Source organism: Chitinophaga sedimenti (assembly GCF_023156195.1).
In the GTDB taxonomy this organism is placed as follows: domain Bacteria; phylum Bacteroidota; class Bacteroidia; order Chitinophagales; family Chitinophagaceae; genus Chitinophaga; species Chitinophaga sedimenti.
Map to the genome: position 1 here is coordinate 1 of NZ_JAKUKA010000001.1, position 228299 is coordinate 228299.

Genomic DNA, 228299 nt, shown 5'->3' on the forward strand with positions numbered 1-228299 from the left:
CATCCCTCGTTTTGAAGGTGATGGCTGGCGACACCGTATCGCTTGGCGCCCGTGCGTTCTACAAATCGATTGGTAATAAACAGCCGAAAACGCAAACACCTGCGGCCGATATGGCAGTTGCGCTGGTACAGGCATTTGGCGGTACAGCGACAACGGATGCGCATGCGAGTGCAGGACAGTCAGGAATAACACACCTTTTAATGACAATTTTAATAGTAATCAGTATCAGCGTCTTAAAGAAAAGGATGCGGGGAATCAGCCCTCGTTGAACAGGCCGAAAGCGTACTTAAATTTTGCATTGTTCAACGATCAGTTTAAATTAGTAGAAGACAATAGTGGAGTAAGGCAGGTGCAGGAGTCGCCGGATCAGTTGCAGACGCTGGCGGCGGATAAGATGGTGGTGAAGGAGAGTGGTTTCCTGTATGTGTATACGAGCAATGAGACGGCGCAGGATGTGTTCTTTGATAATGTGGCGGTGGTACTGGAGCCTGGGGCTGTGTTGGAGGAGACGCATTATTATCCGTTTGGGTTGACGATGGCGGGGATATCGACAAAGACTATTGGAGTTAAGGAAAATAGTTATAAATTCAATGACGCCTCAGAGTTGGCTGATAATGAATTTGGCGACGGATTCGGAATGTCACTTTATGAAACTACGTTTAGAAGATTTGATCCACAAATAGGACGATTTCATCAGGTTGATCAATGGGCTAACTTTACCATGTCAGTGTCGCCATACGCTTATGTAAGTAACAATCCTCTAATTATGAATGATCCAACTGGACTTCTGGCGGATACTCTTTTGTTGCCAATTAATTTGCCAGAGGTTGTTGTTACTGGAAGTCGAACAAAGCTGGACGGCGGCGAGTTTAATGGTCTTTATTATTCTGAAATTTCTACATGGTATAGGCATGGTTTAGGCACTTTCAGTAATAGAAACAAAAGCATGTTAACCGTAGAGCAGAGCTTAGAGAATATGAAAGCTTGGATAAAATCCAATGAAAATTACGGAAAGTATCTAAAATGGGCAGGAACGCTTGCTGGAGGAACTTCCGTAAAAGAATTGAAATCTATTAAAGATTATAAAGATATTCTTAAAGCTCTTAGAGAGAAGAAGGTTGATCCTAGTACTCTTTTGTTAATTACAGCTGCAAGTTGCTTTGTGATAAAGGCGGAGCAGGCCGAGGGGCAAACCGAAAAATTGAAAGAAATATTGAATAATTATATTTCATTGCATAGTTCTGCCAATATGAAAGATCCATCGGAAGCGAGAGGTATCTATATTATTTCAACGGACTCTGGAAGTGGTGGCACTGGAGGGTTTGGATATACATTTAACACTTCATATTATGATATTGCAACAAAAAGTTTTTAGGAGAAATACATGGAACAAACTAAGATGAGAATTTTAAGAATTATACATGCCCTATTATGGGTAATATGGGCGCTTCTAGTTTTTACTTACAGTCCGTCTAAGACTAAAACTACATATGACAGGATTTTGGAGATTACGTCACTTATAAAATATTTTACTGGTTTCAAATAGCATTTATGTTTGGGGCAGGAATATTGCTGTTGATGTTGTTGATAAAAATACTACCGGAAAGATTTGCTTTTGTTGCATATCTTCTTTTTGAATTAATTTTTTTAACAATTATTATTATACAAGTAGTGGTTTTGCAAATCAATAATGGATTTTGTTCTGATATTCTCTCCTTTTGGCGACCTTTCAATCTTCCTGTTTTTTCTTGATAATTACCTTGAAGGGGTCACGAGTGTTATGAAAAGAGGGAAATAAATAAAAGGCCGCCTGTCCACAGGCGGCCTTCCTTTATAAAGCGCTATAAGTTATGCCTCCGCATAAGCACTCACCGGCTCACACGTACAAATCAAATTCCTATCCCCATGCGTGTTATTCACACGACTCACCGAAGGCCAGAATTTATTGATCTTCACATACTCCAACGGATAAGCCGCCTGCTGACGACCATAAGGCCTATCCCACTCATCCGCCGTAATCACAGCCTGCGTATGCGGCGCGTTCTTCAACACGTTATTTGCCTTATCTGCACGACCTTCTTCAATCGCACGAATCTCTTCACGGATCGATAATAAAGCATCACAGAAACGGTCTAATTCATCTTTATCTTCAGACTCAGTCGGCTCGATCATGATCGTGCCCGCAACCGGGAAGCTCATCGTCGGTGCGTGGAAACCATAGTCCATCAGGCGTTTTGCTACGTCTTCCGCTTCAATGCCCGCAGTGGCCTTAAACGGACGCAGGTCCACGATGAACTCGTGTGCGCAGGTGCCGTTAATGCCGGTGTACAGGATATCGAAATCGTTCTGCAAACGCGCCTTCATGTAGTTGGCGTTCAGGATCGCAAACTCAGTGGCTTTACGCACACCGGTGCTGCCCAGCATACGGATGTATGCATAAGAGATCAGCAGGATGCTCGCACTGCCAAACGGAGCGGCAGATACCGCGTTGCCGGCTTTACCGTCCTGCAAATGCACGTGCGAAGGCAGGAATGGCGCGGTGTTTACCTACGCAGATGGGGCCCATACCGGGACCGCCACCACCATGCGGGATCGCGAAGGTTTTGTGGAGGTTGAGGTGACAAACATCCGCACCGATCAGGCCGGGAGCCGTTAAGCCTACTTGGGCGGAAGTGGTCATAGCCGATAACGAATATGACGCGTTGGGTCAGCTGAAGACTAAATCCTTCCACCGCCAAAACACTTCTGTGCTGGAAGCGTTGAACTACGAGTATAATATCCGGGGCTGGTTAAAAGGCATCAACAAGGAATATGTAGATGACAATGGTTCCGGCCATTACTTTGGCCAGGTGTTGAATTACGATTTTGGTTTCCAGAATAACCAGCTGAACGGCAATATTGCCGGCATAAAATGGAAGGGAGCGAACCATGTGGCAAGGTCTTACGGTTTCCGTTATGATGCATCCTAATCGTTTGATGGATGCCGATTTTAGGATAAGTCTTCCGGCAACTGGGCCGATAATCCCTTGGTGAACTTCGATGCCAAAATGGGAGACGGCATCAACCATACTTCTGCCTATGATGCCAATGGCAACATACTCCGCATGCAACAATGGGGCATCATACCCGGCAGTGGTAGTGGTCAGATTGATGGTCTGCGATACAATTATGGTAATAATGGTAATAAACTCCTTGGTGTAACGGATCTTTATAACAATCCAGGTACAACACTGGGCGACTTTAAGGAATTGGTGGCGAACAGCCAGAACGATTATGCTTATGATAGTTCCGGCAATATGATTGCTGACGGTAACAAAGGAATCAGCCAAATACTGTATAACTACCTGAATCTTCCGGACCAGATCACCATTACAGATAAAGGCGCCATCAATTATGTATACGATGCTGCGGGTGTCAAACACCGCAAGATTGTAAACGACCAGACCGTGACGCCGGCGAAGATCACTACCACAGATTATATTGCTGGTATGATCTACGAGGATGATGTGCTGAAACTGGTGAACCATGAAGAAGGCCGCATCCGTATGGACTATGCTGGCGGTACGCCAACGCAGACGTACGACTATTTTGTAAAAGATCACCTGGGCAACGTCCGGATGGTATTGACAGAGCATAGTAATCAGTCAACCTACCTGGCTACGATGGAAACCCAACAGGCTGCTAAAGAAAGCGCGTTGTTTTCCAATATTGAAGCTACCCGTACGGCTAAGCCCGTGGGTTATCCACAGGATCAGACAGCAGGGGCCAACAGTTATGTAGCGAAATTGAACGGTAGCAGCAAGGACAGGCGTATTGGCCCATCCCTAGTATTGAAAGTGATGGCTGGAGATACCGTATCCCTTGGAGCACGTGCGTTTTATAAATCAATCGGCAATAAGCAGCCAAAGACGCAAACACCTGCAGCCGATATGGCTGTGGCGTTGGTGCAGGCATTTGGCGGTACTGCGGCAACGGATGCGCATGCGAGTGCAGGGCAGTCGGGGAATAACACACCTTTTAATGACAATTTTAATAGTAATCAATATCAGCGTCTTAAAGAAAAGGATGCAGGTAACCAGCCGTCGTTGAACAGGCCGAAAGCGTACTTAAATTTTGCATTGTTCAATGATCAGTTTAAATTAGTAGAAGACAATAGTGGTGTAAGGCAGGTACAGGAGTCGCCGGATCAGCTGCAGACGCTGGCGGCGGATAAGATGGTGGTGAAGGAGAGTGGTTTCCTGTATGTTTATACAAGTAACGAAACGGCGCAGGATGTGTTCTTTGATAATGTGGCGGTGGTACTGGAGCCTGGGGCTGTGTTGGAGGAGACGCATTATTATCCGTTTGGGTTGACGATGGCGGGGATAAGTACTAAAGCGCTTGGGTCTTTGGGGAATAGGTATTTGTACAATGGAAAGGAGTTGCAGGCGAAGGAATTCTCGACTGGTGGACTGGAGTGGTATGATTATGGGGCGAGGTTCTATGATGCTCAGATCGGAAGATGGCAAACGCATGATCCGAAGTTACAGTATCATTCACCTTATCTTGCAATGGGTAATAATCCTTTTAATGGCGTGGATAAGGACGGTAAATGGTTTTTGGAAAAAAAAGCATATTAGGCAGGCCCGAGCATACGCGAAAGAAACAGGAGGGGAGTTCCATAAGTTTAAAGGTAAAGATGGCAAAAACTGGGCTTCTGTTTCCGGTGGAGAGCATCAGCCAGTGATACGTTACACAGATGTGGATGGGAATGTTTCACATAATGTTTCAGCAACAATTTTCAAGCCGGGCTCTGATCACGCAGATCTTTTAAACGGACTTGGGAAAAATTCATCCGCTATAGACCTTGCAAATTCATCCGGTCTTGACTATTTAAAAGTATTAGCTACGAGGGCTGACGCCGCTGCTCGTGGCGAAAATGGGCAGCCTCCGGCTTTAGTGAAGGGAGCTGTTGGTTTAAATCCTTTATTTAGTGTCCCCAACAGCTTAAATGTCTTGATAAAGAAAAAGGATTTTTATGGTGTTGATGCGTCAGGCAAAGGTGATCAAAGGCTGGCAGTACTCAATATAGTTGCGAGCACTGTCGGATTTGCAAAAATTTTTGGAAGTTTGGCTAAAGGAATGGGTTCTACAGCTAGTACTGCTGCTGGTAATGTTGGTGCTGCTGTTGATGAGTTTAACACTGTTGTACAGCTTGCAAGTGATACTGGTGTATTGGAGGACATGAATGCGAAGTAAATTATGAAAAATATACAAACTGAACATGAATGATTTTAAGGTAGTTATGCCTTTGGTGAAAAGAAAGAAGTCCATACTTCATAAGGCGTTTGCCTGGGTGGGGGTAATTTTATTGATTACGTCCTTCGTTAAGTTGTCTACCGAAGGATCTTATATCTATATAGTTTTTCTTTTTGTTGGTATTTTATTGTTGAATCTAGACTACCTCATTAAAGATTATAACATAGTAGGTAGTATTAGTTTGTTTTCGGATAGAATATCTATCGAGGAAAATAGTCTGATTCAAGAGTATCTGATTATTGATATTCGACAATTGGAGGTTTTTCTTCTAGGTGTCAAAGGCGAATTTTATAGAGGAAAGGCAATTACAACGAAATTAGGGGTTAGTAATATTGTTAAATTTAAGCACAATGAAGTGGTTGAGGAGATTGTTTTTTTATTGGAGCAGCATAAAGTGGAGCAATTATCTCAGATTATTAACTCTGGAAAGCGAACGGTATTGCCTTCACATTACACAATCAAACCAGGGAGTTATTCTAGGTTAAGTACTTCCGAATCATCAATAAGTGATAGAAGTTAAGAAACTTTTTACACAACAATAAGAAGGCTGCCGTACCGGTAGCCTTCTTATTATACTTACTTATCTACAGCCTGTAACCCTTTAAAATGAATTTATGGACATATACGACGCGCTTTTTTAAATAAAAAAGGGCAGCCTGTAAGACTGCCCTTTTTCGTAGTATTAATATCTCATCTATGCCTCCGCATAAGCACTCACCGGCTCACACGTACAAATCAAATTCCTATCCCCATGCGTGTTATTCACCCTACTCACCGAAGGCCAGAATTTATTGATCTTCACATACTCCAACGGATACGCCGCCTGCTGACGACCATAAGGCCTATCCCACTCATCGGCAGTAATCACAGCCTGCGTATGCGGCGCGTTCTTCAACACGTTATTCACCTTATCTGCACGGCCCTCTTCAATCGCACGAATCTCTTCACGGATCGATAATAAAGCATCACAGAAACGATCTAATTCATCTTTATCCTCAGACTCAGTCGGCTCGATCATGATCGTGCCCGCTACCGGGAAACTCATCGTAGGAGCATGGAAACCATAATCCATCAGGCGTTTTGCTACGTCTTCCGCCTCAATGCCCGCAGTGGCTTTAAACGGACGCAGGTCCACGATGAACTCGTGTGCGCAGGTGCCGTTAATGCCGGTGTACAGGATATCGAAATCGTTCTGCAAACGCGCCTTCATATAGTTAGCGTTCAGGATTGCAAACTCAGTGGCTTTACGCACACCGGTGCTGCCCAGCATACGGATGTATGCGTAAGAGATCAGCAGGATGCTCGCACTGCCAAACGGAGCGGCAGATACCGCGTTGCCGGCTTTACCGTCCTGCAAATGCACGTGCGAAGGCAGGAACGGCGCCGGTGTTTACCTACGCAGATGGGGCCCATACCGGGACCGCCACCACCATGCGGGATCGCGAAGGTTTTGTGGAGGTTGAGGTGACAAACGTCTGCGCCGATCAGGCCGGGAGCCGTTAAGCCTACCTGGGCGTTCATGTTCGCGCCGTCCATGTATACCTGTCCACCGTGTTGGTGAATGATGTTGCAGATCTCTTTCACGCTTTCTTCATACACACCGTAGGTAGAAGGGTAGGTGATCATGATACCTGCGAGGTTAGCGGAGTGTTGTTCTGCTTTCGCTTTCAGGTCGGCCACGTCGATGTAACCATTGTCGTGCGCTTTACGATCACTACTTTAAAACCGGCCATCACTGCGCTCGCAGGGTTGGTGCCGTGTGCGGAGATCGGGATCAGCATCACGTTGCGGTGACCTTCGCCACGGCTTTCATGATATTGTTTGATCACGAGCAAACCAGCGTATTCGCCTTGTGCGCCACTGTTCGGCTGCAGGCTGCAGGCGTCGAAACCGGTGATCACAGAAAGGTATTTGCTCAGTTCTTCCACGATCTGCATGTATCCGCCCGCCTGTGCGATGGGCACAAAGGGGTGAATTTTGCTCCAGTGCGCCCAGCTTAACGGGATCATTTCAGACGCCGCGTTCAGCTTCATGGTGCAGGAGCCCAGGGAGATCATCGAAGTATTGAGAGAAAGGTCTTTGTTCTCGAGGTATTTGATGTAACGCATCATCTGCGACTCGCTGTGGTGCGTGTTAAACACGGGGTGCAGCAGGTAAGCGGAAGTACGTTTCAGGTCCGCCGGAACAACGGCTTCGTTTTTGGTTCCGAAACACCTACATGGCCGGCGTTAAATACCGCCAGTACATTGTTCAGGTCTTTCAGGCTGGTGGTTTCGTCGAGCGAAATACCTACAATGCCATTGGCATAACGGAAGTTGATGCCAGCTGCTTCTGCTTTTGCACGCAGCGCGGCAACATCGGCCACTTCAATGCTGATGGTATCGAAGAAAGAATCGTTCAGCACTTTTACACCGGCGGCTTTCAGCTTGGTAGCCAGGGCAGCGGTGAGCAGGTTTACGCGGGTAGCGATGTGGGCCAGCCCTTTAGGACCGTGGTACACGGCGTACATAGCGGCCATGTTAGCCAGCAGCGCCTGTGCGGTACAGATGTTGGAAGTCGCTTTCTCCCGTTTGATGTGCTGCTCGCGGGTTTGCAGCGCCATGCGGAGTGCGCGGCCGCCGGTAGCATCGATGCTCACACCAATGATACGGCCGGGGATGGCGCGTTTAAATTCGTCTTTCGTGGCAAAGAACGCAGCGTGCGGACCACCGAAGCCCAAAGGAACACCAAAGCGCTGGGCAGAGCCGATAGCGGCATCCGCACCCAGTTCGCCGGGAGGCGTCAGGAGTGTGAGGGCCAGCAGGTCGGTGCTCATGGCTACATAAGCGCCGGCAGCGTGTACCGCGTCAATGAAGGAGCGGTAGTCGTGCACGTTACCCTTCGTGTCCGGGTATTGCAGCAACGCACCAAAATATGTTTCGTCTACAGATGCAGTTTTGAAATCGCCCACGATTACCTCGATGTGCAGGGGAGTAGCACGGGTAATCACTACGTCGATCGTTTGTGGCAGTACGTTTTCGTCCACGAAGAACTTCGGACGTACCAGGTTGTCATGGTCGCGGTTCAGTGCACTGAAGAACATCGCCATGGCTTCCGCAGCGGCAGTGGCTTCGTCCAGCAGGGAAGCGTTGGTGATCGGCAGGGCCGTCAGGTCGCTCACCATGGTCTGGTAGTTCAGCAGGCTTTCGAGGCGGCCCTGGGAAATCTCCGCCTGGTAAGGCGTGTACTGGGTGTACCATCCCGGGTTCTCGAAAATATTACGCAGGATTACGCTGGGCGTAATCGTGTCGAAATAACCCTGACCAATATAGTTTTTAAATACCTTGTTTTTCAGCGATACCTCTTTCAGATGGCTGAGGTAATCGTGCTCGCTCATCGCGTGGGGAATATCCAGTGCAGTACCCATACGGATCGATGCCGGTACGGTTTTGCTCACCAGGTCCTCAATTCCCGCTTCGCCGATCGTTGCCAGCATTTTACGGGTTTCTGCTTCGTTCGGTCCGATATGACGGTGAACAAACTCATTTTGTTGAATATCCAATAAATTCATTATACAAGCAGGTATTATTAGAAAAGAATGCGCAAAGCTATGACGATTTTCCCCAATAGCCAAAAGCGCCACCGCCATGTGGAAACAGTGGTGATAAACCTCCTTTTACAATGCCTTCAATTGTCATAGAAGTGTATTTGGTCCTCAACATGACAACTTTTCTCAGCCGCCGTTGCGTCGCACACCTCCACCGCATTACAGGCCCAGGCAAAGGGCAGGCAAAGGGCAGTTAAAGGGCAGGCAAAGGGCCAGGGTGGCTCCAGCCTTGCTTCTTCCTTATACCATCTCTCGAAGATGCCTGGTTTTACTATGGTTTCGGGGAGGTGCATTTTTACCAAAGTACCCCCGTTTTAGTAAGGATGGTATAAGGATCGTCGAAGGATGGTCGAAGGGTGTAAATTGATTAGCAAAAATGTCCCATAAACACTTGTTAATGAACAAGATGTCATTGCTAAAAAGGCATAATTTTTGCATGCTAATCAGCTCATCAAATCCAGTTAATTTGAAACAAAAATACTTCAATGCACTCACCCACGGCGCCTCCGGTAAGTTCGGCGACATCTGCGTTTTTAATCAACGCAACGGAAGCACCTGCATCAGCAAAATACCCGCTAGGCGTCCAGGCCGCGGTACCCAAAATCAGCAACGCGCCCGCGGCGACTTCGGCGATGCCAATGCATACGCCATGGAGGTACTCAAGGACGATTACCGGAAAGGCATTTACCAGCAGGTAAAACTCCCCGGCTGCAACGTTCAGAACATGGCCGTGAAGGACTTCTTCCGCGCGCCGGAGATTATGGACGTAAGAACAGGTGAGTATACCGGTGTAAAAGGCAGCCCGATAAAGATCTGGGCAAAGGACAATGTACGCGTGGAGACGGTGACGGTCGCCATTTACGATGCGTATGATAACCTCCTCGAAACCGGTGCAGCAACCGTGCTGGACAGGGGCAAAACGAAGAAGTGCAAATCATCCCTCTGGGAATATACAGCTGCCGCTACAGGCAATGCGCAGCGGGTTGTTGTAACAGCGCTGGACATGCCGGGGAACGCTGCCGTGGCAGAATTTCAACTGGAACAACGCATGCCACAGCTGAACAGCACTGCGGCGTCGGAGTTCCAACCGGAACTACACCTGCCACAGCCGAACAGTACAGTGGCAGCATTCCAACCGGAACAAGGGCTCCTCATCACAACAACTGCTGTAAAGGCGCCCAAAGCGCGCACTGCCGCTGAAGTGAGTGACCTTTAGGTTTGTGAAAAGAAACAAAAGAGAAGATATTATTACTATTACTACTATAACTTTTTCTTTTTTGGTTCTTTTTTTTTTTTGTGAATTAACACGCAGATTGTGGATAACTGTAAGGTCAACCGGACTACGGCAGGCACTTTTAGAGTGACAAGGGTAAAACCCAGGTTGTGTTTTAATCCTGCCGTAGCCTGGTTTGAACAAAACCCAAATAGAAAATAAACGTAGAGCTTATTAAAGGTCTAGGGAAAGTTCAAACTGGTTGATCTCACTGGCTTTATTCATGGATCTTCGCGGGTCCCCAAAAGAAACAAAACCAATGAGTGTAAAATTCGTTCATTTTGCCGGAATAGATGTATCCAAGAGCAAAATAGATATCTGTGTGCTGCTGTCAGGTGATGTAAGTACCCCTACAGCAACTGCTTTGAACAAAGCAATAAAGGATTTGCTGACATGAAAAAGTGGCTTCGCAGTCTGATGGGCAACGCTATCAAAAAGTTATTGATCTGTATTGAGAATACAGGGCATTATAATGAGGCCGTTGTTCATTACCGGACAGCCAGCAAATAGCCGTGAGTCTGGAAAATGCCGCTAATATCAAAAGGAGCATCCGCGATATCCGTAAGAAAAGCGATCCCAAAGATGCATTAGACATCGCTCGTTATGCTAAGCATCATAGTGATGAGTTGCAGCTATGGAAAAAACCCATATCAGTAATCACCACACTTAAGCAACTACTGGCACAGCGTCGGAGATTACTGAGTGTATTAAAGGCCCTCAAACAGCCATTGGAAGAGAAAGCCTTCTATGACTGGAGTGGCGTTCCTAAAACCACAGCATACACAGCGGGCATACAGGGCCTTGAACTCGATCTTAAACGAATCAATGAGGACATCGCCCAACTGGTTAAGGAGGACGCCCAAATGCGCCGTCAGGTCAGCTTGATCACCAGCGTTCCTTCTGTAGGGCCTATCACCGCTTATCACCTCATCTGCTACACCGATGGATTTAAGCAAGTGAAATCGGGCAAACAGCTAGGTAGTTATTGTGGCGTTGTTCCATTTGAACGACGAAGCGGCAGCAGCGTGCGAAAGCCTGCCAGGGTCAGTCATTTAGCTAATAGAGTGCTTAAAAGCCTCCTGCACATGTGTGCCCTGACAGCCACCAAAATGAAAAACAGCTTTGGGGATTATTTTCGGAGAAAAATAGCCGAAGGAAAACACAAGATGCTTGTTATAAACGCTTTAAGAAACAAAATCGTCCTAACTATAACAGCCGTTGTACAAAAACAGACGAGGTTCGATAAAAATTATATCTACCAAAATTTGCAAAAACCATAGAAAACACAACGGCGGCTGACGAGAGCGCAGAAAGCACGTCCCATAATTTTGCTACTTTTGCGGAAAATCTGATTCATGCCGGGGATATTGGACAAGTGGGAGCTGCGGGCAAAGGAACAACTGAAGCCCAACAAACAGTTTCTGCAGAAAATGCAGTTGAAGAAGGGGAAGGGGGCGGAGCGCCTGCTGCCGGCCCTGCACGAGGAAGCGTTCGAAAAAATCGACTGTCTTCAGTGCGCCGGTTGCTGCAAATCGATCAGTCCGCGGTTCAAAACGCCCGACATCAAAAGGATTGCGAAATACCGGGGCTGAAGGAATCGGTATTCATCGAAACGTACCTGCGTCTCGACTCCGACGGGGACTATGTCGTGAAAAGCAGTCCCTGCCCGTTTTTAGCCGCCGACAATACCTGCGATATCTACGATATGCGTCCCGGCGACTGCCGCAACTACCCGTACACCGACAGTGACGAGTTCTTCAAACGGCCGAATACCACCTATCTTAACAGTACGATATGCCCGGCCGTATTTTATGTACTGGAGCGTCTCCGCGCCAAATTGTCCTAGTCCTTTTTATCGGGATGTAAGTCCAGGTTCCGCATCGCGGGCGATATCACGTAAGTAGTGAGCACTACCCCCAGCGTTACGCAGCCGCCGAACACTACCGACCTCACCGTGCCGAGCAGCTTCGCGGCCAGGCCGCTTTCGAATGCGCCCAATTCATTGCTGGAACCAATAAACATCGAGCTTACAGAAGCCACGCGGCCGCGCATGTCGTCCGGGGTTTTCATCTGTAAGATAGTCTGGCGGATATTCACGCTGATGCCGTCGAGCATGCCACTCATAAACAGCGCCAGCAGCGATAAGGGGAAGTAGGTGGAAATGCCGAATACGATCATCGCAATGCCAAATCCAAACACCGCCGCCAGCAATTTAATGCCTGGTTTGTGCACCAGTGGCCTGTAAGCAAGAATAATCATGGTCAAACACGCGCCAATAGCAGGGGCAGCACGCATCAGTCCGTAGCCTTCCGGTCCCACGTGCAGTATATCTTTAGCGTAAATGGCCAGGATGGCCACGGAGCCGCCGAACAGTACCGCGAACATATCGAGCGCCATGGCGTTTAACACTACTTTCGTTTTCCATACAAAACGTAAACCCTCTGTGAGCCGGTGTGCCACGGATTCGCCCACCTCTTTATAGTATATTGGCTTGGGTGCGATTTTTAAAAGCGAATATAACGGCGCCAGCATAACACCCACCACGAGCAGCATTGTCCAGTGCACGCCGATCCAGGCGATGAGCAGTCCGCCCAATGCGGGGCCGATGATACCGCCGATCTGCCAGGCCGAAGTGCTCCAGGTAATGCCATTGGTCAGGTGCTCGCGCGGTACCACCAACGATAGCATGGTAAAAGTGGCCGGCGCCACAAATGCGCGTACAATACCCCCGCTAAATACCATGAGGTACATCAGCATGATCACCTGCTGTTTGGCCATGCCCGCCACGGCCCGGTCCCAGGTAAGCAGGAACAACGCAGTGCCGATAAACAGGTAGGCCACCACACACTTCAGCAGGATGCCGCGCTTCTCCCGTTTATCTACGATATTGCCGGCAAACAGCGCCAGGGAAAAGGAAGGAATGATTTCCGCGAGACCAATAAGGCCGAGCGACAAAGGATCGCTGGTGAGTTCATACACCTTCCACTCGATCACGGCGAACTGCATGGATAAGGCGAAGATCACCGCAAAGCGGACAACGAGGAAGAATTTGAATTCGGGGATTCTGAGTGATGCGTACGGATCTGGTTTCATTGGGTGCAAAGATACTCCATGGTGCGCTAAAGGCATGCCAGCCGGTGTGGGATTAATTAAATTTTAAGGGAGATGTTTTGCCGGTTGTCAACTTTTTCGGCGCTGTAATACGGCAATCTTTATTTTTATGACGCGTTCGTCCTCCCCATAAAACAGGCAGTGTTTTTGCACTATTTCGTTAAATTGTTGTAGATAGCGCGTAATATTTTGTTAAAACGCCATACGAGCCGCCGCGGGCGATACGAATTGGCCTATATTTGAGAACGTTCAATCTGGATGATATGAGAATGAAAATGAAAGTGATCATACCGGTGTTGCTGATCACAGTATCCGCCACCGTATTTGCCTTTGCAAGGTATGGAACCCCAGGTGATCCTCCCGGTCGCTACGAAGCCGTCATGGCACTCGTTGGCAACATCCTGAAGGAAGGCCACTACCAGCCCAAAGAAATTAACGACGCCTTTTCCAAAGAAGTGTTTGATAAATATCTCAAAAGCACGGACTCTGAAAAGAAATTCCTGTTGCAGAGCGATGTGGCCAAACTGAGAGCATTGGAAAATCATGTGGACGACGAACTGCTGCGCGAAGCGCCGCTCGATCTGTTCAGAAGCACCACGGAGATTATCAAGAAAAGGGTAGCAGAAGCGGCCGCCATCTACCCCGAAATCCTCGACCAGCCTTTCGATTTCGGTAAAAACGAAAAGGTAGTGCTCGACCCGGAAGCGCTGGACTTCCCGAAAGACGAAGCCGCGTAAGGAAGCATGGCGCAAAGTGCTGAAATACCGTACACTCGAAAAGTTGGTAGACATCCGGGAGCTGCAGGAAAAAGAGAAGGGTAAGCCCGACTTTAAGCCTAAAACAGAAGCAGCCATGGAACTGGAAGCCCGCGGTAAAGTAAAGAAACTGTACGACCGCTACTTCGAGCGCCTGCAAAGTAAAAAAGACAACGACGACGACCGCTTCGCCATGTACGTGAACGCTATTACCACGACCATGGATCCGCATACCGACTACATGCCCCCGGCAGATAAAAGGTATTTCCAGGAAATGATGGCCGGTAAGTTCTATGGCATCGGCGCCCAGCTTTTAGAAGAAGATGGCCGCATCAAAATCACCAGCATCGTTACCGGTAGCCCAAGCTGGAAACAGGGACAACTGAAAGCCGGTGATGTGATCACGAAAGTAGGTCAGGGCGATAAAGAGCCGGTGGATATTACCGGTTACGCCGTGGAAGACGCGGTGAAATTGATCCGTGGCGGACAGGGCACCGAAGTGAAACTGACCGTGAAAAGCACCGACGGTACCATTAAACAGGTGTCTATCATCCGCGACGAGATCATCCTTGACGAAACATTTGCCAAATCGGCCATTATCAATGGTGAACATAAAATTGGTTACATCTACCTGCCCGACTTCTACGCAGACTTCAATGACCGCGACGGCGCTTCCTGCGCTAAAGATGTGGCCAAAGAAATCAAGAAGCTGAAGGCAGAAGGCGTGGAAGGGATTATCCTTGATCTGCGCTTTAACCCCGGTGGCTCACTGCCGGACGTAGTGGAAATGGCCGGCCTGTTCGTACCCGATGGCCCGATGGTTCAGGTGCGCTCCCGCGGTAACCGCGTGCAGGTGCAGAGCGACCGCGATAAGAGCGTACAGTATGAAGGTCCCCTGGCCATCATGGTGAACGAGTACAGCGCGTCTGCCTCCGAAATCATGGCAGCCGCTATGCAGGATTACAAACGTGCGGTGATCATCGGCAGCAATACCTTTGGTAAAGGTACCGTACAGCGCCTGCTGGAACTGGACGGCTTTATGAAAAGCGACGCCCTGGGCAGCCTGGGTGGTTTGAAACTGACCGTACAGAAGTTCTACCGCATCAACGGCGGTTCTACCCAGCTGAAAGGCGTGGAAGCGGATATCCAGCTGCCCGATCCTTACTATGAAGTTGGCGAACGTAAAGATAAAGACGCCCTGAAATGGGATGAGGTGGAGAAAGCTAAATACAACACCGGAGCGACCCGGTAGATGTACAGGCTTTGAAAAAGAAAAGTGAAGCACGCGTAGCAGGGAACGAAGCGTTTAAAATGATCAAAGAGAACGTGTCTACCCTGAAGAAACTGGACCAGCAGAAAGATTACTCGCTGAACCTGCAAACCTACAAAGCAGAACAGAAAGCGAATGCCGCTGCCCTTAAAAAATACGATTCGGCGAACGATAAGGTAAAAGACCTGAACATCACCAGCCTGAAAACAGACCTGGACCGCCTGGCCGGCGACTCTGCCAAACTGGCCCGTAACAAGGACTGGTTGAAGATCCGCACCAAAGATGTGTACCTGGACGAAGCAGTGAATGTAATGAACGACCTGATCGGCATTTCATTCCCCAAACTGAAACCAGCTACATCGGCTGCTAACTAAGATTTTTTAGGTTTAGATAAAACACGGAGGGCTGACTTGTTAAGGTCAGCCCTTCGTTATTTCCCGATAATAATATCCACTACCTTCTTCGCCTTCTTTACCTTCATTTTCTCCGGCACACTCTCCAGTATTTCCTTCTTAAAGGCCTCAATTACCGCCTGTTTTACAAAATACCGGTGAGTGACCAAACTGATCTCCCGTACGGGCTCGGGCGCCTTAAAAAAGCGCACCATGTTCATTTGCCTTGCGTTCAGTTCCTGTAGCGACAGTTCGGGCAAAATGGTGTAACCTTCGTTCAGTTCCACCATCTTCTTCAGCGTTTCCACGCTGCCGGTGTTATACTCCAGGTTACGGAATTCACCCATGGTGAACTTGTCGCGGCAGATGTTGAGTACCTGGTTGCGCATGCAATGTCCTTCGTTCAGCAGCCATACTTCTTTAATGTCCAGTTCCTCGGCATTCACCACCTTCTTTTCGGACAGCTTGTTGTTTTTGGCGGTAAACACCACGAAGTTTTCATAAAACAGCGGGTGTTCCTCCAGGTGCGGGTTATGCAGCGGTGTGGCGAGCAGGCCGCAGTCCAGCTGCTCCTGCTTCAGCAGTTGCATAATTTGTTCGGTGGGGTACTCCCATATTTCCAGCTTTACTTTCGGGTACTTTTTCATAAAGGCGGTAAGTACTCTGGGCAGCAGGTACGGCGCGAGGGTGGGTATGATGCCCACCTTTAAAATACCCTGTATCTCCTTTTTCTGGTCTGATATGATTTCCCGGATGCGGGCGTTTTCCTTGATAATGGTACGTGCCTGGTGGATAACGGCCGTGCCTATTTCCGTAGGGACTACCGGCAGTTTGCTGCGGTCGAACAGCTTTACGCCCAGTTCATCTTCCAGCTTCTGGATCTGCATGCTCAGGGTGGGCTGTGTCACGAAGCACTTCTCCGCGGCGGTCACGAAGCTGCGGTAGGTATCTACGGCAACGATGTATTCTAATTGTACGGTTGTCATGGCCTTACAAAGATATTGATGAAATCTATCACTACCTTGAATAGTATTAAAAAAGCCTGCCGGATGACCGGCAGGCTTTACGAAATGCTTTATTGCTACTACAACACTCTGTAGCGGTATTTGATTTTTTCAACATTGGTATACAGTTCCCGGATGTTGATGGAAGCCTGTATCTCGTTCACCGCCTCGTTTTTCAGACCACGGAACTCGTTCTGTTTGGCCTCGATAATGCTTTTATCGGCCAGGCCGTTGTCCTGCGCCAGTTTCAGCGAGTTATTAACCTTGGTGTGGTAGCTGTCCAGCAGCGTAAAGTACTCGTTGTACAGGTTTTCGAAACGTTTAGACTGCAGTACCAGGTCTTCCAGCTGGTTATTGGCTTCTTTCAGGCTGGCATTTTCCTGGAGCAGTTTTTCGTAGTTGAGTTTACCCCTCACTGTGTATTTTTCTTCCAGTTTGGAGAAATAGTCCACTACCTTCTCCTTTTTAAAGTCGAAGAAGAACTCATTCAGCGTTTCGGCGATGGTTTTGTTGCCGCGGTTAGGCGGTGTCATTTTCAGGGCCGTTACGGTGAACAACAGGTGGTCATACATATTGTCCTGCAACAGGTTCAGTTGGTCCTTGTTAAAGTTGAGGCCGAACTCGAACTTCTGGTTGGCATCGTTAAGCGCCGTGTAATAGATTACATATTTATTCAATTCTTTTTCAAACGCCTGCAGGTTCTTTTTGTTGATAGCCTTGTTGTTTTGGGCTACACTATGCAAAAAGGTCATCACCGAATTGGCGATGGCCAGGGGGGCGTTAACGACGTAAAACTTTTAAAGATCGGGCGTTGATAATGGATTTGGTAGACTCGATGATCCCGCCGTTACGGTCATTTTTGTCGGCCTTGCCCTGCAGTACGATCTTTTCTACCAGGTCTACGATGCGGTCGCTCAGCGAAAAGCCGAGTTCCTTGCTCTCCGGGTTGTTGAGCGAGGTAATGAACACGTCGAGGTTATTGGTAGTAGTACGTGATTTTAAGTCGATGATCTTTTTATTAAGAAGATAGTACGTTTCGGAAGCGTTGGTGAGATTGTCCTTGATCAGCTGATATTTCGTCTGGTTGTCAATCTCACGGCTCTGCATCAGTACCGGATGGTGTTGGAGTTTTGCTTGTCGCTGTCCGCCACCTTTTGCAACTCTTCCAGGATTTTCTTGATCGTTGTGTCCACGGGACTTCATCACCCCTGGTCGCATGTCGTTGGGTAGCCGTGTAGTATCCTGGGCCACTGCGGACATGGAGAAGGAGATCATCAATACCGGAAATACGAATCGGATAAATTTCATGTGTTTCTTTTTGTTCAGACTTGGTTTTTCGGGCGGTCTCGATGTAGGTAAAGCATTCAACATCAATGGTTCCGCTGGTTTAAGATAAAGCATGAATCCAGGCCTTAATTTAAGTTTCAGAAATTAAGAAAATATAATGCCAAAAACTTCAAGTCACAAAGATAAGGATTATTCTTACTGCATAAGCGTTTCGCGTCAAATCAATAGTGTGACAGGCGGCGAACGCGGCTGATAACCGGGGCGCAGTGCGTAAAGCGCCTGCTTATCAACCTAAAAGAAGCCGGCGGTGTTATATATAAGATTTTGAGCCTTAGCAGAATTATTTCCTCCTTTGAACCCTTTTCTTATTTTTGTTGCCAAAATGAAAAATCCTGCATGCTAAACAACAAAAAGGTAGTCGTAGTATTACCTGCCTACAACGCAGCCCTTACCCTTGAGAAAACCTGGCGCGAAATCCCTTTTGAGATCGTAGACGAGGTAGTACTGGTGGATGACGCCAGTAAAGACAATACCGTGGAAGTGGGCCGTCAGCTCGGCATCAAACACATCATCCGCCATGATAAAAATAAGGGCTACGGCGGCAACCAGAAATCCTGCTACAACAAAGCACTGGAACTGGGCGCCGATATTGTGATCATGTTGCATCCGGATTACCAGTATACACCCAAACTGCTCCCCGGCAATGACCAGCATCATTGCCAACGACCTGTACCCGGCCGTTTTTGGTTCCCGCATCCTTGGCAAAGGCGCCCTTAAAGGTGGCATGCCGATGTATAAATATATCTTTAACCGCTTCCTGACCCTCACCCAAAACGTGCTGATCGGCCAGAAGCTGAGTGAATATCATACAGGTTACCGCGCATTTTCCGCAGAGGTGCTGCGCAGCATCGATTACATGGCGAACAGCGACGATTTCGTGTTCGACAATGAAATGATCTCACAGATTTTCATGAAAGGCTTTGAAATCGGGGAAGTTACCTGCCCGACCAAATACTTTGATGAGGCATCGAGCATCAACTTTAAGCGCAGCGCCATTTATGGCCTGGGCGTACTGCGTGTATCGCTGCAGCACAGGTTGCACATGTGGGGTTTGGTGAAGAATAAGATTTACAAGTAAAATAGCATAGTGAGTATACAGCACCAGATAGAACTTGCGAAGAAATACCTGCGTTACTACTTTTCTGCCGGCAACCGGCACGATGTGCATTCTCCGTTCGTATTTACGCTGATAGAGGAGGTACTGAGTAAAAAGGCCGCACGTGCTGCCTATGACCCGATAGAGGCATTGCGGACGAAGCTGTTGCAGAGCCGCGACATCGTGAATGTGACCGACCTCGGGGCCGGCTCCCTCACCGGCGCCGGTACGGAACGTAAGGTGAGCGATATTGCCCGTCATGCCGCCAAGCCGCCAAAGTTCGGGCAATTGTTCTACCGCATGGTGCAGCATTTTGCACCGGCCAATATCCCGGAACTGGGTACCTCGCTGGGCATGAGCACTGCCTACATGGCCAGCGCCCGCCCGAACAGTACCGTGTATACGATAGAAGGCTGTCCCAATATTACCGCGCAGGCCAAAGCCAACTTCGCGGAACTGGGGTTGCAGAACATACGCCAGTTCACCGGTAATTTCGACGATGTACTGCCCAAAGTACTACAGGAGGTAACACCGGACTTTGTGTACATCGACGGTAATCACCGCAAGGAGCCTACGCTCGATTACTTCCGCCAGTGTGCAGATAAGGCCTCGGAAAACGCGGTGTTTATCTTCGATGATATCCACTGGACAAACGGGATGGAAGAAGCCTGGAAAACGATCCAGGACGATGAGCGGGTAACGCTGACGGTCGACCTGTTCTTTATCGGGCTGGTCTTTTTCCGAAAGGATTTTAAAGTAAAACAACACTTTACGATCAAGTTTTAATAAATGCCGGTCAGTCAACATGACCGGCATTCTTTTTTGTTACATTTGAGTGGCCCCGCCGCCAAAGGCGATTTGCGCAGGATTCCGGCCTGTATATTGTAACTGGTTGCCAAATAATAGATCATGATTAAACGCCTTTCTGTATGGTGCGCCTTCGGTTTGCTGGTGGCGTGTAATAACAACCCGACGCGCGAGCCGCAGGCCGATTCCGCGGAAGTGATCACAGACAACACCGATGCTAACCTCCAGCTGCCCGACCAGCAGGATTCCGTGCTGTTCAATAAGTTGGTGGTGACCGGCACGTTTCGCCAGTTCCAGGTGAGTGAGGCAGTGGGGGAGATGGGCTGGACAGGCATCTTCCGGAACGATACCGGTTATTATGCCGTGCCCACGCAACTGTTTGCCACCCGTGTACCGGGAGCCGGCGGCGATACCATTGATATGGAAATTGCCGCCGATAACCGGGATTCATTGCTGGTGGCTGTAAGCAGCAAACTGGGATTGCCATCGGGATATATCAAAACGGCTTCCCTGCCGGAAGATCCCTGCATTACCGCGGGAAAGCGGTTCAGGCTTAAGTTCGAAGACCAGCTCTATGAGCTCTTCGCTACCGGCGATACCACCCGCCCCAACGCGGTATCGCGTTATCGGCTGTATATCTCAACGGAAAGAAACGGGGAAAAGAGGACCCAGCTGATTGGTGCGGTGCCGCAGTTCCGGTGGTAGATGGTATGTGTTTGCTTTTTGCCGGCGATATGGATGGCGATGGTTTCTGGATCTTTTGATCGATACGTCGGCCGATGAACGCTTTGTATCACCTACGCTGTACTTGTCGCGGTTTGCCGAAACCCCCGACGTGTTAAAGGTGGTGGGCTACTTCAATCTGGCGGGGTTATAACATAAAAAAGGGGCTGCTTCCTCAAAAGCAACCCCTTTGCTGTTTCTTTTCTCATTCACATAACCATCCTGTCTTAAAGAAACAGTTAAACTGCAGGTACTCTGCTACCAGCGTTGATTAATTATTTCTTCGCGTCCAGTTTCTCTTTCAGCGTTTTAGCATGTTCCAGGTGCGCGCGCAGTTCTGGCAGCGCATCGGTGAACGCTTTTTCACGTCCGGGTCGTTTGACTTATCTGCCGATTTCTCAAACATATCGATCGCTTTCTCGTGTTTATCTACCAGGTCGTCTACATATGCTTTATCAAAATCAAGTCCTGTCTTTTCGCCTGTTTTGTTAATGTCGTCCAGTTGTCCCTGTTCAATAGTTTCAGGCAGTGTAAATGATTTTTTCTTTGCGAGGTCAACAAGCTGTTTGTTCAGTTTGTTGTGCGCCGTTACCATCATGGCAGCGATCTTTTTCACGTCCGCATCGGTGGCTTTGGTTTTAGCTGCTTCGGAAGCTTTTACTTCGTACAGTCCGTCCGAATAAGCGCGTACCACACGTTTGGAATCATCTTCCAGCGAATCGGTCGCAAATTTGTCTTTGTTCATGTCGATTGCATCGCCCTTGTCCACGAGCGAATCGGAGATTTCCGTGTTAGCGGTGTCCGAATTGTTTGTCTGGGTGCCGGAGTTACAAGCATTCAACATCACAAAAGATCCACAGATCAGTGCCGTTCCGGTGAGGGTCTTCAAATTCAGCTTTTTCATGGTTTTCCATTTTTTATTGCTGATAGGGTTGAAAAGATTGTGCCAATGGTATAAGCCCCTCATAATCTGTTGTTTACTGCCCAAAATTGTGGACTCCAATCCCCGTAACGGTTCTTCCTGTGCATAAAAAGTAGGGGAATGCACGGTTAGATTACAAATTATCTATATATTTATAGCCGTTTAAAAAATACGGCCCTATACACCTATGAGAACCGCATTCACCATCGCCGCATTGCTGGTCGTGCAGCTGTTGCATGCCCAGGGGCCGCACGTTAAGGCTGCACAGCCGCTCCCTTTCGAGGAAAAAATGAACGTTGTAGCGTGGCTTTGCAGCTACGACAGCGTAGCCACCTTTATTTCCGATATTGCGATGACCATGCCGTATGAGCAGCGCCTCCGCATCGGGCGTCACTGGTTTTGTCTGCAAGGGCCGGACGGGGTATGGCAGGCGGTGTTCGGCCGTTTCGCCAACGGGCGGTACGACCTGGTGAGCCATTACCGCATGGTCGATTCGTTTAATATAGACCAGGTATGCGATGCGGATACGGCCATGCTAAACAGCCACTCCCGGGCCATCGACAATGCCTATGCCGAAGCGTCGAAGATAATAGGGCCCTCCCAGGTGCGTTTTAATAAATTCCTGAAAGATAACCCTGACGGTACCCTCAGCATCTGGATGATGCCCTCGGTACAGTCGGCCGACATCGCGATGTATGGTGGGGAGTTTTATTATAAATTTGATAAAACGGGTACAGCGGTGCTGGACCGGAACGAATACTACACCGGAAGGTTCCGCGGTTTTAAAACGGGCAGCCCCCGCGAAATTCACCTGGACTACCTGCAAGACGATACACCCACCTTAGGGGCCATGTATTTTGCCTGGCGTAACCGTAAAGTTTTCGGCGATATCTATATCGAAAACAAAGTAAACAGGATGGTACTATCCTATAATGAGGATAAAGGGTATCATTGGGTTACGACCGGCAGGAAGAAATAGCAGAAACTTATATTCGTTCAACCATTTACGTTATTGGGGAAAGACCGGTATCTTGTCCGCCGGATAACAGCGTGATTATTAATATGCAGTACCGCGCTGTACCTGGGTATAGATCAAATGTATCTTTCATTGGTATTATGCCATTTATAAAACGGGTTTTTAAATGTTACACTGGATTAAAAGCATACTTGGCGCCGATCCCAGCCCCCAATACTCCTGGGTTACGGCCAAATCACTTTTCCAGTTTGTTAGTGAGCACATCGATCTCTCCGGTAAGTTGGATGAGAAAGCCCTCGTGTTGCCCGACGAGGAGCCACTACCACCCGGCGCCGATTTACGGTATGCGGCAGGGCTAAAAGATGCGCTGGCAGCCATTTCGGAACAGGGGGAAGAGGAGGTAACGCAAATGGCCGAACAGGTAGTACAGTTGCTGCAAAAGGTAGCCACCCGCGGAGATATTACCGCAGGCAACCAGTTGTTCAATTTCCTGGTCAATAACGGTGACCTGATGGCATACATCGATCCGGTGCTGGAACGTGTTGTGCAGCTTAATCTTGAAATAGAACCACATTTATACCTGTTCGCTAAGTTACTCACTTTTGAATGCGCCCACCGCAACGGGGTGAAGTTCGGTATGGCCTTGCTGGGCCTGTGCCGCCGCGATGAAGTGCTGCCCATGTTGCGTATGTTAGGACTGCATGATGAATTCACGATTTACAGCACCATCGCCATTATTTATCTTTCTCCCGATCCGGAAACGGACCTCTGGAACCTGGCGCGCCAGGTCGACGGCTGGGGGCGGGTACAGGTGGTCGACCGGCTTGCGTTGCTGGCGGAGGATGAAGCGGTAAAGGACTGGCTGGTACGCGAAGGGTACAGGAACAGCATCATGTACGAGTACCTCGCATACACCTGCGCCCTGCACGGGGAGCTGCATGAAAAGTTAGATGTTCCCGCCATCGATAAACAGTTGTTTGCCGCGGCGGGCGACCTGCTCGAAGCCATGATCATGGGCGGACCGGCAGAAGATATTAATGAGTATGAATTTGCCGCGCCGGCCATTGAAAACTACGTGCGCCATGCCCGGACGCTGGCCGATAATGTACACGATTTTTACATCCTCCACGAAATAGGCAACTATATTGCGCTGGAAACGCGCGACTGGAAAGTACTTCGCAATAACGGCTGGACGCAGGACCTGCGCTCCAACGTGTTAATCGATATCATGGGTATTATCCAGCAACCGGGCTGGCATAAGCGGGTGATGGCAGGGTTGCAGAGCGAAGAAAGTGTCGAGTATTACCAGGCAAAGGAGGCCGCCAAAATTCTGCGCATTAATACGGAAGACATTTTCTGGCACCGCCTGCGCATGGAGCCCACTAATAGTAATTCCTGGTACGATGTACTCGATCATGGCAACGGCGTGCACATTGACGATGCGGTACGTTACGCTATGGAAACATTATTACAGCAAAACGTCGATAATGAAGGTGCAGCAATACAGGCAGGTTTGTCGCTCGATTTTTTAGTGAACGCACTGGCCAAACATCCCGGTAAGGGAGAAACGTTATTGCTGGCGGCGTTGCAAAGTACGCAGCTGCGCAGCCGGAGTATGGCCGTACGTACATTAAGTGTATGGGAACAGGACGACTGGACGCCCGCTCTTCGTGATGCCCTGCTGCGGCTGGGCGCCACAGAGCCGCATGAAAGTTTGCGCCACGACATCCGTAAGGTGTTAAGCGGGGAGATTTTAGATGATGAAGAAAGTGATGAAAGTTGAAGTGTGCGACGCAACGGCAGTTGAAGAATGTACTTAAGATGACCCCAAAGGAATAGTAAAAGTAAACACAGACCCTTTCCCCAATTCACTCTCTACCTCCAGCAGGCCTCCATGGCGCTGCACGATCTGCGAGGAAATATATAAACCCAGTCCCATTCCCGGAAATGTATGCATGTTATTGGTGGTAACACGGTAGAAGCGGTCAAATATTTTAGGTAGATCTGCTGCCGGTATACCGTATCCCTCATCACGCACGCGTATCTGCACGCCGTCTCCGGTGTTCGCGGGTGCAATGAAGGCACTACTATTATGCCATAAAAAAAGCCGCCCCGGAAACGGGGCAGCTCAGGATTGGAACCTCTTGTTCCGCTCGTTAACTATTTAATCGCCTGCATGGCCGATTTGGCGGCGTTTACAGTGAATTCGATGTCTTCGTTAGTGATCGCATGGCTCACAAACCAGGTTTCGAATGCAGAAGGTGGTAAATACACACCGCGCTCCAGCATGGCATGGAAGAACCGGCGGAATAGTTCATTGTTTGCACCAGATGCTGAGTTGAAGTCCACGATCGGGTACTCTGCAAAGTGTACGCTGATCATGGAACCGATCTGGTTGATCTGGTATACCACACCCGCAGCGCCAAATGCTTCGCGCAGTCCGGCCGCCAGCAGGTTGGTTTTTCTTCCAGCTGGGTATAGATCTGTGGATTTTCGTTCAGCGTGTTCAGCAAGGTATAACCTGCGATCATCGCAATGGGATTGCCGCTCAATGTACCAGCCTGGTATACTTTGCCGGCTGGAGCAATGTGTTCCATCAGCTCCCTGCGACCGGCGAACGCGCCTACAGGCATGCCGCCGCCAATGATTTTACCGAAGGTTACCAGGTCTGCTTTGATGTTCAGCAGTTCCTGTGCGCCACCGCGGGCAAGGCGGAAGCCGGTCATCACTTCGTCGAGGATCAGCAGGATGCCATGCTCGTCGCACAGGTTGCGCAAACCTTCCAGGAAGCCCGGTTGTGGCAGGATGCAGCCCATGTTGCCCGCCACGGGTTCAATGATGATGGCGGCAATCTCGTCCGGGTTTTCCGCGATCAGCTGCTGTACCGCAGGCAGGTTATTGTAGGGGGCAGTCAGTGTATCTGCTGCCACAGTAGCCGTTACACCGGGCACCGATTGAATACCCAGCGTGGCAACACCGCTCCCGGCGCTTACAAGGAACGAGTCGGCATGACCGTGATAGTTGCCTTCGAATTTGATGAATTTATTCCTGCCGGTATACCCGCGGGCCAGGCGGATGGCGGTCATACAGGCTTCTGTGCCGGAGTTGACCATGCGCACCATATCTACGTTGGGCACCATGCTGACAAGCAGCTCCGCCACTTGAATTTCCAGCTCGGTGGGCGCACCAAAGGAAGTAGAGTAGGTCGCGTATTCCTGGATGGCATTCACTACCGGCTGGTATGCGTGCCCCATGATCATCGGGCCCCCAGGAGTTGATATAATCGATATAACGGTTGCCGTCTACATCATACATGTAGGCGCCTTTGGCCGATTTCATGAACACAGGCGTGCCGCCTACGCTCCTGAACGCACGTACGGGCGAGTTTACCCCGCCGGGCATCAGCGTTTGCGCTTTTTCAAATAAGGATTTGCTCTGGTCAAACATGTCAGGCGTTATTTTTCATGGAATAATTAACCGATAATCAGTTTGGCGGCGTCTTTCGCAAAGTAGGTCGCGATCAGATCGGCGCCGGCGCGACGGATGCTGGTCAGGCTTTCCAGCACGGCTTTTTCTTCATTCAGCCAGCCCATTTTAGCGGCGGCTTTAATCATGGCGTATTCACCGCTCACATGGTAAGCGCTTACCGGAACGGTCACGCTGTCCTTAATCAACCGCATAATATCAAGGTAGGCCATCGCCGGTTTTACCATCACGATGTCTGCTCCCTCATCTACGTCCATCAACGTTTCCTTCAGGGCTTCGCGCGCATTGGCGTAGTCCATCTGGTACGTTTTTTTGTCACCGAAACCGGGCGCGGAATCCAGCGCATCGCGGAAGGGACCATAGAAGCAGGATGCATATTTGGCACTGTATGCCATGATTCCCGTCTTTGTAAAGTTGTTCTCTTCCAGTATTTCACGGATGGCTAAAATGCGGCCGTCCATCATGTCACTAGGCGCCACAATATCTGCGCCAGCCTGTGCATGGCTGAGGCTCATTTCGGCTAACACGTTTACGGTCGCGTCGTTCACGATCTCTTCACCTTCCACGATGCCATCATGGCCGTAAATGGAGAAGGGATCGAGTGCTACGTCGGTCATCACCACCATGGCAGGTTCGGCTTCCTTCACCGTTTTGATGGCGCGTTGCATAAGACCGTTGGGATTCAGCGCTTCCGTTCCCTTGTTATCTTTCAGGTTGTCTTCACACTTAATGAATAATAATACGCTCTTAATCCCGAGGCTCCACAATTCCTTTACTTCCGCTTTCAGCAGATCGAGTGTAAACCGGTAGTAGCCTGGCATGGAAGATATTTCCTCCTTTTTATTGCTGCCTTCGATCACGAACAGCGGTGCAATAAAATGCTCGGGCCTTAAAATCGTTTCCGCCACCATTGCCCGGATAGCGGGAGATTGTCTGAGTATCCTGTTTCTTCTGATCATCATGCGCTCCTTATTTTAAGATGGTAAATATTATTGTATGTTGATCCAGTCCTGCGGCTTCAGGTGCTCCACGAGTTCCGCTTCCGGACTTCCCGGTGCGGGATGGTAGTCATATTCCCAGCGTGCGCGCGGCGGAAGGCTCATCAGGATGGACTCGATACGACCATTGGTTTTTAAGCCGAACAAGGTACCGCGGTCGTGAATAAGATTGAACTCTACATAACGTCCCCGGCGGTATTCCTGCCAGTCGATGTGTTCCTGCGTGTAAGGCAGGTCTTTTCTTTTCTCCACTATAGGAAGATAGGCTTGCAGGAAGGCATTGCCGTTCGCCATCGAAAAAGCGAGGATGTCTTCCGCTTTCTGCGTATCGTTGGGACGAAGATAGTCGTAAAATATACCACCAATGCCACGGGCTTCGTCGCCACGATGTTTATTGGTGAAATACTCGTCGCACACTTTTTTATATTTCGGATACAGGTCTGCTCCAAAAGGATCACAGGCATTTTTAAAGGTCGTATGGAAGTGTTTTCCATCTTCTTTAAAAAGATAGTACGGGGTTAAGTCCGCACCGCCGCCAAACCAGCTGTCGATGAACCTGCCGCTTTGATCATATAGCTCGAAGTAGCGCCAGTTTGCATGCACCGTAGGTACAAAAGGGTTCAGCGGGTGAATCACCAGCGAAATACCAGCTGCGAGGAAGTTACAATCTTCCGCCACACCAAAGTGTTTGATCATGGCGGGCGCAAGTTTTCCGTATACCACGGAGGTATTTACGCCACCCTTTTCAAACACATTGCCGCCGCTGATCACACGCGTTTTACCGCCACCGCCTTCGGCGCGTTCCCACTTGTCTTCGCGGAATTTCGCTTTACCGTCGAGCTGTTCCAGGCCGGCGCAGATCTCGTCCTGCAGGCGGTGAATAAAAGTTATGAACTGGTCTTTTATTTCCATGCTTTAAATGCTGTATGCTTTAACGGCGTCTACAAATGCGCGGGCATGATCTACCGGAACGTGCGGCAGGATGCCGTGGCCGAGGTTGGCAATGTAACGCTGGGTGCCAAAGCCGTCGATCATCGTCTTTACAGATTGCTGAATTTCAGGAATAGGCGCCAGCAATTTAGCCGGGTCAAAGTTGCCCTGCAAAGTAACATTGTTACCCGCAAACTGGCGGGCGAGCCGGGGTTTAATGGCCCAGTCCACCCCCAGGCCAGCTGCGCCGGTGGCAGCCATTTCCTCCAGTGCAAACCAGGCGCCTTTGGCAAATACGATCACGGGACAAACATCTTTTAATGCAGCCACGATCTGGCGGATATATTTTAATGAGAAGTTCTCAAAATCTTCCGGACTTAACAAACCGCCCCAGCTATCGAACACCTGTACGGTGTCGGCGCCTGCTTTTACCTGCTCTTTCAGGTAAGCGATCGTCGTGTCGGTCACCATCTGCAGCACCTGGTGGGCAGCGTCCGGTTGTTTGTAACAGAATTCTTTAGCGGCATCGAAGGTTTTAGAACCTTTACCCTGTACCATGTAGCAGAGCAATGTCCATGGTGCGCCTGCGAAACCGATGAGGGGAACGCGGCCCGCCAGTGTTTTTTTGGTGAGCGCCAGTGCTTCGAATACGTAGCCCAGTGTTTCATTCACATTAGGTACGTGGATGCGTTTAATATCATCTACCGTTTTGATGGGATCGGGGAGGAGCGGGCCAAGTTTTTCCACCAGCTGTACTTCCATACCCATGGCCTGCGGCACCACCAGAATGTCGGAGAAGATAATCGCTGCGTCTACACCAACCTGGTCTACCGGCATAACGGTAATTTCGGTGGCCAGGGCAGGGTTCTGGCAGCGCTCGAAGAAGGAATATTTTTCGCGCAGTTTGATGTAGTCGGGAAGGTAGCGGCCTGCCTGGCGCATCATCCATACCGGTACACGTTCTGTTTTTTCACCCTTCAGGGCCCTCAGCATAAGATCGTTCTGTAATCCGCTCATTCTTTACGATTGATTGTTAAAATAATGTATGGCTGTGTGGACGAGCGACTCCGCCGTTGCGGCTTCGCTGACCACGATGGTGTTTTGTGTGAATTCGCGCAGCACGCCGGCCGTGGTTTGCCCGATGGCGAAACAGATGGTTTCCGGGGCAGGCGTGTTGTTGGCGAAGTAACTGCGGATGCCGCTGGGGCTGTAAAACAGGATCCCGTCGTATTGTCCGGCGAGGGTATTTTGCAGTTCCGTGGTTTCGTACACGGTAATCTCCTCCAGCGGAACATTTTGTTGCGCCAGGGCTACCGGCAGTTCGTCGCGGCGGATATTTCCGCAGAAAAACACGATGTTTTTCGCCTGCTGGTGGAGCAGGATAACGGCGAGGACCGCGCTGCTCACGGCATTGGCTACGACCGTGCTGTTGGGAAAATATTCCTGCACCGCTTCGATGGTCGCGCCGGGGAGGCAGTACAGTTCCCATTTGGCCAGCGTGGTATCGCCCAATGCCGCCACTGCCTTTACTGCATTGGCACTGGTGAATACAGCGCTCACGCGGCTTTGCAGCAGTTCCTGCAAACGTGCTCTTAAAGCAGGCGTATCTGCATAACTAATACTGATAAACGCACGGGGAATGATTTGCACGCCACTATCGGCGGCTGATTGTATCAGCGCGACATCAATCCTTTTGGTGCTGAGTATGCGATGTTTATACGCCGGCATTCCTGATTTGTGCAACGATATGCGATCCGCCCTGGTCCAGGATTTCCTGTGCGGCCTGCTGGCCCAGTGTGGTGGTTTTTTCAAGCGGGAGTGTTCTTTCCACGGTGTAGGACACGGTACCATCGAGGCTGCAAAGGCTGCCTTCGAACCACAGGGTACCGTCCTCTATCCGGGCATATGCGCTGATCGGGGTGGTACATCCGCCCATTAAAGTACGGAGGAAGTCGCGTTCGATCTTCGTACATACCGAGGTGGCTTCGTGGTTGATGGGTGTAATGGCCTCGCGGCAGAAGTCGTCGTTGTCGCGGCATACCACTACTACGGCGCCTTGTGCCGGTGCCGGCAGCATCCAGTCCAGTTCTACGGACTCCGGAGGTCGTACCCCGATCCTTTCCAGTCCGGCTGCCGCGAAGATGGCGCCATTCCAGTTTTCGGACGCGAGTTTCTGCAAACGGGTGTTTACGTTTCCACGCAGGTTATGCAGCTGGTGCTGCGGAAAACGGCGCAGCCACTGCGCCTTGCGGCGAATGCTGCTTGTAGCAATATGTGCAACGCCCTCCGGGTTATCCGGGAAGGACAGGTCGTTTTTATATACCAGCAAATCCTTTACGGGGCCGCGTGCTAATACTGCCGCCTGCATGATGCCTTTAGGCAATTGGGTAGGAACGTCTTTGAGGGAATGTACCGCGATATCTATCTTCCCGCCCAGTAACGCAATGTCCAGGCTTTTGGTGAAGATGCCCTGTACACCGATTTCGTACAACGGGGTCACGAGGTCGATGTCGCCATCGCTTTTGATGGGTACGAGTTCAGTACTGTACCCTTGTTTCTCCAACAGGTCTTTTACCTGGTAAGCCTGCCATAATGCGAGCTGGCTTTCCCGGGTGCCTATCTTAATCGTTTTTTGCATGAGCTTATTAATCCTGATTAACGCCAGTCTCGAAAATATCGTTGATCATGGCGATGTACTGGTCGCTCTTATCCGTTTCCTTCCGCACTTTGCCCGCCATGAGGTTGATCATTTTCTGGATAATGCGGGAAGATACTTCTTCCACATCTTCCAGTTTATACGCACTGCCGTTCTTTTGCTGCTGTATCTCGCGTGTATGTATCTCCTGCAGCTTATCTTTCACCGCTTTTAACACTACGGCGTGTTTCCGCATTTTATGCCAGTACAGGAATTCCTGCATGTGTTCGTCAATAATCGACTGCGCTTTCGGTACCTCGCTCAGCCTGTTCTGCAGGGTTTCGTCCTGCACTTTGGAAAGCTCGTCTACATTCACCACTTCCACGTGCGAAAGTTCATTCACTTCCGGCGCCACATTAAACGGAATCGACAGGTCGATCACCAGTTTGGGAGAGGTGTTTTCCAGCTGCGCTTTTACGATGGTAGGCTGTGTGGCATTGGTGGCCACCAGGATTACGTCCGCATCTTTTAATGCGCCGCCCAGTCCATCGAAAGGAACATATTTTAAGCCATGTGCCGTGGCGAATTCTTCCGCCGCAGCAATGGTACGGTTTACCAGCAGAATGTTTTTGGTACCCAGGTAATCCATCATGTTTTTAGCGGTGTTACGGCCAATTTTGCCCACACCCAGCAACACGATTTTTTTATCCCTGATATCGGTGATCTTGCGTTCGAGCAACCTTACCGCGGCAAAGGCCACAGATACGGTACCGGAGCTAAGGCGGGTTTCATTTTTGATTAATTTGGATACCTGTAATACGCTGTTCACAAGTCTTTCCAGGAAAGTTCCAATACAGCCGTTCGCCTTTGCGAATTTGGCAGCAGTCCTTATCTGGCCCACTACTTCATAATCGCCCAGGATCTGCGAATCCAACCCGGTACCCACCTGGTACAGGTGGCGGATGGCCGCTTCGCCCGATTTAACGTACGCTACTTCTTTAAAGGAATCGAGGCTGCCCGCGGTTTGCGTACAAAGCAGTGCCATTAACTGCTCCGGCGCTTCCGCGAATCCGTAAACCTCCGTCCTGTTACAGGTAGAGAGGATGAACAGATCATTCAACCGCGTATTTTTCGCCTCCACCAGCACCTGTTGATATTGCTCCTGGTTAACGGCGAATAATCCTCTGATGGCAGCGTCTGTTTTCTTATAGTTGAGTCCAACGATATGAAAATGTGATATGTCTCTAGGGTAATTGACCTGCATTTTATTTTTCTCTAAGCTTCCGGGTGCAAATTTACTGGCCTGGGTTTCAAAAGCTGGCATGTCGACGTCATTAGTGTGTCATTTCTCCAATGGTGGCGGATCTTACGAAAAAATGACTTTCATCATTTTTGACCGAAGATTAGAACATCTTAATGTGTTTGGCTTTTATTCAACAATTATATGACATATCTTGAGGGACGGTGCGACTAAATGAGATAGTTTTGCATTTCTAAATCTAAAAGGTCAGTATTAAGGTCATGAGCTCAACATCTGAAACAGGGATTGTATTAATGAACCTGGGGTCTCCCGATTCTACGAACGTCCCTGACGTAAAACGCTATTTATCCGAATTTTTGATGGACAAACGGGTGATCGACTACCCCTGGCTGATACGCAAGATCGTAGTCGATGGTATTATTGTACCCCGCCGTTCGCCAAAATCTGCCGAGGCGTATAAGTCTATCTGGTGGAAAGAGGGCTCCCCGCTGATCGTGCTCACCAAACAACTGCAGGCAGCCGTTAAGGAAGAACTGAGCGATGTGCCGGTGGAAATTGCCATGCGGTACGGACATCCTTCCCCGCAATATGCTTTCGGTAAACTCATGAAAGAAAATCCGCAACTGAAAGAAGTGGTGCTGGTGCCTTTATACCCGCACTATGCCATGTCCAGTTACGAAACGGCGGTAGAATACGCCAAAGAGATTTACCATAAAAAGCAATACCCTTTCAAATTAACCATCATCAAACCTTATTTTGATGATGAGGCTTACATAGATGCGCTGGCCGACAGCATGCGTCCGTACGTGGAGCAGGATTATGACCACCTGCTATTTAGCTACCACGGCGTTCCGGTGCGGCACATTCGAAAGGGCGACATTACCGGGCAGCATTGCCTGAAGGTGAATGATTGCTGTAACGTGGCCAGCGAGGCGCATAAGCAGTGTTACCGCCACCAGGTGATCTTTACGTCGATGCTCGTGGCACAAAAGCTCGGCATTCCTAAAGAAAAATGGAGCGTATCGTTCCAGAGCCGCCTGGGTCGTGAAGAATGGATTCAACCTTATACCGCCAGTGAGTTCGAAGAACTGCCGAAGCGGGGTAAGAAGAAATTACTGGTGGCTTGTCCCGCTTTCGTGAGCGATTGTCTCGAAACCCTCGAAGAAATCGGGGTAGAAGGTAAACACTCCTTCCTCGAAGCCGGCGGCGAGAGCTTCACCATGATCCCCTGCCTGAACACTAACCCGAGCTGGGTAAAAGCCGTGTCGAAATGGTGCACGGAGATTAAAGAAGGGCAGCGCGAAATGGCGGTGTAAACTTAAAGAGATAAGGAAAAGGCCGGCTACACGCCGGCCTTTTTGTTGTAATAGGATATTCCCCTTCTTCTCCACCTCTTCACCATGCTTTCACCATGTCTTCACCATGTCTTGAGGATGCTTTGAAGCATTTTGGTAAAATGCTATCACCCTGTTTAATTTTCTCTATCCTGGACAATTTTTCCTCCATCTGGACAATTTTTCGCCTGATCGCTAACGTATATTTGATGATATAAAGCGGAAAAATAATAGGGGTATCGGCCGCTTTGTATCACTTTTTCAGTTAAATTCACATTATAAATCTCCATAAGATGATTTTGGGTGTTTTAAAGGAATTACCAGGCGAAAACAGGGTGTCACTCGTACCGGAAGTAATCAAACAATTGTTGCCATTCAAGGTAAGGGTGTTGGTAGAGCCGGAAGCCGGACTATCCGCCTTTTTCAGCGACGACGCTTACCGCGATGCGGGAGCGGAGATCACGGAACGCAGCGCTTTGCTGCAGCAGGCCGACCTGCTGTTGAGCATTCACCCGCCGGCGCCGGAGGTTTGGTCGCAGGCCCGCGCCAATGCTGTGTGGGCCGGTGTTTTTCAGCCGCTGTTTAATCTTTCGTTGATGCAGGACTTGGCCACCAAAGGTTTTACGGTGTTCAGCCCGGATAATATTCCCCGCACCACGCGCGCCCAGAGCATGGACGTGCTCAGTTCACAGGCCAATATAGCCGGTTATAAGGCAGTGCTGCTCGCAGCGTATAGTTATTCCCGTTACTTCCCGATGTTTACCACCGCCGCAGGCAGTATTCCGCCGGCGAAGGTGCTTATTCTCGGTGCGGGGGTAGCAGGCTTGCAGGCCATCGCGACCGCACGCCGTTTAGGCGCCGTGGTAGAGGTGTTTGATACGCGTCCTGCCGTAAAGGAGGAGGTGATGAGTCTCGGCGCCAAGTTCGTGGAGGTGGAAGGCGCCGCGGATGCTTCCAAAGCAGGCGGTTACGCGGTAGAGCAATCAGACGCTTACAAACAGCAACAGGCGCAAAAGATCGCAGACAGTGCGGCGAAAGCAGATATCGTGATCACCACCGCGCAGATTCCCGGTAAACAGGCGCCGGTGTTATTGCCCATCGCTGCATTGGAAAAAATGCGGCATGGCTCTGTGATCGTGGATCTGGCAGCGTCCACAGGGGGAATACAGCGGTGACAAAGAACGATGAAACCGTGTATTATAACGGCGTTACCGTGATCGGTAATTCTGCCCTGCCTTCGCAGATGCCCGCCGATGCAAGTAAGCTGTACGCGAAAAATGTATTCAACTTCCTGAAACTGATCATCGATAAAGAAGGCAACCTGCATCTCAATTTCGAGGACGATATCGTAAAAGGCGCCTGCATTACCCACGGCGGCGTTATTGTGAACGAACGTGTAAAACCACAATAAGTTTATGGATACGATTTTATATTTCTTCACCCAACATATTCAGCTCATTTACATTGTAATCCTATCGGTGTTCCCTGGGCATAGAAGTGATCGGCCGCGTACCATCGGTATTGCATACACCGCTCATGAGCGGCGCCAACGCCATTCACGGCGTGGTGATCATCGGCGCTATCATCGTGATGGGCAAAGCAGAAAGCGATAATTACGTCGCGCTGATCTTAGGGTTCCTCGCCGTGATACTGGGTACGCTGAACGTGGTCGGCGGGTTTGTGGTCACGGACCGCATGCTCGAAATGTTTAAAGGAAAAAAGACAGGAAATAGGTTTTATTCAATCTTGTTCGTATGGCTATCAGTCTCCTGAACCTTGCTTATTTAATTGGCTCCATTACTTTCATTATCGGTCTGAAAATGCTCAGCCATCCGGCGTCTGCGCGCAAAGGCAACCTCATTGCCGCCGGCGGTATGGCGATCGCCATATTCGGCACTATCTTTTTATATGAAGATGCGGGCGGCGGTTTGCATAACTACGCGTGGATCTTCGCCGGACTCGGTGTGGGCGGTATCATAGGCGTATTGTCCGCGAAGAAAGTGAAGATGACGGCCATGCCTGAAATGGTGAGCCTCTTTAACGGCATGGGCGGCGCTTGTGCCATGTTGATCTCCATCGTGGAGTTTAATCACCTGCTGCACCAGGCACAGGCTTTTACGCATTTAGACGGCAGTTTGGGTACGCTGGATGTAAACGCCCTGATCGCCGACGGTTTGCGCGCTATACTGGACCAGGCAAACCTCGCGGGCAATAGTGCCGGCAAGCTCCTGATCATCATGTTAGGCATGCTGATCGGAACGGTGTCTTTCATGGGCAGTATCGTTGCCTGGGGTAAACTGAATGGCCGCATTAAAGACAGGTCGTTCAGGGGACAACACATCATGAATATTGCATTGCTGCTATTACTGGTCGTGTTCGTGGTATATGCCGTTGTGCGGTACCACCAGGCAATGGATCATCTTCCAATTGTATCGGCCGAAGCACTGCGCACGATTTCGATCGTATTTTATGTGGTATTGGGATTGTCCGCCCTTTACGGCGTACTGTTCGTAATGCCCATTGGTGGTGCGGATATGCCGGTGGTGATTTCTTTATTGAACTCGTTTACTGGTGTGGCCGCGGCTTTTGGCGGCTTCCTGTACGATAATCCGGTAATGCTCACCGGCGGTATTCTCGTAGGTTCTGCCGGCACCATCCTGACGATCCTGATGTGTAAAGCCATGAACCGGTCTTTAAAGAATGTACTGATAGGCTCCTTCGGCGGCGGCGCGGCGGCTGCCGGCGGTGAAGCCAAAGAACAGGGGCACTATAAGGAAATTACGTTACCGGATGCCGCGGTGGTGCTCTCGTACGCCAACCGGGTGATCATCGTGCCGGGATACGGCCTCGCTGTAGCCCAGGCCCAGCACGCTTGTCACGAGCTGGAAAAGCTGCTCGAAGATAAAGGTGTGGAGGTGAAATACGCGATCCATCCAGTGGCCGGCCGTATGCCGGGACATATGAACGTACTTTTGGCAGAAGCGGACGTGCCGTACGATAAGCTGGAAGAAATGGAGCAGGCCAACGACCAGTTTGCGACCACCGATGCGGTGCTGATCCTGGGGGCGAACGATGTGGTCAACCCCGCCGCCAAAAGTGATCCTGCGAGCCCGATATACGGAATGCCCATCCTCGAAGTGGAACTCGCCAAAACCGTGATTGTAAATAAGCGCAGTATGAAACCGGGGTACGCAGGCATTGAGAACGAACTGTTCTTCCAGCCCAAAACCTCGATGTTGTTCGGCGACGCTAAAAAGGTGCTGCAACAGCTGGTAGACGAAATCAAGCAGATCTGATTATTTTTGCCGGAAAAACGAACTTGCCGGATTTACTCAATATATTAATCGATTCGCTGCAACATGCGCCGGGCTTTCAGCGCGATGCGTTTGCAGCGGTACATGCCGAGGCGAAGCAGCTCACCTCCGTACGCCTCAATCCTGCGCGGTTGTCGACGGAGCAGCAACAGGAACTACTGGCTGGTTTTGCGCCCATCACCACCGAAAAAGTACCCTGGAGTAATACAGGGTATTATTTGTCTTCCCGTCCCTCTTTTACGTTCGATCCGCTGTTTCATGCCGGCGCGTACTACGTGCAGGAAGCATCTTCCATGTTCTGGAGCATGCGGTGAGATCGGTATGTAATTTGCAACAACCGCTGAAAGCGCTGGACCTGTGTGCCGCGCCGGGTGGTAAAACGACTTTGCTGCAATCGCTGTTGTCCAACGAAAGTATACTGGTCGCCAACGAAACGATTCGTGCAAGAGCCGCGCTGCTGGCTGATAATATCACAAAGTGGGGCGCCGTAAATGTAGTCGTGTCCAACAACGATCCGCGCGACTTCGCCCGCCTCGAAGGGTATTTCGACCTGATGGTGGTAGATGCGCCCTGCTCCGGCTCCGGCCTCTTTCGCCGTGATCCGGAATTGATAGTGGAGTGGTCGCCGGAGAACGTAGCGCTTTGCTGCCAGCGCCAACAGCGTATCCTGGCCGAAGCCATGCCGGCCTTAAAGCCCGGAGGTGTGCTCATTTATTCCACCTGCTCGTACTCGCAGCAGGAAGATGAAGAAATTATGCAATGGCTGCTGGATAATTTCGGGGTAGAGAACCTGCCGCTGCCTATTGATCCGGCCTGGGGCATCGTCACAACGAAAACAGGCGAAGCGGAAGGTTATCGCTTTTACCCGGACCAATTAAAGGGAGAGGGCTTCTTTATTACTTGTTTCAGAAAAAGGACGGCAACGAGTTTTATCGCAAACAAAAAGAAGCGCCGGCCCGCCTGGCGAAGAAAGATACAGAACGCCTGTCTGCATGGGTGGCCAACGTAGATCAATATGTATACACCGACCACCAGGGCACCGTTTTACAGCTCACACCTACTTTGGGAAATGAGCTGCCCGTGCTCCAAAAGTCGCTCTACATCCGCAAAGCCGGCGTAGCACTGGGGCAACTTACTGCCAAAGAACTGATCCCCGATCACGAGCTGGCGATGAGTATAACGGTGAATAAAGAGATACAGGCCGTGGAGCTGGACCGGGAACAGGCGATCAAATATTTGAGGAAAGAAGACGTTTCACTGGAGGGATCATACAAAGGTTGGGCATTGATGCGTTTTAAAGGTATGAACCTGGGTTGGGCAAAAATATTGCCGAACCGCATCAATAATTATTACCCGAAAGAATTGCGGATATTGAAGGCCACAGACAGCCAGGCAAAGAAGACCAACGAAGAGGAGTAAGGAAAAAATCATTTATAACATTTATATTCGTCCCTTAAAGTATTAGAGATTATGTTAAAGTCAGTTTTGGTGCTGTTTTGTTAACCTGTACGCTGCAATTGTCCGCCCAGGACACGCTGGTAGTACAGGGGAGTGCGCCTGATCTCCATTTAGTGCATGTGGTTAAGAAGGGAGAAAACTTTTACAGCCTGTCAAGGGCATATGGCCTGCCCCCAAGGAAATAGCCGCTAAAAACAATATTTCTATGGAACAGGGACTGCAACTGGGACAGCGGGTAAACATCCCCCTGACCAAAGCCAACTTTGCACAAGCCAAAGGTGTACCGGCAACCGGTGTACGTCCGGTGTATCATGTGGTGACTGAAAAAGAAACATTATACCGCATCAGTACAAACTATAACAAAGTAGCGATTGATAACATCCGTGAGTGGAACGGTTTTTCCGGCGATGGTGTGAAGAAGGATGCTTACCTGGTGGTAGGTTGGGTAAAAGGCAACGGTACCGCGCCTGTAATGGCGAAAGCACAACCGGCAGCGCCCGTGACGCCGCCTCCGGCACCGGTTGAAACACCTGCTCCTGCCACGCCGCCACCGTCAACGCCGCCTGTAGCCGAAGGTTTGCCGCCAGTGCCCATCGTAGGTGATGCACCACCGGCCGCTGCGCCTAAAACAGAAACAGCTGCCCCCGCACCTGCACCGGTAAAACCAGCAGTAGAGAGCTTCCCCGCTACCACCGGCGCTGTAATGCCCTCACCGCCCGATGAATCATTCGAGCGCATGTTCGATCAGCAGACCGATGGCGGAAGAGATATTACGAGCGAAAAAGGCCCTGGCTCCTGGTTCCGCGCAAACGCACAAAGCAAATATTACGCCCTGCATAAAACAGCGCCCCGTGGCACGATCGTGAAAGTTACCAACCCGCTGAACGGCAAATCCGTGTATGCAAAGGTACTGGATGCTATTCCACAGTCGAAAGCGAATGCCGGCCTGATCATCAAGTTGAGCAACAGTGCGCAGGAAGCGCTGGGAACAACGGAAGCGAGGTTCTTCTGTGAATTAAAATATGAAGAGCAATAGCAATAAAAAGGCGCACCGTCCAGTGCGCCTTTTCTTTATGATAGTCTAAACCCTCGTAAAAACTCCTGTACCCCCATCCGTTTCTTACCTTCCAGCTGAATTTCTTCCACCGCCACGTACCCCCGTCAGCAGCGAACTTCAGGTAGGTTTTATGATCGGTAACCACTTCGCCCGGCGCCATATTATGTGCGGCGATTTCTTTAGTGGCTTTGAAGATCTTCAACGTTTTGCCCTGTAATACCGTCCAGGCGGTAGGATAGGGGCTGAGGCCGCGGATCAGGTTGTAGGCCTGTGCTACGGGTTTATTCCAATCTATTTTACAATCTTCTTTAAAGATTTTCGGTGCATGTTTGAGCGTGCTCTCGTCGAGGTGCGCCTGTGGCGTGCCTTCGGGATTACCGGTAGCGATAGCGGCTACGGTTTTGATGAGCAGCGAGGCGCCTGTTTGCATCAATACATCGTGCAGTTCGCCGGCAGTTTCATCTTCGCGAATGGGCACGGTGGCCGAAAACAGGATGTTGCCCGTATCGATCGCATGCTGCAGTTTGAACGTGCTCACGCCCGACTCTTTTTCGCCATTGATGATGGCCCAGTTGATGGGCGCGGCACCGCGGTAGTTGGGTAGCAGCGAAGCGTGCACGTTAATGGTACCCAGCGGGGGCATACTCCATACAGCTTCCGGCAGCATGCGGAATGCTACCACCACTTGCAGATCGGCTTTCAGGGAAGATAACTCGGCAAGGAACTCCGGGTTACGCAGCTTTTCAGGCTGCAACAGGCGCAGTCCTTTTGATACCGCGTATTGTTTCACCGCGCTTTGGTTCAGTTGCAAGCCACGGCCAGCGGGCTTGTCCGGCGCAGTGATCACGCCAACGATATCATATCCCGCCTGCACCAGTGCATCCAGCGATGCAACGGCAAAATCAGGCGTGCCCATAAAAACGATCTTCAGATTCATCTGTCAAAATTACTCAAAATCCGTGTACAGCAGGTAGCGCTTGCGGACAGCTTTGAATTTAGCGAGCCCCGGCGCCCAGCTGGCGCGGATCTCCGTTTCGCTTTTGCCTGCTTTTATTTGTTCCTGCAGTGTACTGTTGCCGGCCAGTTTGTTGAAGAAGCTGTTAAAGAACTTCGCTTTGTCCGGGAACAGGCTGTAGGCTTTCAATATCCAGCTTAGCTCCACTTTGTCTGCCGGTTTATCTTTCGATAAATCGTAGCCGTAACATACTTTATCCAGTAAGGGCGGGTTCTTGGCGCCGGCTACGCTGCGGGGCGTAAACTGGTAAAGGTTTTTAGGCAGATCGGGATGCCCGAATACCTGGAAAGGCTTGTCTGTACCGCGTCCCAGGCTTAACTGCGTTCCTTCGAACAGGCAGGTGCCGGGGTATAAGTAGATCGACTGCATATTGGGCAGGTTGGGCGATGGTTTCACCGGCAGCGCGTACCTCGTTTTATGTGTGTAACCTTTGCAGGTGATCACTTTCAGATTACAGTGCTGTTTTTATCAAGCCACTTTTCGCCGTTCAGCATTTGCGCATATTCGCCCACCGTCATGCCATGCACAATGGGAATCGGCTGCATGCCTACAAACGAACGGAATTCGGTGTCGAGCACGGGACCGTCTACATAATGCCCGTTGGGATTGGGGCGGTCCAGTACGATGAGCAGCTTTTTATTATCTGCGGCCGATTCCATCAACTCCTGTAAAGAAGAAATGTAGGTGTAGAACCGCGCTCCTACATCCTGTATATCAAACACGAGCACGTCCACCTCTTTTAAATCCGCTGCATCCGCTTTGCGATGTTTGCCGTAAAGCGATACGATAGGGAGGCCGGTGGCTTCGTCGCGGCTGTTGCCCACCTTTTCGCCGGCGTCTGCATTACCGCGGAAACCGTGCTCCGGACTAAAAATCTTTGTGATGTTTACTTTAAGTTTCAACAGCGAATCTACCAGGTGCGTATTGCCAATGGTAGCGGTTTGATTCACGAGCAGGGCTACGCGCTTGCCCTTTAATAGCGGCAGGTATTCCGTGGTCCTGGCCGCTCCGGTGATAATAGACGTGGTTTGGGCCTGTGTGCCTAAGCTGAGCAGCAACAATGCCAAAGCGATGGTTTTCTTCATGTCTTAAAAATGAGAAATATCCCGAATAATCCCAAATCGGCCGCGAATCCTAACTTTTACTTACCTTAGCACGTATTAATTAACTTTTTTAAACAGATTTTATGCAAGCAGTTCAAAACGGGGATACCGTAAGGGTTCATTATCATGGCAAGCTGACAAACGGTACCACGTTTGATTCGTCTGAAGGTCGTGACCCTCTGCAATTTAAGGTAGGTGCTGGAATGGTGATTAAAGGTTTCGACAATGGCGTGCTGGAAATGAAAGTGGGCGATAAAAGAACCGTGAATATCCCGGTAAACGATGCATACGGTCCTAAAAACCCGGAAATGATGATGGAATTCCCCCTTTCCAACATTCCCGCGGACCTGAAGCCTGAAATCGGCATGGAGCTGCAGATGAGCAATCCGCAGGGCCAGGTATTCCCGGTGAAAGTAGCTGCTGTAGGTACTGAGTTCATTACCCCGGACGCTAACCACCCGCTGGCTGGCGAAGACCGGTGTTCGACATCGAACTGGTAGAAATTCTGCCTGGTGAGTCTAAAATCATCACCAATTTCTAATTCGCATTTATTTCATTTCGTATAAAGAAAAGATCAGGCCCGTTAGCAGCCCTGGTCTTTTTTAATTAAGCAAGATATGTTCTCTGGATACGCTTTTACCGCTGCTACCCGCTTTATGGAATATGTTCAGGTAGATACTGAATCCGACCCGTTAAGCAACTCGTTCCCCTCCACGGAAAAACAAAAGAACCTGGCCGGCATACTGGTGGCCGAATTGCAGGAAATGGGCATTACCGAGGCGCACATGGACCAATACGGTTATGTTTACGCAACAGTGCCTTCCAACGTACCGCATGATGTTCCGGTAATCTGCTTCTGCTCACACATGGATACCTCCAGCGATTGCAGCGGCCATGGAGTTAAACCCATCGTACACAAAAACTACGACGGTAGCGATATTGTGCTGCCGGACGACCATACCCAGGTATTACGCGCGGCCGATCATCCTTATTTAAAGGAAAAGATCGGAAACGATATTATCACCGCCAGCGGCACTACTTTGCTGGGCGCGGACGATAAGGCCGGCGTAGCCGAAATCATGGATGCCGTGCATTACCTCACCACGCATCCCGAAGTAAAACACGGCGCTATCCGCATCCTGTTCACCCCCGATGAGGAAATTGGCAGGGTGTTAAGCATGTGGATATGAAAAAACTGGGCGCCGCATTTGGCTATACACTGGATGGCGGCGAACTGGGGTCACTGGAAGATGAGACATTTTCTGCCGATGCTGCTAAGATGATTATCGAAGGCGTAAGCACCCACCCGGGTATGGCGAAAGGTAAACTGGTAAGCGCGATCAAGATCGCTTCCGAAATCGTGGCCAGTCTGCCTAAAGATACCCTCAGCCCCGAAACGACCGAAGACCGCGAAGGCTTCGTGCATCCCGTGCGCATGCAGGGCGTGGTAGAGAAAGCGGAAATCGACTTTATCGTACGCGACTTCACCACCGAAAAACTGCAGCAGCACGAAGCGTTCCTGCAAACGACGATGGACAAACTGCTGCAGCATTATCCCGCCGCCAAAGGCACTTTGCAGATTACGGAGCAATACCGCAACATGAAGGAAGTACTGGACAACTACCCGCAGGTGAGCAATTACGCGGAGGAAGCGATCCGCCGCGCCGGTGTAGTACCGCTGAAAATGAGCATTCGCGGTGGTACCGACGGTTCCCGCCTGTCCTTTATGGGATTGCCCTGCCCCAATATTTTTACCGGTGAAATGGCATTCCACAGCAAGCTGGAATACGTAAGTATACAGGATATGCAAAAGGCCGTGGAAACGATCGTACACCTGGTGATGATCTGGGAAGAAAAGAGCCGCTCATAATATTTTGAGGGCCGCGCCGTTTTTAGTTTAGCAATTTATCCTTACTTTAATCCCTTACATTTGCAAGGTTTAAAAATTTATACATGTTATTAGGACTTGTTACGTTCATACAGGATTCATTACTCAGTCCACGACCAGATACGGTATCGGCCGGCGCCGCGGCCGGTGTACCGCCGCCCGATCAGCAGATCCATCTGCTGGATATGCTCATGAAGGGCGGGGTGCTCATGATCCCGTTAGGCATTCTTTCGCTGATCGCCGTGTATTTCTTTGTAGAGCGTTATATCACCATTTCCAAAGCCGGCAAAATTGAAGACAACTTTATGCCGATGGTGCGCGACCACATTACGTCCGGTAACCTGGTAGCTGCGCGTTCCCTTTCCAAAAACACCAACAATCCTATTGCCCGCGTAATCGATAAAGGCATTCAAAGGATCGGCAAACCGATGGAGATCATTGAAAAATCCATGGACAATGTGACCAATCTCGAAGTATATAAACTGGAAAAGAACACGGTGGTCCTGTCGATCATCGCCGGTATTGCACCGATGTTCGGGTTTCTCGGCACCATTGCCGGTATGATCCAGACGTTCTTCAACATCTCCATCACGTCGGACATTACGCTGAGCGCCATTGCCAGCGGTATCTATGTAAAAATGGTGACTTCCGCTACCGGTTTGATCATTGGTCTGATTGCCTTCATTGGTTACAGCTACCTGAACGCGCAGATCGACAAAGTGGTAAACAAAATGGAAGGCGCATCCGCGGAGTTCGTAGACATCTTGCAGGAGCCTACCCGCTAATTTTTACATCTGTAATTCTACTATTGCATGAAATCAAGGAGGCGAAATAAAAGACATGTGGAGATGCACAACTCAGCGTTGAACGATATCCTGTTCATCCTGCTGTTGTTCTTCCTCATCGTGTCTACACTGGCCAACCCGAACGTGATCAAACTCACGCTGCCCAAAGCGACCAGCAATACCAAAGCCACGCAAACCGTGGTGGTGAGTATTGACCAGTCGCGCCAGTTTTTTGTAGGCACGGGCCGGGTAGATTTTGCCCAGCTGCGCGAAGCACTTATTCCCAAACTGCATAACGCCGACGTGAACAACACGATCGTGATCAATGCGGAAAAAAGCGTGCCCATCGAAGATATTGTATCGGTGATGGAAATCGCACGCGAGCTCAACGCCAAGGTGGTATTGGGTACCGCCAAACCAGGCGCGGGTAAATAGCTCAATCTTTTATATGAATAAAAAGGCCGGACTGTAAAAGCCCGGCCTTTTCTTTATTTAACATTCCGAATAATCCGCGGAGAATGTACCGTTCAGGGCGTACAGCTTATCGATGGGTACTTCCGTTCCATCCTGCAGCCGCATAAATTGCCGGCCTTCCTTTTCAAACAGGTCCGTAATAAGGCCATTGGCGCGGGTTACACCATTGTCGTCGTACAACACCGAAGCAATTTTCTTTTGCTGATATACTTCCTGTACCAAAGGGTAGAAGCTGCCGCCGGTGGGAATGGTTTCTCTTGTGTCCATATTGATGGTATTTGTAATAAAGGTATGCAATATTGAGGCAGCCGGACGGGAAGCCATGAAATGGGCAATTGTTGCCGCCATATCATAAAAAAGCTGCCCGGTTACAGGCAGCTTTTCTTTTATCATGTTGATGAATGGACTAGAGTACTTCACCCAGTTTTTTCGCCAGGTCTTCACCACGGAGGTTCTTCGCGATGATTTTACCCTGCGGGTCAATCAGCAGGTTAGAAGGAACAGACTGGATACCGTATTGTACGGCTACCGCGTTGCTCCAGAACTGCAGGTCGGAAACGTGGTTCCAGGCCAGCTGGTCGTCAGCGATCGCCTTGATCCATTTGTCTTTTTCACGGTCGAGGGAAACACCGAGGATCGTAAAACCTTTGTCTTTGTATGCGTTATACGCTTTTACCACGTTCGGGTTTTCTGCGCGGCAGGGACCACACCAGCTTGCCCAGAAGTCGATCAGCACATATTTACCGCGGAAAGAAGCCAGGGTAACGTCTTTATCGTTCTGGTCCTTCTGAGTAAAGTCCATCGCCTGTTTGCCGATAGAAGTTTTCTCAGCGGTTTCCAGGGATTTAGCGAGGCGTTTACCGGTAGCGGTATTCCTTACCCTTTCGCTCAGTGCAGTGAAAGCAGGGTTTACTTTATCATAATCCACTGCGCCGCCAATCTGCTGTGACAGGTAGTACAGGGAAACATATGCGTTCGGATTAGCTTTCATGGCGGCAGTCTGTTTTTCCTGCACTTTCTCGTAAATAGCCATGTATTTGCCTCTCAGTGCTTCCATTTGCTCAGGCGTAGCGGCATCGCCGAGTTTCATGGCTTCGCCACGGATAGCGTCCATTTCTTTCATCTGCTCCTTGCTGGCGGCTTCTGTTGCAGCGTAAATAGCGTGCGATTCGCTGCCTTTCACAGTGGCGTTGGAAACAGAGTCCTTAACAGTCAGGGTGATGGTGCTGGTTCTACGAACAGGTTCAGGCTGTTTTTGGTGCGACCGCCCGGCGTTTGGATATAAACAGTTACCAGCTTAGGTTCTGCCACTTTAAAAGGAGCGGTAAAGGCGCCTTTTTTATCGATAAGGGCGGAGTCGAGTGTTACTTTGCCTCTTGCTGGTTGTGCTACATAAATGTAAGAGCCGGCTGCTGCGCCTTTTACGGTGCCTTTAAGGGTTACGCTCGCGCTATCCTGTGCCATGGCACATAAAGGAAGCAACGCGATGCTGCTGAAGATTAGTTTTTTCACGTGTTGTTTTTTAAAGATTGGTGATTTTGACAGATTGTAAAAATACGGAATGCAGGGAACTTCATCGCTACCGCTTATCCTTTGGTAGCGCTCACCATACGGTCTTTCCCGAACAGGTCGGCGCGGAGGATCACATTTATGAAACCCTGGGCATGCAGCAGTGCTACTACTTCTTTTCCCAATGCCTCGTTGATCTCGAAGTATAATTTACCCTGCGGCGCGAGTTTCTGCTGGGCGAGCAGGCCGATGGCGCGGTAGAACAGGAGCGGGTCGAGGTCGGGTACAAACAACGCGAGCGATGGCTCAAAATCCACCACCGGTGTTGCATGTCCGCTTTTTCGCGCTGGCGGATGTAGGGTGGGTTGCTGACGATGATGTCGAATTCCGGTAAAGTGGCGGTGGCGGCGGTGTCCAACGCATCCATGACGGCAAAGTGTACCGGCGCGTGTAATCGCGTGGCGTTACCCTGCGCGGTGGCCAGTGCGTCTTCGCTCACATCTATCGCCCATACCGTGGCCCCGGGTAAATTCTTTTGCAGGGAGATGGGTATGCAACCACTGCCCGTGCCGATGTCCAGCAGTCGTATTGGCCCGCCGGGCTGCTCCGTTAATATCCATTCCACCAGTTCCTCGGTTTCGGGGCGGGGAATGAGCACACTTTCATTTACACGGAACTCCATCCCGTAAAACCAGCTTATACCAATGATGTACTGGATGGGCCGGTTGCGTTGCAGATCGGTTATGGCCGACTGCAAAGTCTGTAGCTGTTCGGGTTCCAGGGCTTTGTCCTTGTGCACGATCCGGTCCATTTTACCCATACCGGTAACGTGTTCCATCAACATATGTGCAATGTTGGCAGCTTCACGGGCTTCGTATAAAGGGAGTATCGTGTTGGTAATATGTGCAAATGCTGCCTGTATGGTCATGGTTATATGGAGTAGGAAAGATATTTTTGCAAACATATCATTTTCAAACGCTTTATGGACGGCACTCACGAATTATTTATGCAACGCTGTATACAGCTGGCGCAGCTTGGCGCTGGTCTTACGGCTCCAAATCCAATGGTGGGCGCTGTCCTGGTACATAATGGCCGTATCATCGGAGAAGGATATCATCAAATATATGGTCAGGCGCATGCCGAAGTTAACTGCCTGGCCAGCGTGGCGGAGGCCGACCGGCCCCTCATCCCGCAATCTACGATCTACGTAAGCCTGGAGCCCTGTGCACACCATGGCAAAACCCCGCCCTGCGCGGATCTTATCATCCGCGAACAAATCCCGCAGGTGGTGATCGGATGTGTAGATTCGTTTTCAGAAGTATCCGGTAAAGGCATTGCCAAACTGGAAGCCGCGGGTATCACAGTGGTCACCGGCGTGCTGGAGCAGGCATGCCGTACGCTGAACAAACGTTTTTTCACGTTTCATGAACGGAAACGTCCTTATATCGTATTGAAGTGGGCACAGACGCAAGGCGGCTTTATCGCTTCCGAAACCGGCCCGGTAAAGATTTCCACCGGTATTACCGATCGGCTGGTGCACCGCTGGCGCAGCGAGGAAATGGCCATCATGGTGGGTACACGTACCGCCATCCTGGATAATCCGCAACTGAACAACCGCCACTGGCATGGTCTCGCACCCATCCGCCTTGTGCTCGATCCGCAATTGAAGGTACCGCGCGATCATTATGTATATGATCACAACGCTTTGTCTTTCTTTATTATTGATAAAAATATAGAAGCGCCTAAAGGTGTTACCGGCATTCTGCTCGACTTTTCCCTTCCACTTCTGCCGCAATTGCTCGAAGTGCTGCACCAGCGGCAGATCCAGAGCGTACTGGTAGAAGGTGGGGCCAACCTGCTGCAACAGTTTCTCGATACCGGTTACTGGGACGAGATCCGCGTAATTACCGGGCAGCAAACAGAACTGCTCAACGGCCTGCGCGCACCCGAGCCACACAACCATGTGCATGGTAGTACCGAAATGCTCGACGGCGACACGATCACTACTTATTATAAACAGGGAAATAACTAATGGAGGTTTATTACACGATTGAAAAGCCCGCCACCGCGGAGTTTAAAGACAAAGGCAGCAAATTTCTCGCCTATGCCTACCCGGTAAAGTCGGCAGAGGAAGTGAAGGAATGCCTCGCAGAAGTAAAAAGGAACATCCCAAGGCCACGCATCATTGCTACGCCTACCGTCTTGGTACGGATGGCACGGCCTTCCGCGCTGTAGATGATGGCGAACCCGCCGGTTCTGCCGGCAAACCCATTCTCGGGCAAATTGACAGCAAACAGTTAACCGATACTGCCGTGATCGTGGTACGTTATTTTGGCGGTACGCTGCTAGGCGTGCCTGGACTGATCAACGCGTATAAAATGTCGGCGGCTATCGTGTTGCAGCTGATCCCGGCGATACAAAAGAATGTGGAATCGCACTACGATCTCACGTTCGACTACACCATCCTCAACGATGTGATGACGATCGTGAAACAGCAGAACTGCACGGTGTATTCGCAGGAATTGCAGTTGTTCTGCACCATGCGCGTCGGTATTCCCCGTACCAACGAAGATTTGTGCCTGTTAAGGCTGAAAGATATTTACGGACTGGAAATCGCGAAGGTTAAAAAGTAGCCCCGAGTTGCTTCAGGCTGATGCCGAATAACTTCTTTAACACCGTTTGCCGGAACAGGCAGTCAATATCAGTAAACAGGCAGCAGTTGCTTTATCGTATAAAAAACGGCCTCACGTAAGGGAGGCCGTTCGTCATTTATGCATTAAACCTTGGGCTGACCACCAGGTCTTTACTGCCCGCGGTATATTGATAAAATCCTTCCCCGCTTTTCACGCCGAGGAAACCGGCGTTCACCATGTTTACCAGCAGGGGACAAGGTGCGTACTTCGGGTTGCCGAGTCCTTCGTGCAGTACACGCATGATGTACAGGCATACATCGAGGCCAATGAAATCGGCCAGTTGTAAAGGTCCCATCGGATGGGCCATGCCCAGTTTCATCACGGTATCAATTTCCGCTACACCCGATACGCCCTCGTGGAGGCTGATAATTGCCTCGTTGATCATCGGCATAAGAATGCGGTTGGCTACAAAGCCCGGATAATCATTTACCACGCAGGGTACTTTACCCAGCTGCCGCGATAAAGCGGTAATTTTTTCGGTAACGGCCTTGTCGGTCGCATAGCCATTAATGATTTCCACCAGTTTCATAACGGGCACCGGGTTCATGAAGTGCATGCCAATTACCTGCGCCGGCCTTTTGGTGGCCGCAGCAATCTGGGTGATGGAAATAGAGGAGGTATTAGTAGCCAGGATGGCGTCTGCAGGGGCATGCGTATCGATATCGGCGAAGATTTTCAGTTTGAGGGCCACGTTTTCGGTGGCGGCTTCCACGACCAGCGAGGTGTTTTTCACTCCTTCGGCCAGGTCGGTAAACGTAGTGAGATTGGCCAGTGTTTGTGCTTTGGTAGCTTCGGTAATGGTTTCTTTGGCCACCTGGCGGTCCAGGTTTTTGGTGATGGTACCCAGCGCTTTCTCGAGTGCGGGGGCGGAAACGTCGATCAGGTTTACTTTAAAGCCGTTTTGCGCAAATACGTGCGCAATGCCGTTACCCATGGTGCCGGCGCCAATGATGGCTACTTGTTGCATAATACGTGGTTGTTTTTGGTGAACCGCTTCCATACAGGCGGATCAGGCAATTTAAAGATTTATATGCAACGGGCCCTAATCTTTATTCTTGAAGTCGCCCCGCTTCCAGGACTGTATAAACTGTGCCCAGGCCAGCGGATTAAAGATATTCTGCGGCGGCACCTGGCCGGCGTAGTACAGCGATTGCTGTTGTTTTTTCATGTAGTTGTTATAGGCTTCGCCACCGTCAACTGTGAGTGTGCGCTGGAGGGCGCGCAGTTTGGTAGCCTCCGTATTCTTACGGGCAATTTCATACTGGTCGTTCGGAATATCCATGCTGATGAACATTTTCTCAAACTCTTCCCGGGTAGGATAGGGTTTGATGATGGTCACCGGCAGGTACATGGTATCTTCTACGAGCAGCTGGATCATGGAAAAGTTATTACCCTTCAGCTCCGGTGGAATGCGGTATTCCTTCTTGCGGAAACCTACTGCGCTGAATGTTAGCGAGTCACCTTTAAACACGACGATAGAGAAAATACCCTGCGAGTTGGAAATAGTACCCCGGTTCTGGCCATGCACGATAATACTCACCGCCGGAATAGCCCGGAGGCTGTCGGCTGTCATAGTAACTCCCGAAATCTGTATCACGCTGTCTTTGAACGCAGTGAGCTGAGCTTTGAGAAAAAACGGCAGGCATAGCAGAATAACAAGTATGTAGATTTTTTTGATCATGCGTTCGACGAAGATAAACAGAATCAAATTAAACATCAATTAGGTTAACTTTGCAGGACGGAACTCATTTTTAACAACAATTTATGATGACGAAAGAGCAGATAATTCACGCCCTGAGCCATGTTGAGGAGCCTGATCTGGGGAAAGACCTCGTGACGCTTAACATGGTGAAGGACATAGCAATAGATGGCGAAAAAGTAAGTTTCACGGTGGTGCTCACAACGCCCGCCTGCCCGTTAAAGGACCTGATCCGTAACGCCTGTATCAATGCGGTAAAACACTTTGTAAATAAGGAAGCGATCGTAACCGTAAATATGACCGCGAACGTTAATTCTACCCGTAAAGACGCCAGAACGGTACTGCCCGGAGTGAAAAACGTGATCATGGTAGCCTCCGGTAAAGGCGGCGTAGGTAAATCTACGGTAGCGGCCAACCTGGCCATCGCACTTGGCGAAGGTGGCGCAGCCGTGGGACTGATGGACGCCGACATTTATGGCCCCTCCGTTCCCATCATGTTCGGCGCCCGCGGTGAACGCCCGATGATGGTGTCTGTGGATGGCGTAGGTAAAATCGCCCCCATGGAGAAGTTTGGTATCAAGTTTATGTCTATCGGCCTGCTGGTGGACGAAAAGCAAGCCATCGTATGGCGCGGCCCCATGCTGAGCAGCGCGTTACGCCAGTTCGTGACCGACGTACACTGGGGCGAGCTGGATTACCTGATCATCGATATGCCTCCCGGTACCGGCGACGTGCAGCTGACGCTGGTACAGACCGTTCCCGTAACCGGCGCGGTGATCGTGACCACTCCGCAGGAAGTAGCCCTGGCAGATGCTAAAAAAGGTATCGCGATGTTCGCAAGTTCGGCCATTAACGTACCGGTGATCGGTTTGGTCGAGAACATGGCCTACTTCACGCCAAAAGAATTACCAGAGAACAAATATTACATTTTCGGTAAAGAAGGCGGTAAACGCCTGGCCAGTGAGCTGGATATCCCTTTCCTGGGACAAATTCCCCTGGTGCAGGGCATCCGCGAAGGCGGCGATTATGGTCAGCCCGCGATTATCGGCGACGATGAGGCTACCAAAAAGGCGTTCATCGACTTTGCCGGCGCTACTGCGCGCGGTATCGCGATGAGGAACGCCAACCTGGCGCCGACGAAGATCGTAGAAGTAATGGTGTAGCAGCAAAAGGTTGTTCCCCGGCTGAAGTGTGCGACGCAACGGCGGCTGAGGAAGGAAAAACAGCCGGGCTCATAATATTCACAATTGGGAGAGGTGTATATACCGTTCATTCATTTGATGCGGTGTATACACCTTTTTCTATAGACATTTGTACCATGCACACACCCAAAAGATACCAGGAAACTGATTGGAACCTGATCGCCGGTTTTGTCAGGGAAAACAGCTTTGGCCTGCTCATCAGCACGCTGGACGGCCGGCCGGTAGGCACACACCTGCCCCTGGAACTGCGCGAAAAAGAGCCGGGGAAATGGGTGCTTGAAGGTCACGTTTCCGCGGCCAACCCGCAAAAGCATACGTTTGCCAGCGGACAACCTTTCCTGGCGGTGTTCACCGCCGCTCATAGCTATATTTCCTCGTCCTGGTACGCGGAAGAGAAGATACCTACCTGGAATTACATAGCTGTGCACATTTATGGATCGCTTCATATCCAAAGTGAAGACCAGATGCGTCATTCGCTCGAACGCCTGATGGATACCCACGAGGCTGCCTCCCGATGTCCAGTGCATATAAACGATATTACCCCGAAGAACTTCGCAAAAACATGAAAGGCATTGTGGGCTTTGAACTGAGCGTAGACGGGTGCAAAGCACCTTTAAACTGAGTCAGAACCGCCACGATGACGACTATTTCTCCGTCATCACCCACCTGAAGGCCAGGGGCGATGAGGATTCGCGCCGTATTGCAGAAGAGATGGAGAAGCGCAGGCCGCATTCCTAAAAGATAATTAAGCCAGCATTGGGCCTTTACCCGGCCGCCGTCGCGTCGCACACTTCGGCGGCAGCAACCTTGCTGTGCCCATTATGCAACCTTGCTCCCTCCTTCGTTAATCCTTCGTTGATCCTACGTTGATATTTCGTTCAACTTAGGTTCACGAACCTTGGTTGAACCTAGGATGAACCTAGGATGAACGAAGAATGCTTATTGGATGCAGCCATAAAACAAACAGGCCGGCACAAATGGCCGGCCTGCGTTCAGTCTTCAAGGACGTGGCTTTTACAGGGTAAAGGCTTTTCCGCCCACCATCACTTCCTGTTTCGCTTCGTCAAAAGTGGCCTTCATACCGGTACGGTAAGCGGCGTTGCCCATGATGAGCGCGATGGAGTGGGAGTATGCCGCTTCAATCGGCGCATTGGTTTCTTTGCGGTCGCGTACCGACTGCATCCAGTTGCGCATGTGGGCGTAGGTGGTAGGATCGCCGCCGGTATTGGCAGAGGTGGCAACGCCCCCTGCCGCTTCGGAGAGCGTAAGGTTAGGCAGCAGGTTTGCATGCATGCCCATGGCCTTCGCTTCGCTTTCGGTCATACCGCCGGTGGAAGATATCTTGTTGGTGCTCATGTCGATCATGCCACCATTAGAATAGTACAGTTCTTTGGTACCGCCTGCCGAGTTGTGGAAACGGGAGCTGTAAGCCACCTGGAAACCGGTTCCGGGGTCGTTTGCCGGACCATAGTCAAACACCGCGGTGAGCGTATCCGGGTTGGTACGGCCGTCTTTCCACTGGTAAATACCGCCATTGGCTACCGCGCTGCGCGGATGTTTGAGACCGGAGAACCAATGTACGGTATCGATCTGGTGGGTCATCCACTGGCCGAAGATGCCGGAGGAATAAGGCCAGAACAGGCGGTACTCCGGTATTTGCGCGGGTCCCATTTGTCTTTCGGACGACCAGCCAGGAAGCGGTTCCAGTCCACATCCGATTCGCGGATGTCTTTAACGAGGCCGGGACGGCGCCAGCGGCCGGGCTGGTTTACGTTCCAGGTCATTTCCACCATGGTGATATTACCGAATTTGCCTTCTTTGATAAAGTTGGCGGCGGCATGGTAGCTGGCGCCACTACGGCGCTGCGTACCTACCTGGAAAATCTTTTTTGAATCTTTTACCGCCTTCAGGGCCGAGCGTGCGTCAGACATGGTTTCGGCAAAAGGCTTCTCGCAATACACATCGCAATTGGCTTTAACGGCCTCGATGGTGTGGTACGCGTGCTGGAAGTCGGCCGTAGCGATGATTACCGCGTCGATGTCCTTGTTACGGTACAACTCATCATTATTCATATAGGCAGCCACATCGTGGCCCAGCTTGCCAGACAGCATCCGTTTGCCATCCTCGCGGCGGCGGTTCCAGATGTCGGACAGGGCAATAATATCGAAGTTCAGTTTCGGCGGTTGGCGAGGAAAGTAGGCATCAGTGCTTCGCGGAATCGGTCGGAATAGCCGACAACGCCCACGTTTACACGATCGTTGGCGCCCATGATGCGGGCGTAGCTGCTGGCGGGAAGGCCCATGGCGCTGATAGCGACTCCCGCGCCGCCCATAACCGACTGTTTCAGAAAAGCACGGCGGGATTTAGAAGATTGCGTCATACGTTCTAAGGTTTTATTTGATAAGCTTGATTTAACTGATTAACGAGATACTGGCGGGCAGCTAAAGCCTGCGCCGGCATGTCTTTCCACCGGCATTCGAGGCTGATACCCCCTTTATATTTGATTTGTTTTAAGGCTTTAAAGTAGGGGAGGAAGTCCTCGTTATGTGTGCCCGGTACGGCACGGCCCTCGCGTTCGGCAATATGACAGTGTACACGTTTTTGCCTGCCTCGATCAACACCGAGGCCGGTTCATGTTCCATCAGCATGTGGTACATGTCGGCAGTCAGCTTAAAGTTCGGGTGATTGATGCGGTTGGTCAGTTCGTTGGCAAAAGAAAGCGTGGTAATAAAATTATCCTCGGTTTGATTTAAACTTTCCATGGCAATGGTAATCTTGTACTTTTTCGCCACCTCCGCCATCTTGCGGCCAATGTATACAAACTCCTCGATCGCCTTGTCGCGGCTATAGCCGTCCGGCAGCCTGCGGGAACCGGAACTGCCCAGCACAATGATGTTCAGTCCCGCTTTTTGGGCCCGGCTGAAAACGGTATCCACATAACCCACTACCCAGGCCTCGTTTACGTGGGGGCCTATCAACATAATAGAAGGAGGAAGAAAAGAATTAGCCACGAATACCGGGCGCTTCGTCTTCTTCAGCTTCTTCAGGTTTTGTTGAAAAATATCCTCCGACACATGGAACATCTTCCGGGTATTTTCTTCAATATAGTCGTAACCGGTAGCGGTCAGGAGACTGTCGGCATCAATCGAAGTGTTAATGCCGATACGTACGGGCAACTTTTGTGCATTCGATTGCACAGCGGCGCCTAAAATCAGGACAAAGAGTAGACAGAGTCGTTTTTTCATGAACGGGAATTAGTTTTTACCGGGGGAAAGGGAAAAATTAAGAACTAAAATCGGAAAATCAAAATTCCGGGTTTGGAAAAAATGCCGGAACTTTAAGTAGAGAGTTTTATCAACCGAATTTACCGTCAACTATTTCACTAACTTTGCGCCCCTAATATCAATAATTATGAACAGACAGGAACTGGTGAACTTAATCCGGGAACGGAAATCGTATTTGTGTGTAGGTCTTGATACCGATATCCACAAAATCCCCAAGCATTTGCTCTCCCACCCGGACCCGATCTTCGCCTTTAACAAAGCGATTATCGACGCCACAAAGGACCTGTGTGTGTCTTACAAGATAAATACCGCCTTTTATGAGTGCCGGGGAATCCGCGGCTGGGAAAGCCTCCAACGGACGGTAGAATACATTCCTAAAGGGATCTTCACCATTGCGGATGCAAAACGGGGCGACATCGGCAACACTTCCAGCTATTACGCGAAAACTTTCTTTGATACTTACCAGTTTGATTCTGTGACGGTTGCGCCTTATATGGGCCGCGACAGTGTAACCCCGTTCCTCGGTTTTTCCGAAAAATGGGCGATCGTGCTGGGACTTACTTCCAACGAAGGCAGCGGGACTTTCAGCAGCTGAAGCTGGAAGACGGCAGCTCCCTGTACGAGCAGGTAATGAGAACAACGGCCAGCTGGGGTTCACCGGACAATATGATGTTCGTGGTAGGCGCCACACAGGCTGATTCCATCGCGGCGATCCGCCAGATGTTGCCCGACCACTTTTTCCTGGTACCGGTGTAGGCGCCCAGGGTGGCAGTTTAAAAGAGATTTCTGAGAAAGGACTGAATAAAGACGTAGGTTTACTGGTAAATGCCAGCCGTGCGGTTATTTATGCCGGTAATGACGAGCGTTTCGCAGAAGATGCCCGTGATGCTGCAAAATTACTGCAGGCCGAAATGGCAGAATATCTGTCAGCCGTTCCAGCCTGATAACTTATAATGTTTGATGAAGGCGCGCTTCCGAAAGGGGCGCGTTTTTATTTGAACTCGCCCTCTTTGAGCGTGTACCAGCGTTTCAGCTCGTACTCATAAACACCGGAAAGAATGGCGCTGTCGGTTCGCAGGAGCTGTACAGCCTGCAGGCTATCCCGGCAGTCGAGTACGAACGCGCCTTTGCCGGCAACCGGTCCGGCCGCGAGCATGGAGCCGTTGGCCGACAGTTTTTGCATGCATTGCAGGTGCGCCTGTTGAATGCGATCATTTTGCTCCCGTGATAAAGGCTGACGGGCGCCCGGTTTCAATAACACCAACCAACATTGCTTGTATTCCTTTTGTTCAGATGGAGACATTGTAAGGGAATGGCTGTCGGGATGAAGGGCTACCGAGGTGTGTGGGGGTATAATCGCCATGATCAGTACCATAAATAAAAATAAAACAAAAGCGGGTAGCAGTTTTACCATTAGATTGACTTTTGGTTCCGTGGGACGAAGTTAGTCAAGTTCTCCATATTTGAGCGGCTTTGCGGCATAATTTAGTATATTGCTGATGGAGTGCCTGCGCTGAAATTACTTACAGTAAAGGCTTTTAGCCCGAATATATATTTAAACCAAATGTATGCGTCAAGACCTGTTCCAATCGCCCGATTACTACCTGCTCGATGATTTACTGACCGAAGAACATAAAATGGTGCGCGATGCAGTGCGGCAATGGGTAAAACAGGAGGTAAGCCCGGTAATAGAGGATTATTGCCAGCGTGCGGAGTTTCCGAAGCACCTGTTGCCCGGACTGGCCGCTGTTGGTTGCTTTGGCCCCACCATTCCTGCGGAATATGGCGGTGGCGGACTGGACCAGATAGCTTATGGACTGATGATGCAGGAGTTGGAGCGCGGCGACAGCGGTATCCGTTCAACCGCGTCCGTTCAGGGTTCGCTGGTGATGTATCCTATTTATACGTATGGCAGCGAGGAACAGAAGCGCAGGTTCCTTCCTAAATTAGCTTCAGGGGAGATGATGGGCTGTTTCGGCCTCACAGAACCCGATTTCGGTTCTAATCCCGCCGGCCTCTTAACCTACTTTGACGAAGACGGAGATGATATTATACTGAATGGCGCCAAAATGTGGATATCTAACGCGCCGTTCGCCGATATCGCGATCGTGTGGGCGAAAGACCCGGAGCGTAAAATCCGCGGCGTAATCGTGGAGCGCGGTATGGAAGGCTTTTCTACCCCCGAAACAAAAGGCAAGTGGAGTTTACGCGGCAGCGCCACCGGCGAGCTCGTACTGGACAACGTACGTATCCCCAAAAGCAATATCCTTCCCGGCGCACGCGGTTTAAAGGCGCCATTGTCGTGCCTGGATGCGGCGCGTTACGGTATTGCCTGGGGCGCTATTGGTGCGGCCATGGACTGTTACGATACCGCACTGCGTTATTCCCAGGAGCGCGTACAGTTCAATAAACCGATCGGGGGTTTTCAGCTCGTGCAGAAGAAACTGGCCGAGATGATTACCGAAATCACGAAGGCGCAACTGATGAACTGGCGCCTGGCCGTATTAAAGAATGAAAACCGCGCTACGGCGGAACAAATATCCATGGCTAAACGCAATGCCTGCGACACCGCGCTGAAGGTAGCACACGATGCCCGGCAGATATTAGGCGCCATGGGCATTACCGGCGAGTACCCGGTGATGCGCCACATGATGAACCTCGAGAGTGTTGTTACCTACGAGGGTACCCACGAAATTCATTTACTCATTACCGGTATGGACATTACCGGGCAGAATGCTTTCAAGTAAACCAATGCACCGCTTTAGTTTTTTCTTTTTCTTTTCCATGTTGATGATGAATGCCACCCATAGCCAACGCCTCGTTGCTTTCGAAGGGCAGGCGCAGGGAACGTATTACATCGTAAAATACCTGTCGGACGATACTGCCACGCTGCAACCCGCCGTGGAACAGTTGTTCACGGACATCGATCATTCGCTCTCACTCTGGGATCCTCATTCGTTGATCAACCAGTTTAATAACAACGACCGCGGCGTACCGATGGACGCGCACATGCGTTACGTACTGGAAAAGTCGCTGGCCGTAAGCGCGCAAACAAATGGCGCGTTCGATATCACGGTGAAACCATTGGTCGATTTGTGGGGCTTCGGCGTCGTGCGTCACCAGCGTAAACCCACGACGGACAGTATCCGCAAAGCCCTGCGGGTAACCGGTTACAAACTGCTGCAATTAAAAGGCGACTCCCTGCTAAAGCGGAAGCCTGGCGTGCAGATCGACTGCAACGGCGTAGCACAGGGGTATACCACAGATTGTGTGGCCCGGCTGCTGGAGCAGCGCGGCATTCAACATTACCTGGTAGACGTGGGCGGTGAGCTGCGCGCTAAAGGTGTAAACGCCAAAGGAAAGCCGTGGAGCGTAGGCGTGGAGCGCCCCTCCGGTAATACTTCATTACCCGCACAATCGCTGGTATACCTGAAAAATAATGCGGTAGCAACGAGCGGCAACTACCGCCGCTTTTTCGATGAAGGCAAAACGCGTTATGCACATACAATCAATCCGCAAACAGGTATTGCGCTGCATAGTAACGTGATCAGCGTTACAGTTGTGGCGGATGACTGCATTACCGCAGACGCCTTTGATAACGCGCTTATCTTATGGGGCCCGGTGAAAGGGCTGCAGTTCATCAGGCAGCACCCTGGGTTGCACCTGGCGGCTTGCTATATCTTTACGGATAAGGCAGGGAAAACGCAGGAGGTATTTACGGAGGGTTTTTTTGATAAATAATGTGTCACACGTTTGCATACGCAGTACTCAAAAAATGAGGCCGCCCCTTTGCAGGAGCGGCCTTCCGCCATTCTCACACTTTCACTATGGACATAATGTTTGTGTTCCCTATTCTCTTTAGTGCAGATGCACTTTAATACCAATGTTTCCCTGCAGCGTATTAAAGCTGCTGATCTCGTTCATGTTATACGGTGCGTAGTTGTACTGCACACTCGCATTAAACATCACCGGAGAGTATTTGCCGAAAGGCACGTTGATACCCAGTTCCGGGCTTACGAGAAACGACCATTTGTTCTCTTTTTCAACGAATTCGCCCCAGTATTTTTCGTAGTTCATATTGGCGGTACCGATACCCAGGCTACCATAAGGAATTACCCTGGCACTGGCTTTCGCGAAATTGTATTGTGCTACGGCCTGTATCGGCAACACTTGTAAAGTGCGTTGCTGCACGGCCGAAATGTCTGAACCTTTGTCGTCATACACCATGCGTTCCGACTTTTCGTAGAAGTCGTTGAATCCAAATCCAAGGCTCAGGCTGAACTGATCGTTAAGCGAATAATTGATGCCTGCTTCAGCCACGGAAACTTGCTTTGCCTGCATAATCGCTTAACGAACCATTGGGCTGCGCAATGGAGTAGTTGAAGTTCACGGACAAGGGCGACCTGCTTTGCGCGGAGGCTTTATTAATACCGAAACCCGCAATGGCCAGCACTATGATAACTGCGATCTTTTTCATCTTCAATCCTTTTTTAGTTGTTTGTTTGCAGGTATGCCGACTGGTCGAATACTGCTTTTACCATACTGTTGATATTATTACTGTTCCACACGCCGGAGCCGCGCAGCATGGCATTCCATACGGCGGTCAGTTGTTCTTTGCCGGTACCGTTTTTCAGGTCAAGCATATCGATGCTGACAGAACGTTCCTGGTTGCGGAACACGGTGTAATAAGAAGGCCAGTAGTAACCATAGCCAGGATAACCCCAGTAACCTGCGTCCCAATAGCCAGCCCAGCCACTCCAGTAACCGGGTGTCCAGGCGGCGGAATAAGAGGTGTTATCGATACGGCTGAGGTTTACTGCCAGATCGGGTTTGGATTCTTTGCTCACTGCCACGTAACCACGCGCTTCAAGCTGACTTTTTACGGACGCAATTAACTGTTGATCGTAAGTCGTCAACTCTTTTTTGCACCGCTATTGCTGATTACTGCTACGGAGTCTACAATACTGAAGGTCGCGTAGGTACTGAAATTGATGGTGGAATCGTGATTGGTTACGTAGATCCTTGACTCTTCTTCAGTGAGATTGTCCAGCGGTTCTTTCCTGCAACTGGCCAGCAGAGCTGTTGCCAGTGCCGCCACACTCATAAACATGATTACTCTTTTCATATATCAGGCGTTTTTAAAAGTTTCCGATTCGGTTACTCTTTTCAAACGCTTTAGATAGCTGAATGTTACTTGAGTTTATTGCAGGAATGTTAAGGTGTTCCTAAAGTTTTGTTAAGGCCTTTAGTGGCTACATAGCCCGGTCGCAGGTATATTGTTGTTGGTGAGTAATTTCGCGACAGTGGTCGCTACACATACTACGTACGTCCGGGCTATCTTATTGCAGAAGTCGGCCCCGAATATGCTAAGCGGCAAATCCCGGCCCGTCAACTTCAGGATGCAGCAAACTTTTGGGATGCATGGTGTATGCGGATTGTTTGGGGGAAGCTGCAAAAGAATAGAGCGGCACATGTACCGCCCCGCTATTATTTACGAAATAGTTTCTTTAAACAATTGGAGGGTGCGGCCCCAGGCTTTTTCCGCCGCTTCCTTGTTGTAACGAGGCCCTGCCGTATCGTTGTGGAACGCGTGTTGCGCACCTTCGTAAACGAACAATTCATATTTAATGCCGGCGGCTTTCAATGCTTCTTCGTAAGCAGGGATACCTGCATTTACGCGCTCATCTTTTTCACCATAATGCAATTGCAGCCGTGCTTTGATTTTGGGCACATCCGCCGCTGCGGGCTGCATGCCATAAAAGGCAGAAGCGGCATCCAGTGTGGGATCGTTTACTGCCAGCTGGTTGGTGAGGCGCCGCCCCAGCAAAAGCCTACCGCGGCGGTTTTTCCGTTGCTTTCCGGCAGACTTTTCAGATAATCGAAGCCTTTAAGGAAGTTATTGAGATTTTGTTCGGTGTCCAGTTTACCGAACAGGCCGCGGGCCTCGTCTTCGTTGGCCGGCGTGCCACCGAGAGGCGACAGTGCATCGGGCGCCAGGGCAATATAACCAGCGGCGGCCACACGACGCACCACATCGCGGATATGCGGATTGAGGCCCCGGTTTTCGTGGATCACGATCACGGCGCCGCGCTTTTCGCCCGCTTTGATGTTATCGGGCTTTACGAGGTAACCTTTCATGGTCACATTATCGCCTGGGTACGTAATATCTTCGGCGCTGATACCGGTGTGGTGCTCCGGTATCGTAGCGGCATTCGCATAATTGGCCTCCAGCAGCGGAAGGACCGTCATCGCTGCCGCCACACTGCCGGTCAGCTTTGCCAGGCGGCGCAGAAACTCGTCGCGTTTCAGCGGCGCATGGGTATATTCATCAAAAAGATTGATAATTTTTTGGTCTAGCATGATGCGGAATTTAGCAGAACAGAAAGATAAGGAATTTTTAAAGATGACGGAACGCTAAGAAAAACCGCGCTTTTTCAATATTTTGTCGGTCCAAAATGAATGTGAACATTGAACAAACCTATCGTAGTAATAAAGTTTGGGACCGCCTCCATCACCAAATCGAACGGTGAACTGGACGAGGCTGTGATCGCCGAAGTAGCGCGCCAGGTGGCTGCCATCCATGCGCAGTACAACGTGGTGCTTGTATCTTCCGGCGCCGTGGCCGCGGGCAAGCGGTTCATTAAAGATTACGGGGCCACCATCAGCGAGCGTAAAGCCGCGGCTTCCATCGGCAACCCCATTTTGCTGAACAAATATTCCAAATACTTTGAGCCGTACGGCATTTCTATTGCACAAAGTCTTTGCGAACGGCAACATTTTTCTAACCGCGACCAGTTTTTACAGCTGCATAAAACGTATGAAGAGCTGTGGAACAGCGGCATCATCCCCATCGCCAACGAAAACGATGTGGTGAGCAGCCTGGAGCTCAAGTTTTCCGACAACGACGAGCTGGCAACGCTCATCGCGGTTGGTTTCGGCGCTTCCTTACTTTTGTTCAGTACGTCAGTAGCCGGGGTGTTGGATAAGGAGGGAAAGATCGTTCCGCAGATCGACGTGATCGATAAAAATGCGCTGGCCCTGGCCGATAAGAAAAATCATCGCTCGGATTGGGCGGCATGGTGTCTAAACTCACGTTTGCGCGCCTGGCGACTAATATGGGCATTAAGGTGGTGATCTTCGGCATCGGCACCCCGGATGGCATTTTAAAGGCCGTAGAGGGCACCACAGGTACGTTGTGCCTGCCGCAGCAGAATAATATGTCTGCCCGCCGCAAGTGGCTTGCCAGCGGCAGCCTGGTGACCGGCAGGGTGCAGGTAGACGGCGGTGCGCAGCAGGCGCTGGAAAAGCGGCATAGTCTGCTGGCAGTGGGGGTAAAAGCCGTGTTAGAGAAATTTGAATGCGGGGAAGTGATCGAAATTGTTAACGAAGAAAATACTGTAATTGCCGTAGGCCGAGCCAAAGTGGCGTCGGATGCGGTGGACAGCAAGGCCCAGAACCTGGAAATTGCACATGCGGACGATATTGTACTATTGTAATATGTCTATACAACTTTTACTCGAACAGGCGCAGGCCGCCACAGGCTCGGTGAGAGCGCTTGCGGATGGTAAGCGGCAGGAACTGCTGCGCCACCTGGCGGACAGGATCGTGGCGCATACCGACGCGATCATCGTGGAAAACAAAAAGACCTGGACCGCATGCCGGATACCGACCCCAAAAAGGACCGGTTGCTGCTGGATGCGGGCCGTATTGCCGCACTGGCGGCTAGTTTGAATGAAGTGGCCACGTTGCCGGACCCTGCGAACAAGGTGTTGCTGGAGCGCTACCTCGACAATGGACTGTTTATCCAAAGAAATCTGTGCCTTTGGGCGTGGTGGGCGTTATTTACGAATCGCGCCCGAACGTGACGGTAGACGTGGCTTCGTTGTGCATCCGTTCGGGAAACGTATGCGTGCTGCGGGGCGGCTCGGATGCGTTTGATACGAATACGATCCTGGTGTCACTGATACAGGAGAGCCTGAAAGCGTTCGGCGTAGATGTGAACGCAGTGCAGTTGTTGCCGCCGGACCGAAGCCTGGTCGCCGATTTGCTGGGGGCGGAAAAGTACGTAGATATTATTATCCCACGCGGCTCGCAGCAGCTGATCGAATATGTACGCGAAAACTCGCGGGTGCCGGTGATCGAAACCGGGGCCGGCGTTTGCCATACTTACGTGGAAAAAACGGCCGATCTGGATAAAGCCGCGGCTATTGTGACCAATGCGAAAGTGTCGAGGCCGTCGGTGTGTAATGCGTTGGATACGGTGCTGGTAGACGGTGAGGTGGCGGCAGACTTTTTACCCAGGTTGGCAACAGCTGGCGGTGTATAACGTGGAGATTTATGCGGACGAGCAGGCCTACGCCATTTTGCAGGCGGCAGGGTATAAAAAATTGTTTAAAGCTACCCCGAAGATTTCGGCCGTGAGTTCTGGACTTTAAATGTTCGGTAAAGGTGTTGCATGGGCTCGACGAAGCGCTGGCGCATATCCGCCAATATTCCAGCAAACATTCGGAAGCTATTGTCAGCGAGGACGCGGCTTTAAGCGAACGTTTTTAAACGAAACAGATGCGGCGGCAGTTTACGTAAATGCCTCTACGCGGTTTACGGATGGTGGCGTGTTTGGGCTGGGAGCGGAGATAGGCATCTCTACCCAAAAGCTACATGCGCGTGGTCCTTTTGCGCTGGAAAAGCTGGTGACCGAAAAATGGTTTGTGCGGGGCGGCGGCCAGGTGCGTTAGTGTGGCTGAAGTGTGCGACGCAACGGCGGATGAAGCGAAAATAAAAAGCTGACTACATAAAAGAAAAAGCCCCGGCACTTGTCCGGGGCTTTAATACGATATACTATTACAGAAAACTATTTATACTTAGGATTGTATAAAGTACTTTCAGGGATGTTAACTTTAGGTTTACCTTTATAACGGTGCTGGAACAGGCCATAGCAGCCACCGAGAGACATTGCAACGATGCAACCGATCATTACATAAAAAAGAAGCGGGATGATGTTACCCAGTTGGTCGTGATATCCTTGCTGTTTTCTACTGTATTATGCTCCATATAATTATTTTTCGCGTTGCAAACTTACAAAGGAAAATTGCAAATCCCTACTTTTTTTTACCCGCCAGGTCGGAAAATTTCTTGCGACCGAGGAAATAATACCGCCAGATCATGATTCCGTGAAACACCCCGTTGAGGCTCAGCAGCCTGGGTTTGGGGAGCCTATCGTCTGCATACCCCGGCCATACATTACGTCGCCAGGCCCTGTAGTGGCGGTAGGCGCGGAAGATGGCCCTGGCATCCGTCGGGTTGGCCGAAAACAGGCTTTTGGCGGCGGCGAGCAGGTCGAGGAAGAAACGTTGCGGTAAAATAATGACTTTATCGGCCGGGTGCAGGTTTTTGTACAACATGATGAGGTTGTTCCGGAAGTTGAGGTACAACTTACGCGGATTGCCCTGTGGCAGGCTGCCTCCGCCCACATGGTACACACGGGAAGCGCCGCAGTAACAGATGCGGTAACCCGCACGTTGCAGGCGCCAGCAGAGGTCTACCTCTTCCATATGCGCGAAAAAGAACGGATCGAAGCCATCCACTTCGTGGAAACAGGCGGAGCGAATGAATAAAGCGGCGCCCGTGGCCCAGAAGATGTCCTGATTGTTATCGTATTGCCCGTTGTCCTTTTCAGTGGTGTAGAGAATGCGGCCGCGACAGAAGGTATAGCCGAGGATGTCCATCCACCCGCCGGCGGCGCCAGCGTACTCGAACTCGTCTTTGTGGGCGTAGGCGCGGAGTTTTGGTTGGCAGGCGGCGATGTTATGATCACTTTCCATGAGTTGCACCACCGGTTCTATCCAGTTGGGTGCTACTTCCACATCCTGGTTCAGGAGTACATAAATATCTGCTTTCACGAGCTGTAGCGCTTCATTATAGCCCCGGCGAACCCGCTGTTTTTTTCATTGCGGATAATTTCTACCTGGGGAAAATGTTGCATGGTAAAAGCCACGCTATCGTCTGTAGAGGCGTTGTCGGCCAGCACGATGCGCAGGTTGGCGTATGTGGAGGCGCAAACAGAGGGCAGGAAACTTTCGAGAAAGCTTCTTCCGTTCCAATTAAGAATCACTACCGCTACTGATGGCAATACAGGCAAACGTTTGATCGTTTTACGCGTGAAAAAAAAGAAATTTAGCGCTGCAAATATGCAACAAAGCGTTTTAATAACGCAATTAAGTTAAGTATCGCCCGCGAAAATATTCCTATATTTAAAACGTTAAAGAACCTGTAAAAGCAGCATGTTTAAACAATACCTGGGATGGAAGTTCGTACTGGTGGCCATAGCCGCCGCCATTATCGCCGCTACCATCTGGTTTGCCCAAAACCTTTCGGAGAAGATTGAGCAGGAGGAAACGAAGAAGGTGGCCACCTGGGTGGAAGCGAATAAGGAATTGCTGCAAGCCTCTCCCGATGCCAATATTAACCTGGCGGTGGAAATTGTGACGACCAATACCACCATCCCGCTCATTCTTACCAACGCAGAGGGCCAGATCCTAGATCACCGCAACATGGACTCCCTGAGCGTGGTGCGCAATCCCAATTACCTGAAAGAACAGTTGTCGGTCTTCCGTAAACAGCACCAGCCATTTGCGATGCAGATGGATACCTCGCGCAAGCAATACAGCTATATATACTATGGCGATTCTCTTATATTGAAGCAGGTGCGCTATTACCCATACATCCAGCTGATGGTGGTAGCCCTGTTCATTGGTGTGGTGTGGTTCGCGTTATCGTCGACCAACAAAGCCACGCAGAACCAGCTGTGGGTCGGTATGGCGAAAGAAACGGCGCACCAGTTGGGTACCCCATTATCGTCGATAGAGGCCTGGATGGAGATATTAAAAGAGACCCATGAAGAGAACCGGCCGTTTGTGGCCGAGCTGGTAAAAGACCTGGACCGCCTGAAACTGATTACCGACCGTTTTTCGAAGATCGGCAGTGTGCCGCAGCTGGAAGAGCGTGATATTGTGCAGCAGATTAGCGACATGATGGAGTACATAAAAAAACGTGCACCCCAGAAAATACAGTTCACACTGGAAAGCAGCGCCCCTCAGATCCCGGCCATGATATCGGCCCCGTTGTTCGACTGGGTGGTGGAGAACCTGCTGAAAAACGCGCTGGACGCTATGGAAGGGAAGGGGAGCATCGCCATACATATAGAAAGCCATGCCGCTAATATTGTGATTGACGTAAGCGATTCCGGGAAAGGTATCCCGAAAGCGGTGCAGAAAAAATATTCCGGCCGGGCTTCAGTACGAAAAAAAGAGGGTGGGGATTGGGGCTGTCGTTGGCGAAAAGGATCATAGATGAGTACCACAAGGGCCGCCTGTTCGTGAAAACATCGGAAGTAAACAAGGGAACGACGTTCCGGATTTTGCTGAGAAAATGAGGGTAATTTCAAAAAAGCAAAAACAAATTTGCTGGTTATAAAAAACAGATTATTTTTGCACACCCTAAACAACCCGCGGAGGTGGCGAAATTGGTAGACGCGCTACTTTGAGGTGGTAGTGCCTGAAAGGGCTTGAGAGTTCGAATCTCTTCCTCCGCACCACGGTATTACAAACCCGCACTTAGTGCGGGTTTTCCGTTTTAAGGCATCTGGCGGGGTTTTACGGGCCGCATAATAGCCGTTATAACGTATTTATTTACAACCGCATTTTCAACTACCTTTATGACATACGCAAATACAATGCGCATACTGTGCCTAGTTTTAAATTGCATTTAATATCATGTGAATTATGGGAACTTCAATAACCTGTCCTAATTGCAAACATGCATTTGTGATGGAGGATGCCTTTGCCGCGGATATTGAGGCGGAGATGCGGCGTAAAATGTCGGCCGAGTGGAATAAACGTACCGAGGCTTTGAATGCGGAGAAACAGCAGGTCGCGATGGCCAAACAGCAGTTGGAGCAGGAGCGGCTGAAACAAGCGGAAGAATTTAATCAGAAGATACAATCCGAATTGCAGTTGGAGAAACGCCGGCTGCAGGAAACGTTGTCGGCAGATATTCGCAAAAACATGGCTGGTGAATATGAGAACCAGTTACAATTGTTGAAACAGTCTAACTACGACAACGAAGAGAAATTAAAAGAAGCCCGTCATAAAGAACTGGAATTTCTGCGCAAGGAGCAGGAGTTGAAAACGAAAGAGGAGGAGATGGAGCTCACGGTACAAAAGAAAATCACGGAGGAGCGCAGTCATTTGTCTGAGATCATCCGCAGGGAAGAAGCTGAGCGTACCGCGTTAAAAGAAATGGAGTTTCAGCTGAAGCTGAAGGAAATGGAAAAGCAGCTCGACGATCAGCGTAAACTGGCGGAAGAAATGAAGCGTAAGGCCGAACAGGGATCGATGCAGTTGCAGGGCGAAGTGCAGGAACTAGCATTGGAAGACATGCTGCGTACGGCGTTTCCGTTCGATACGGTAAGTGAAGTAGGTAAAGGTGTGAAAGGTGCCGACTGTTTCCAGATGGTGCGAAACCAGTTTGGACAGGAGTGTGGTAAGATCATTTATGAAAGCAAACGCACGAAAGAATTTTCGCCGCAGTGGGTGGAAAAACTGAAAGCGGATATGAGAAGCCAGGGCGCTGATGTGGCGGTGCTGGTAACGCAAACCATGCCGAAAGACCTGGACCGTTTCGGTGAAAAGGACGGCATCTGGATTTGCACGTTCGCAGAGGTAAAAAGCCTGGCATACGTGCTGCGTGAAGGCGTGCTGAAGGTGTTTGGCGTGCAGAAAACGCAGGAGAATAAGGGAGATAAGATGCATTTGTTGTATCACTACCTGACCAGCAGTGAATTTGCCGAACAGTGGAAAGCCATTCGCGAAGGCTTTATGGCGATGAAAATATCGATCCAGAAGGAGCGCGATGCGATGGAGAAGCTATGGAAGGCAAGGGAAAAGCAACTGGAAAAAGTATTGCTGAACGCGGCGCATATCAAGGGTTCGATTGAAGGAATAGCCGGTACAGATTCGGTGGACCTGCGTTTGCTGGAAGATGCGTCGGACAGTTTGCTGGACTAACTTGTTTTAACATTACTTTCAGGAGTGGGATTGTATTTTTAGCACATGGACAACAAAACATACAACACGATCATCTTCGATCTGGGCGCGGTACTGGTCGACTGGAATCCCGGTACCTGTACCGGAAGATATTTGCGACCGAGGCAGAGATGGAGCATTTCTGGAACATGTTTGTACATCGGCGTGGAACGAGGAGCAGGATGGCGGCCGCAGTTTGATGGAAGCGACGGAGTTGCTCGTTGCGCAACATCCTGCACTGGAGCCGGAGATCCGCGCGTTTTATGGCCGCTGGCCCGAAATGCTGAACGGTGCGCTCGATGGTACGGTGGAGATCTTTAAGGCCCTGAAAGAAAGCGGCAGGTATAAAATATATGCGCTCACGAACTGGTCGGACGAAACATTTCCGGTGGCGTTAGACATGTACCCTTTCTTTAGCTGGTTTGATGGTGTGTTGGTGTCCGGCCGTGAGAAACTGCGTAAACCGCATCATGCTTTCTATCAATTGCTACTTGATCGTTTTGACATTGATCCGGCACATGCTATTTTTATTGATGACAACCTGCGTAACGTAAAAGCGGCCGAAGATTTTGGGATAGAATCGATTCATTTTACGTCGCCGGAAGCGTTGAGTACGGTGTTAAAAACGAAGCATATATTATAAAAGTGATCGCCTGTAACATTTGCTGTGCAGGTGTTACAGGCGATTACTAACAAACAGGGATAGAAAAAGTTCAAAAAATATTTGGCAGAATTGATCTCTTTCCTATCTTTGCAATCCCAAACGGGAAAACAGTTCTTTAGAAACACCTGCGGAAGTAGCTCATTTGGTAGAGCACGACCTTGCCAAGGTCGGGGTGGCCGGTTCGAGCCCGGTCTTCCGCTCCAGGAAAAGCCTGATCTTACGATCGGGTTTTTTTTATTGAAAATTAGATACCAACGCGGAAGTAGCTCATTTGGTAGAGCACGACCTTGCCAAGGTCGGGGTGGCCGGTTCGAGCCCGGTCTTCCGCTCAAAGAAAAAGCCTGATCATTGATCAGGCTTTTTTGTTTTATGTATTTGCTAATGACCTTACATACTCAACGAAAGGAAACATAGACCTTTCCACAACACTTCCGGGATCATTTCAAAATCGCCTCAATCGCCTCCAGCTCCGCACTCGTATAATCCAGCTTGTTCAACGCCGCCAGGTTATTATCCAGCTGCTGTACCGAACTGGCACCAATCAGCACGGTTGTAACCCGTTTATCTTTCAGCAACCAGGACAACGCCATCTGTGCTAATGATTGCCCGCGTTTACCCGCCAATTCGTTCAGCTGGCGTATCTGCGTTAATTTATCTTCCGTGATCTCATTTGTCTGCAAATGCCCGGTGCTCCTGCCTGCGCGGGAATCCGCCGGGATGCCGTGCAGGTAACGGTCGGTCAGCATGCCCTGCGCCAGCGGCGAAAAAGGAATACAGCCCACGCCGTGTTTCTCCAACACATCCAGCAATCCACCTTCTACCCATCTTTCGAACATGCTGTATTTAGGTTGATGAATAAGGCAGGGCGTACCGAGTGATTGCAGCACCTTTATCGCAGTTTCGGTTTCGGTAGCAGAATAATTGGAGAGTCCCACATACAGCGCTTTTCCCGAACGAACGATGCTGTCGAGGGCTCCCATGGTTTCTTCAATTGGCGTTTGCGGATCGGGGCGGTGAGAATAAAATATATCTACATAATCCAATCCCATCCTTTGTAAGCTCTGATCAAGGCTGGAGATGAGATATTTCCGCGAACCCCAGTCGCCATAAGGGCCGGGCCACATGGTATAACCAGCTTTGGAGGAAATGATCAACTCGTCGCGGAGGTAACCGGGAAAATCTTTTTCAGGATGGTACCGAAGTTTTCTTCTGCTGAACCAGGTGTCGGACCGTAGTTATTCGCCAGGTCAAAGTGGGTAATGCCTTTATCAAAAGCGCGGCGCACAATAGCGCGACCGTTTTCGAAAACATCTACGGAGCCGAAGTTATGCCAGAGACCCAAAGAAATGGCGGGCAGCTGCACACCGCTTTTGCCGCAGCGGTTGTATGGAATTTGTTCGTACCTGTCTGGTGCCGGATTGTATTGCATGATGGTGTAATTTATTTGAGGAATGCCAAGATAACTAAGAAAAAGCGGCGAGTGAAGTATTATATATAATATAGGTGATAAGTTATTGGGTATTTGTAATAACCATAGCAAAAATGCCCATTTAAAAAATATAGAAAAAAATTAAAAGAATTAACCAAAATTATCCAGTTTTTAAATGATGGTAGCATTTTAACCCTATAACAGGAAAACTTAACATTGAAAATATTCTTATTATTCCAGGACGAGCTATCATTTAAAATCGACCAGCGGTTTGCAAATCCGGTTTAGCACCCCAATCTACGGGATGTTCGTAAATCTTAAAGGAATGTTAAAATCCGTTTACTGTTGGTTTATATAGGTAAATACTTACCGAGTGATCTATGTTAAATTCACATCATCAACCAAATTCTAAGTCATGATGAAAAAAGTTTACTTATTCGTCTTGCTTTGTATTGTTATTTTTAATAATGTACACGGCCAGACGATAAAAGTCAGTGGATCTGTTACTGACGGCAAAGATCCCTTGCCCGGCGTAACAGTAAGGATCAAGTCCACCAACACGGGAACCGCAACAGACGACAAGGGCCGATTTACGCTAAATGCCCCCGCCAATGCCACACTCGAAATTTCTTTTATTGGTTACGAGACCAAGCTCGTTAAAGCAGCCGACAACCTCACTGTTAAATTAGAGCCTTCTAACAGTACCCTGCAGGAATCGGTAGTAATCGGTTACCAGAAAGTAACACGTAAAACCGCCACTGCCGCTATTTCCAGCATCTCCGGCAAGGAATTACAGAACCAACCCGCAGCGAGCTTCGACCAGATGCTGCAGGGCCGCCTGTCTGGTGTAAACGTACAGAACTATACAGGTATGCCTGGCGCACGCAGCAGCGTGTCTGTTCGTGGTAACTCCCTGGTAACGAACGGTTACGACGAAAATAACGTGACCAACAACCCGCTGTACGTAGTAGACGGTGTACCGCAGCCAACAGAATCGTATGCTGGTCCTACCGGTGGTACGGCCTCCAACTACCTGGCCGGTATCAACCCCGAGGACATTGAAAGCATCGACGTACTGAAAGATGCCTCCGCATCAGCGATCTACGGTTCGCGTGCGGCTAACGGCGTTATCCTGATCACCACCAAGAAAGGTACCAGTGGTCGCACCCGGGTGGGCGCCAGTGTGTACGCGGGTTATGTAGAGCGCCCCGAGCTGCGCGACGTAACCATGGGTGTAACAGAACGCCGCCAGAAAATGGACCTGATCGACGTACTCTCGCTCTCGCAGAAACGCAATCTGCCTGCTATCATGACTGACAGCCTTAATCCCGCATTTAATGGTAACACCGACTGGCAAGACCTGTTCTTCCAACGCGGCCTTATCCAGAATGCGGATATTAATATCTCCGGCGGTGGCGAATCTTCCAACTACCGTTTCAGCCTTGGTTATTATGATGAAGATGGTATCGTGAAAGCGACCGGCTTCTCCAGGTATACCGCGCGTTTTACGCTTAATGCACGGGCGCTGGACAACCGCACGGACATCAACCCGATCATCACTTATTTCCGTTCCGATAAGGACCGCGGTAATGGTAATGATAATAGTCCGTTCGGCGTAGGTGCCGGCGACATGCCTTCTTCCCTGCTGAACCTTTCTCCGGAAGCAAAAGAAGTGATCATGGGTTCTTATAATAAAAATCTCGATAAAAACATCGATAATAACCTGTCGTTCGCATTGAACCTTGGCCTGTCGCTGACGCCTCACCTGCGACTGAGCACCCAGAACTCATATATCTACCTGAATGCGAAAAGGGACCAGAACGCGCCGAACTTCCTGACCGGCACCGGTAACTACGCTTTCGCCTTCACTTCTACCCGTGCTACGATGATGTCTTCCAACTTCCTGACGTATTCTAATCAGTTTGGAAAACACAATGTGAGTGCAGTAGTGGGTACCGATATCAACTTCGATCAATACCAGGAAATGTGGGCCAGCGGCTCAAACGGTGTGTCTGACCAGATCCAGATCATCTCCGGTTTCCAGAAACAGAATACGGACGTAGGCGCGCGTTATGATGCGTTCGGCCTGCTGTCGTACTATGCCCGCGTAGCCTACGATTATGATACTAAGTATATCGTTTCCCTGAGCGGTCGTTACGACGGTTCTTCCAAATTTGGTAAGAACAATAAATGGGGTTTCTTCCCATCTGCATCAGTAGCCTGGCTGCTGTCTGAAGAAGGATTCCTGAAAGACAACGGCCTGTTCTCACTGGTGAAACTGCGTGCGAGTTATGGTACTTCCGGCAGCCTTCCACGCGACAACTACCTGCAGTATAACCTGTACCGTGTGAATGCCGGTAGTTACACAGGCAACGGCAACGCCACTTCCTACGACGGTATACCGTCCGTAATCCCGAACTTTAACCAGGCCGCACAGAATAACCTGAGCTGGGAAAAATCGGACCAGTGGAATATCGGTACCGACCTGGAAATCCAGAAGGGTAAATACTCTGCCGCCATCGATGTGTACAACAAGCAAAACTCTTTGCAGTTATTCAGCATCACGCTGCCGTACACATCCGGTTACAACAGTTCCTTTACCAACTCGCTGGGTGTGCGCAACTACGGTGTGGACCTGACCATCGCCGCCAACCCGCTGCCTGCTACCAGCAAAGTGAAATGGTTCAGCCGACTCGTACTCTCTTATAATAAAAACGAAATCACTGCACTGCCGAACGGTGGCCGCGACCTCGTGTTTAACTCAGGCGACCAGTTCGATAAACTGCATATCATGTCTGTAGGCGCACCGGTGAACGCATTTTACCTGTTGCAGACCAAAGGTGTTTATACAGATGATGATGCCGTACCGGGTAATCCATTTACCGGCGACAAATTCCGTAACCCGAACTATATCTACAAAGGTGGTGACTTCATCTTTGCGGACCTGGACGGTGATTACAACATCGACATCTTCAATGATGGTATCAACCCCGATAAAAAAGCGATGGGTAACCCCAACCCGCTGTACACCGGTGGTTTCTTCAACAGTCTTAACTGGCGCGGCATCGACCTGTCGGTTTTCTGTACCTATTCTTTCAAGCGCGACGTGATCAACCTGTTCGATGCAGAACGTTTCTCGAATTCTACCACCAGCGCACTGAATTTCGTACACACCAGCACGCCCGATTTCTCTAAAATCAATATCTGGAGAAAACCAGGCGACAAAGCCGAATACGCCAAGTTTGACTACGGTACTTACGGTTACTATTATACCTCTGCACAAACCTTCTTCCGGAGCCAGGCGGTTACTTCCGCGTGAAGAACGTAACTGTCAGCTACAACCTCACCAACGTGTGGAAAGGCCTTAAGATGGACCGCTTCCGTATTTATGGTATGGTGGACAACGTGCTGATGATCCAGAAATCGAAAAGACTGCCCGATGCTGAAAACGTGAACCAGTATGGCGAATACGACGGTGGTGGTTACCCCATCCCCAAGAAGTACACATTTGGTATCGATCTGAATTTCTAAAAGGTAAATCAGTAAGACATGAAAACGAAGACAATGAAGCTAAGCATATTCACGATATTAACGGCGGCGGTACTGGTTACTTCTTCCTGTTCCAAAATCCTGAACGGAACCGAAGAACTCTACCTATTCAGACAAATTCTGGAAAACAGGCAGGGACGCCAAATTTGCGCTGTCCGGCAACTATTCCCTGCTACGCGCTGCGCTTACCAGGGGGCTGCGTTATAACATGTATGGCGATGGTGAAGCCAAGGCCTATTATGTGATTGATTACAACGGTGACGGCCTGGAAGGAATCCAGAGTGGTGACTTTACGTTTCAGTACAACGTGAACACGTATGGTACCTGGGATGATTTCTTTAAGGTGGTGACCATGAGCAATGAAATCATAGGCCGCTTGCCTAAAATGACGGACGAGATGTTGTCCGATGACCCGGAAGGTAGCTCCAATGCGACTAAATTCCGTAACAGGATTATCGGGGAAGCCTACTTCCTGCGTGCTTACACTTATTTCACGATGACCCGCATCTGGGGCGACGTGCCCATGGTACTGGAAGCATACGCCGATCCTATTACTGCACCGCAGATTGCGCGTACGCCTAAAGCGGAGGTAATTGCCCAGGTGATTAAGGACGCGCAGCAGGCAGCTTCTTTACTGAGCTGGGGATATAATAATTACACGGTGAATGCCGGTCCCACCCAGGCCAACCGTGGTGCAGCGTATGCCCTGCTGGCTCACGCCTATCTCTGGAAAGCAACGACGACCAATCTTACTACAGTAAACCTCGCAGACGCTCACAGCGCGGATACTGCCATTACGCAGCTTTTTGCACAAGGCGGTTACAGCTACACCGATACTGCTAACTATTACAGAACTTTCATTGGCAAATCTTCTGAAGGTATTTTTGAACTGGCGCAGGCGGAAGATCAGCTGGAAGGTTCCAACAGCGGTATTGGTATGCAGTTTTTACGCAGCGATTACTGGTACGGCCGCGGTGATTACGCACGTATGGCGGTACAAACCAACTACTTTTCAAGCCACTACCCGGATTCATTGCTGCCCGATATTCGTTACGATAAAGGATTTGATTACTGGTTGAGCAATCGTCCGATGACCCGTAAGTACAGCAACATCATTTACCGCAGACCAGGTACCAAACAGGACCCGTACCTGAGCAACAACATGAACATTTTCCGCCTGGCGGATATGGGATTGTTGAGAGCGGAAGTGGCGATTTACGAAGGCCGTTATATGGATGCGCTGGCGATCATCAATGCCAACCGTAAACGTAACGGTGCTCCGGAATACACTACTACCGCTTACTCACGGGATAAGATGATCGAAATCTACATCGACGAACGCGGACGTGAGTTGTACCTCGAAGGGCATAACTATTACGACATCGTGCGCACCGGCGCAACGCATATTATTGACTGGCTGACAGCGCAACGCCGCCTGCAGGGAGGTTTCTACTGGCCGGTGGACCCGAAACTGTTCCGCGGTAACCCGTTACTGCTGCAAACTTCTTACTGGCGCGGCAGAGTATAGTTAACGATATCAACTTAAAAAATTAAGATATGAAAAATAGATTTCCGATAGTGATGGTCGCCCCCTGTTAGCGTTTGTCGTGTTAGCGCCGGCCTGCAAAAAGGATGATTATAAAAACGACGGCGGCAGGCACAATCCGAAGGTGAATATGACCACGTACGAATACCGGCTTCCAAGAAAGGTATTTTCGATTCGCTCGTACACCTGATCGATCGTGCCGGTTTGAAAGAAATGGTGAACAGCGATATCACTTTTTTCGCCGCTAACAACTATGCTGTTGTAGATTTTATCGCAGCAAAAAAACGTATCCGCGACATCGCACTGGGCAATGAAAACCTGCCTTACACTACAGACAGCATTCCCCTGCAATTGTTGAAGGATTCGCTGCTGACCTACATGTTCTCCGGTAAAATCAACCGCGAGCAGATGACGCTTGGCGGTACGCTGCTGGATAGCAAACTCGGCGCGATCCCCAATACGAAGTTCATTATTCGCCTCGATCGCCGCCAGGACTATGCGAATTACCTGAAGTATGTAGATTATGTACAAATGGGTAAAATCATTGGCAGCCGCGACGACGAGCAACCCGATCCGGACGCCATACCGGCGTCGGAAAAGGATATCATAGAAACCTGCCAGACCTCCGGCATTATTACCACCACCGGTATTCTGCACGTAATGTCAGGTACACACCGACTGTTCTTTAACGCGGAAAAAATTGGAGATTAATCACCCTTAAAAACTTGACAGATGAAAAAACTCATTATATCAGCAGTTGCAGTATTGGCGGTGATTACAGCCTGTGAAAAGGTTACGCCGGGCTTCCTGAGCTCACAAATGCGTTATAAGGATACCGTGGTGTATTGCAAAAGAGGTTTTGCCCTCACGCAGTCCGAACGCGTGAACGCGGACGAATCCACACCACCGATCACCTTCAAATTATTAAACCTTCGCGAAAAGGCAACCGGCAAACCCGCACCTCCCGAGTTCTTTACAGACTATGATGTAGTTGTGTTCAAAGAAGGCATGGCGTTTAACCCGGAAACGGATACCACGCTCGCTAAATTGAACGAGAAACGCGAAACAAAGAAAATGAAGCCGATGATCTTCAACGAAGTGAGTGGTCAGTTCGTATTCAACAAAGCGTCTACCAACCTGCCGCTGGGCGATTTCGCATTTGACCCGGAGGTAAGCAATATCGCTGGTAAAAAAACGTTTACCAACTTCTCGCAGATTTCTGTAGTAGATCCGACTACAGAGGATATCTTCCAGATCAACGCTACCGCTGCCGCTGTATTCAGCGATGCTACCGGCGCTTCTGTAGGCATTCGCAACCCGGTACTCAAAATTACCAAACAGTCCGGCGATGGCGCCCGCCTGATCCTGAAAATTGCGGACAAAAACGGCAAACCGTTTAACCCGAAAACAGGTGAGATCATCCGTCGCGGTGACAGGCCCGTATTTGAGAACTACGCACGCTTTAACCCGGTAATTTTTACGGATACCGCGATGATCTGCGACTTCGTAGTGGCTCCTTTCCCGCTGAGCGCTTACATCGACAACACCGGTTACAACTGGGGTGGACTGATGTACTACCGTATTCCCAGCCAGTTCGTAACAGTTGATGGCTATCCGCAGGGTGGTTACTCCCTGAACCCGCGCTGGGATTTCAAAGTAAAACTAGAAGGTACTTATTTGCTCGAGATCATATGTTCCGACGCTGTACATAAGTAGTCGCTGAATAAAAGAAGATGAAAAACAGCAAAGCCGCCTGTGATGGGCGGCTTTGCTGTTTAAAGCAAGAAACCGTCCCGCAAAGGCAGGACGGCATTTTCCATTAAACGTTAACACCTACTTCCTTTTGAGGGTAAGTGTGATCGTTACTTCTTCTCCTTCATATTCGCCTGTGGTGGATGCTTTGAACGTAGACCCATTCACAGTAATCAGTTTGTATTCCTCACCGTCAATTATCAGTTTGGTGCCGTCCAGCGACCAGTCAGAAGTAATCACCTGGTCGTCATCCGGATCGCATTTGGTAGCGCCTTCGTTTTGTTCAGATACGTTGTTGGCTTTCAGTACAATGTAGTCGTCTTTTACGCAGGTGGGCAGATGGGCCAGGCCATCTTTAGTTGGCGTATCGCCGTCGTTCCATATTACAGGTCTGTCGGCAGTGATCGATACGTAAGTCCATGAGCCAAGTAATTTTTCTTCATTGGTTTTGGGATCATCTTTTTCTTTTTTACACGCGCAAAAAAGCGCCGCTATTGCCAGGGGCATGGCAAATTTCAATTTGTTCATTGTTAAAAAACTTTAGGTGTTAATGTCTACATCATTCTCAGCATGGAAGGAACGATTTGGGGGACAGGTAAACAGGAACGGGTGCAAACATAGGGCATGCGAAGTTTGTGGGCAACGGCAGGAAGTGTGAAATGTAAAAATGAAGCACCGGGATGAACATTGTCCATCCCGGGCTGCGTTATTTGAACTCCCGGTTGATAGCGTTGAGCAAGTAGCCCTTTTATCGCTGTCGTACTCCCAGAACATCACACCGGCCAGCCCGTGCTGCTTTACATAGGCGCATTTGAACTGGATAGAATTCTCATCATCATAAGTTAAAAATATTTTTTTAGTGGGATGAAACAGGTAGGGGGCTTTGGCGCTATCGTCCCAATATCGTACATAGCCGCCGGTAGTGAGCAAACTATCCTTGATCATCGTGTACCCTGCACCGCGTGCGCCTTTCTGGGGCTTACGTTGCAGGCCTGCATTATCCGCATCAGGCATCTGCCATGCACGGCCGTAAAATGCGCAGCCCATCACGATTTTACTTGCCGGAACACCTGCTGCGATATAGAACTGGATGGATTTATCTGCTGAAGCGCCGCCCGCATCACCCGTTGACGCCGGGAGATTGGTGTGATGCCCTGCTACGCGCGAGCCTTCGGTTTTGTAATCGTAGGTCATGATGTTTACGTAGTCGAGGTATTGTTGTGCCTTATCCATTTCGGTATGGTCCACGCATGATTTGGAGCCGCCTACCGCGGTGGTAAGCAAATAGCGTTTGCCGGTTTGCTGTTGCAGGCTGTCCAGCGATGCACGGATGGCCTTAAACATCAGCGTAAAGTTTTGTTTGTCTTCGGGCCGGTAGATGTTACCTTCTTCGCCGGGGATGCCGGGGTATTCCCAGTCAATATCTACCCCGTCTAACTGGTAACGGCGAACGATTTCCATGGAACTGTGGGCAAAACTTTTGCGGGAAGCGTCGGTGAGCACGGCATCGGAGAAGTTCTCGCTCCATGCCCAGCCGCCGATAGAGATCAGTATTTTTAAATCGGGGTTGATCTTTTTAAGACCATTCAGGTTCCGGAAGTTCACCGTATCGGTACGTTCATTCGTCAGCCAGGCGAGGCCGTGCTGTACATTCACGAACGCATAGTTGATGTGGGTAAGACCCGCGGCATCGATGCCCGAAACGTCTACCAGTCCGCGGTAGCCGCCCACGTAGCCGATAACAACTTTGCCGGGAACAGGTTTTGCGGGCCTGAAGGCGAAACATAACAGGAGCAGGGCCAGTAAGGGGCCGTGGAATTTAGTCAGACGCATCATTAAATATACTAACACAATTAATGAATAAACCGTAACTTTTATGAACGGTCCATTAAACCCCTGTATATGCAACTTTCCACTTCCCGCATTACTTCTGTCGATCTGCTTCGAGGTCTTATTATGGTAATTATGGCGCTGGACCATACCCGCGATTTTATTCATGAAGAAGCATTTACCGGCAACCCGCTGGATCTTGCCACGACTACCCCCATATTGTTTTTTACAAGATGGATCACCCACTTCTGCGCCCCGCTGTTCGTATTCCTGGCGGGTGTATCGGCCTGGTTGTCCGGGCGCGGTAAGCCGGTAGGGGAGCAAAGTGGCTTGCTGATTAAACGCGGATTATGGTTGATTTTTGTAGAGGTCGTGATCATGACCCTGATCCTTACCTGGGATCCGGGCTTTCATGTAATATTCCTGGCGGTGATCTGGGCGATCGGCTGCAGTATGGTGATTATGGGATTGTTGCTGCGCGGCGGCTGGTGGCTGTTGCTGGCGATCGGGCTGTTAATATTCCTCGGACACAATGTAACGGATTACCTGCCTGCTCTGCAAAGCAACCCGGTGATGGGGGTACTGCTGACTTCCCCGGGCGCGTTGATCCCGCTACCGGCAGGGTATAACATCCTGCTGGCCTATACTATTCTGCCCTGGACGGCCGTGATGCTGCTTGGGTATTGTGCCGGCCGCCTGTACGAGCTGGAGGTGGTCCGCAGGAAGCGGATGCTGGTTACATTAGGCTGCTCGGCAATTGTATTGTTTATCGTACTGCGGTTTATCAATGCTTATGGTGACCCGGTGGCGTGGAAGGGACAGGCGTCGCCGTTTTATACTTTCCTGTCTTTCATTAATACTACCAAATATCCGCCGTCGCTGTCGTTCCTGTGTATGACATTGGGGCCGGGGCTGTTGCTGCTTGCTGTATTCGAAAACAAAAGCAACCCGTTTTTAAGTGTATACGGGCGGGTGCCGTTCTTCTATTATGTACTGCACTTCTTCCTGGTGCGGGTGATAAGTGTGATCATATTTTTTGGCAGCGGGTATACCCTGGCGGATTCAGGGACGTTTCCCTTCCGGTTCAGGCCGGCGGATATGGGCGGGTCTTTGGAAGTAGTCTATATCATATGGATAGGGGTGGTGTTGATGCTGTATATGCCCTGCCGGTGGTTTGACGGGTATAAGCAGCGGCATAAGGAGAAGCGGTGGTTGCGGTATTTGTAAGAGGCTTTCCGCACGCTGCGACTGACACCTCGGCAGTGTAAGCGGGCAGCTGGGCAATTCAAGCGTCCCACAAACTCCCGCCACCTGCCTACAAAGCCCTGTAACCACCCCGCAAACTCCGCGCAGCATAACCCCGCCGCACAAAAAAATGCCGGGAACGCCCGCCCGGGGTCAATCGGAAACGGGGTACTCCCGGCGCTAAAATTGGCAAGCTATTTTGGAGAAATCAGGCTTCCAGCAGCCCGATCCTGATCAGCCTCGACCTGATCGCCCCTGTTGTACGACCATGTATCCGGGCCATTTCTATAATGCGTTTCCCATCGTTGAATTGTTGTCGTAACGCTTCTTCCTCTGAATCCGTCCATTTGTTACCCTGGTTGCCACGCGCTTCGCTCACTTTCAGTTCTTTCACGGCATTAAAAAGCGCACGCAATATCACCGGATGTTGCATCGTGCTGCCCGCGGGGATCGGGGTTTGGGTTACAGGGTCTGTTCCATTGGCCGGGAGTTCCAGCACCGTTATGGTCTGTTCCATGTTCTGCATCTTAAGCTGTTTTAGGGTTCGTCCGCCTGTCTGGGTTGTTTAGAAGAAGCAAGCCGCGCATACTTGTATTACAAATCTAATCGCTCAGACCGCAATGAATTTGCGGTTTAAAAAAAAAAAAACGTCATCTACGGTAACCGGAGCCCCAATCTCACATAAACATGTCAACCCAACCGCAAAAACAGCACAACTGCTGCTGAAATGCCGAATTTTACAGCCAGACATCATCCCCGCTAAATTAAACTGTGCCATGAAAGTGTTGATCATCGAGGACGAGGCGCTCTCCGCCCACCACCTGAAAAGTATGCTCCGGGAAATTGATCCCGACATCGAAATAACTGCGGTGCTCGACAGCATCGAAGCCGCCCTTCGTTACTTTGCTTCCCAGCCCGAACTGGATCTCATTTTCATGGATATTGAACTGGGAGACGGACAAAGTTTCGAGATATTCAGCAAGATCAATGTGGAGTGGCCGGTGATCTTCACCACCGCTTACCAGGAGCATGCACTCAAAGCCTTTAAACTTAATAGCATCGATTATCTCCTCAAACCCATCAACAAGGAGGAGCTGCTCGCCGCTATGTTGAAGTTCCGGAAATGGCACGCGCACCGCGGTACGCCCAATGCGGGTGTTACGGCCATGTTGCGCGATATGAATAACGAAACGTTTAAGTCGCGTTACCTCGCCAAAGCGGTACTCGTCTCATTTCGGTCTCGTTACCCGAAATCGCTTATTTCTATACCAAGGATAAGTTGCAATTCATCAAAACCCGCGCAAACCAGGATTTTATCATCGACCGCAGACTCGATGAAATCGAAGGCGAAACGGACCCGAACGTATTTTTCCGCGTGAACCGCCAGTTTATCGTGAACTATGGAAATATTGAAAAGGTGCACACCTGGTTCAGTGGTAAACTCAAAGTGCAGGTACAGCCTGCGGCTTATGAAGAAATTATTGTCAGCCGCCTGCGGGCCAACGATTTCAAGAAGTGGTTGGGAGAGTAATTACCAGCGCAACACCTGCAGCAGCAGCTTCCAGCCTTTGGAGGTATGCGCCCAGATGCGCAGGTAGTTTTCCTGCCGCCGCTCATGCCGCACATAGCCGTACACGTATGCCGGTCTTTGCTCTGTGAAACGCCGCCGGCCACCGGTTCAAATGTAAGGGCCAGTGGAACCGGCCGTAGTGCAGCCATAAAGTTGTCGGTGCCCTGAAAAGGTCCGCCACCATTAATGTTGAACCAGGCGCTGTCTGCCGCCGCTACACGCCAGGCCTCATCTGCAAGGCTGTCGTGCGCCAGTATAAAATGCTTTTCAAGTTGATAGATGAGGGAATCGGGTAGCGAAGAGGGCACAATGTCCGTAAACGCCTGTAAGGACTGCAAACCATATCGCGATGGGGCGAAGTCCACGCCCAGGTCGGCCATAAATTTCCAGTCGCCGGCGCTGTTCTTTTTCCAGACCGTGGTGTATTGACCGCTTACCAGCAGGGTATCTGTTTTACCATGCCGCACTTCGTAAGGCCCGGTCGTAAAACCAAGGTCGCCGGCAGCAGACATTGCGTAGAACGCAGGCTGCCAGATAATCTTTGGTCCGCCGGCATCTGGCGCGGCGCTCCAGCTTTTGATCGCGTTGCCGATTTTACCATTGTTAAACACCACACCGTTACTATCTGCAAACTGCAGGAAAGCGCGTTTCACAGAGCTGTCTGCCGCCATCTGCGCAAATGCTTTTTCGGCAGTTGCTACATCCTGCGCAAACGCATAGCTACTAAGGAAAAGAAGTAATATCTGGGGCCAGTATCTCATGTCAGTATAAGGCTAATTTAGTATTTACCCTGCTTTCCTACGTTAAATTTATCCCGGAATGTCTTTTTATTCCATCCGGCTGCTCGATCAATACCCGAAATAGGTTAAATTCGACGTAAGATGCCACATACCCCGCACTTACCCGTTGTTGATCTCAATGAAGTCTGCAAGCCGTTGAAGGACGAGCAATTCAGTCTTTTTCGCCACGAGCGCGAAGGCGTTTCCCAATTAACGACACCCCATAAGCATAACTTTTTCATGTTATTTTTCGTTACTGGCGGTGGCGGGACCCATCATATCGATTTTACCAAATATGAGGTGAAGCCCGGATCGGTTTTCTTTCTCGCACCGGGACAGGCGCACAGCTGGGCATTAGACGCCGACACAACCGGCTTTCAGCTGTTGTACGGACCGGAGTTTTGTATCTTTCCGGCGCGCCAGTGGCCCTTCTTCTCTGCTTCCGCGCATCCCGTACTGGACATGAAGCCGGAGGACTTCCACGTGCTGATAAAGGAATTGAAGTCGATGGAAGAGGAATACGATGTGGCCGATATCTTTTCCATCCGCATCCTGAACCACCGGTTGTGGGTGCTGCTCAGTTTACTGGAACGCGGTTACGACCGGGCTTACCCCGCGGTGGATACACCCGGCGGCCGGCAGGTGGTAAAAACTTCCTCGAGCTGCTGGAGCAGCATTACAAAGAACAGGCGGCCGTGGAGTTTTACGCCGCACAACTGCACGTTACGCCACAATACCTCAACATTGCCTGTAAAAAGGAAACGGGACTTACCGCGGGACATTGCATCCGCAGCCGCATCGTACTCGAAGCCAAACGCATGCTCACACTCACCGCGCAGGATGTAAAAGAAATCGCGTACGAACTGGGCTTCTCCGATGCATCCTACTTTTCCCGGTTTTTTCGTCGTTATGGCGGCATGCCTCCCCTCACTTTTCGCCGGCAGGCGCAAAAAGTACCATAATAGGTTAAAAAAATACTTCTCCTGGCAGGCGGGCTTTCAAAAAGTACCGTTATGTACACAGTGTGCACCGTTGAGCTGGCCTGTAAGGATGTACCTTTGTGTTGTTGTTATGAGTTACAACATATAGCGGGATGTTATTGTGATTTGTGTGAATGATAACGCTATAATGGGAGGGAGAAAGCAATTCAGAAAAGCAGCAGTGATGAAAGGACATGTGACAATTGCAGGCTTGTTAAAGGGGCGTGAGCAACTGGAGCAGATAGACGAAGACGGGAGGACGCCCCTGATGCTTGCCCTTTACCGCGGCGATCTGCCAACAGCGGGGTTGCTGATCGCAGCTGGCGCAAACGTAAACGGGCAGGACAAAATTTTAAATTCACCCTTTTTATATGCCGCCGCCAGCGGGTATACAGAGATTGTGAGGCTGTGCATGCAGCATGGCGCCGACTACCAGGTGTACAACCGGTACGGCGGCTCCGCGCTGATTCCGGCCTGTGAACGTGGATACACGGAAACGGTGGCGGCGCTGCTGGAAGACAAAAACTTTCCGGTAGATCATGTGAATAACCTCGGTTGGACGGCCCTGTTGGAGGTAGTGATACTCGGGAATGGCGGCCCGCAGTACACGCAGATAACAGAGATGTTGATTAAGGCCGGTGTGAACGTGAATGTCGCAGATAAAGAGGGTGTTACACCTTTGCAGCACGCCGTATTCAGAGGTTGGCGAAGCATAGCGTGGTTGTTGATGCAGGCAGGCGCAAAGTGATGTAAATAACCATTATCCTTGAAAATAGCCTGGTCTTTATGGCCAGGCTTACATTTTTTCAACTTGTTCATGAGAGAGAACAGCACCCGGTTCGCATGGCGGCCGGGTTTCTTTAGGTGGAAATCGTAACTTCGTTATATGCCAGTTGTGAGCGAGTCAGCATATCTACCCCCGCGCTTTTTGCGGAACCGTCATATCGCTACCATTTACCCGTCGTTGTTTCGCCGGGTGAAAGGCGTGCAGTACGAGCGGCAGCGCCTGTTTACGCCGGACGGGGATTTTCTGGACCTGGATTATAGCCGGACAGGCAGTGACCGTATCGTGATCATCCTCCACGGGCTGGAAGGTAATTCGTCGCGGCCCTATGTGCTGGGCATGGTCAGTATTTTTAATGAAGGGGGATTCGATACCGTGTCTATGAACTTCCGTGGCTGCAGCGGCGAACCTAATATCCTGCTGCGCAGCTACCACAGCGGCGAAACCGGCGACCTGCACACCCTCGTGCAACACCTGTCTGCCGAAGGCCATTATAAAAGCATTTGTATTGTAGGTTTTTCTTTAGGAGGAAATGTGACCCTCAAATACGTGGGTGAACAGGGTGAGGCGTTAAACCCGCTGATAAAGGCGGCAGTCGGTGTTTCCGTACCCTGCGATCTTAAAAGCGGCGCCATAGAACTGGAAAAGCGTGTGAACTACATGTATATGCAGATGTTTATCCGGGAGCTCGGTGAAAAACTGCAGGTGAAACAGACGAAATACCCTATCAACCTCGATAACTTTAACACGATCCGCACCTTCCGGCAGTTTGACGATCGTTATACCGCGCCCATTCACGGTTTTGAAAATGCCGAAACGTACTGGGCTGCCTGTAGCAGCCGGCAGTTCATTCCCAATATCCGTATTCCCGTGTTATTGCTCAACGCGCAGGACGATCCGTTCCTGGGAAAAGGGTGTTATCCGTACGAGGAGGCTAAAGGGCACCCCTGGTTTTATTTTGAAGCCCCACAACACGGCGGCCACGTAGGCTTTGCGGGATGGAACGCGGGACGTTACTGGTCAGAATTACGCGCATTCCGTTTTATCAATGAAGTATTTAACCCGGCATAAAAAACAATAGGGACTACAATGTAGTCCCTGTGAGGTTTTTCATGGATGTATGGTGTATATGGAAGCTTAGTTAGTTGTGCGTTACCACACCGGCCCCCAGCTTCAGATTCCCAATACCACCTTCGAGTCCTTTGGCGTAAATCGTATAGATTTTACCAGCTTCCAGCGTTACCACCGGAATAGACAATGGAATGGTGATGGTACCTGCCAATCTCACATCCACCCGGTAAGATCCTGCATTGGCGGCTACAAATTGCGTGTTAGCCGCGTTTGTCGTAAAGTCTTTATAACTCCTGTTGTTAAAGTATACGCTGTCATTTACTAAAATATCTACCGCCGGCGCGTTGGGGCTCAGATGGAAAAAGCGTACATGCGCTTTACCAGTGGCCGGGGCGGTAAGGTTATCTTCTACCACTACCGCGGTAATAGCGTTCAGGGTATCGTACGCCCAAACGGAGTACGATTTGTTTGCGAACGTAGCGGTATTCGTTTCCACTACATAATTCTGTGTGCCCGTTGCCGCCAGTTTAACATTGGTGTTGCTGGACGCAGTAATGGCTGTATAAGGCGAATTAGTGCCGTAACCTACATTAGTGGCCGCGGTAATTTTGTTATGTGCGTACATATCCACGTTGGGCGCGTCGGGCGATGTGTGTACCAGCATGATCTGGGCCTGTGCGGGTTCATCGTCATTGTCGTTAGAGCATGCGCTCATCGAAACAGTTGCAGCTAACAAAACAGCCACGGGTAAAAAGGCTCTCCTCATAAAAGATGATGGTTTAACAGTAAGTGTATCCGTTTAATGGTGTATCATCCTATTTGAAACAAATGAGGTGCCAGCAGCCTGCAGCAGCTATTTCAACACTTATTAGCCCCGTATTGTGTAATTTTGTGGCCTGTTAATCGACGAATTGAAGATGAAAGACATCAGTACGCGCGAAGATCTGGGCCTGTTAGTCAGCGAGTTCTACCGCAAAGCCACCATTGACCCGGTTATCGGGCACTTCTTTACAACAGTGGTCAAGCTGGATTTTTCCCAGCACATCCCTTTGATCACTTCCTTTTGGGAAAATATATTACTGGATGGTACCTCGTATAAGGGTGGCACCATGTTTAAACATATTATGCTTAACCAGTTATCGCCCATGGAGCCCGGGCATTTCCAGCGCTGGCTCGCCTTGTGGGAAGAAACGGTGAACGCACACTTCCGGGGACCGAAGGCCTCCGAGGCAGTTACACGTGCACATTCCATTGCGGGGATCATGCAATTTAAGGTCGGCGGACAGCGTCCTGTTTAGTTAATTGGTTGTTAACAGGTGGATAAATCCGCCGTTTACCAACCAAAACAATGCGTTTACGAATTGGCACTTGCTAAAAGTAAAGCTGTTCCTATATTTGCATCGGTTTTTCATAGGATATGGTTAAAATAATTGAGGGTGGTATTCTTACCACCCTTTTCTTTGCCTTATTTTGATTTGCATCTTTGTTGCAAAATACATTATCTTTGTTCTCCGGCCTAACCGGAACAGCACTTATGGAACCGAACAATCGTAAAGCAGTTTATCAGCAGAAATGGGATATGATCAGTATGGGCGCATCGCTGGCCTGTGCCATACATTGCGTGTTGCTCCCGGTGTTGTTTACCACGCTGCCACTCTTCGGCATGGAAATTCTCGAAAACGTTTACCTGGAAGTGTTAACCATTATGGTGTCGCTCATTGTCGGCGGCAGGGCGATCTGGCGCGGGTACCGCCTGCATCATGGCCGTGTATCGCTGCTGATGTGCTTCTTATTTGGAATGGGGCTGATGATCAGCGGCAATTTCGTGCATGGCAGCCTGTTAGAGGTCGTTGCCAAGCTCGGTGGCGCTGTCATCGTGGTTTGGGCACACTTCCGTAACTGGCAGTACGGCCGCTCCGCTGGGTTTTCTGCCCGCCAGTAGTTATCTTGGGAAATAATCCACTTCCCGTTTATGAAAATTGTATCCCGGCGTTTGCTATGCCTGTCCCTTATTGTGTTATGTTCCTGCCATCAGCGCTCCAACGAGCGTTTCAGCTCCTGGAAAGTATATAACGGTACAAAGGAAGGCGCAAAATATTCCTCCCTTTCCCAGATCGATACCGGTAACGTGCAACTGCTTCGCCCCGTATGGGAGTACCATGCAGGTGACGCCGACACTGTTTTTTCTTCCCAGATCCAGTGCAACCCGATCATTGTAGACGATGTACTGTACGCCGTTTCTCCCCAGTTAAAACTGCTCGCGCTCGATGCCGCTACCGGCCGCGCCAAATGGACGTTCGATCCGCGCAGAACAGGTGAAACGCTTTCCGCACATGCTTTACGGGGTGTTAGTTATTGGGAAGAAGGAGCGGATAAAAGGATTTTTTTGCAGCAGGCCCTTATTTATACGTGGTAAATGCGCTCACCGGCGCGCCCATTACCAGCTTCGCCGATAGCGGCCGGCTTTCACTGCACAGCGACCTTGGCGAAGGCGCCCGCGACCGTTTCGTGATCGCCACTTCCCCGGGCATGATTTATAAAGACATGATCATTATTGGTTCGCGCGTATCCGAGGATGCGGACGCTGCACCCGGACATATCCGCAGCTACGACGTTCGCACCGGGAAACTGCGCTGGATCTTTCACACTATTCCACAACCGGGGAGGAGGGCTTCAGTGAATGGAAAGATCCGCAGGCCTATAAATTCATCGGCGGCGCCAATGCCTGGTCTGGTTTTAGCCTGGACGAAGAACGCGGTATTCTTTTCGCTCCGACCGGCTCCGCCTCTTTTGATTTTTATGGCGGCAAACGTTTAGGTGCCAACCTGTATGCCGACTGTCTCCTCGGCCCTCGACGCCAACACGGGCAAACGTATCTGGCACTTCCGGGATATTCATCATAACATATGGGACCGCGACCTGCCCGCTCCACCGGTATTGGTAACGGTGATACACAATGGAAAAAAGGTAGATGCCGTAGCGCAAACGAGCAAAGCGGGTTTCGTATTTTGCTGGCACGTGAAACCGGCAAACCTTTATTCCCGATCGAAGAGCGCCCAGTGCCGGATACGGGCGTGCTGCCCGGTGAAGAAGCCTGGCCTACGCAGCCCTGGCCGGTAAAGCCCGCACCCTTCACGCGTCACCAGATGACCGAAGCCGACTTCAATCCGTTTCTGTCTGACTCTTCCCTGCAAGATGTGCGCACCCGCTGGCAATCCCTGCGTAAAGGCCACATTTTTATGCCGCCTTCCCGCGAAGGCACGCTCATTTTCCCCGGCTTTGACGGCGGTGCGGAATGGGGCGGCCCGGCATTCGATCCCGAAACCGGTATCCTGTATGTAAACGCGAACGAAATGCCCTGGGTACTCACCATGGTGGTAAAAGATCATGCGGGTGCTAAAAGGAAACAAACCTGGCCGCGGGCAAACGCCTGTACAAATCGTACTGCATGACCTGTCACGGCCCGGAGCGGCAGGGGGAGGTAATTATCCTTCGCTCATCAACATAAAAGAAAAGTTTAACAACGCGCAATTCTTAGACCTGCTGAATAACGGCCGGCGTATGATGCCTGGTTTCAAACACATCTCAACAGCAGAAAAGAATGCGCTGGCCACCTTTATCCCGGAGTTGAAAGACAAAAAGGACATCGCCTACACCGGCCTGCAGCAACCTGCTGATACCACGCGCAACCTGCCTTTCGGCAGTACGGGTTATCATAAATTCCTGAGTAAAGAAGGATACCCCGCCATCAGCCCGCCCTGGGGCACACTCAACGCCATCAACCTGCACACCGGCGAATACGTGTGGCGCGATACGCTGGGCACCGACCCCGATTTTGCAGACCGTGGCGTTAAAACCGGCACCGAAAACTACGGCGCACCGGTGGTTACAGCCGGCGGACTGGTATTCATCGCCGCTACAAAAGACGCAAAGATCCGAGCTTATCACAAAGCCACCGGCAAACTGCTATGGGAAGCGCAGCTGCCTGCAGCAGGTTTCGCTACACCGGCGGTTTACAGCGTAAAGGGCAAACAATACATTGTGATCGCCTGCGGTGGCGGCAAGCTGAAAACGAAGTCCGGCGACAGTTACGTAGCGTTCGCATTACCGTAATGTTTGTCCGCATGCGGACAGGTTTTGTGCTGAAAGTGAACGCGTAAAAATGGTAACTGGCTGATTTACAGTGATCGGCAGGAGTGGCATTATCCTTGGCTATAGTATTACGCCATTCTAAAAAAATAAAAACGCCGGCAGCATCGCTTACCGGCGGAGTGTTAAGAATTAAACGTTGGAGGATGCTTCGCGCATCCTCCTTTTTTATTCGATATTCCAGTCGAATACGGTTGCTTCCGCTTTTGTTTTGGACTGCTGCGCGAGCGAGTACAGTTCTTTAACCTTTTCAGGCTGTTTTTTCGCGAGATCGTTGGTTTCCCCTACGTCGTTCCGCAAATTATACAACTCCACCTTTTCGGGCTGTCCTTTCGCTTTCAGGCGCACCAGTTTCCAGTCGCCCTGCAATACTGCTTCTTTATATTGATTTTCGTTGAACTGCCAGTAGAGATAAGGATGTTGCTGCGTTTGTTTTTTGCCGGCAATAGCGGCGGTGAACGACAGGCCATCAATGCCGGCCGGAACACGTGCGCCTGTTAAATCGCAGAAAGTCGGTAGTACATCCCAGAACGCCCAGATGTCGTTTCGCACAGCCCCTGCGGGTACTTTGCTGGGCGCGCGCACCAGCAGCGGAACGCGGATGCCGCCCTCGTACAGGTCGCGTTTAATGCCGCGCAGCGGGCCGTTGCTGTCAAAGTATTCCGGATCGGCGCCGCCCTCTTTGTGCGGGCCGTTATCGCTGGTGAAGAAAATGTAAGTGTTGTCATCCAGTCCCAGTTCCTTTACCATAGCGAGTACGCGGGCCACGTCTTCGTCCAGTTTGGTGATCATCCCGGCGAAGGCGGCGTGCGGCTGTGCCTGTGCGTGGTAACTGGGGCCGCCCGCAAAAGGCGTTTCCGGCCCGAGTTTGCTGCTGCCGTCCGGGTTTAACCAGCGCTGGAGATAGGGGTGCGGCACCTGTAGTTCCGCATGCGGAATGGTGAGCGGCATGTAAAGGAAAAAGGGTCTGTCCTTATTGCTTTTGATAAACGCCAATGCTTTCTGCATGATGAGTTCATCGGTGTACTGCGTGCTGTCGAGCGGCACGCGTACAGTTTTACCGTTTTGTATTTCGAGTAAACTATTGGTGTAGTAATGATGCGCGTGTGTTTGATTGAGATAGCCGTAAAACGCGTCGAATCCCTGCAGCTCTGGTGTTCCCGGGGAATCTTCTTCACCGAGCCCCCATTTGCCGAACATGCCGGTGGCATACCCATTGTTGTGCAGATGCGTGGCCAGGGTCGTATCCTGCGGCCGCAGCGATTCACGGCTGTTGCCGCGGATATATGCATGGCCCATGTGTTTGCCGGTCATTAGTGCGCAGCGGCTGGGCGCACATACCGTGTTGCCCGCATAAAAGCGCGTGAACTTTGTGCCTTCCTTGCCAGCCTGTCGATGTTCGGCGTAGGCACTTTGTGTGCGGGATTGTAACTCGTCAGATTACCATAACCGAGATCGTCGGCGATGATGAAAATGATATTCGGTTTCTTCGCCTGTTGCGCCATGGCGGCCGGACTGCAAAATAGCAGGGCAAGGGTGATAAGTTTGTACGGAAGGTTCATGACGTTTGGTTTTTCCTTAACGGGTGTCTTAAAGATATAAAATAATAAGGGCCGGGAGAACCCGGCCCTGTTGATTTTTAACCTTTCACTAAAACTAATCGGAAATCTTTACACTTATTTTTTCAGTTTGTATACTTCACTGCCGGCCAGCAAAAAGCAACCGAGACTAAAATCCTCGAAGTCGGGGATCTTATCAAAGCTCACTGGTTGTCCGTCTTTGGGCTCTTTGCCGGTGCTCTGCACGTAACCCAGTTTGCCATCGGCGTGCACGCAGTCTTTCAGCAGTGCGCTCCAGGCTTTGGTGATCACGGGCAGGTAAGTTTTTTTATCGATCATGTTGTGGTTAATGCCCCAGGCCATGCCGTATACGAACAGCGAAGTACCTGTCAGTTCTTTGCCACCGAAGTTGTTCGCATCATGCAGGCTCGCATTCCAGAAACCGTCTTCACGTTGCAGCGGCAGCAGGGCCTGCAGCATGTCTTTGTAATCTGTTAAATACTCCTGGTAATGTGGATCGGAGACAGGCAATTCTTCCAACACCCGCGCCAGCGCCGCTACTACCCAGCCGTTGCCGCGTGACCAGTAACAGTCTTCACCATTTGGCTCCTTATAAGGCGGATCGAAGTCTTTGTCGCGCCACCAGAGTTTGTCGGCAGGATTGTACAGACCATTGTCGCCGTGTTTGTATTTGGTGTAGGCGTACATTTCATACATCTTACGGAAGTAGCCGGTGTCTTTGGTTTCAATGCCCAGGCGGGTGAGCACGGGCATAGCCATTTGCAGCGCGTCTATCCACCACCAGTCATCTACTTTGTTATTATTTTTGATACGCTCCATGCAGGCCTGTATATCGCGGATGCGCTCCGGCTTGCGGTCAATGCGATACAGGTCGATGTACGTCTGGCCGCAACACTGGTTATCCGCGTTATTGGTTGCGGTACCGCCCCAGAGGCCCCACTTGTGGCTCTCGCCCCATTGCACGGCGTAATCGTAATAACTTTTCTTTTTGTCGACATTATATAATGCCATCAGTCCTTCGTAATAAACGGCGCGTGTCCAGAGATTGCTGGGACGCTCTTTGCCTACGAACGTCACCTTGCCCGGATCGGGCCACTTGTTCACGAAATATTCGTTGGTAAGGCGCAATGCTTTCAACGTTTCCTTTTAGAGGGCATCTTCTGCGCCTGCACGCCGGCCGCCAGTAAGGTGAGTAACAGGGAATATACCAGTTTTTTCATGCGCTTATTTTTCTTTCAGGTAAAAGCTCAGGGAGCAGTCAAACAGGTCTTTAATGCCGCCGGCAACGATCTTCGCGTTCAGTTCCGCGCCGTCTTTGCTGGTATGCGTATGGTCGCCGTGGAACAGCGGTTTCACCTTTTCTTCGCCTAAACCTTCGTAGGCATCGGCGATCAGGTTATTCAGGTCCACGAAAAACACGCCTTCACTTTCGGCGATTTCTTTCGCCCAACCCGCGTAATCTTCATTGCCGCGTCTTACTTTTCCATCTTTCCAGTTGTCGCGGGGAACAGGCGAGCAAACGATCGGCATGGCGCCTTTTGCTTTGGTTTCTTTGATGTATTTACGCAGGTAAGTACCATACGTATACACTACTTCCTGCTGCTTGCGGATGGGGTTGTAAATCTCTTTGCTTTCATCGCCAATGCCACGGATAGAGCCACGTGCGCGGGCGGTATCATCGAGCGGACCGGCATCATTGTGGCCGAACTGGATCAGCACATAATCGCCGGCTTTTAAGGTAGATAACACCCGTTCCCAGCGCCCTTCCGTAATGAACGTACGGCTGCTGCGGCCGCCGATGGCCTGGTTGCTGATCGCGATTTTACTGGTGTCGAAGTATTGCGCTACGAGGCTGCCCCAGCCCCATTGACCATTGCCGCCGCTGCCGTCGCCGTTACGCACGGTAGAGTCGCCAATGATGTATAGCGTGGGTTTGGGCGCCGTCCACATGATGAACACGGTAGCGCACAACAGGAGGGCAAAAAGCGAAAGGTATTTTCTGATCTGCATAAGCCAACTATTTTTTCTTTTTGTTTTTGATAAGGGTGATATTCGGTTTAGGCGGTTCCTGCATGCCTTCACCCAGGTGAAAGCCGGTGTGGGGCGGCTGGTTATAAGCCACGTTCTGCCATGCAATGCTTAACCGGTACTGCGGATCGTGCATCAGTGTATAAAACTTTTTATCTGTCGGAATGTTGGTCGAGAAGATGCGCAATTCATTGTTGTCGGCCGTACGGTAGATCACCTCTTCCCGCCAGTCGCCAAGTATATCGGCAGATAATACCGGGTTGGATTTAGTGCCGTTGTTCTTCACACAGTTAAACTTTGCCGCTTCCAGCAGGGGAACGGTCTTACTGTTCTCGTAATCCCATTTCCCCACGTTGGTGCCGTCGAGTATTTCACTTAACACATCGCCGTCCCAATAAATACCCATGTTACAGGCCGGCGTGCGTTCTGCGATCACATTACCTTTCGCATCAAACATGCCCCTGATACCCGCGCCGGCCACCCAGCATTCCGAACCGGGGTAACGCGGATCAATGTCCAGCGCCAGTCCGCGGCCTGGACCTTCACCATCTTCGCCCGCTTTTACGCTTGCTTTTTCCAGAGGATTTCCCCGGTGCGGGCGTCGCGGAAGCTGCAGCCTGCATCATCAAAACGTTCCTGTATGTCAAATACTTCCAGCCCGGGGCGGGAAGGATCGAGATCGGTAACATGCAGTGCATCGCCGTGTCCCAGGCCCGTTGAATATAAACCGGTGCCATTGTCGTCGAGCGTCATCGCACCAAAAATGATTTCGTCTTTACCATCGTTATCAACGTCGGCCACGGTGAGGTTGTGGTTCCCCTGTCCGCGATATGCCCGGTTTTTACCGCCGGCTTCATCGCTGTCAAAGCTCCATTGCTGCGTCAGTTGGCCGTTGCGCCAGTTCCAGGCGGTGAGTACAGAACGGGTATAGTAACCGCGCGTCATCACGAGACTGGGTTGTTTGCCATCCAGGTAAGCAATGCAGGCCAGGAAACGGTCCATACGGTTGCCGTATCCGTCTCCCCATATCGATTTCAGTTCTTCTGTAGTGGGCGTAAGGGTAGATGGATGGCGCGCCGGTATAAAGTTCGTGGTAGCCAGTGCAGCGCCGGTCAGTCCATCGAAAATGGTCATGTATTCCGGGCCGGAAAGTATATAGCCTTTATCGTTTCGGTAATCTTTCGTCGAATCACCAATCACTTTTCCTTTGCCGTCAATGGTACCGTCAGCAGTCTTCATGGCAACTTCCGCACGGCCGTCGCCATCCAGGTCGTATACCATAAATTGCGTATAGTGCGCACCTTCCCGGATATTTTTTCCCAGGTTGATGGTCCATAGCAGTTTACCTTCCAGCGTATATGCCTGAAAAATTGGTGGGTCGGTAATGCCGGCCTGCGAATTATCTTTCGCTCTTCCCGTCTGGTGCAACACGATCTCATACCTGCCATCTCCGTCAGGTCACCTACAGACGCATCGTTCGGCGTATACCCCGGAGGTGTTTGCAGTGGAACCGATAAATACGGCTGTGCATTGGCCCCACTGGTGAAAGCGCCTTCCACCGCACCTTCTTTGCCGTTTACAACAGGGCGTACCTGGTATTTGTAGGCCATACCGGCTTTTGCGGTATTGTCGACAAACGAGGTCACGTTCGTTACCGGCGAGGCATTCAACTTCGTAAATTTATTACCCTCCGCACGGTACACATTAAACCCGATGTTGGTGTTATCGGTGCCGAGCATGCGCCAGCTGACAAAGCGGCCAGCCTCTTTCGGCATCACGATCAGTCCCCTGTCCAACTGCTCCATCTGCCTTTGCGCTGATGCCTGCAGCACGGCGCCCAGTAACAGTGGCAGTATAAGAATTCTCTTCATGATTATTTTTGATTAGTCGCCACAGCTGCATCCATCTGCATCTGTTCCGAGTTCTTCACAACAAGTTCTTTATTATCGGTCGCTTTCAATACAGAGTTCTTTAACGTCCAGCCTTTTGCCCAGGCTATTTCACCCTTGGTTGCAGCCTGTATATGCAGGTTCTGGAAGTTGAAATTTTCCAGGTAAGATTCTTTCATACCTGTTGCGCCAAAGATTTTCTTCGCGCCTTTGGAAGTGATATTGCTTACATACACGTTGCGGAAATGAGGGATGCCTTTTTCCGGCTCCACCTTCATCAGCATGGTTTTCCAGTGTGCGGGGATAGAATCAGGGTGGTAGCCTTCCGGCAGTTTGGAATAGCTGTACGCCGGGTTCCAGTTCATGGTGTAATAGAAAGCGGTACCTACACTGTCCAGCATGTTATCGCGGAAGTGAATGTCTTCCACCGTACCGCCGCGCGTAATGGCTGACTTAATATGGAAGCCGTTTTTCGTACCCACCGCTGTAAGCTGATGCGCCAGTACGTGGCGGATGCCGCCCGCAGTTTCGCTGCCGAGGGTGAGCAGGCCATCGCCGCGACGGGCAATACATTTGCGGATCACCACATATTCGGTGGGTTTATTTACACGCTGCCCGTCCCAGTCACGACCGGCTTTCAGGCAGAAGTCGTCGTCGTTGCAGTCGATATCGCAGTTCTCGATCAGCACCCAGGTGGAGGAATCCACGTCAATACCGTCGGTGCTGGGGCCTTTGCCATCCTCGTTATTGCGGATCACAAGGCCGTCTACCGTGAGGCGGGTGGAGTACAACAGTTGCACGGTCCAGAAGCCCGCATTTTTCAGCGTAATGCCTTTTAACGTAACATCTGCGGAATTTTGCACGAGGATGGTGCGTACGCGTTTGGCGTCGTAGTCCACGATCCAGCGCAGACCTTTGGGTTCATAATCCTCGGTACGCATTTTCCAGTATTTATCCCAGCAAAACTTGCCGCGTGCGTTGATGGTGCCACTGCCGGTGAGCGCGGCATTCTTTACATCTATCATGTTGATGAGTGCCGCCGGCCATTTCATTTCTATGCCTGCGATGCGCGTATCAATTTCCGGGTAATCTGCGAAGTCCTGCGACCCCAGCAGCGTTACACCTTTATCTAGGCGCAGTTGTACATTGTTCTTTAGAAAGACAGCGCCGGATACATACGTGCCGGGCTTAAATGTCACAATGCCGCCTCCTTGCGCCGCGCAGGCGTCAATTGCCTGCTGGATCGCTTTGGTATTTACGGTTACGGTGTCGCTTTTGGCGTTCACTACAAATTCTTTTTTACCCGAGGGGAAGGATTTCGCTCCTACCTTCTTCGCCCAGTCAGGTAGCGGCTGTGCTTGCAATTGTGTCGCGAAGGCCAATACCAGCGCCAATGTCAGAGATATCAGTTTCATAATCGTTAGTTTCAGTTTCTTAATAACGTGGCCGCCATCAGCCCGATTACTACGTCGTTGGCCAGCGTGTGTAAAGTAATGCTGTGCAGCTCTTTGCCGGACTGCAGGGGCATGTCCAGTACGGTGGCTGCTCCGCCGTCGATACTGCGGTTGGAGAAGCCTTTTATCGTATCATATTTCGTTTTGCTGGTCGTGAATTCCCCGGTTTTCAGGTGCAATCTTTCCGGCAGTGGTGCGCCGGTGGTGAACGCATAATCGTCGTTCATGTAGTCCTGCTCTATCGGCCACCAGTTTTCCGGGTTCTTCAATGCCAGTGTGTCTTTGCTGCCATCGGCATATTCCACGGTGACTTGTCCGTTGGTGAGCCTGCTCTGCATCGCATTCGTAGAACCCGCCATCAGGAACCAGATATGCGACGCTTTGCCCTTCAACGCAATACTGGCCTGAGACGGATAATTTTCCCACATGGAAGTGAACAATATATTATTACGGAGCGTATCCGCCGGTGTGCGGAAAGGTATGCCCAGTGAGGATTTGACTTCATTGCGGGCGCCGGCCGATTGCCTTAGTCCGCTGTCATCGATGTTCGCGGTCGCATTCGGGTAACACCAGTTGCCGATACCCTGCGTGGGCAATTGCAACGTTGGTACTGCCGGGCGTGGTGCTAAATAACGTTGACTGAATATCTGCGTCACTTTATCATTAAACGGTACTTCCACCTGCTCAAAAACCGAACGGTCGGAAATATTTGGTTTACTCACTGCGATGGCAATACGTTTATTTTCAAAGTTGATGGGTTGCCACCAGGAGAAGCGCCCTTGCTGCATTTGCAGGAAGAAGGTGTATTGTCCGGCAACACTTATTTTATCCCCCGTAAAAGACCGTTTGGTTTGCTTTTGTGAAACGATGACCTGTTGCGGATCGTAACTTTTTAAGATGTCTGCATTTACCGTGGTCACGCCACCCCGGCCCCATGTCGGCGATTCGATGTTGCGCCCTTTCCAGCGGATCACGATGTTCCAGGATTTTGCCACCGGTGCGGTAATCACCAGTTGCGGCCTGCCCACCGCATCAGTATTACTTTTCGCGGTTATTGTTTTTCCATTTAAGAGGATAGATTCCCAATCATCTTTTAGCGCTGGTATAGTCAGCTCTAATTGCAAAGCCGCCGCAAACGAAGGTTGAATCGAGTAGGTTTCCACATTCCCTTGCCGCCTAAATTGGAATTTTACATCCGGCACTTCCAGGGAGGCGTGGTTCCACGCTGATGGTAAACCCGGCTGGATGCGGAGTTTGCCATTGAGGGCATCCGGTTGTACACCAAACAATCCTTCTACCAACGCACGAGCGGCCATGCCGATAGGATCTGCAAAGTCGCGGTACAACTCACCGCGCACCGCATCGTAAAACGACAGCTGCTGGAAGTTGCCCGGCGACGCGCCGAGGTACATGCTTTCGAGCAGGCTGCTGCGGAACAATCCAAATCCCTCTTCGGCGCGGTTGCCCTGCCAGTAAGCTAACGCGGTATGCAGGTTTTCCGCCAGCGCCACATTGTTGATCGACCAGGTATACGGTTGCCAGTTGGTGGTGGCTACAAGTTGCAGGTTGTTTTCCTGCCAGCCGTTTGCCTGCACGGGAATATGCGGCAGCGCTGTCTGCACGTACTGCAAGCTTTGCCATGACTGGAAAGCATCCGGCAGCTTTGCATCAATCGCGTGATAGATGGTCCAGAGGCCGGGGAAGTGTGTACCAGCTGGTGGCCCAGCAGGTCTTTGTATTCCGCATACCAGCCCTGGTTCTTAAGCCAGAGGTGCGTTTGCACGGCCGCGGCGATGTGTGCGGCTTCTTTTTCATAGGGCGTTGCATCTTCCCCAACAATTTTGGCTAATTGCGCTGCAACGTTATTAGCACGATAATTATAAGCAGATGAATGCGTAACGCCGCCACCACTGTACTGCAGGGCATCGCTGGCCCATATGGCCGCGTAAGCGTCATACAGGCCGTCGCCGTCCGCGTCGAAGTTGCGTTTTTCCCACGCTAGGTGACGTTTGATCAGCGGCCATTGTTCGCGAACGTAGGCGGTATCTCCGGTCCAGGCGAAGTGATTGAGTAACTGGTCAACGAACACGAGGTTCATATCATAGTGATGCGCACGGATGTCACCATTCGGATTGCGACAAATATACCCCTCACTGAATAAGGCGTTACCTACTTTCTCCTGCTGGCGGGCCAGGTTCAGGGCGGTATCGGCCACTACGCCCGTCACAGGCGGCGTTGTAATCTGCGACTTCGCATAACTGGAAAAGTGTTGTCTCGCACGATCGTGCCAGCCGAGCGGATCGGCGACATATGCGCCGCGCCATGCATTAAGGCGCATCCGCCAGGCTACCGCACCATGCAGGTAGGTCGGCGCTTCCCAGATACCATCGGCTGCCACTGCCAACGCGCCGCCAAGGGTGTTTAAATATTTATCGGGAGTAGATAGTTTAACCCTTGCCGTCAGTGTTTGCCGTGCTTTTTCGGCTTGCTGGAACAGTATGCTGGGTGGCGTGTTAAGTTCGCTGGCAGATAGTAATAAGTATTGATTCCCCGCAGGTACTTTTCCCGTAACGATCGGCGCATCCTTTGCAATGCCATTGTAAACAGCATCGGGCGTGGTAAAGCCTGCATCCGATGTTTTCACGGCAGCAGGCATCTGCCCGAAAATTTGCTTACCATTCGGGATCGCCAGTGTAAAGCGATTGCCGTTTAAGGTATACTTGTTGTCTTTGCAATTCGCGGCATGCAGGTAAAATACCGATTCCGGGTCTGCGCCAATATCACCATCACGACTGAATTTCTTACCGGTAGCGCCACCATAGACCCAAACCAGGTCTACGGGTGAATTAACGCTGATGACCAGTCCTTCGCTATCTGCCAGGGCGAGTACTTTCAATTGTATAGTTTTGCCACCCAATGCGGGATCGGCAATATCATATAGCATAGAGCCGGGCCGGTAGGTCGCTTTGATGTGTTGCGCTTCGGTAAGCCACTTCACACCGGTATTTCCCATCACCCCTAGTTTTAGGTTACCGCCCATACCAGGCAGGTATAAGGCAAACTCCGGCAAGTCGCCTGCCTCGACCCTGAAGCCGGTGTTGGTACCGTACAATGCCCTGTTAAAACGCAGTTTTCCATTCGTACACACGAAATCACCGCCTTCCGGCAGGTAATGCACGCTGCGTGGCTTATTATGCCACAGCGGCGTGTTTTGCGCCTGCGATAATCCGCTGGCACAGGTAAACAGTAACGTGATAATATATCGTTTGCTCCTGCGCATCTAAAACATCTTTTGTAATCCTTCCCACTTTATTTTCCAGTTCCCGTCTTTCGGAAAGCCGATATTTACACCCTTGTCGCCATCCACCCCAGCACACATCATCGCGATGGCGCTTAGCAGTCCGCCGTTGCCGGGCAGGTAAATCGTGAGCCGGCCATCCTGGTAATTGTGGCCGTTTTTAAATAGGTATTGGTGCGGATGGGCATCAACAGCGCGTCTACGGCCTTCGCCGGTTCGTGCAATCTTGCCGCGGTCATCGCTGTGAGCGGGAAATCCCAGCCCAGGTATCGTTCCACTTCCAGATTTTCCAAACGAGGTGTAAGGTGTTGCGCATCACGGTTGTATCCAGTCCGTTCGCGGCCGGGATCGTGCTGTACGCGCCCAGCACCGCCGGGTGATCGGCGAGGTAACGTTCGTTGGTGTAGCAATCGGGGTTGATTCCGTAGCCAGATACACGTTGTTCTGTTGTGGCAAAGGCGCCAGGTTTTTATGACCTCATCCCATTTCGGATGCCGTGGCAGTCCCTGTCGTACGCGCCACTGCTGCGCTACATTCAGCGCCCAGTGCCAATAGGAGAGTTCGTAAGTGGGATTGTAAGTCGTTACGGCGTCAAAGCATTCCTGCGCGGGAATAAGACCACGCCCCAGGTTGTAATGCTTCTTCGCAGAATCGTAAACGGGGTAGGAGGCCATGAAGTCCGCCGTGGCGAACAGTAACTCACTGTACTTGTCCAGCACCGCTTTGCCGGGTTTATGACGATATAACAGTTCCGCCATGTAAATAAAATGCGGCTGCTGCCAAATCAGGAAGGAACCCACCGAAGAGGGTGATTCATTCCCCGCATGGTCCACCATTTTCTGCCAGCGCAAGCCTTCGAAGTGCTGGCGTTGGGCTATTGCTTTCGCCAGGGGCGCCGCGCTGAAGTACCATTCAAGACTACGTTCCATTAATTCCGGTCGGCCCCACAACGCAAAGTGCACGGCATGCCACCAGTGCATTTCCAGGTGCGGTTTGCCATACCAGCTGTTGTAGGTCAGGCCTGTTTCCTGTGGCGGGTAGGGCCCCGAACATTGCAGTTTAGTCAGGTATTGCGATAGGATAATTCTTCGTTCTAATTCAACAGCGCGTTTGTCCTTACTGCCGCTAAAATCCACGGCTCCGCCGGATGACCAGAACGACTTCCAGCCCAGGCGGCTGCTGTTCTCACTTTTCGCGAATGCGGGCACTACATCCGTAGGCTGTGGTGTAAAAGCGGCCGTACATTCAAACACATCGCCCGCAGCGGGACTAATAAACAGTTTGTTGTGCTCCATGTTTAAAGCCGCGTCCTGTTGCCATCCCAGCGAAATGTAATAACGGCTGGTATCCTGCGTTACCTTTAATACCGCGCTGGCAGACTGTGTACTCAGTTCCAGCTGGTGCTGGTGTCGCGCAAAATTGTTGCCCACATCTTTGAACTGCCCGTTCGGGGCAGGTACCTGCACCTGTATTTTTAAGCGCTGTGTTTTCAACAGCGGAGAAGTGATTTTAAATGAAACGGCATCACATTGCTGGTGGCAGTAAGTGCTTACCTGCACGCGTTGGCCCTGTACGGTGAATGCACTGCGCAATTCGCCGGTCCACATGTCCAGTTGCTGGTTGATGTGTTGTATGTCGGCCAGGGTGGCGCGGGAACCATCTTCCTTCAATATAACCAGGGCAACATTACCCAACTGTAAACGATGCGGGTTCACGCGGAAATAATCCACGGCTCTTTTATTGCGCTCGGGTTCCTTGATCTGTACCGGGTAGGGAATCGTTCTGCCGTCCAGTTTGTATTCGCGCAGGGTTTCTTCGAAACGGAACTGCTCTGTATTCGGGTAACTGTGCCAGCCCCAAACCGACTGCGTACCCAGGGGCACGCCGTTCGCATATTGATCGGGGAAGCTCTGGAAGCCGGTAATGTCGGCGGTAAAGGCGAAGTTGCCATTGCCGACAGACAAAGCACCCAGGGTGTCTGGAGTAGTTAATTTTACCGTATGCCGGCGCACGAGCGCTTCGCGGTTAATGCGTTGCGCGCTGGCTACCAGGCAGCTGCAGGTGGAAAGTATCAGTAATGCGAATCTCATACGTGTACGTTGCTTATCAGGCGGCGTTTTAAGGCACAGGTTTCAGCCCGTCTTTACCTGCTGGTACTTGTTTTAATATATTCACCGGCGTTAGTGTTACATCGCTCAGCAGGCCCGAAGGCTCCGGTTGCCAGCCGGCCGAAGTAAACAATCCGTCCGCGCCGCGGTTCTCCGCCTTGCGTGCAGGGAAGTTGATGTTATAAAACTTTTTATAGTTAACGCCTTTCTTTTCCATGTCAATAATGCGGTTGCTCATGCCATTTGTTACTACGATCTCCAGCTGGTTGTCTGCTTTAAATGCGCTCGCCGGAATGGTAATGGTGTAAACCGGACCAATTAACTTACCCAGGCTTTTGCCGTTCAATATCACTTCAGCGCTTTGTGAAACCTTGCCCAGATCAAGTTTCCAGGCACCGGTGTTACCAATCGAAATCGGTTTTTTCAGGTTGATGCTGTATTTCGCTGTACCCGAAAATTCCTGTACCCCCGATTGTTGCAATGCGGTCCAGGGTTTGGCCGATTCTAGTGTAACGGCTTCCGGCAGCGATGGGCCGCCTTCGAGGAACTGCAGTTTCCAGCTGCCGGCGATCGTTTGCGTTTGTCCGGCGGTTTGGATGTACGGAAATAACGTGGCGGTTACCGGCGCATTACCTGTGTTCAGGATGCAGCTTTCTCCCACCTCAAGTTGCAGCATTATTTGGATTTTCCCGTCCTGCCCCGTCCGGGTGCCCGCCAAACCTGCGCGCTGCTGCATGGGATCATACAACATATTGTATTTACCGGCAGCCGCGGGTGTGATGTAGCCATTAAAGCGGCTGTTGCCGGTATTGGTGAGGAAGTACGTATGGCCGTCGGCCGTGGCGCGGCGTACGAATTGCAGTCCTTCGAGGTTTTCTTTTCGTATGTTGCCTGTCGACAGCAGCGCGGCGATATCATTCCCTATAATGATTTTTCCTTTACCATATTTCGCCACGCCGTTGGCATCGAAGCGAATTGTTTGTTTTAACTTCTCAAGCTGGACTTTTTCTTCTTTATATTGATGTAACCCGGGAATATCCCGGGGCAGATTTTTGTAACAAAGCAGGGTAGCACCGTTGTTAACCTGCTCCATCAGCTTGGTAAATGTTTTCAGGGGGATGTAATGCACATCTGCCAGTAATATGGCCTGGTATTTTCCACCAGCCGATTGCAGGCTGTTTTTAAGCGATAAGAGTTGTTTGTCCGACACCAGGTCAAATGTATAGCCATGTGCCAGCAAGTCCTCGCCAGCATATTTAAACGCTGTTTTATCAAAGCCCTCCATGCCATCGAAATGGTGCAGCATGTCGCGGCCGGGCTGGCAGTTACGGTCGTGGAAAGGGAAGTAGAGGAGCACGTCGTTGTCGGCCCTGCCTTGCTGTAAAAAACTCTGGCAGCGGGCTACGTAGGCGTTTAACGCGTCGAAGTCGCGCCAGAAAGGGTTGGCCGGCGTAAAGTGCACTGCGGCGTAAAACAGCCATCCGGGCCAGGCGGCGCCTTCGGGTGAGTAGTTCGTACCATGGTAAAAAATATGATTCACACCGCCGATAAAATATTTATCGATCGATTGTTTTACATCTCCCAAAGTAGATTTAAAATGCTCGTCCAGCCACGTGGCTGCCTCCGCGGAAGCCAGCGGTTTACCCGCAAAACTTGCCGCCGATGTGGCAAATTTAAATCGCAGAATATCAGTGCCCTCTGTTTCAGGGATATCGATCGCCTCATACAAATCCAGGATGTTCGATGGTGAGCCATGGCTCTGGTTGCGGATCAGCTTTTGTTTGCCCTTTGCCCAGCTGTGCCAGGGCTGCGTAAATTTCTCCAGTAACAAGTCGGAAATCGTCAGGCGGTAATCGTACAGTACCCGGGTGTGCAGCTGCGTGGTGTCTTTTGCTAACAGCGACGGCAACACGTTTTTCAGATCGTATCCACGGCGCTTCTTAAACTCGGCAAAGAATTCCGGCGTCCAGTTCGACTGTCCACGTGCATCATCTACTTCATAAGAATCATTGAAGAAACTGCGTAAACCCGCGAGCGTATGGCCAGCGAAAGCGGTATCAAAATGGCCGAGGTAATGATCGATAGCGGTGGGAGAGAAGTGATCGATCGCCATGCCTTCGCCACCGGGGGCTGCACGCTCTACCATTTTACCATGCCAGCCCTGGAACAGGGCATAAAGTGTCACATCTGTAGTCGGTTTCCAGTTCAGGCGGCCCTGTGCATCTACCTTGCCGGTTACATCGGTCATATTACCGGCTGCATCATAAGCCAGCAGGGCCACGAGCGGCAGCGGTCTTTCGAAACGCACCTGGTCTATCGCGAGTTGCTGCAGGTTTTTATTCGCAGATACGGGTTGCAGTACTTCCGGCTTTTGCGCGAATGGTGTACTGTTAGCACTGCGAAAAATGGGTTCCTGTATAAATGTAACCGGCTCGCTGAGCAGCGCGCCGGTTTTAAGTTGATAAGTCTTATGTGTGATGTACTTGCTGGCATCTGCATCCGTGACCCAGGGCCCGCCGAAAGGCCACCCCGTTCCGGTGGCCATATCTATCCCCAGCCCCAGCCGCTTTCCTTCTTTTAAAGTGAAGTTCAGCATCTGCATCCACTTCGGAGAAAGGAACGGAATGAATTCACTTTCGTGTCCCTTTACGCCGTAGATGGGCGTTATCTCCAATCCTCCGAGACCGGCCGCTTTGTATTTTTCCATGGCGGCGGTCAGTCCGCCTGTTGTTACCGCACTGCCTTCCCACCACCAGCGGGTCCAGGGTTTGGCGTTTTGTGTTACCGCAGGCCATTTTACCTGGGCGGAGGCGGTGTTAGCGGCCAGCAGGGCGCATATGCACAGATGGTTCCATTTCAGCATGTCGATAAGATACAGTTTAATTCATCTAAAATTCAAAAGGCAGGTACCAGTTTGCCTTGTTCATCAGTTTCGCTCTAACGGCCGCCGCTTCCGGGATTCCGTCTTTTTGCAGCTTCGCGTAAATTTTATCAGCGAGGAATGCGGGATCGTTGCGACGTAACGCTATACGCAGCAGGTCGGGCCAACGGGTGCCCTCAAAGCCGTTTTCCAGGCCGGTTTCTTTAATGAGACTGTTTTCAATAGATAACAGGCTGTCTGCCGCAGGTACTACCGTGCTCACGAGATTCGCCCTGGCACGGATACCGATGTTGCGGTACCAGTCGCCGCGATAGTAAGGTACACCGGAGCTACCGCTGTTTCTTCCATCAAAATTAAATGGATAAGGCTCGTTTAAGCTGCCGTGATAATTGGTTACATCGGAGGTAGGTGCGGGAAATGCACCGGCCAGACCGCTGTTCAGGAAACCCCATGCCAGCCTGTATTTGCCCGCACGGTTAGCCGCTTCAGAAAAGCGCATATGCAAATGTGTCTGGCGGAACAGGAACCATTTACCATCGCGCTGTAACAGGTTGGTAGGCTGCCTGGTGCTCCAGTTGATATAGTTGTACAGGTATTTCATGATCACGCGCTGACCGCCAATGTCCATCCAGCTAAGTTGTCCGCGGGCATCGTAGGGCAGGCCGGCTGCGCCCGTAGCGGTTACCGGACGCTGGGTCTCGCTGTTCCACATATCCACCGCCTGCTGCGAAGGTTTGATCAGGTATTCGCCGCCAATCGGTGAAAACAGTTTAACGAAAGGATTGCCGGGTTTGAATTTATTGTCGAACGGAATTGCCCATACCCATTCCCTGCGGAAACCTTCGGTATTCATGGCCTGCTCGAACATAATGCGCCACTGGCTATTCCATACCAGGGTGGAGGCATCGCCGCCACGGCTGTAGGAAATATAGTGGTCAAGATCGCCGTTGCTGTCCCAGCCCACTTTATACATCATGTAGTAAGAACCATTCACCGTACCTACGGTGCCGGTTTCCATCACTTCGCGGTACCAGGCGGCGGCGCGGGTATAGTTGCCTTTCCAGAGGTGCAGGTCGCCCAGCAGCACTCTTTTATTAACGAACCATTTAGCCGTCGGATAACCATCTACCGTAATGTTCAGCGTGGTGCCGGCCGGGTATTCTGCTTTGAACGGCAATGCTTCTGTAAAGTTGATCAGGGAATCCAGCAGCACATCGAACTTCAGTCTCGGGAAGTTGCTGGCGTTTTTGATCGCGTCTACGTTTTCCAGCGCACTGGTCACATACGGCACTTCCCCGAAGTGGATGCCGAGTTGCAGGTACAGGAACGAACGCAGACAGGCCACGTCGGAGTAACGCTGGTTATAATCGGTTTCGTCCAGTTTATTGTCTTTCCGCATGATGTTGAAGTTCTTCAGTACATCATTACAGTTGATAATGAGCTCATAGAATGGGCGCGGGCTGGCATACGGATTACCTGCGGCTACGCTATGGGTGCTGATCTGGCGCAGGTTTTCGTTGGCGTTCATGGTGTATTCCATCATGTCTGCCCGTAGTTCGTTCAATACGATGTATTGTTCCGCAAGCGCACGGAACTTACCATAGAGGCCGATGATCGCAGCGTCTGCGTCGTACACGTCGCGGTACATCTGGCTGATGTCGAGTTCATCTTTCGGTTTTACGTCGAATATCTTTTTGCACGATACGGAACCTATGGATAAGGCCGCTGCCAGTAAAACCGCTGTTATTTTAAGTTGCTTCATAAACGTAGCAATTGTTCTTTTTAGATAGATAATGTTACAGCCCGATCCGGATACCCAGTGTCACATTGCGGAACAACGGGTCCAGGCCCATGTCTGTACCCTGCGCAAAAACGCTTGGGTTGGCGCTGAACTCGGGATCAAATCCTTTGTAGTTCGAAAGTGTGAACAGGTTGTTGCCGGTTGCATACACGGAAGCGCTTTTCAGGATGGCGTTCCTGATCGGGATGTAGTACTGCAGCGACAGGCTGCGCAGGCGGAAGTAAGATCCGTCTTCGATCCAGCGATCGGAGAAACGGCTGTTCCCCATCGGATCGCCCCAGGTAGCTTTCGGAGAAGCGCCCACCTGGCCGTCGTACCGCCAGCGGTTATTTACGCTGATCAACTGGTTTTCTACGCCGGAAGCGGCTTCCAGGCGGTAGCGGGTATAGTTGTAAACTTTGTTGCCTTTGCTGAAAGTAAACAGGCCATTCAGTTCAAATCTTTTGTAAATCAGTCGGGTGCTGATACCGCCGGTGTAATCCGGTGTAGGGTTGCCAATGTTTACACGGTCCGCTGCATCGATCACACCATCGCCGTTTACATCCACGAAGTGTACATCACCGGCGGCATAGTTGGTGAAAGAGCCATCGTAGTTGCGTTTTCGGAGATTCGCCTGCGTGGCTTCTGCCTGGGTGGAGAACACACCGGCTGTTTTGTAACCATAGAACTGCGAAGCAGGAAAGCCATTCACGGTGAGCAGGGTAGCACCCGCATAGTCTGTTTCGATACGGCCGCCGGGAACAGATCCTATTGTGTTTTTGTACGTGCTCATGTTCACACCGATATCCCATTTCAGGTTAGGTTGATTTAATACACGGGCATTCAGCGCTGCTTCGTAACCAGTCGTTTTCATGCTGCCGCTGTTGGTCAGGATGGTGTTGAAGCCGGTAGGCGATGCGATCTGTTCGTATACGAGCATATTGCTGGTATTGTTCCGGAACACGTCAGGCTCAGGCTCACACGTTCGTTGAACAGCGCCACGTCCAGGCCGCCATTCAGTTTTTTCACGGTTTCCCATTGTAAAGCTGGATTGGCAATACCGTTACGTACCAAACCCTGCATACCCAGCAGGTTCTGTGAACCGTAAGTCTGGCGGGCGGTGTAGTTACCGATATCGTCGTTGCCGGTAAGGCTGTAAGTAGCGCGCAGTTTCAGTACATCCACAAAAGAAGTCTGCATGAAATCTTCCGAAGAAATTAACCAGGCCGCACCAATCGAAGGCATTACCGGCCAATGCGTGCCGCTCATGCTGATGCCATTTTTCGCTTCTTTACCAAAACGGGAAGATCCATCGGCAGCCACGTTAAAGGAGAGGAAGTATTTATTGCGGAATCCATAATCTGCATTCAGGTAAATGCTCATCCAGTTCCATTCACCGATACCGCCGCCTACCTGGCGCAGCGCCGCCACACCGTTTTGCACACTCACGAGCTCATCGGTAGCGGAGTTGTAACCCAGCGCATAATCCTGCTCCGAGCTGTTTTTCTGGTAACGCAGGCCAACGTTGGCGCTGATGTTATGGATATTATTGATGTTTTTACGGTAGCTGATACGGCTGTCGCTGTACAGCGAGTAGATGCGTTTAACCTGTGTGCCTAAACGGTTTTTCGCAATGGCATTATCCAGCGTGTCTTTTGCCACGCCCGCGCTGGGTACGAAAATGTTTTCCCGCACTTTGTCGTACATCACGCTGAACAATGTGTTGGCGCTCCAGTTATCGTTGAAGTCATATTTGAAACCAAAGGAACCCAGGAAGCGGTAGTACCTGTTGTACGCCTGCATGTTGTTGATCACGGCAGTCGGGTTACTGATGCCCGTGGTATCGCGGTCTGCGAGGTTCGGGCTTTGTACGCCTTCTTCGTTCACCACATGCGTATTCAGGAAGGGAGATTTGATCAGCGAGAGGAAGATAGGCGCGGTTTGGTCGGCGATGCCCTGATCTTTCAGCTGCTGTTCATTATAGGTAAACGCGAGATTTGCGTAACCGGTAAACTTACGGGTAAAGTTGAACTCCGCGTTAAAGCGGGTGTTGTAGCGCGACAGGTCCGTGTTTCGCACGGTGCCCTGGTTGCTGGTGGCGCCTACACTGAGACCGTACGTGGCGATGTTATCGCCGCCGGTTACTTTCAGGTAGTAGTTATTGCTCATGCTATTTTTAAACACCTGGTCCTGCCAGTTGGTGTTAAAATGATAGCTGCTGTAGTCAGGGTTGTTGGGATCATCGTTCATATACGGCAATGCGGCCACCTGGCCGCTGGTCAGGCCTTTGCTCTGCAGGATGTCGCTGAGGTACACGCGGTAGTCGGCGGCATTCATGACAGGCAACTGTTTCGGCGCGCTGTTAAAACCGGCGAATGCGCCAAAGCTGATGCGGGTAGCCTGTTCGCTGGCGCGCGCAGTAGTAATGATAATTGCCCCGTTGGCGCCCTTGGTGCCGTAGATGGACGAGGCATCGCGCAAAACCGTGATGTTATCGATATCCTTCGGATCGATGAGCGCGAGGGGATTGGTGTAGTTGTTCGCGATGATGCTCTGGCCGTAATCGTTGTTGTCGTACAGCATGTTATCGATCACGATCAAAGGCTTGTTGGTGCCATACAGCGAAGTATAACCGCGGAGGAACAGGTTGGCGCCCGCGCCCTGCGTGCCGGAGCGGCGAATGGCATTCAGACCGCTGATACGGCCCTGTAGCAACGCATCTGGTGTTTCAGAGTTGTGCACCCAGGGATCCACGTTGTACTGTGTTACAGATGCCGTGGTAGTCAGTTTGGAACGTTCGCCCATAGGCAGGGTAACGGTTTCGTTGAATGACTGGTGCGTAACATCCTGCAGACTTACATTCAGGCTTTTACGGCCTTTCAGCGGCACCTGCCTTTTGTCGTAGCCTTCACCGCTGATGATCACGGTGCTGTTCCAGGACGGTACTTTCAGGTTGAATTTACCATCGGTATCGGTGATGGCGGCGGAGAACTTTTCCACTTCCACACGGATGCCCGCCGCCGGTTTGCCGGTAGCCGCGTCTTTGATCACGCCGTTCAGCAACCGGATCGCATCGCGCTCCTGCGCTGCCGGCGCCTTGGCCGGTTGCGCGGGGTTTTGCGCTACAGCAGATCCCGCAGCCAGTACGAGCGCTACCGCTATCATCGTTTTCATCGGGAATTTTTTATTGGTATAGATCATTGATATCAGTTTAAAAACGGGTTCCAGCCTGATGTAATCACACACCAGCAGGTTCGCCGTGGCACTAGTGGAATTGGCAGCTGTTAAATAAATGAGCATAGAGGGCTGGTAAGTCGCCATCGTAAACTCGCCCAGGTACACTTCTGAATAGTTGTTGGGTGTTACCGTCACGTAAGGCAGCAGCATCGTAGCGGGCAAACCGATCGATACTTTCTGGGTATAGTTTACGGTGATGATGTTATCGTTCACTGCCACCCAGTAAGCCCTGAACTTCGTGCTGGGCATTTCCCGTACGAGGTAGGAGAGACTGAACTGCGCGGTACCGTGACCGTTGGCTACCACATCACGGAAAGGCAAACCTGTCAGTGTGTTGATGCGGTCGCGTATATACATGTTGCCGCGTTTTTCGGCGGTAAGGCCCACCCAGTTTTCGCATTCTATCTTAATCTGTTTGAACTTCTCTGCTGGTTTTACAGGTGCAGCGCTCATTACATAGATATTACCATTGCTGGTTTTAATTGTTTGTTTGATAGAGAGCTTCGCCACCGGCAGTTTTACATTGAATTTAGAGACGATCGTGTCGGGCAGGTCTGCATCGCGGTACAGGGTATCGCGGGCAAGATCTTTACGACCGTCCAGTGCGTGTAAAGCAGCGTCGTATCTTCTGTAGGGCCTGTGCAGTAAGGCTTGAATTTCGCGATCTCTGCATCCCACGCCGCGTCTTCCAGTACGAACATGGAGTAAGTTTTACTTTCATCGCGCAGGTCGTACACATTTCTCCAGAACAGGTTGGTGCGGATGGAATCCGTGCCCGGTTTGTAAATTGGAACGCCGGTATTCGGATCGATCCCGGTCTGTACGGCATTCGTGGCGTCAAACACGTTACGGAACAGCGACAGCATATATGCCTTTTGTTTGGCCGGAATGTTCGCGTTCGTTTCCAGTGTTTCCCAGGCGTTGTTCAGTACAGGCATCGACTTGTCGATTACCTGCAACACGCCGTTCTTTGTTTGTTTATCTGCCGTAGTAATCGTTGCGTTCTCGATAGTTTTGTTCAGCAGGTTGGCATACTTCCCGTTCATCAGGGCAATGCGCGTTAACGTAGTGGTTTTGCCAGCGTAAGTCGATTGCAGGGCAATGTGGTTGCCCAGGAACTTATTGAGTTTCGCCGTATCGCTTACAATACCTGCATCCAGCGTGGCAAGGGCGTCGTTGCTGGGGGCAAATACCGTAAACGTTTTGGAAGAGGACAATACTTTGTCGTAACCGGATTTCACCAGCAGTTCAGCAAACTTGCTCAGTGAAGGATCGGCATTGATCTGGTCCATCAGGGTGTTGGAAAGGGATGCGTCGTTCAGGGCGTTATGAGCGTCCCATTTTTCGCAGCCCGTTGCCACCGTGGCGCCCAGTGCTATCGCGAGTAATATTTTATAAATGTTGATGCGCATGTAGTCAGTGTTTACTAATTATACTTCTTCGTTCCGTCTGTGGCGAACCTGGGCAGGATCTGGTTGTCATCTATCGGTATGATGTGGATCATATCGAGGTAGTTGTTGTTCTGCGTGCCGCTGATCGGGATAATGCGGATCTGCTGGCGCTGTGTGGTTTTGAACTCATACGTACCGACCAGTTTACCGGCGTAGTTGGAATCTGTATTATAAGCACGGGCTTCTGTATACTGTTTCCAGCCGATAGCTTCCAGTTCGGCATCGCTGCCTTTCGGACGAAGCTCCGTGAAGTTGAAGGTGCGCGGCATCAGTTCGCCGTTGACGCTCACCTGGCAAAGCTGGTTAGAGCTGCTGGATTGTTTGCTGCGGGAGTAACACATCCAGATTTTGTATTTGCCTTTTACGATCGGCGGCGTCACCATTTCCCACCATATCGGGCGGCTTGGCAAGCCGAGCGGCAGCTGGTTTACGTCGTTGTTCACGGCGTAACGGCTCACACTGGAGCTGGTGCTGTAGCTATAGGTGAAGATGTTCGTGCTCGCCAGTGATCCCCAACCCCAATACACATCTTTGAACGGTTGATCTGCTTCACTCTGACGGGTAATCGTGATGCTGGCTTTTTATAGTTGGCGGGCATCTTCATGATTTCTGTAAAGGTGCTCACATCCCAGTATACTGCTGTCGGGGCACGGTACTTCACGGTAAAGTGCGCACCATCGTGCCACACACCGTTGGTAGCTGCGTTGTCGCTCGTGGAACGAATCAGCGTTACGCCTTTTTCAAGCACGCCGTTAAATTCATCCTCATTTACCACTACGTTGGTGTTCAGCAGCTGCGTGGTCACTACTTCCTGCGGTTGCAAGGTCTGGTGAGCCGGAGCGCTGATGATATCACCCAGGAACTTTACGCCGTCCAGGATGTGGTAAGCCACGTACATGTGCAGGCTGTCGTTCGCGTTGGCGGGATTACCGGTTTTAGAGTATTTCGCTTTCAGGGCGGCGTAGGAAGTGATGCCGCTGTCGGCCAGCGCCTGGTTGCTTTCGGCCAGCAGGGTAAGCCAGCGTTTGGAAGTGTCCGGGTCTACCGTGTTCAGGCGGTCGTAAAAACCTGTTTCTTTAATCGCCTGTACAAAGATGGAGTACTCCGGTTTCGCTTCCAGCTGTTTTACCAGGGATACGGTAGATGGTTCCAGTACATGGTCTACCTGGTGGATAAAACCGTTACCCACACGGATGTTGGACTTGGTCACCAGTGCCTGGCGGTTGATGATAAAGCTGGAAACGCTTTCTTTATTGCTTACACCGGTAATCAGGTATTGTCCGAACATGGTGGGAATCGGCAGTTTGCCATCCTTAAAGTTGGAGGTGGTCAGCGTATCTGTGATCAGGTGGAATTTCACCGGGTCTTTCAGGGTTTCCAGGTTGGCTGCGTCTACGTTCGCCGCGCCTACTTTGGATAACCAGGCTTTCACCCCGCTGTTGGTGGGTGCGAAACAAGTATAGGCGCCATACGCGTTCAGGAAGGCCGAAGTTTCGGTACGGTCTAATATCTGTTTAAATAAGGAAAAGGAGTCGGGATATTTTTCGAGATATCCTACGATGTTCACATCGCCCGTAGTGGTCATTTTAATGTCCATTTTCCGGCAGGAATGTACAGCCAGCAGGCAAGAGACCAATCCTAAGGTAACGATGTATGAAAATCTGTTCTTCATAACCGGGAATTATTTTATTTGTAGAAAGGATTTTGTTCCAGCAATTTGTTTGACTGTAACTCGTACAGGTATATCGGGAAGTAAAGTGCGTTTTCGTCTTTCAGTTTGTTGAAAGCTACCTGCTGCCGTTCTTTCGGGATGCTGATACCGACCATGTCCGTCATGTAGCGCAGGTTGAGGAATTTATTTCTTTTGGCGTTGCGCAGCACGTCGTAGTATCGTTTGCCTTCGAAAGCAAATTCACGCTGGCGTTCTGCGAGGATAAATTCTTCCATGCTTTCTTTGCTGGTGGAATCCATTGGTACGCCTACTTCCAGTGCCTGTGCGCGCTGGCGGATGTTCATCACCAGGCGGGATGCCTCCAGCGGCTGGTTGAGCTGGTTGATGGCCTCTGCTTTCATCAGCAATACATCTGCGTAGCGGTAAAAGATCCAGTGAGCGAACGATTGATCCGGTGCGCGGAGGCTCGTGCCGTTATCGTCCGCACCAACGTACTTCCAGATAGTACCATCGTTGGAACGCAGTGAACAGCCGTTACCGCGCTTATCTTCCAAAGGAGGACTATTCAACGCATCCTGGCCAAATACTTCGTCCATCAGGTGAGCAGCGGCGCCCCAGCGGCGGGTGGTGCTGATGAAGATGCTGTGGAAGGAGTTGAGGCGCTGTGCATCGAATTGCAGCTCAAAAATGCTTTCGGCGGAATTGCCCCGGTAGTACAATGCGTCGAACAGGGAAGAGGTGGTACCTACCAGGCCGAAGTTGCCGGAGTTGATCACTTTGTTGCACTCGGTAGCACATTCCGCATATTTTTCACGCCAGAGGTACACATCCGCCAGGATCGTATTCACCGTGTAACGGGTTACGCGGCCTTTATCGCGGTCGATGTTGCTGTACGTAGTCGGCACCATAGGCTCTGCGGTCTTGAGGTCCAGCTCTATCTGGTTCAGGATGCTGTCTGCACCGCTTTTTGCCATGGGCTTCACGTCCTCGTCGCTGATCGTTGCGGTGAGCTTTAAAGGCACTTCTTTAAAAGTCCTTACCAGGTAAAAGTACATCAGGGCTCTAATGGCGTGGGCTTCGCCCAGTGCACGGTTCAGGTGGTCCTGCGTAAATGTGTTGTCGTTTTTCATGACGCCGGGCGCCAGTGCTATCACGGTATTGCAATAGTTGATGGTTTCGTATACCGGGCGCCAGTTGGCAAAGGTGTTGGTGGGTAAAATGTTCCAGTTCACGATATCGTTCTCGCTTGCACTGGCCCTGAATCCCGGGATCACCATGTCGGTACGGGCTTCTCCCCAGATGAAAAGATATTCGGGCAGGGGCGGAAGATTGTTGGTGCCGCTCCCCATCATGGACGCGTAAATGCCTGTCACGGCCGCGTCTACCTGCTCCTTGGTTTTCCAGAATTCTTCCCTTACGATGCCATCCTGCGGCCGCAGCTCCAGCCATTTGTTGCAGGAGCTCATACCCAGGGAGGCTGCCAGTAAACACGTATATATCAGTTTGTTCTTCATGTTTCGCTTTTTTTCAGTTAGAATCCTGCTACGAGGCCAATGGTGAATATTTTAGCCGGGGGCGTCATCGAGTAATCATACGCGATCCTGAAAGGGTCGGCGCCGGAAGTACTGATTTCCGGATCCTGGCCGGTGTAACGGGTCAGGGTGAACAGGTTCTCCGCGGTGATGTAGCCACTCAGCGTTTTCATCTTCAGCCTGTTTTGTACAAACTTGGGATCGAAGGTGTAACGGCCGGTGATGGTGCGGAAGCGTACAAAGGAGGCATTCTCCACGTAACGGTCGCTGCCCAGCCAGTTGTAACCACCGCCGATGATCGCGCGCGGCATATCGGTTACGTCGCCTTCTTTTCTCCAGCGGCGCAGTACTGCCGTGCTCTGGTTGTCGAAGTTGTACATGTTGGTGGTGCTCATTTTTGTACCATTGATCACATCGTAGCCTAATCTGAAGTTGAAGAAGGTAGAGATATTGATCTTGTTTTTCCAGCCGAACGAAGGGCCAAAGCCGCCAGACAGTTTCGGGTTGCTGTTCCCCAGGTATACTACATCCATATAGTTGATGTTGCCGTCGTGGTTGATGTCTTCGTAAATCGCATCGCCGGGTTGGAAGGTGTAATCCAGTGTAGGGTAGTTGAAGCGGGTGTAAATCACCGGCCATTGGGACCGATGATCGGTTTGCCATCGGCGCCCTGTGCACGGGTCGCATCTCTGTCGGCATATACACCTTTGAATTTATATCCATAGAAGGAACCAAAGGGATTATCTACCTGCAACAGGCGCATATATTCTCCCAATTGCGTTACATCGCCCTTGGTGCTGGGATACAGTTCGGAGATTTCGCGGATCACGTTTTCGTTGCGGGAAATGTTGAAGTTGAAGCCGATGTTCCAGTCTTTCTTTTTGATCGGCGTGGTAAATACCGCCAGTTCCCAACCCTGGTTATCCATTGTGCCCACGTTCATGTTCACGCTGCTGTAACCATTGTAAGAGCCGATCTGCAGGTTGTCGAAGAACAGGTCTTTGGTGCGGTTGCGGTAGATTTCCATATCTGCGCGCAAACGGCCGCCGAACAGGCTGATGTTGGCACCCAGGTTCTGCCCGTGAATGGTTTGCCAGCGGAGGTTTTTCAGTTCCATCGTGGCAGGAAACACGCCGGATTCACCCAGGTAACTCCAGGCATAAGTGTTGTACCGGTTGTAGAAAGTATAATCGTACCGGGGCGCCTCGCCGCTCTGGCCATAGCTGGCGCGGAAGCTGAGGTCATCCAGTTGTTTGATTTTGTTGAGGAAGTTTTCTGCCGAAGCTCTCCATCTAACAGAAACAGAAGGGAACATACCGTAGCGGTAGTTAGGTCCGAAGCGGGAGTTGCCATCGCCGCGGATGCTCATGTTCACAATGTATTTCTCTTTCCAGTCGTATTGCGCGGTCACCACGGCGCCGATGGCGCGGGTCTGCGATACGTTGGAGGCCGCGTTCAGATCAGTACCCACCGTACGCGAGGGGATGCTCGGATCGGTTAGTAAAGAAGACGCGGTATTGGAGGTCATCAGTTCCTGGGTCACTGCTTTCGCGTCGCTGGCAATCACGCTCAGGAACGTCAGCAGGTGGTGGTCCGGGTTGCGCTCGAACTTCGGTGAATATACAAGGTCGAATTTGGTGACGATATTAAATACGTCCACGTCGCCGTCATAAGCCCTGTTTACCACTGTTTCGGTGCTGTTACGACCGGTGGCGATCTGTGGAAGGAAGCTGGTGTTTTTGGTATTGTTGATGTCGAATTGTACGTCCAGGGTGGTCCTCAACACGTCTTTTATAATGTCGTAGTTCAGCTGGAATCTTGGAATCACCCTGTCGCCCCCACGTCGTACTTCGCTTTGGCAGCCATGGCCACGGGGTTGTAAATGCGGCTGTAAGTACCCTGTACGTTAGAGAAAGGAGAGAAGTAGTTGGGGGAAAGATTGCCGTATTCATCATATTCAAACACACTCATGTTCGGCATCTTAATGTACGCCATGCCGCGGATCGCACCATCTTTACTGCTCATGTAGTTGCGTTGCAGGTCGCTGTGCGTGTAAGCAATGCTGGTAAATATGCGGATCTTTTCGGAAATGTAATAGTCCAGGTTGATGCGGCTGCTGATCCTTTTTAATCCCGTGCCGAGTGTCGTGCCCACCTGGTCGAAATAGCCGAGAGACGCGAAGTAGCGTGCTTTTTCACCGCCACCGCTCATGCTGATATTATGATCCTGCAGGTTGCCTACTCTCGAAATTTCGTCTATCCAGTTGGTGTTGTTGCTGTAGTTATAATACCAGTAAGGATCGTTAGGGTCGTAGTTGAACTCCCTTACCGCGGTGGTGTTAAGCGGAAGGCCGGTACGGTTCATGAACGCTTCGGGAATCAACGTAGAATACTGATCACCGCTCAGCAGGGGAATCGCATCGGGCAGGTAAGATTTAGAGCCTTTAAAGGTATAGGTGATAGACGGTTTGCCGATGTTACCGCGTTTGGTGGTGATCACCAGTACGCCGTTCGCCGCACGGGAACCCCATACTGCCGTAGCTGCCGCATCTTTCAGTACACTGATCTCGCGGATGTCGGCTGGAGAAATGTTCAGCAGTTGTGCATAGCCCTGTTCATCCGCCGCGCCAAAGTTAAAGTCGCCGGGAATCTCTGTTTCCAGGGGCATACCGTCCACTACGATCAAAGGCGTGCCGGTGCTGCTGATGGACGAAATACCACGGATACGGATGTTCATCGCCGCGCCGGGATCGCCGCTGGTGGCGGTGATATCCACACCGGCCAAACGTCCCTGAAGTGCCTGGTCAATCGATGCGGCCTGCATTTCCTCCATCTCTTTCGCGTTGATTTTGGAGATAGCGGTGGTGAGGTTGCGTTCTTTAATAGGGAGCATGCCGTTGTTGACCATTCTGCCACCCTGTATTTCCACGGTATTCAGGTCGGTGCTGCCGGTGCTCAACATAAAGTTGAGCGTGGTTCGACCGTTCAGCTGCTGCGAATTGGTGCGGTAGCCGATATAGGAGGCGGTTACTTTGTTTTTAACATTGCTTATTCTGAGTACGAAGTTGCCTTCCACATCGGTCGCCGTACCCTTGATGATACGGCCGTCCTTGTCCACTTCCGCAACGGATACGCCGATGAGGGCCTCCCGCGTGGTGGCGTCCAGCACCTTACCCTTAATGAGGGTAGTGCCGTCGGTGGCAGGCGTTTGCGCTACGGCGGCAGTAACGCACAGGCCGATAAGCGCATATATGCAAGCTATCTTTTTTATAAAATGGAGCATAGCAGGGAGTGTTATTCTTGATATTTTAAATAATTGTCGATCAGGTGGATCACGCAGCGGTTGCTCAGGTAGTTGCTTTGTGCGAAAATGATGTTGGCCTTGCGGTTATGCGCATCTGTGAGCACCATGGCATTGCGCACCGAGTTGTCTACGAACACGCCACCAGGATCACCGGCGTTGTTGCGGTACAGCGTTTCGAACGAACCGCTTTCCAGTCCGTCCGTCGCTACAGTTTTCTTATTGAGGATGTGGTTGTAAATGAATTTATTCACCAGTTCCTTGTCTGCCAGACCGGCCGGATTGTTGCTTGCAGGCAATAAGCCGGCAGCTATGGCCTGGGTAATCGCTGCGTTATTCGGCACGAACACCGTGTAGAAAGTACCCGACGCCACGTTCAGGATATCGCCCGTAGCGGCAGTATAGATGCTGGAATTTTTCAGGTAGTTCCAGAATGAATTATACTGCGAGGTGCTGGGGAGCCCAGTTTCTCAATATGCTTACCGATGACGGTTTCGGAGAAAGTCAGCACGCGGTTGATGTTATGCGCCGTGCCGTTTTTCGCAGTTTTGCTCCAGATTTTAGTGGCTACGTTGGCGCTGTCGAGGTTACCCGCCGCCCATACGGAGTTGTTTTCGAACTTCACGAACTCGCCGCCGTACGATAAAGCGACGCTGCCGTTGGTGATGTCGTTTACATCCACCCCGGGATCACGTGCAGGTAAATTACCCGCAGCAGGCGCACCAGGGCCGAGGAGCCCGTGAGTTGGCTGCCGCCATTAGATGGAATGTAACGCCATTGCAGGAACGGGTTGTTGTCTACCGTGGGGTCCACGAAGAAACCGGCCGCGTTCAGGGTGGCATTGCTGATCAAAAAGATGGAATATTTCTGGTGGATGTTCGAGATCGTGAATTTCAGTTCCTGGTTCAGCAGGCTGGTCATCATCGAGAACTGCGGGTCCAGGTAGGCTTTGCCGTACACGCTGCTGAACACGTTCGCTTCCTGCACTTTGCTGGTACCGTAGAAAATACCGTTGCTCAGGATTTTTTTGTCTACCACGTCTACAGCCGGGTTAAACCTGGCTTCTTCGTTCACGAAGTTGAAGGTGGTGGCGAATTTGCTCGGCCAAACAGCGGACTGCCACATGTGCGCGTTCACGAAATCCGTTACCACGCTGATGGGCAGTGTTTCCAGGCTGGTGTAGTTTTCCAGGAGCACGTTGCTCATATAAGCATTCATGGCCGCGTTAGTAGGCACGAACATGCTGTAACAGTTTTGCTGGCCGTCGTTGTCGGTCAGCTTCATGAAGTTTTCGTTGTTCGGTGAAAAGCCCAGGGTGGCCGCGTATAATTTAGTATATACGTTGGCGTTACCACCGGTGGTAAGCCGGTAGTTATTGGTCACCGTAGGGTTCAGCGCGTAGCTGACCAGGTAACGGTCGAACAGTTTTTTAAACTCACTGTAGTCCGGGTTGTTCGAAATATATTCGTCGAGCCCCGGCAATGCGCTGATCACGTGGTCTATTACGTGGATCACACCGTTTTCGGCGGGTACGTCCTGTTCCGTTACTTTCGCATTTGCCACGTTGAAGCCCGTATACGGCGTGTTGGGATAAAAGTAATTGTAATCGGCGGCGGTGAGCGTTTTTGCAGTCATGAAGTTGTTCACGAAGTACGGGATGTACTTGTTGTTGTAGTCTGCATCAATGTAAAACGTAGCGCCGTTGTTGTTACGGTTGCTTGCAATCATTTTCACCGTTTGTCCATCGTTGTTCACGCCATCGTATACGCCGGAGTAGTAGGCGGTACGGCGGCGGAAGCCGGTATTAGGCACCCAGCCGGTATTGGCCTGGTAGTCGCCGAGCCTTTCTTTCTTAAAAGCGTTGTACACCAGGCAATAAGTAACGATTTTGCGGCAGGCAATGCTGTCCAGCCCTGCCAGACCGCTGATGTTGTTAGCTTTGAAGTAGGCGTCGAAGGCAGAATCTGTGGGCGCAAAAAACGTCCAGTAGCCGGCCCCTGCCAGCGTTCTTTTGTATCCCGCCTTGTCAATGGCGGCGAGCAGGGTTTTAAAGTGGCCCTTTTTCTCCAATACCTGGTAAATCGGCGCCTCCAGTGTATCGGGACGGCCATAGTACTCGTCCCAGGCTTTTTTCTACAACCAAGGGCCAGCACCATCAGGGAAGCAAGTAATACGGATCTGTAAGACATGTTTCTCATCGTGGATCAAGAAATATTTATTTAATAAAAATGGGATCGGTCGGTTCAAAAGGCAAAGGCCTTCGTTGGTTCCGGGAATGTAAACCGGCGTATTCGATCTGCCGGAAAGGGATAAAAATGAATATGCATTTGTAATCAGTTTTTATATTTTCATACAACAGAAAAGTGTCGCGTGAAAAACATAACGTGAGTGAAATATTTAAACGTGCCTTTGTATCGTGATCAGCTTCTAAACCCGCGCTGTACTTGACTTTTTATTGTTCCCGCATCAGTTGATAAAACGTAATAAAATACTTGCGTTAATTCAAACATACCGCTTTTGAATTGCTTTTAAAGCACCAATTACGCAATCGTTTGCGTAGATTTTTTTGCCTGCTTTCCAGCGATGAAATTGTGTGCTGAGTGATGAAACGTAACTGTCTGTCAGCCGGATTTCCGGCGTGTTTCTATTGCACTGCATTTGTGTGAATTGACAGCGATTCGATGTTGGTTGTAGGGACACTGTTTTGGGTGCAGTTGGATTCACCGGGAACAGTTCCAGAATACACCTCCAATTTATCCCATTTTACCCGATCTACCGTCCTGCCCCATCCTGTTATTGTAGCAGGAGAGCGGCCTACGGGCAAATGAATTGTCGGATTAACACTTTAATCCGGTACTTCCCCCTGAAACGAGGGGCAGGAAATTGAAACATTTTGCTCAATTTTTGAAACATATTGCATAAGTGCCCCGAATTTTAATACTTCCTTTACAGTTCCGGCTGGTTTTATCAAAAAGACGCTACCACGTTATGGATTGTTGCTAATTCGTGTATCCATCCCTGCGAACTTTTCCCCGGATCATTGTTATCAAAACGTTTTTTAAAGATGAAGAAATTATCCACGATCTTTTTGCCTGCAGCCTGCTCGTCTGCACCACCGCTATGTCCCAGAAAAAGGAACGCGCCGTATGGAGCAAGGAAAAAGCCAATGCCTGGTACGCCAAACTGCCCTGGATGGTGGGCGCCGACTACATCCCTGCCTCCGCCATCAACCAGCTGGAAATGTGGCAGGCCGAATCGTTCGACAGCGCGCAGATCGACAAGGAGCTGGGCTGGGCCGAGGGTATCGGGATGAACGTAATGCGCGTGTACCTGCATCATCTGGCCTGGCAGGTAGATCCCGCCGGTTTCAAAAAACGCGTGAATACTTACCTCAATATCGCCGGCAAACATGGTATTAAAACTGTATTTGTGCTGTTCGACGATTGCTGGAACAATACTTATAAAGCCGGCAAACAGCCCGTGCCTAAAACCGGTGTGCACAACTCCGGCTGGGTGCAGGACCCCGGTATGCTCAGCTTCATGGACCTGAACTACATGAACTCCCTGGAAAAATACGTGAAGGATGTACTACAGGCTTTCCGCAATGATAACCGTATTTTGCTGTGGGACGTGTACAACGAACCGGGTAATTCCGGCCTCCGGAACCACAGTATGCCGCTACTGAAAAATACTTTCAGCTGGGGCAGGCAGGTAGATCCCTCCCAGCCGCTGTCAGCCGGCGTTTGGTCGCTCGATCTGAAAGAACTGAACGCGTTCCAGCTACAGCAATCGGACGTGATTACCTATCACAACTATCACAAACCCGACGTACACCAACGTTGGATCGACTCTTTCCTGGTACAAACCGGTAAACCACTGATCTGCACCGAGTACATGGCCCGGACCCGGGGCAGCCTGTTCCACGAAATTCTGCCCATCCTGAAAAAGCATAAGATCGCCGCCATCAACTGGGGCTTGGTAGCCGGTAAATCCAATACCATCTACGCCTGGGATACCCCAATGCCCGAAGGTGGCGAGCCAAAGGTATGGTTCCATGATATTTTCCGCCCGGATGGTACACCTTACGATCCCAGGGAAACCGCATTCATTAAGGAAATCACTGGTAAAAAGTAATGAGGCGGTTATTGTTGTTGATATGGATGGCTGGTCCGCTGGCGGCAAACGTACAGGATAAATTGACCGTTTTGCCGTACGAGCCGCTGCCATTAGGCGCTGTTCAACCGGAAGGCTGGCTGCTCGATCAGCTGAAGATCATGAAAACCGGCGCCACCGGCCGCCTCGACGAATATTACTGGAAAGTAAAAAACGATAACGGCTGGCTCGGCGGGAAAGGCGACGGCTGGGAAGAAACGCCATACTGGCTCGATGGCGCCGTGCCATTGGCTTACCAGCTGAACGATCCCGCGCTTAAATCGAAAGTGCTCAAATACATCAACTGGACACTCGATAACCAACGCCCATCCGGCTTTTTTGGGCCCATTACGAAAAATGAACGCGAAGGTAAAAAGACGGAAACCGATCCTGCGAACGGGGAAGACTGGTGGCCGCGCATGGTGATGCTGAAAGTTTTGCAGCAGTACTACACCGCGACCGGCGACAAACGCGTGATCCCGTTCATGACGAAATATTTCCGCTACCAGTTGAACAGCCTGAAAGCCTGTCCGCTCGGCAAGTGGACCGAATGGGCCACCGCCCGTGGCGGCGATAACCTGGCCAGCGTTTACTGGTTGTACCGCCAAACCGGCGATGACTACCTGCTGCAGCTCGGCGACCTCATTTACGCACAAACCACGCCCTGGACCAACTACTTCGGCGCACGCGACTGGGTGATGGAGGCCGCTGCACAACAGAACAGTCATGCCTGGATGGACCGTCACGGTGTAAACGTGGCGATGGGTATTAAGCTGCCCGCCATCTACTACCAGGCGAAAAACGATACGCATTACCTCGACAGCCTCCGCACCGGCTTTAAGGATATTATGACGCTGCATGGCCTGCCCCATGGCATGTTTTCGGCCGACGAAGATTTACATGGCAACGACCCGAAACAGGGCGTGGAGCTCTGCGCCACCGTAGAAACCATGTATTCGCTGGAAGAAGCGCTGTCTATCACCGGTGCGCTGCCTTACGCCGATGCTATCGAACGCATGACCTTTAACGCGCTGCCGGGGCAGATTACCGACGATTTCGTATCACGCCAATACTTCATGGTGGCCAACCAGGTGCAGGTAACACGCAACGTGTTCCAGTTTTCGCTGCCCTTTAACCGGGAAATGAACAACGTGTTTGGTCCGTATGCGGGTTACACCTGCTGTACCGCCAACATGCACCAGGGCTGGACAAAGTTCACCGCGAACCTTTGGTATGCCACGCCGGATAAGGGATTGGCGGCGTTGTTGTACAGTCCCTGCAAGGTAACCGCGAAAGTGGGTGCGCAGGGCACGACCGTAACGCTGACCGAAAAGACCGATTACCCTTTCAGCGGACAGCTCACGTTTGTGCTCAATACGAAAACCAAAGTGGAATTTCCATTGAGCCTGCGCGTGCCTGCCTGGTGTAAAGAGGCCGTGGTGTTGGTGAATGGACAGCCTTACAGCAAAGCCGCCGGTGGTAATATGGTCCACATTAAACGCAGCTGGAGCAACAACGATAAGGTGGAACTGCAATTGCCGATGGAGGTGAAAACCAGCAACTGGGCCAAAAACTCCCGCACCGTAGAACGCGGCCCGCTCGTGTATGCGTTGAAGATAGAAGAGCAGTGGCGCACCGATTCTATCCGTGAAGAAGGCATGTACTACGAAATACTGCCGAAGAGCGACTGGAACTACGGTCTGCCGCGCGAAGTGATCAAAGATCCCGCGAAATTCCCGGAAGTAAAAACGAAACCCATGCCCGCCCATTTCGTATGGAACGCTGCCAATGCGCCCATCGAAATTGTAACAAAGGGCAAAAAGATACCCGAGTGGAAAATCACCGACGGTTCGGCCGTACAACCGGTCACCACCCGCGAAGATGTATACCAGGGCAAAGTCCTGCCCGAGGCCCACACGATTACCCTGATTCCGTACGGATGCTCGAAACTCCGTATAGTGGCCTTTCCTGTAGTGCCCTAAAGAATAACAGTAGATGATGTAGCCGGCGTTTCCATCCTGGAGCGCCGGTTTTTTTCTTTTATAGGCCAGCGTTTCAACACCCTTCAGCCGCCGCTGTGTCACTCCCTTCAACGGCTTTAACTCCTTTCAACTGTACAAAGATACACCCCGCCAAACCCCGAAAGTTTGCCAGGATGGAGAAAAAGTTGTCCAAAATGGAGAAAATATTCAACCCGGAATTTCATAAGTAATTGATCCTAATAGGATTGTAAGAGGATCGTAACTAACTGTAACTAAAATGTAGCTAAATAGCGCTAAAACACTGGGGTTTCAGTTAGGATGCTCTTAGGATCCTTTAACGATCCTTCGGTGATCCTTCGACGTTGTTCGGTGCAGGGGCGGTTTTGACGGGGTTTAACCGAAGGATCACCGAGGGATCGTCGAAGGATTATTGGGGGTATGTCGATTTCAGCCCCGCTTTCGAGCGCTTTCACCACAATTTTGGACTGCGTTCACCACCACGGGCATGTTCAGCTGAAGGGGTTGCGCTACTTTTGGCCTAATAGCGATACCGCTGCTGAAGGGAGTGACCGACGGCGGCCCCATAGTACTACTATAGCCGATTCCAATACTCAATCTGTAAAAGGTTGGATATGTGGGAAAAGCGTAATAACTTATCGCCCCACATAAAAATGATACAATGAAAAAATGCCTGATTGTGATGTTGGCCCTGTTACCCGCGGGCGCCATGTTGGCCCAGGAGCGTATTTCCGTTAACACCGACCACCTGCAGCTGGTATTTGCCGTAGACAAAGGAAAAGTATACCAGAGTTACTTCGGTGAAGCACTGCAGCATCCGAATGACCTTTACAGCTGCCTGCCCGCCACGAAGCCTATATTGGCGCCGGCACCAGCAACCTGTTCGAACCAGCTATCCAGGCGCTGCATACCGATGGTAATCCGTCGCTGGACCTCCGTTTCGCAGGAGCAGACGGCAGTGAAAAAGATGGCGTGTCTACCACCGTTATTAAATTAAAAGATCCGAAATATCCGTTTGAGGTGGCGTTATACGTCGCCGCTTATAAACAGCAGGACGTGTTTAAAACCTGGACGGAAATCCGCCACCAGGAAAAAGGAAATGTGGTGCTGAGCAATTATGCGTCCGCCATGTTGCATTTCGACCGGCAACATTACTTCCTTACGCAGTTTCACGGCGACTGGGCCGAGGAAATGAAGATGCAGGAAAGTGAACTTACCAGCGGCATAAAGGTGCTGGACACTAAGCTGGGCACGCGTGCGGCCATGTATCAATCTCCATTTTTCATGCTATCGCTTAACAGACTTTCCACCGAAACGACTGGTGAAGTGGTGGGCGGCACACTGGCCTGGACGGGCAATTTCCGCTTTGCATTTGAGCTGGACGAAGTGAATTCGCTCCGTGTGGTGGCAGGTATTAATCCTTATGCTTCTGCTTACACGCTGGCGCCGAATACCACGTTTACCACGCCTGGCTTCATATTCTCCTATTCCAACACGGGCCGCCACGACCTGAGCAACCGTTTGCAGCGCTGGGCCGCCAAATACGGCGTGCTTAACGGCGATAAACCCCGCGACGTGCTGCTCAACAACTGGGAAGCTACCTTCTTTGATTTTGATGAACCCAAACTCGCTACCCTGTTCGGCGAGGGGCACGACCTGGGCGCCGATATCTTTTTATTAGACGATGGCTGGTTCGCCAATAAATATCCCCGTAATGCAGACAATGCCGGTCTGGGCGACTGGGAAGTGAATAAAAAGAAACTACCCAACGGAATCGGCAACCTCGTGAAAACCGCCGAGGGCAAAGGAATTAAGTTTGGCATCTGGGTGGAGCCAGAAATGGTGAACCCTAAAAGTGAGCTGTATGAAAAACACCCCGACTGGGTACTGCAGCTGCAGAACCGGGAGGAGCATTATTACCGCAACCAACTGGTGCTGGACCTCATCAACCCCAAGGTGCAGGATTTCGTGTTCGGCGTGCTGGACAAATTACTCACGGAAAACCCGACCATCGCATATATCAAGTGGGATTGTAACCGGATGATCACAAACGCATATTCGCCTTACCTTAAAAATGACCAGTCGAAATTATACGTGGACTATGTGCGCGGTCTTTATAAAGTGCTGGACCGTGTGCGGGCAAAGTACCCGAGCCTGCCAATGATGCTCTGTTCCGGCGGTGGTGCGCGGGTAGACTATGGGGCACTGCCTTACTTCTCGGAGTTCTGGGCCAGCGATAATACCGATGGAGTAGAGCGGGTATACATGCAGTGGGGCTACAGCTATTTCTTTCCGTCCTTTACAGTGGCTGCCCACGTCACTTCCTGGGGCAAACAATCACTGAAATTCCGCACAGACGTGGCCATGATGGGCCGCCTGGGCTACGATATAGAACTGGATAAACTCTCCAAAGAGGAACTGGCATTCAGCCGTAAAGCGGTGGCTACTTACAAAGCATTGCAACCGGTGATCGCACACGGTTCGTTGTACCGCCTCATTTCGCCGTACGAAGAAAACCGCGCGGTGCTGATGTATGTGGATGATCAGAAGTCCAGGGCTGTGCTGTTCTCTTACAACCTGCACACCCGTTACCGCGAAGACCTGCAACTGGTAAAGTTACAGGGGCTGGCGCCGGAAAAGCGTTACAGCATCCGGGAAATAAACCTGGAGGGTGATAAAGCGGTGTTAGGTGTGAATAACAAGGTGTATTCCGGCGATTTCCTGATGAAGCAGGGGATAGGGGTGTCGCATTGGGATCCGTTGAAGAGCGTGGTGCTGGAGATTACAGCGGAGTAGATATTTTAGGGGCTGACCAAAAAGTAATGGTCAGCCCTAATTTATTCGGGTTCGTTTATACGATTTTCAAAGCCTTCATTTTACTTTTTGGTCAGCCCATTTTTTATGCTGTCTTAGCAAAATCCTTCCCCGCTACTTCCCTGATCTCCCTAACCCCCAACACCGCCTCCGGAAACCCGTGCCGCACACAATTGATCATTGCTAATCCCAACTCCCGCAACGTTCCAAATCCACCAGGCGCCAGTTTGCGCATCACCGGGAACAGCCAGTTCACATATTTATAAAAGGAAAGCGCGTTCTTTAATCCGGGTGTCGGTTTCATAAAACCCGGGCGGAACAGGTACACCTGCCGGAAGGGCAGTTTCCGCAGATCGTTTTCGGTTTTCCCCTTTACCCGCGCCCACATGCTGCGGCCTTCTTCGGAGCTGTCTGTACCCGCCCCGGATACATAACAAAAAGTCATATCCGGGTTTTGTTGTACGAGCACGCCGGCTACGTGCAGGGTGAGTACGTAGGTTTTTTCATAATACTCAGGTTCCTTCATACCAATAGAAGATACGCCCAGGCAGAAAAAGCAGGCATTGTAACCCGTCAGTTGCGAGGCGATAGGCGATATATCGTAAAAATTCGTATGAATGATTTCACGGAGTTTGGGGTGCGAAATACCACATGGCCGCCTGTTAATCACTAGTACTTTTTCCACTTCGGGATGTTGCAGGCACTCGTGTAAAACACCTTCGCCTACCATGCCGGTGGCGCCAGTAATAATGGCGCGTATCTTTGTGTGAATAGGGTTCATATCCCTGAAGTTACGTGCTTCTTTCCACTCCTGCAAACGGCTGTCTGTGGCTACTCCGCTGGCATGTTGTTTGATAAACTGTTAAAAGTTTGTCAAGGCTTTCAAAGTATGATAAACATCATGTATTTTCGATGAAAAGCCCGGTATTTTTACATCACTAATGAAAAGGTTAATATCCATATTATTATTGTTCATCTACCTGCCCCTCAGTTATAGTACCGGGGTGCAGGCGGCTGCAACGTATTGCGGGAGTTCCCTGCAATTAGATGTGGAAAATACCGGCGGGAAAGAAGAAGAAAGGACAGGCACAGAGACCATCAGCAACGAACAGGTGCAGCAGCAGCTGAAGCTCGTTAAGAAGACACAATCCACTGCAGCCGCCACTATTGTCGTGCGTAACGAAGCAGGCATAGTTGGCGAAACTATTGGGCGCATCTCAAGGCCCGTTATCCTCCCGCAAGCGCCGCTCTACATCTGGCATTGCGTTTACCGGTTATAGTATCCCCACTATCTCCCGTCATGTTACCTGCATGGCGCGTATCAATTCTTGTTTGATTATCAAAAATTTATCGCAATGAAAAAAGGAATCTTCGCGGCAGCGACGATCGCTGCTATGTTCACTGGTACAACCGTAATGGCTCAAACCGGCAATGGTATCTATATGACCCAACAGGACTATACCGCCAAAACCGCCGTGAGCAAGGATAAAATTCAGGCCGAACCGCTGTTTCAACACTCGAAATTTAAAGCGGTGAAAGACGGCGAAACCAAAACTTTCGATAAGAATGAAGTATTCGGCTATCGTGAAAATGGCCAGGACTACCGCTTCGTGAACAACGGCGCGTACAAAATTTTAGATAACGATCAGTTCCTGCTCTACAGCCGTTTCGAGCATATTAAAAATGGTAAGGAGCAAACCCGTGAAACCCGCTATTATTTCAGCGTTGAGCCTGGCAGCAAATTGATGCCGCTCACCAAAGCCAACCTGAAACAGGCTTTCCCGGAAAATAAATCGTTCCACGACCTGCTGGACCTCCAGTTCCGCAGCGACAAGGAACTTACAGCCTATGACAGCTTTCACAAACAGTACAAGGTGAAATCGTTGTACAACACCGCCCAGCGCGGGTTGCAGGCCATCAATTTATAAACCACAGTTGTTGTTTTTAGTATAAAGAGCGATATCGGGCTGTCCTTTTGGACGGCCCCGTTTTTTTTGCACCAGCTCAACAGCAGCGCGCCTTTGTACGATTGTGTTATGCCATTAATATTTATCCCCTTAAATTTAGGTATGATAAAGGCCTTCCTCTTCGACTTTAACGGCACCATGATCAACGACATGGAATATCACACCATTGCCTGGTTCGATATCATCACGCGCGAACTACAGCATAAGATATCACGCGAGGCGGTGAGGAACGAGATGTATGGTAAAAACAACGATGTACTTAACCGCATCTTTGGCCATGCGCATTTCAGCGAAGAAGAAATGAACCGCATCTCGCTGGAAAAGGAACGCCGTTACGGAGGCTTACGAACCCTATGTAGCGTGGATTCCCGGTCTGGCCCATTTCCCGGATACTGCGCACCTTAAAGGCATGAAAATGGCTATTGGCTCCGCCACGCTCACCTCCAATATTCTCTACATCCTTAAAAAGCTGAATGCCGGCGACTATTTCCGCGCCGTGATCAGCGCCGATGATGTAGAGCACAGCAAACCGCATCCCGAAACCTTTCTCCGCGCCGCCGAGGCGCTGGACGTACCCCCGGAGAATGCCCGGTGTTCGAAGACAGTCCCAAAGGGGTAGAGGCCGCCGAACGGGCAGGGATGAACGCAGTGGTCATCACTACCATGCATGAGCGGGAGGAGTTTAGGGGCTTCCACAACATTCTCCGTTTCATTAAGGATTATAACGATCCGTTTATCGCATCCCTGGTATAATTCCGGTTTTTATTTACCGTCCGCCACAAAAAGATAGTTTTATGCAATCGATTTACTAATTTAGGATTAAACAGTAAAACCCTTATTCAACCACGTTATACAATGAAAGGTCGTAAGCACTCCCTGCTCCCGGTGTTATGCCTGGCTGCCCCAATTTGGCTGGCCGCCCAGATCACGCCGCGTAATTTACTGCAGCGTTTTTCTCCCGAAACAGTGTCTGCTTCGCTGATCCCGCGCGAACAATGGAAACCGTTTCCCAATACACCCGAAGCCTGGAAGGGCTACCTGCCCGACAGTGTGCTCGATCAAATGGTAAAAGCGGGAGAGAGCTGGCTGAAAAAGGACTTCAAGGATATTCCCGCTTCCGTGGCCATCGAGTTTACCCGTAATGGTAACCGCAGCCGGTACGAGGCGCTCTCATTTCCGAAACGCAAACAGCTCTGGGATCTCATGCTCGCGGAATCCATCGAGGGCAAGGGCCGTTTCTCCAATGATATCATGAACGGGGTATGGTCTATTTGTGAAGAGTCATTCTGGGGCGCTACCGCACACCTGGGCGGACAAAAAGGCGGTAATGGTCTCGCCAACGTCGAAGATCCCATCGTTGACCTCTTCGCCGCCGAAACAGCCTCTATGCTGGCCTGGACGGATTACTTTGCCGGCGCCAGTCTCGATAAGTCATCCAAGTTCCTGCGCCCGCGCATTTATTATGAAGTAAACCGCCGCGTATTAAAACCAATGATGACGGCTAAATACGGCTACCTCGGAATCGGTAATCCCAACGCGGTGCTCAACAACTGGGCGCCCTGGGTGATCAGCAATTATCTTACCGCCAGCCTGCTGCTCGATAAGGACGAAAAACTGCGTGCAGAAGCCGTGGTGCGCTCCATGAAAGTAACCGATCACTATATCAATGGTTTGGGCGTGGATGGCAGCTGCGACGAAGGGCCCAGCTATTGGTTCGCCGCAGGCGGCTGCGTGATCGATGTGCTCAACCTGCTCGACGATGCCACCGGCGGCAAAGTAAATATTTACAAAGAAGATATCATTCAGAAAATGACGTCTTACATCTATAAAACCCACATCCGCAACGATTACTTCGTAAACGTAGCCGATGCGCCCGCACAAACAAAACCCGACGGACTCCTGTTGTTCCGCATCGGCAAAGACCTGGGGGATGATAAGATGAAAAACTTCGGCGCATGGGCATACAATGCATATGGTAAAGTTGCCAACAAAAGTGGCAGCGGTAATCAGAACCAATGGCATTGCATGCGTGCCCTTTACAATATGGGCGCACTCAAAGAATGTGCAGCAACACCGGGAGCGCAGCCCAATGTAAAAGAGGTATGGCTCAGCGACGTGCAACTCATGGCTGCCCGCGATGGCGAAAAATATTATTTAGCCACGCACGGCGGACACAACGCCGAAAGCCACAACCACAACGACGTAGGCGACTTCATCGTATACGCGTATGGCCAGCCGCTGATCATCGACGTGGGCCGTGGTACCTATACCGCCAGAACATTTTCTTCCGCACGCTATGAACTATGGTTCAATACTTCTCCCTATCACAACCTGCCTACGATTAACGGTATCGAACAACAGGCCGGGCGTAAGTTTGAGGCGACAGATGTAAAATACGAAGGTGGCAAATCGCCCGCCTTAAATATGCATATCGAAAACGCTTATCCTAAAGAAACCGGCCTTAAATTCTGGCAGCGCAGTGTAAAACTGGAGCGTGGCAAAGGCGTGGTGATCGCCGATAATTATAGTGCAGATGCACCTTTAAAGAGCCTGACACAAACGTTCATGACCACCTGCGATATTGCATCGCCATCTCCCGGAAAAATAACGTTAACGCTGCCGGACGGTAAAACGGCCGAGCTGTTGTACGATGGTAACTACTGGGAAGCCGCACAGGAAGTGATTCCACTGAAAACGGCCGAGGATGAGGTGTTTAAAACCGCATGGGATAGCAGGCCGATAAAACGAATTCTGCTAACGGCGAAGAAGCCGGGGCAGCAAGGGAAGTTCACCTATACGATCAGATAAATTCTTTGTTGTAAATTGAAGGAAAGCAAGTCGTCCGTCCGCTGATGCGGCGGACGCTTGTGTTTTTAGGCACAACCGATAGTGGAAGTATTTCACTTTTTGTGCAATAATGCGTGTTATTTCACTTTTTGTGAAATGGGCGTCATTATTTCACTTTTTGTGAAATGGGTGAAGATATTTTTATATATTTGTAGTGATATGAAACGTAACCTACATTTCATCCTTATGGCTGATATAATAAGCAGCCGTCAAACATCACAGGCAAAACTAATGGATGATTTTAAGAAAATTGTCCACGCAGTGAATACTAGTGCGAAAGAAAGCATTCTTTCACCGCTTACTATCACGCTCGGGGATGAGTTTCAGGGGTGCCCAGCGATCTGCTATCCGCGCTGAAGGTTATTGTTGAACTGGAGGAGCAAATGATAGCGAGAGACGCCCGGTTCAAACTCAGATATGTTGTTTTTGAAGGACGGATTGAAACGAAAATTAATCCGGCTGTTGCACATGAAATGCTTGGCCCCGGGTTAACAGAAGCCCGTAATTTGCTCGGAGAGCTGAAAAACTCAAATGACAGGTTTCACGTTAATATAACGGACATCAAAAAATCGGCAGTCCTGAATGACGCATTTCGTATCTATCAAGGAATAGTAGACGGTTGGCAGGCGGACAAGGACTATGAGATTGTGACCTCTTTTCTGGAGCTTGGCGACTACAAAATGGTCGCCGATAAATTAAACAGGGACCGGTCATTGATGTGGAAAAGAGAGCGCAGCCAAAATATCAAAGAATATGTGTCTCTTAAAAATATAATATCATATCTCGCATTAAGTCATGTGTAAGTTTGTTACGTTATTGGTCATTTATCTGGTGTCAGAGGTTATTTTAGCTTTTATCTTCTCCGCGATTGCCCAGTTGTACTACAAAGAAATCGCTAACAAAGGGAAGGGAATTGATTTTAAATCCGTTTTGAAGGGAATATTCGAACGTGTTTTTCTGGCAGTATCGTTGATTAACAACCTGCCTCATGCCCTTACCTTTTTTAGTGCACTGAAACTTGCGACCCGGCTGAAACATGATGAGCCGGATAAAGAACATAATAAGTTCAATGACTATTACCTCGTTGGAAATCTCGCGTCAGTACTGGTCGCAATCATATACTCCTGGTTATATCTTAATTTCGACACAATAGAACTTTTCCGGAGGATCTGCGGCTAAAGGAAATAGCGAACTAAATTCTAATGATTGAATCCCCTACATCCCTACCCAACGCTTCGAACTGCACGGCCGCGACTACCCACCCGATTTGGTAACTTTGATGCACATGAACGAAACATCTTTTATCCCTTCTGTACGATTTGACCGCGATAAGTCAACACATAGAACTTCAGCGCTCTCGTTTTTATGGTCATGCTCGGAGCAACGCCGGTGATCGTATCTAAATTCGGTGTTTTGCATATAGCTACGCTCAATACAGTGTTTTTTTTCTTTTGTTCCTGTTATGCGTTATTTCATAGCTTCCGGGAAAGGAAAGGGCTTGCATTTAACGAAGATGGAATTTCCTATAATTCATCATTTATCGCCTGGGCCGACATCTCCGCCTATTATTTTTACGAATTAAATGATGCGGATGGCGATACCTTCTACTATATGGGGCTACGGCCGAAAGATGGAACCAGGGATATTGCGATTATGTTAAATGATCTGGACTATGAAGGTGAAATGAAAGATCACATCCGCCCGTTTACAGAAGCATACGGTGTACCGATCGGTAACAGCTAATTCATGGAAGATATCACTATGCTACCAATAAAGAAATATCAATACAGCCCGATAGGCACTGCGTTCCAGGCCGTCATTAGCTTTGTGTTTTCGATGGTATTCACATACCATGCGATCAAACAGTCGGAAGGGACTTTCTGGCTCGGTATGGGCGCAGGATTCTTTTTCTTGTTGTCGATCATGGCATGGCGCGGTGCGCTCAGTTCCAAACCAATACTGATGATTTCGGAAAAAGGCGTTAGTTACAAAGGGAAATTCTTTCCCTGGAAAGATATTAAATCATACCAGGTAGTGATCGAAGCTGGGAGCACCTCGGCCGACCATTACTTGTCGCTGCGGCTCTATCATGTGAGAGATGATGTAAATATCGAGCTTAGCAGTTTGGTGCTCGACGGTTACATGGAAGATATTATCGCACCATACGCGCGATTAAATAATGTCCCATGCAGAAGTGTTCCCAAACGTAAACATCCCTATCAGTAATGCCGGAGACTATTATTTATGCCATCGGCGAGAGAGATAAAAAGCGTTACCTCGCGCTCAGGTTAAAAGGTAGGGAAATCGGCGACGTTATCTGGCCCGATGATATCGACATTCCTTCTAAGCTGGAAGTGCATTTTGTTCCTTTTGCCTAAACACACGGTATCCTCAAAAGACCATTCAAACGTTAATTTTCCCAATCCGCTACCGCATATCCCAACATATTGTATAAATTGCCCCTGTTTTTGTTCGTATAAACAATCAGAGCGGTTATGAAGTTCGGCGCGGCCCGGAGCATTTTTGCTGCATTGGCACTTTCTCTTTTCCCTGTCACTGTTTTCGCCCAGGATTCCGGGCGGGTAAGGTTATTGGTCAGGGTGTATGAGGATAACGACGGCATCAAGTTCGGTCGTAAAATAGCCGATGGCGGTTATACCAACGGCACCCGCCTCGATGTTTTTACGTCAATAAGCGCCGCCCTGCGTTCCTGCTGGACAGGCTCGCCCCGGCTTTCGGTGGCAAAGCCATTTATGCCAGCAGCTGGAGCGTTTTCCAGATGATGATTACGCCGCTAAGCGTGGGTATGCCGGCCTATAAGCCTGTTGATTACCCGTATTCCGGCTCCCTCACCGCTCACCATTCCCTGTACGCTTTCCGCCCCGGTAAAAGGACGGCTTTCAAACAGAATGGGTGCTGGGAGTAATGGGGCCGCCTTCGTTTGCGCGACAAACGCAAAACATGATCCACCGGTGGTTCAATTTTACCACCCCCGCGGCTGGGACTACCAGTACCGTACAGATCTGCTGCTCAATTACAATCTTACTTACGATAAGCAACTCACCAACCTCGAAAGGGGGTCGAAATGCTCGGTGGCGGGCGTGTGAGCGTTGGTTCCATGATCAACTCGCTCGAAGCGCATGCGCTGCTGCGTACGGGGAATATGTCGCCCTACTTCGATGGACTGCTCGAACAGTACGCCCACAAAGATCACTCGCAGGTGTATCTCAGCGTGAAGCCTTCCGTTCAATATGTACTCTACAACAGCCTGCTGGAAGGGGGCCTGTTCTCCAAAGATGTATACGTGGAACCCGAAGTGCGTGAAGCCGCGGGTAACCTGGAACGCCCGCCTATGCGTCGCCTCATGGCCGACGTGGAGCTGTCTGCCGTACTCAGCCTCAAACGGTTCGCTGTTACTTTCTCGCAAAAGTTCAATACCAAAGACTTCGAAGACCTGCCCGCGCAACATGTCGGCAATATCTCCATATATCTAGGTTTTTGATTTATTGCATATATAACTATAACTTTTCCTATAGTGATCCTCTATAGATCCTATATCCATCCTATATGCTCATTCGCTGAAACGTAGGCTGGCAGGGTAGGTGGATATAGGATCCTTATAGGATCCATATAGGATACGTTAAAGAAAAGGCTGTGCGAACTATTCAAATCCTTCTTCTCTTTCTTTCTTTTCGATTTTCTGCTGGTTCAACCGGTAATTCAGCGTCAATGTGAGCTGCCGTACGCGCCATTGGAAATCGGAGCGGGAGTACAGGTGTGCGTCGTCCAGCATAATGTCGGTAATGGAGCGGCGGCGTCGGGTGTTCAGCAGGTCGCGCACGTTAAAGGTGAGCGTGCCTTTGCCTTTCATAATGTCCTGCGCCAGGCCCAGGTCTATGGAGTATTGCGATTTGTCCTTTCCCTGCGTGGTGATACGGGGCGCCTGGTAGTTCAGCGACGCCACGGAAGTCCAGGCTCTTAAAGAACGTCATGCGAGAAGTAGTGCGGTTCGTCATCGTGGTGGTAGAGGCCGTCAGGGGGCCATTGAAGTAACCCCGGGATTCGGCATGGAAGAAATTGGCGCTGGTGTTGAATTTCCACCATTGCGTCAGCGTCATCGACAGGTTGAACTCTACGCCAATGTCATCGCGGGTGTCCATATTAATGGGGCGGATGTAAGTAGTATCGCCGTTTTTACTGGGATCGCTCACACGCTGTACTTCGCCCGTTTTGTGGCGGTAGTACACGCTCGATAGGATAGACCCACCATCCCATTCCAGCAGGTGGCCGGCTTCCATGGAATGACTGTATTCCGGGTTCAGGTTCGGGTTACCTACAAAGAATACGCGCTGATCGCTGTAGTCAGAGAACGGCGTCAGGTCGCGGAGTTCGGGCGGTTAATACGGTAGCTGTAACTCAGTTGCAGGGTGTTCGCCTTGTTTAGCTGGTACGATAAACCCGTGCTCGGGAACAGGTTGAAATACTGCCATTTGTTGGTTTCGTTCGTTTTCAGCAACCCGGTGCGGATATCCGACAACTCGCCGCGAAGGCCCAGCTGGTAAGAGAATTTATTTACCTTATTGCCAAACATCGCGTATGCCGCATATATCTTCTCGTTATACTCCATGTTGTTATCAAAGGCAGATAACGGGTTCCAGTCGCCATTGCTATTTTGTTCCTCCACTAAAAAATCGTTCGTTACCTTACGCATCGTCGCTTTCAGGCCGCCTTCCAGTTTGGCGTTCGGGCCAAAGGGATGCACGTAGTCAGTTTGCAGCAACAGCGTTCTTTCCCAGGTAGGATTATCGGAACGTTGTAACAACGTGGGAGCTCCACCGTTAGGCCCTTGAGTGTAATTCGATTTTTCAATATCGCCGCTGCTTGTCCACTTTACATCGGCGGTCCATTCTCTTTTTCCTGCTGATCATATTTTTTGCGGAAGCTCAGCGTGGCTTCTGTATTCTCTTCGCGGGCGTCTTCATCGTTAATGCGCAGCGTAGCGTTTTTGATTTGTCCATTGCCGTCGAGGTCTTCATAACGCAGGCGGCTTACATTATTTTCTTTACCGCCGGAATATAGTACAGAGCCGGTCAGCGTAGTGTTGTCGGTCAGGTAATAATCCATGCCCACCATAATATTCGCGCCCAGGTCTTTCCGTTCGCGACGCATACTTTCATTGTAAGCCCAGCTGGTATCGGCACTTTCATACGTACGGTACGTGCTGCTCTTACCCGGTCCTTTCCGCTGGTTCACGCCAAAGCTTGAAAAGAGGTTCATCTTTTCATTTCTATAATTAATGGCATAAGCCGCACCCAGCTGTTGCGGGTAACCCAGTGTACCGGTAAAGTTGCCATTAAAGCCGCGGGTTTTATTTTTCTTGAGGATGATATTAATAACGCCTGTTTCCCCGGCCGCATCGAAGCGGGACGAGGGATTGGTCACCACCTCTATCCGGTCGATCATCGCACCCTGCAGGTTGCGCAATGCGTCGGTGCTTTTAATGCCGGTGAGGGCAGAAGGTTTGCCATCAATAAGGATACGCACGCCCTGGCTGCCACGCAGGGCTACGTTACCGTCCACATCTACCGTTACGGAAGGCACGTTGGCAAGCACTTCAGATGCGTTAGCGCCAATGTTGCTCACGTCCTGGCTCACGTTATACACGCGTTTGTCCAGGTCCAGTTCCATCAGTTTCTTTTCGCCCACGATTTCCACCTGCGCCAGTGTTTTAGAGCCGGGTTTCAGCACAATAGCGCCGAGTTGCAGGTCCTTCACCAGGTTAATGTTGATGAATTTATCTTTATAAGAAAGCAGGCTGATTTTTACAAAATACTTGCCGGGCGCAGCCTTTAATTTAAAGACTCCTTTTTCGTCCGACACGCCCCCGGTTACCTGGGAGGAGTCCTTACTGCGGAATAATATCGCTGTGCTGAAAGGAACGACAGCGCCTTTTTCATCAGTCGTTTGTCCTGTAATGGTTTGGGCCTTTACGATTACCGATAGTTGAAGGAAAAGGATCACTGTTAGAAGTCTGCGCATACCTGTCTCTGATTAGATACCCGAAAATTACGCAAACATGCGCCGGCAGCCTTTCTAAACTGGTTGAGCGGTAAATAGAAAGGCCCCGCAGGAAAGCGGGGCCTTGTCATGAATGATGTTCTCCGGGAACATTCCGATCACAAAATAAACAGTCTTTACGGTAAGGTGGTCAGGTTCACCGTAGGTGCAGTGCCGGTGGCAGTGCGGGTGAACGGCTGATTGTAGCTTACATAATTCGAAAAGAATCCGCCATTACGCAGGTAGAACTTACCGGACTCCAGTCCGCCCGCATAATCGCGGCGCTGGTCTGCCGTAGCAGTCGCATCCGCTGTGAAATTCGCGGTGGTCAGTTCTACCCAGGTGCCCGATGTGTTGCGGATCCACTGGTTGCCGTACAATGCTTTACGGCCCTGGTAGCCGTTTACGTCGGAGAAGCATTCGAGGAACGAGTAAATGCCCGTCAGGTAGGTAACGGTATTAGGCCGCTTCCAGGTTGCGATAAAGCGCCAGGTGGCGGATTCAGGCGTATACACCCACGCAGAAAAATCGGTAGCGCCCGCACCATCAGGTTTCGCCTGGGTGAGGAAGCGGTAAGTATTGCCCGCAACCCAGTTAAACACCAGGTAGCTTTGTCCGCCGGTGCCTTCGCCGCCAAATGAATTATCCGTTACACCGGTGCCTTTGCGCACCAGGCTGGTGGTACCCGTGCCGGGGTCCCATACAGAAAACAGGATGCGGCGTTCGGTCGCGCTGTTCACCTGTATGCCAAAATACCCGCCGTTAAAGCCATTGGCCATGTAGTACGAACCAATTTTGTCTTCGCCAATGGGTACGGTCACTTCGCTGTACATCCACTCGGCAGTGTTGCCGCTGGGAATGGTGTAACCGAGGTGCACCGAGGGCCCTCTTCTTGACCAGTAGTAATTTGCGGCGTCATTGGCATACACCACGTTGTTCGCGGTGGCCGCGCCGCTGATGATGATGTCCGACACATCGCCGAAGTAGCTGCCGGTTTTGCTTACACCCTGCAGGTCTACTTTAATGTACCCGGCCGCGCCCACGGTAACGCTGCCAATGGCATGCGTTGCATAACTGCTGCCGGTAATGGTTTTGTTGAATACGGTGCCATTCACCGTTACTTTGATATTGCTGCTGCCGCTGGGCGCCACTTTGGCGCGGATCGATACATTCAGCGTACCGGTGAGTCCCAACCGGAAATAGACGCTGGTTATGCTGTTGGCGTTGGTCCAGTTACCCAGACCATTGCCGGTGATCACTTCCGCACCGCCGCTGGCCAGTGTGGTCACAAAGCCGTTGCCGGCCAGGGGCACTGAGTAGCTGGTTGCGGGTGGAACAACCGCGGTAGTATCGGGTTTCGCCTGTTCATCACTTTTCTTGCTGCACGAAAACAGTAACGCGCACAGCAACGCTGTGCCGGTTATGAAGGGTATTTTCATTGTTTTTCGTTTAGATAATGAATGATTGCATGTGACCGGAGTTGCCCACGAAAAACATTGTACTATTTTTCTTTGGCGGTAAATACATTGATTTCCGCCAGGAAGGTATTCGCTGTAGGCCCCGTTAGTGCAGTCATTTTCAGGTAGCGGTAAGCGGTGGCCGATGATACCGCAAAACTCTGGGGCGTTTTAGTCGCGCCCACAAAGGGTATGCTGTCGCGCAGCATACTCCAGGAAGTGCCGTCATTACTGCCTTCCAGCCGGAAGCGGGTCATGCCGTTGGCATTGTTCTGCCGGGCTGTAATATCCACCGATACCATTTTGATGGGTGTTTTCATGTCGATGTTCAGCCAGTGCGGGTAACTGGAAGTGATATCGCAATAAGCGGAAGCCAGAACGTGTTGACGTTGTTGTCCAGCACCAGCGCTGCACCGGCGGTTTCGCAGGTGGTTTCCTGCGTGGAGGCGGTGACGGTCCAGGCGGTACGGTCGGCCGCCGCAATGGTGGAGCGGTCTTTAAAGGTAACCACATCCGCTTTGCCGCAACCTGCCATACAGGCTGCGGATATCAATATAAAGAGCAGGGAATGTTTCATGAGAAAGGCATTAAGGGTTTTGTGTAAGGTTTTTGTTCACCAGGCGCTCGCGGTTCGGGATGAAGTAAATCACCCGGTTATCCGTAGGTTGAATGGTCTGGTTCACATTTGTGTTTGGCGTATTGTTCAGCGCATGTGTACCCGGGTAATCGCGTACCAGTGCACGGTTGTTGCGGAACAGGTCGTACGGCCGCTGTCCTTCAAATGCAAATTCTAACCTTCGTTCTTCCAATACCACATCCAGTACGGTTTTGCCGGCCGCCGCCACACTAGCCAGCGTGTACAATGCTGTGCGCTTAATCCCGCCCGCTGACGGATAAGATTCACATCATCCAGCGCCAGTTGCAGTCCGCCACCGCCCGCTTTGGCATTGGCCTCTGCACGGTTCAGGTACATTTCGGCCAAACGGAGGTATACCGGCGAGCTTAGGTTCGTCAGCCCTTCCTGGTAATTGTATTTGTTGATGTAATACATCGGCGTTTTAGGATTCAACCGGGTATTATATTGAATAGTGGTTACCGGCACGGTGTACGGATATGCCAATACACCACCGGTAGTATATGGAGAGATAAAGGCGTGGCGCAGATCGCCGGGGTTTTTATCCAGCAGCGTGATGTACTGTTGCGATGCATAAATCTCGCCCCAGCCGGTAGCACCCTGGCCGCCCTCGCTGTAGTACATCGAACCGATCGCGCTAAAGTCGCGGTTCTCTGTTTTAATGTGGCGGATGCAGAAAATGGTTTCCTGGTTATCCTCCGGCACCCCGCGGAAATAGTTGGCGTAAGCATTGCCCCAACAGGACATAGCGGTTGGAGGTAATCACCTTGTCCGCGTATTCGATGGCTTTGGCGTTGTCACCTTTGTACAGGTATACGCGGCTGAGCAACGCCAGCGCTACTTCTTTGGAGGCAAAATTGTTGTTCTTCTGCTCGGTCATCAGTTCCGCTGCTTTCTGCAGGTCGGAGATCACAAAGTCATATACTTCTTTTACGGTGTTACGCGCCGGGAATTCTTCCCTGGTATCTTCTTTCACGATAGGTACCGCCTCGTTACTGCCGTCGCCCTGCGTATATGGCCGGCCAAACACACGTGCCATATTGAAATACATCATGGCCCGCAGGTACAGGTTTTCTCCTTTCAGCTGGCGCAGCGCCGGGGTAGATTCATCCGGTACAAACGCGATGACGCGGTTGGCGGAGTTGATCACGAAGTACGATTGCTGCCACACGTTGTACACGTGGCTCATGTCTACCAGGTGCGTATACCGGTAGGCGTTAGACAAAGCATCGGACGACGCCTGTCCCTGCGCAATATTATCGCTCGGGTATTCCGACAGGAAGTGGATACTGCGCACGTACGTCGGGTTTTTAATACCGCGTAAGTACCGATGGTGGCTGACTGTACATCGTCTGCATCGTTCAGTGCCTCCGATTCCGATTTGGCGGTGGAGGGTTCAAAATATTTTTTACAGGAAGCCGCACCCAGTAAGAGCGCGCTGCCTATCAATATGGTAAATAGTTTGTTCGTTTGCATGTTGATAGTTTTTAGAATCCAATGCTGACACCTAACATAAATTTCTTGCTGAGCGGGTACTTGGTACTGGAGTTGCCGTCAGACAGGGTCACTTCCGGATCGGTGCCGGAGAAGTGGGTGGCCGTCATAAGGTTATCGCCGCTCAGGAACACACGCGCCGTATTGATCTTCGCGCGGCGCAGCAGTTCATTCGGAAAGTCGTAGGCCAGCGTTACGTTGCGCAGGCGGAGGTAACTGCCATCTTCCAGAAAGCGGGAGGAGGGTTCGTTCGCCGCTTTGTTGCCGCCCAGCAAAGGTTTGGGATGTGTGGCAATGTCGCCAGGTTTGCTCCAGCGGCTCCAGCCATCGGCCAGCACCATCTGGTTGTAGCTGTCGTACAAGCCGTCGGAATCAAAGAACTGGCGCATGCCATTCATGACATAGTTGCCATAAACGAAGTTCACAAAGGCGCTCAGGCTGATGCCTTTGTAAGAGAAAGTATTCAGCATACCCCCGGTGAATTTCGGCGCCGAAGAACTGCCGGTATATTGCAACGTTGCAGCGTTGTAAGAGTTGGTATAAGTCAGGTATTGTTTACCATCGGCATCGGTTACGATCTTTTCCCACAGCGGATCCCCGTTATTGGGATCCACGCCGGCCCAGATGCGCATGTACCATTTGTCCATGTCTTCATTCAGTCCAACCGGTTGTGTGCTGCTGGGGGTGGCAAACTTATCGCTGCCATTCAGTTTGGTTACTTTATTGCGGTTCAGGGCCAGGTTAAAGTTGGTTTCCCATTTAAAATCACCTGCCAGGTTCCGGGTATTTAAGGTGAATTCGACACCCCGGTTGCGGATAGATCCGATGTTTTCCAGCACGCTGCTGTAGCCGCTGGTCAGCGGTAAGGGCCGGTACATCAGCAGTGACTTTGCACGCTTATCATACACATCCACATTCAGGTTGATACGGTTGAACAAACCCAGGTCGAGGCCGAGGTTATTGGCCATGATCTTTTCCCAGGTAAGGTCCGGATTGGCTTTTTGTGAAGGGTAGGAACCGGTTTCGCCTGCATAACTCGCGCTCTGGTCGTACAGGTAGAGGCCCAGCGCGGAATAGTCGCCGGTGGGGGATTGCCCACGGTGCCATGGCTCACGCGCAGTTTCAAAAAGCTGATCGCGCTGTTTGTCCGCAGAAAATGCTCCTGGCTTAAAATCCATGATGCGCCTAGTTGATAAAAGCTGCCGCCCGGGTTGTTGTTCCCGAATTTAGAAGATACATCGTGCACAAACGACGCCAGCAGGAAATACTTGTTCGCGAAGTTATAATCGCCCTGTACCAGCCATTTCTGGAAGCTATATTCATTACGGCCGCCGGTCGGGGTATTCTTTACTTCAGTAGCGGTAGACATGGCCGTCATGCCTGCCGGGATGCCACGGCCAGATACACTGTTTACATCATACAGGCGTTTCTCCGCTTCCCACACGCCAAGCATGGAGAGGTTGTGATCGCCGAAGTTGTTTTCATACCGCGCGCGGTTGGACGTAAGCAACGTACTGGTGAAGTCAATATCGTTGTACAGCGCGCCCAGGTCGGCGGTACCTTCTTTCGTACGGCGATCATAATAACTCATGTCTTTCCCGTTTTCGATCAACGTACGGTTGTAAGACGAAATGGTAAAGTGTTTGGTGATCGCGTAATCGAGATTGAGGTCGCCGTTCATGGCAAAGCTGCGGCCGTTGCTCTGGTTATACTGGAGCGAGTACAGGAAGTTATGCTGCTCCCTGCCCAGCCAGCCGCCATTGCCCGCGAATCGCACACTGCCGTCGGCATTGTAGGGATTGTCCCAGGGAAGGTTGGTGTAGGCGCCATACAAGGTGCTGCTGTGGTGGTTGTAGTTTTTGGTGTAGATGCCATTGAGCAGAACTGCCATCTTGAGTTTGTCGGTCAGTTTGTGCTCAAGGTTGGCGCGGAAGTTATAGGCATTGCGGCTGTTCTGCAGCAATACCCCTTCTTCCTTATAGAAGTTGCCCGATACGTAAAACTGCGTTTTCTCCGACCCGCCGCTGGCAGACAGCGTATAATTCTGCACCATGGCGTTGCGCGTGGCCACATCGAACCAGTCGGTATTGTTCTTTAATACGCTGTCGGGACGGGTGGTAAACGTTTGCTGGTAATCGTACAACTGCTGCGAATTCATCAACTTAAACTTGCCATTGGTGGCCTTGTTAAAGCCGGTGGAAGCCGTGGCGTTGATTTGTGTTTTACCCGCTTTACCCGTTTTAGTGGTGATGATGATCACGCCATTGGCCGCACGGGAACCGTATAAACCGGTAGCCGCCGCATCTTTCAGAATAGTGATAGATGCTACATCTGTCGGATTGTAAGTACCGCCGATGTTACCGTCCACCACGATCAGGGGCGAACTGCCCGCGGAGATGGTGCTTTGTCCGCGCACCTGTATGCTGGCGGCCACGGTAGGATCGCCGGATGCTCCGGATACGACCACGCCTGCCGCTTTACCCTGCAACATATTGGATACATTGTTGGAGGTCACATCCCGTAGTTGGTCGCCGGATACAGTGCTCACGGCGCTGGAGAGGTACTTTACGTTTTTGGTGGAGTAGCCAACCACGGTTACCCCTTCCATATCTTTACTGAATGACCTGAGCTGGAAGTTAAGGGTGGTTTTGCCTTTTACGGGCGCTTCCTGCGATGCAAAGCCGATGTAGGAGATTTCAAGGACGGTGCTTTCGGGGATGTTAGAAAGACTGTACCACCCGTCGGAGTTGGTGGTGGTGCCGCGACCGGTGCCCTTTATCTTAATGGATACACCCGGCAGCGGCTGTCCCGCTTCGTCGGTAATACGGCCACTGATGTTGACGTCGGAGGTATCCGCGGCATTTTGCTTGTATACTTTACGCGAAATGACGATCACATTGTTCTCGATGCTGTAATCGAGTGCCTGTTTGTTCAGCACATCGTTCAGGAATGTTTCCATGGGCTCGTTCACGGCGCTCACCGTTACATTTCCCTTATCGCGCACCAGTGTACGGTTATAGAAGAAAACGAATCCCGTCTGTTTTCTTACGGCGTCCAGCACTTTGGACAGTGGCACGTTGTTACCTGAAAAAGTAACGTGCTGCGACCATCCCTTGGCGGTTACGTGCATGCAGGCAACGAGCATAATAAGTGTGATCAGTTTCATTGTTCTCAGCAGTGTTTGCAGCCGCCGGCGCCACGAGCGTTGATGTGCCGGCAGGTGTTGTTTTTCAGATCTTGTGGTGGACCAGGCCGTCCGTACAGGGGCATGCCGGTCCTGCTTACAAAAAGTGGAAAAGTTCATACTTTTGTAATGGTTTAAGGTTAATGGAATAAGAAATTGTCCTGGAAGACTTTTTTAGAAATTGGCCGGAACCGTTTCGGGGAAGTGCAGCAAACACTTCCCCTTTTTAGTTCGGTTGCTGTTTACTTTGCGATCATAATAAATGGAACATAGATTACATTAAACATTTAGACAAAAAGATAGTCGCTCCCGCTTAATCAACGGGCTTTTGGTTGTATGATAATGGTTATAAAAAAACGGTTACTTGTCTGCTAAAACAATCAATTTGCGTCCTTCTTCGATCCTGAATTTTACTTCGACTTTGGTTAATATTTTAATTACCTGTGATAGCTGGAGGTTATTGGGTAAAGCCCCTTCAAATTCAGCATCCGGTATTTTTCCTTCATAAATTACATCGAGGTCATACCAGCGTGTAAGTTTGCGCATCACTTCACGGAGGTTGGCGCCGTTAAAGTCAAGCAGCCCGTTTTTCCAGGCAATAGCCATCTCTGTTTCCGCATCATCCTGTATGCGAATACCGCTGCCAATGATACTGGCCTGCTGTCCCGGCCGCAGTGACTTACGTACACCATGTGCATGGATATTAACGCCGCCGGAAAGGAGGGTGGTGGTAATGGCGGCTTCTTCTACATATGCATTGATATTGAAGCTGGTGCCGGTTACTTCCACCTGTGTATGCTCATTTACCTTCACGATAAAAGGCTGCGCGGCATTTTTCGCTACCTCAAAATACGCTTCGCCGGTTACCTCTACTACGCGCTGGCTGCCGGTAAATACATTCGGAAAACGCAGCGACGAAGCCGCATTCAGCCACACCATGGTACCATCTGCCAGCATCAGCTGGAAGTGGCGGCCGCGTGGGGTGGTCATGGTATTATATACAACATCGGCGGCGCCCAGTGCATCGTACGCCAGCTGCCCGTTGCTCAGGGTTACCTGCGTACCGCTTTGTTGCGCGATTACACCGTTGTGTAAAGAATCGAGTACGATCGTTTGCCCGTTGCTCAGGGTCAGTATTGCGCCCTGCCGGCCCGGGGCTACGTCCGGGGCGCCGGTGGTCACCAGTTGGTTAGTGTCCTGCCTTTGCGTGCGGTTAAACTGGTAACCGGCACCCACCGCAATGAGCACCGCTGCCGCCGCAGCCCACCAGTAACGGCGGATGGGATGTACGGTGGCGCGCTTTTTTAAGATATGGTCTACGATACGATTTTTATCCGCCGTACTTAATGTTTCTTTTACCTGCAACTGGTCCCAGCTGGCTTTCAGCAAAGGGTCCAACTCCTTATGCTGCGGCTGTTCCATCAGCGCGGCCAGTTCGTCCTGTTCCTCCGGCGTGGCCTCGCGGCTCATCCAGCGGTCAAAAAGGTATTGGAGTCTGTTTTCAGGTAAAGGCATATCAGTAATGCGTTATCGTATAAGGAACAACAAAGTTTTACAAAAGGGGCTACCGGGGATGAAATATTTTTAAAAAAGATGAAAAAGCAGCAAAGCAGCAGGTAGTCGGCATGGGTGGTCACATATTCCATGATCGACTGGTTGGCGTATTGCAGGTACTTTTTACTGTTTCTTTAGACACCTTCATTTCTTCCGCGATCTCGCTGTACTTGCGGCCCTGCCGGCGGCTCAGTATCCAAACCTTTTGCTGTTGCGGCGGCAGTTGTGCAATAGCGGTATCAATGAGTCCAAGCACCGGCTCGCGGTCGGCCACTTCCTCCGTTTCTGCGTGTTGTGCCGCTTCCCAGGCCTGCTGCCGCTTGCGCAAACGCAGTGCTTTCTTCAGCGCATTCAGCGCATGGTTGCGGGAAATCACGAAAAGGTAAGCGGGGAAATTGCGCACCCGGGCCAATGATTCGCGGGTGGTCCATATTTGGAGAAAAATGTCCTGCACCACTTCTTCCGCCATGTCGCCCGAGCGGGTCAACTGAAATATATAGCCATGCAGCGTATCTGACCAGGTATGGAACAGTTCGCGAAAAGCATGCTCATCTCCTTCGGAGACGCGCTGCAGCAGATTGTTGGTTGTATTATCAGCGACGGAAGACAATGCGTATGCTTCGTTTTTGTAAACATAATCAAAAAGAAGGGGAATGGGAAGCGAGCCCCCGCCCCAAATGGCTATTCGGTACATCGTTTTACTCGAGCCCCACCACAAAATCGCCGTTCAATATCAGCTTGCCATCAACAGTACCTTCACGGCCCGGCACCACCAGTCCTTTGATCTGCGTGGTTTTGCCTTTCTGTAACAGGTCGGTGATTTGTTTGTCGGTCAGTTTTTTACCCAGCACTTCAAACGGCAGTTTAAATCCGCATACCGAGAAGTTGGCGCAGCCGTAAGCGGTATTGCCTTTCTTCAGCGGATGGGCCTTACACTTGGGGCAGTGCAGTTCTTCAACGGTGACCTGCTTTTTCGGCTCTTTGGGTTTGGCTTCCTTCTTCGGTTTCTCTTCCGGCGGCGGCGGGGCAACGGCGGCAGTAATGGCCTTGTAGGCGCTGGTTTTTACCTCACGGGTAAGGTCTATTACCATCTGCACGAGTTCCTGTTTAAAGGTTTCCATCTGGTATTCCCCTTTTTCGATAAGGCGCAGCTTGCGCTCCCAAACGCCCGTCAGCTCGGGACTTTTTAGCAACTCCGATTGAATGGTATCAATAAGGTCCATGCCGGTTTGGGTGGCAAAGATGTTCTTCTTTCGTTTTTCGATGTATTTGCGGCGGAACAGGGTTTCGATAATGTTGGCGCGGGTAGAGGGCCGGCCAATGCCATTATCCTTCAGCAGCTCGCGCATTTCTTCATCATCTACCTGTTTACCCGCGGTTTCCATGGCCCGCAGCAACGAGGCCTCTGTAAAAGGCTTGGGCGGGGTGGTTTTACCCATGTGTACCCGCGGTTTATGCGGACCACTTTCGCCCACCACGAACAGCGGCAGTACTTTTTCTTCCTCTTCTTCGCCTTCCTTCTTTTCCTTCACATCGTTGGCATACACCTCCTTCCAGCCGGGTTCGAGTATCTGTTTACCCGTGGCCTTGAACTCTACTTGTCCAACTTTACCCAACACCGTGGTGTTGGAGATCTTACATTCCGGGTAAAATGCTGCGATAAAACGGCGGGCGACCAGGTCGTAGATGCGTTTTTCTTCCATAGGTAAACCGCCGGGGTATACACCGGTAGGAATGATCGCATGGTGATCTGTTACCTTTTTATCGTCGAATACTGTTTTCAGTTTCGGGATCGGTTTGGCCAGGATGGGTGCGATCAGCGCGGCATAAGGTGTCAGGTCACGCATGATGCCTTCGATTTTCGGGTGCAGGTCTTCCGACAGGTAAGTGGTGTCTACCCTGGGGTACGTCACCAGTTTCTTTTCGTAAAGGCTCTGGATGTATTTAAGCGTTTCGTCCGCCGTAAAAGCAAATTTCTTGTTCGCCTCTACCTGTAGGGAGGTCAGGTCGAACAGGCGGGGATTGCCTTCCTTGCCTTCTTTTTTCTCGAAGGAAGTAATTTCAAAAGGATGTTCCTTGAGGTAAACCAAACCCTTTTCGGCTTTCTCGGCAGCTTTTAATCGCTCGATGGTCGCGGTGAACTCCGTTTCGCGGTAGATGGTTTTTAATTCCCAATATTCTTCGGACACGAAGGCATTGATTTCCTTTTGCCGGGCCACGATCATGGCCAGGGTGGGTGTCTGCACGCGGCCGATAGAGAGAATGGTTTTGCCTACGGCGAACTTCTTGGTGAACAGGCGCGTGGCGTTCATGCCCAGCAGCCAGTCGCCGATAGCACGTGCGCTGCCGGCGGCATACAGGTTATTATATTGTTCCGAATCTTTCAGTTTTTCAAACCCTTCTCTGATCGCCTGCTCGGTGAGCGACGATATCCAGAGCCGCTTGATAGGCGCGGTACACTTGGCTTTGAGCAACACCCAACGCTGGATTAACTCACCTTCCTGGCCGGCGTCACCGCAGTTAATCACTTCTTCGCTGCCGGTGACCAGGGTTTCGATCGTTTTGAACTGCTTTTCCACCCCTTTATTATCTATCAGTTTGATACCGAAGCTGGGCGGGATCATGGGCAGGTCTTCGAGCCGCCAGTAGCGCCACTGCTCCGTGTAGTCGTGCGGCTCTTTCAGGGTGCAGAAGTGTCCGAAGGTCCAGGTAACCTGGTAGCCATTGCCTTCATAATACCCGTCCTTGCGCTGTTTAGCACCGAGTACTTCTGCAATATCTTTGGCCACACTGGGTTTTTCTGCAATACAGACCTTCATGTTTCAGTTTACGTTGACGGCAAATTTCGGAATTTATGCCAATTGCGCAAATTGTAGGTAGAATGTAGTTTTCAACATATGAACTGACCGGCCGGGGGCGTACTTTGCCGTATCTTTGTTCCCGTTTAAACTGAGCAAACATGAGTAGCATTCAATTGATCCGGCACGCCACGCTGCTGCTGGACTTTGGCGGCGTAAGCATCCTGGTAGACCCCTTCCTTGCCCCCAAAGATACCTACGACCCTATCATATGGACCAGCAACGGCATCCGCAACCCTATGACCGAACTGCCTTTTCCGGCAAAGGACAGCTGCGATAATGCAGACATCATCCCGGTAACACATACGCACAACGATCACTGGGACGAGGCTGCGCGGCAACTCATCGCAAAAGAAAAACTACTGCTTGGTCAGCCGGAAGATGAAGCAAAATTCCGGGAGCAGGGTTTTACGAATGTGCATCCTATTGTCGATAAATATACCACCCACGGCCTCATCTTCCAGCGTACCGGCGGACAACACGGCACCGGCGAAATAGCCCTTAAAATGGCCCCCGTATCCGGGTTTGTGATCAGCGACGGGAAACGGTCGGTGTACATTGCCGGCGACACCATCTGGTGCAGCGATGTAGCGGAGGCGATCGATAAGTACCATCCGGACGTGGTGGTGTTGAATACAGGCGGCGCACAGTTCGATATGGGCGACCCGATTACGATGACAGCGGCGGATGTATTACAGGTGGCGGCTGCGAGTAAGGCCTCTAAGATTATCTGTGTGCATATGGATACGGTAAATCATTGTTATGTGACGCGGCCCTTGTTGAGGGCTGCTGTTGGAGGTGATGCGAGGATATTGCTGCCGGAGGACGGGGAGACGGTAGCGTTGTAAAGCAATATTACATTGGCAATCCTGGTCGTACAAACAAAAAGGCCGCCACCCTAACAAGGATGACGGCCGGGCGTATAAATCGAAAACAACAACCTTATTCTTTCCAGGTAGAACCGTTGCGCACTTCTTCGGAAGCCTCTTTTACGATGGTATCCGTTGCGGTCAGGTCGCCGAAGATTTCTACCTTTTTATCGGCCTCGCGGCCTTTTTTAATGGGCACCCATGCTACTTTATTGCCATTCACTTTAATCACGAAAATACCTTCGGAAGAAGTGAGGACGGCGGAGGAAGGCACCACGTAAGCACTGTCCGTTGCGGGCAGCGGTACCTGCAATTCGGCCACCATGCCGGGTAACAGCTTTTTGTTCGTGTTCGGTACGTCCATTTCGATACGCTGCGAACGAAGGCGGTTATCCAATGCTCCCGCGAGGCGGCTTACGTTGGCGGAGAACTTCTGTCCGGGCATAGATTTCACGGTGAAATCTATTTTACTGCTTTTGTTGATATACGCAGAATATACTTCCGGTACGGCCACGACCAGGCGGAGGTGCCTTTGTTCCTGCAACGTGAAGATGGGTTCTTTCGCATTCGGTCCCACAAATGCACCGGCACTTACATTTCTCGACGTGATCACACCATTGAATGGCGCACGGATCTCGAGATAATTGCGGTTATCGCTGATCTCTTTGTATGCGGCTTTAGCTGCCTGCAGCTGTGCATAGTCTGCCTGCTGACGGGCGTTGGCGATGTCCGGTCGTTGGGCGAAATGGTACCGGGTGTTTTACTGGTTTCCAGCAGGCGGTCGTAGTTCGCTTTGCTGGCGGTATATAAAGCCTGCAGTGCCTGCAAACGTGAGTCGGCGCCGGATAACTGAGAACTGATTTCGGGCGCTTCCAGTACGGCGAGCAATTGGCCGGCCCTTACTTCGCTGCCTACGTCCGCATTCAGCTTTTTACGAAGCTGCTTACTTTGGCATAAAGATCCACCTGTTGAAAAGCGATCAGTTCACCGGGCAGGTTCAGGGTGGTCGACAATGATCCTTTTGCAGGGTCATGGTTTCTTTCCCGGTGGGAGCAGCGTTATCGGCCTCTTTATTTTCTTTTCCTTCCGACGATCCGCAGCCAACCCATGCAACTGTTGCGGATAAAAAGAGGGCAGCCGGTAACATGAATTTCCTACGCATTTGTCTGTTTATTTTCTGATAATGATGAGATATAATGTTTGCTTTCTTCGTCTGTCGGGTCCATAGACAGCGATTGGGTAGATGTTTTACCCTGTACCCATGCGAATACGAGTGGCAATACCACCAGTACGGCAAAGGTAGAGAATATCAGGCCCCCGATTACGGCGCGGCCGAGTGGCGAGATCTGGTCGCCGCCTTCGCCGTGGCCGATCGCCATGGGCAACATACCCATGAGCATCGCTACGGAAGTCATGATGATGGGGCGGAGACGCAGGCCCGCGGCTTCACGCGCCGCAGATAAAGCGTTACCGCTATGTTTGCGTAATTGTTCGGCATTCGTAATCAACAGTACCGCATTCGCAATCGATACGCCCACGGACATAATGATACCCATGTACGACTGCAGGTTGAGTGTAGAGCCGGTAAGCGTCAACATCAGCAGGGAACCTAATACCACCGCAGGTACCGTCGTCAGTACCACAAAGGATACTTTGAACGACTGGAAGTTGGCGGCCAGCATGAGGAAGATCACCACGATCGCTACGATCAGGCCATTTTGCAGGCTACTGAGGGTTTCGTTCAGGACGGTGCTTAAACCGATACGGTCAACGAACAAACCGCGTGGCAATTCGCCGAGGTCTTTAATTACTTTGTCTACATCGTTGCTGGCTTTACCCAGGTCTGTTTTGTACAGGTTAGCGGTCACCGACACATATGGCACGGCGCCAAGGTTGTCGTTTTCGCCATGCACGGTATCGGTGGTAATGCTGGCCACGTCGCTCAATATCGGGCGGCTGGAATTGCGCAGTACCGGGATTTCGCCGAGCTGGTCGAGGTTCGTCATCTGGTTCAGCGGTACCTGTACCTGTACACTGTAGGGCTGTCCGGCTTTTTCATCGATCCAGGTATTTTTCTCTGTATAACGGCTGGAAGAAGTGGAAGCAATAAGCGATCGGGAAACATCGTTCACATCCACACCCAACTGGGCCGCGCGTACCCTGTCTATATTGATGTTCAGGGCGGGGTACTTGATCGGCTGCGCGATTTGTACATCCCGCATATAATCGATCTTTTTCAGGGCTGCGACGATCCTGTTGGCATAGTCTTCGTTCGCCTTCTTGTTTTTACCGGCAATACGCACCTCGATCGGGGTAGGAGAACCCTGGCTCAGTACTTTATCGGTCAGTTCAATGGGTTCGAAGGAGATTTTTACATCCGGCAGCATTTTCTTTACGCGTTGGCGCATGTTCTCTTTAAAATCATCCATGTTATGATGATAGTCTTTCAATGCTACCTGGAACACTGCTTCGTGCGGACCGGCCATGAACGTATAGATAGGCGATACGGAGAACAATGCCGGGTGCTGACCCACGTACACGGACGAAATGTTGATATGCTCTTTGCCTACTTCCTTTTCCAGTTCTTTCAATACGGTGATCACCTTTTCCTCTGTACGTTCCATCCTGGTGCCGTCCGGGGCACGGAGGCGCAGCTGGAACTGGCTGGAATTGGTGCGTGGCAGTACGTCTTTACCGATAACGTTGAGCATTAAGACGGCGAGGCCACCGATGCCTAACAGGTAAAGAACAGTGATCGGTTTACGCAGCGGCATGAGCCGGTCGCTGAAGCGCATGAAACGGTTGCGGAAACGTTCGAACAGGCTGATCTTGCCGTCGTTGTTAAAGTCTTCGCGTTCTACCAGCACTTTTTCTGATCGAAGGTGTCTTTTTCCGATGCGATGGAAAGACCGGATGCTGCCAGCACTTCCGCATCGCTGCCGCCCTTTTATGGTGCGCCTTCATGATCCAGTTGGCCATGATCGGTACAAAGGTCTGCGACAACAGGAACGAGAAAATCATGGAGAAGCCGATGGCCAGCGCCAGTGGAAGGAACAACGCACCCGGGATGCCCGTCATGGTAAACGCCGGTGCAAACACCGCGAGGATACAGAACAGGATCAGCAATTTCGGGAAAGCGATTTCCTTACAGGCGTCCCAGATAGCCAGGGCTTTGGGTTTGCCCATGTCTAAGTGCTGGTGAATATTTTCGATCGTTACCGTACTCTCATCCACCAATATCCCGATGGCCAGCGCCAGGCCGCTTAATGACATGATGTTGATGGTCTGGCCGAACAACTTCAGGAACAGTACACCGGAAATAATCGAAGTGGGAATAGTAAGAATTACGATCAGTGCCGCGCGGCGGTCGCCGAGGAAAAGCAGTACCATCAGGCCGGTAAGCACCGCGCCGATGATACCTTCACTCACGAGACTTTTTACCGCGTTGATTACGTATACCGACTGGTCGAACTCATAGGTTAGCTTTACATCTTCGGGCAGTGTGCTCTGGATGCGCGGCAGGGCTGCTTTCAGGCCTTTTACGACATCCCAGGTGGAGGCATCGCCGGATTTGGCGATACTCACATATACGGAGCGTTTTCCGTTTACCAGTGCGTAACCTGCCGCTACGTCGGCGCCATCCTTTACAGTAGCCACATCGCGGAGATAAAGGTTTTGCACGCCTCCCTTAAAGATGGGAATATCTTCAAACTCTTTCAGGTTGCGGATGGTATTGTTCGTAGGGGTGATGTAGTTTTTGTCACCGATACGGACGTTGCCTGAAGGAGCGGTCTGGTTATTCAGTTTAATCGCTTCCACGATCTGGTCGGGTGTCAGGTTATGGGCGCGCAACATTTCAGGATCTACGTTAATCTCGATCGTACGGGGGCTGCCACCGAAAGGAGGCGGCGAAAGCAAACCGGGAACAGAGGTGAACATCGCACGTACGTAGATGTTGGCGAAGTCCTGCAGTTCGTTGTTGCTGCGGGTAGGGCTGCTCAATACAAGCTGTCCTACGGGCAACGACGAGGCATCGAAGCGGATCACGAAGGGCGGCTGGGAGCCGGGCGGGAACACCGCCTGTATCCTGTTGGCCAATGCACTCACCTCGGCCGCGGCCTGCGCCATGTTGGTACCCTCGTAGTACGAGAGTTTCATGAGCGTAAGGCCCTGCACGTTTTTAGTTTCAATGCTCTTGATACCATTGGCGAAGAGCAATATGTTCACGTATTGTTTGCCGAAGAAGGCCTCCATCTGGTCGGGTGTATAGCCACCAAACGGGTGGGCGATATAAATCACCGGCAGGTTCATTTTAGGCAGGATGTCTACCTTAATGTCCTTGACCGCAGATATACCAAAGAAGAACAATCCCGCCACCAATACCATAATCGATATGGGCTTCCGGAGTGCTAGTCGAATCAGGTTCATTGTTCCGTCAGTTAAAATTCATTCGTAAATATGGATAAATCGCCGGTTGATGCGGCTTTGAGCAACAGGGCCTGCCATACATTGGCGTAGGCGATGTCGCGGTCCGTTTCCGCACGGTTCAGCGTATACAGGGCAGTGGTCACGTCCACGATCGTATTCAGACCGTTGCGGTATAACACAGAACGTTGCAGGAAGGCATCCGAAGAGGAGCGTACCTGCAGGGGCGCTTCATTATATGCGTCCAGCGCGTTTTTCATTTTCACGTTGGAGAGATCCTGCTGCGCTTTTAATTGTTGATTCACCAGTTCCGCTTCGTAACGCAATCCCTCGGAGGTATGGTGCTGCGCGATCTGCTGCTGCCCTGCGCGGAGAATGTTCGTCAGGTTCCAGGTAACCCCTACACCGAACAAATAGTTACTGCGCGTAGGTTTAATACCATCGAAGTAATTGTGCGTATACTGCGTCTGATCGCTGGCATAAAGGTGGCTGAAGCCGGAGGCCCTGGTCTGGAATACGCTGAACAGCGAGAAGTTCGGGTACTTCAGCGTACGGATGTATTGTTCCTGTTCCTGGCTTACCCGAAGGCGATTATTGTAGAATTGTAAGGTGGGGTGTTGGGCAGATATGGAATCGGTGGCCATTACATTACCTGGAATACGCGTGATGAACAGGGTGTCAAGCGTATAGTCGTTGCCGGCCGGTACACCCATCAGCAGCGAAAGCTGGTTTGCTCTTTCCTGCTCCGCATCGCGGGCGCGGATAAGGGCAAGGCGGGCATTACTCACTTCCGCATTGGCCAGGGAGCTGTCTACCCCGGCAATGAGGCCATTGCGGGCTTTTGTAGCCACGGTAATACGGAACGTATCGGCGCGCGACAGGTTGTTTTCCTGCGAGCGGGTAATACGTTGTGCGGCCAGCAGGTTCAGGTAGGCGCTGATCACGCGCACCTGGTGCTGGAATTTTTCCTGCTCCCGGTCGCTGATGTCGCGCTCCACCGTGCGCTCGGCAGTTTCGATCCGCTTGCGCACCTTGCCGAAAGTGTAAAAATCCCAGTTAATGTTGGCGAGGTACAGGGCGCCGAAGGCGGCGTTCCAGTTCTGTTCCGCCAACGGCAGGCCGGACGAGGCCACACCGTAACCCCCAAAGCCATAAGCCGGCCCGTTCTGGCCGTTCACGGTACCGTAGTCCTGCTGGGCCGATACCACCAGGTTGGGGTACGCCTCCTTCCTCACCTGGCTGACTGTAGCCCGGGAAGCATTGGCGTAGGCGTCTTTCGCCTTGATACTGTTGTAGTTGTTTAGCGCCGTTTCTAGTGCATCTTTGACCGTCAGGACTTGTGCAAATAATCCTTTTGTTAAGAGAAGAAAGGCCGTGCTAAGGATAAATTTTCTGTTGAGCATTCTTGAAACATGGCTTAATCCAGTGCGAAATAACTCTATCTGAACAAAATCTCATAAGTGTAAATGACCAATTCAATTCGTCATTATACGGTCGGTAAAATCGCTTTCAAACCTTTATTTTGCATCTATCTAATCGAAAATGCATCCGTTTTGAAACTAGGTACAAAACAAATTCTGGAGCAGAAGTGGCTACAGGAGCTGATTATATTGGTTTTTACATTCGTGCTTTTTTCCATGAACGACTGGGTATTAATTACTACCTGGGTAAAATTCTGGAAAGGCTGCGTGTATTTCCTCGTATTGTATTCCCACGCGCAACTGAACCGTCACTTTTTACTGCCGATATTATTAAAGCAGCATAAACCTACCGTGTATGCGGTGTCCAGCCTTTGCTGGCCATGGTGTTTGCGGGCATACTGCATGAAGTAGCGGGGGAGTGGCTCTATAAAAATTGTTACCTGTACAAGTCGGTGAAGCAGGATACGTACTTGTTCCAGCTGGCCACGATGGTGGCAACGTTCATCTGCATCATGGGGCCTATCCTGTTGTTGCAGTATTACCGCGAGCAGAAAAAGAAAACGCAGGAGCAGGAACTGATAACGGAAATGCAGCTGAACCTCCTGCGTAGCCAGTTGAACCCGCACTTCCTGTTTAATACGTTCAATACGTTGTACGGCATCAGCCTGCAATTCCCTAAACGTACACCGGACCTGATCATGCAGGTGTCTACGCTGATGCGCTACCAGCTGGATAGCTCGCAGAAAGAAACGGTGGCGCTGAACGATGAACTGACTTTCATCGAAAGCTATATTGTGCTGGAGAAAGAGCGCATCGGGTACCGCTGCGATATCAGTTATCACCAGGACATTGATGTGGAAGGCGATTACCGCATTGCGCCGATGTTGCTCATCGCGTTCGTGGAGAATGCGTTTAAGCACGGCACCGGCGCTATTGACGCCTGTTTTGTACATATCTTTGCAGAAGTAAAGGACCGTGTATTTTCTTTCAGGGTGGTGAACTCTATTCCAAAAAGAAAGTGGACGTGGCTTCTACCAAAATCGGTATCCGTAATACGTTGGAGAGACTGAACATCCTGTATGCCGGTCAGTTTGAACTGGAAATGGGAGAGCGGGGAGATGAGTATATAGTGGACTTTAAACTCCGGTTATAAATGAGGAAGACGTGTATTATTGTGGACGATGAGCCTGCGGCCCATTATGTGTTGTTGAGTCACCTGAACCAGGTGCCTGACCTGGAATTGATCGGCCAGTTTTACAACGGCGTGGAGGTCCGGCAGTTCACGGAGTTGAATGAGGTAGACCTGATGTTCCTCGATATTAACATGCCCGAAGTGAGCGGCCTGGACCTGCTCCGCAATTTACCCCATCCCCCTAAAACGGTATTAACTACTGCTTATTCAGAGTTTGCGCTGGAGAGTTACGATTACGGCGTTATCGATTACCTGATGAAACCGATCTACTTCCCGCGGTTCCTGGTGTCGGTAGATCGTTTCTTCAGTTATTATGATGTGAGTGACCGCGGCGCGGTAGTCGTAGCGCCTACCTCGCTGGCCGTAAAAGTCGACGGTGAAATGGTCGACATCGACCTGAACGAATTGTTATATACCCAAAGCCTGGGCAACTACGTGAAACTGTTCATCCCCGGCAAAACCTACCTGGCATCTATCACCACGAACGACCTGGAACACAGCCTGCCTGCTGCCAAGTTCATGCGCATTCACAAGTCTTATATAGTAGCGATAGAAAAGATCGGTACGTATGGAAAGGATTTCGTGCAGGTGAACGACTTTCGCATGCCGGTAGGCATTACGTACCGGCAAAAGCTGATGGAACGGATGAACACTTAGCCTATTTTCTGCCAAGTATCCACAACATTTTAGTATGGCTTTGCAGCGCTTTAAACAAATTGGGCTGTACATGGTAGGGCAATCCAAACTCGCGTGCCGTACTGCTTATGATGGGTGAAAGCCGCGAATAGTGTACATGGCAGATGTTAGGAAACAGGTGGTGCTCGATCTGGTAGTTCAGTCCCCCGATAAACCAGGTGAGCAGTTTGTTTTTAGGGCAATAATTACTGGTATTCAGCAACTGGTGGACGGCCCAGTTATTTTCCATCTGCTTTTTACCCATTGCATCAGTCACCGGTTCCGCGAAGGTGGAGCTTTCCATTATATGCGCCAGCTGGAAAATGCAGGCGAGTGACAAGCCGGCGATGACGTGCATTACTACAAATCCCAATACCACCATCCACCAGCTCATTCCGGAAAATAGCAGGGGTAAAACGATAATGTATCCGAAGTAAAACATTTTCAGCAGGCTCAGGAAGGTCATGGCCGCAGGAAGCGTAGTTTTTTGTTTAACAAGCAACTGGTGGCGTTCGTACCGAAACAGTTGGCGAAAGTCTTTTCCGGTCATCCAGAAGAGGGTCATCATTGCATATAATCCCCATGCATAAATGAACTGGAGTTTATGATAAGGCTTCCTTTCCGTACCGGGAGAAAACCGAAGGAAGGTGGTAGGTGTAATATCTTCATCCAGGCCGGTTAGGTTTGTATAGGTGTGATGAAGCAGGTTGTGTTGTATTTTCCAGGTTACGGTGTAACCGCCAATCATTTTCAAGATATGGCTCATGGCCGTATTTACATTTTTGCGACTGGAGTAGGTGCCGTGATTGGCATCGTGCATTACAGAGGTGCCGATACCGATAACGCCGAGCCCCATCATTGCCCACATACCCGGGAACAACCAAACGCTGTCCGCAGTGTAACCCAGGGTCATAGTGAGGTAAGGCAATATATACAGTAATATCATGCAGGTGGTTTTGATCCACATGCCTGTATTAGCGTACCTGGACAATTTGTGATTGGAAAAATACTCATCCACTTTTGCTTTCACTCGATCTGCAAATAAATTGGTTTCCTTGGAGGCAAATCGCACGATCTCTTTCTTTTTGCGGGTGTTCATCTGAATTATTTATTTGATAAAAAAGTATTCTGAACGGTTGGAGGCAACCGTATTGTTTGGGGCAGAAAGTATTATGATTGTGCCTTGGCAGGAAGAAAAATAATATTCTTACAGAGGAATGAAAATGCTGCACACCGTGCTGCATTTAAAGATAGACTAATTAATCGGGAAATGGTGTTAATAAAAAGGCGACCGCAAAGGCCGCCTGCTATTGTCCCCGTTTTTCCGTTAAAAAGTTCGACTCAGCGCCAATCCAAAGCTGCCACTGCTATACGTTGGCATGATCAGCGTACTGGTTGTAGGTTTATCGTTTTTAAATATTTTATCTTTTATTCTTGGATAAAGATAATAGGCTAAATCGGTAGAGAGTATACCCACACCGGCTCCCGCTACTACATCGCTGAACCAGTGTTTATTATTGCGGATGCGCAGGTAACCTGTCGTAGCCGCCACTGCATACCCCGCAATGCCGTACAGCGGCGATACATCTGCATATTCTCTTCTCATGAACTCCGCGCCCGCAAAGGCATTGGCGGTATGGCCGCTCGGGAAGGAGCTGAAATTGGAGCCATCCGGACGGTGTTGCTGGGTAAGGCGCTTGGTGGTAAACACGGTGGCGTTCATGATCATCATGGACATGCCGTAGATCATGGCGCGGTCGCGGAAGTTGTTTTTGCCTTTTACACCCGCAATACCGAGCAGGAAGGTGCTGGCGGCCGGCGTGAACTGCAGGATGTTATCGATCTTCGTCCTGACGGGCAGGTGTTCGTCGTGTATTTCGTATTTGATGTTGTAATCTATATTGCGCAATCCTTCTTTACTGGATGCCGCTACTGCTCCGAATACCACCATGGTGGCCGGCACGAGAAATGCACGCCTCGAAAACGGGCGTTCGGGCGCCTGTTGCATTTTCCAGTGAATAGTGGGATGAGTAAGGCTGTCTGGCAGTAAAAGCTCCGTCGTAATAGTCTGACAGCGTGCTGCCTGCGTACCTGCAACTATACAAAGTATAAGGACCGTAATAGATCTTCCGCTCATAGTGTAAAGTTCCGACTTGATTTTGTAGATAATCTGAAGGATTGGTGTTTGGAAAATGATAACGGGGGATAGGGCAGGGTTATTGTTTAAGGGAATGTTAAAGTAGGCGTAGTGTATAATAATTTGCAGCTTGTGATAGCATCCAGCGTTTTCACAAGCTGCAAATGACATTAATATTCGACGAACGCCTTATCCACATAACACCACAACCATCTTTCCCCGGCTCTGCCGATGCAATTACCGGGTGTTCCGAGCGGTGAAAGTGTTTGGTCATGTGTTTCCTGGGGGAGTCGTCGCAGCAAAGCGTTACGCCGCAGGTCTGGCAGGTGCGGAGGTGTACCCACTCTCCGCCGTTCCGGATGCATTCTTCGCAAACGCCTTCCTCGCCTATTTTTACGTCTTTTATCGCTTCTATGTGTGAACAGGTTGCCATCTTAGTTATTTTACTTCTGCAAGATATTTGTGAACAAAACTGATCGCCATGGAGCCCTCGCCCACAGCGGCTGCCACGCGGTTCATAGCGTTGGCGCGCACGTCGCCGGCAGCGAATACACCGGCGCAGCTGGTTTCCAGCAGGTAGGGGTCGCGTTCCAGTTTCCAGATGCGGGAAAAGTTGTCGTGGTTCTTCAGCTCCCGGCCGGTTTCAATGAACCCTTTCGAATCCTTGATGATATCCATCTTGATCCAGTCCGTAAAAGGCTTGGCGCCGATGAATATATAGAGGGCGCCAGCTTTTTCCTCCGTGGTATTACCGGTTTCTATATCCTTGATCACCAGCTCCTCGAGCCGGTCGCTGCCGCGGGCCTCGATGATCTCGGTTTTCGGGCGAACGGTGATGTTTTCCGTACCGGCAATCTGGTCGATCAGGTAAGACGACATCGTGCTGGTTAAATCTTCTTTGCGGATGAGGATGAACACGTTACGCGCAAACTTGGAAAGGTACATGGCCGCCTGTCCCGCAGAGTTGCCACCCCCACGATAAATACATCCCGGCCCTTGCAGGCGGTAGCTTCGGTCATGGCCGCGCCGTAATAAATACCGGCACCCGTGAAATCCGCCACGCCCTTTGTGTCCAGCTTGCGGTAGTCTACACCGGTCGTGATCACAATGGCGCGGGTGTTGATCTCGCGGCCATCATCCAGGATGATTTTATTATAGCCGCCGCTTTGTTTAATGTCTTTTACCGATTGGGGCGTGATGAACTCCGTGCCCAGCCTGGTGGCCTGTGTAATGGCCCGCCTGGTGAGCTCTGCACCACTTAGTCCTGTAGGGAACCCGAGGTAGTTCTCGATCCGCGAACTGGTACCGGCCTGGCCGCCCGGAGCGCGTCTTTCGATGAGCAGGGTTTTCAGTCCCTCGGAGGCGCCGTACACACCGGCTGCCAGTCCTGCGGGGCCTGCGCCGATGATTACCACATCATACATGTCATGTTTGATGTGCGGGTTCATGCCTACTTTGGCGGCGATATCGGCGATGCCGGGTTTGCAGAGGTAACTGCCGTCTTCCATGAACACCACGGGCAGGTTGGCCCTGGTCAGCTTGTTCAGGGCCAGCAGCTGTTCTCCTTCATCAGAGGTTTGTATATCCATCCACTGGTAAGGAATGAGGTTACCTGCCAGGAAATCCTTCACGGCGTGGCTGTCGCGCGAGTAGGGGTAGCCCAACACCTTGATGCCGCGGAACTCGGGGCGGTATGCGCCCTGCCATTCGTCCAGCAGCTCGTCGATGATCGGGTACAGTTTCTCTTCCGGCGGGTCCCAGGGTTTTACCAGGTAGTAGTCCAATTGTACGGTATTAATGGCTTTGATGGCCGCATCCGTGTCCGAGTAAGCGGTGAGGAGCACGCGTTTGGCGTCGGGGAAAAACTTGCGGGCGTGCTCCAGGAAGGTTACACCATCCATTTCGGGCATGCGCTGGTCGGTGAGGAACATGGCAACTGTTTCACCCTTGTTTTTCATCTCCAGCAGGCTGTCCAGCGCCTCTTTTACGACGGTGGTGCTGACTACACGGTACTTTTCACGGTACTTATTTTTGATGTCGCGTACGATCGCGCGCAGTACCTGTGCATCATCATCAATACAAAATATAAGCGGGAGGTTCGTCATCTTATTTATCCTTTAATGGGCAGGGTTACCCAGAAGTCGGTGCGACCGGGCACTGAATCCACTTTAATAGTTCCTTTATGTTGTTTAATGATCTGGCAAACGATATCCAGGCCTAATCCTGTGCCTTTACCAATCGATTTGGTGGTGAAAAACGGGTCGAATATACGCGTTTTTATGTCGGCCGGAACCCCGGACCATTATCGATCACATGTACCTTTACACAATCGCGGTCTCTTTCCGTTCTGATTTCCAGTACCCCGTTGCCATTTACTTCCATGGCGTCTATGGCATTGTCTATTAGGTTGGTCCATACCTGGTTCAGTTCCCCGATGAGTGCCTCGGATAGGGGGCAGGGTATGATCAAATTCCTGCACCAGTTTAATATTGCCCTTACGCAGCTTGTATTCCAACATAGTAAGCGTATTGTTGATGCCGTCGTGCACGTCGCTCAGCTGCAGGGCGTTGCCCTGGTCCATATGGGTAAAGGTTTTTACCGACTGCACCAGCCGTGAAATACGTTGCGACGCTTCTTCTATATCTGTGACCATCCTTTCGGTCACCAGGTTTTTATTGATCCAGTTCAGGATAGCGGAAAGATCTTTTTCCGGAATATGCTCCCCGAATTTGGCCATATGTTCCAGCGAGAAGCCGAACTCCACGAAGTTTTCCGCTATTTCCTGTGCGTTCTGCACATCGAACTGCGACAGCCAGTCGTAGATTTCATCTTCCTTATCACCCCTTTCCATCATGGATAACTTAGGTCGGTTGTCATGTTCCTTAATAATGGCAAACATCATATCGCGCACGAAATCTACATCTTCGGGTCGCATCTGCACGTTCATCACTTCCCTGAAATACTCAGGTACCATCTGCAGGTGCTTTTTCAACGACACGGCCCCGCGCACCACCGCGGAGGCGGGGTTGTTGAGTTCGTGGGCCAGCCCGGCCGATAATTTACCGAGCGCGGTCATTTTTTCATTATGGAGCTGGTTGGAAGTGTATTCCCTTACGCGGTCGGTCATCACGTGTACGAGGGCTTCCGTGAGTTCAAAGCGCTCACAGATCATTTCCCGCACCTGCGGAATGGGCAGGGCCATGAGCTGTGCGTCTTCCGTCGCCATGCCGTTGGCAAAGGCGGTGGTGGCGCGGGAAAAGGGCAGGTACCCGGTAATGGTGCCTGCTTCCAATATGGCAATTTCACGCTGTTGCGTATCGGAAGCCATGAACATGCGTACCTGTCCGCTGATGATGATCACCAGCTTATTCAACGCATCCCCCTTTTTAAAAGTGTACTGGCCCTGGGGTACCACGTAGTGCTCACTGTTGTCGGTGAGCCATTGGAGCTGGTCGAGGGGTACATTTCTAAGGGCGTCGAGGCTTTGCAGGTGTTCGCTGGTTACAGGTGTCATGGCTTAAAGTTAGGCAATATTTGGGCTAATCAGTGCCTGCCCGCTTATGTCCGGTAACGAAAGCGCGAAATGGGATAAAAATCCGATAAAATGTACAAGCTATGGGATGCCGAGGGTTTCGTCGTTGTCGTCGTTCTTATCCGAACTGTAGGCATTATTTTCCTCATCCTCGGCGCCACTGTTCTCGAACTGGTCATCGTCTTCCGCTCCAGGAACGTCCAGGTCTTCGCCGGTTTTGTCGAAGCCGAAGCCTCGTTCGTTCAGGGGATCCCCGTCTTCATCCACACTATCGAGCCGGGCGCGTCGCAGGTCGGAGGCGCCTTCGTCGCCGGGTGTTTCATTGGCGCTGCGGTCGAGTAACTGCCGTTCCGTATTGGTCACATTGCTGTCATCGTTGGTGACTTCATCGTCGCCATTCAGATCGTCGAGCAACCCTTTGCCCTCTTCATCATCGGAAGAGGCGGTAGTATCGGCAAGTTCGCCCAACGAAGGGGGACGTACATGCTCCTGGCCGGGAATATCGCGCACTTCCGGCAGCTCCATCGAGGTTTCTTCCGGTTCGAGCTTTTGCGGTCGCGGTCGTTATCTGTAAGGTCTGTATGTTGGAGTGGGTTTTTCTTTTCCATGGTGATCTGTTTTACCAGATAACCTCAAAATACTGTGCCACTAAATGATCTCATGCGTCCAGGCCAGCACCTGCACGCCGGGGAGAAATGGGCCAGTTCAATGTTCTTTTCGGTGAGGTATACGTTGCCCACATTGTAACGCAGGCTGATGGATTTGATGTGAACTTCCCGCAATTCCCATTCGGGATGATGTACATTAAATTTGATCACCTGGTCGTTTTTCTCTGCCATAAGATAATACCTTTCCGTCAGCCATTTATCCAGTTCGGTTTTCCGGGAGATGGGCGTGCCGGGTTCATAACTGACCTGTAAGTAGTTGCCGGTGTGGCTGTTACGGATACTGTATTCCCCGATGCCCCGGCGTATGACCGATTTCTCGTACGGCAGGCCCGAAAAGGTACGCGATACGTAGGCTGATAAAGTTTTTTCAGCTTCCAGTGAAAAGAAATACACACCGTGGTGATGGCCGTTGGTAACGTAGGTGCGCAGATTCACCTCATGAAAGTCCGATACCAGCGCCAGTGATGGCAGCCTGCGCGGCCGCACCTGCCGCATCGAAAAAGGAACGAGGGAAATCCAGGCGTGCCCATCGAACAGCTGGGGCTGGAGGCGTGCGGGCAACAAGGCGGCTACCACGTCGGGGGCCAGTTTCCAGTGGAAAAAGAGGGCATCGTGCCATTCCTGGTACCATTGCCATTCGCTGGCGGGCAGTTGCTGCTCCGGGCGATGTGCCAATACGAAGCGGAGTTTGTTTGCGTCGCTGTTAAACATAAGAGGGTGAAGTTTACAGGTTTCAGGCACAAAATTCGTTGCCGTATAAGTGGAACAAAACGAGGAAATTATGGAACCGATACCTTTAATAGCCTTAATATTACTCGGCACGGCGATCATCTATTACCTGGTGTACCGGGCTAAGAAAAAACGGGGAGGAGAAGATAAACTGATCAATACTGACCGCCCACCCCTGGATATTGATAAAGCAAAACCCGGTGGCGGTTTGCCGCGTGATACTTATCCGGGTGAAACCTGATGAGCGAACATAAAAAAACAGGCGTTGATCAACGCCTGTTTTTTTATGTTATAATGGCTGGTTAAATATCTTCCTCATCGTCGGTTCCGCCTTCGAGCATTGCGTTCTGGATGACCTCCGCATCGGCCTGGCGGCGATCAGCGATTCGTTCTTTCAGTTCGCGGAGATCACGTTTCAATATTTCCACAACTTCATTCACGGCGGGTTCAAAATACTCCCCGCTCTTTTTGGTGAACAGGTCGTTGCCGGGAATGTGCAGTCTTATCTCGCATGTTTTATTATCAGGTTTGCTGTCTGGGCCAAGATAAAGGGTGACCTCTGCCTTTACAATTTTATCGTATTTGATGGAGTTCAATTTCTCTGTAATAAACTCTTCCAGCGCCGGTTGCGCTTTAAATCCCAATGATTGAATAATAATAGGTCCCATATCAATACGTTTTTCCGGAATTGCTTCAGGAATTATGCCAGAAAAGGCGGTAAAAATGCCGGATAAGCGGCATGAACTTATCAACACAAAAAAATCCCGGTCATTTCTGCAACTATTTCACGGACCGATCGTCTTTAATATGTAGTATGCAGGAGTGGCGTCCTGCAGATGTATCACGCTATGCGAACTGTATATTGAATCACGAGCCGTCAGTAGAAACAGAAACCAGCCCCATTTTACCAGAACACATTTTTTAACACCTGTATGAGAAAAAAAAATCATCCTGCTGGCCATGCTATGCTTAAGTGGTGTCATGCCCCTGCTGGCGCAGCAGAACGGAACAGGCAAAGTGGCCGTGCGTGTGCTCAACGAGGCCGGAAAACCCTTGCCTTATGCGGGCGTGGCAGTAAAAAGGGCAGCCGATAGTTCCCTCTTAAAAGGACAGATGACCGACGCGGAAGGCCGCTGCCTGATCGGCGATATTGCCGAAGGTCAATACTTTATACAGGTCACGCAGATGGGATATACCGCCCACAACGGCAATTTATTTGCCATCGATGCCGCACATAAAAGCGTGGAGCTGCCGAACATATCCATGCAGATCGCTTCCAAAAGCCTGAAAGAAGTAAATATTACCGGCCAGAAACCTTTCGTGGAGCGTACGGAAGGAAAGACCGTGCTGAACGTGGAGAGCAGCGTGGCTGCAGCGGGCAATAGTGTCATGGACCTGCTCCGCCGTGCGCCGGGCGTGTCGGTAGATAACAGCGATAATTTAACCGTCCGCGGAAAAGCCGGTGTAACGGTGATGCTCGACGGCAAACTCACCTATCTTTCTAATGAGGCACTGGCAGAATTACTGAAAAGCATGCCCGCCGAAACGGTGTCGCAGATCGAGATCATTACCAGTCCAAGCGCCCGTTACGATGCAGCTGGTACCTCGGGCATCATCAATATCAAAACAAAAAAGGACAACTTACCGGGTTAAACGGAACCATTAATGCTAACGTGGGAGCGGGCCGCTACTGGTTTTACGGCGTAGGTGGCAGTTTGAACTGGCGTACGAAGAAGTTCAATGTATTTGGCACGTTGAATTATGGCGACCGCCAGAGCTACAATACACGGGAACTGCACCGTACGACCGGTGGCGACCAACCCATGCAATTTCGCCAGGAAGTATACCAGAAGAACGACTTTATGAACCGCTCCTACAAAGCGGGGGCGGATTACTTTGTAACGGACAAACAAACCGTAGGCGTGTTGGTAAACGGTTACTCCAATGCTTTCTGGCGCGAGGCGTTCAGCGCTACGGACGTTGCTAACAGGGGTGGCGCTACAGACTCCGTACTGCACACGCTCGTGGGTGCGAACAACCGTTTCTCCAGCACCAGTTACAACCTTAACTATAAGTTGAAGGCAGACACGCTGGGCACAGAGTTTACCGTAGACGCAGACTATGCTCATTTTAAAAATAACATCAACAATAGTCTCGCAGACAGTATGGTAACAGTGCATTCGGGCAATATATCGCAGCGTAGCAATATCCAGATGCAGCCTTATACCTATATCGATATTTACAGCATCAAGGCCGACCTGGTACTGCCATTGAGTAAAACAAGCAAAATAGAAGCCGGCGCGAAGGCTAGTTTTGTCGCGGTTGATAACTACATGCGTTACGATTCACTGCTGAATGGGGTATACGTGCCTGTGCAATCGCAGTACGACCAGTTCCAGTACCACGAAAATGTATATGCGGCCTATCTTATCTACAAGCAACAATTTAAGAAAACCGACTTTACATTAGGCATGCGTGCAGAGCAAACTGTCACGGACGCGAACTCTGTTTCGCTCAAGAACCGCATAAAACGAAACTACCTGAACTGGTTTCCGAACTTTACGGCCGATCATAAATTTACAGACAATCATAAATTGTCGCTGGCGTATTCAAAGCGGATCAACCGTCCGGGTTACGGCATGTTAAACCCCTTTATATTTTTCCTGGATAAATACACCTTCTTCCGCGGAAACGCCTACCTCACACCGGAGTATACACATAATACGGAGCTGAGTTACGTGTTCAAAAACAAGTACATCGCTTCCCTCGCTTATGCAGTTACCACGGATTTATTCGATGAATACCTGATCTCGAACGATAAAACACAGATCACGATCAGTACGAACCGCAACCTGGGTACGCAGGTAAACTATTCGCTGAACCTGACCGCACCGTTTCAGCCCACAAAATGGTGGAGCGTCAACAGCAACGGGTCGGTGTATCATACCCGTTACCAGATCAAGGATACGACCGCTACGTTCTATACCTCGCAGTTGTCGTGGAACCTGAATATTACCAATACTTTTACCCTGCCGGCAGATATCAAAATAGAGCTGGGCGGCTGGTACGAAGCGCCTACGGTATATGGTATTTTCCAGTCAAAAGCGATGGGGGTGTTTGGGGTGGTATCCAAAAGGAGATCATGAAGAAAAAGGCCACGCTCAAATTTAACGTGACCGATATCTTTGCATCCAACCGCTTTAGAGGATTTGCGGAGTATGGCAACGTGTATCTGCGGGTAAACAACCGCTGGCAAAACAGGACAGGAAACCTGTCTTTCACCTACCGCTTCGGCAACAACAAAGTGCAGGGAGCGCGTGAGCGAAAAACAGGTTCGGAAGAGGAGGCCAACCGCGCGGGTTAGCTTTTCTTAAAAAATACTTGTTGTCCGCGCTGGTACAGGTTAAATCCGGTGATATTACCGGCCGCATCGCGTACAAATTTCACCGGATGTCCGGGTCGTCTGTAAAGAACGTATCGGGACTTTCTGCATACAGGAGGTTGTCGCGCTGGCCCTTGGGAAATGCGTGCAATTCTCCGTTTTGTACGCTCACTACCACATCGAAATTTTCGTTCATTTCGTAGGTGCCGATGTACTGCTTCAATACCGTCTCTTCCAGTTTTAACTTGATCTTATCTTTAGGAATGGGCGCGTTGAAGTACAGCGTTTTCCAGATATTGTCCGTAATCACGTTGAGCGAACCGTTACTTACATTGCTTAAGAGTATTACATACGCATCGTCTTCGGGCACCCGCTCAAAGTTCGTGTTGAAACCATGTATGCCACCGCCGTGCCCCATGCGGCGTTTGCCGGCAATAGAATCCACGATCCAACCATAGGCATACCGGCCTTTAACCGGCGTAAAACCTTCTTCTGCCGACGCCTTACCGATGATTTTATGATGCAGCAAACCTTCATGCCATTTGGCCAGGTCGCCGGTGGTAGAGTAGGCGGCGCCTGCGGCGTAACTTACAGAAGAGTCTACGCTGGGGGCTGGTTGTCCGGGCCGGGAGTAGCCAACGGCCTTATCCGGATCGCTCAGACGTACGAAATCGAACCCGCTATGGCGCATTTGCAGCGGTTCAAAGATGTATTTACGAACAGCCACGGTAGTAAGGCATCTTCGTTACATCTTCGATAATATAGCCCAGCAGCATATAGTTCGAGTTGGAGTAACTCATATCCGTACCCGGCGAAAACTTCAGCGGTTTGTCGCTAAAAGTGGCGATCATGGCGGCGCGGTTGTGCGGCGTTGTTACTTCCTGTTGCATCCACTGGCCGTTTTCCGTGTAATTATAGATCCCGGAGGTGTGCGATAGCAGTTGGCGGATGGTGATGCTGTCGCCTTTCGGGTAGCTCGGGAAGTACTTACTGATGCGGTCGTTCACGCTTAGCTTGCGCTGTTCCTGCAGTTTGAGGATGACCGCAGCCGTAATCTGTTTAGTGATGGAGCCCAGCTGGAAAATACTGTTTTCGTCGTTTTTACGGTGCCTTCGGCGTTACGGAGTCCGTAACCTTTGGAAAGCAGCGGCTGTCCTTTCATGACCACCAGTACCGATCCGTTGAACATGTTCCGGCGGTTGTAGTAGTCCATCAGGGAATCCAGCCTGGCGGATACCTGCTGTGCAACGGCAAGTGTGCTCATGCATAGCAGGAGCAATAAGGGGGTGATTCTTTTCATAAAAAGAGTAAACGTTTAGAATGACTAGTTGGTAAGCAGGATGGAAAACTTACATGGCGCTGTAAAGATAGGGTTTATTGTGTACTATGCAATACCAAGTACCTTGTTCCAGCCTTGTATTTAACACTAGATAAGGTGGTGGACCGGCACTTTTCTTTTCCCGGCCGCAGTTGCGTCGCACCCTTTCACGGTTGTACCAGCTTTCGACCATCCTTGCTACTGCTTTCGCTGATCCTTCGCTCATCTACCGTTAAAACCGCCGCCACAGCCATTTGAGCGCAGGATGAGCGAAGGATCAGCGAAGGATGCAGTTACGATCCTCGGAATTGTGAAGTTACACCTTCCCAAAACCACAGTATTTACAAGGGTTTAGCCCCAATGAAACCGCCTAAAAGCTTGCTGGGTGCGTGGTCGGCCCTTTGCCTGCCCTTTAACTGCCCTTTGCCTGCCCTTTGCGTAGGGATGATAAGCGGGGTCTTCCCTACCTGTTGGAAGGGAAGGAATGCTGCAGTGTGCGACGGTGGCTGAAACGGGCTGAGCTGCTGGCTGAATCATAAACTATTTCCCGGTTTCGGCATGTGGTGCATCTACGGGTTTCGATTCGGGCGATCCCCATTGGCGCAGGAAGATGGAGAGGATAATGATGGCCGCTACCGAAAGAAACTCACTTTGCCAGTTTTGAAACGACTCGAACCAGAATTTCGAATTTAAGAGGAATTGAGGCACGGATTCGGTCGGTTTGTGCTGTAGGGCCTGTTCTACGTTAAAGGTCGTCCTACTGCCCTTAAAATGCAGGCAAAACGAAACCAGGAACAGGAAGAAGAAACGCGATGGACAGGGAATTACGGTAGAGCTTTAACCAAAGCCCGCCTTTGTTTACCGGCCAGGGGGCATCGGGGCCGGATTTGGGCTCGCGGTCCACTTCTTCCTTTTCGTCCAGCGACTTTGACTCGGCGGAACCCCGCTGTCGCAGCCATACGGTGAACATTACATACATGCCCATCTGCAAAAACTCGCTTTCCCAGTTCTCGAAGGTGGCTTCCATAAAGTGCGGGCTTGCGAGATAGGGTAAAAAGGCAATGGCGGCCCGGCCTTTTTCTTCCAGTTCTTCGTTAAACTGCAGCCAGCCGGTGAACGCCTGTCCGCCCAGGGTAACGAGTAACAGGCTGATAAATACAATGGAAAGGCTATTACGGTAAATCCAGGAATGTTTTTTCATCTGAAACTAATTGCAAGAGGCCGGCATATCATATGCCAGCCTCCCTATTGTCGGAACGGAAAGTTTAGGATTTTCTGGCGGCGGCCTTCTTTTTAGGTGCTGCTTTTTTTTCGGCGCTGCCTTTTTGCGGCCGCTTTCTTTTTAGGTGTTGCTTTTTTCTTCGGTGCTGCTTTCTTCGCAGCGGCCTTCTTTTTCGGTGCTGCTTTTTCTTCGGCGCCGCTTTCTTTGCCGCCGCCTTCTTTTTCGGTGCTGCTTTTTTCTTCGTTGCCGCTTTCTTCGCAGCGGTCTTTTTCGGCGCTGCTTTTTTAGCGGCCGCTTTTTTCTTCGGCGCGGCTTTCTTTTTCGGTACTTTACCGCCTTCTTCGCGTGCTTCGGACAAACCGATGGCGATCGCTTGTTTTGGATTGGTTACTTTCCGGCCACTACGACCGCTTTTCAGTTTGCCTTCATGCATTTCGTGCATTGCGCGCTCTACTTTGCTGCCGGCTTTTTTACCATACTTTGCCATAAAAGGTGAATTTAAGGTTAATGAAGTGTATTGTTGCGTCCCGCGTCACATCAGGGGCGGGAACGCGCGTGGAATCTGTTGCGGGGAACTGCCAGGTTATTCATGTAAGATTGTTTTGGGTATGATGCTGGTATCTATATCATAAATCTTGTGCCAGCTGATGGGAGCGATTGCCTGAAACGCTTTGCTCATCGATGTTTCAGCTGTGTTTTCCGTAGAAATATACGCTCGCTCTGCAATAGAAAATGGGGAGAAATACATGCAACACGTGGCATGTACAGCGGCAGTAAATGGGCTTAGGTATAAGGGAATAACATTTTTACAAAGCCGTGTATGCGTATGCACGAAAGTGGCGTCACATCGTTGCGACGTGGTGCTGGTGCAGATACGGCCACACCTGCAACTGATTTAACGCCGGTGGCGTTTTTTTAACCGCAGCAATGCTTCGCGGCGTGATGTGTCGGGGTCGCTGAGTTTGTCGAGCACGAGTGCCGTGGGCAACAACACGTAACGATGCAGCATTTGGTGCGGCGGACTTTCACGTACCCGTTTGCTCAGGCTCACCGCCATTTCCCGGATGACCACCTGTTTGTGTACTTCGCCGCTTTCGCGCACGCGCCGTAACAGGTTTAGCGAAAGCAATGCAAGAATAGCGGTAATGGCGAAAAAGAAATTCCATTGCTGTAGATTCAGCAGGTAGATGTCGCGGAACTGGCTGGGCGTTTTCCATACAAATTCCAGCAGCAACTGGCGATACTGGAAGTAGTCGGCCATCAGTCCGCCCAATAGCGGCGCCAGCGCGGCGGCCAGGGCAACTGCCATATTTTTGCACGATAAATAGATCATCGCCTGTCCGTGCGGGGCCAGTTTAATACCTATATTACTCAGCGAAAGATTGATGCCGGCAGTAGATAAGCCGGTGACAATATGTACTGCCCCCAGTACCGCCATCTTCACCGGGAAAGATGAATCTTTCGCGATCAGTGCCCAGGTGATGAAGCAGCAGATGTACAGCGGTGCACAGATCAGGATGACATTTTTATTGGAGAATTTATCGATGTACTTTCCCCACACATTTAACGAAAAAATGCTGCTCAGCTGCGAGAGGATACCAAGGCCTATAATCCACGACAGCGGCACGTTCAGCGTGCGCAGCATGTACACGGTTACAAAGGGCGTGGCGATGTTAAGCGAAAAGATCCAGCACGCGTTGAACAGCAGCAGCCGCCTGAAATTGCGGTCACGGAAGGGGCGTTTCAGCAGGCCGAATATATTCTCTTTCTCCAGTATCTGTTGTGGTTCCGGCGTTCGGTAGAGCGCGATAACACCACTGAGGCCGAAGATTCCTCCTAAAAGGAATAAAGAAGTATACAGCTCGATTTCATGCCCTGGAAAGTTATTCTTTACATAATCCGCGATCAGCGCTGTTCCCAGGCTGAGCGTCACGTTCAGGGTTTGCGTAATCCTGGTGCGGCGGGAGAAGTAGGCGCCAAGCATATCGTTGGGTATAAGATCTTTCATCCGGGAGTTCGAGGATGCGCCTGACACGGAGCCGAAGAAATAATGCAGGAACAGTAATAACAGCAGGGTATATAAACTTGTTCCTGCAGAGAACAGGAACGGAATAAGCCCGATCAGCACGATCGGCGTACGGGCGAGCGACGAACAAATAACGGCGATGGCGCGGCGATTATTGAAGCGTTGCACCAGCCAGATGGTCAGTAATTGGAAGATGTTGGTAAAAGTGGGCATGGCCGCCAGCACCCCGATCTGGAAATTGCTGGCGCCCAGCCCCAGCGCCAATGCTGTGAGAATGGAGCCCGCCGTAAATACCACCATCGCCTCGGTAGCAAGTCCGTCCAGGATAACCAGGCGCAGACCTTTTTCAGCTCCTCTGGTGTCAGGTGTTCGGATGGCTTCAACGACATGAATAATACAAATAGGATAGTAGTACAAATTGAGTTCAGGCGCGATTTCCCTTATCCGGATTTTTAGACCGGTATATCAGAAAAAATACAATAGCAATGATCACCGCGACCAGAGGGATTGCCATCACCATCAATTGAACCGTGCAATGAAACGGCCTGGCGGAAAACAAATAAAGGCCCCGGCTGCAAATCAGACTGGTGCCATGATTTATGCCGGCCGGGACCTCTTTTTGTATGCCATAAAGTAAAAATTACATCAGGATTTGTCGGTATTAGATTTAGGCTGGCGGGGTTTGCGTGTTGCCTCACCTCCTTTTTGCCAATACCTGCCATGTGCTCCCGGTTCATGCTCACGATGCTGCCGCCCTTGCGACCTGCCTCGCGTGCCTCTTCCGGGGTAAATCGATGCGCCACGCCCATGCGGTGTGCAGCTTGTCCGCCTTTGCTGGCGATGCTTTTTTGTTTAGCCTTGTCCATGGCTGCAAAACCTCTTCTCGATTTGGGTTTTTCTTCGTTTGTGGTCGTCTGCCTTTCTTCTGGCGTGGATGCATTCTGGTGAACAGACGTTTGATCTTCAAAATTGATCATAGCGAGTGTGTTTTGGAAAGTTAAGCAATAAATAGTTAAGCTAGATTAACGTTAAGCCTCAGTGTGTAAGTGTAGTTTCCGTTATAGTTCAGTAGGAAATGCGCAACAAACATGCCATTATGAAATGAATAGTGAAATTTTAATTTATATAAGCACATCACGGCGAAATAAAACGAATACTACTTAAAAAAGAGTGTAATTTTTCTACACTTCCCAAACGTAATTCCACACTGCGGAAGCCGCTATCAGTAAGGTTCTGCACGTTATTTCTAAATAAACGTTTATATATATACTTTTTAATTTGATCAAACTGAACGATTTGATGCGAGACTGCATCTGTTTCTGATTTTTATTGTTGTTGCAACATTTAATTAGGAGTGCTAAATGATCCGAACCATCGGTTTGGGAAGGTGTTATGTATCGTTTCAGCAGCTTCGCTAAATCATTACTTATATGCACTGAATCCAAGAATGAATTCCGTGCTATGCATGTTTGTAGGGCGTAGATAGGTATATCAACGGGAATGTAAAGATCACATGGATCTCGTGGGGGCGGGTCGGTTAAAAACAATTGATCAAGATTGGCTTTATGGTGCGCGTTAAACAGGTGGTCCTTCGTCGTTTTAAAGAGGGGCGAACGAATGTCAATCACAGTTATATGATATGATGGAATTTGTTGCTCATTGCAGGAACGCTTTTCTACATAAAACTATTCAAGAGATTGCTGTAACTCTTTATTGATAAGGGTTTTGGCTGGCCCGGATATTGTCGTTTTATGGACGTCGCCCTTATTTTCTAACCCTGAATTTTTAAATTATGAAGAGAGATGGACAAATGGAGAGCTTATGGCAGGCTACCACTTCAGGAGAATTACCACTATCATTCCGCCGCGAGCCGCAGCCGGCGTTAACGTACGATGTAGCGATCGTCGGCGCTGGTATTACCGGGGTAACGACGGCGCTGGCCCTGCAAAAGAAAGGCTTCAGCGTGTTGCTGCTGGAAGCGCAGACGGCCTGCTTCGGTACTACCGGTGGTACCACCGCGCACCTTAACACGCTGATGGACACGCCTTACCATGTGATGATCAAAAACTTCGGCGAAGCGCACACAACAAACGTAGCCACAGCTATCCGGGACGCCTTGCTGCATATTAAAAGCAACGTGAGCGAGTACAGGATCGACTGTGGTTATAAAACGCAGGATGCATTTTTATATGCACAGGATGAGGACCAGGAAAAGGAACTGGAAGATATTCTGCTGGCAGCGAAAGCCGTGGGCATCACCGTGGAGCAGTCATCGGATTCGCCGGTAACCGTACCTTTTACTAAAGGACTGCGTTTTCCGAACAATGCACGTTTTCATCCTGGCCGTTATGTAATGGCATTGCTGGAGGAGTTTCTTAAGATTGGCGGCGCCTACTATGATCATTGCCGCATGACGCATATGGACGAGGCATCGACGTTGGTTCTTCATACGACCCGTGGCGAATTTGCAGCGCATCGGCTGATTTACGCCACACATATCCCGCCAGGGGTTAATCTTCTGCATTTTCGTTGTGCGCCCTACCGCAGTTACGCCATGGCGGTAGAGCTGGAGGACGATAACTATCCGGAAGGCTTAGCTTACGATATGTACGATCCATATCATTATTTCCGTACGCAGGAAGTGGACGGAAAAAATACCTGATCGTTGGAGGAGAGGACCATAAAACCGGTCATCATGATAATACCAATACCTGCTTCCTGCAACTGGAAGCATTTGTGAGGAATCATTATGCGGTGAAAAATGTAGCGTACAAATGGTCGTCGCAATATTTTGAGTCAACAGACGGCTTGCCGTACATCGGTTTGCTGCCTGGCGCCAGCAATGACAACATATACGTTGCCACCGGATTCGGGGAAATGGCATGGTCTATAGCGCCGTGGCAGCGCTTACTTTCACGGATATGTTTACCACAAAAGCATCTAAACTGGAGCCGTTGTTTGATCCGAACAGAATTAAGCCGGTGGCTGGGTTCGCGAGCTTCGTGAAGGAGGCCGCCGATGTTACAGGGCTGTTGTTCAGCAAGCTGAAACCACCGGCCACACTGGATATACTTGCTGATCTCGCACCAGGAGAGGCGCGCATTGTTAAGTATGAGGGTACCAAGCTGGCGGTTTATAAAGATGAAACAGGAGAGGTGTTTATGACCAGCGCCGCCTGCACGCATATTCAATGCGACGTGGCATGGAACACGGCGGAAAAAGCTGGGATTGTCCCTGCCACGGCTCGCGTTTCAGTTACACAGGTGAAATGCTTACCGGCCCGGCACGTAAGGATTTAAGTGATTATGATATGCAGTCGGCGAAAATGTCGTCTAAAGGGTAATAAAAAAGGCCGGTATTGAATTACCGGCCTAATTTTCTCAGGATCTCCTGCCAGATCTTTCGTGCTGTTTGTTCCTGTTTAACGGTAAGTTGTCCTGCTTCGATTTCCACTTTACCGTCCACGTTGAACGCTATTTCGCGTGGAATTTCGGCCTCAAGTGCGCCATTGCCCATGTCTTTGGCAGATACGTGGTAGGTAGTGGTTTTTTCGTTATGGTCAACGAACACATTGAAGCGATAGGGAACTTCATCGATGTAAATTGTAATGATCGTTTGCTCCATGTTGCGTTTTATTATCTATCCATAAAATACTGTACCATAAAATGAAGACCCTCAATTATGCGTTGCTGCTGGCCGCATTGTGCAGCACTTCCTGCTATTCCTTCCGGGGTTCGAAAGGCGGCGGACAAACTACTGCGGCTGCTACGCGGCAGGCGTCCGCCGATGATATTCTTCTTCCTGCCGGTTACCAGATCGAAATAGTGGCCGAGGGGTTAAACTATCCAACGGCATTAACCACCGACGATAACGGCGGCCTTTACGTTACGGAGGCCGGTTATGTATACGGTGATGTGTTTACTACTCCCCGTTTGTTGCGGTTGAACAATAGCCAGCCGGAAGTGATTTACAGTGGCGATAAAAATGGACCCTGGACAGGTGTTACTTATCACGATGGAAGTTTTTATATCTCGGAAGGTGGTCAGACTGCCGGCGGAAAGATGCTGAAAGTAACGCGTGATGGCAAAGCCTCCGTGCTGCTTGACAGCCTGCCCGGGATGGGAGATCACCACACGAACAACCCGGTGATCTGGAAAGATCATCTGTATTTCGGGCAGGGTACGGCTACCAATTCCGGGGTGGTTGGTCCCGATAATGCGGATTTTGGCTGGCTGAAAAGATTTCCCACGTTTCATGACCTGCCTTGTGAAGACATCGTACTCGCCGGTGTGAATTTCGAGAGCAATAACCATCTCGGTACCGGAAAAGCAAATACCGGCGCTTATCTGCCGTTTAATACGGCCTCGCGGCCGGGCCAAACCATCAAAGGTTGCATACCCTGTTCAGGAGCTATTTTGCGTATACCATTGCGTGGCGGCAAAACGGAAGTAGTCGCCTGGGGATTGCGTAATCCCTATGGTCTGGCGCTGGACAGAACGCGCAATAAATTATATGTAGCGGAAAACGGTGCTGATGACCGTGGCAGCCGGCCCATTTTCGGCGCACCGGACGTGTTGTGGGAAGTGAAGGAAGGCGCCTGGTATGGCTGGCCGGATTATGTGGCAGGGCTTTCGTTAAAGGACCACAAAGGCTTTAAAGCGCCGGGTAGTGCGCCGCTAAAACCATTGTTGTTGAAGGAACCGGGGGAGGTGCCGAAGCCGGTGGCTAAACTTGGGGTACACTCATCTTCTAATGGAACGGATTTTTCTACCAGCGATCAGTTCGGGTTTAAAGGTGAGGCCTTCGTGGCGCAGTTTGGCGACATGGCGCCCAATGTGGGCAAGGTATGGAAGCCGGTAGGATTTAAAGTGGTGAGGGTCGATCCGGAAACAGGCGTTGTGACAAATTTCGCCATCAACAAGGGAAAACATGACGGACCTGCCAGCTGGCATCGTGCCAGGGGACTGGAGCGCCCTGTCTCCGTTACCTTTTCGGCCGATGGTAAAAGTTTGTACGTGGTAGATTTTGGTATTATGCTGATGCGGGACGGACAAGTGCTGCCGCAGCCAAACACCGGCGTGATCTGGAAAATCAGTAAAAAATCTTAAATGGAGGTTATGCAGAAGATTCGTTTGATAATAATCCTTGCTTTATTTGTTTCCCTGCAAGCCGCCTGTCACCGCAACCGCACAGCCGCGCTGGAAGGGCGGCCTGTTATTAACAGCGAAAGACTGAAAAACGGCCAGGTCATGTATATGCGATATTGCGAAAGCTGTCACCCTGGTGGTTTGGCAGGGCTGGGACCGGGCATTCTGGGTACCCCTTCCTTCCTGAAGCGTTTCCAGGTGCGGCACGGGTTGGGAACCATGCCGGCTTTTAAAAAGGAAACATTACCGAAGAAAGACCTGGACGATATTATCCTTTACCTGAAGGCGGTAAAGAAAGCATCAAAATAAAAGCCCGCGGGAACGAATCCCGCAGGCTATTCACACACCTACAACTGTTAAAACACTATGCTGTCGTGTTCACCGACGGCGGTATTAGTTTATACACCACCGGCGTCACTATTCTTGATAATAAAGTAGAACTGATCAATCCTCCGATCAATACGATCGCCAGTGGAGAAATCAACGGATTGGTAGATATCGCAATAGGTATCAACCCGCCAATCGCTGTTAAGGAAGTGAGTACAATAGGAAGGAAACGTACTTCGCCCGCCTCCCTGATCGCGGCTTCCAGCGGTTTGCCCTGCATGCGCAGCTGGTTGGTAAAGTCTACGAGCAGGATGGTATTTTTCACTTCAATACCTGCGAGCGCAATTAATCCGATAATGGCTACAAAGGAAAGAGAGTTACCCGTTACCCACAATGCGATCGCCGCACCAACAACGCCCAACGGTATCACCGATAGTACGATCACCGTACTTTTAAATGTTTTGAACTCGGGATCAGCACGGCCACAAACAGGAATACCGTAATGATGATGATGCTGAGGAAGCCGCCGAACGATTCCTGCCGGCTTTCTACTTCGCCGCCCATCTCATAACTGAACCCTGCAGGCAATGCTACGCCATCCATTTGTTTTACCACATCGGCAATCACCCTGTCTACCAGATAGCCCTTCTTCACAAAAGCCGATACGGAAATAACTCTTTTCTTTTCCTGGTGATTGATACTGAGCGGAGAGGTTTCCAGCTTCAAACCCGCCACCTGTGCGAGCGGAATGGCGAGCCCCTGCGCATTGTTGACGAACAGGTTGTTGAACACGTCCATCGTGGGGCGGCCTGCTTTCTGAGAGGTTACCAGTACCGGTAGTCGCGTTCATTACGGTCGTTGTATACGCCAAGGGTAAGTCCGGCTACGGCCAGTCGAACCGTGCGATCGATACTCGCAGTGGAAATACCCAGCTGCTGCGCCTTTTCCTTGTTGATGTCTACGCGGATGTCCGATTTAAGCAGGCTTACAGGGTTATTGATGTAAATCGTGCCGTCGGTCTGCTGCAGCATTTTTTCTACCCTGCCGGCGAGCAAGCGCAGGCTGTCGAGATTATCGCCGAACACGCGCACTTCCACGGGGGCTGTAATGGGAGGTCCCTGTTCAAAGTTTTTCACTTCTACTTTAGCACCGGGGTAGGGCGTCCAGGCGCTGCGCAGTTTCTCAATGAGGTGCTGCTTGTCGGCCGGGCTGGTATGCGGGTCGAGCTGCACGAAGATCTGTGCGAAGTCGCTGTGCTCATTCTCCTGGATTTCATTGTAATACACGCGGGGATGGCCTTTGCCCACATTGCTCGCATAGTACTTTACCGCCTTTTCTTTTGCCAGCACGCTTTCCAGGTTACGTACAATCTTATCGGTATAAGCCAGGTTCGATTGGGAGGGCGCGATCACGTTCACGAGGAATTGTGGTTTTTCAGACGCAGGGAACAGGCTGAAGCCTACCACGTTGAATACCATTATAGCACCGCCGAAGATCAATCCTGCAATGAGCAGGGTCATGAGGGGACGGGCAAGAGCTTTATCGAGGAAGCGCGCGTAACTGCCATGGATCAACTTTTTAGGCCACGCATAAATAAATTTCCATCGGGGTGACCCTGGTGCTTTTTCAGCAGGCGGCTCGCGAGGAACGGGATAATCGTGAGTGATACGGCCATGGAGGCCAGTACGCTGAATATCACTGCCAGTGGCAAGCTGCGGATGAAATCACCGGCGCCTTCGGGCATAAGTACCGGGGAATGAAAGCGATGATAAGGGCGGCGGTGCAGCCCACTACGGCGAGGCCGATTTGTTGCGTGGCTTTGAGCGTGGCTTCGAGACGGCTATGTCCTTCGAGCATCCAGCGTTCGATGTTTTCTACTACCACGATACTGTCGTCCACGAGTAACCCCAGCGCTACCACCAGTCCCACAATGCTTAACTGGTTCAGGTTATAGCCAAATAAGTTCAGCAGCATAATGCCGATAGACAGCGATAAAGGGATGGAGATCATCACGATCAGCGCGGGGCGTTGTCCCAAAGGTAGCAGGGTAATGGCTACCAGCAGGATCGCGATGACAAAGTCTTTACCTAATCCACCGAGGCGCATGTTTACCGCATCTGCCTGGTCAAAAAACTGTATTGCGTCGATGTTTTGGGGCAGGGTCGTCTTGAATTTCGCGATCACCGGCTTATATAATTCCTGCGTTTTGCTGATGTTCTCCCCGGTTTTCTGCGCGGCCGATACCATCACACATCTGTGGCCGTTCAGTCGGGTCGCGTACTTTTCATCTTCATAACCGTAATACACTTTGGCCACATCTTTCAGCAAGATATTTTTACCATTGATCGAATACACGATTGTATTCCCGATTTCTTCGATCGACCCGTAAGTGCCGCTCGTCTTGATGTTGAAGCTCCTGTTACCTGCATCGATCGCACCACCGGGAATGTTTACCATTTCGTTTTGTAATGCCATCGTTACTGCCGAAGAAGTGATCTGCATCTGCGAGAGCTTGTCGAGCGCCAGTTCTATGCGTACCTGCTGGTCGGGCAGACCATGGATCTTTACCTCTTTCAGCGATGGCACCTTTTCCAGTTCGTCCTGCAGTTTCTCTGCGTAATACTGGATCTTATCGCGGGGTGCATTCTCGGAGATCAGCGCTACTTGCAGTACGTTCACGTCTGATGGTTGCTGCTTCTGCACTTCGATGCTGGCAATGTCCGGCGGCAGTTCCTTTTGTTTGGTGTTTACCTCGCGTACCAGCTCCGGTATTTCTGGTCTACGTTCGAGCTGTATTTATATTCCACGCGCATCACAGCTACACCGTCGCTGATTTTGGTGCGTACCTTTTTAATGTCTTCGAGTCCGTAAATCTGCTTCTCCAGCGGGTCTACCACCAGTTCCTCCATATCTTTCGGACTGGTACCGGGATATACCACGATGACGGAGAACTGCGGTGCTTTGGTATCTGGATCTTCGGACCGCGGCATGTTCAGGATGGTGGTGATGCCCAGTACAATGATCATCAGGAAGATGATGAGCGTGAACTGGTAATTTTTAACAGCGTATGTGGTGATCTTCATGGCGATAATTATTGGATGATGCGAATGGGGGATTTATCGGTGAGATAGGCGCTGCCGGAGATGATGAGTCGTTCGCCTGCCGCGATACCTTCGCTGATCAGCACTGGTCTTTTTCGATACCGGCAATGACGACGGGTACTTTGCGGGCAGTTTTACCATCGCTGGTCACGAATACAAATCCGTCGCTGCCATTGCCATCGAGTACCGCGTCATACGGCACCCGCCATGACTTTTGCGTGATAGGTACGCTGGCGATGCTGCATTGTCCGAACATGCCGGCTGCCAGGCCTTTTGTTTGCTTATCGATGATCTTAATGTCTACCGTAAATGTGCCGCTCTGTGCATCGATGCCTTCTGCCTTACGGCTTACCTGGCCTTTTAACCTGGCGCCGGAGAGTACCTGTACAGTCACTTCTGCGTTGTCGCCGATCTTCATGGCGGCCCAGTCTTTATCACTTACGCCAATACGTAAGTACCACGCGCCGCTGCCTGCACCATTTGTTTGCAGGATGGGGGTGCCGGCATTTACCAGCTGGCCCGCATTGGCGAGTTTATGCAGTACATAACCATCTTTCGGTGCGTGGATAGAAGAGTAGCTGCGGTTGAAGCGTGCGCTGTTCAATTGTTGCGCTGCCAGTTGCAGGGCAGTGTTTGTGTTCTGCAGTTGCTCCAGGGTAGCCACACTGTCTGCATACAGCCGCTGTGTACGCTGATGATCGCGTTGCGCTTTTTCATATGCCAGTTGTAACTGTGAAACCTGGGCATCGATTTCCGTAAGGTGCAGGCTGGCGAGCAGCTGGCCTTTGCGGACGGCATCACCTTCTTTTACATAGATGTTGCTGATAATGCCACCTGTTTTAAATGACAGGTCTGTTTCATCATCGGTGGTAAATCGCCCGGAAGCCACGATAGAGCCCTGTTCGCCGGAGCCGCCGATGGTCAGCACCTTCACGGGAATGGAATTTTGGTCCTTATTGGTATTGGGTGTGGCGGGCGCGCTGCTGCACGAGGCCAGTATTACAGTAACGAAAGAAAGAAGGATAAACTGTTTCATATACAATTAGTTTTGGGTGGTTAAAGGATAAGCCGCCTGCTCGCGTTCTACTTCCGCAGCTGCAGTGTGTAGTGCTGCTTCGGCAATGGCAAGCTGCAGTTGCGCCTGCGTTAATTGGTGCTGTGCGTCCAGCAGTTCAATGTAAAGCAGTTGTCCCTCGCGGTAAACGATTTGCTGATCGCGGTAGTAACGTTTGGCAAAGGCGAGTTGCTCTCCTGCCGCGCGGTAATTGAGTACGGCCGTGTTATAATTGTTCAAAGACTGGCGCAGTGTGAGTTGCAGGCTTTCTTCCAGTTGTGCCGACTGGTTCCGGACTGACTGTACATCCACCGCGGCCTGCTTCATCTTATGTTGATTACCCCTGCTCGCAAACAGGTCCCATTGCAGGTTGACGCCCCAGAAGTAGTAGCGGCTCTGGTTGTCGAATTTCCAGCCTTGTGCCTGCGAACCTAAATCGAGGTAGGTGTTGACTTTCGGTAGCAGGTACGAACGTTGCATTTTTTCGTTCAGCAGCAGGGCGTTGGTGGCTTTGTGCAGTTGTTGCACTTCTTCACGTTGTTTCACCGCGCCGTTATCGAGTACCGGTTGCAGTCCTGCTTTTACCGCGGCTGGTTCGAGGGTAATGCTGTCGGCCAGGTTGCGGTTCAATAGAAAGTTGAAATACGCTTTTGCATTTTCCCGGTCGTTCACCGCTTTGTTGATATCGGCTTCAATCTTCTGCATCTCCGTATTGGCACGGTATACAGCTGTATTGTTGCGGGTGCCGTTCTTCACCATGCTCTCGTTTACGCGGATATTTTCGCGGATCAGCTGCAGCGCGTTTTTATGAATGTCTACTGCCTGCGAGGCCTGGTAATACTGGTAGTACGCGGTTTTAACGTCTTTCACCAGCGTGCGTTTGTACACATTCACCGCGGCTTCCTGTTGTGATAATTGCTCCTGGCGGATTTTACGGTTATAGTAAATCTCGGCGTTCAGCAAAGGCAGGGTAGTGCGGAATTTCGCGTCGTAAAAATCCTCGGGATTCAGTTGGAAACGCTGGTTTTGCAAGTGCGGGAACTGTTTGCTGTTCGTGAGGTCGTTCAGTGTGCTGTAGGCGTTGTTCAGCAGGTCGCCGAGGGGCAGATCAATAGTGCGACCACCCTTGGACGCGTTATAACTGGCTAGCAGCGCTACGTTCGGTCCAAACAGGCTCTTTGCCTGTTGCAGTGCCAGCATCGACTTTTCCAGCTGGAAGTGTTGCTCCCTGAGGCCCTTGTTATTGGCGAAGGCTTGCTGTATGTAGTTATCCAGCGCGGGTTGCTGTGCCCCTGGCACCAGTAGTGATTAGCAGTGTTAGTGCTATTAACATCGAAACTTTATTTAGTGATGTCAACATAATGAACAGTGTTTAGTGATTGGGCAAAAAATAAAGGCCAGACGGCCTTCGGGTATATAAACCTTACAAGTTTTTAGGTGTGTAGCTGTTCCAGATATGCCTTCATGGCTGATTGCAGCACTTGTTCGATCATTTCCGTGCGCAGGTGTGTGGGCTTAAACCGGCATTTAAGGTCCAGCTAACAAGTCCGTGTGCAAAACCCCACACAGAAATGGCGCCCACGATGGGATCCGTAAAGCGAATACATCCTTCGCTGATGCAATCTTCGACTACCTGTTTCAGCATATCGAACGCGTCATCGCCATTATCCCAGCTGTCGAAGTCTTCCACTGCATTCATCGGCGCTTTCATGATGAACATCAGGTCGTATAACTCCGGCTCCGCGCGGGCAAAGGCGATATAACTCTCCATGATCTGCTCCAGTCGCTTAAACGGCTCCTGCGCAAATTTGATCTGGCGAAAAGCTACGCTCAGCTGGTCAAACGCGTCGGCCTGGGCATCCAGCAGCAGTTCGTCTTTGTCTTTGTAATACAGGTACAGCGTGGCCGGACTATACTCAATGCGCTCCGCAATGTTACGGATGCTCACTTTTTCGGGCCCGCCCTCTTTAAACACCTGCACGGCAGCGTCCACGATGCGTTTCCGCATTTCCGTCTTTTCCCTTTCTTTCCTTTCGCTGATCCCCATGTTAGAATGTTTACGATGCAAATATACTGAACACTGTTTAGTAATTCCAAATAAATTTTGGAACCAGCCCGTTTTTCACCCTGAGCAGTCGTTGGTCAGTTCACTGCACGAGGTTGACTATTTGGACACGGGCCGGAAAAACGCCTGTACATTAAATACGACGATCGATACCAGTATAAGCAGATAGGCGGATACCTGTAACAAGGTGATCGGTTCGTGGTAGTAGCCTATTGCCAGGCTGAACGCGATAATGGGGTTAATATATAATAGCATGCCCACGGTCGATGAGTTGATGCCTTTGAGCGCATAAAGGTTGAGGAACAGCGGCACAATCGTAAACACGACCGCGATTACGGCAATGGATATATAAAAGAACGGCTCTGCCGGCACCGGACCGCTGAACACCGGGAAAAACGGCAACAGGATCAACCCGGAAAAAATTACCCGGATACTTAACGTGAGGAATTTGTCTAACTGCGTGTTGCGCCGCTGGCTGATTAAATAGAGAGCATAGGTGGCCGCGGTTACTACTGCGTAGAAGAGGTCTGCCAGGCTGTTGTACGACAGCATCATACAACTGACAGCGCTGAGGGCTACCGCTGCCCATTGCCATTTATTTAAGTGTTCCTTCAGGAACAGCGCTGCCATGACCGCTGTAAGAATGGGGCATACAAGATAGGCGAGGGAAGTCGCTTTTACACTTACGTGGTTCATGGCATAAATGAAGAAGAACCAGTTTGCTGTGAGCAGCAGTCCGCCGCCGAGTGTGAGTCCCGCTGTTTGCAGGCGTTGTTTTTTGGTCATGTTTTGAAATATCCGGATGTTCTCGCGCAATGTTCTGCGGCGGATGAGCAGGCCGATAATGAGCATCAGCGCGGCACAGCAAAACACGCGGTAAAAGAGAATGTCGGCCGACAAGTAATGGTGTAATGGCTTCAGGATCAGACTGAAAAATCCCCAGGTCACGAAGGCGGTCATTGCGGCGATATAATATTTCATGGGTTTCAAAGGTAAATTTTCTGTTTTTCATTTTCGCTTCATCTTGGGCTGGTAGTTTTGTTTTAACAAATCGATATCTATCACTAATTAAACCGAAAACACGATGAAAACAACACTGATTATCACTGCAATGCTTGTATCCGGCGCCGCTTTTGCGCAGGAAAAAACGGTTACTGTCAGTTCACAGAGCAGCACGTCTGCCGGCGTAAAAAAGGGGAATGTAAGCGCCAGCCATGCTTCCACAACTTCTGCCGGGGCGACATCTACCGGTGGTGTAGCTACTAAAAGTAAAACATCAACGGCTGTTGCTGCAGCGAGTGAAGCTGGTACACGGCTTAATGCTGTGGGTGAAGCAGGTAAAAGCCTGCAAACAGAGGCGGTTAACAACGCAAATACGGAGTTCAATGCTGCAACTGAAGCAGGTAACCGCGTAAAAAGCCGGGCGGCTACCAGTGCTGATGCACAACTGACCACCGCGACTGAAGCGGGTAGTGATGTGAAAACGCAGGCCGCTGCCAGCGCAAATGCGCAAGTGAATGCCGCAGCGGAAGCGGGCAACGGTGCGACCGCACAAACAGCAAATCTGGCTTCCGAAACGGCCATCAGCGCAAATACGCAACTTAACACGGTAACAGCACACACTGCCAATCTTGCCTCCGAAACCGCTATCGGTACGGGCACCGGCGTGACAAAACAGGCCACGGGAGGTGTTAATCATGCGTTAAAGGCCACCCTCGCTACATCCACGAACAGCGCCGCTTCAGTAAATACTATTGCAAGCAAATCAGTACAAATAAAAGCGACGCCCGTTAAAGTAAACACTAACATCGCCGCAGCCGCGGGATTGAAAATTCATTAACGAACGCTGATAACAGATTTTTGCCGCTACGGTAGCTGGCAAAAATCTGTTATTTTTATGGCCATGGTGAAATTGTCTCCACATCTGTTAATATTTGCCGCAAGTCTTTGCGCTGCACCGCTCTGCGGATATGGCAACACGCCTCCGCCGCACGCAGCCCTTGTTCCTGCGGCCGATACGTCGGTAACACCGCAACAACAACCGGCCAAACCTGCGCCGGCGACCACGGAAACACCTGTGGTAAAGGTGCCGGACATCATCAAAGAAGTACCAAAATCGCGTCGAAAAATTAAGCCTATCGCCGTGCCGGCACCTATTCCGGTAAAGCCGCTCAAAGTGATCAAACCGAAAGTGATCAAAGTGGGTATTTAATGGCGACCTTAAACTAATTAATATGAGAGCCATCTTTCTCTTATCTGTCATATGCGGCTGCACGTTGCGCACCTTCGCGCAAACGGACAGCACCGCCGATCCGAAGCGTACCACCTTCACCGTAGGCGCGAGTTACATGAACAACGCCAACTATTACGGACAAAAGGCGGAAGCCAGCATGCCGTACGTTTCTGCTACGGGCGTGCTCAAACTTAAACCCGGATTGTATTTTACCGGTACCGGCATCCGCCTCCTGAATGATTCAAATTCGGTGGTTTCTGCCTCCGCCGCCGGCATCGGCTGGTCGTTTCCGTTAGGCAAAAAGCTCAGTGCCGATCTCAGTTACAGCCATACTTTCTATCCATCCAATTCGCCGTTCCTCCAAGCCTCCAACCCAGACAACTTCAGCGCCACGCTGGCGTATGACTGGTGGATGAATACTTCCATCAACGCGGATTATATGATGGGGAAAAGTCAGCACGATATTTTTACAACGCTGGGCACGGAAAAGCAGATCAACCTGGGTAGCTTCGGTCCCAAAGACCTGATCACGCTCACTCCTTCGGTGGACGTAACCGCGGGTACGCAACATTTCTACGAAACGTATGTTACCGAAAAGCGGCTGCGCGATAGTCTGCTGGCGATTTACTGCCAGGGTATCCCAGTCAGCCCGAAACAAAAACAGTGACGAATACCAGCTTCGATATCATCTCCTATAACTTCCGTGTACCACTGGCTTATAACCGCCAGCATATGATGCTGGAAGCGGCGTACCAGTTATCGGTACTCGGGCAAAAGGCACAAACCGGCGCAGGTACGGCGAATTCCTTCTTTTCTTTCAGCTTTTATTACCAGTTCTGATGAAGGTATTGATTATAGAAGACGAAAGGGCGATGGCAGCCGAAATGGAAGTGTTCCTGAAGAAGTATTATGTATGTGACCTGGCGTATAACGCGCGGCAGGGGCTGCAAAAGATGGAGGAGAATCAATATGATTTCATCCTGCTGGATCTCGGGCTGCCCGATAAAGACGGACTTGCGGTATTGCAGGAGGCCCGAAAAAATTGCCCGGACGCTTCCTGCATCATTCTTACCGCACGCGGACAAATCGAAGACCGGATCAGGGGCTGGACCTCGGCGCTGATGATTATCTTCCGAAACCTTTTTCGCTGCTGGAGTTGCAGTCGCGCATGCAGGCGATTGCACGACGTAAATTCGGGTTGAATGATAATACCGTGGAACTGGGCGATTTTAAAGTAGATTTAAACAAGCGCTCCGTGTTTTTCGAGAAAGAAGAAATTGCCTTATCGCGCAAGGAGTTCGATCTGCTGAGTTATATGTTGCTGCATAAAAACAGGCCGCTCACACGTATGCAGCTGAGCGAGCATATCTGGGGCAACTTTTCGGACGACGAATACGATTCTAATTATATCGATGTGCATATTAAAAACATCCGCAGGAAATTGTCTGCTTTTGGAACGGTGGAATGGTTGCAGACAATCCGCCATGTAGGGTATAAAATCAAAATCTAGCTTGAAGCTATTTACCAAACTTACGCTGTTCATTACACTGTCGAAACTGGCGGTGGTACTGCTTTTTGTGATGCTGTTGCCCTCTTTGGTGGATGGTGTTGCCAGCCGTTACAATGACTATTATCTCAGCCAGCAGAAGAACAAAGTGCTCCGCGTTATCAACAAAAATGGGATTGACTTTTATTTGCAGGGTGAACCGGATTACGGCAGTTACACGATGTTGAAGGAGGAATACATCTCCCTGGAACCCGCCGGCAAAAACATTTTGCCCGATACGATCGCGACGCTGCGCAGGGTGGTGGAGGAAGATACGCTGACCTACCGGATCCTTACGCACGTGTTTTCCTACAATAATAAAAGTTATATACTGGAAGTTGGTAAAACAGTATCCAGCATTGGCCAGTATAACCGGCCGTTACAGAAGATGGCGCTGTACGTTTTGGTGGGGCTTATCGTCATTACCATTGTGATTGATCTTGTGTTTACACGGTTGTTGTTGCGGCCTTTAGGTGTGATTATCAGTAACCGCCTGCTCCACCGCAAGTTTCCTTTCAAGGACCATGCGCCGCCGATTAAAACATCTACCACCGACTTCAAATACCTCGACGCTTCGCTGGTAGACCTGATGGATAAAATCCGCGAAGCCTTTGAAAAGGAGCGGGAATTTACCTCCAATGCCTCGCATGAATTAATGACGCCGGTAAGCATCCTTCAAACCAAAATGGAGAATATGTTGGTGGACGGGGAATTGAGCGAAGAAATGGAAAAACAGGTGTTGGGGATGATGAAAACGCTGAACCGCCTGAAGAAAATCGTGAACTCGCTGCTGTTCATCTCCCGCATTGAAAATGATCAGTTTCCCAAGGCGGATACTTTTGCCGTGCATACATTGTTGGAAGAAGTGATGGAAGAACTGCATCACCGGCTGGCCGACAAGGACCTTCAATACACGGTGAATGTGTCCCGCAACGCTATTTTGCGCGGACAAAACCACGATCTTATATTTCAACTGATTTATAACCTGCTGAACAACGCGATCCGTTATAACCGCGAGGGCGGCGCGATCATTGTCAGCGATTCGTACAAAGCCGGTGAGCCTTACCGGTTGTCGTTGCGCGACACGGGCATCGGTATTCCGGAACAGGAGCAGACGCACATTTTTAACCGCTTTAAAAAGGTGGAGAAGTCCGGTAACGAAGGCTATGGACTGGGATTGTCGATCGTAAGCACCATTGCCCGTTACCACAACATCCAGCTGGAGGTGAGCTCTAAAGTGGGAGAGGGTTCCGTGTTTACATTGATCTTTCCCGAAGAATCCCTGGTTTAAACGCCCCAGGCAGTAATTACTAATCTTCTTGCACCGCCGTAGTCGCGGTGTTCGCATAAATAAATGCCCTGCCATGTACCGAGCGCCGGCCGGCCGTTATGCACCGGTATCAGTACCGAACTGCCCAGCATTGCTGCTTTCAGGTGTGCTGGCATATCGTCCGGACCTTCATCGTTGTGCAGGTAATCGGGATCGTTTTGGGGGACGGCCTTGTTGAAGAATGTTTCGAAGTCTTTGCGAACAGTAGGATCTGCGTTTTCGTTGATAGTTAACGAGGCGGAGGTATGCTGAATGAACACCTGCAACATACCCGTTTTTATTTCGGACAGCTGCGGCAAGGCGTGCAGTATTTCTGCTGTAATAATATGAAAACCGCGCTTACGGGCGCCGAGTTGAATAATCTGCTGAAACATTTTCATACTGCTAATTTAGGCATTCAAAGCAAAACGCCCGTTCATCACGGGCGTTCGGTATTTATTTGCGGCCTTTCACACCCGGATCAACTTTTCCTTTTTTAAATGTCATTTTCGTATCGCCTTCGCCGAGGAAGAGTACTTCGCCATCCAGCAGGTAGGCTACTTTTTGTCCGGTCAGCAGCTTAAGATATTGTGATTCCACTTCCAGGCCGGGGCAGGCCATTTCTGTAGATACCAGTTGGCCAAATACCAGCTGGCCATTTTCCAGTTTCACTTTACCGCCAAAACGATTGCAACCGCCGTACCCATACGCCTGTTCTTCCGCCAGCTGCAGTTCCAGTGTAGGGCGGCCGTTGGGCGATGCTTTCGGGTCAATGGTTTTATCGCCGATCTTTTCCAGCTCCCACAGTGCATTGAGACGGTAGGCGCCGATGAATTGTCCGCAGCCGGTGTACTGTTTATAATCTTTGTCTGCCTTCTGTTTCACATCCACCACCACACGGTAGCTGCGTGTTTCGCCCGACATATCATCGGTGCAGGTCTGGCGGAACAGTTGTACCGTCAGCGCGCCCTGTTCGTTTTCCGCGTGGTACCTGGTAACAGGCGCATCGGCTGCACGTTCGCCTTTGCCGGCGGGTACAGAGATATCCAGTCCGTCTACATTTTTGAAGTGCATAGACTTATCAAAATCAATTTCAACCGACCAGAAAGGTTCGTTGCCACCGCCGACGAAGTCCGTACCATTCAGCGCCTGTGCGTTCGCAATCGCCGGGTTGGTTTCGATGGTGGTTTTCTCCAGCTTATATTTTGATGCGTGGGTGGAGTTGATGGATTTGGCGTCCCTGGTCGAGTATTTCGAGTTTTTCGCCACGGTAGGCCAGGAATTTCGTTTGCCCGGATATATTATGGAGGGTCACGAGGCTGTCGGCACTCATTTCCCAGGTACCTTTATCCACGAACGCGTCGCCGGGTTTGCCTAAGTAGATAGATCGTTCGTAGAACGTATCATTGGGCTGTAGTTGCAGGAGGTAGGCGATACCTTCGCAATCGGCGCAGGGGATTTCGCCTTTCCAGTTGGCGGCGGCGGCTTGTTTCAGGGCATCCGGGGCGGGCGTGGCGCCGCTTTTGGGAGCGCTGCCGTTACAGGCCAGTAGCGTGAAGGCCAGGAGGGCCGGGAAAAGGAGTTTTGTCATTGCGTGTTTATTTTTAGGTTTCCAGGGTCTAAAGGTAACAGATGTTGCAAAAATACAGCCAGTATCAGGAAGTGCACTTTTTTGCCCTCATCCATCCTGTACCATCCTGTTCAGGCTAGGAGGGTATAAATAATTTGCTAAGTTTATACCACCAAAGCCACCTTTCACTTTGTCCGATTCACGTTATAACGACCAATTGATGCTGACGCAAATGGCTGCAGGGAGCGAAAGTGCTTTCTGTGCTTTGTTTGATGTGTATTGGCACAAAGTATACAGCACCGCTTTACTCTTCACCCACGCCGGACCCATGGCGCAGGATATTGCCCAGGAAGTGTTTTTGCAACTATGGCAACGCCGGGAAACGGTTGCCGATATCCGGGATGTGAATAGCTATCTTTTTATCAGCGCACGCAATCTTATTTTTAAGAAGATGAGCCGCCTGAAACTCGAAGATGCTTATCATCAATACCTCGCTGGTCAGCCCAGTACCGAAACCGGGGATGCTGGTGTCAACACAGAATATAAAGAGTTGCGTTCCATCCTGGAAACCGCTATCCGCAAACTGCCCCCGCAACAGCAAAAGGCATTCCGCCTAAGCCGTGAAGGTGGATTAAGTCACGAGGAAATCAGTCTCCAGATGGGCGTTAGCCGCGCGGCGGTGAAAGATTACATCGTGCGTTCCCTTTCCTTTTGAAGAAGTATTTACGCGAACACGCCCTCTCCATTTTTTTCTAAAAATATTTTTAAACCGGCACTTCCTATCTTCCTTTTCAGCGGTCTTTATTGGAAAGGCCCATTCCAGCTGTTATGAAAGAAGCGGATTTTCTGATATTGATGGAAAAGTACGTAGCGAACGAACTCTCGAAAGCGGAGTTTGAAAAGCTGTGGAATGCTGTCCGTGAACCTGGGCATCGTGCCACTGGACAAAATTCATGCACCGCATGTGGGAGGAGGCCGGCCATGGCGAACAGGATGCGCTGTTGAAGGCGGAAATGCTGCAGCAAATACAGAATGCTCCTGAAGATGCACGCCGGAAAAGCCGTATTCGCAGACTTTCCTGGTGGGCTGCTGCAGCCTGTGTGGCAGGGCTCTCCACTGCTTTCTTTATGTTGAAGCAGGATAAGGCCGCGGCGCCCATAGTCGAAAGCCGACCTGCGAACGCTGCCTCCAGCGAAATACGCCCCGGCCGCCAGCAGGCGATGCTGACATTGGCAGATGGTACCGTGGTGGAATTGGACAGCGCCTCGAACGGACTACTTGGCCAGCAGGGCAAAACACGCGTGACCAAACTCGCGAACGGACAACTGGCATATCAACAACAGGGTGAATCAACCCAACCATTATATAATACGATGCGTACGCCCCGCGGCGGCCAATACCAGGTATTGTTACCCGATGGCACCAAAGCATGGCTGAACGCGGCATCCTCACTCACCTATCCCGTGGCATTCCTAAAAAATGAACGGCGCGTAAAAGTAACAGGAGAAGTGTATTTTGAAGTCGCGGCCGGCAACCCGCACGCTCCGTTTATCGTGGAAGTTACCGGCATGCGCGAGCAACCCGATTTCGAAGTAAAGGTGCTGGGCACCACCTTTAATATTAATGCTTACGAAGATGAAGGTCCGGCCGAAGCCACGCTGCTCAGCGGTGCGGTAGTACTGGCGCGGGAAGGTGTGCAGGTAGGCCCTGCGGCCGGGTGAACAGGCTGTAATGGGCACTACCATTCAACAACGCCGGCCGGAAGATATTGAGCAGGTGATTGCACGGAAGGACGGATACTTTAAATTTACACAGGCCGACGTGGGAGCCGTGATGCGACAGGCAGCGCGATGGTACGATGTGTCGGTTGTGTACCCCAATGGCGTACCGCCGGATGTTTTCAGCGGAACGCTGCCCCGGAACGTAAGCCTGGAGAAATTCTTACAAATATTAGTGTACAGCGATATAAAAGCTACGATTAAAGATCGCCAGGTAATAATAGTGCAGTAATCAATCGAAATCAATATAAAACAAAATGGGTGAGCACAAAAAAGCCGGAAGTACGGGGTACTGCCGGCTATATAGGGCACCCTTTTGTCCAGCTACTTGACAACCAGAACAGGGGAATTCCCCAACAAACCACTAAGTTATGAAATTTAAATTCAGCCATTCCACTAAAAAGGGTCGCGGCAACCTATTGCTGTCCCGGCTGCGGCCTGTCGGAAAAACGATCTTGGTTATGAAGCTCACAACGTTATTGTTGCTAACAGCATTGCTACAGACGAAGGCCAACGCCTATAGTCAGCAGATTACCCTGCGCGTGAAAAACACGCCGCTTGATAAAGTCTGTGCGCAGATCAGCCGGCAAAGCGGCTATCACTTCTTTTTTAATGAAAGATTGGTAAAAGATGCGCGCAAAGTATCACTGGACCTGCAGGGCGTTAGCCTGCAACAGGCCCTGGACGCCTGTTTCTCCGGCCAGCCTTTTAATTACATTATTGTAGATAATACGGTAGTGGTGCGCAAAAAGAGCGATCCACCACCACTGATGCACCTGGCTGCGTCGCCGTTGGTACTGGTCGTTAAAGGCCGTGTGACCAACGAAAAAGGAGAGCCGCTGCCCGGCGCCAGCGTGAAGCTGAAGAACAGCACCAAGGGCGCCACATCGGACGCGAAAGGGGAATTTAACTTCACCGTTCCGGATGGCACCACCGTGGAGCTGGAAATCACCATGCTCGGATTTAAAACGCAGGCGATGACTCCGTCCGACCCCGCTAATGTGGTGATCGTACTGAAAGAAGAAGCCACTACGCTCGATAACCTCGTGGTGATCGGTTACGGTACCACCCGCAGGCAGGACTTCACCGGTTCGGTAGCTTCCGTGAAAATGGAAGGCTCGCCCATCGCCAGCCTGCCGAATATGAACATCTGGAAGCGCTGAAGGGCAACGTATCCGGCCTGAGTGTAGGTGCTGCCAACACCGCGGGCGGACAACCCTCCATGATGATCCGTGGTCAGAACTCCATCAGTGGTAATAATGATCCGCTGATCGTGCTGGACGGGGTAGTGTTCCTCGGCAGCATCGGCGACATCAACCCGAACGATATTGCCAGCGTGGACGTGCTGAAAGATGCGACATCCGCCGCTGCATACGGATCCCGTTCCGCGAACGGGGTAATCGCCATTACGACTAAAAAAGGGCGTGTAGGCAAACCCGTTATCTCCTTCAATACCTCTACCGGTTTCCAGAAATGGCAGAATCAGCCGGTGATGATGACCGGCAAGGAATGGATCGATGTGGTGAATGCCCGTAATAAATACACCCCGGGTTCTACCAACTGGCTCAAGCCGGGCGAGATCGCCAATATGAACGCCGGCCGTGAAACCGTGTGGCTGGACGAAGTGACCCGTACAGGCCTGATCCAGAGTTACCAGGCTGCTGTATCCGGCGCTACGCAGCAAACCAACTATTATATCTCTTCTTCTTTCGATCAGAATAAGGGAATCGTAAAAGGGGATGATTTTAAACGAGTGTCGGTACTGGCCAAACTGAATATGAATATTACCAGCTGGCTGGAAATTGGTGCGGATGGCGCTTACACTAAACGTGATTACTCCGGGTTCGCCGCTAACGTAGGCGAAGCGCAAACCATGTCGCCATACGGTGTGATGTACCGCGACAGTCTTGGTCATCTTGAAAAATATCCTTACACGCAGTCGGCCATAAACCCGCTGTGGGGTGTGCAGGATGGCACCCGCAACAATATGGACGTTGGTAACAACTTCCGCCTCAATGCGCATGCCCTGGTAAGAGTGCCCTGGGTAGACGGATTAACCTACCGTTCTAACCTGATGCTGAACCTGGATAAAGACCGCACAGGTAACTTCTATAATGAAAAATATTTCGTAGCGGAAGGAGAGGGGCTGGCCCGATATTCACCCGCCACGATACAGGGTTTCCTGTCGCGGGCAAATGGTAATATCGAAAACTACAGCAAGTACAGTTATGTGATCGATAACATCCTGAGCTATAAGAAGACGTTCGGTAAACATTCCGTGGATGTAACAGGCGTATACACCCGTGACTACTGGAAAGAAGAGTGGGACAATTCATCCGGCAGCGACTTCCAGGCGAATGGTAATACCGCACTGGGGATGTTTGGTTTGCAAACGGCTACGGTGCAGAAAGCTACTGTCAATATCGTTGAAAGGGCTAACATCGGTTACCTGGGCCGCCTGAGTTATGCGTACAACAACCGTTACTTCGTGACCGGATCTTATCGCCGGGATGGCGCATCGGTGTTCGGCGCCAATAACAAGTGGGCAGACTTTGCCGCAGCTGGCCTGGCGTGGCGGATTACAGAGGAAGATTTCATGAAGAACCTCCATTATCTCAATAACCTCAAACTGAAAGTATCCTGGGGACAAAACGGTAACCAGGGCGTAGGCCCGTATGGTACGCTTTCCCGCGTATCTAATGGTTCTTCGGGTGGCGTACGCTACGAATTTTCCAATTCTGCCAGCCAGATCTTTTATGGCCTGTACCAGAACTCTCTCGGCAACTCCGACCTGGGTTGGGAAACAACCGAATCATGGAACGCAGGGTTTGAGTCTTCCTGGTTCAACGATCGTTTGTTCGTAGACCTCGATATGTACAAATCCAAAACTACTGACCAGATCTTTACCCGCAACATCCCCGTAATGACAGGCTTCAAGACCATGCAGACGTCTATGGGGCAGGTAGATAATAAGGGTATTGAGATCACCCTAAGAAGTGTTAACATCAAACAGGCTGACTGGGGCTGGACTACTGCCGTTACTTTCTGGCAGAACCGCAACAAGCTCGTGAAACTGTACGGTGAGGATAAAAACGGTGATGGTAAAGAAGATGACGACATTGCAAACAACCTGTTCATCGGTCATTCGCTGGGTGTAATATATGGATATGAGCAGACGGGTATTGTGCAGGTAGAAGATACTGCGTACATGCGTATTACCGGTGCGGCTGCAGGTGCGCCTATGTACCGCGACCTGGATAAAGTACAGGGCATTAGTGCGGCAGACCGTAAGATATTGGGTTATACACCGGACAACTTCCGTTTGAGCATGAGCAATACGGTCAACTACAAAAACTTCGATCTGTATGTGATGATTTCCGGCAACTTCGGTGGCAATGGTTACTATTTGAAGTCGAACAGCGCAGCGTACCTGACTTCCGGCACCGGTCGTTTCAACGACAATATGACTTCCAAACCTTACTGGACAGAGCAGAACAGGAGCAATACCTATCCTTCCGCTTTCTTTAGCGGAGATGGCAGGTTCCTTGGTTTACAGAACCGCACGTTCGTGAGGCTGCAGGACGTTACCTTATCCTACAGGTTGAAACAAAGCCTGCTGACGCCATTGCGCATCAACTCCGCCAAGTTTTTCCTGACTGCGAAAAACCTGGCTACGTTTACCGACTGGTTCGGCGGCGATCCGGAAACCGGTACACCGGTACGGGAGAATACTTTCCCGTTCCATCTACCTATTCATTCGGCGCCAATATCAGTTTCTAATCCACAACACGATCCATTATGAAAAAGTCGATATACAAAATGAAATGGGCACTGTTGCTGTCGCTGGCGGCAGTACAGGGCTGTAAATCCGATAAAGAATTTCTGCAGGAAAAACCGGCTACCTTTTATACGGTTGACAATGCCTTTACTACTGCTTCGCAGGTAGACCAGGTGCTGGTGTCTATCTACTCGCAGCTGCGAGACCTGTGGGCCAACCCGGGGAAGAAACCTGGATTACCGTGTTCCGCGGCAACGGTACGGATATGTATGATATTCCGAGCATCCGCAAGGGTAACTCCTTTAATAACTACGGTAACATTAACGCGGAGAATGCCGTTTTTTACAACTGCTACAGCACCTGGTACCAGCTGATCGCGAAGGCCAACATGGCTTTGTACGCGGCCGATCTGGCCAACATCAGCTGGGCATCTGCAGCCGATAAAGCCTATGTAAAAGCACAGGCCCGCTTTTTCCGCGCGTTTGCGTACCGTAACCTGGGCGAGCTGTTCGGCGGTGTGCCACTGGTAACCGAAATAACCAAGACTCCGCGTTACGACTTCAAACGCAGTACACGGGTGGAAACTTATCAATTTGCGATTGATGAACTGCTCGCCATCGAGAATGACCTTCCGGTTACAACAACCGCCGGTGGCCGCCTCGTCCGCGGCGCCGCACAGCATAACCTGGCCGAGTTATACCTGGCCTTAGGCACCCAGCTAAAGGCCGATGGTAGAGCTGCCGAAGCCACTACCGCTTTTAACAACGCTATCACCTTTGCCAGCAAAGTAATTGACGGGGAACCTATAACCTCATGACCACCCGCTTCGGTTCCCGCAGAACAGAAGCGCAGGGGAACGTGTACTGGGACCTGTTCCAGGAAAACAGCGTGAACTACCAGGATGGTAACAAAGAGTGCGTATGGGCCATCCAGATTGATTATGCCGCTTACAAAGCAGAAGATGGCAAATCCAAACTGCCTTACTCCCGTACCTATGGTCCGGTGTTTCGCGACGGTGCGAAAGACCACCTGACCGGCACGGGCGTAGATGTTGGCGGTCGTGGTGTATCGTTTATGATGCCTACCATGTACACCCGCGATGATATCTACAATGGCCAGTGGAGCGGCGATATGCGGAATACCGATATCGTATTCCGACGCGTATTTAAAGGAAACGTAGCTACCTCGCCTTACTTCGGCGTAGCCATTCCCTGGGACGTGATGTACTACGGCAGTGCGGATGCGACGACTAATATGAATAACCGCAGCCTGTGTTACCCGGTGTCCTGCAAGATTGCTACGGATAAATACACTGGTGTGGCCGATGGCGAAAACATGAGTAATCTGTTTCGCGACGACTACTTCATCCGCTTGTCAGAAACCATCCTGCTGCGTGCAGAGGCTAAACAGCGCGCAGGCGATAAGCCGGGTGCAGCGGCGGACATCAACCTGCTGCGTACCCGTGCACAATGTACCTATATGGTAAGCGCGGCCGACATGGACGATAACTTCAACATGATTTTAGATGAGCGTGCAAGAGAGCTGGTGTACGAAGAGTGTCGCTGGAATACGCTGCTTCGTATGGGCGGCACCATCGCCGTGGATCGCATCCGTAAATATGCTTACTGGCCGGAAGCCAAGGCAACACTCACTTTCAACTACTACAACCTGTGGCCCATTCCACAGACCGTGATCGATACGAATAAAGACGAGCCGCTCGAACAGAACGAGGGCTGGAAACGATAATATCCCAAAGCCGGGGCGTGAATGCCCCGGCTTTTAACTATCTTGTTATCATGCTTATAAGAGTTTTGACCGTAGTTTTTTTGATCAGTATAACGACGTTTGCGAAGGCCCAGTCCCTGTTTGTTCCCGATGGATTGATGTGTGATCTTGTGGCGCATGCCGACCATCAATCCGTGAATGGCTACCTGGTGCAGCCCGGTTGGAACAAAGAAGCATTTCTCTCTACACAATCCGTGCGCATCCGTAATCTCCGCCCGGCCTTCAGCTGGATGCTGCGCTCCGTGCGGCCGAACGTAATGCAAAGTGCTTACCGCATATTAGTAGCCGATCATCCGGATAGTTTGAACAGGAATGTAGGCAATATGTGGGATACCCGTAAGGTAGTATCAGCTAAATCGAATGCTATCCTGTATTTTGGGAAACCTTTACAGCCAAACACGCCTTATTACTGGAAAGTAATGGCTTGGGACACGGACAGTGCGCAGAGCGACTTCCCACACCCCGTGGTGTTTTTTACAGACAGTGTACTGACGGATTATGCTACTGCGCGTTATCCTTTGCAGAAGACGGACCAATTCCCGGAGCACTTTACAGTAAGCGACACCATGGTATTCGCAGATTTTGGCAAAGCGGCTTTTGGCCAGCTGAAGCTGGAGCTGACCGCCACTGGTTTGCACGATACCGTGGATGTGCATATTGGTGAGGCGTTAACTCCCTGGGGTACGGTAAATCGTCGCCCTGCCGGCACGATCCGTTACCAGCGTTACCGCATTCCGTTACGGAGCGGTACGCATACCTACCAGGTGAACATCCGCCAGGATGTCCGTAACACTGGTCCGCAGGCGGTGCGCATGCCCGCTTACATCGGCGAGGTGCTACCTTTCCGTTATTGCGAGATCAGGAACTACAAGGCAAAAATGGATGCAACGGAAGTGGTGCGCGTGGCCGTAAATTATCCTTTTGATGAAACGGCGGCCAGCTTTTACAGTTCCGATACCGTCTTAAATAAAATATGGGAGATGTGTCACTACACGATGAAAGCGACTTCGTTCGCAGGCATCTTCGTAGATGGCGATAGAGAAAGAATTCCTTATGAGGCGGACGCTTATATTAACCAGCTGGGTTATTACGCGGCCGATCGGGAGTTCACGTTGGCGCGGGCTTCGCAGGAATACCTGTTGCACCATGCCACCTGGCCCACAGAATGGATCTTGCAATCTGTGCTGATGGCGTACAACGATTATCTATATACCGGCGATAGCCGCTCTGCCCGCCACTACTACAATGATCTGAAAGCAAAGCTGCTAATGCCGCTAGAAATGCCGAATGGCCTGATCAGCACCCGCACCGGTAAACAAACGCAGGCGCTCATGAAGGCAATCCACTTCACAGGTGGCAATTTGCGCGATATCGTAGACTGGCCGCACTCCGGTATACTGGGCTTAGGTAAGGGTGAAGGCGGAGAAACAGACGGCTTCGTGTTCCGTGATTACAACGCGGTGGTGAATGCTTATTACTACAAGGCCCTGCGCGATATGCAGTCTATTGCCACCGTGCTGAACCGGGATGCGGACGCGAAGTTATTTGAGAACAAGGCGGACAAACTGCAGCAGGACTACCGTAAACTTTTCTGGAATAAGAAACAGCGTGTGTTTAACGATGCCACAGATACGGCCCACGCTTCGCTGCATACGAATATGTTTGCACTGTGTTTCGGGCTGGTGGAAGATAAATATAAAGACGACGTAGCTGCGTTTATCCGCTCGCGTGGTGTAGCCTGCAGCGTATACGGCAGCCAGTTCCTGATGGATGCAGTGTATGACGGTGCAGATGAGGATTATGGGCTTCAATTACTTACTTCTACCGCTGACAGGAGCTGGTACAACATGATCCGCGAAGGCAGTACCATCGCGATGGAAGCATGGGGACAAAAGTTCAAACCTAACCAGGACTGGAATCATGCATGGGGAGCAGTGCCGATCAACACGATCAGCCGCAAACTTATGGGCATTGAACCGATTACACCGGGTTGGGAAATATATCGCATTAAACCGCAGATCAGCAGTCTTAACCGTGCGATGATCACGGTGCCCACGATCAAAGGCACTATCACGGCGGTATATGAGAAGAGCGGTGATGATTTCTTAATGACGCTCGGGTTGCCGCCTAATGCCACCGCGCAGGTCGTACTGCCGGCGCGTTATACGAAAGGGCGTTTTGAAGTATTTATTGGTGAAGACAAAATAAAGCCTGTTAAAAAAGACGGAGCATACATCGTCACCCTCGTTGGTGGTGGTGATTATAAATTGTCAATAGGTCCACGTTAATAATTTTATTTTATGTTGATGAAAAAGCTCCTCGCCGGTGTAGCATTGCTGTGCCTGTGCAACGCATGTTCCAACAGCAGGCAGACACCGGTAGTTCAGCCGCTCCCGATCCGCTGGAAGCGGGTTTTATGCAGCCGCCCGATGAGGCGAAGCCCCGCGTATTCTGGTGGTGGCTGGAAGGTTATCAAACAAAAAAGGCATTCTTCGCGACTTGTCGGCCATGCAGGCCGCGGGTATTAAGGGCGCGATCATTTTTGATGCCGGTTCTTCCTCTTATCAGAATATGGAGAAAACCAAAGCGGGACCTGCGTTTATGGGCGCCGAGTGGCAGGAATTGTTTCACTATGCCTGCAAGGTGGCCGACAGTCTTAACCTCGAATTGAGTTTGAACATTGGCAGCGGCTGGAACGATGGCGGTCCCTGGGTAACGCCTGAACTGGCCTCCCAGAAACTAGTGTGGAGCGATACGTTGCTACAGGGCCCGCGTGCGTTGGATATTCCGTTGCCGATGCCCGCAAAACTTTACCAGGGCACCTTTTACCGGCCGATTGTAACGCTTGCGGTGAAGCTGCACGATAACTATGAAAAGGTGCAGCAGCTGGAGAACTTCGAGATAAAAGCCGTGCATAGTATTTACAGTATTCCTTTTACGAAAGAGGGGCTGGGCTACGACTGGAACCTCTTTATGAAACCGGAGGCTTCGCCGGTACATGAAGCGCATGCGGACCTGAATGATATTATTGATGTGAGCGATAAAGTGGATGCAAGTGGCCGCCTGCGCTGGCAGCTGCCCGCAGGCAAGTATTTGCTCATGCGCTTTGGATACACGGCCACCGGCATCCGGTGTCAACGCATAGTCCGGGTGGCGGCGGACTGGCCATCGACTACATGAGCAGCGAGGCTATGGACCTGCAATACAGTAAAACAGTAGGGGTGCTCACACGCGGACAAAAGATCCCGGCGCTCAAGTACCTGCACGACGACAGCTGGGAACTGGGGGCCAGCAACTGGACACCCGCTTTCGCGCAGGAATTTAAGGCGGCCAATGGCTATGATATCTATAAGTACCTGCCTATCCTCACCGGCCGCATTATCGATAACCGGGATGTGTCCAATAACTTCCTGTTCGATTTCCGCAGAACGATTGCCGATCTGATTTATAAGAACCACTATGAGCGCTTTGCCGACCTGGCGGCGCAGCAGGGCATGGGCATTCACTCCGAAAGTGGGGGCCCGCATCCTGCACCCCTAGATGCCTTGAAGAACCGGGGACTGAACGCTATCCCGATGGGCGAGTTCTGGATACGCGCCAATACACACCGGATAGAGGCGCATCGCCGCCTGTATGTGAAGCAACCTGCTTCTGCCGCGCATATCTATGGTAAACAATTTGCACAGGCCGAAGGGCCTACGAGCATCGGGCCGCATTGGGAGGAGGATTTCTATTACATGAAACCTACGTTGGACCGGGTGTATTGCGAAGGGCTGAACCGCCTGGTGATTCACACCTTTACACATTCGCCGGAGGAAGCCGGGAAGCCGGGCAATGAATACTTTGCCGGTACTCACTTTAACCAGAATGTTACCTGGTGGGAGCAGGCGCCTGCTTTCCTGCGTTGGAACAGCCGCATTTCGTATATGCTGTCGCGTGGGTTGTTCGTGGGCGATGTATGCTATTACTATGGCGATAACGTACCTAACCAGGTACCCCTCAAACATGTTGAACCCGGTTTGGGCGAGGGTTACGACTATGATGTTTGTAATACGGATGTGATCCTGCATCGTATGCAGGTGAAAAATGGCCGTATCGTGCTGCCGGACGGGATGAGTTACGCAGTGCTCGTGTTGCCCGACTGGAAAGTAATAACGCCGGAAGTATTGCAGAAGCTGGAGCAGCTCGTCCGCGACGGCGCCACGGTCATCGGTCCTAAACCATTGGCCGCGGCAGGTTTAAGAAACGCGGGAAAAGATATTACCGCACTGGCGGATAAGGTGTGGGCCCGCGTGATACAAGATAAACCCGTTCGCCGGTATTGATGGAAAAAGGTTTGCAGCCGGATTTTACTTACGAAGGCCGTAAACCAATACACTCATCGATTACATTCACCGCAGAACACCCGACGCCGACATTTATTATGTGGTGAACCGGAACGAGCGGCCCGAATACGTAAACCTGAGTTTCCGTATCAAAGGCCGCCAGCCCGAAGTGTGGGATCCGATTAAAGGAACGATGATGCAGCAAACGTTGTATACCACGGATAACGAGCGTGTACAACTGCCGATGTTCCTGCCGCCATTCGGTTCTACGTTCGTGGTGTTCCGCAAGCCGGTGCAGGCGCATGTGACAACACTGGTAAAAGATGGTGCGGAACTATTTCCTACCTTACCCGCTGATACATTTGCAGAGGCGCCGTTCGTACAGCAGGCGGCCGGACTGCTGTTCACCGCCCCCGGGTCGTATAGCCTGGCGCATAGCAACGGAAAAGTACAAACGAAGGATATGCATACTGCCGAGCTACCGCTTAATGCGCCCTGGCAGGTCAGCTTCTCCAAAGCCTGGGGTGGACCGGAGAACATCGTATTTGATCGCCTTATTTCGTGGCCTGATCATACGAACGATGGGATTAAATATTACGCAGGAACGGCGGTGTACAGGCAGCGCGTCAACCTGACTGCCGCGCAGCTAAAAAGTAAAGTGTGGCTGGACCTTGGCGCGGTATACAACATTGCCGAAGTCCATATAAATGGCCGCGATGCAGGAGTTTGGTGGGCGCCGCCTTTTACGGGCGATATATCAGCCTATGTAAAAGAAGGCGGTAATGAGCTCGAAATTAAAATAGTAAACCTTTGGCCAAATCGCATTATTGGTGACCAGTTGCTGCCGGAGGATAAGCGGTTCACGAAGACGAATGTGAAGAAGTTTGGAAAGGATTATCCGCTGCGGAAGTCGGGGTTGTTGGGGCCGGTGAGGTTGCGGTTTTACGAGTAGGGCCACAAAGCAAAAGCGCTGCATCAACCGATGCAGCGCTTTTTATATAACCTAAGCATTAACTTTCTGACCTTCTTCAATCTTCAACACACGCCCCGTCCACTCGCGCAGACTATCACACAGGGCCGCGTCCGAAGCTAGGGATTTACCGTATGACGGAATCATCTCCGCGAACTTAGCTTTCCATTGGGCCGATTGCATTTGCTCGGGGAAACACTTGTTCATCAGGTCGAGCATGATAGAAACGGAGGTGGAAGCGCCTGGCGAAGCGCCCAGCAGGGCGGCGATAGAGCCGTCGGCGGCACTTACCACTTCGGTACCGAATTCGAGGATACCGCCTTCATCTTCGTCTTTCTTAATTACCTGCACGCGGTAACCTGCTACCTCCAGTTCCCAGTCTTCCATTTTGGCGCCCGGGAGGAAGTCTTTCAACGCATCCAGGCGGTCTTCGGCCGACTGGCGTACCTGGTCAATGAGGTACTTGGTGAGCGGGAGGTTATGGGCGCCTGCAGACAACATCGGGCGGATGTTGGATAAGCGGATGCTGAGGATCAGGTCAAGGAACGAGCCTTTTTTCAGGAACTTGGTGGTGAAGCCGGCGTAGGGGCCGAACAGCAGTTCCTTTTTGCCCTTAATGATCCTCGTATCGAGGTGTGGTACGGACATGGGAGGGGAGCCGATGGGCGCTTTGCCATATACTTTGGCATAGTGCTTTTCGATCAGCTCGGGATTTTTACACTTCAGCCATTGGCCGCTTACGGGGAAGCCGCCAAAGCCTTTGCTCTCCGGGATCTTCGATTTCAGCAGCAGGGGCAGGGAACCGCCGCCGGCGCCGATGAATACGAATTTGGTCTTTACCAGCCTGCGTTTGCCGGTGGCAAGGTCTTTTACTTCAATATACCAATGGCCATCTTTCTGGCGCAGTGTTTTTACATCATGATTAAAGTGGAGCGATACTTTGTCGTCCTGCTTCATCCTTTCGAAGATGTGGCGGGTGAGGGAGCCGAAGTTAACGTCGGTGCCAATTTCCATGCGGGTGGCGGCTACGTCCTGGTCGGGATTGCGGCCTTCCATCACGATGGGCATCCAATCGGCGAGTTGTTTTTTATCCTCGGAGTACTTCATGTCACTGAAGAGATGACACTTGCTGAGCGCTTCGTAACGCTTGCGGAGGAAGCTCACACCATCTGCACCCCATACGAAACTCATGTGGGGAGTACGGCGGATAAAGGATTCGGGAAGTGAGATGTGATTGCTTTCGATCAGGTAAGCCCAGAACTGTTTGGATTGCTCGAAGGACTCAGCGATTTTCACCGCCTTTTTGATTTCAACGGAGCCGTCTTTCGCCTGTGGAGTGTAGTTTAACTCACAAAATGCGGAGTGCCCGGTGCCCGCGTTGTTCCAGGCATCAGAACTTTCAGCGGCCGCTACGTCCAGTCGTTCGAAGACCTGTACCGTGAGGCCGGGTTCCAACTCTTTCAGCATCATGCCAAGCGTTGCGCTCATGATACCGGCGCCGATCAACACTATGTCCGCTTCGTCTCTACCTGCGTTTTTATCAATACTCATGATCAATTAAATAATTATTTCTCCAAAATATTGTGCCATGCTTTTTGCTTTCTCAGCAGTACCGTTGCCGGCGCCACTTTGCTTTTTTCTATTGCCATCCGGCCTGGCGGGCCGGCGGTAATTCCATCCAGTTCAATTTTTCCTAACGTGCGATTTGCGTGGAACAAATAAAGAGTTGAAATGTGCCCTTTCGAAGACAACTTTCAGTTCTTCCGAAAAGTTGCAAAACCATGCTTAATGGGCTGCAATTGTTCGGTTGAAGGAATACTATTTTGAAAACCGATGCATTACAAATTGTAATTTCTTGAAATAAAAGCGAAAATTTCAGGCTTTTCAACGGTGGTTGGTTGTAAAACGCCTTGGAACCGCAAAATTAATACTCATTACGGAGTTCACCAATATATTTTATAATTATTAATGAATTTCGACTGATGATTGATAATTTTTAACAAATTATTCGATTAAGTAGATGGTTTTTAATCAGTACGCCCAGGGTACTCCCTTCTGGTCCCTGTGGTAATGTCCTTCAACATCAGCAAATACCACCCCGGGAAGTCCAAGAAGTACCATTGACGGGGTAAATGGGGTGTTTTGGCCCCTCTTTGGGTTAACATATATCAGTTGCCCTTTGACAGCAAATAGACAATAGCGGCTACTTCGTCCGCCAACTTTTCACCGGGTTCATCGCCGCCGCCTTCACCTTCAACGCGTCATTCATAAACCAATACGCAATGCCACGGCCATGCCGAGTGATAGCCCCGTAATATTGACCAGGAAATAGGTGTTGCTTTTCAGGCGATTTGAGGTAGTTCTAAATCATGTAATACCGGGTTAAGAAAGACCGTACCGGGGCAGACAAAGGTGTTATGATAGATCTTTATATATTACCTAAATATACTACGTGTTCGGTTTCAGTACATCGGTGTACGGCTCCCGCGCCCGGGAGAAATGTTGCCGGTGGGAGAAAAAGTGATAAGCGGCTTTTAGGATTGCATTTTACTTTGTATCATTATCAACTGATAAGAAGCTAACCACGATCAACTAAACGCAGATGATGAAGTCCAAACAAGGTCCTATACTGTTAGTGGCACTGATTGCCGCTGTAACACTGTGCTCTTTGTCACCCACCCAGGAACAGCCTAAAAGAGAAAAGGCAAAGAACCTGAAGGTGATGCCGAAAAACTCAACACATGAGGAGATCGACAGTGTGATGAAGGAATTTAAAACAGCGTTGGGTGTAAGATGTAATTTCTGCCATGTTGCCAGCAAAGACGATCCCAAGAAAATGGACTGGGCAAGCGACGGCAACAAGCATAAGGAAATTGCAAGGGATATGATGCGGATGACCAACAAGATTAACAAGAAGTATGTAAAAGTAACGTGCTACACCTGCCACCAGGGCAAAGAAGAACCGTTGCTGGAACCTGCAACTGCTGCAACCAGGTAATTAATATTTAACTGATACAAACCACGAGCATGAACTCAAGAAGAAAGTTCCTTTTGCAATCGATGGCAGCCTCAGCGGTGCTGGCGGTGCCGGGTATGCTGAAGGCAGCGAATCCCCGCAGGGCGCGTAAGATCGGCGCCAATGATAAGGTTAACCTGGCCTGTATTGGCATTGGTAACCGCGGTGGTGAAATTACCGGCGAACTGGCGAAAACCGGTCTCGCAAATATCGTAGCCCTTTGCGATGTAGACATGGGCGCGCCGCACACTACGGCGATCATGAAACAGTTCCCGAATGCCCGCCGTTTCGGGACTTCCGCGAAATGTTCGATAAGATGGGGAAAGAAATTGACGCGGTATCCATCGGGGTGCCCGACTTTTCGCATTTCCCGATTACGATGATGGCGTTGTCGCTCGGTATTCACGTGTACGTAGAAAAGCCAATGGCGCGTACGTTTAACGAGGTAGAACTGATGATGAAGGCGGCGGCGAAGCATCCTAAGCTGGTAACCCAGATGGGTAACCAGGGGCACTCAGAAGGCAACTACTTCCAGTTTAAAGCGTGGAAAGAAGCAGGCATCATTAAAGATGTAACCGCCATTTCCGCGCACATGAACTCAGCCCGCCGCTGGCATGGCTGGGACCCGAAGATCAAATCGTTCCCGCCGGCAGAACCGGTGCCCGGTACATTGAACTGGGATATCTGGCAAATGCAGACACAGGGTCACGAGTACAACAAGGACTTTGTAAATGGTCAATGGCGTTGCTGGTACGACTTTGGCATGGGGGCACTGGGCGACTGGGGCGCGCACCTGCTCGACACCGCGCATCAATTCCCCGGACCTGGGCTTACCGAACGAAATAAATCCGCTGAAGCTGGAAGGACATAATAATTTTTTTTTACCCGATGTCTACCACGCTGCTGTTTAAGTTTCCGAAGCGTAACGGCATGCCGGCTGTAGATGTAACCTGGTACGATGGTTTGGATAACCTGCCGCCAATCCCCGCCGGTTACGGTGTACAGGGACTCGATCCAAATATTCCGCCGCCCAGTAACGGTCCGATTAAACAGGCTAAACTGAATCCGGGCAAGATCATTTACAGTAAGGAGCTGACCTTTAAAGGTGGCAGCCATGGCAGCACCCTGTCCATCATCCCGCCGGAAAAAGCGAAAGAAATGGCCTCCAGGCTGCCGGAAGTACCGAAAAGCCCGTCGAACCACTTCGCTAACTTTCTGAAGGCTTGTAAAGGGGAAGAGCAAACACGTTCCCCATTCGCCATCGCGGGACCGCTCAGCCAGATGTTCTGCCTGGGGGTACTCGCACAGTGGACCGGCGAAAAACTCGTGTTCGACCGCGACAAGAAAGTGATTACCAATAATAAGAAAGCCAACGAACTGCTGGTTGGTCCGCCGCCGAGGAAGGGCTGGGAGCAGTACTACAAAGTATAGTTATTTTAAGAAGCCGCAGCAATGCGGCTTCTTTCTTATCTTTAAGCATGTTTATGAGACGCATCTTTTTTCTTCCGCTGTTGCTGGCCGCTGTGGCCTGCGCCGCGCCCCAGCCCGCCGGAGAGGCGGCTGCGCAAACACCTTTGCCCGTTGTTCAAACAGAAAGCACCGGTGCTTTAAGAACGGGGGCAGATCAAACTGAAAAGTATTTGCCGCTGCTGAAAGGTAAGCGGGTAGCCATTTTAGGCAACCAGACCTCCGTGATCGGACAAACCCATTTAGTGGATAGTCTGCAGTCACTGGGCATTAAGATTGTAAAAGTATTCGGCCCGGAGCATGGCTTCCGCGGCAATAACAGCGCCGGTGTAGTGGTAAAGGACGAAAGGGATGCGAAAACAGGCATTCCGATCATCTCCTGTATGGCGCTAAAAGAAAGCCGTCCAAACAAGACCTGGCCGACGTAGATGTGATGGTTTACGACATGCAGGACGTAGGCTGCCGATTTTATACTAACATTAACGCCCTGGCCGAATTGATGGCTGCCTGCGCGGAAAATGGCAAGTCGTTATTGATCCTGGACCGTCCTAACCCTAACGCCTACTTTGTAGATGGACCGGTGTTGGATATGAAGTATAAGTCGGGTATTGGCCAGTTCCCCATTCCTATTACACATGGTATGACCATTGCGGAATTTGCACAAATGGTGAACGGTGAACACTGGCTGCCGAATAACTTGCAGTGCAAGCTGGAAATTATTCCTGTAACGAACTATACGCACGATACGTATTATACCCTGCCCGTAAAACCTTCCCCAAACCTGAATACGCAAATCGCGATCATGTTATATCCCACTACCTGCATCTTTGAGGGAACAACATTGAATTACGGCCGTGGTACGTATTTTCCGTTCAGCATTGTGGGCGCGCCCAAACTGAAGGGCAAGTACAGTTTTTCATTTACGCCGGTAGGCATCAAAGGAATGTCTGAAACGCCGCTGTATATGAATGAGGTATGTTATGGTATTGATCTCCGTAAAACGGATGTGAACGAGCTGTTACGCGAAAAGAAGATCAACATCAAACTGATAAAAGAATTGTACGCGGCGTACCCAGACAAAAAAGAGTTCTTCGATTACACGATCAGCAAGGAAATTGGTAATGTTGATTTCCGCACGGGAGATGCGAAGTTCCGCCAGCAGATTATCGATAATGTGCCGGAGGAGGAGATGCGGAAGAGCTGGGAGCCTGCCCTGGGCAATTATAAAAGATGAGAACGAAATACCTGATATATCCATAAAGCAGAAGGCCGGCAACAATGCCGGCCTTTGTTCTTATTGGAATAGATCAAAATAAACACCGGTCGCTACCGGTTAAGTATGGTTGGTTATTGTTTAATAAGTATACACGTAACTGCTGCTGCCAACACTTGGCGAAATGTAAATCACATCTGCCGCCTTGCCCGGCCCTTCCAGCATAAAATCGGGGCTGGCCACCAGGTTGCCCGACTGTTTCTGGAACATACGGATCCTGTAATTGCCGTTTACCTGTGAACCGATCATGATATAGTTGAACAAGTAAGGTGCTTCGGTACTGGTGGTGCTCGCGTATTTACGGTGACGGATAAACGTCAGTTCCTCGCCCGCCGGCAGGGTAAATTGTAACTGCTCTACACCACTGGTCAGGTTGCGTGTGTATACGTCACGGCCTACGGAGAAATACAATAGGTTCTCTTCCAGGAAAATAGCCCCGAAATGTTGTGCATTATACACTTTTGAACTTACCGGCAACGTGTCATTATCAATTCTGAGTGTAAAAGTTGCATTCGGAACCGGGAGTAAAATCTTCGTCAGCAACTTGCGCGCAGGGTCTGTTTTATCCTGCATGATGGCTACGGCCATGTGTGAACCGGCGGTGAGGCCGCTGCTTTTAATGCCCATGTACAACAGGTTTTTGTTGGTATTGGCTGCCGGCATTTCTGTATCGGCCGCATCGATCCACTTGGTCAGCTGTGCTGCGCTGGGTACTGCGGTAAGAAAAGTGCTGCTGGTTTCGTCGAAGAACAAAGGCACATATACGCTACCGCCACAGGCAAAATATTTAGACAGGTGATAGGGCGAGTTATTCTCATCTCTCATCTGCGCCGCGCCAAACAACCCGATGTTAGAGCTGGAAGTGCCGATAGCATGTAGTTTACCGTCGTTTTGCAAATACTGCGCGGAGGATGCTTCGCAGAAAAAGCAGGTTTCTTCGTAGCGGGAGGACCATAGAAAAGCTGGTCCAGCCTGCGAACGTCCAGCAGCGTGTTGATATTGGTGGCGGCCAGCTCGTTCTCCGAGAACAGGAACAGCGTTCGGGTGTTGGCAGCGGTGGTTCCTGCAGCATATGTTTTATAAGAACTGTTGAAGCAAAGGTATTTCGCCCTGCCCGGCAATTTTTGATTGTTGGCGAGGGAGTACACGTTGCGTATGGCGCTGTCCGGCTTAATCGCACTGCGGGTAAGGAACATGTCGAGGTCGGTATTGGTGCCGTCGTCCTGCAATACATACCAGCCGCGTGTAAAGGAGGTGATCACCACCATATTGGCCGTCCTGGTTTTGGTGACGCCGGTATGTTTGTTGGTGGCGCCGAATACAAGTACCCATGTTTTGGCCGGTTGCGTTACAAAATAGCGCAGTTCCTTCGTCCGGGCAATTGTATCCAGCTTTGGGATAAAGCCCTGCGCATTGGTTTCATAAATGCCCCAGAAGTAGGTGAATTCGGCGGCCGGGTCGGAAGAAGTCACTTCCGGGTTTATTATAATGCTGTCCAGCAGTGACATTCTTGTATAGGTAGAAACCATGCCGCCGATGGTAATGGCTTCGGGTTCCAGGTAATCGTAGTTGCCATGGTCTTTATAACAGGCGCTGCTCAATAACACGAAACAGGCTGCAATGGCGCTATATATTATTTTCATGAGTTATTGCTGTTGGAATGATTTAAGGAAAGGCCACGAGGTCGCCGTATTCGTCTTTAAGCGGTTCGCCAGGATGGTTTTTGTTGTAATCCACCAGGCGGGTTTTCAGTTCCACGTTCCAGTAGGCCAATATACTGAAGTCGGCCCGGAGCGCGGTTACAAATGGCTGGTCCCATTTTTCGCCGGTTTGCCCGATCATAAAAGCGTGTTTGGTGACACTGTATTTTCCGAAATAATAGGTTTCCAGGTAAGTGTCCCAGGCTGGCGGACGGCTTAGTCCATCTGTTAATTCCAGTCTTCTCCAGCGTTTGTTGGCTTCCCCCAGTTTAAAGTCGCTGTTCGCTTTTACTTCGAACTGCAGTTTAACGGTTTTGCTTTTCAGCGAGGGATCGCGCAGTACGATGATAGGCACACGCGCATGTACCTGGCCGGCTTTAATCACGTACAGGTTCGCGACGCTTTTGTCCGTAAAGGCTTTATAGTGTATGCCGGGTTCCGCGTTGTTTTGTCCGGGCAGGTTGATCTGCTCCAGTGTGAACGGCCGGTCTTCGCTACGTACACCGCCGAGCGCGTAAATGTCGAAGTACGCGGTGTCCTGTAACACGGTGGGCGGCTCGTAGTAAAACGTATAAGGCTTCATGGTATCGGCCATTTCCAGCGAAACAGTATATATGTCCGTTGGCGCGGGCCCGAACTGTATCAGGGGTGCATCCTGGAAAAGGTAATACTGGTCTTTTTGCAGGCGCCCAGCAGTCCGATGGCTGCCGCAGCGATAGCGATATATTTGAATGATTTCATGATAAACAGCGGTTTTAGTTGGCGAACTCAGTTAAAGGCACGGGCGGCTGGTAGTTCAATACTGCCGCAGCAGGCATCCAAAGCACATTGGCCTTAGGCGCATTGATGCGTTTGTAGGCGAAGAATGCCCGGCCTTCCGCAAACAGATCTTTCCGGTATTCTTTAATGATTTCCAGTTTCGCGAGTGCCGGGTCGGCAGGCAGGTTGCTGGCCGCTTCGTTGCGCGATGAGCGGAAGGCGTCCCAATAGCTTTCCGTCTCTGCACCGGGTGCGGTTTCCGCTGCTACCAGGTACATTTCGCCAATGCGCAGCATGGGTATCTGGTAAAAGGTAAGATCTGTCGAGGTTTCGATACCTGGTGTTTTTTGTAGATGTAAGCGCTGCTTCCGTTCGATAAAGTCACCAGCGTCCATTGATAAGTTTCGCGGATGTCTGTACCGGTACCACCATACAGCTGCGAGGTCACGGTGGCCGCGGTGGAACCTTTCTTGTAGGTACCGTTGGCAAACTTGTTCTGGTATTTGGTATAGAGCTGATAATCGTACAGACCAAATACCTGCTCACCCGACATGTTCATGTCTTTGTTGCTCAATGTAGCGGCTGAAGCCAGCGGAAACCGGGTGGTGCCGTTAGGGTTCGTAGCCAGTATCACTTCTTTCGCACAGGCATATGCTTTGGTGTTATCCCGGAACCAGAGCGCGGCACGGGCCTGTAAGGCCTTTACGGCGTAGTAGTTCAGGCGGATGCCGCGATAAGCCATATAAACGTTGCCCGTTGTGAAGTCAGGATGAAGCAGGTTGGGATTCATCAATTCTGACATCGAGTACTTCACAATCGGGTCCACGTCTTTCATGAGGGCCGCCGCTGAGTCGAGGTCGGCCATCAATGCAAGTTTAAATTGATCGTAGGGCAGGTGTTGGTTGGCCTGGTTCGATAAGGTTTTAACGTAAGGTAATACGGTCCCCGTGGTGGCCTGTCCCGGCACAGGCCCGAACAACCGCAACATGTCGAGGTGACAGTAAGCGCGGATCGCCAGGCATTCGCCGAGGATCATTTCGTAGTTGCCTTTTACAAACAGGTTTTGTTTACCCGGTAATGCACCCAATATAGAATTGACGCCGGCAATGATTTTATATTCCTGCCCGAACATATCCGACAGCCTTGTTTGCACACCCGCATCGGCATAGTTCATTAAGCCGAGGCGCTGCTCGGTGGTATTGGTCGTTACGTCCCAGGAGCTGATCAGTCTTTCGATCGTGCCATAGGTCATATTCTCCCCATAGGCCTTCGCATCTTTCATCTGGATATAAACACCGGTAAGCGCGTCCTGGAAGCCGTTTTCGGTAGTAAACAGGTCGTCGGCCGGCATTTGTGTTTTAGGTTGAACCGTCAGCCATTTTTTACAGGAGCTGGTGGCTGCGAGGATACCCATCAGCCCTGCTATAATATATTTAGAAGATCTCATGTTCGTCACAATTTTTCCGTTAGAAAGTAGCATTTACACTCAGTGATACCTGCCTGGAGAAAGGATAGTCCGTACCCCGTTCGCGGCGGATGGTCGACAGGTAAAACACGTCGGCCATGTTGGCGGATATCGAGAAATACTGCATGCGCAGTGTTCTCAGTACACGCGGACCAAAGTCGTATTGTACGTTGGCGTTCTGCAGCTGCAGTGTTTTCTCATCCTGTACAAAGCGCGAGGTCCTGTTGGTTGCCGCCGTTACCAGCAATCCTTTGAATGCGGCGTTGTCGCCCGGCTTCTGCCAGCGGGAATCGTACACGCGGGCATCCACATTGTAGCGGTAATCCGCGTTTTCCACTTTTGAATCAGCGTCTGGTTGTATTGCTGGCCGCCGAAGCGGTAGCCGAATGCCAGGTTGGTAGAGAAGCCGCCTTTGCGGAACATTGTGCTGAAGTTGCCGAAGTACTTAGGTTGACTGTTACCTACTGCCCGCAGGTTCAGGGAGTTCCAGGTGTACGTAGCTTCCCCGAAACGGTCGATGTACAATTCTTTACCGGTGCTGGGATCAATGCCCATGGAAGGCACTACCCATATCGCGTCAGAAGAATAGCCTTCTTTATACAAGGTGCTCGGCGTAGCGCCGGTCGCATTTTCCGTGGCTTTCTGCGCGTCTTTTAATGCCTGGGAAATCTTTGTGATTTTGTTACGGTTGCTCACCAATGCGCCGGTAATGCTGAGCGAGGTGCGGCTGGCGGTGTTGCGCACCAGGTAAGCCGTAGCCTTCAGTTCAATACCCTGGTTTTCGATTTCGCCAATGTTATCTGCATAACTGGGGAAACCGTTAGATGCCGGCAGTGCTACGGAAGATATCATGCCTTTGGTGACGTTGCGGTATACATCGGCGGCGAAAGCAATACGACGTTGCAGCCATTCGGTTTCCACCCCTACGTTGTATTCCATTTTTTGCTGCCATTTCAGGTAGGGATTGCCCAGTCCTAAAAGATAGGCGCCAGTCCATGCGTAATACCGGTTATCAGCATAATATTGGTAGGTAGAAAGGGCCTGGTATGCGTTGAAGTTTTGCGAGCCGCTGGTACCTACAGAGCCACGCAGCTTCAGGCGGTTCAGGTAGGACAGATCGGCCAGCACGCCTTCCTTGTGAAGGTTCCAGCCCGCACCTACCGACCAAAAGGGCGCGAAGCGGTTGAGGCGGCCGAACTGCGAAGCGCCATCGTAGCGGATATTGCCATCGGTGAAGAAGCGGTCGTCATACACATAGGTCACGCTGCCGGTAAGGCCTACGGAACGGGAAAGGCTTTCCCTGCCGCTCGGCTTGCCGTTTTCCGCATATTGTAAGGCCATTGATATGAAGTCGAAATTAGGATTGCTGAAGCCCTGTGCAAGGAAGCTGTAGCTGGACGAACCATTTTCACGGATGTTGTAATCCAAACCGCCTGTGATGTAATGATCGCCGATCTGTTTGTTATAGTTCAGCGTCAGGCTCGCATCGTAGGCAAATGATTTGTATACGCCGTAATCATAGGCTCCGCGTTTCAGCTGGTCTGTTTCTGCTGCAAAGTCGGTGTGTTCTGCCGGGCGGAAGTAGTCAGAGTCCGCATCCATCTTTGTAATACCAAGCCGGCCGCGCACGGTCAGGTCGGGGATCACCGTCCATTCAACGGAGAAGTTATTGGTGATCTCGTTTGTGGCATATTTCTTAAAAGTGTTCAGGGTAGCATTGTACAGCGGACTGGTAGGCAATCGCAGCCATACGTTGGAGTAATCCGTGTTGCCGGGGTTGCCTACATATTTTACCGCCAATCCTCTTTCATCGTAAGGCGCCCAGTACGGGTTCATCTTTGTATAGTCGGAGAAAGAGCCATAGGGTGATTCCCGGCTTTTGCCGAAACTCAGCATCGTATTGTTGGTAAAGCGCAGGTTTTTGTAAAAGTATGTGAGGTTGATTGTACCGTTCAATGTGCGGCGTGACGAGCCTTTCATTGCGCCCTGTATATCGTTCAATTGTGTAGAAAGTGAGTAACGAAAGGCATTGTCACCACCTTCCAGGCGGATGTTGTGACGTTGTCCCACACCGGTACGAACGGGTTTGGAGAGCCAGTCGGTTTCCACGCCGCGGTTAATTTCGCTTAGTATAAAGTTGTAATAGTTGCGTGAAGCCACGGCCATGCCCGCATTTTCCTCTGTATACAATCCCACCTTTTCTTCCAGCGCCAGTTTCTCGCGCGATTTGAGCAGGTTGTAACTGGTGAGGTCCGGCATTTCCACGTTCACGTCGCCGCGATAGGAGAGGCGCAGTTTGCCGGATTTCGGTGCTTTCGTTTTAATGACGATTACCCCGTTGGCGCCCCGTGAGCCGTAGATGGCAGTAGCGGAAGCATCTTTCAGCATCGTGATGGATTCTACCTCATTCTGGTTGATGTCGAGCATTTTCTGCAGCGAAGACTGGAACCCGTCGATTACGACCAGGGGCGTGTTCAGCGCGGCGCGGGCGTTGTCCGTCAGTTCGTTTACATTGGGCAGACTGGAATTGCCGCGGATCTGGATTTCCGGTAAACGGTTCGGGTTGGAGCCGAAGTTGTTGCTTTCAATCACATTAAAGGAGGGATCAATGTTGCGGAGAGAAGTGATCAGGTTCCTGTTACCAAAGGTTTCGAGCTGTTCGGCGGTAACGGTCGTGTACGCGCCGGTAAATGTTTCTTTTTTCCTGTTGAAGATACCCGTAGTTACTACTACTTCGCTGATCTGTTGCGGCATGGTTTTCAATTGTACCATCACGGTTTCGTTCTTCTGCAAGGTTACTTCTTTGGGTGAGTAGCCCTGGCAGGTGATGAGCAGCGTGGCGGGCAAACCGTTCACCGTTACCATAAAATTGCCATTAGCATCGCTGATGTGGCCGATTTTACTGCCTTTTACGCGAATGGTGGCGCCAATGATCGCGCGGCCGTTTTCGTCGCGCACTTCACCTTTCAGCGTTACATCCACCGGGTCGGCTACCACGTTGCTTACAGTGGTTGCCGCCGTTGGCGCTTTGGCGTTAATAACGATCATGTTGTTGATCACGCGGTAGGAGAAGGGTTGGTTGCGGAGGCAAATGTCCATCACCTCTTCCAGGCTGGCATTGGTGACGTTGATGTCTACCGGCAGGGCTTTTTTGAGCAGCGGCTCATCCCACATGAAATACATGCCCGTTTGCTTTTCTACCTGGGCGAACACTTCTTTTAAAGTGGCTTTTTTAGCCGCAGGTTGATCTTCTGGGCAAGTGCCGCGGTGGCATTGAGGCTTAAAACAAGGAGAAACAGAACGGCATTTTTCTTAGACCGTAACAATTTGATAGCGGCTCCGGCAGGCACATGAAATTGCCGGGCCAAAAAGCAATTAAATGCATACATTTGGCTGGTTTCGGTTGATAATAAGAGTCCCTGTGTAGTAGCTATTAACCCGGAACTTGCTGCCGCTTTGTCTAGACCACAAAGCGGCTTTTTTCAGGTTAAATCATCGCTGCTTATTAAAAAATGATTAATGTTCCACGCTCTAAACGACTATGAATTCCGTAGGCCGAGAGTACTTCCATGATCGCGGCGAGGTCCATGTCTTTGGTCAGTTTACCCCCAAATTCACGCTTTGGCAATTGTCCTTGTACTCTAATGTCGATGTCGTACCAGCGGGACAGTTGGCGCAGTAAAGCCGGCAGATCGGTGCTGCGCATGACGAACAGCCCGTTCTTCCAGGCGATTTCGTCATTTGTATCAAGATCGTTTGTAACTGTTAGTTGGTCATTTGAATTATCGATCACCGCCTGTTGGCCGGGCGTCATAATTTTTTCCTGGTTGATGCGGATGCTGCCGCTGAGCAGGGTGGCTTTGGCCACAGGTTCATCTGCGTAAGCATTTATATTGAAGGCGGTGCCCAGTACGTCAATGCTGCGTTTTCCGAACTTCACACGGAACGGCTGTTGCGCGTTTTGTGCTATTTCAAAATATACTTCGCCGGTAATTTCCACCTCGCGGTGGCTGCCGGTAAAAGCGGTCGGATATACAATGGAGGATGCCGCGTTCAGCCACACTTTAGATCCGTCGGGCAATTGCACGCGGAATTGTTTTCCTTTTGGTGTGGAGATGGTGTTGATGCTCGTTTCCTGCGCGGTTCCTGCGTAAGATACCTCGTTGTCTTTCAGCACTACTTCAGCGCCGTGCTGTTCGGCTATTACGCCGTCGGCCGTGCTATCCAGCACTACCTTTTGCCCATTGGCGAGGGTGAGGATGGCGCCATCGCCGCCGGGTTTCACCTCTTTCAGGCTTTTATACGCGGCGGTTTGCGGATGATTATTATGTGGAGCGAGCATCCAGTAGGTCCCGCCGGCAGCCAGCAGTAACACGGCAGCTGCAGCCCAGCCCCATTGGTAGAGGCGGCGTACGCGCAACACCGGTTGCGGCTTGTCCGTTTTCATCACGTTGTCAAGGATCGGCAACAGTGCCGGGTTCATCGGAAGGCTTAGATCCGCATCGCCGGTTAGTTCCAGGAATGTGGCGGTCAGCAGGTCCCGTTGCGCGGGATCTTTCAGCAGGTCGTAAAATTCCTGCTGCTTCACGGCATCCAGCCTGTTATCCAGAAGTCCTGTGCGAGTTGGCGTATTTGGTGCTGTTGCATAGTACATTAATAAGATCGGCTAAGTGCGACGAGTGTCATCATCACACTGAAAAAAAAGTTAAGAAAGGTAGAAAAAGCAGCAGAGCGCGGTGCCGGCAGTGAGTTGCAGCACTTTTTCCCGGATGGCGGAGAGGGCGGCGCTGAGGGCGTTGCGCACATATCCGTGCGACAATTGCAGTTCTTCGGCAATCTGTTTGGTCGTTTTTCCTTCTACCCGGTTCATGAGGTAAATCGCCTTCCGCTGAGCCGGCAGGCTTGCGATGGTGTGGTCAATGATGTGGCGCAGTTCCTTAAGTTCAAGAACTCCCTGTTCTTCCCGGGGCGTGACGCTTTGCACCAGTTGCAGGTCGGCGAGGCGTTTGTCGTTGGCCGCGTTTTTCTCCAGCGCCTGTAAACATTGGTTGATGGTGATCTTACGCAACCAGGCGCTGAGTTTTTCTACCTCGCCCAGTTTGTCGCGGTTCAGCCATACCTTGATAAACACTTCCTGTACCACATCCCGGCAAAGCGCTTCGTGTTGCAACATTCTACGGGCAATGGCCGCCAGTGGCGTGGCCCAGGTATGGAACAGCCGGGCAAAGGCAGCTTCATCGCCTTCCGCTATCCGCAGCAGGAGCTCCTTTTGTTCTTCTTCACTATATGTAATGTCTGATGGCACTGGACCGGGCAGGCGATTTTGGTTTCAGGGGAAAACAGTTGTCAGGATGGCCAGTTTACTGGCATTTTGCCTGCATAGTAAATCACTACTCATGCTCTAATTGGTGATCGCGAAGTTAAAACGTTTTCCCGAAAAGAGAGATAATGGTTAAGTGTAATTTGTTAATAATTTATTTTGAATCTTTTTCAGCACACTGCAAGCCTTACTATAGATGTATGGCAGGGGATTCATTATCTTGCAGGAAGATTGGCTACTAATTCATTACTCAACGAGCACCTCCTGGTACGGGCAGCCGCCGATGGCGATCAGCAAGCGTATGCGCAGCTGTACATACATTATTATCCTAGCCTGCAGGCAGCCATCAACTTTATTACCAACGACCGCGACGAAACAGATGAACTGCTCCAGGAAACGTTCTTCCGCATCTGGAAGCTCCGGGAGAAACTGCTGCTGGTCCGTTCTTTCGAGCATTATGCCTTTACAATAGCCCGCAACCTCCTGTTCGACCTGCTCCGCCGCAAAAAAGTACACCTCCGCGCGCTGGAAAGCCTGGCCCAACAGGGCGCTGCCGCTACACCCGATCAGCTCGAATATAAAGAACTGCACGAACTGGCTAACGGCGCTATCAACAGTCTAGATCCGCAAAAGCGCGATATTTTCCTCCTGCGTACCGAGGAGGGCCTCAGCTTTGAGGAGATTGCCGCTAAATACGGACTGGCCGTGGTGACCGTAAAGAAACATTACTACGCCGCCTACCATGCCCTCAAATCTTTGCTGGAGCAGCATGGTGGCCCACTTTCATTGCTTTTACTCCTCTGGTTCGAAAAAAGATAAAAATTTTTTAACAATACGGTATACAAATCATTTCGCTCTTCGTCTGTAAGAGTAGCCACCTATATATGAACGACGACCAAAAGATATTACTGATCAATAAATATAAATCCGGTCAACTGACGGAACAGGACGAAGCTGCGTTTTTCGCCTGGTACCGGGAGGTGACGATCGATGAATTGCATCGACTGCTGCAATCGGGCGATCAACCGCCTGCATTCGAGGCCGCCAGTCCTGCCTTTGTTGCCGCCCTGGAAGCACGTTTGCAGGAACCTGCTAAAGTTCGCCGCCTGCAACCCCGCGCCTGGTGGGCCGCCGCGGCAGCTGTATTGCTGCTCGCCGGTTCGGTTTACCTGCTGCGTCCAGGTACGGAAAAGCCGAAGCCGCCGATGGTGGCTAACGCGCAGGATGTAGCACCCGGGAAAAACGGCGCGGTGCTGACACTCGCCAATGGCCAGCAGATGGTGCTCGACAGTCTCGGTAACGGCGTAGTGGCCAGCCAGCAGGGTACGGATGTGGTGATGCAGAACGGAACGCTGTCGTACAACGCTGCGAAGGCGTCCGGCAGTGAGTACAATACGATCAGCACACCGCCTGCACGTACCTTCCGCCTTACACTGCCCGATGGGTCCAGGGTTTGGCTGAATGCTAAAAGTTCGATCAAATACCCGACGGCATTTACCGCCGCTGCACGTACGGTCGAGATTAATGGCGAAGCTTATTTCGAAGTCGTGAAAAATACCGCCCAGCCTTTTTTCGGGTAAAAATGAAGGACGCCGAAGTGGAGGTGCTCGGCACCAGCTTCAATATTAATGCTTATGCAGATGAACCGGCCATCAGGACTACGCTGGTAGAAGGCAGCATCCGCACCGTAAAAGGTGCTGAAGCCGTGGTGTTAAGACCGGGACAGCAGGCTGATATTCAATCGCATATTACAGTGAACAATACTGCCAACATAGGCCAGGTAACTGCCTGGAAGCAAGGTGTATTCGACTTTAACTATGTAGGAGTAGAAGAAGCGATGCGCCAGTTAGAAAGATGGTATGACATCGAAGTTGTTTATGAGAAAGGCATACCGGAGAAGAAGTTTTATGGGGAAATTGAACGCAACCTGAACCTCTCGGAGGCGCTGGAAGGGTTAAAAGCATCATCCGGTTTAAATTTCAGGCTGGAAGATAATCGACGGCTGATCGTGATGCCGTAAATAGTAATGGAAGTTTTTATCCCTATAACAAAAACCGCTCTGAGGTAGGATTCAGAGCGGCGAAAGTCAGGGTGAACGATAGACAATTATTTAAGGGAAAACTGTTTTTTCAATCAACCTAACCAATTGCAAGTTATGCAAAAATTGCTTCTTGTAACCGGGATGGCCGTGCTATGTCCTTATGCAGCATAGACCGCCGCCGGTTCTCAACCAGATCTGTAAGTAACGAGGGGGCAAAGAGCGGCCTCACAACCAAAATTCTGTTAGTGATGAAACTAACCATCTTTTTATTGACAGTGGCATTTATGGGGGTAAGCGCCAAAGGCGTGTCGCAGGCAGTAACGCTTTCCGGGAAAAATCTTCCCCTGGAAAAGGCGTTTGAAAGCATCCGTTCACAAACCGGCTATCATGTGTTTTGCGATCTGCAGCTGTTAAAAACCGCACAGCCGGTGAACGTGGCGGCCAGTAACATGCCGCTTTCGCAATTCCTTGAACTGATTTTAAAGGACCAGTCGCTGGATTACATTCTCCGCGAGAAAACGATTTTCATCAGTAAAAAGGTAAATGTTCCTTACACCGAACCGGTGCTGGCCACGATTCCTGTACAGGGCATCGTTACCGATGGCCGCGGACCTTTGTCCGGCGCCACCATCAAGGTAAAAGGTACCAGCAGGTCTATTATCAATAAAGAAGACGGACGATTCGATATTAATGTAAATATCGGAGATGTACTGGTGATCAGCTATGTGGGCTTCAAACCACAGGAAGTGAAAATCAGCAACAGCACCGATTTAACGATCGTACTGCAACGCGAAACCATCGAAATGGAAGCCGTGGATATCAAGGTATCTACCGGTTACCAGACGATTTCCAAAGAACGTGCCACCGGCTCCTACGCGGTGATTACTGCCAAAGACCTGGCGCAGACGCCAACAGTAGATATCATCGAAAGGCTGGAAGGTAAAGTGCCCGGTGTGAGATTCGATGTGAAAAATGGTACAGTGCAGATTCGCACGACCAATACGTACGCAACAGTTGGCGCGGAGCCGCTGATCGTGATCGACGGATTTCCGCAGATACCGGCTGGCGACAAGCAACGCCTCACCAACCGGACTAACACAGTGATGTCGAACAATGCGATCCTCAGTTCTTTTAACCCGAACGATATCGAGCAGATCACTTTCCTCAAAGATGCCGTGGCTACGTCCATCTGGGGCGCCAGGGGCGCGAACGGGGTGATCGTTATCGAAACTAAAAAAGGAAAGAAAGGTACGACGCCTTCCATCAGTTTTTCTGCGACACTCGGTGTTTCCAAACCCGCCGACCTGAAGGACCTCGAATGGATGACCACCGCTGAATATGTGGACCTTGAAATGGAAATGCTGCAAAAAGGATTTTTGGTAGATGCAAAATCACAATCCGGTTACCAGTGGTCGATGTTGCAAACTCCCAACCCCAGTGATGTGCAGGAATGGTATTACAAAGTAAAGCGGGGTGAGGCTACGCAAGCACAGGCAGATGCAGCCATTGCGGAAATTGCGCAGCGCAGTAACTTCAGCCAGATCAACAAATACCTGTTACGCAATGCGGTAAATCAGCAATACAATTTGTCGGTGTCCGGCGCTGGCGAGAACAATTCCTACTATATCTCCGGCGGTTATGCGAACGATCAGCCGATCTTTCGTTCTAATTACGCGAAGAATACGTTCATCTCCGGCAATTTTACGAACGACTTCTATAATAAAAATGTGAAGTTGAGAACCGGGATCGCTTATCAGACCTCCAGTGCTAAAACCAATCAGGCTGCTACCAATGCATTAAGCCAGTTTGGTACGGGGCTTCGTCCGTACGACATGATAGTGGATGAAAATGGCAATCACATCCAACGCTCACTTACCTTGCGCCAGGAAGTGAACGACAGCCTGGTGCGCAGAGGTTACCTGCCATTCACCTATAATGCACTTGACGAGCTGAATTACTCAAATTCCTTATCTACTACGCAACAATTGCGCTTCAATGCGGGACTTGCTATAAAACTGACCAACTGGGCGAATTTCGACGTGTCCGGCATGTACCAGCGTACGGCGACCAACAACCGTTCGATCGATGAGATCAATAGTTACAACGGACGCTTGCTGGTAAATACATACACTACATTGCATGCAACTACTGGAAAACCTGTATATAACCTGCCTTATGGCGGTCGCTATGTAATGACAGATGGTATGGCTGCTGATTACAATTTTCGTGGCGTGCTGAATATCAATAAAAATTTTGGTGCCGAGCACCAGCTAAATGCAATTGCAGGCGGCGAGATCAGGCAGACCTATAACAAGAACTACGGGGCTACCCGTTACGGGTATGATGCAGATGCAAACAGTTTTGCAACGGTGAACCCTACAGCGCAACTGGCCACCATGTACGGCTGGTCGCAACAGATCGGCGATAACCTGGGCTCTATAATGGAGCAAAAAATCGTTACCTGAGCTGGTTCGGTAATACGGGTTATACTTACAAAAACCGTTACAACCTTTCCGCCAGTCTCCGTTTTGATGATTATACACTGCTTGGCCTCGAGCGCAGCAAACGCGCAAAACCGTTCTGGTCTGCCGGCGCCAAATGGAGCCTCGGCCAGGAAGATTTTATGCAGGGCATTTCGTGGATGGATGCACTGGATATCCGCGCCACATATGGTACCGGAGGTTCCGTTCCATTGGCCGGCAACAACGTGACCATTCTGCAACTGAACGCTACTGATCCGAGCACGCAATTACCGATCGGTACCATCACATTCCCTGCTAACCAGCAACTGGGTTGGGAGCTGACGAAGACAATGAACTTCGGCCTGGATTTGCGCATGCTTAAAAACAGGTTGAATTTTACCGCCGATGCTTATACGAAGAAAAGTTCCGGGATTATGGTAAGCCTGCCTTACAATGCGACCTATGGCTGGGGTAGCCTGCAGTTTAATACTGCCACGCTCAATAGCTATGGCATGGAGTTCAGCATTTCCGGCAAACCACTGGAGGAAAAGAACTGGAGCATCAGCTCTGTGTTCAACTTTGCATATGGCAAAACAAAGGTGACCGACAGCCGGTATAAAAATACGGTTGCAACAACCGTGATGAGCGGCACGCCCGTAGAAGGTTACCAGTTGGGTGCTACGTTTGTTTACCGTTCGGCCGGACTGGACGATAAAGGCCAGACGCAGATCTATGATCGCAATAACAAGATCATCAACAATACTACTGCGCTTACTTCTGCATTTGACATAAAGGATCTTAAGTATGTGGGTATCAGGGTAGCGCCTTATCATGGAGGTTTCTTCAACAACTTCCGCTACAAGAGTTTTGACCTGGGCGTGCAGATGACCTACTATATGGGCCACATCTTTATGAAGCCGGCGGTAACTAATTATCCGAACTTCCAGGGTACTTATTATGGTTCATTAGGCCGCCAGAAGGCGTTGGCCGATCGTTGGCGTGAGCCGGGCGATGAGGCAACGACAGACGTGCCGGGCCTGAGCAATGTTAACTTTAACAGCATTAACCGTTATGCGAATTCTGACAAACTGGTGCGCGATGCGGACAACATCCGCCTGCAGCAGATTTCGCTGGGATATAACTTCCCGCAGCAGCTGTTGCCGAAAGCAGTGATCAAATCGCTGAACATCAGCGCAAACGCCCGCAACCTGGGTATTTTGTGGAGAGCGAACAAAGACGGCATCGATCCGGAATATGTGAACGCAAGTGCGAATTACTCGTCTTTGCCGCCGGTGACCAGCTTCCTGTTTAACATTAACGCAACCTTCTAAAGATTGATCAACATGAGAAAAGTAATATATATCATAGCCGCGGCAGCGTTGTTCTTTACGGGGTGCCGCAAATATGTGGAAATAGACCAGATCGGTAAAAGAACGCTGACCTACACCAAAGATTATCGTGCAGTACTGGACAACAATGCGCAGCTGGAAGGCGGTTTCTTTATGCCGATTTATTCTGCGGATGATACCCGCATTATCGACTCCGCCAAACAAGTAACGATTGTGGATATCAGCCGCCGTATACACCTGGCAGGCTCAATACTGGGGCGATACCCAGGGCGATATTGATTGGGAAAAGCTGTACAAGGTCATTTACACGGTGAACGAAGTAATTGCCGGCGTAATGGATAGTAAAAACGGCACGGATGCAGAAAAACAACAACTGTACGCCGAAGCGCTGGTGCATCGCGCGTATGCTTACTGGTGCCTGGTGAATATTTACGGCCCACAATACGACAGTGCTACCGCCGCCAAAGACCTTGGAGTGCCGGTGTTGCTGACCCCGGACCTGTATGCACCGCTGAACAGGGCATCAGTAGCAGTTGTATATGATCGCATCATCACCGACCTGAAAGCCGCTGTAGATGCGCTGCCGAACTTGCCGGATTATAACACCCGTCCGTCTAAAGCCGCCGCCTACGCCATGCTGGCCCGTACCTACCTGATGACGCGGGACTTTACCAACGCACGCAGTTATGCGGAACAGGCGCTGGCGTTGCAAAATAAATTGCTAGACCTGCGCACCTACGCCAACAGCGTTACCGGCTTTCCTTATCGTTTAGTGGATCCGGAAGTGATCTTTTCCAAAATCAACGCCGGTGCATATCCGTTTGCAGGGATTCAGATCGATACAGCTGTATTGTCGCTGCTGGGTACGAAAGATCTGCGTTATACGTTATTCGTGAAACCCGGCGCCAGCTTTTTCCCGGCCTTTACCGGCTTCGGTTACTGGAGGCAGAAATACAGCCGCGAAACGAATACTGTAACCCAGGGTCCTGGTGTACCGGAAATGATGCTGATCAAAGCCGAATGTGCCGCACGTACGAACGATGCAGCAACGGCAACAACGATACTGAACACCATTCGTGGATATCGCTTCAGAACTGCTGACTATGTAGCTCTTACACCCGGTACGCCGCAGCAGGCGCTGGAAGCCGTGGTGAACGAACGTAAACGCGAGTTCTTCGGTACCGGCCTGCGTTGGTTCGACCAGAAAAGACTGAACAAGGACGCGGCTTTCGCCAAAACCGTGGTACGCCGGTTCAAGGGTGTGGACTATACCCTTGAGCCTAACAGCAACCGCTATACCTATCCGATCGGTCCTAAATATATATTGTTGAACCCGGAGATCGAGCAGAGCGCCCGCTAAGTTAAAATCCAATTATAATGATGACCCGCCCGGGAGTGCGAAAGCGCTTCCCGGTTGGGTCATGCCAAAACAAATCCTGAGATGAGAAAATGGTTAAGTATCCCGGCAGCGCTGGCGACCGTTCATGGCGCAGCGAATGCGCAGGCAGACAGCGCCCGCCTGAGAGGCTGGGAGCGGGCAACAGCCGGCACTACGCTGAATCTCCGCTACTTCCCGAAAGGTGGTCCCTTAGAGGGAAAACAACAGGTAAATGGCACTATCTACCTGTTTAATAATTACCGCTGGCAGCTGGATGATGTGAACTTTACACACAACGGCGACCAGTGGAACAGCACTTACAAGCTTCCCGCCAATTGCGCTTTCCTGGCCATCAAATTAACCAGCGAAGACGGCAAAGCCGACAATAATAACGATTTTGGCTACGTGGTAACGCCGATCAATAAAAACGGCGGCCGTTTACCCGGCGGTGCACTAGGTTGGGCAACTTTCCGCAAACCATCTTTTAACAAAGCTCCTGGTGGCTACTTCGACAAGTTCGATTTGAACAACGAAGCACTGGAAATGTGGATCCGTAAGGAAATGGAAGAATTCCCGGACAGCATGCCGCATTTCTTCGACAGCTATATCGGTATGTTAAAGATTAAGCTTGGAGATGAATTTGCAGAAAAGGCGCCCCGCAACCTGGAGAAATTCGGTCGTTTTCCGAATATCACGGAAACAGGGTACAACACCATCTACGATGTCTATAAGTTTCAACTGAAGGACGAAGTGAAAGCGGATTCTATCCGGAAAGTGATACTCGCCAAATATCCTAAAGGCCGCACTGCCCGCTTCCAGCGCCATAGCGAAGTATTTGCAATGCCAATGGATGAGAAAAAAATGGCCGCTATGGAGAGTTTTCTGAAGGAGTTTCCGGTAGCGGATATGCGTAAAGATACGCCGGTAACGCAACGTTTCCTGTATTACAACATGCATCGCACATTGGCCGCTGCTTACGTGGCGCGTAACGAAAAGGCCAAACTCGCAGCCCTGTTACCCGAAATGGATTTCGCCACGCTCGCGGAAGTGTATCACCACAACTTCGTAGGCGCATACCTCACCGGTAAAGTTCCCATAGAAAAGCTCTATGACCTGTCTGTGCTGGTGATGAATGAATTCCTGAAAAAGCGCAATGATCTTTCTTATATGGAAGACCGTTACACGCCTCAGCAGGCAGCAGTGCTGGCGCAGAAGCAGGTAGATGAAAAACTCGCTGTGCATATCGGCATGCTGGCAAAAAAAGGTGAATATAAAACGGCTGCAGCTTTGCTGCCTTATATCTCCGAAAAAGGCACTTATGAAAATGCAAGACTGAACGACGCCCGCGTCACTATTTTTGAGCACACCGGGCGTAAAAAGGATGTGCTGCCCGCCATGGAAGCCAGTGTGCGTGCAGGTGCCGCCACCCCGGCCATCCTCGAAAAGTTGAAGAAAGCTTATAAGGGTAAAGCGACTACTTACGATGCTTACCTCGCTTCGTTAAAGCCCGCCCTCAATAAAGAAGAACTGCAAAAAGCGCTGATCAATGCTCCTTACAAGGCTTTCCAGCTCGAAGGAATGGACGGAAAATCCGTGAACAGCGCTGATTGGAAAGATAAAATCATAGTGATCGATTATTGGGCTACGTGGTGCTTCCCGTGCAAAGCAGCCTTTCCCGGCATGCAGCTGGCAGTGGATAAGTATAAAAACGACCCGGGTGTTGATTTTTATTTCGTGGCCACCATGGAGCGCGGCGATAATTATAAAAGCGATATTAAAAAATATATCACTGGCGCCGGCTACACTTTTAAGGTGTTGTATGACGCGGAGAATCCTGCTACAGAAGCCAGAGACCTTGTGTTTAAGAGCATGACGCCGGTGTTCAGGTCTGCCGCCATTCCACGCAAAGTGATTTTGAAAAACGGCGTGATCCGCTACACCTCGGAAGGTTACCTTGGCAGTCCGAGTGGTTTGGCGGACGAATTGTCTGCTGTCATTGAACTGTTAAAAGCCGAATAGGAATGAAGAAGTTAGTGCTTTTACTGGCCGGGGCCGCCTGTTTGCAGGCGTTGCCCGGCTTTTCACAAAAACCGGCGCTGGACACGGCCGCATACAGGCAATGGAAAAGGATAAGCAGTCCTTCCATATCGTGGGACGGTGCTGGGTAATTTATGGCGTGGCCGACGATGAAAGCAAGGAAATGCACCTGGTGAATATTACTTCTGGGAAGAATATCGTGATGCCGAATTTATCGGATGCCACTTTTTTCAATGCAGGTAAATGGTTGAAGTATAAGGCGAAGGATTCTTTAATGCTGATGCGGATGAAAGATGGCCGCAAACTGCATTGGACCAATAGTAGTTTTTTTTTGACAGCCGAAGGCTCCCCGTATGTAACTTACAGCAACCGCACGCAGCTCGTGGTGTGGAATGTGGATACCGGCGACAGTACAGTATTTCCGGGAGTAAGCAGGGTTACTTTGTTTGACCAGGACCGCCAGGTAATTTATCAGCAGGATAAGGCCGTAAAGGCCGGTCCGCTGAAAGGTAAGCATAGAGTAGTGTCCACCGGAGCGGTAAGTGATTTTTCTTTCAATAAGGAAAAGAAGGAGGGTACTTTTTTAGCGGGTAACCAGCTGTATTATTTTTCCCTGGATGGTGGACAACCGCAGCTGGTGCTGGATTTTGATGAAGTGAAACCTCCAGCTGGTTGTCAGCTGCGGCCACGTGCTTACGAAATTACACCGGCGACGAAGCAACTTGTGCTCGACCTTAATTATCAGTCACGCCCGCAGCCGCCAGCCAAACCTAACCCGGCGGCGGTGGACCTTGAACTGTGGACGTGGAATGAGCCCGTATCGCCGCGCAGGCAGCGTCGCGGACAGGGAAACCGCAGCATGATGGATGATGCGAAGTTTGTTTATCATCTTGATACAAAACAATTGGTGGAGGCGGCTCCTGAGTTTTCGGGACAGTTTTTCGCCCCACAGGCGCCGACCTTCGAATATGCTTTGTACGCTGATCCCGCTCCGTATAAACTGGCTGTAGACTGGACGTACGATGCGCACCAGGACCTTTGGATGGTAAACGTGAAAACCGGCGATCGCAAACTGGTCGCGAAGGATGTAACGGACAATCCGCAA

Annotated in this window: 251 protein-coding genes, 3 tRNA genes and 15 pseudogenes (1 of these 269 running past the window's edge); 133 read left to right on the plus strand and 136 right to left on the minus strand. The window is 50.7% G+C overall.

Going from position 1 to position 228299, the window contains the following annotated elements; translation table 11 throughout:
• Together MKQ70_RS00005 and MKQ70_RS00010 are read left to right on the plus strand one after the other, a co-directional pair.
• A partial coding sequence (locus MKQ70_RS00005; RefSeq protein WP_248065864.1) for a hypothetical protein occupies positions 1 to 269 on the plus strand: 269 nt, incomplete at its 5' end.
• 29 nt (positions 270 to 298) lie between these two features.
• Positions 299 to 1375, plus strand: coding sequence for an RHS repeat domain-containing protein (locus tag MKQ70_RS00010; RefSeq protein ID WP_248065866.1), 1077 nt, complete (start codon positions 299 to 301; stop codon positions 1373 to 1375).
• Between the two features lie 163 nt (positions 1376 to 1538).
• Here the strand turns inward: MKQ70_RS00010 and MKQ70_RS00015 are convergent, their stop codons facing one another.
• The 3 genes from MKQ70_RS00015 to MKQ70_RS00025 form a co-directional block, all read right to left on the minus strand.
• The gene (locus MKQ70_RS00015; protein ID WP_248065868.1) at positions 1539 to 1733 is read right to left on the minus strand and encodes a hypothetical protein; all 195 of its coding nucleotides are present in this window, start codon (positions 1731 to 1733) and stop codon (positions 1539 to 1541) included.
• Positions 1734 to 1848: 115 nt separating this feature from the next.
• Entirely contained in the window at positions 1849 to 2517 is a 669-nt protein-coding gene (locus tag MKQ70_RS00020; RefSeq protein WP_248065870.1) for an aminomethyl-transferring glycine dehydrogenase, read from the minus strand.
• Complete coding sequence (locus MKQ70_RS00025; protein ID WP_248065873.1) at positions 2498 to 2680, minus strand: hypothetical protein; 183 nt, start codon at positions 2678 to 2680, stop codon at positions 2498 to 2500. The genes MKQ70_RS00020 and MKQ70_RS00025 overlap by 20 nt, the downstream gene beginning before the upstream one ends.
• Here MKQ70_RS00025 and MKQ70_RS00030 point away from each other — a divergent pair.
• From MKQ70_RS00030 to MKQ70_RS00045, 4 genes are read left to right on the plus strand one after another with little or no spacing between them, the layout of a single operon-like run.
• Positions 2673 to 2969: a hypothetical protein gene (locus tag MKQ70_RS00030; protein WP_248065876.1), complete on the plus strand. Its 297-nt coding sequence runs from the start codon at positions 2673 to 2675 to the stop codon at positions 2967 to 2969. The genes MKQ70_RS00025 and MKQ70_RS00030 overlap by 8 nt on opposite strands.
• A 60-nt stretch (positions 2970 to 3029) precedes the next feature.
• Positions 3030 to 4619 (plus strand): RHS repeat protein, encoded by a 1590-nt coding sequence (locus MKQ70_RS40845; RefSeq protein WP_248065878.1) that lies wholly within the window; start codon positions 3030 to 3032, stop codon positions 4617 to 4619.
• A complete protein-coding gene (locus tag MKQ70_RS00040; protein WP_248065880.1) occupies positions 4570 to 5238 on the plus strand; it encodes a hypothetical protein in 669 nt (222 codons plus the stop codon). The genes MKQ70_RS40845 and MKQ70_RS00040 overlap by 50 nt, the downstream gene beginning before the upstream one ends.
• Before the next feature lie 25 nt (positions 5239 to 5263).
• Positions 5264 to 5818: a hypothetical protein gene (locus MKQ70_RS00045; protein ID WP_248065882.1), complete on the plus strand. Its 555-nt coding sequence runs from the start codon at positions 5264 to 5266 to the stop codon at positions 5816 to 5818.
• A 174-nt stretch (positions 5819 to 5992) separates the two neighbouring features.
• On the opposite strand, the gene MKQ70_RS43185 is transcribed toward MKQ70_RS00045, so the two are convergent.
• From MKQ70_RS43185 to MKQ70_RS43200, 4 genes are read right to left on the minus strand one after another with little or no spacing between them, the layout of a single operon-like run.
• Positions 5993 to 6655: an aminomethyl-transferring glycine dehydrogenase gene (locus MKQ70_RS43185; protein WP_248065885.1), complete on the minus strand. Its 663-nt coding sequence runs from the start codon at positions 6653 to 6655 to the stop codon at positions 5993 to 5995.
• The gene (locus MKQ70_RS43190) at positions 6589 to 6978 is read right to left on the minus strand and encodes a hypothetical protein (RefSeq protein ID WP_248065888.1); all 390 of its coding nucleotides are present in this window, start codon (positions 6976 to 6978) and stop codon (positions 6589 to 6591) included. The genes MKQ70_RS43185 and MKQ70_RS43190 overlap by 67 nt, the downstream gene beginning before the upstream one ends.
• Complete coding sequence (locus tag MKQ70_RS43195) at positions 6966 to 7439, minus strand: hypothetical protein (RefSeq protein WP_248065895.1); 474 nt, start codon at positions 7437 to 7439, stop codon at positions 6966 to 6968. Before MKQ70_RS43195 ends, MKQ70_RS43190 begins: the two co-directional genes overlap by 13 nt.
• A gap of 29 nt (positions 7440 to 7468) precedes the next feature.
• Entirely contained in the window at positions 7469 to 8848 is a 1380-nt protein-coding gene (locus MKQ70_RS43200; RefSeq protein WP_248065897.1) for a PLP-dependent aminotransferase family protein, read from the minus strand.
• A gap of 502 nt (positions 8849 to 9350) precedes the next feature.
• Here MKQ70_RS43200 and MKQ70_RS00070 point away from each other — a divergent pair.
• The 4 genes from MKQ70_RS00070 to MKQ70_RS40850 all read left to right on the plus strand — a co-directional run bounded on the left by MKQ70_RS00070 (position 9351) and on the right by MKQ70_RS40850 (position 12003).
• Positions 9351 to 10100, plus strand: coding sequence for a hypothetical protein (locus MKQ70_RS00070; RefSeq protein WP_248065899.1), 750 nt, complete (start codon positions 9351 to 9353; stop codon positions 10098 to 10100).
• Positions 10101 to 10669: 569 nt separating this feature from the next.
• Positions 10670 to 11437, plus strand: coding sequence for a transposase (locus MKQ70_RS00075; protein ID WP_248065901.1), 768 nt, complete (start codon positions 10670 to 10672; stop codon positions 11435 to 11437).
• Between the two features lie 75 nt (positions 11438 to 11512).
• The gene (locus MKQ70_RS00080) at positions 11513 to 11749 is read left to right on the plus strand and encodes a YkgJ family cysteine cluster protein (RefSeq protein ID WP_248065903.1); all 237 of its coding nucleotides are present in this window, start codon (positions 11513 to 11515) and stop codon (positions 11747 to 11749) included.
• Between the two features lie 56 nt (positions 11750 to 11805).
• Positions 11806 to 12003: a YkgJ family cysteine cluster protein gene (locus tag MKQ70_RS40850; protein WP_248065905.1), complete on the plus strand. Its 198-nt coding sequence runs from the start codon at positions 11806 to 11808 to the stop codon at positions 12001 to 12003.
• Here the strand turns inward: MKQ70_RS40850 and MKQ70_RS00090 are convergent.
• Complete coding sequence (locus tag MKQ70_RS00090; RefSeq protein WP_248065907.1) at positions 12000 to 13250, minus strand: MFS transporter; 1251 nt, start codon at positions 13248 to 13250, stop codon at positions 12000 to 12002. The two genes, MKQ70_RS40850 and MKQ70_RS00090, sit on opposite strands and share 4 nt — an antisense overlap.
• Before the next feature lie 398 nt (positions 13251 to 13648).
• On the opposite strand from MKQ70_RS00090, the pseudogene MKQ70_RS00095 reads away from it, so the two are divergent.
• The 3 genes and pseudogenes from MKQ70_RS00095 to MKQ70_RS00105 form a co-directional block, all read left to right on the plus strand.
• Positions 13649 to 14213 (plus strand): annotated as a pseudogene (locus MKQ70_RS00095) (carboxy terminal-processing peptidase); the annotation flags it as partial.
• Between the two features lie 30 nt (positions 14214 to 14243).
• Positions 14244 to 15275: a S41 family peptidase gene (locus MKQ70_RS00100; RefSeq protein ID WP_248080859.1), complete on the plus strand. Its 1032-nt coding sequence runs from the start codon at positions 14244 to 14246 to the stop codon at positions 15273 to 15275.
• Positions 15276 to 15286: 11 nt separating this feature from the next.
• Positions 15287 to 15667: a carboxy terminal-processing peptidase gene (locus tag MKQ70_RS00105; RefSeq protein ID WP_248065909.1), complete on the plus strand. Its 381-nt coding sequence runs from the start codon at positions 15287 to 15289 to the stop codon at positions 15665 to 15667.
• A 56-nt stretch (positions 15668 to 15723) separates the two neighbouring features.
• Here the strand turns inward: MKQ70_RS00105 and MKQ70_RS00110 are convergent, their stop codons facing one another.
• The 3 genes from MKQ70_RS00110 to MKQ70_RS00120 all read right to left on the minus strand — a co-directional run bounded on the left by MKQ70_RS00110 (position 15724) and on the right by MKQ70_RS00120 (position 17997).
• On the minus strand, positions 15724 to 16671 hold the full coding sequence (locus MKQ70_RS00110; RefSeq protein ID WP_248065911.1) for a hydrogen peroxide-inducible genes activator: 948 nt from the start codon (positions 16669 to 16671) through the stop codon (positions 15724 to 15726).
• A gap of 98 nt (positions 16672 to 16769) precedes the next feature.
• On the minus strand, positions 16770 to 17444 hold the full coding sequence (locus tag MKQ70_RS00115) for a hypothetical protein (RefSeq protein WP_248065913.1): 675 nt from the start codon (positions 17442 to 17444) through the stop codon (positions 16770 to 16772).
• 25 nt (positions 17445 to 17469) lie between these two features.
• Complete coding sequence (locus tag MKQ70_RS00120) at positions 17470 to 17997, minus strand: hypothetical protein (RefSeq protein ID WP_248065915.1); 528 nt, start codon at positions 17995 to 17997, stop codon at positions 17470 to 17472.
• A gap of 375 nt (positions 17998 to 18372) precedes the next feature.
• On the opposite strand from MKQ70_RS00120, the gene MKQ70_RS00125 reads away from it, so the two are divergent.
• The 4 genes from MKQ70_RS00125 (at position 18373) to MKQ70_RS00140 (ending at position 20644) form a co-directional block, all read left to right on the plus strand.
• The gene (locus tag MKQ70_RS00125; RefSeq protein ID WP_248065917.1) at positions 18373 to 18753 is read left to right on the plus strand and encodes a glycosyltransferase family 2 protein; all 381 of its coding nucleotides are present in this window, start codon (positions 18373 to 18375) and stop codon (positions 18751 to 18753) included.
• Positions 18680 to 19114: a glycosyltransferase family protein gene (locus tag MKQ70_RS00130; RefSeq protein ID WP_248065919.1), complete on the plus strand. Its 435-nt coding sequence runs from the start codon at positions 18680 to 18682 to the stop codon at positions 19112 to 19114. The genes MKQ70_RS00125 and MKQ70_RS00130 overlap by 74 nt, the downstream gene beginning before the upstream one ends.
• A 9-nt stretch (positions 19115 to 19123) precedes the next feature.
• Positions 19124 to 19918, plus strand: coding sequence for an O-methyltransferase (locus MKQ70_RS00135; RefSeq protein ID WP_248065920.1), 795 nt, complete (start codon positions 19124 to 19126; stop codon positions 19916 to 19918).
• 123 nt (positions 19919 to 20041) lie between these two features.
• The gene (locus tag MKQ70_RS00140) at positions 20042 to 20644 is read left to right on the plus strand and encodes a hypothetical protein (RefSeq protein ID WP_248065922.1); all 603 of its coding nucleotides are present in this window, start codon (positions 20042 to 20044) and stop codon (positions 20642 to 20644) included.
• A gap of 319 nt (positions 20645 to 20963) precedes the next feature.
• On the opposite strand, the gene MKQ70_RS00145 is transcribed toward MKQ70_RS00140, so the two are convergent.
• A complete protein-coding gene (locus MKQ70_RS00145) occupies positions 20964 to 21566 on the minus strand; it encodes a DUF4142 domain-containing protein (protein ID WP_248065928.1) in 603 nt (200 codons plus the stop codon).
• Between the two features lie 205 nt (positions 21567 to 21771).
• Here MKQ70_RS00145 and MKQ70_RS00150 point away from each other — a divergent pair, with 205 nt between their 5' ends.
• Positions 21772 to 22563 carry a hypothetical protein gene (locus MKQ70_RS00150; RefSeq protein ID WP_248065929.1) on the plus strand — a complete coding sequence of 264 codons (792 nt, stop codon included), beginning with the start codon at positions 21772 to 21774 and terminating at the stop codon, positions 22561 to 22563.
• A 163-nt stretch (positions 22564 to 22726) separates the two neighbouring features.
• Positions 22727 to 24343 carry a hypothetical protein gene (locus tag MKQ70_RS00155; RefSeq protein WP_248065931.1) on the plus strand — a complete coding sequence of 539 codons (1617 nt, stop codon included), beginning with the start codon at positions 22727 to 22729 and terminating at the stop codon, positions 24341 to 24343.
• Positions 24344 to 24376: 33 nt separating this feature from the next.
• Here MKQ70_RS00155 and MKQ70_RS00160 read toward each other — a convergent pair whose 3' ends face one another.
• From MKQ70_RS00160 to hemA, 9 genes are all read right to left on the minus strand, one after another.
• Entirely contained in the window at positions 24377 to 24610 is a 234-nt protein-coding gene (locus MKQ70_RS00160; RefSeq protein WP_248065932.1) for a sensor histidine kinase, read from the minus strand.
• A gap of 110 nt (positions 24611 to 24720) precedes the next feature.
• The gene (locus MKQ70_RS00165) at positions 24721 to 24942 is read right to left on the minus strand and encodes a hypothetical protein (protein ID WP_248065934.1); all 222 of its coding nucleotides are present in this window, start codon (positions 24940 to 24942) and stop codon (positions 24721 to 24723) included.
• Positions 24939 to 25820 (minus strand): glutamate-1-semialdehyde 2,1-aminomutase, encoded by an 882-nt coding sequence (locus tag MKQ70_RS00170; protein ID WP_248065937.1) that lies wholly within the window; start codon positions 25818 to 25820, stop codon positions 24939 to 24941. Before MKQ70_RS00170 ends, MKQ70_RS00165 begins: the two co-directional genes overlap by 4 nt.
• A 213-nt stretch (positions 25821 to 26033) precedes the next feature.
• Entirely contained in the window at positions 26034 to 27008 is a 975-nt protein-coding gene (gene hemB / locus MKQ70_RS00175; protein ID WP_282456148.1) for a porphobilinogen synthase, read from the minus strand.
• Between the two features lie 27 nt (positions 27009 to 27035).
• Positions 27036 to 27956 (minus strand): oxygen-dependent coproporphyrinogen oxidase, encoded by a 921-nt coding sequence (hemF, locus tag MKQ70_RS00180; RefSeq protein ID WP_248065939.1) that lies wholly within the window; start codon positions 27954 to 27956, stop codon positions 27036 to 27038.
• Between the two features lie 3 nt (positions 27957 to 27959).
• On the minus strand, positions 27960 to 28991 hold the full coding sequence (gene hemE, locus MKQ70_RS00185; RefSeq protein ID WP_248065942.1) for a uroporphyrinogen decarboxylase: 1032 nt from the start codon (positions 28989 to 28991) through the stop codon (positions 27960 to 27962).
• A 3-nt stretch (positions 28992 to 28994) separates the two neighbouring features.
• Entirely contained in the window at positions 28995 to 29702 is a 708-nt protein-coding gene (locus tag MKQ70_RS00190; protein WP_248065944.1) for a uroporphyrinogen-III synthase, read from the minus strand.
• Entirely contained in the window at positions 29689 to 30612 is a 924-nt protein-coding gene (hemC, locus tag MKQ70_RS00195) for a hydroxymethylbilane synthase (protein WP_248065953.1), read from the minus strand. The genes MKQ70_RS00190 and hemC overlap by 14 nt, the downstream gene beginning before the upstream one ends.
• Positions 30613 to 30619: 7 nt before the next feature.
• Positions 30620 to 31873: a glutamyl-tRNA reductase gene (gene hemA, locus MKQ70_RS00200; RefSeq protein ID WP_248065955.1), complete on the minus strand. Its 1254-nt coding sequence runs from the start codon at positions 31871 to 31873 to the stop codon at positions 30620 to 30622.
• A 257-nt stretch (positions 31874 to 32130) separates the two neighbouring features.
• Between hemA and hemH the strand changes: the two genes are divergently transcribed.
• The 8 genes and pseudogenes from hemH (at position 32131) to MKQ70_RS00240 (ending at position 39012) form a co-directional block, all read left to right on the plus strand.
• Positions 32131 to 33186 carry a ferrochelatase gene (gene hemH, locus MKQ70_RS00205; RefSeq protein ID WP_248065958.1) on the plus strand — a complete coding sequence of 352 codons (1056 nt, stop codon included), beginning with the start codon at positions 32131 to 32133 and terminating at the stop codon, positions 33184 to 33186.
• 311 nt (positions 33187 to 33497) lie between these two features.
• A pseudogene (locus MKQ70_RS00210) lies at positions 33498 to 34615 on the plus strand (Re/Si-specific NAD(P)(+) transhydrogenase subunit alpha).
• An 86-nt stretch (positions 34616 to 34701) separates the two neighbouring features.
• Positions 34702 to 34977 (plus strand): NAD(P) transhydrogenase subunit alpha part 2, encoded by a 276-nt coding sequence (locus MKQ70_RS00215; protein ID WP_248065961.1) that lies wholly within the window; start codon positions 34702 to 34704, stop codon positions 34975 to 34977.
• Positions 34959 to 36500, plus strand: a complete 1542-nt coding sequence (locus MKQ70_RS00220; RefSeq protein ID WP_248065963.1) for an NAD(P)(+) transhydrogenase (Re/Si-specific) subunit beta — start codon at positions 34959 to 34961, stop codon at positions 36498 to 36500. Before MKQ70_RS00215 ends, MKQ70_RS00220 begins: the two co-directional genes overlap by 19 nt.
• Before the next feature lie 23 nt (positions 36501 to 36523).
• Positions 36524 to 36832, plus strand: coding sequence for a hypothetical protein (locus MKQ70_RS00225; RefSeq protein WP_248065965.1), 309 nt, complete (start codon positions 36524 to 36526; stop codon positions 36830 to 36832).
• Between the two features lie 14 nt (positions 36833 to 36846).
• Positions 36847 to 37527: an RsmB/NOP family class I SAM-dependent RNA methyltransferase gene (locus tag MKQ70_RS00230; protein WP_248065967.1), complete on the plus strand. Its 681-nt coding sequence runs from the start codon at positions 36847 to 36849 to the stop codon at positions 37525 to 37527.
• Entirely contained in the window at positions 37515 to 37937 is a 423-nt protein-coding gene (locus tag MKQ70_RS40855; RefSeq protein WP_248065969.1) for a methyltransferase RsmF C-terminal domain-like protein, read from the plus strand. Before MKQ70_RS00230 ends, MKQ70_RS40855 begins: the two co-directional genes overlap by 13 nt.
• A gap of 244 nt (positions 37938 to 38181) precedes the next feature.
• Positions 38182 to 39012: a DPBB and LysM peptidoglycan-binding domain-containing protein gene (locus tag MKQ70_RS00240; protein ID WP_248065971.1), complete on the plus strand. Its 831-nt coding sequence runs from the start codon at positions 38182 to 38184 to the stop codon at positions 39010 to 39012.
• On the opposite strand, the gene fmt is transcribed toward MKQ70_RS00240, so the two are convergent.
• The 3 genes from fmt to MKQ70_RS00255 are packed head-to-tail and all read right to left on the minus strand — an operon-like array spanning position 38930 to position 41133.
• On the minus strand, positions 38930 to 39970 hold the full coding sequence (gene fmt, locus MKQ70_RS00245; RefSeq protein ID WP_248065973.1) for a methionyl-tRNA formyltransferase: 1041 nt from the start codon (positions 39968 to 39970) through the stop codon (positions 38930 to 38932). The genes MKQ70_RS00240 and fmt overlap by 83 nt on opposite strands.
• A gap of 9 nt (positions 39971 to 39979) precedes the next feature.
• Positions 39980 to 40492, minus strand: a complete 513-nt coding sequence (locus MKQ70_RS00250) for a DUF1343 domain-containing protein (RefSeq protein WP_248065975.1) — start codon at positions 40490 to 40492, stop codon at positions 39980 to 39982.
• 2 nt (positions 40493 to 40494) lie between these two features.
• The gene (locus MKQ70_RS00255) at positions 40495 to 41133 is read right to left on the minus strand and encodes an exo-beta-N-acetylmuramidase NamZ family protein (protein WP_248065977.1); all 639 of its coding nucleotides are present in this window, start codon (positions 41131 to 41133) and stop codon (positions 40495 to 40497) included.
• 101 nt (positions 41134 to 41234) lie between these two features.
• On the opposite strand from MKQ70_RS00255, the gene MKQ70_RS00260 reads away from it, so the two are divergent.
• From MKQ70_RS00260 to MKQ70_RS00280, 5 genes are all read left to right on the plus strand, one after another.
• Positions 41235 to 41651: an FKBP-type peptidyl-prolyl cis-trans isomerase gene (locus MKQ70_RS00260; RefSeq protein WP_248065979.1), complete on the plus strand. Its 417-nt coding sequence runs from the start codon at positions 41235 to 41237 to the stop codon at positions 41649 to 41651.
• Between the two features lie 117 nt (positions 41652 to 41768).
• A complete protein-coding gene (locus MKQ70_RS00265; RefSeq protein WP_248065983.1) occupies positions 41769 to 42341 on the plus strand; it encodes a zinc-binding metallopeptidase family protein in 573 nt (190 codons plus the stop codon).
• Positions 42338 to 43021 carry a tripeptide aminopeptidase PepT gene (pepT, locus tag MKQ70_RS00270; protein ID WP_248065986.1) on the plus strand — a complete coding sequence of 228 codons (684 nt, stop codon included), beginning with the start codon at positions 42338 to 42340 and terminating at the stop codon, positions 43019 to 43021. Before MKQ70_RS00265 ends, pepT begins: the two co-directional genes overlap by 4 nt.
• Before the next feature lie 83 nt (positions 43022 to 43104).
• Positions 43105 to 43824, plus strand: coding sequence for a MotA/TolQ/ExbB proton channel family protein (locus MKQ70_RS00275; RefSeq protein WP_248065989.1), 720 nt, complete (start codon positions 43105 to 43107; stop codon positions 43822 to 43824).
• A 63-nt stretch (positions 43825 to 43887) separates the two neighbouring features.
• The gene (locus MKQ70_RS00280; protein WP_248080863.1) at positions 43888 to 44259 is read left to right on the plus strand and encodes an ExbD/TolR family protein; all 372 of its coding nucleotides are present in this window, start codon (positions 43888 to 43890) and stop codon (positions 44257 to 44259) included.
• A 57-nt stretch (positions 44260 to 44316) separates the two neighbouring features.
• On the opposite strand, the gene MKQ70_RS00285 is transcribed toward MKQ70_RS00280, so the two are convergent.
• The 4 genes from MKQ70_RS00285 to MKQ70_RS00300 all read right to left on the minus strand — a co-directional run bounded on the left by MKQ70_RS00285 (position 44317) and on the right by MKQ70_RS00300 (position 46735).
• A complete protein-coding gene (locus MKQ70_RS00285; RefSeq protein WP_248065992.1) occupies positions 44317 to 44718 on the minus strand; it encodes a hypothetical protein in 402 nt (133 codons plus the stop codon).
• Positions 44705 to 45481: a peroxiredoxin family protein gene (locus tag MKQ70_RS00290; RefSeq protein ID WP_248065996.1), complete on the minus strand. Its 777-nt coding sequence runs from the start codon at positions 45479 to 45481 to the stop codon at positions 44705 to 44707. The genes MKQ70_RS00285 and MKQ70_RS00290 overlap by 14 nt, the downstream gene beginning before the upstream one ends.
• 29 nt (positions 45482 to 45510) lie before the next feature.
• Positions 45511 to 45810 carry a DUF4369 domain-containing protein gene (locus MKQ70_RS00295; protein WP_248065999.1) on the minus strand — a complete coding sequence of 100 codons (300 nt, stop codon included), beginning with the start codon at positions 45808 to 45810 and terminating at the stop codon, positions 45511 to 45513.
• 166 nt (positions 45811 to 45976) lie between these two features.
• Positions 45977 to 46735: a N5-glutamine methyltransferase family protein gene (locus tag MKQ70_RS00300; RefSeq protein WP_248066002.1), complete on the minus strand. Its 759-nt coding sequence runs from the start codon at positions 46733 to 46735 to the stop codon at positions 45977 to 45979.
• A gap of 54 nt (positions 46736 to 46789) precedes the next feature.
• Here MKQ70_RS00300 and ribD point away from each other — a divergent pair, with 54 nt between their 5' ends.
• Together ribD and MKQ70_RS00310 are read left to right on the plus strand one after the other, a co-directional pair.
• Entirely contained in the window at positions 46790 to 47839 is a 1050-nt protein-coding gene (gene ribD / locus MKQ70_RS00305; protein ID WP_248066005.1) for a bifunctional diaminohydroxyphosphoribosylaminopyrimidine deaminase/5-amino-6-(5-phosphoribosylamino)uracil reductase RibD, read from the plus strand.
• A gap of 109 nt (positions 47840 to 47948) precedes the next feature.
• Positions 47949 to 48440 (plus strand): IMPACT family protein, encoded by a 492-nt coding sequence (locus tag MKQ70_RS00310; protein WP_248066010.1) that lies wholly within the window; start codon positions 47949 to 47951, stop codon positions 48438 to 48440.
• 136 nt (positions 48441 to 48576) lie between these two features.
• On the opposite strand, the gene MKQ70_RS00315 is transcribed toward MKQ70_RS00310, so the two are convergent.
• On the minus strand, positions 48577 to 49467 hold the full coding sequence (locus MKQ70_RS00315; RefSeq protein ID WP_248066014.1) for a 3-hydroxybutyryl-CoA dehydrogenase: 891 nt from the start codon (positions 49465 to 49467) through the stop codon (positions 48577 to 48579).
• Positions 49468 to 49542: 75 nt separating this feature from the next.
• Entirely contained in the window at positions 49543 to 50217 is a 675-nt protein-coding gene (locus tag MKQ70_RS00320; RefSeq protein ID WP_308198889.1) for a carboxypeptidase-like regulatory domain-containing protein, read from the minus strand.
• Between the two features lie 47 nt (positions 50218 to 50264).
• Between MKQ70_RS00320 and MKQ70_RS00325 the strand changes: the two genes are divergently transcribed.
• The 3 genes from MKQ70_RS00325 (at position 50265) to MKQ70_RS00335 (ending at position 52139) form a co-directional block, all read left to right on the plus strand.
• Complete coding sequence (locus MKQ70_RS00325; RefSeq protein WP_248066021.1) at positions 50265 to 51362, plus strand: Mrp/NBP35 family ATP-binding protein; 1098 nt, start codon at positions 50265 to 50267, stop codon at positions 51360 to 51362.
• A gap of 155 nt (positions 51363 to 51517) precedes the next feature.
• Positions 51518 to 51967, plus strand: coding sequence for an FMN-binding negative transcriptional regulator (locus MKQ70_RS00330; protein ID WP_248066025.1), 450 nt, complete (start codon positions 51518 to 51520; stop codon positions 51965 to 51967).
• A 34-nt stretch (positions 51968 to 52001) separates the two neighbouring features.
• On the plus strand, positions 52002 to 52139 hold the full coding sequence (locus MKQ70_RS00335) for a hypothetical protein (protein ID WP_248066029.1): 138 nt from the start codon (positions 52002 to 52004) through the stop codon (positions 52137 to 52139).
• A 276-nt stretch (positions 52140 to 52415) separates the two neighbouring features.
• Here the strand turns inward: MKQ70_RS00335 and MKQ70_RS00340 are convergent, their stop codons facing one another.
• The 4 genes from MKQ70_RS00340 to MKQ70_RS00355 form a co-directional block, all read right to left on the minus strand.
• Positions 52416 to 53072 (minus strand): Gfo/Idh/MocA family oxidoreductase, encoded by a 657-nt coding sequence (locus MKQ70_RS00340; RefSeq protein ID WP_248066044.1) that lies wholly within the window; start codon positions 53070 to 53072, stop codon positions 52416 to 52418.
• On the minus strand, positions 53000 to 53512 hold the full coding sequence (locus MKQ70_RS00345; protein WP_248066046.1) for a Gfo/Idh/MocA family protein: 513 nt from the start codon (positions 53510 to 53512) through the stop codon (positions 53000 to 53002). The genes MKQ70_RS00340 and MKQ70_RS00345 overlap by 73 nt, the downstream gene beginning before the upstream one ends.
• A gap of 59 nt (positions 53513 to 53571) precedes the next feature.
• Entirely contained in the window at positions 53572 to 53781 is a 210-nt protein-coding gene (locus MKQ70_RS00350; RefSeq protein ID WP_248066048.1) for a twin-arginine translocation signal domain-containing protein, read from the minus strand.
• A 130-nt stretch (positions 53782 to 53911) separates the two neighbouring features.
• Positions 53912 to 54646, minus strand: a complete 735-nt coding sequence (locus tag MKQ70_RS00355; RefSeq protein WP_248066050.1) for a sugar phosphate isomerase/epimerase family protein — start codon at positions 54644 to 54646, stop codon at positions 53912 to 53914.
• Between the two features lie 166 nt (positions 54647 to 54812).
• Between MKQ70_RS00355 and pyrF the strand changes: the two genes are divergently transcribed.
• Both pyrF and MKQ70_RS00365 read left to right on the plus strand, forming a co-directional pair.
• Positions 54813 to 55280, plus strand: coding sequence for an orotidine-5'-phosphate decarboxylase (gene pyrF / locus MKQ70_RS00360; RefSeq protein WP_248066052.1), 468 nt, complete (start codon positions 54813 to 54815; stop codon positions 55278 to 55280).
• Positions 55223 to 55441: a beta/alpha barrel domain-containing protein gene (locus tag MKQ70_RS00365; protein ID WP_248066054.1), complete on the plus strand. Its 219-nt coding sequence runs from the start codon at positions 55223 to 55225 to the stop codon at positions 55439 to 55441. The genes pyrF and MKQ70_RS00365 overlap by 58 nt, the downstream gene beginning before the upstream one ends.
• Before the next feature lie 235 nt (positions 55442 to 55676).
• On the opposite strand, the gene MKQ70_RS00370 is transcribed toward MKQ70_RS00365, so the two are convergent.
• Positions 55677 to 56060 (minus strand): YciI family protein, encoded by a 384-nt coding sequence (locus MKQ70_RS00370; protein WP_248066056.1) that lies wholly within the window; start codon positions 56058 to 56060, stop codon positions 55677 to 55679.
• A gap of 193 nt (positions 56061 to 56253) precedes the next feature.
• On the opposite strand from MKQ70_RS00370, the gene MKQ70_RS00375 reads away from it, so the two are divergent.
• On the plus strand, positions 56254 to 57432 hold the full coding sequence (locus tag MKQ70_RS00375) for an acyl-CoA dehydrogenase family protein (protein ID WP_248066058.1): 1179 nt from the start codon (positions 56254 to 56256) through the stop codon (positions 57430 to 57432).
• Between the two features lie 4 nt (positions 57433 to 57436).
• Positions 57437 to 58426, plus strand: a complete 990-nt coding sequence (locus MKQ70_RS00380; RefSeq protein ID WP_248066060.1) for an FAD:protein FMN transferase — start codon at positions 57437 to 57439, stop codon at positions 58424 to 58426.
• 117 nt (positions 58427 to 58543) lie between these two features.
• Here the strand turns inward: MKQ70_RS00380 and MKQ70_RS00385 are convergent, their stop codons facing one another.
• The 5 genes and pseudogenes from MKQ70_RS00385 to MKQ70_RS00410 form a co-directional block, all read right to left on the minus strand.
• Entirely contained in the window at positions 58544 to 59005 is a 462-nt protein-coding gene (locus MKQ70_RS00385; RefSeq protein WP_248066062.1) for an outer membrane beta-barrel protein, read from the minus strand.
• On the minus strand, positions 58998 to 59162 hold the full coding sequence (locus tag MKQ70_RS00390) for a hypothetical protein (RefSeq protein ID WP_248066063.1): 165 nt from the start codon (positions 59160 to 59162) through the stop codon (positions 58998 to 59000). The genes MKQ70_RS00385 and MKQ70_RS00390 overlap by 8 nt, the downstream gene beginning before the upstream one ends.
• A gap of 13 nt (positions 59163 to 59175) precedes the next feature.
• Positions 59176 to 59601, minus strand: coding sequence for a DUF4136 domain-containing protein (locus MKQ70_RS00395; protein ID WP_248066065.1), 426 nt, complete (start codon positions 59599 to 59601; stop codon positions 59176 to 59178).
• Complete coding sequence (locus MKQ70_RS00400) at positions 59598 to 59810, minus strand: DUF4136 domain-containing protein (protein WP_248066067.1); 213 nt, start codon at positions 59808 to 59810, stop codon at positions 59598 to 59600. Before MKQ70_RS00400 ends, MKQ70_RS00395 begins: the two co-directional genes overlap by 4 nt.
• Before the next feature lie 366 nt (positions 59811 to 60176).
• Positions 60177 to 61045 (minus strand): annotated as a pseudogene (locus MKQ70_RS00410) (dienelactone hydrolase family protein).
• Positions 61046 to 61153: 108 nt separating this feature from the next.
• Here MKQ70_RS00410 and MKQ70_RS00415 point away from each other — a divergent pair.
• The 5 genes from MKQ70_RS00415 (at position 61154) to MKQ70_RS37230 (ending at position 63420) form a co-directional block, all read left to right on the plus strand.
• The gene (locus tag MKQ70_RS00415; RefSeq protein ID WP_248066076.1) at positions 61154 to 61819 is read left to right on the plus strand and encodes an amino acid kinase family protein; all 666 of its coding nucleotides are present in this window, start codon (positions 61154 to 61156) and stop codon (positions 61817 to 61819) included.
• On the plus strand, positions 61762 to 62181 hold the full coding sequence (locus tag MKQ70_RS00420; protein WP_248066081.1) for a PUA domain-containing protein: 420 nt from the start codon (positions 61762 to 61764) through the stop codon (positions 62179 to 62181). The genes MKQ70_RS00415 and MKQ70_RS00420 overlap by 58 nt, the downstream gene beginning before the upstream one ends.
• 1 nt (position 62182) lies before the next feature.
• On the plus strand, positions 62183 to 62416 hold the full coding sequence (locus MKQ70_RS00425) for a hypothetical protein (protein ID WP_248066084.1): 234 nt from the start codon (positions 62183 to 62185) through the stop codon (positions 62414 to 62416).
• Between the two features lie 85 nt (positions 62417 to 62501).
• A complete protein-coding gene (locus tag MKQ70_RS00430; protein ID WP_248066088.1) occupies positions 62502 to 63011 on the plus strand; it encodes an aldehyde dehydrogenase family protein in 510 nt (169 codons plus the stop codon).
• 286 nt (positions 63012 to 63297) lie between these two features.
• Positions 63298 to 63420, plus strand: a complete 123-nt coding sequence (locus tag MKQ70_RS37230) for a hypothetical protein (RefSeq protein WP_282456151.1) — start codon at positions 63298 to 63300, stop codon at positions 63418 to 63420.
• A gap of 363 nt (positions 63421 to 63783) precedes the next feature.
• Here MKQ70_RS37230 and MKQ70_RS00435 read toward each other — a convergent pair.
• Positions 63784 to 64796, minus strand: a pseudogene (locus MKQ70_RS00435) (glycosyltransferase family 2 protein).
• A 169-nt stretch (positions 64797 to 64965) separates the two neighbouring features.
• On the opposite strand from MKQ70_RS00435, the gene MKQ70_RS37235 reads away from it, so the two are divergent.
• The 7 genes from MKQ70_RS37235 (at position 64966) to MKQ70_RS00470 (ending at position 68760) form a co-directional block, all read left to right on the plus strand.
• Positions 64966 to 66033, plus strand: coding sequence for a sensor histidine kinase (locus tag MKQ70_RS37235; RefSeq protein ID WP_282456152.1), 1068 nt, complete (start codon positions 64966 to 64968; stop codon positions 66031 to 66033).
• Complete coding sequence (locus MKQ70_RS37240) at positions 65961 to 66116, plus strand: ATP-binding protein (protein WP_372490074.1); 156 nt, start codon at positions 65961 to 65963, stop codon at positions 66114 to 66116. The genes MKQ70_RS37235 and MKQ70_RS37240 overlap by 73 nt, the downstream gene beginning before the upstream one ends.
• 75 nt (positions 66117 to 66191) lie before the next feature.
• Positions 66192 to 66278: transfer RNA gene (locus MKQ70_RS00450), tRNA-Leu, on the plus strand.
• A 232-nt stretch (positions 66279 to 66510) separates the two neighbouring features.
• A complete protein-coding gene (locus MKQ70_RS00455; protein WP_248080866.1) occupies positions 66511 to 67749 on the plus strand; it encodes a DUF2130 domain-containing protein in 1239 nt (412 codons plus the stop codon).
• A gap of 217 nt (positions 67750 to 67966) precedes the next feature.
• Positions 67967 to 68410: an HAD family hydrolase gene (locus MKQ70_RS00460; RefSeq protein WP_248080869.1), complete on the plus strand. Its 444-nt coding sequence runs from the start codon at positions 67967 to 67969 to the stop codon at positions 68408 to 68410.
• Positions 68411 to 68558: 148 nt separating this feature from the next.
• Positions 68559 to 68634 (plus strand) — tRNA-Gly (locus tag MKQ70_RS00465).
• A gap of 53 nt (positions 68635 to 68687) precedes the next feature.
• A tRNA-Gly gene (locus MKQ70_RS00470) sits at positions 68688 to 68760 on the plus strand.
• 108 nt (positions 68761 to 68868) lie between these two features.
• Here MKQ70_RS00470 and MKQ70_RS00475 read toward each other — a convergent pair.
• Positions 68869 to 69555 carry an aldo/keto reductase gene (locus tag MKQ70_RS00475; RefSeq protein WP_308198890.1) on the minus strand — a complete coding sequence of 229 codons (687 nt, stop codon included), beginning with the start codon at positions 69553 to 69555 and terminating at the stop codon, positions 68869 to 68871.
• 26 nt (positions 69556 to 69581) lie between these two features.
• On the minus strand, positions 69582 to 69860 hold the full coding sequence (locus MKQ70_RS40865; protein WP_308198891.1) for an aldo/keto reductase: 279 nt from the start codon (positions 69858 to 69860) through the stop codon (positions 69582 to 69584).
• Positions 69861 to 70275: 415 nt separating this feature from the next.
• Between MKQ70_RS40865 and MKQ70_RS00480 the strand changes: the two genes are divergently transcribed.
• The 5 genes from MKQ70_RS00480 (at position 70276) to MKQ70_RS00500 (ending at position 76671) form a co-directional block, all read left to right on the plus strand.
• On the plus strand, positions 70276 to 73179 hold the full coding sequence (locus MKQ70_RS00480; RefSeq protein WP_248066099.1) for a SusC/RagA family TonB-linked outer membrane protein: 2904 nt from the start codon (positions 70276 to 70278) through the stop codon (positions 73177 to 73179).
• A complete protein-coding gene (locus MKQ70_RS00485) occupies positions 73176 to 73391 on the plus strand; it encodes a hypothetical protein (protein WP_248066102.1) in 216 nt (71 codons plus the stop codon). Before MKQ70_RS00480 ends, MKQ70_RS00485 begins: the two co-directional genes overlap by 4 nt.
• Before the next feature lie 226 nt (positions 73392 to 73617).
• Positions 73618 to 74937 (plus strand): RagB/SusD family nutrient uptake outer membrane protein, encoded by a 1320-nt coding sequence (locus MKQ70_RS00490; RefSeq protein ID WP_248066105.1) that lies wholly within the window; start codon positions 73618 to 73620, stop codon positions 74935 to 74937.
• A 231-nt stretch (positions 74938 to 75168) separates the two neighbouring features.
• Positions 75169 to 75666, plus strand: a complete 498-nt coding sequence (locus MKQ70_RS00495; RefSeq protein WP_248066108.1) for a hypothetical protein — start codon at positions 75169 to 75171, stop codon at positions 75664 to 75666.
• Between the two features lie 21 nt (positions 75667 to 75687).
• Positions 75688 to 76671, plus strand: a complete 984-nt coding sequence (locus MKQ70_RS00500; protein ID WP_248066111.1) for a DUF5007 domain-containing protein — start codon at positions 75688 to 75690, stop codon at positions 76669 to 76671.
• Between the two features lie 117 nt (positions 76672 to 76788).
• On the opposite strand, the gene MKQ70_RS00505 is transcribed toward MKQ70_RS00500, so the two are convergent.
• Both MKQ70_RS00505 and MKQ70_RS00510 read right to left on the minus strand, forming a co-directional pair.
• Entirely contained in the window at positions 76789 to 77235 is a 447-nt protein-coding gene (locus MKQ70_RS00505; RefSeq protein WP_248066114.1) for a hypothetical protein, read from the minus strand.
• Positions 77236 to 77247: 12 nt separating this feature from the next.
• Positions 77248 to 78558 (minus strand): glycoside hydrolase family 18 protein, encoded by a 1311-nt coding sequence (locus tag MKQ70_RS00510; protein WP_248066117.1) that lies wholly within the window; start codon positions 78556 to 78558, stop codon positions 77248 to 77250.
• A 51-nt stretch (positions 78559 to 78609) separates the two neighbouring features.
• Between MKQ70_RS00510 and MKQ70_RS00515 the strand changes: the two genes are divergently transcribed.
• Positions 78610 to 79764, plus strand: coding sequence for an acetyltransferase domain-containing protein (locus tag MKQ70_RS00515; protein ID WP_248066119.1), 1155 nt, complete (start codon positions 78610 to 78612; stop codon positions 79762 to 79764).
• A 226-nt stretch (positions 79765 to 79990) separates the two neighbouring features.
• On the opposite strand, the gene MKQ70_RS00520 is transcribed toward MKQ70_RS00515, so the two are convergent.
• Positions 79991 to 80299 (minus strand): hypothetical protein, encoded by a 309-nt coding sequence (locus MKQ70_RS00520; RefSeq protein WP_248066122.1) that lies wholly within the window; start codon positions 80297 to 80299, stop codon positions 79991 to 79993.
• 259 nt (positions 80300 to 80558) lie between these two features.
• Here MKQ70_RS00520 and MKQ70_RS00525 point away from each other — a divergent pair, with 259 nt between their 5' ends.
• Positions 80559 to 81161 (plus strand): LytR/AlgR family response regulator transcription factor, encoded by a 603-nt coding sequence (locus tag MKQ70_RS00525; protein WP_248066124.1) that lies wholly within the window; start codon positions 80559 to 80561, stop codon positions 81159 to 81161.
• A complete protein-coding gene (locus tag MKQ70_RS41840) occupies positions 81062 to 81313 on the plus strand; it encodes a LytTR family transcriptional regulator DNA-binding domain-containing protein (RefSeq protein ID WP_372489919.1) in 252 nt (83 codons plus the stop codon). Before MKQ70_RS00525 ends, MKQ70_RS41840 begins: the two co-directional genes overlap by 100 nt.
• Here the strand turns inward: MKQ70_RS41840 and MKQ70_RS00530 are convergent.
• Positions 81250 to 82113, minus strand: coding sequence for a hypothetical protein (locus MKQ70_RS00530; protein ID WP_248066126.1), 864 nt, complete (start codon positions 82111 to 82113; stop codon positions 81250 to 81252). The genes MKQ70_RS41840 and MKQ70_RS00530 overlap by 64 nt on opposite strands.
• 120 nt (positions 82114 to 82233) lie before the next feature.
• On the opposite strand from MKQ70_RS00530, the pseudogene MKQ70_RS41845 reads away from it, so the two are divergent.
• A pseudogene (locus MKQ70_RS41845) lies at positions 82234 to 82488 on the plus strand (AraC family ligand binding domain-containing protein); the annotation flags it as partial.
• Between the two features lie 20 nt (positions 82489 to 82508).
• On the opposite strand, the gene MKQ70_RS00535 reads toward MKQ70_RS41845, so the two are convergent.
• Positions 82509 to 82676, minus strand: coding sequence for a hypothetical protein (locus MKQ70_RS00535; protein WP_248066129.1), 168 nt, complete (start codon positions 82674 to 82676; stop codon positions 82509 to 82511).
• 21 nt (positions 82677 to 82697) lie between these two features.
• Here MKQ70_RS00535 and MKQ70_RS40870 point away from each other — a divergent pair, with 21 nt between their 5' ends.
• From MKQ70_RS40870 to MKQ70_RS00550, 3 genes are all read left to right on the plus strand, one after another.
• Positions 82698 to 83093: a helix-turn-helix domain-containing protein gene (locus MKQ70_RS40870; protein ID WP_248066132.1), complete on the plus strand. Its 396-nt coding sequence runs from the start codon at positions 82698 to 82700 to the stop codon at positions 83091 to 83093.
• A 202-nt stretch (positions 83094 to 83295) separates the two neighbouring features.
• A complete protein-coding gene (locus MKQ70_RS00545; RefSeq protein ID WP_248066135.1) occupies positions 83296 to 83859 on the plus strand; it encodes an ankyrin repeat domain-containing protein in 564 nt (187 codons plus the stop codon).
• A gap of 180 nt (positions 83860 to 84039) precedes the next feature.
• Entirely contained in the window at positions 84040 to 84966 is a 927-nt protein-coding gene (locus tag MKQ70_RS00550; RefSeq protein ID WP_248066138.1) for a YheT family hydrolase, read from the plus strand.
• 70 nt (positions 84967 to 85036) lie between these two features.
• Here the strand turns inward: MKQ70_RS00550 and MKQ70_RS00555 are convergent, their stop codons facing one another.
• Positions 85037 to 85681 (minus strand): DUF4397 domain-containing protein, encoded by a 645-nt coding sequence (locus MKQ70_RS00555; RefSeq protein ID WP_248066142.1) that lies wholly within the window; start codon positions 85679 to 85681, stop codon positions 85037 to 85039.
• A gap of 202 nt (positions 85682 to 85883) precedes the next feature.
• On the opposite strand from MKQ70_RS00555, the gene MKQ70_RS00560 reads away from it, so the two are divergent.
• The 8 genes and pseudogenes from MKQ70_RS00560 to MKQ70_RS00590 all read left to right on the plus strand — a co-directional run bounded on the left by MKQ70_RS00560 (position 85884) and on the right by MKQ70_RS00590 (position 89079).
• Positions 85884 to 86264 (plus strand): group III truncated hemoglobin, encoded by a 381-nt coding sequence (locus MKQ70_RS00560; RefSeq protein ID WP_248066144.1) that lies wholly within the window; start codon positions 85884 to 85886, stop codon positions 86262 to 86264.
• Between the two features lie 236 nt (positions 86265 to 86500).
• The gene (locus MKQ70_RS00565) at positions 86501 to 86908 is read left to right on the plus strand and encodes a MerC domain-containing protein (protein WP_248066147.1); all 408 of its coding nucleotides are present in this window, start codon (positions 86501 to 86503) and stop codon (positions 86906 to 86908) included.
• Positions 86909 to 86938: 30 nt separating this feature from the next.
• Entirely contained in the window at positions 86939 to 87382 is a 444-nt protein-coding gene (locus MKQ70_RS00570) for a hypothetical protein (protein WP_248066150.1), read from the plus strand.
• Positions 87376 to 87573, plus strand: a pseudogene (locus tag MKQ70_RS43205) (hypothetical protein); the annotation flags it as partial. The gene MKQ70_RS00570 and the pseudogene MKQ70_RS43205, both read left to right, overlap by 7 nt.
• 101 nt (positions 87574 to 87674) lie before the next feature.
• A complete protein-coding gene (locus MKQ70_RS43210; RefSeq protein ID WP_443657895.1) occupies positions 87675 to 87869 on the plus strand; it encodes a hypothetical protein in 195 nt (64 codons plus the stop codon).
• A pseudogene (locus MKQ70_RS00580) lies at positions 87796 to 88418 on the plus strand (hypothetical protein). The gene MKQ70_RS43210 and the pseudogene MKQ70_RS00580 overlap by 74 nt, the downstream one beginning before the upstream one ends.
• Entirely contained in the window at positions 88397 to 88474 is a 78-nt protein-coding gene (locus MKQ70_RS00585) for a hypothetical protein (protein ID WP_248080873.1), read from the plus strand. Before MKQ70_RS00580 ends, MKQ70_RS00585 begins: the two are co-directional and overlap by 22 nt.
• Positions 88475 to 88530: 56 nt before the next feature.
• Positions 88531 to 89079, plus strand: a complete 549-nt coding sequence (locus MKQ70_RS00590; protein ID WP_248080876.1) for an outer membrane protein assembly factor BamB family protein — start codon at positions 88531 to 88533, stop codon at positions 89077 to 89079.
• Between the two features lie 204 nt (positions 89080 to 89283).
• Here the strand turns inward: MKQ70_RS00590 and MKQ70_RS00595 are convergent.
• The 25 genes and pseudogenes from MKQ70_RS00595 to MKQ70_RS00705 all read right to left on the minus strand — a co-directional run.
• Positions 89284 to 90444: pseudogene (locus MKQ70_RS00595) on the minus strand (arylsulfatase); the annotation flags it as partial.
• Entirely contained in the window at positions 90429 to 90677 is a 249-nt protein-coding gene (locus MKQ70_RS00600; protein ID WP_248066169.1) for a sulfatase-like hydrolase/transferase, read from the minus strand. The gene MKQ70_RS00600 and the pseudogene MKQ70_RS00595, both read right to left, overlap by 16 nt.
• A 114-nt stretch (positions 90678 to 90791) precedes the next feature.
• Positions 90792 to 91832, minus strand: coding sequence for a glycoside hydrolase family 88/105 protein (locus tag MKQ70_RS00605; protein WP_248066172.1), 1041 nt, complete (start codon positions 91830 to 91832; stop codon positions 90792 to 90794).
• An 87-nt stretch (positions 91833 to 91919) separates the two neighbouring features.
• Complete coding sequence (locus MKQ70_RS00610) at positions 91920 to 92705, minus strand: rhamnogalacturonan acetylesterase (protein ID WP_248066175.1); 786 nt, start codon at positions 92703 to 92705, stop codon at positions 91920 to 91922.
• 7 nt (positions 92706 to 92712) lie between these two features.
• Positions 92713 to 93339, minus strand: a complete 627-nt coding sequence (locus tag MKQ70_RS37250) for a rhamnogalacturonan lyase family protein (RefSeq protein WP_372490075.1) — start codon at positions 93337 to 93339, stop codon at positions 92713 to 92715.
• Positions 93285 to 94154, minus strand: a complete 870-nt coding sequence (locus MKQ70_RS37255; RefSeq protein WP_372489920.1) for a rhamnogalacturonan lyase family protein — start codon at positions 94152 to 94154, stop codon at positions 93285 to 93287. Before MKQ70_RS37255 ends, MKQ70_RS37250 begins: the two co-directional genes overlap by 55 nt.
• A 188-nt stretch (positions 94155 to 94342) precedes the next feature.
• Positions 94343 to 94594 (minus strand): annotated as a pseudogene (locus tag MKQ70_RS41850) (rhamnogalacturonan endolyase family protein); the annotation flags it as partial.
• Between the two features lie 2 nt (positions 94595 to 94596).
• Positions 94597 to 96027: a glycoside hydrolase family 28 protein gene (locus MKQ70_RS00620; protein ID WP_248066179.1), complete on the minus strand. Its 1431-nt coding sequence runs from the start codon at positions 96025 to 96027 to the stop codon at positions 94597 to 94599.
• Positions 96028 to 96038: 11 nt separating this feature from the next.
• Complete coding sequence (locus MKQ70_RS00625; protein ID WP_248066193.1) at positions 96039 to 97688, minus strand: hypothetical protein; 1650 nt, start codon at positions 97686 to 97688, stop codon at positions 96039 to 96041.
• Positions 97619 to 99346, minus strand: a complete 1728-nt coding sequence (locus MKQ70_RS00630) for a DUF4450 domain-containing protein (RefSeq protein WP_248066196.1) — start codon at positions 99344 to 99346, stop codon at positions 97619 to 97621. The genes MKQ70_RS00625 and MKQ70_RS00630 overlap by 70 nt, the downstream gene beginning before the upstream one ends.
• A gap of 113 nt (positions 99347 to 99459) precedes the next feature.
• Entirely contained in the window at positions 99460 to 101454 is a 1995-nt protein-coding gene (locus tag MKQ70_RS00635) for a hypothetical protein (RefSeq protein WP_248066199.1), read from the minus strand.
• Between the two features lie 28 nt (positions 101455 to 101482).
• Positions 101483 to 104335, minus strand: coding sequence for a glycosyl hydrolase (locus MKQ70_RS00640; RefSeq protein ID WP_248066202.1), 2853 nt, complete (start codon positions 104333 to 104335; stop codon positions 101483 to 101485).
• 25 nt (positions 104336 to 104360) lie between these two features.
• Positions 104361 to 106115: a RagB/SusD family protein gene (locus MKQ70_RS00645; RefSeq protein ID WP_248066205.1), complete on the minus strand. Its 1755-nt coding sequence runs from the start codon at positions 106113 to 106115 to the stop codon at positions 104361 to 104363.
• Between the two features lie 34 nt (positions 106116 to 106149).
• Positions 106150 to 107073 carry a SusC/RagA family TonB-linked outer membrane protein gene (locus tag MKQ70_RS00650; RefSeq protein ID WP_248066208.1) on the minus strand — a complete coding sequence of 308 codons (924 nt, stop codon included), beginning with the start codon at positions 107071 to 107073 and terminating at the stop codon, positions 106150 to 106152.
• Complete coding sequence (locus MKQ70_RS00655) at positions 107022 to 109823, minus strand: SusC/RagA family TonB-linked outer membrane protein (protein WP_308199390.1); 2802 nt, start codon at positions 109821 to 109823, stop codon at positions 107022 to 107024. Before MKQ70_RS00655 ends, MKQ70_RS00650 begins: the two co-directional genes overlap by 52 nt.
• Before the next feature lie 65 nt (positions 109824 to 109888).
• Positions 109889 to 110782, minus strand: a complete 894-nt coding sequence (locus MKQ70_RS00660) for a fasciclin domain-containing protein (RefSeq protein ID WP_248066217.1) — start codon at positions 110780 to 110782, stop codon at positions 109889 to 109891.
• Positions 110783 to 110796: 14 nt separating this feature from the next.
• Complete coding sequence (locus MKQ70_RS00665) at positions 110797 to 111348, minus strand: hypothetical protein (RefSeq protein ID WP_248066219.1); 552 nt, start codon at positions 111346 to 111348, stop codon at positions 110797 to 110799.
• Complete coding sequence (locus tag MKQ70_RS00670) at positions 111276 to 112493, minus strand: fasciclin domain-containing protein (protein ID WP_248066222.1); 1218 nt, start codon at positions 112491 to 112493, stop codon at positions 111276 to 111278. Before MKQ70_RS00670 ends, MKQ70_RS00665 begins: the two co-directional genes overlap by 73 nt.
• Before the next feature lie 14 nt (positions 112494 to 112507).
• Positions 112508 to 114007: a RagB/SusD family nutrient uptake outer membrane protein gene (locus tag MKQ70_RS00675; RefSeq protein ID WP_248066225.1), complete on the minus strand. Its 1500-nt coding sequence runs from the start codon at positions 114005 to 114007 to the stop codon at positions 112508 to 112510.
• Between the two features lie 17 nt (positions 114008 to 114024).
• Entirely contained in the window at positions 114025 to 114657 is a 633-nt protein-coding gene (locus MKQ70_RS00680; protein WP_248066228.1) for a hypothetical protein, read from the minus strand.
• Positions 114654 to 115853 (minus strand): TonB-dependent receptor domain-containing protein, encoded by a 1200-nt coding sequence (locus MKQ70_RS00685; RefSeq protein ID WP_248066231.1) that lies wholly within the window; start codon positions 115851 to 115853, stop codon positions 114654 to 114656. Before MKQ70_RS00685 ends, MKQ70_RS00680 begins: the two co-directional genes overlap by 4 nt.
• Positions 115850 to 117307, minus strand: coding sequence for a TonB-dependent receptor plug domain-containing protein (locus MKQ70_RS00690; RefSeq protein WP_248066234.1), 1458 nt, complete (start codon positions 117305 to 117307; stop codon positions 115850 to 115852). Before MKQ70_RS00690 ends, MKQ70_RS00685 begins: the two co-directional genes overlap by 4 nt.
• Before the next feature lie 11 nt (positions 117308 to 117318).
• Positions 117319 to 117699 (minus strand): fasciclin domain-containing protein, encoded by a 381-nt coding sequence (locus MKQ70_RS00695; RefSeq protein WP_248066238.1) that lies wholly within the window; start codon positions 117697 to 117699, stop codon positions 117319 to 117321.
• 44 nt (positions 117700 to 117743) lie between these two features.
• A complete protein-coding gene (locus MKQ70_RS00700) occupies positions 117744 to 118007 on the minus strand; it encodes a hypothetical protein (RefSeq protein ID WP_248066241.1) in 264 nt (87 codons plus the stop codon).
• On the minus strand, positions 117998 to 119395 hold the full coding sequence (locus MKQ70_RS00705) for a fasciclin domain-containing protein (RefSeq protein WP_248066246.1): 1398 nt from the start codon (positions 119393 to 119395) through the stop codon (positions 117998 to 118000). The genes MKQ70_RS00700 and MKQ70_RS00705 overlap by 10 nt, the downstream gene beginning before the upstream one ends.
• A gap of 936 nt (positions 119396 to 120331) precedes the next feature.
• On the opposite strand from MKQ70_RS00705, the gene MKQ70_RS00710 reads away from it, so the two are divergent.
• From MKQ70_RS00710 to MKQ70_RS00725, 4 genes are all read left to right on the plus strand, one after another.
• Positions 120332 to 121459: a glycoside hydrolase family 2 TIM barrel-domain containing protein gene (locus MKQ70_RS00710; protein WP_248066250.1), complete on the plus strand. Its 1128-nt coding sequence runs from the start codon at positions 120332 to 120334 to the stop codon at positions 121457 to 121459.
• Positions 121459 to 123459 (plus strand): beta-L-arabinofuranosidase domain-containing protein, encoded by a 2001-nt coding sequence (locus tag MKQ70_RS00715; RefSeq protein ID WP_248066256.1) that lies wholly within the window; start codon positions 121459 to 121461, stop codon positions 123457 to 123459. The genes MKQ70_RS00710 and MKQ70_RS00715 overlap by 1 nt, the downstream gene beginning before the upstream one ends.
• A gap of 679 nt (positions 123460 to 124138) precedes the next feature.
• Entirely contained in the window at positions 124139 to 124474 is a 336-nt protein-coding gene (locus MKQ70_RS00720; protein WP_248066259.1) for a hypothetical protein, read from the plus strand.
• On the plus strand, positions 124381 to 126273 hold the full coding sequence (locus tag MKQ70_RS00725; RefSeq protein ID WP_248080883.1) for an alpha-galactosidase: 1893 nt from the start codon (positions 124381 to 124383) through the stop codon (positions 126271 to 126273). Before MKQ70_RS00720 ends, MKQ70_RS00725 begins: the two co-directional genes overlap by 94 nt.
• 103 nt (positions 126274 to 126376) lie before the next feature.
• On the opposite strand, the gene MKQ70_RS00730 is transcribed toward MKQ70_RS00725, so the two are convergent.
• Complete coding sequence (locus tag MKQ70_RS00730; RefSeq protein ID WP_248066262.1) at positions 126377 to 127108, minus strand: NAD-dependent epimerase/dehydratase family protein; 732 nt, start codon at positions 127106 to 127108, stop codon at positions 126377 to 126379.
• A 124-nt stretch (positions 127109 to 127232) separates the two neighbouring features.
• Between MKQ70_RS00730 and MKQ70_RS00735 the strand changes: the two genes are divergently transcribed.
• From MKQ70_RS00735 to MKQ70_RS00790, 12 genes and pseudogenes are all read left to right on the plus strand, one after another.
• A complete protein-coding gene (locus MKQ70_RS00735) occupies positions 127233 to 127571 on the plus strand; it encodes a hypothetical protein (protein WP_248066265.1) in 339 nt (112 codons plus the stop codon).
• A gap of 75 nt (positions 127572 to 127646) precedes the next feature.
• A complete protein-coding gene (locus MKQ70_RS00740; protein ID WP_248066270.1) occupies positions 127647 to 128219 on the plus strand; it encodes a hypothetical protein in 573 nt (190 codons plus the stop codon).
• A 141-nt stretch (positions 128220 to 128360) separates the two neighbouring features.
• Positions 128361 to 129011 (plus strand): annotated as a pseudogene (locus tag MKQ70_RS37265) (HAD family hydrolase).
• A 102-nt stretch (positions 129012 to 129113) separates the two neighbouring features.
• Complete coding sequence (locus MKQ70_RS00760) at positions 129114 to 131066, plus strand: heparinase II/III domain-containing protein (protein WP_248066288.1); 1953 nt, start codon at positions 129114 to 129116, stop codon at positions 131064 to 131066.
• 270 nt (positions 131067 to 131336) lie between these two features.
• Positions 131337 to 131462, plus strand: coding sequence for a hypothetical protein (locus MKQ70_RS41855; RefSeq protein ID WP_372490076.1), 126 nt, complete (start codon positions 131337 to 131339; stop codon positions 131460 to 131462).
• Positions 131435 to 131908 carry a SatD family protein gene (locus MKQ70_RS00765; protein ID WP_248066290.1) on the plus strand — a complete coding sequence of 158 codons (474 nt, stop codon included), beginning with the start codon at positions 131435 to 131437 and terminating at the stop codon, positions 131906 to 131908. The genes MKQ70_RS41855 and MKQ70_RS00765 overlap by 28 nt, the downstream gene beginning before the upstream one ends.
• Positions 131909 to 132470: 562 nt before the next feature.
• A complete protein-coding gene (locus MKQ70_RS00770; RefSeq protein WP_248066293.1) occupies positions 132471 to 132848 on the plus strand; it encodes a hypothetical protein in 378 nt (125 codons plus the stop codon).
• 3 nt (positions 132849 to 132851) lie between these two features.
• Positions 132852 to 133331 carry a hypothetical protein gene (locus MKQ70_RS00775; protein WP_248066296.1) on the plus strand — a complete coding sequence of 160 codons (480 nt, stop codon included), beginning with the start codon at positions 132852 to 132854 and terminating at the stop codon, positions 133329 to 133331.
• Positions 133331 to 133483 (plus strand): hypothetical protein, encoded by a 153-nt coding sequence (locus MKQ70_RS00780; RefSeq protein WP_248066299.1) that lies wholly within the window; start codon positions 133331 to 133333, stop codon positions 133481 to 133483. Before MKQ70_RS00775 ends, MKQ70_RS00780 begins: the two co-directional genes overlap by 1 nt.
• Positions 133484 to 133600: 117 nt before the next feature.
• A complete protein-coding gene (locus MKQ70_RS00785; RefSeq protein ID WP_248066302.1) occupies positions 133601 to 133888 on the plus strand; it encodes a hypothetical protein in 288 nt (95 codons plus the stop codon).
• A gap of 189 nt (positions 133889 to 134077) precedes the next feature.
• On the plus strand, positions 134078 to 134212 hold the full coding sequence (locus MKQ70_RS37270; protein ID WP_282456157.1) for a hypothetical protein: 135 nt from the start codon (positions 134078 to 134080) through the stop codon (positions 134210 to 134212).
• Positions 134191 to 134607 (plus strand): lipid A-modifier LpxR family protein, encoded by a 417-nt coding sequence (locus tag MKQ70_RS00790; protein ID WP_282456158.1) that lies wholly within the window; start codon positions 134191 to 134193, stop codon positions 134605 to 134607. The genes MKQ70_RS37270 and MKQ70_RS00790 overlap by 22 nt, the downstream gene beginning before the upstream one ends.
• A 159-nt stretch (positions 134608 to 134766) precedes the next feature.
• Here MKQ70_RS00790 and MKQ70_RS00795 read toward each other — a convergent pair whose 3' ends face one another.
• From MKQ70_RS00795 to MKQ70_RS00855, 14 genes and pseudogenes are all read right to left on the minus strand, one after another.
• Positions 134767 to 135060, minus strand: a complete 294-nt coding sequence (locus MKQ70_RS00795; RefSeq protein WP_282457014.1) for an outer membrane beta-barrel protein — start codon at positions 135058 to 135060, stop codon at positions 134767 to 134769.
• Positions 134948 to 135975: pseudogene (locus MKQ70_RS41860) on the minus strand (outer membrane beta-barrel family protein). The gene MKQ70_RS00795 and the pseudogene MKQ70_RS41860 overlap by 113 nt, the downstream one beginning before the upstream one ends.
• 20 nt (positions 135976 to 135995) lie before the next feature.
• A complete protein-coding gene (locus MKQ70_RS00805; protein ID WP_248066307.1) occupies positions 135996 to 137144 on the minus strand; it encodes a TonB-dependent receptor plug domain-containing protein in 1149 nt (382 codons plus the stop codon).
• Between the two features lie 155 nt (positions 137145 to 137299).
• Positions 137300 to 138601 (minus strand): DUF3472 domain-containing protein, encoded by a 1302-nt coding sequence (locus tag MKQ70_RS00810; protein ID WP_248066309.1) that lies wholly within the window; start codon positions 138599 to 138601, stop codon positions 137300 to 137302.
• Between the two features lie 62 nt (positions 138602 to 138663).
• Positions 138664 to 138939: a discoidin domain-containing protein gene (locus tag MKQ70_RS00815; protein ID WP_248066312.1), complete on the minus strand. Its 276-nt coding sequence runs from the start codon at positions 138937 to 138939 to the stop codon at positions 138664 to 138666.
• 8 nt (positions 138940 to 138947) lie between these two features.
• Positions 138948 to 139196: a hypothetical protein gene (locus MKQ70_RS00820; protein ID WP_248066315.1), complete on the minus strand. Its 249-nt coding sequence runs from the start codon at positions 139194 to 139196 to the stop codon at positions 138948 to 138950.
• 10 nt (positions 139197 to 139206) lie between these two features.
• The gene (locus MKQ70_RS37285) at positions 139207 to 139434 is read right to left on the minus strand and encodes a RagB/SusD family nutrient uptake outer membrane protein (protein WP_308198893.1); all 228 of its coding nucleotides are present in this window, start codon (positions 139432 to 139434) and stop codon (positions 139207 to 139209) included.
• Positions 139410 to 139958 (minus strand): RagB/SusD family nutrient uptake outer membrane protein, encoded by a 549-nt coding sequence (locus tag MKQ70_RS00825; protein WP_308198894.1) that lies wholly within the window; start codon positions 139956 to 139958, stop codon positions 139410 to 139412. The genes MKQ70_RS37285 and MKQ70_RS00825 overlap by 25 nt, the downstream gene beginning before the upstream one ends.
• Positions 139945 to 140550 carry a RagB/SusD family nutrient uptake outer membrane protein gene (locus MKQ70_RS00830; protein WP_248066330.1) on the minus strand — a complete coding sequence of 202 codons (606 nt, stop codon included), beginning with the start codon at positions 140548 to 140550 and terminating at the stop codon, positions 139945 to 139947. The genes MKQ70_RS00825 and MKQ70_RS00830 overlap by 14 nt, the downstream gene beginning before the upstream one ends.
• A 190-nt stretch (positions 140551 to 140740) precedes the next feature.
• Positions 140741 to 141715 carry a SusC/RagA family TonB-linked outer membrane protein gene (locus MKQ70_RS00835; RefSeq protein ID WP_248066333.1) on the minus strand — a complete coding sequence of 325 codons (975 nt, stop codon included), beginning with the start codon at positions 141713 to 141715 and terminating at the stop codon, positions 140741 to 140743.
• Complete coding sequence (locus MKQ70_RS00840; protein WP_248066336.1) at positions 141664 to 143913, minus strand: SusC/RagA family TonB-linked outer membrane protein; 2250 nt, start codon at positions 143911 to 143913, stop codon at positions 141664 to 141666. The genes MKQ70_RS00835 and MKQ70_RS00840 overlap by 52 nt, the downstream gene beginning before the upstream one ends.
• Before the next feature lie 378 nt (positions 143914 to 144291).
• Positions 144292 to 145401, minus strand: a complete 1110-nt coding sequence (locus MKQ70_RS00845; RefSeq protein WP_248066340.1) for a FecR family protein — start codon at positions 145399 to 145401, stop codon at positions 144292 to 144294.
• Positions 145402 to 145564: 163 nt separating this feature from the next.
• A complete protein-coding gene (locus tag MKQ70_RS00850; RefSeq protein ID WP_248066343.1) occupies positions 145565 to 146179 on the minus strand; it encodes an RNA polymerase sigma factor in 615 nt (204 codons plus the stop codon).
• Positions 146180 to 146183: 4 nt separating this feature from the next.
• On the minus strand, positions 146184 to 148304 hold the full coding sequence (locus MKQ70_RS00855; protein ID WP_248066346.1) for a type IA DNA topoisomerase: 2121 nt from the start codon (positions 148302 to 148304) through the stop codon (positions 146184 to 146186).
• 140 nt (positions 148305 to 148444) lie between these two features.
• On the opposite strand from MKQ70_RS00855, the gene MKQ70_RS00860 reads away from it, so the two are divergent.
• The gene (locus MKQ70_RS00860) at positions 148445 to 149191 is read left to right on the plus strand and encodes an MBL fold metallo-hydrolase (RefSeq protein ID WP_248066348.1); all 747 of its coding nucleotides are present in this window, start codon (positions 148445 to 148447) and stop codon (positions 149189 to 149191) included.
• Positions 149192 to 149285: 94 nt separating this feature from the next.
• On the opposite strand, the gene MKQ70_RS00865 is transcribed toward MKQ70_RS00860, so the two are convergent.
• The 5 genes from MKQ70_RS00865 to MKQ70_RS00880 all read right to left on the minus strand — a co-directional run bounded on the left by MKQ70_RS00865 (position 149286) and on the right by MKQ70_RS00880 (position 155040).
• Complete coding sequence (locus MKQ70_RS00865) at positions 149286 to 149939, minus strand: efflux RND transporter periplasmic adaptor subunit (protein WP_308199392.1); 654 nt, start codon at positions 149937 to 149939, stop codon at positions 149286 to 149288.
• Complete coding sequence (locus tag MKQ70_RS00870; RefSeq protein WP_248066362.1) at positions 149822 to 150100, minus strand: hypothetical protein; 279 nt, start codon at positions 150098 to 150100, stop codon at positions 149822 to 149824. Before MKQ70_RS00870 ends, MKQ70_RS00865 begins: the two co-directional genes overlap by 118 nt.
• A 266-nt stretch (positions 150101 to 150366) precedes the next feature.
• Positions 150367 to 152079: an efflux RND transporter permease subunit gene (locus MKQ70_RS37290; protein WP_308198895.1), complete on the minus strand. Its 1713-nt coding sequence runs from the start codon at positions 152077 to 152079 to the stop codon at positions 150367 to 150369.
• Positions 152054 to 153640 (minus strand): efflux RND transporter permease subunit, encoded by a 1587-nt coding sequence (locus MKQ70_RS37295; RefSeq protein WP_282456160.1) that lies wholly within the window; start codon positions 153638 to 153640, stop codon positions 152054 to 152056. The genes MKQ70_RS37290 and MKQ70_RS37295 overlap by 26 nt, the downstream gene beginning before the upstream one ends.
• Before the next feature lie 11 nt (positions 153641 to 153651).
• A complete protein-coding gene (locus MKQ70_RS00880; protein ID WP_248066366.1) occupies positions 153652 to 155040 on the minus strand; it encodes a TolC family protein in 1389 nt (462 codons plus the stop codon).
• 150 nt (positions 155041 to 155190) lie between these two features.
• Here MKQ70_RS00880 and MKQ70_RS00885 point away from each other — a divergent pair, with 150 nt between their 5' ends.
• The 3 genes from MKQ70_RS00885 to MKQ70_RS00895 all read left to right on the plus strand — a co-directional run bounded on the left by MKQ70_RS00885 (position 155191) and on the right by MKQ70_RS00895 (position 156907).
• Entirely contained in the window at positions 155191 to 155469 is a 279-nt protein-coding gene (locus tag MKQ70_RS00885; RefSeq protein WP_248066369.1) for a hypothetical protein, read from the plus strand.
• Positions 155439 to 156128 carry a sensor histidine kinase gene (locus tag MKQ70_RS00890; protein WP_248066373.1) on the plus strand — a complete coding sequence of 230 codons (690 nt, stop codon included), beginning with the start codon at positions 155439 to 155441 and terminating at the stop codon, positions 156126 to 156128. The genes MKQ70_RS00885 and MKQ70_RS00890 overlap by 31 nt, the downstream gene beginning before the upstream one ends.
• Positions 156129 to 156211: 83 nt before the next feature.
• On the plus strand, positions 156212 to 156907 hold the full coding sequence (locus MKQ70_RS00895) for a LytR/AlgR family response regulator transcription factor (RefSeq protein ID WP_248066376.1): 696 nt from the start codon (positions 156212 to 156214) through the stop codon (positions 156905 to 156907).
• Position 156908: 1 nt separating this feature from the next.
• Here the strand turns inward: MKQ70_RS00895 and MKQ70_RS00900 are convergent, their stop codons facing one another.
• The 9 genes and pseudogenes from MKQ70_RS00900 to MKQ70_RS00945 all read right to left on the minus strand — a co-directional run bounded on the left by MKQ70_RS00900 (position 156909) and on the right by MKQ70_RS00945 (position 163973).
• Positions 156909 to 158024: a fatty acid desaturase family protein gene (locus MKQ70_RS00900; protein ID WP_248066386.1), complete on the minus strand. Its 1116-nt coding sequence runs from the start codon at positions 158022 to 158024 to the stop codon at positions 156909 to 156911.
• 228 nt (positions 158025 to 158252) lie between these two features.
• Entirely contained in the window at positions 158253 to 159062 is an 810-nt protein-coding gene (locus MKQ70_RS00905) for a phosphatase PAP2 family protein (protein ID WP_248066388.1), read from the minus strand.
• A 151-nt stretch (positions 159063 to 159213) separates the two neighbouring features.
• A complete protein-coding gene (locus MKQ70_RS00910; RefSeq protein WP_248066390.1) occupies positions 159214 to 159495 on the minus strand; it encodes a UBP-type zinc finger domain-containing protein in 282 nt (93 codons plus the stop codon).
• Between the two features lie 5 nt (positions 159496 to 159500).
• Positions 159501 to 159980, minus strand: coding sequence for an NAD(P)/FAD-dependent oxidoreductase (locus MKQ70_RS00915; RefSeq protein ID WP_248066392.1), 480 nt, complete (start codon positions 159978 to 159980; stop codon positions 159501 to 159503).
• Positions 159950 to 161167 (minus strand): response regulator, encoded by a 1218-nt coding sequence (locus tag MKQ70_RS37300; protein WP_282456162.1) that lies wholly within the window; start codon positions 161165 to 161167, stop codon positions 159950 to 159952. The genes MKQ70_RS00915 and MKQ70_RS37300 overlap by 31 nt, the downstream gene beginning before the upstream one ends.
• 5 nt (positions 161168 to 161172) lie before the next feature.
• Positions 161173 to 161444: pseudogene (locus tag MKQ70_RS41865) on the minus strand (sensor histidine kinase).
• Positions 161365 to 162576, minus strand: a complete 1212-nt coding sequence (locus tag MKQ70_RS00935; RefSeq protein WP_248066395.1) for a cyclic nucleotide-binding domain-containing protein — start codon at positions 162574 to 162576, stop codon at positions 161365 to 161367. The pseudogene MKQ70_RS41865 and the gene MKQ70_RS00935 overlap by 80 nt, the downstream one beginning before the upstream one ends.
• Positions 162577 to 162675: 99 nt before the next feature.
• Positions 162676 to 163119 (minus strand): hypothetical protein, encoded by a 444-nt coding sequence (locus MKQ70_RS00940; protein ID WP_248066400.1) that lies wholly within the window; start codon positions 163117 to 163119, stop codon positions 162676 to 162678.
• A 107-nt stretch (positions 163120 to 163226) separates the two neighbouring features.
• Entirely contained in the window at positions 163227 to 163973 is a 747-nt protein-coding gene (locus MKQ70_RS00945) for a YqjF family protein (RefSeq protein ID WP_248066404.1), read from the minus strand.
• A 70-nt stretch (positions 163974 to 164043) separates the two neighbouring features.
• On the opposite strand from MKQ70_RS00945, the gene MKQ70_RS00950 reads away from it, so the two are divergent.
• On the plus strand, positions 164044 to 164232 hold the full coding sequence (locus MKQ70_RS00950) for a hypothetical protein (RefSeq protein WP_248066407.1): 189 nt from the start codon (positions 164044 to 164046) through the stop codon (positions 164230 to 164232).
• A 61-nt stretch (positions 164233 to 164293) separates the two neighbouring features.
• Here the strand turns inward: MKQ70_RS00950 and MKQ70_RS00955 are convergent, their stop codons facing one another.
• Positions 164294 to 164659 (minus strand): HPF/RaiA family ribosome-associated protein, encoded by a 366-nt coding sequence (locus MKQ70_RS00955; RefSeq protein WP_248066410.1) that lies wholly within the window; start codon positions 164657 to 164659, stop codon positions 164294 to 164296.
• Between the two features lie 292 nt (positions 164660 to 164951).
• On the opposite strand from MKQ70_RS00955, the gene MKQ70_RS00960 reads away from it, so the two are divergent.
• Both MKQ70_RS00960 and MKQ70_RS00965 read left to right on the plus strand, forming a co-directional pair.
• Complete coding sequence (locus MKQ70_RS00960; protein WP_248066413.1) at positions 164952 to 165644, plus strand: TonB-dependent receptor; 693 nt, start codon at positions 164952 to 164954, stop codon at positions 165642 to 165644.
• A gap of 209 nt (positions 165645 to 165853) precedes the next feature.
• Positions 165854 to 167355, plus strand: a pseudogene (locus MKQ70_RS00965) (outer membrane beta-barrel family protein).
• Between the two features lie 79 nt (positions 167356 to 167434).
• On the opposite strand, the gene MKQ70_RS00970 reads toward MKQ70_RS00965, so the two are convergent.
• From MKQ70_RS00970 to MKQ70_RS01005, 8 genes are all read right to left on the minus strand, one after another.
• Complete coding sequence (locus MKQ70_RS00970) at positions 167435 to 168100, minus strand: serine hydrolase (protein ID WP_248066416.1); 666 nt, start codon at positions 168098 to 168100, stop codon at positions 167435 to 167437.
• A complete protein-coding gene (locus tag MKQ70_RS00975; RefSeq protein ID WP_308199393.1) occupies positions 168087 to 168458 on the minus strand; it encodes a serine hydrolase domain-containing protein in 372 nt (123 codons plus the stop codon). The genes MKQ70_RS00970 and MKQ70_RS00975 overlap by 14 nt, the downstream gene beginning before the upstream one ends.
• Positions 168383 to 168673 (minus strand): hypothetical protein, encoded by a 291-nt coding sequence (locus tag MKQ70_RS00980; RefSeq protein WP_248066417.1) that lies wholly within the window; start codon positions 168671 to 168673, stop codon positions 168383 to 168385. Before MKQ70_RS00980 ends, MKQ70_RS00975 begins: the two co-directional genes overlap by 76 nt.
• A 558-nt stretch (positions 168674 to 169231) precedes the next feature.
• Positions 169232 to 169516, minus strand: coding sequence for a DUF6766 family protein (locus MKQ70_RS40875; RefSeq protein ID WP_308199394.1), 285 nt, complete (start codon positions 169514 to 169516; stop codon positions 169232 to 169234).
• Positions 169458 to 169892 carry a DUF6766 family protein gene (locus tag MKQ70_RS00990; RefSeq protein WP_248066419.1) on the minus strand — a complete coding sequence of 145 codons (435 nt, stop codon included), beginning with the start codon at positions 169890 to 169892 and terminating at the stop codon, positions 169458 to 169460. The genes MKQ70_RS40875 and MKQ70_RS00990 overlap by 59 nt, the downstream gene beginning before the upstream one ends.
• Before the next feature lie 64 nt (positions 169893 to 169956).
• On the minus strand, positions 169957 to 170400 hold the full coding sequence (locus tag MKQ70_RS00995) for a DUF6496 domain-containing protein (RefSeq protein WP_248066421.1): 444 nt from the start codon (positions 170398 to 170400) through the stop codon (positions 169957 to 169959).
• 408 nt (positions 170401 to 170808) lie between these two features.
• Entirely contained in the window at positions 170809 to 172356 is a 1548-nt protein-coding gene (locus tag MKQ70_RS01000) for an MFS transporter (RefSeq protein ID WP_248066423.1), read from the minus strand.
• Between the two features lie 35 nt (positions 172357 to 172391).
• Complete coding sequence (locus MKQ70_RS01005; RefSeq protein ID WP_248066426.1) at positions 172392 to 172916, minus strand: con-10 family general stress protein; 525 nt, start codon at positions 172914 to 172916, stop codon at positions 172392 to 172394.
• Positions 172917 to 173731: 815 nt separating this feature from the next.
• Here MKQ70_RS01005 and MKQ70_RS01010 point away from each other — a divergent pair.
• A complete protein-coding gene (locus tag MKQ70_RS01010; protein WP_248066428.1) occupies positions 173732 to 174601 on the plus strand; it encodes an NAD(P)/FAD-dependent oxidoreductase in 870 nt (289 codons plus the stop codon).
• Positions 174602 to 174860: 259 nt separating this feature from the next.
• Positions 174861 to 175282, plus strand: a pseudogene (locus MKQ70_RS01015) (Rieske 2Fe-2S domain-containing protein).
• Between the two features lie 20 nt (positions 175283 to 175302).
• Here the strand turns inward: MKQ70_RS01015 and MKQ70_RS01020 are convergent.
• Positions 175303 to 175563 (minus strand): hypothetical protein, encoded by a 261-nt coding sequence (locus tag MKQ70_RS01020; RefSeq protein WP_248066431.1) that lies wholly within the window; start codon positions 175561 to 175563, stop codon positions 175303 to 175305.
• A 41-nt stretch (positions 175564 to 175604) separates the two neighbouring features.
• Between MKQ70_RS01020 and MKQ70_RS01025 the strand changes: the two genes are divergently transcribed.
• Entirely contained in the window at positions 175605 to 177047 is a 1443-nt protein-coding gene (locus tag MKQ70_RS01025; protein ID WP_248066434.1) for a PQQ-dependent sugar dehydrogenase, read from the plus strand.
• A 9-nt stretch (positions 177048 to 177056) separates the two neighbouring features.
• The gene (locus tag MKQ70_RS01030) at positions 177057 to 177395 is read left to right on the plus strand and encodes a c-type cytochrome (RefSeq protein WP_248066437.1); all 339 of its coding nucleotides are present in this window, start codon (positions 177057 to 177059) and stop codon (positions 177393 to 177395) included.
• A 55-nt stretch (positions 177396 to 177450) separates the two neighbouring features.
• On the opposite strand, the gene MKQ70_RS37310 is transcribed toward MKQ70_RS01030, so the two are convergent.
• The 10 genes from MKQ70_RS37310 to MKQ70_RS01055 all read right to left on the minus strand — a co-directional run bounded on the left by MKQ70_RS37310 (position 177451) and on the right by MKQ70_RS01055 (position 184614).
• On the minus strand, positions 177451 to 177858 hold the full coding sequence (locus tag MKQ70_RS37310; protein ID WP_308198897.1) for an efflux RND transporter permease subunit: 408 nt from the start codon (positions 177856 to 177858) through the stop codon (positions 177451 to 177453).
• Positions 177855 to 178211 carry an efflux RND transporter permease subunit gene (locus MKQ70_RS37315; RefSeq protein ID WP_282456164.1) on the minus strand — a complete coding sequence of 119 codons (357 nt, stop codon included), beginning with the start codon at positions 178209 to 178211 and terminating at the stop codon, positions 177855 to 177857. The genes MKQ70_RS37310 and MKQ70_RS37315 overlap by 4 nt, the downstream gene beginning before the upstream one ends.
• Positions 178212 to 178237: 26 nt before the next feature.
• Positions 178238 to 178987, minus strand: coding sequence for an efflux RND transporter permease subunit (locus tag MKQ70_RS37320; protein WP_282456165.1), 750 nt, complete (start codon positions 178985 to 178987; stop codon positions 178238 to 178240).
• Positions 178984 to 179157, minus strand: a complete 174-nt coding sequence (locus tag MKQ70_RS37325; protein ID WP_282456166.1) for an efflux RND transporter permease subunit — start codon at positions 179155 to 179157, stop codon at positions 178984 to 178986. The genes MKQ70_RS37320 and MKQ70_RS37325 overlap by 4 nt, the downstream gene beginning before the upstream one ends.
• Complete coding sequence (locus MKQ70_RS37330) at positions 179109 to 180116, minus strand: efflux RND transporter permease subunit (RefSeq protein ID WP_308198898.1); 1008 nt, start codon at positions 180114 to 180116, stop codon at positions 179109 to 179111. Before MKQ70_RS37330 ends, MKQ70_RS37325 begins: the two co-directional genes overlap by 49 nt.
• A 44-nt stretch (positions 180117 to 180160) precedes the next feature.
• Positions 180161 to 180496, minus strand: coding sequence for an efflux RND transporter permease subunit (locus MKQ70_RS37335; protein WP_282456167.1), 336 nt, complete (start codon positions 180494 to 180496; stop codon positions 180161 to 180163).
• Positions 180497 to 180593: 97 nt separating this feature from the next.
• The gene (locus tag MKQ70_RS01040; RefSeq protein WP_248066440.1) at positions 180594 to 181550 is read right to left on the minus strand and encodes an efflux RND transporter periplasmic adaptor subunit; all 957 of its coding nucleotides are present in this window, start codon (positions 181548 to 181550) and stop codon (positions 180594 to 180596) included.
• Between the two features lie 6 nt (positions 181551 to 181556).
• On the minus strand, positions 181557 to 182867 hold the full coding sequence (locus tag MKQ70_RS01045; RefSeq protein ID WP_248066443.1) for a TolC family protein: 1311 nt from the start codon (positions 182865 to 182867) through the stop codon (positions 181557 to 181559).
• 190 nt (positions 182868 to 183057) lie between these two features.
• A complete protein-coding gene (locus tag MKQ70_RS01050; RefSeq protein ID WP_248066444.1) occupies positions 183058 to 183615 on the minus strand; it encodes a TetR/AcrR family transcriptional regulator in 558 nt (185 codons plus the stop codon).
• A 117-nt stretch (positions 183616 to 183732) separates the two neighbouring features.
• Positions 183733 to 184614, minus strand: coding sequence for an EamA family transporter (locus MKQ70_RS01055; RefSeq protein WP_248066447.1), 882 nt, complete (start codon positions 184612 to 184614; stop codon positions 183733 to 183735).
• A gap of 103 nt (positions 184615 to 184717) precedes the next feature.
• On the opposite strand from MKQ70_RS01055, the gene MKQ70_RS01060 reads away from it, so the two are divergent.
• The 7 genes from MKQ70_RS01060 to MKQ70_RS01090 are packed head-to-tail and all read left to right on the plus strand — an operon-like array spanning position 184718 to position 188703.
• Positions 184718 to 185473 (plus strand): hypothetical protein, encoded by a 756-nt coding sequence (locus MKQ70_RS01060; protein ID WP_248066450.1) that lies wholly within the window; start codon positions 184718 to 184720, stop codon positions 185471 to 185473.
• A gap of 57 nt (positions 185474 to 185530) precedes the next feature.
• The gene (locus tag MKQ70_RS01065; protein ID WP_248066453.1) at positions 185531 to 185845 is read left to right on the plus strand and encodes a hypothetical protein; all 315 of its coding nucleotides are present in this window, start codon (positions 185531 to 185533) and stop codon (positions 185843 to 185845) included.
• A gap of 22 nt (positions 185846 to 185867) precedes the next feature.
• Entirely contained in the window at positions 185868 to 186533 is a 666-nt protein-coding gene (locus MKQ70_RS01070; RefSeq protein WP_248066456.1) for a hypothetical protein, read from the plus strand.
• A complete protein-coding gene (locus MKQ70_RS01075; protein ID WP_248066459.1) occupies positions 186530 to 186706 on the plus strand; it encodes a hypothetical protein in 177 nt (58 codons plus the stop codon). Before MKQ70_RS01070 ends, MKQ70_RS01075 begins: the two co-directional genes overlap by 4 nt.
• Positions 186706 to 187068 carry a response regulator transcription factor gene (locus MKQ70_RS01080; RefSeq protein WP_248066461.1) on the plus strand — a complete coding sequence of 121 codons (363 nt, stop codon included), beginning with the start codon at positions 186706 to 186708 and terminating at the stop codon, positions 187066 to 187068. The genes MKQ70_RS01075 and MKQ70_RS01080 overlap by 1 nt, the downstream gene beginning before the upstream one ends.
• Positions 187065 to 187376 carry a winged helix-turn-helix domain-containing protein gene (locus MKQ70_RS01085; RefSeq protein WP_248066465.1) on the plus strand — a complete coding sequence of 104 codons (312 nt, stop codon included), beginning with the start codon at positions 187065 to 187067 and terminating at the stop codon, positions 187374 to 187376. The genes MKQ70_RS01080 and MKQ70_RS01085 overlap by 4 nt, the downstream gene beginning before the upstream one ends.
• Before the next feature lies 1 nt (position 187377).
• Complete coding sequence (locus MKQ70_RS01090) at positions 187378 to 188703, plus strand: sensor histidine kinase (protein ID WP_248066482.1); 1326 nt, start codon at positions 187378 to 187380, stop codon at positions 188701 to 188703.
• Here the strand turns inward: MKQ70_RS01090 and MKQ70_RS01095 are convergent.
• The 3 genes from MKQ70_RS01095 to MKQ70_RS01105 are packed head-to-tail and all read right to left on the minus strand — an operon-like array spanning position 188700 to position 190312.
• Entirely contained in the window at positions 188700 to 189122 is a 423-nt protein-coding gene (locus MKQ70_RS01095) for a secondary thiamine-phosphate synthase enzyme YjbQ (protein ID WP_248066501.1), read from the minus strand. The genes MKQ70_RS01090 and MKQ70_RS01095 overlap by 4 nt on opposite strands.
• Positions 189123 to 189177: 55 nt before the next feature.
• The gene (locus MKQ70_RS40880; RefSeq protein ID WP_248066506.1) at positions 189178 to 189990 is read right to left on the minus strand and encodes an META domain-containing protein; all 813 of its coding nucleotides are present in this window, start codon (positions 189988 to 189990) and stop codon (positions 189178 to 189180) included.
• A complete protein-coding gene (locus MKQ70_RS01105; protein WP_248066523.1) occupies positions 189920 to 190312 on the minus strand; it encodes a copper resistance protein NlpE N-terminal domain-containing protein in 393 nt (130 codons plus the stop codon). Before MKQ70_RS01105 ends, MKQ70_RS40880 begins: the two co-directional genes overlap by 71 nt.
• 199 nt (positions 190313 to 190511) lie before the next feature.
• Here MKQ70_RS01105 and MKQ70_RS01110 point away from each other — a divergent pair, with 199 nt between their 5' ends.
• The 11 genes from MKQ70_RS01110 (at position 190512) to MKQ70_RS40885 (ending at position 202909) form a co-directional block, all read left to right on the plus strand.
• Positions 190512 to 191006 carry a sigma-70 family RNA polymerase sigma factor gene (locus tag MKQ70_RS01110; RefSeq protein ID WP_248066526.1) on the plus strand — a complete coding sequence of 165 codons (495 nt, stop codon included), beginning with the start codon at positions 190512 to 190514 and terminating at the stop codon, positions 191004 to 191006.
• A gap of 247 nt (positions 191007 to 191253) precedes the next feature.
• Positions 191254 to 192012, plus strand: a complete 759-nt coding sequence (locus MKQ70_RS01115; protein ID WP_248066528.1) for a FecR family protein — start codon at positions 191254 to 191256, stop codon at positions 192010 to 192012.
• A gap of 10 nt (positions 192013 to 192022) precedes the next feature.
• Positions 192023 to 192301 (plus strand): DUF4974 domain-containing protein, encoded by a 279-nt coding sequence (locus MKQ70_RS01120; protein WP_248066533.1) that lies wholly within the window; start codon positions 192023 to 192025, stop codon positions 192299 to 192301.
• A gap of 229 nt (positions 192302 to 192530) precedes the next feature.
• A complete protein-coding gene (locus tag MKQ70_RS01125) occupies positions 192531 to 193232 on the plus strand; it encodes an STN domain-containing protein (protein WP_248066547.1) in 702 nt (233 codons plus the stop codon).
• A 17-nt stretch (positions 193233 to 193249) separates the two neighbouring features.
• On the plus strand, positions 193250 to 195871 hold the full coding sequence (locus tag MKQ70_RS01130) for a SusC/RagA family TonB-linked outer membrane protein (protein ID WP_248080902.1): 2622 nt from the start codon (positions 193250 to 193252) through the stop codon (positions 195869 to 195871).
• 184 nt (positions 195872 to 196055) lie between these two features.
• Entirely contained in the window at positions 196056 to 196664 is a 609-nt protein-coding gene (locus MKQ70_RS01135; protein WP_248066565.1) for a RagB/SusD family nutrient uptake outer membrane protein, read from the plus strand.
• The gene (locus tag MKQ70_RS01140) at positions 196661 to 197593 is read left to right on the plus strand and encodes a RagB/SusD family nutrient uptake outer membrane protein (RefSeq protein ID WP_248066568.1); all 933 of its coding nucleotides are present in this window, start codon (positions 196661 to 196663) and stop codon (positions 197591 to 197593) included. Before MKQ70_RS01135 ends, MKQ70_RS01140 begins: the two co-directional genes overlap by 4 nt.
• Before the next feature lie 80 nt (positions 197594 to 197673).
• The gene (locus tag MKQ70_RS01145; protein ID WP_248066571.1) at positions 197674 to 199920 is read left to right on the plus strand and encodes an alpha-L-rhamnosidase-related protein; all 2247 of its coding nucleotides are present in this window, start codon (positions 197674 to 197676) and stop codon (positions 199918 to 199920) included.
• A 166-nt stretch (positions 199921 to 200086) separates the two neighbouring features.
• On the plus strand, positions 200087 to 200812 hold the full coding sequence (locus MKQ70_RS37345; RefSeq protein ID WP_308198899.1) for a glycosyl hydrolase: 726 nt from the start codon (positions 200087 to 200089) through the stop codon (positions 200810 to 200812).
• Positions 200764 to 201957: a glycosyl hydrolase gene (locus MKQ70_RS37350; protein WP_308198900.1), complete on the plus strand. Its 1194-nt coding sequence runs from the start codon at positions 200764 to 200766 to the stop codon at positions 201955 to 201957. Before MKQ70_RS37345 ends, MKQ70_RS37350 begins: the two co-directional genes overlap by 49 nt.
• A 55-nt stretch (positions 201958 to 202012) precedes the next feature.
• Positions 202013 to 202909 (plus strand): glycosylhydrolase-like jelly roll fold domain-containing protein, encoded by an 897-nt coding sequence (locus tag MKQ70_RS40885; RefSeq protein ID WP_504909691.1) that lies wholly within the window; start codon positions 202013 to 202015, stop codon positions 202907 to 202909.
• A gap of 51 nt (positions 202910 to 202960) precedes the next feature.
• Here MKQ70_RS40885 and MKQ70_RS01160 read toward each other — a convergent pair whose 3' ends face one another.
• Complete coding sequence (locus tag MKQ70_RS01160) at positions 202961 to 204478, minus strand: malate:quinone oxidoreductase (protein WP_248066574.1); 1518 nt, start codon at positions 204476 to 204478, stop codon at positions 202961 to 202963.
• Between the two features lie 1051 nt (positions 204479 to 205529).
• On the opposite strand from MKQ70_RS01160, the gene MKQ70_RS01165 reads away from it, so the two are divergent.
• The 6 genes and pseudogenes from MKQ70_RS01165 to MKQ70_RS41875 all read left to right on the plus strand — a co-directional run bounded on the left by MKQ70_RS01165 (position 205530) and on the right by MKQ70_RS41875 (position 208644).
• Positions 205530 to 205925, plus strand: a complete 396-nt coding sequence (locus MKQ70_RS01165; protein ID WP_248066578.1) for a c-type cytochrome — start codon at positions 205530 to 205532, stop codon at positions 205923 to 205925.
• Between the two features lie 29 nt (positions 205926 to 205954).
• A complete protein-coding gene (locus MKQ70_RS01170; RefSeq protein ID WP_248066580.1) occupies positions 205955 to 206326 on the plus strand; it encodes a hypothetical protein in 372 nt (123 codons plus the stop codon).
• Entirely contained in the window at positions 206260 to 206814 is a 555-nt protein-coding gene (locus tag MKQ70_RS01175; RefSeq protein WP_248066594.1) for a Gfo/Idh/MocA family protein, read from the plus strand. Before MKQ70_RS01170 ends, MKQ70_RS01175 begins: the two co-directional genes overlap by 67 nt.
• A 17-nt stretch (positions 206815 to 206831) precedes the next feature.
• Positions 206832 to 207374, plus strand: a complete 543-nt coding sequence (locus MKQ70_RS01180) for a hypothetical protein (RefSeq protein ID WP_248066597.1) — start codon at positions 206832 to 206834, stop codon at positions 207372 to 207374.
• A 53-nt stretch (positions 207375 to 207427) separates the two neighbouring features.
• Positions 207428 to 208140, plus strand: a pseudogene (locus MKQ70_RS41870) (exo-beta-N-acetylmuramidase NamZ family protein); the annotation flags it as partial.
• Positions 208141 to 208212: 72 nt separating this feature from the next.
• A complete protein-coding gene (locus tag MKQ70_RS41875) occupies positions 208213 to 208644 on the plus strand; it encodes a DUF1343 domain-containing protein (RefSeq protein WP_372490078.1) in 432 nt (143 codons plus the stop codon).
• 120 nt (positions 208645 to 208764) lie between these two features.
• Here the strand turns inward: MKQ70_RS41875 and MKQ70_RS01190 are convergent, their stop codons facing one another.
• The 9 genes from MKQ70_RS01190 to MKQ70_RS01230 form a co-directional block, all read right to left on the minus strand.
• The gene (locus tag MKQ70_RS01190) at positions 208765 to 209580 is read right to left on the minus strand and encodes a hypothetical protein (protein WP_248066601.1); all 816 of its coding nucleotides are present in this window, start codon (positions 209578 to 209580) and stop codon (positions 208765 to 208767) included.
• On the minus strand, positions 209505 to 210326 hold the full coding sequence (locus tag MKQ70_RS01195; RefSeq protein WP_248066605.1) for a PKD-like family lipoprotein: 822 nt from the start codon (positions 210324 to 210326) through the stop codon (positions 209505 to 209507). The genes MKQ70_RS01190 and MKQ70_RS01195 overlap by 76 nt, the downstream gene beginning before the upstream one ends.
• Before the next feature lie 22 nt (positions 210327 to 210348).
• The gene (locus MKQ70_RS01200) at positions 210349 to 211068 is read right to left on the minus strand and encodes a DUF4843 domain-containing protein (RefSeq protein WP_372490079.1); all 720 of its coding nucleotides are present in this window, start codon (positions 211066 to 211068) and stop codon (positions 210349 to 210351) included.
• Between the two features lie 70 nt (positions 211069 to 211138).
• The gene (locus tag MKQ70_RS01205) at positions 211139 to 211438 is read right to left on the minus strand and encodes a hypothetical protein (protein WP_248066612.1); all 300 of its coding nucleotides are present in this window, start codon (positions 211436 to 211438) and stop codon (positions 211139 to 211141) included.
• Complete coding sequence (locus MKQ70_RS01210) at positions 211408 to 212589, minus strand: RagB/SusD family nutrient uptake outer membrane protein (RefSeq protein WP_248066630.1); 1182 nt, start codon at positions 212587 to 212589, stop codon at positions 211408 to 211410. Before MKQ70_RS01210 ends, MKQ70_RS01205 begins: the two co-directional genes overlap by 31 nt.
• Positions 212590 to 212608: 19 nt before the next feature.
• Positions 212609 to 212944 (minus strand): hypothetical protein, encoded by a 336-nt coding sequence (locus MKQ70_RS01215; RefSeq protein WP_248066632.1) that lies wholly within the window; start codon positions 212942 to 212944, stop codon positions 212609 to 212611.
• Positions 212845 to 215820 (minus strand): SusC/RagA family TonB-linked outer membrane protein, encoded by a 2976-nt coding sequence (locus MKQ70_RS01220; protein WP_248066635.1) that lies wholly within the window; start codon positions 215818 to 215820, stop codon positions 212845 to 212847. The genes MKQ70_RS01215 and MKQ70_RS01220 overlap by 100 nt, the downstream gene beginning before the upstream one ends.
• A gap of 292 nt (positions 215821 to 216112) precedes the next feature.
• A complete protein-coding gene (locus MKQ70_RS01225) occupies positions 216113 to 217195 on the minus strand; it encodes a FecR family protein (RefSeq protein WP_248066638.1) in 1083 nt (360 codons plus the stop codon).
• Positions 217196 to 217312: 117 nt separating this feature from the next.
• Complete coding sequence (locus MKQ70_RS01230; RefSeq protein WP_248066641.1) at positions 217313 to 217912, minus strand: RNA polymerase sigma factor; 600 nt, start codon at positions 217910 to 217912, stop codon at positions 217313 to 217315.
• 174 nt (positions 217913 to 218086) lie between these two features.
• Here MKQ70_RS01230 and MKQ70_RS01235 point away from each other — a divergent pair, with 174 nt between their 5' ends.
• From MKQ70_RS01235 to MKQ70_RS01275, 9 genes are all read left to right on the plus strand, one after another.
• Positions 218087 to 218746: an RNA polymerase sigma factor gene (locus MKQ70_RS01235; RefSeq protein ID WP_248066644.1), complete on the plus strand. Its 660-nt coding sequence runs from the start codon at positions 218087 to 218089 to the stop codon at positions 218744 to 218746.
• 65 nt (positions 218747 to 218811) lie between these two features.
• On the plus strand, positions 218812 to 219507 hold the full coding sequence (locus tag MKQ70_RS01240) for a FecR family protein (RefSeq protein WP_248066646.1): 696 nt from the start codon (positions 218812 to 218814) through the stop codon (positions 219505 to 219507).
• 2 nt (positions 219508 to 219509) lie between these two features.
• A complete protein-coding gene (locus tag MKQ70_RS01245) occupies positions 219510 to 219947 on the plus strand; it encodes a FecR family protein (RefSeq protein WP_248066649.1) in 438 nt (145 codons plus the stop codon).
• A gap of 269 nt (positions 219948 to 220216) precedes the next feature.
• Positions 220217 to 222433, plus strand: coding sequence for a SusC/RagA family TonB-linked outer membrane protein (locus MKQ70_RS01250; RefSeq protein ID WP_248066664.1), 2217 nt, complete (start codon positions 220217 to 220219; stop codon positions 222431 to 222433).
• Positions 222434 to 222591: 158 nt separating this feature from the next.
• Positions 222592 to 223761, plus strand: a complete 1170-nt coding sequence (locus MKQ70_RS01255) for a SusC/RagA family TonB-linked outer membrane protein (protein ID WP_248066666.1) — start codon at positions 222592 to 222594, stop codon at positions 223759 to 223761.
• Between the two features lie 12 nt (positions 223762 to 223773).
• Positions 223774 to 224058, plus strand: a complete 285-nt coding sequence (locus MKQ70_RS01260) for a hypothetical protein (RefSeq protein ID WP_248066670.1) — start codon at positions 223774 to 223776, stop codon at positions 224056 to 224058.
• Complete coding sequence (locus MKQ70_RS01265; RefSeq protein WP_248066681.1) at positions 223991 to 225139, plus strand: RagB/SusD family nutrient uptake outer membrane protein; 1149 nt, start codon at positions 223991 to 223993, stop codon at positions 225137 to 225139. Before MKQ70_RS01260 ends, MKQ70_RS01265 begins: the two co-directional genes overlap by 68 nt.
• An 81-nt stretch (positions 225140 to 225220) precedes the next feature.
• Positions 225221 to 227176 (plus strand): TlpA family protein disulfide reductase, encoded by a 1956-nt coding sequence (locus MKQ70_RS01270; protein WP_248066684.1) that lies wholly within the window; start codon positions 225221 to 225223, stop codon positions 227174 to 227176.
• Positions 227177 to 227276: 100 nt separating this feature from the next.
• On the plus strand, positions 227277 to 228299 hold the 5' portion of the coding sequence (locus tag MKQ70_RS01275) for a hypothetical protein (protein ID WP_248066688.1). Its footprint extends 702 nt past the window's final position; 1023 of the gene's 1725 nt are visible here — the first part of the coding sequence; it begins with the start codon at positions 227277 to 227279; its stop codon lies beyond the right edge, outside the window.

Coding starts and splice junctions, on each gene's coding strand:
- MKQ70_RS00025 (WP_248065873.1), bottom strand. CDS start 2,680: ATGACCACTTCCGCCCAAGTAGGCTTAACGGCTCCCGGCCTGATCGGT.
- MKQ70_RS00040 (WP_248065880.1), top strand. CDS start 4,570: ATGGCGTGGATAAGGACGGTAAATGGTTTTTGGAAAAAAAAGCATATT.
- MKQ70_RS00045 (WP_248065882.1), top strand. CDS start 5,264: ATGAATGATTTTAAGGTAGTTATGCCTTTGGTGAAAAGAAAGAAGTCC.
- MKQ70_RS43200 (WP_248065897.1), bottom strand. CDS start 8,848: ATGAATTTATTGGATATTCAACAAAATGAGTTTGTTCACCGTCATATC.
- MKQ70_RS00080 (WP_248065903.1), top strand. CDS start 11,513: ATGCCGGGGATATTGGACAAGTGGGAGCTGCGGGCAAAGGAACAACTG.
- MKQ70_RS00090 (WP_248065907.1), bottom strand. CDS start 13,250: ATGAAACCAGATCCGTACGCATCACTCAGAATCCCCGAATTCAAATTC.
- MKQ70_RS00100 (WP_248080859.1), top strand. CDS start 14,244: ATGGATCCGCATACCGACTACATGCCCCCGGCAGATAAAAGGTATTTC.
- MKQ70_RS00110 (WP_248065911.1), bottom strand. CDS start 16,671: ATGACAACCGTACAATTAGAATACATCGTTGCCGTAGATACCTACCGC.
- MKQ70_RS00120 (WP_248065915.1), bottom strand. CDS start 17,997: ATGAAATTTATCCGATTCGTATTTCCGGTATTGATGATCTCCTTCTCC.
- MKQ70_RS00125 (WP_248065917.1), top strand. CDS start 18,373: ATGCTAAACAACAAAAAGGTAGTCGTAGTATTACCTGCCTACAACGCA.
- MKQ70_RS00130 (WP_248065919.1), top strand. CDS start 18,680: ATGACCAGCATCATTGCCAACGACCTGTACCCGGCCGTTTTTGGTTCC.
- MKQ70_RS00140 (WP_248065922.1), top strand. CDS start 20,042: ATGATTAAACGCCTTTCTGTATGGTGCGCCTTCGGTTTGCTGGTGGCG.
- MKQ70_RS00145 (WP_248065928.1), bottom strand. CDS start 21,566: ATGAAAAAGCTGAATTTGAAGACCCTCACCGGAACGGCACTGATCTGT.
- MKQ70_RS00150 (WP_248065929.1), top strand. CDS start 21,772: ATGAGAACCGCATTCACCATCGCCGCATTGCTGGTCGTGCAGCTGTTG.
- MKQ70_RS00155 (WP_248065931.1), top strand. CDS start 22,727: ATGTTACACTGGATTAAAAGCATACTTGGCGCCGATCCCAGCCCCCAA.
- MKQ70_RS00165 (WP_248065934.1), bottom strand. CDS start 24,942: ATGATCAGCGTACACTTTGCAGAGTACCCGATCGTGGACTTCAACTCA.
- MKQ70_RS00170 (WP_248065937.1), bottom strand. CDS start 25,820: ATGATCATGGGGCACGCATACCAGCCGGTAGTGAATGCCATCCAGGAA.
- hemB (WP_282456148.1), bottom strand. CDS start 27,008: ATGATGATCAGAAGAAACAGGATACTCAGACAATCTCCCGCTATCCGG.
- hemF (WP_248065939.1), bottom strand. CDS start 27,956: ATGGAAATAAAAGACCAGTTCATAACTTTTATTCACCGCCTGCAGGAC.
- hemE (WP_248065942.1), bottom strand. CDS start 28,991: ATGAGCGGATTACAGAACGATCTTATGCTGAGGGCCCTGAAGGGTGAA.
- MKQ70_RS00190 (WP_248065944.1), bottom strand. CDS start 29,702: ATGCCGGCGTATAAACATCGCATACTCAGCACCAAAAGGATTGATGTC.
- hemC (WP_248065953.1), bottom strand. CDS start 30,612: ATGCAAAAAACGATTAAGATAGGCACCCGGGAAAGCCAGCTCGCATTA.
- hemA (WP_248065955.1), bottom strand. CDS start 31,873: ATGCAGGTCAATTACCCTAGAGACATATCACATTTTCATATCGTTGGA.
- hemH (WP_248065958.1), top strand. CDS start 32,131: ATGAGCTCAACATCTGAAACAGGGATTGTATTAATGAACCTGGGGTCT.
- MKQ70_RS00220 (WP_248065963.1), top strand. CDS start 34,959: ATGGCTATCAGTCTCCTGAACCTTGCTTATTTAATTGGCTCCATTACT.
- MKQ70_RS00240 (WP_248065971.1), top strand. CDS start 38,182: ATGGAACAGGGACTGCAACTGGGACAGCGGGTAAACATCCCCCTGACC.
- fmt (WP_248065973.1), bottom strand. CDS start 39,970: ATGAATCTGAAGATCGTTTTTATGGGCACGCCTGATTTTGCCGTTGCA.
- MKQ70_RS00255 (WP_248065977.1), bottom strand. CDS start 41,133: ATGAAGAAAACCATCGCTTTGGCATTGTTGCTGCTCAGCTTAGGCACA.
- MKQ70_RS00260 (WP_248065979.1), top strand. CDS start 41,235: ATGCAAGCAGTTCAAAACGGGGATACCGTAAGGGTTCATTATCATGGC.
- MKQ70_RS00265 (WP_248065983.1), top strand. CDS start 41,769: ATGTTCTCTGGATACGCTTTTACCGCTGCTACCCGCTTTATGGAATAT.
- pepT (WP_248065986.1), top strand. CDS start 42,338: ATGAAAAAACTGGGCGCCGCATTTGGCTATACACTGGATGGCGGCGAA.
- MKQ70_RS00275 (WP_248065989.1), top strand. CDS start 43,105: ATGTTATTAGGACTTGTTACGTTCATACAGGATTCATTACTCAGTCCA.
- MKQ70_RS00280 (WP_248080863.1), top strand. CDS start 43,888: ATGCACAACTCAGCGTTGAACGATATCCTGTTCATCCTGCTGTTGTTC.
- MKQ70_RS00300 (WP_248066002.1), bottom strand. CDS start 46,735: ATGACCATACAGGCAGCATTTGCACATATTACCAACACGATACTCCCT.
- ribD (WP_248066005.1), top strand. CDS start 46,790: ATGGACGGCACTCACGAATTATTTATGCAACGCTGTATACAGCTGGCG.
- MKQ70_RS00310 (WP_248066010.1), top strand. CDS start 47,949: ATGCCTCGCAGAAGTAAAAAGGAACATCCCAAGGCCACGCATCATTGC.
- MKQ70_RS00315 (WP_248066014.1), bottom strand. CDS start 49,467: ATGCAACAAGTAGCCATCATTGGCGCCGGCACCATGGGTAACGGCATT.
- MKQ70_RS00320 (WP_308198889.1), bottom strand. CDS start 50,217: ATGTTTAATTTGATTCTGTTTATCTTCGTCGAACGCATGATCAAAAAA.
- MKQ70_RS00325 (WP_248066021.1), top strand. CDS start 50,265: ATGATGACGAAAGAGCAGATAATTCACGCCCTGAGCCATGTTGAGGAG.
- MKQ70_RS00330 (WP_248066025.1), top strand. CDS start 51,518: ATGCACACACCCAAAAGATACCAGGAAACTGATTGGAACCTGATCGCC.
- MKQ70_RS00340 (WP_248066044.1), bottom strand. CDS start 53,072: ATGGGACCCGCGCAAATACCGGAGTACCGCCTGTTCTGGCCTTATTCC.
- MKQ70_RS00345 (WP_248066046.1), bottom strand. CDS start 53,512: ATGCTGTCTGGCAAGCTGGGCCACGATGTGGCTGCCTATATGAATAAT.
- MKQ70_RS00350 (WP_248066048.1), bottom strand. CDS start 53,781: ATGACGCAATCTTCTAAATCCCGCCGTGCTTTTCTGAAACAGTCGGTT.
- MKQ70_RS00355 (WP_248066050.1), bottom strand. CDS start 54,646: ATGAAAAAACGACTCTGTCTACTCTTTGTCCTGATTTTAGGCGCCGCT.
- pyrF (WP_248066052.1), top strand. CDS start 54,813: ATGAACAGACAGGAACTGGTGAACTTAATCCGGGAACGGAAATCGTAT.
- MKQ70_RS00365 (WP_248066054.1), top strand. CDS start 55,223: ATGGGCGATCGTGCTGGGACTTACTTCCAACGAAGGCAGCGGGACTTT.
- MKQ70_RS00370 (WP_248066056.1), bottom strand. CDS start 56,060: ATGGTACTGATCATGGCGATTATACCCCCACACACCTCGGTAGCCCTT.
- MKQ70_RS00375 (WP_248066058.1), top strand. CDS start 56,254: ATGCGTCAAGACCTGTTCCAATCGCCCGATTACTACCTGCTCGATGAT.
- MKQ70_RS00380 (WP_248066060.1), top strand. CDS start 57,437: ATGCACCGCTTTAGTTTTTTCTTTTTCTTTTCCATGTTGATGATGAAT.
- MKQ70_RS00390 (WP_248066063.1), bottom strand. CDS start 59,162: ATGAAAAAGATCGCAGTTATCATAGTGCTGGCCATTGCGGGTTTCGGT.
- MKQ70_RS00400 (WP_248066067.1), bottom strand. CDS start 59,810: ATGAAAAGAGTAATCATGTTTATGAGTGTGGCGGCACTGGCAACAGCT.
- MKQ70_RS00420 (WP_248066081.1), top strand. CDS start 61,762: ATGGTGTCTAAACTCACGTTTGCGCGCCTGGCGACTAATATGGGCATT.
- MKQ70_RS00425 (WP_248066084.1), top strand. CDS start 62,183: ATGTCTATACAACTTTTACTCGAACAGGCGCAGGCCGCCACAGGCTCG.
- MKQ70_RS37235 (WP_282456152.1), top strand. CDS start 64,966: ATGTTTAAACAATACCTGGGATGGAAGTTCGTACTGGTGGCCATAGCC.
- MKQ70_RS00455 (WP_248080866.1), top strand. CDS start 66,511: ATGGAGGATGCCTTTGCCGCGGATATTGAGGCGGAGATGCGGCGTAAA.
- MKQ70_RS00460 (WP_248080869.1), top strand. CDS start 67,967: ATGGAAGCGACGGAGTTGCTCGTTGCGCAACATCCTGCACTGGAGCCG.
- MKQ70_RS00475 (WP_308198890.1), bottom strand. CDS start 69,555: ATGTGGCCCGGCCCTTATGGCGACTGGGGTTCGCGGAAATATCTCATC.
- MKQ70_RS40865 (WP_308198891.1), bottom strand. CDS start 69,860: ATGCAATACAATCCGGCACCAGACAGGTACGAACAAATTCCATACAAC.
- MKQ70_RS00480 (WP_248066099.1), top strand. CDS start 70,276: ATGATGAAAAAAGTTTACTTATTCGTCTTGCTTTGTATTGTTATTTTT.
- MKQ70_RS00490 (WP_248066105.1), top strand. CDS start 73,618: ATGTATGGCGATGGTGAAGCCAAGGCCTATTATGTGATTGATTACAAC.
- MKQ70_RS00495 (WP_248066108.1), top strand. CDS start 75,169: ATGGTGAACAGCGATATCACTTTTTTCGCCGCTAACAACTATGCTGTT.
- MKQ70_RS00500 (WP_248066111.1), top strand. CDS start 75,688: ATGAAAAAACTCATTATATCAGCAGTTGCAGTATTGGCGGTGATTACA.
- MKQ70_RS00505 (WP_248066114.1), bottom strand. CDS start 77,235: ATGAACAAATTGAAATTTGCCATGCCCCTGGCAATAGCGGCGCTTTTT.
- MKQ70_RS00515 (WP_248066119.1), top strand. CDS start 78,610: ATGCAACTTTCCACTTCCCGCATTACTTCTGTCGATCTGCTTCGAGGT.
- MKQ70_RS00520 (WP_248066122.1), bottom strand. CDS start 80,299: ATGGAACAGACCATAACGGTGCTGGAACTCCCGGCCAATGGAACAGAC.
- MKQ70_RS00525 (WP_248066124.1), top strand. CDS start 80,559: ATGAAAGTGTTGATCATCGAGGACGAGGCGCTCTCCGCCCACCACCTG.
- MKQ70_RS00530 (WP_248066126.1), bottom strand. CDS start 82,113: ATGAGATACTGGCCCCAGATATTACTTCTTTTCCTTAGTAGCTATGCG.
- MKQ70_RS00535 (WP_248066129.1), bottom strand. CDS start 82,676: ATGGAAAAGATATCGGCCACATCGTATTCCTCTTCCATCGACTTCAAT.
- MKQ70_RS00545 (WP_248066135.1), top strand. CDS start 83,296: ATGAAAGGACATGTGACAATTGCAGGCTTGTTAAAGGGGCGTGAGCAA.
- MKQ70_RS00555 (WP_248066142.1), bottom strand. CDS start 85,681: ATGAGCGCATGCTCTAACGACAATGACGATGAACCCGCACAGGCCCAG.
- MKQ70_RS00560 (WP_248066144.1), top strand. CDS start 85,884: ATGAAAGACATCAGTACGCGCGAAGATCTGGGCCTGTTAGTCAGCGAG.
- MKQ70_RS00565 (WP_248066147.1), top strand. CDS start 86,501: ATGGAACCGAACAATCGTAAAGCAGTTTATCAGCAGAAATGGGATATG.
- MKQ70_RS00570 (WP_248066150.1), top strand. CDS start 86,939: ATGAAAATTGTATCCCGGCGTTTGCTATGCCTGTCCCTTATTGTGTTA.
- MKQ70_RS00590 (WP_248080876.1), top strand. CDS start 88,531: ATGCCTGGTTTCAAACACATCTCAACAGCAGAAAAGAATGCGCTGGCC.
- MKQ70_RS00600 (WP_248066169.1), bottom strand. CDS start 90,677: ATGAACCTTCCGTACAAACTTATCACCCTTGCCCTGCTATTTTGCAGT.
- MKQ70_RS00610 (WP_248066175.1), bottom strand. CDS start 92,705: ATGCAGATCAGAAAATACCTTTCGCTTTTTGCCCTCCTGTTGTGCGCT.
- MKQ70_RS00620 (WP_248066179.1), bottom strand. CDS start 96,027: ATGAAACTGATATCTCTGACATTGGCGCTGGTATTGGCCTTCGCGACA.
- MKQ70_RS00630 (WP_248066196.1), bottom strand. CDS start 99,346: ATGCGCAGGAGCAAACGATATATTATCACGTTACTGTTTACCTGTGCC.
- MKQ70_RS00635 (WP_248066199.1), bottom strand. CDS start 101,454: ATGAGATTCGCATTACTGATACTTTCCACCTGCAGCTGCCTGGTAGCC.
- MKQ70_RS00640 (WP_248066202.1), bottom strand. CDS start 104,335: ATGCTGAAATGGAACCATCTGTGCATATGCGCCCTGCTGGCCGCTAAC.
- MKQ70_RS00645 (WP_248066205.1), bottom strand. CDS start 106,115: ATGAAGCAACTTAAAATAACAGCGGTTTTACTGGCAGCGGCCTTATCC.
- MKQ70_RS00650 (WP_248066208.1), bottom strand. CDS start 107,073: ATGCTCGTATACGAACAGATCGCATCGCCTACCGGCTTCAACACCATC.
- MKQ70_RS00655 (WP_308199390.1), bottom strand. CDS start 109,823: ATGAGCGCTGCACCTGTAAAACCAGCAGAGAAGTTCAAACAGATTAAG.
- MKQ70_RS00660 (WP_248066217.1), bottom strand. CDS start 110,782: ATGCGCATCAACATTTATAAAATATTACTCGCGATAGCACTGGGCGCC.
- MKQ70_RS00670 (WP_248066222.1), bottom strand. CDS start 112,493: ATGAAGAACAGATTTTCATACATCGTTACCTTAGGATTGGTCTCTTGC.
- MKQ70_RS00675 (WP_248066225.1), bottom strand. CDS start 114,007: ATGAAGAACAAACTGATATATACGTGTTTACTGGCAGCCTCCCTGGGT.
- MKQ70_RS00690 (WP_248066234.1), bottom strand. CDS start 117,307: ATGCTCCATTTTATAAAAAAGATAGCTTGCATATATGCGCTTATCGGC.
- MKQ70_RS00715 (WP_248066256.1), top strand. CDS start 121,459: ATGAGGCGGTTATTGTTGTTGATATGGATGGCTGGTCCGCTGGCGGCA.
- MKQ70_RS00720 (WP_248066259.1), top strand. CDS start 124,139: ATGAAAAAATGCCTGATTGTGATGTTGGCCCTGTTACCCGCGGGCGCC.
- MKQ70_RS00735 (WP_248066265.1), top strand. CDS start 127,233: ATGAAAAGGTTAATATCCATATTATTATTGTTCATCTACCTGCCCCTC.
- MKQ70_RS00740 (WP_248066270.1), top strand. CDS start 127,647: ATGAAAAAAGGAATCTTCGCGGCAGCGACGATCGCTGCTATGTTCACT.
- MKQ70_RS00760 (WP_248066288.1), top strand. CDS start 129,114: ATGAAAGGTCGTAAGCACTCCCTGCTCCCGGTGTTATGCCTGGCTGCC.
- MKQ70_RS41855 (WP_372490076.1), top strand. CDS start 131,337: ATGGATGATTTTAAGAAAATTGTCCACGCAGTGAATACTAGTGCGAAA.
- MKQ70_RS00770 (WP_248066293.1), top strand. CDS start 132,471: ATGGTCATGCTCGGAGCAACGCCGGTGATCGTATCTAAATTCGGTGTT.
- MKQ70_RS00775 (WP_248066296.1), top strand. CDS start 132,852: ATGGAAGATATCACTATGCTACCAATAAAGAAATATCAATACAGCCCG.
- MKQ70_RS00780 (WP_248066299.1), top strand. CDS start 133,331: ATGCCGGAGACTATTATTTATGCCATCGGCGAGAGAGATAAAAAGCGT.
- MKQ70_RS00785 (WP_248066302.1), top strand. CDS start 133,601: ATGAAGTTCGGCGCGGCCCGGAGCATTTTTGCTGCATTGGCACTTTCT.
- MKQ70_RS00790 (WP_282456158.1), top strand. CDS start 134,191: ATGCTCGGTGGCGGGCGTGTGAGCGTTGGTTCCATGATCAACTCGCTC.
- MKQ70_RS00805 (WP_248066307.1), bottom strand. CDS start 137,144: ATGCGCAGACTTCTAACAGTGATCCTTTTCCTTCAACTATCGGTAATC.
- MKQ70_RS00810 (WP_248066309.1), bottom strand. CDS start 138,601: ATGAAAATACCCTTCATAACCGGCACAGCGTTGCTGTGCGCGTTACTG.
- MKQ70_RS00815 (WP_248066312.1), bottom strand. CDS start 138,939: ATGAAAACACCCATCAAAATGGTATCGGTGGATATTACAGCCCGGCAG.
- MKQ70_RS00820 (WP_248066315.1), bottom strand. CDS start 139,196: ATGAAACATTCCCTGCTCTTTATATTGATATCCGCAGCCTGTATGGCA.
- MKQ70_RS00835 (WP_248066333.1), bottom strand. CDS start 141,715: ATGGCCAATAACCTCGGCCTCGACCTGGGTTTGTTCAACCGTATCAAC.
- MKQ70_RS00840 (WP_248066336.1), bottom strand. CDS start 143,913: ATGAAACTGATCACACTTATTATGCTCGTTGCCTGCATGCACGTAACC.
- MKQ70_RS00845 (WP_248066340.1), bottom strand. CDS start 145,401: ATGAGCCGCGAGGCCACGCCGGAGGAACAGGACGAACTGGCCGCGCTG.
- MKQ70_RS00850 (WP_248066343.1), bottom strand. CDS start 146,179: ATGTACCGAATAGCCATTTGGGGCGGGGGCTCGCTTCCCATTCCCCTT.
- MKQ70_RS00855 (WP_248066346.1), bottom strand. CDS start 148,304: ATGAAGGTCTGTATTGCAGAAAAACCCAGTGTGGCCAAAGATATTGCA.
- MKQ70_RS00860 (WP_248066348.1), top strand. CDS start 148,445: ATGAGTAGCATTCAATTGATCCGGCACGCCACGCTGCTGCTGGACTTT.
- MKQ70_RS37295 (WP_282456160.1), bottom strand. CDS start 153,640: ATGAACCTGATTCGACTAGCACTCCGGAAGCCCATATCGATTATGGTA.
- MKQ70_RS00880 (WP_248066366.1), bottom strand. CDS start 155,040: ATGCTCAACAGAAAATTTATCCTTAGCACGGCCTTTCTTCTCTTAACA.
- MKQ70_RS00890 (WP_248066373.1), top strand. CDS start 155,439: ATGGTGTTTGCGGGCATACTGCATGAAGTAGCGGGGGAGTGGCTCTAT.
- MKQ70_RS00895 (WP_248066376.1), top strand. CDS start 156,212: ATGAGGAAGACGTGTATTATTGTGGACGATGAGCCTGCGGCCCATTAT.
- MKQ70_RS00900 (WP_248066386.1), bottom strand. CDS start 158,024: ATGAACACCCGCAAAAAGAAAGAGATCGTGCGATTTGCCTCCAAGGAA.
- MKQ70_RS00905 (WP_248066388.1), bottom strand. CDS start 159,062: ATGAGCGGAAGATCTATTACGGTCCTTATACTTTGTATAGTTGCAGGT.
- MKQ70_RS00910 (WP_248066390.1), bottom strand. CDS start 159,495: ATGGCAACCTGTTCACACATAGAAGCGATAAAAGACGTAAAAATAGGC.
- MKQ70_RS37300 (WP_282456162.1), bottom strand. CDS start 161,167: ATGACGAACCTCCCGCTTATATTTTGTATTGATGATGATGCACAGGTA.
- MKQ70_RS00935 (WP_248066395.1), bottom strand. CDS start 162,576: ATGACACCTGTAACCAGCGAACACCTGCAAAGCCTCGACGCCCTTAGA.
- MKQ70_RS00940 (WP_248066400.1), bottom strand. CDS start 163,119: ATGGAGCTGCCGGAAGTGCGCGATATTCCCGGCCAGGAGCATGTACGT.
- MKQ70_RS00945 (WP_248066404.1), bottom strand. CDS start 163,973: ATGTTTAACAGCGACGCAAACAAACTCCGCTTCGTATTGGCACATCGC.
- MKQ70_RS00950 (WP_248066407.1), top strand. CDS start 164,044: ATGGAACCGATACCTTTAATAGCCTTAATATTACTCGGCACGGCGATC.
- MKQ70_RS00955 (WP_248066410.1), bottom strand. CDS start 164,659: ATGGGACCTATTATTATTCAATCATTGGGATTTAAAGCGCAACCGGCG.
- MKQ70_RS00960 (WP_248066413.1), top strand. CDS start 164,952: ATGCTATGCTTAAGTGGTGTCATGCCCCTGCTGGCGCAGCAGAACGGA.
- MKQ70_RS00980 (WP_248066417.1), bottom strand. CDS start 168,673: ATGAAAAGAATCACCCCCTTATTGCTCCTGCTATGCATGAGCACACTT.
- MKQ70_RS00990 (WP_248066419.1), bottom strand. CDS start 169,892: ATGAAAAAACATTCCTGGATTTACCGTAATAGCCTTTCCATTGTATTT.
- MKQ70_RS00995 (WP_248066421.1), bottom strand. CDS start 170,400: ATGGCAAAGTATGGTAAAAAAGCCGGCAGCAAAGTAGAGCGCGCAATG.
- MKQ70_RS01005 (WP_248066426.1), bottom strand. CDS start 172,916: ATGATCAATTTTGAAGATCAAACGTCTGTTCACCAGAATGCATCCACG.
- MKQ70_RS01010 (WP_248066428.1), top strand. CDS start 173,732: ATGAAGAGAGATGGACAAATGGAGAGCTTATGGCAGGCTACCACTTCA.
- MKQ70_RS01020 (WP_248066431.1), bottom strand. CDS start 175,563: ATGGAGCAAACGATCATTACAATTTACATCGATGAAGTTCCCTATCGC.
- MKQ70_RS01025 (WP_248066434.1), top strand. CDS start 175,605: ATGAAGACCCTCAATTATGCGTTGCTGCTGGCCGCATTGTGCAGCACT.
- MKQ70_RS01030 (WP_248066437.1), top strand. CDS start 177,057: ATGCAGAAGATTCGTTTGATAATAATCCTTGCTTTATTTGTTTCCCTG.
- MKQ70_RS37315 (WP_282456164.1), bottom strand. CDS start 178,211: ATGGACGTGTTCAACAACCTGTTCGTCAACAATGCGCAGGGGCTCGCC.
- MKQ70_RS37325 (WP_282456166.1), bottom strand. CDS start 179,157: ATGCCCGAAGGCGCCGGTGATTTCATCCGCAGCTTGCCACTGGCAGTG.
- MKQ70_RS37335 (WP_282456167.1), bottom strand. CDS start 180,496: ATGAAGATCACCACATACGCTGTTAAAAATTACCAGTTCACGCTCATC.
- MKQ70_RS01040 (WP_248066440.1), bottom strand. CDS start 181,550: ATGAAACAGTTTATCCTTCTTTCTTTCGTTACTGTAATACTGGCCTCG.
- MKQ70_RS01050 (WP_248066444.1), bottom strand. CDS start 183,615: ATGGGGATCAGCGAAAGGAAAGAAAGGGAAAAGACGGAAATGCGGAAA.
- MKQ70_RS01055 (WP_248066447.1), bottom strand. CDS start 184,614: ATGAAATATTATATCGCCGCAATGACCGCCTTCGTGACCTGGGGATTT.
- MKQ70_RS01060 (WP_248066450.1), top strand. CDS start 184,718: ATGAAAACAACACTGATTATCACTGCAATGCTTGTATCCGGCGCCGCT.
- MKQ70_RS01065 (WP_248066453.1), top strand. CDS start 185,531: ATGGCCATGGTGAAATTGTCTCCACATCTGTTAATATTTGCCGCAAGT.
- MKQ70_RS01070 (WP_248066456.1), top strand. CDS start 185,868: ATGAGAGCCATCTTTCTCTTATCTGTCATATGCGGCTGCACGTTGCGC.
- MKQ70_RS01080 (WP_248066461.1), top strand. CDS start 186,706: ATGAAGGTATTGATTATAGAAGACGAAAGGGCGATGGCAGCCGAAATG.
- MKQ70_RS01095 (WP_248066501.1), bottom strand. CDS start 189,122: ATGAAAATGTTTCAGCAGATTATTCAACTCGGCGCCCGTAAGCGCGGT.
- MKQ70_RS01105 (WP_248066523.1), bottom strand. CDS start 190,312: ATGACAAAACTCCTTTTCCCGGCCCTCCTGGCCTTCACGCTACTGGCC.
- MKQ70_RS01110 (WP_248066526.1), top strand. CDS start 190,512: ATGCTGACGCAAATGGCTGCAGGGAGCGAAAGTGCTTTCTGTGCTTTG.
- MKQ70_RS01115 (WP_248066528.1), top strand. CDS start 191,254: ATGTGGGAGGAGGCCGGCCATGGCGAACAGGATGCGCTGTTGAAGGCG.
- MKQ70_RS01120 (WP_248066533.1), top strand. CDS start 192,023: ATGGGCACTACCATTCAACAACGCCGGCCGGAAGATATTGAGCAGGTG.
- MKQ70_RS01125 (WP_248066547.1), top strand. CDS start 192,531: ATGAAGCTCACAACGTTATTGTTGCTAACAGCATTGCTACAGACGAAG.
- MKQ70_RS01140 (WP_248066568.1), top strand. CDS start 196,661: ATGACCACCCGCTTCGGTTCCCGCAGAACAGAAGCGCAGGGGAACGTG.
- MKQ70_RS01160 (WP_248066574.1), bottom strand. CDS start 204,478: ATGAGTATTGATAAAAACGCAGGTAGAGACGAAGCGGACATAGTGTTG.
- MKQ70_RS01165 (WP_248066578.1), top strand. CDS start 205,530: ATGATGAAGTCCAAACAAGGTCCTATACTGTTAGTGGCACTGATTGCC.
- MKQ70_RS01170 (WP_248066580.1), top strand. CDS start 205,955: ATGAACTCAAGAAGAAAGTTCCTTTTGCAATCGATGGCAGCCTCAGCG.
- MKQ70_RS01175 (WP_248066594.1), top strand. CDS start 206,260: ATGGGGAAAGAAATTGACGCGGTATCCATCGGGGTGCCCGACTTTTCG.
- MKQ70_RS01180 (WP_248066597.1), top strand. CDS start 206,832: ATGTCTACCACGCTGCTGTTTAAGTTTCCGAAGCGTAACGGCATGCCG.
- MKQ70_RS41875 (WP_372490078.1), top strand. CDS start 208,213: ATGTTATATCCCACTACCTGCATCTTTGAGGGAACAACATTGAATTAC.
- MKQ70_RS01195 (WP_248066605.1), bottom strand. CDS start 210,326: ATGAAAATAATATATAGCGCCATTGCAGCCTGTTTCGTGTTATTGAGC.
- MKQ70_RS01205 (WP_248066612.1), bottom strand. CDS start 211,438: ATGCTGCGCATTGGCGAAATGTACCTGGTAGCAGCGGAAACCGCACCC.
- MKQ70_RS01210 (WP_248066630.1), bottom strand. CDS start 212,589: ATGAGATCTTCTAAATATATTATAGCAGGGCTGATGGGTATCCTCGCA.
- MKQ70_RS01240 (WP_248066646.1), top strand. CDS start 218,812: ATGAACGACGACCAAAAGATATTACTGATCAATAAATATAAATCCGGT.
- MKQ70_RS01245 (WP_248066649.1), top strand. CDS start 219,510: ATGAAGGACGCCGAAGTGGAGGTGCTCGGCACCAGCTTCAATATTAAT.
- MKQ70_RS01250 (WP_248066664.1), top strand. CDS start 220,217: ATGAAACTAACCATCTTTTTATTGACAGTGGCATTTATGGGGGTAAGC.
- MKQ70_RS01255 (WP_248066666.1), top strand. CDS start 222,592: ATGCAGGGCATTTCGTGGATGGATGCACTGGATATCCGCGCCACATAT.
- MKQ70_RS01260 (WP_248066670.1), top strand. CDS start 223,774: ATGAGAAAAGTAATATATATCATAGCCGCGGCAGCGTTGTTCTTTACG.
- MKQ70_RS01270 (WP_248066684.1), top strand. CDS start 225,221: ATGAGAAAATGGTTAAGTATCCCGGCAGCGCTGGCGACCGTTCATGGC.